Annotated in this window: 192 protein-coding genes and 6 pseudogenes (1 of these 198 only partly in view); 115 read left to right on the top strand and 83 right to left on the bottom strand. The window is 71.5% G+C overall.

Annotated elements, in window-relative coordinates; translation table 11 throughout:
• The first annotated feature begins 595 nt into the window (after nt 1-595).
• From ACFY1P_RS08225 to ACFY1P_RS08240, 4 genes and pseudogenes are all read left to right on the top strand, one after another.
• Nucleotides 596-1,105 (top strand): hypothetical protein, encoded by a 510-nt coding sequence (locus ACFY1P_RS08225; protein WP_390750126.1) that lies wholly within the window; start codon nt 596-598, stop codon nt 1,103-1,105.
• A gap of 475 nt (nt 1,106-1,580) precedes the next feature.
• Nucleotides 1,581-2,357, top strand: a complete 777-nt coding sequence (locus tag ACFY1P_RS08230) for a PD-(D/E)XK nuclease family protein (protein ID WP_390750127.1) — start codon at nt 1,581-1,583, stop codon at nt 2,355-2,357.
• A 72-nt stretch (nt 2,358-2,429) separates the two neighbouring features.
• A complete protein-coding gene (locus ACFY1P_RS08235; protein ID WP_390750128.1) occupies nt 2,430-3,245 on the top strand; it encodes an AAA family ATPase in 816 nt (271 codons plus the stop codon).
• A gap of 188 nt (nt 3,246-3,433) precedes the next feature.
• A pseudogene (locus ACFY1P_RS08240) lies at nt 3,434-3,604 on the top strand (endonuclease domain-containing protein); the annotation flags it as partial.
• Here ACFY1P_RS08240 and ACFY1P_RS08245 read toward each other — a convergent pair.
• Nucleotides 3,605-3,763: a hypothetical protein gene (locus tag ACFY1P_RS08245; RefSeq protein WP_390750268.1), complete on the bottom strand. Its 159-nt coding sequence runs from the start codon at nt 3,761-3,763 to the stop codon at nt 3,605-3,607. It lies immediately after the preceding pseudogene.
• Here ACFY1P_RS08245 and ACFY1P_RS08250 point away from each other — a divergent pair.
• The 18 genes from ACFY1P_RS08250 to ACFY1P_RS08335 all read left to right on the top strand — a co-directional run bounded on the left by ACFY1P_RS08250 (nt 3,708) and on the right by ACFY1P_RS08335 (nt 14,260).
• Entirely contained in the window at nt 3,708-4,022 is a 315-nt protein-coding gene (locus ACFY1P_RS08250; RefSeq protein ID WP_390750129.1) for a hypothetical protein, read from the top strand. The genes ACFY1P_RS08245 and ACFY1P_RS08250 overlap by 56 nt on opposite strands.
• 27 nt (nt 4,023-4,049) lie before the next feature.
• Complete coding sequence (locus ACFY1P_RS08255; protein WP_390750130.1) at nt 4,050-4,391, top strand: CHC2 zinc finger domain-containing protein; 342 nt, start codon at nt 4,050-4,052, stop codon at nt 4,389-4,391.
• Nucleotides 4,294-4,896, top strand: a complete 603-nt coding sequence (locus ACFY1P_RS08260) for a toprim domain-containing protein (protein WP_390750131.1) — start codon at nt 4,294-4,296, stop codon at nt 4,894-4,896. The genes ACFY1P_RS08255 and ACFY1P_RS08260 overlap by 98 nt, the downstream gene beginning before the upstream one ends.
• Entirely contained in the window at nt 4,896-5,390 is a 495-nt protein-coding gene (locus tag ACFY1P_RS08265; protein ID WP_390750132.1) for a DUF3310 domain-containing protein, read from the top strand. Before ACFY1P_RS08260 ends, ACFY1P_RS08265 begins: the two co-directional genes overlap by 1 nt.
• Nucleotides 5,391-5,583: 193 nt before the next feature.
• On the top strand, nt 5,584-5,922 hold the full coding sequence (locus tag ACFY1P_RS08270) for a hypothetical protein (protein ID WP_390750133.1): 339 nt from the start codon (nt 5,584-5,586) through the stop codon (nt 5,920-5,922).
• Complete coding sequence (locus ACFY1P_RS08275; protein WP_390750134.1) at nt 5,919-6,659, top strand: ribonuclease H-like domain-containing protein; 741 nt, start codon at nt 5,919-5,921, stop codon at nt 6,657-6,659. Before ACFY1P_RS08270 ends, ACFY1P_RS08275 begins: the two co-directional genes overlap by 4 nt.
• A gap of 8 nt (nt 6,660-6,667) precedes the next feature.
• The gene (locus tag ACFY1P_RS08280; protein WP_390750135.1) at nt 6,668-7,237 is read left to right on the top strand and encodes a hypothetical protein; all 570 of its coding nucleotides are present in this window, start codon (nt 6,668-6,670) and stop codon (nt 7,235-7,237) included.
• A complete protein-coding gene (locus tag ACFY1P_RS08285) occupies nt 7,230-7,484 on the top strand; it encodes a thioredoxin family protein (RefSeq protein WP_390750136.1) in 255 nt (84 codons plus the stop codon). Before ACFY1P_RS08280 ends, ACFY1P_RS08285 begins: the two co-directional genes overlap by 8 nt.
• 17 nt (nt 7,485-7,501) lie before the next feature.
• Entirely contained in the window at nt 7,502-9,529 is a 2,028-nt protein-coding gene (nrdJ, locus tag ACFY1P_RS08290; RefSeq protein WP_390750137.1) for a ribonucleoside-triphosphate reductase, adenosylcobalamin-dependent, read from the top strand.
• Nucleotides 9,530-9,538: 9 nt separating this feature from the next.
• Nucleotides 9,539-10,006 carry a hypothetical protein gene (locus ACFY1P_RS08295; protein WP_390750138.1) on the top strand — a complete coding sequence of 156 codons (468 nt, stop codon included), beginning with the start codon at nt 9,539-9,541 and terminating at the stop codon, nt 10,004-10,006.
• A gap of 82 nt (nt 10,007-10,088) precedes the next feature.
• Nucleotides 10,089-10,283 carry a hypothetical protein gene (locus ACFY1P_RS08300; protein ID WP_390750139.1) on the top strand — a complete coding sequence of 65 codons (195 nt, stop codon included), beginning with the start codon at nt 10,089-10,091 and terminating at the stop codon, nt 10,281-10,283.
• 31 nt (nt 10,284-10,314) lie between these two features.
• Nucleotides 10,315-10,542, top strand: a complete 228-nt coding sequence (locus ACFY1P_RS08305; RefSeq protein WP_390750140.1) for a hypothetical protein — start codon at nt 10,315-10,317, stop codon at nt 10,540-10,542.
• Between the two features lie 78 nt (nt 10,543-10,620).
• Nucleotides 10,621-12,435 (top strand): DNA polymerase, encoded by a 1,815-nt coding sequence (locus tag ACFY1P_RS08310; RefSeq protein ID WP_390750265.1) that lies wholly within the window; start codon nt 10,621-10,623, stop codon nt 12,433-12,435.
• A gap of 22 nt (nt 12,436-12,457) precedes the next feature.
• Nucleotides 12,458-12,712, top strand: a complete 255-nt coding sequence (locus tag ACFY1P_RS08315; RefSeq protein ID WP_390750141.1) for a hypothetical protein — start codon at nt 12,458-12,460, stop codon at nt 12,710-12,712.
• 73 nt (nt 12,713-12,785) lie between these two features.
• Entirely contained in the window at nt 12,786-12,971 is a 186-nt protein-coding gene (locus tag ACFY1P_RS08320; protein WP_390750142.1) for a hypothetical protein, read from the top strand.
• Nucleotides 12,964-13,527: a thymidine kinase gene (locus ACFY1P_RS08325; protein ID WP_390750143.1), complete on the top strand. Its 564-nt coding sequence runs from the start codon at nt 12,964-12,966 to the stop codon at nt 13,525-13,527. The genes ACFY1P_RS08320 and ACFY1P_RS08325 overlap by 8 nt, the downstream gene beginning before the upstream one ends.
• 70 nt (nt 13,528-13,597) lie before the next feature.
• A complete protein-coding gene (locus ACFY1P_RS08330) occupies nt 13,598-13,807 on the top strand; it encodes a hypothetical protein (protein ID WP_390750144.1) in 210 nt (69 codons plus the stop codon).
• Nucleotides 13,808-13,900: 93 nt separating this feature from the next.
• Nucleotides 13,901-14,260, top strand: a complete 360-nt coding sequence (locus ACFY1P_RS08335; protein ID WP_390750145.1) for a hypothetical protein — start codon at nt 13,901-13,903, stop codon at nt 14,258-14,260.
• Between the two features lie 211 nt (nt 14,261-14,471).
• Here the strand turns inward: ACFY1P_RS08335 and ACFY1P_RS08340 are convergent, their stop codons facing one another.
• Nucleotides 14,472-16,109, bottom strand: coding sequence for a recombinase family protein (locus ACFY1P_RS08340; protein ID WP_390750146.1), 1,638 nt, complete (start codon nt 16,107-16,109; stop codon nt 14,472-14,474).
• Between the two features lie 87 nt (nt 16,110-16,196).
• On the opposite strand from ACFY1P_RS08340, the pseudogene ACFY1P_RS08345 reads away from it, so the two are divergent.
• Nucleotides 16,197-16,766: pseudogene (locus ACFY1P_RS08345) on the top strand (pyridoxal-phosphate dependent enzyme); the annotation flags it as partial.
• A 29-nt stretch (nt 16,767-16,795) separates the two neighbouring features.
• Here ACFY1P_RS08345 and ACFY1P_RS08350 read toward each other — a convergent pair.
• From ACFY1P_RS08350 to ACFY1P_RS08385, 8 genes are all read right to left on the bottom strand, one after another.
• Nucleotides 16,796-17,290, bottom strand: coding sequence for an SRPBCC family protein (locus ACFY1P_RS08350; protein WP_361521033.1), 495 nt, complete (start codon nt 17,288-17,290; stop codon nt 16,796-16,798).
• Between the two features lie 75 nt (nt 17,291-17,365).
• Complete coding sequence (locus ACFY1P_RS08355; protein ID WP_390750147.1) at nt 17,366-18,211, bottom strand: DeoR/GlpR family DNA-binding transcription regulator; 846 nt, start codon at nt 18,209-18,211, stop codon at nt 17,366-17,368.
• Nucleotides 18,212-18,312: 101 nt separating this feature from the next.
• Nucleotides 18,313-20,742 carry a right-handed parallel beta-helix repeat-containing protein gene (locus ACFY1P_RS08360; RefSeq protein ID WP_390750148.1) on the bottom strand — a complete coding sequence of 810 codons (2,430 nt, stop codon included), beginning with the start codon at nt 20,740-20,742 and terminating at the stop codon, nt 18,313-18,315.
• A 98-nt stretch (nt 20,743-20,840) separates the two neighbouring features.
• Nucleotides 20,841-21,446, bottom strand: a complete 606-nt coding sequence (locus ACFY1P_RS08365; RefSeq protein ID WP_390750149.1) for a hypothetical protein — start codon at nt 21,444-21,446, stop codon at nt 20,841-20,843.
• Between the two features lie 160 nt (nt 21,447-21,606).
• On the bottom strand, nt 21,607-22,437 hold the full coding sequence (locus ACFY1P_RS08370) for an MOSC N-terminal beta barrel domain-containing protein (RefSeq protein WP_361521043.1): 831 nt from the start codon (nt 22,435-22,437) through the stop codon (nt 21,607-21,609).
• Between the two features lie 74 nt (nt 22,438-22,511).
• On the bottom strand, nt 22,512-22,994 hold the full coding sequence (locus tag ACFY1P_RS08375; RefSeq protein ID WP_361521045.1) for a DUF6643 family protein: 483 nt from the start codon (nt 22,992-22,994) through the stop codon (nt 22,512-22,514).
• Between the two features lie 187 nt (nt 22,995-23,181).
• Complete coding sequence (gene gndA, locus ACFY1P_RS08380; RefSeq protein WP_390750150.1) at nt 23,182-24,642, bottom strand: NADP-dependent phosphogluconate dehydrogenase; 1,461 nt, start codon at nt 24,640-24,642, stop codon at nt 23,182-23,184.
• A 442-nt stretch (nt 24,643-25,084) separates the two neighbouring features.
• Nucleotides 25,085-25,264 carry a hypothetical protein gene (locus ACFY1P_RS08385; RefSeq protein ID WP_390750151.1) on the bottom strand — a complete coding sequence of 60 codons (180 nt, stop codon included), beginning with the start codon at nt 25,262-25,264 and terminating at the stop codon, nt 25,085-25,087.
• A gap of 945 nt (nt 25,265-26,209) precedes the next feature.
• Here ACFY1P_RS08385 and ACFY1P_RS08390 point away from each other — a divergent pair.
• The gene (locus tag ACFY1P_RS08390) at nt 26,210-27,430 is read left to right on the top strand and encodes a GNAT family N-acetyltransferase (RefSeq protein ID WP_390750152.1); all 1,221 of its coding nucleotides are present in this window, start codon (nt 26,210-26,212) and stop codon (nt 27,428-27,430) included.
• Nucleotides 27,431-27,487: 57 nt separating this feature from the next.
• Here ACFY1P_RS08390 and ACFY1P_RS08395 read toward each other — a convergent pair whose 3' ends face one another.
• Nucleotides 27,488-27,760 (bottom strand): lasso peptide biosynthesis PqqD family chaperone, encoded by a 273-nt coding sequence (locus ACFY1P_RS08395; protein WP_390750153.1) that lies wholly within the window; start codon nt 27,758-27,760, stop codon nt 27,488-27,490.
• Between the two features lie 39 nt (nt 27,761-27,799).
• Entirely contained in the window at nt 27,800-29,482 is a 1,683-nt protein-coding gene (locus ACFY1P_RS08400) for an asparagine synthase-related protein (RefSeq protein WP_390750154.1), read from the bottom strand.
• A 369-nt stretch (nt 29,483-29,851) separates the two neighbouring features.
• Here ACFY1P_RS08400 and ACFY1P_RS08405 point away from each other — a divergent pair, with 369 nt between their 5' ends.
• From ACFY1P_RS08405 to ACFY1P_RS08430, 6 genes are all read left to right on the top strand, one after another.
• Nucleotides 29,852-29,971 carry a keywimysin-related RiPP gene (locus tag ACFY1P_RS08405; protein WP_390750155.1) on the top strand — a complete coding sequence of 40 codons (120 nt, stop codon included), beginning with the start codon at nt 29,852-29,854 and terminating at the stop codon, nt 29,969-29,971.
• A 393-nt stretch (nt 29,972-30,364) separates the two neighbouring features.
• Nucleotides 30,365-32,005 (top strand): asparagine synthase-related protein, encoded by a 1,641-nt coding sequence (locus ACFY1P_RS08410; RefSeq protein ID WP_390750156.1) that lies wholly within the window; start codon nt 30,365-30,367, stop codon nt 32,003-32,005.
• Nucleotides 32,006-32,047: 42 nt separating this feature from the next.
• The gene (locus ACFY1P_RS08415) at nt 32,048-32,479 is read left to right on the top strand and encodes a lasso peptide biosynthesis B2 protein (protein WP_390750157.1); all 432 of its coding nucleotides are present in this window, start codon (nt 32,048-32,050) and stop codon (nt 32,477-32,479) included.
• Between the two features lie 43 nt (nt 32,480-32,522).
• Complete coding sequence (locus ACFY1P_RS08420) at nt 32,523-34,301, top strand: ABC transporter ATP-binding protein (RefSeq protein ID WP_390750158.1); 1,779 nt, start codon at nt 32,523-32,525, stop codon at nt 34,299-34,301.
• A 120-nt stretch (nt 34,302-34,421) separates the two neighbouring features.
• Nucleotides 34,422-35,483, top strand: coding sequence for a cyclophane-forming radical SAM peptide maturase AmcB (gene amcB, locus ACFY1P_RS08425; protein WP_390750159.1), 1,062 nt, complete (start codon nt 34,422-34,424; stop codon nt 35,481-35,483).
• Nucleotides 35,461-35,625 (top strand): hypothetical protein, encoded by a 165-nt coding sequence (locus tag ACFY1P_RS08430; protein WP_390750160.1) that lies wholly within the window; start codon nt 35,461-35,463, stop codon nt 35,623-35,625. The genes amcB and ACFY1P_RS08430 overlap by 23 nt, the downstream gene beginning before the upstream one ends.
• Before the next feature lie 479 nt (nt 35,626-36,104).
• Here ACFY1P_RS08430 and ACFY1P_RS08435 read toward each other — a convergent pair.
• A pseudogene (locus ACFY1P_RS08435) lies at nt 36,105-36,689 on the bottom strand (NAD(P)-binding domain-containing protein); the annotation flags it as partial.
• 470 nt (nt 36,690-37,159) lie between these two features.
• Nucleotides 37,160-37,603, bottom strand: a pseudogene (locus ACFY1P_RS08440) (TauD/TfdA family dioxygenase); the annotation flags it as partial.
• A gap of 26 nt (nt 37,604-37,629) precedes the next feature.
• Between ACFY1P_RS08440 and ACFY1P_RS08445 the strand changes: the two are divergent.
• Together ACFY1P_RS08445 and ACFY1P_RS08450 are read left to right on the top strand one after the other, a co-directional pair.
• The gene (locus ACFY1P_RS08445) at nt 37,630-37,905 is read left to right on the top strand and encodes a universal stress protein (protein WP_390750161.1); all 276 of its coding nucleotides are present in this window, start codon (nt 37,630-37,632) and stop codon (nt 37,903-37,905) included.
• A 25-nt stretch (nt 37,906-37,930) separates the two neighbouring features.
• A complete protein-coding gene (locus ACFY1P_RS08450; protein ID WP_390750162.1) occupies nt 37,931-38,638 on the top strand; it encodes a CBS domain-containing protein in 708 nt (235 codons plus the stop codon).
• A gap of 511 nt (nt 38,639-39,149) precedes the next feature.
• On the opposite strand, the gene ACFY1P_RS08455 is transcribed toward ACFY1P_RS08450, so the two are convergent.
• Nucleotides 39,150-39,293 carry a hypothetical protein gene (locus tag ACFY1P_RS08455; RefSeq protein ID WP_361521056.1) on the bottom strand — a complete coding sequence of 48 codons (144 nt, stop codon included), beginning with the start codon at nt 39,291-39,293 and terminating at the stop codon, nt 39,150-39,152.
• A gap of 303 nt (nt 39,294-39,596) precedes the next feature.
• Here ACFY1P_RS08455 and ACFY1P_RS08460 point away from each other — a divergent pair, with 303 nt between their 5' ends.
• Nucleotides 39,597-40,133 carry an RICIN domain-containing protein gene (locus tag ACFY1P_RS08460; protein WP_361521059.1) on the top strand — a complete coding sequence of 179 codons (537 nt, stop codon included), beginning with the start codon at nt 39,597-39,599 and terminating at the stop codon, nt 40,131-40,133.
• A 244-nt stretch (nt 40,134-40,377) separates the two neighbouring features.
• Here ACFY1P_RS08460 and ACFY1P_RS08465 read toward each other — a convergent pair whose 3' ends face one another.
• The 4 genes from ACFY1P_RS08465 to ACFY1P_RS08480 all read right to left on the bottom strand — a co-directional run bounded on the left by ACFY1P_RS08465 (nt 40,378) and on the right by ACFY1P_RS08480 (nt 44,344).
• On the bottom strand, nt 40,378-40,605 hold the full coding sequence (locus ACFY1P_RS08465; protein ID WP_361521061.1) for a hypothetical protein: 228 nt from the start codon (nt 40,603-40,605) through the stop codon (nt 40,378-40,380).
• A 68-nt stretch (nt 40,606-40,673) separates the two neighbouring features.
• Complete coding sequence (locus ACFY1P_RS08470; RefSeq protein ID WP_361521064.1) at nt 40,674-40,997, bottom strand: hypothetical protein; 324 nt, start codon at nt 40,995-40,997, stop codon at nt 40,674-40,676.
• 107 nt (nt 40,998-41,104) lie between these two features.
• A complete protein-coding gene (locus ACFY1P_RS08475; protein WP_390750163.1) occupies nt 41,105-43,492 on the bottom strand; it encodes a phosphoketolase in 2,388 nt (795 codons plus the stop codon).
• A 225-nt stretch (nt 43,493-43,717) separates the two neighbouring features.
• Nucleotides 43,718-44,344, bottom strand: a complete 627-nt coding sequence (locus ACFY1P_RS08480) for an SMI1/KNR4 family protein (protein ID WP_390750164.1) — start codon at nt 44,342-44,344, stop codon at nt 43,718-43,720.
• A 245-nt stretch (nt 44,345-44,589) separates the two neighbouring features.
• Here ACFY1P_RS08480 and ACFY1P_RS08485 point away from each other — a divergent pair, with 245 nt between their 5' ends.
• The 9 genes from ACFY1P_RS08485 (at nt 44,590) to ACFY1P_RS08525 (ending at nt 52,351) form a co-directional block, all read left to right on the top strand.
• Nucleotides 44,590-45,168, top strand: coding sequence for a TetR/AcrR family transcriptional regulator (locus ACFY1P_RS08485; RefSeq protein WP_361521071.1), 579 nt, complete (start codon nt 44,590-44,592; stop codon nt 45,166-45,168).
• 166 nt (nt 45,169-45,334) lie between these two features.
• The gene (locus tag ACFY1P_RS08490; RefSeq protein WP_390750165.1) at nt 45,335-46,267 is read left to right on the top strand and encodes an MBL fold metallo-hydrolase; all 933 of its coding nucleotides are present in this window, start codon (nt 45,335-45,337) and stop codon (nt 46,265-46,267) included.
• Between the two features lie 192 nt (nt 46,268-46,459).
• A complete protein-coding gene (locus ACFY1P_RS08495; RefSeq protein WP_390750166.1) occupies nt 46,460-46,669 on the top strand; it encodes a hypothetical protein in 210 nt (69 codons plus the stop codon).
• On the top strand, nt 46,656-48,047 hold the full coding sequence (locus tag ACFY1P_RS08500; RefSeq protein ID WP_390750167.1) for an amidase: 1,392 nt from the start codon (nt 46,656-46,658) through the stop codon (nt 48,045-48,047). Before ACFY1P_RS08495 ends, ACFY1P_RS08500 begins: the two co-directional genes overlap by 14 nt.
• Nucleotides 48,048-48,321: 274 nt before the next feature.
• On the top strand, nt 48,322-49,302 hold the full coding sequence (locus ACFY1P_RS08505; RefSeq protein WP_390750168.1) for a metal ABC transporter solute-binding protein, Zn/Mn family: 981 nt from the start codon (nt 48,322-48,324) through the stop codon (nt 49,300-49,302).
• Entirely contained in the window at nt 49,299-50,171 is an 873-nt protein-coding gene (locus tag ACFY1P_RS08510) for a metal ABC transporter ATP-binding protein (RefSeq protein WP_390750169.1), read from the top strand. The genes ACFY1P_RS08505 and ACFY1P_RS08510 overlap by 4 nt, the downstream gene beginning before the upstream one ends.
• Nucleotides 50,161-51,054 carry a metal ABC transporter permease gene (locus tag ACFY1P_RS08515; RefSeq protein WP_390750170.1) on the top strand — a complete coding sequence of 298 codons (894 nt, stop codon included), beginning with the start codon at nt 50,161-50,163 and terminating at the stop codon, nt 51,052-51,054. Before ACFY1P_RS08510 ends, ACFY1P_RS08515 begins: the two co-directional genes overlap by 11 nt.
• Entirely contained in the window at nt 51,051-51,875 is an 825-nt protein-coding gene (locus tag ACFY1P_RS08520) for a metal ABC transporter permease (protein WP_390750171.1), read from the top strand. The genes ACFY1P_RS08515 and ACFY1P_RS08520 overlap by 4 nt, the downstream gene beginning before the upstream one ends.
• Before the next feature lie 23 nt (nt 51,876-51,898).
• Nucleotides 51,899-52,351 carry a Fur family transcriptional regulator gene (locus tag ACFY1P_RS08525; RefSeq protein WP_390750172.1) on the top strand — a complete coding sequence of 151 codons (453 nt, stop codon included), beginning with the start codon at nt 51,899-51,901 and terminating at the stop codon, nt 52,349-52,351.
• Between the two features lie 3 nt (nt 52,352-52,354).
• Here ACFY1P_RS08525 and ACFY1P_RS08530 read toward each other — a convergent pair whose 3' ends face one another.
• From ACFY1P_RS08530 to rpmF, 3 genes are all read right to left on the bottom strand, one after another.
• Complete coding sequence (locus tag ACFY1P_RS08530; RefSeq protein ID WP_361521098.1) at nt 52,355-52,654, bottom strand: hypothetical protein; 300 nt, start codon at nt 52,652-52,654, stop codon at nt 52,355-52,357.
• A 436-nt stretch (nt 52,655-53,090) separates the two neighbouring features.
• The gene (locus tag ACFY1P_RS08535) at nt 53,091-54,269 is read right to left on the bottom strand and encodes a GTP-binding protein (RefSeq protein ID WP_390750173.1); all 1,179 of its coding nucleotides are present in this window, start codon (nt 54,267-54,269) and stop codon (nt 53,091-53,093) included.
• Between the two features lie 6 nt (nt 54,270-54,275).
• Nucleotides 54,276-54,446 carry a 50S ribosomal protein L32 gene (gene rpmF / locus ACFY1P_RS08540; protein ID WP_390750174.1) on the bottom strand — a complete coding sequence of 57 codons (171 nt, stop codon included), beginning with the start codon at nt 54,444-54,446 and terminating at the stop codon, nt 54,276-54,278.
• 210 nt (nt 54,447-54,656) lie between these two features.
• Between rpmF and ACFY1P_RS08545 the strand changes: the two genes are divergently transcribed.
• The 8 genes from ACFY1P_RS08545 (at nt 54,657) to ACFY1P_RS08580 (ending at nt 66,573) form a co-directional block, all read left to right on the top strand.
• The gene (locus ACFY1P_RS08545) at nt 54,657-55,694 is read left to right on the top strand and encodes a ketoacyl-synthetase C-terminal extension domain-containing protein (RefSeq protein ID WP_390750175.1); all 1,038 of its coding nucleotides are present in this window, start codon (nt 54,657-54,659) and stop codon (nt 55,692-55,694) included.
• A complete protein-coding gene (locus ACFY1P_RS08550) occupies nt 55,666-56,826 on the top strand; it encodes an acyltransferase domain-containing protein (protein WP_390750176.1) in 1,161 nt (386 codons plus the stop codon). Before ACFY1P_RS08545 ends, ACFY1P_RS08550 begins: the two co-directional genes overlap by 29 nt.
• A gap of 112 nt (nt 56,827-56,938) precedes the next feature.
• Nucleotides 56,939-59,596, top strand: a complete 2,658-nt coding sequence (locus tag ACFY1P_RS08555) for an aldehyde dehydrogenase family protein (RefSeq protein ID WP_390750177.1) — start codon at nt 56,939-56,941, stop codon at nt 59,594-59,596.
• Complete coding sequence (locus ACFY1P_RS08560; RefSeq protein WP_390750178.1) at nt 59,593-61,290, top strand: thiamine pyrophosphate-binding protein; 1,698 nt, start codon at nt 59,593-59,595, stop codon at nt 61,288-61,290. Before ACFY1P_RS08555 ends, ACFY1P_RS08560 begins: the two co-directional genes overlap by 4 nt.
• Complete coding sequence (gene fabF, locus ACFY1P_RS08565; protein WP_390750179.1) at nt 61,287-62,549, top strand: beta-ketoacyl-ACP synthase II; 1,263 nt, start codon at nt 61,287-61,289, stop codon at nt 62,547-62,549. The genes ACFY1P_RS08560 and fabF overlap by 4 nt, the downstream gene beginning before the upstream one ends.
• A complete protein-coding gene (locus ACFY1P_RS08570; protein WP_390750180.1) occupies nt 62,546-64,528 on the top strand; it encodes a condensation domain-containing protein in 1,983 nt (660 codons plus the stop codon). The genes fabF and ACFY1P_RS08570 overlap by 4 nt, the downstream gene beginning before the upstream one ends.
• The gene (locus tag ACFY1P_RS08575) at nt 64,525-65,772 is read left to right on the top strand and encodes an aminotransferase class I/II-fold pyridoxal phosphate-dependent enzyme (protein WP_390750181.1); all 1,248 of its coding nucleotides are present in this window, start codon (nt 64,525-64,527) and stop codon (nt 65,770-65,772) included. Before ACFY1P_RS08570 ends, ACFY1P_RS08575 begins: the two co-directional genes overlap by 4 nt.
• 39 nt (nt 65,773-65,811) lie before the next feature.
• Nucleotides 65,812-66,573, top strand: coding sequence for a glucose 1-dehydrogenase (locus ACFY1P_RS08580; protein WP_361521121.1), 762 nt, complete (start codon nt 65,812-65,814; stop codon nt 66,571-66,573).
• A 117-nt stretch (nt 66,574-66,690) separates the two neighbouring features.
• Here the strand turns inward: ACFY1P_RS08580 and ACFY1P_RS08585 are convergent, their stop codons facing one another.
• Complete coding sequence (locus ACFY1P_RS08585) at nt 66,691-66,981, bottom strand: hypothetical protein (protein ID WP_361521124.1); 291 nt, start codon at nt 66,979-66,981, stop codon at nt 66,691-66,693.
• An 88-nt stretch (nt 66,982-67,069) separates the two neighbouring features.
• Here ACFY1P_RS08585 and ACFY1P_RS08590 point away from each other — a divergent pair, with 88 nt between their 5' ends.
• Nucleotides 67,070-67,564 (top strand): MarR family transcriptional regulator, encoded by a 495-nt coding sequence (locus ACFY1P_RS08590; protein ID WP_361521126.1) that lies wholly within the window; start codon nt 67,070-67,072, stop codon nt 67,562-67,564.
• A gap of 66 nt (nt 67,565-67,630) precedes the next feature.
• On the opposite strand, the gene ACFY1P_RS08595 is transcribed toward ACFY1P_RS08590, so the two are convergent.
• Entirely contained in the window at nt 67,631-68,194 is a 564-nt protein-coding gene (locus tag ACFY1P_RS08595) for a GNAT family N-acetyltransferase (protein WP_390750182.1), read from the bottom strand.
• Nucleotides 68,195-68,339: 145 nt separating this feature from the next.
• Here ACFY1P_RS08595 and ACFY1P_RS08600 point away from each other — a divergent pair, with 145 nt between their 5' ends.
• On the top strand, nt 68,340-68,570 hold the full coding sequence (locus ACFY1P_RS08600) for a hypothetical protein (protein WP_361521131.1): 231 nt from the start codon (nt 68,340-68,342) through the stop codon (nt 68,568-68,570).
• Nucleotides 68,571-68,698: 128 nt separating this feature from the next.
• Here ACFY1P_RS08600 and ACFY1P_RS08605 read toward each other — a convergent pair whose 3' ends face one another.
• Nucleotides 68,699-69,421: a TetR/AcrR family transcriptional regulator gene (locus ACFY1P_RS08605; protein ID WP_361521134.1), complete on the bottom strand. Its 723-nt coding sequence runs from the start codon at nt 69,419-69,421 to the stop codon at nt 68,699-68,701.
• A gap of 94 nt (nt 69,422-69,515) precedes the next feature.
• Here ACFY1P_RS08605 and ACFY1P_RS08610 point away from each other — a divergent pair, with 94 nt between their 5' ends.
• A complete protein-coding gene (locus ACFY1P_RS08610; RefSeq protein WP_361521137.1) occupies nt 69,516-69,866 on the top strand; it encodes a darcynin family protein in 351 nt (116 codons plus the stop codon).
• 189 nt (nt 69,867-70,055) lie between these two features.
• On the opposite strand, the gene ACFY1P_RS08615 is transcribed toward ACFY1P_RS08610, so the two are convergent.
• Nucleotides 70,056-70,649 (bottom strand): TetR family transcriptional regulator C-terminal domain-containing protein, encoded by a 594-nt coding sequence (locus ACFY1P_RS08615; protein WP_361521140.1) that lies wholly within the window; start codon nt 70,647-70,649, stop codon nt 70,056-70,058.
• 92 nt (nt 70,650-70,741) lie between these two features.
• On the opposite strand from ACFY1P_RS08615, the gene ACFY1P_RS08620 reads away from it, so the two are divergent.
• Nucleotides 70,742-72,262: a carboxylesterase/lipase family protein gene (locus ACFY1P_RS08620; protein ID WP_390750183.1), complete on the top strand. Its 1,521-nt coding sequence runs from the start codon at nt 70,742-70,744 to the stop codon at nt 72,260-72,262.
• Between the two features lie 585 nt (nt 72,263-72,847).
• Here ACFY1P_RS08620 and ACFY1P_RS08625 read toward each other — a convergent pair.
• On the bottom strand, nt 72,848-74,335 hold the full coding sequence (locus ACFY1P_RS08625) for a neocarzinostatin apoprotein domain-containing protein (protein ID WP_361521145.1): 1,488 nt from the start codon (nt 74,333-74,335) through the stop codon (nt 72,848-72,850).
• 332 nt (nt 74,336-74,667) lie between these two features.
• On the opposite strand from ACFY1P_RS08625, the gene ACFY1P_RS08630 reads away from it, so the two are divergent.
• The 10 genes and pseudogenes from ACFY1P_RS08630 to ACFY1P_RS08675 form a co-directional block, all read left to right on the top strand.
• On the top strand, nt 74,668-75,066 hold the full coding sequence (locus ACFY1P_RS08630) for a hypothetical protein (protein WP_361521148.1): 399 nt from the start codon (nt 74,668-74,670) through the stop codon (nt 75,064-75,066).
• A 63-nt stretch (nt 75,067-75,129) separates the two neighbouring features.
• On the top strand, nt 75,130-75,657 hold the full coding sequence (locus tag ACFY1P_RS08635) for a GNAT family N-acetyltransferase (protein ID WP_361521150.1): 528 nt from the start codon (nt 75,130-75,132) through the stop codon (nt 75,655-75,657).
• Between the two features lie 116 nt (nt 75,658-75,773).
• Nucleotides 75,774-77,126, top strand: a complete 1,353-nt coding sequence (locus tag ACFY1P_RS08640) for a tetratricopeptide repeat protein (RefSeq protein ID WP_390750184.1) — start codon at nt 75,774-75,776, stop codon at nt 77,124-77,126.
• Nucleotides 77,127-77,455: 329 nt separating this feature from the next.
• Nucleotides 77,456-84,211: an SDR family oxidoreductase gene (locus tag ACFY1P_RS08645; protein ID WP_390750185.1), complete on the top strand. Its 6,756-nt coding sequence runs from the start codon at nt 77,456-77,458 to the stop codon at nt 84,209-84,211.
• A gap of 2 nt (nt 84,212-84,213) precedes the next feature.
• A complete protein-coding gene (locus tag ACFY1P_RS08650) occupies nt 84,214-88,635 on the top strand; it encodes a beta-ketoacyl synthase N-terminal-like domain-containing protein (protein ID WP_390750186.1) in 4,422 nt (1,473 codons plus the stop codon).
• Nucleotides 88,632-88,952 (top strand): phosphopantetheine-binding protein, encoded by a 321-nt coding sequence (locus ACFY1P_RS08655; RefSeq protein ID WP_361521161.1) that lies wholly within the window; start codon nt 88,632-88,634, stop codon nt 88,950-88,952. The genes ACFY1P_RS08650 and ACFY1P_RS08655 overlap by 4 nt, the downstream gene beginning before the upstream one ends.
• Nucleotides 88,949-89,740: an alpha/beta hydrolase gene (locus ACFY1P_RS08660; protein WP_361521164.1), complete on the top strand. Its 792-nt coding sequence runs from the start codon at nt 88,949-88,951 to the stop codon at nt 89,738-89,740. Before ACFY1P_RS08655 ends, ACFY1P_RS08660 begins: the two co-directional genes overlap by 4 nt.
• On the top strand, nt 89,737-90,915 hold the full coding sequence (locus ACFY1P_RS08665; protein ID WP_390750187.1) for a glycosyltransferase: 1,179 nt from the start codon (nt 89,737-89,739) through the stop codon (nt 90,913-90,915). The genes ACFY1P_RS08660 and ACFY1P_RS08665 overlap by 4 nt, the downstream gene beginning before the upstream one ends.
• Nucleotides 90,912-91,973: a class I SAM-dependent methyltransferase gene (locus ACFY1P_RS08670; RefSeq protein WP_390750188.1), complete on the top strand. Its 1,062-nt coding sequence runs from the start codon at nt 90,912-90,914 to the stop codon at nt 91,971-91,973. The genes ACFY1P_RS08665 and ACFY1P_RS08670 overlap by 4 nt, the downstream gene beginning before the upstream one ends.
• Nucleotides 91,974-92,029: 56 nt before the next feature.
• Nucleotides 92,030-92,422: pseudogene (locus tag ACFY1P_RS08675) on the top strand (MFS transporter); the annotation flags it as partial.
• A 37-nt stretch (nt 92,423-92,459) separates the two neighbouring features.
• Here ACFY1P_RS08675 and ACFY1P_RS08680 read toward each other — a convergent pair.
• The 4 genes from ACFY1P_RS08680 to ACFY1P_RS08695 all read right to left on the bottom strand — a co-directional run bounded on the left by ACFY1P_RS08680 (nt 92,460) and on the right by ACFY1P_RS08695 (nt 96,258).
• Nucleotides 92,460-92,975: an 8-oxo-dGTP diphosphatase gene (locus ACFY1P_RS08680; protein WP_390750189.1), complete on the bottom strand. Its 516-nt coding sequence runs from the start codon at nt 92,973-92,975 to the stop codon at nt 92,460-92,462.
• 117 nt (nt 92,976-93,092) lie between these two features.
• Nucleotides 93,093-94,217, bottom strand: a complete 1,125-nt coding sequence (locus ACFY1P_RS08685) for a hypothetical protein (RefSeq protein ID WP_361521176.1) — start codon at nt 94,215-94,217, stop codon at nt 93,093-93,095.
• Between the two features lie 69 nt (nt 94,218-94,286).
• Complete coding sequence (locus ACFY1P_RS08690) at nt 94,287-95,132, bottom strand: hypothetical protein (protein WP_361521179.1); 846 nt, start codon at nt 95,130-95,132, stop codon at nt 94,287-94,289.
• Nucleotides 95,133-95,178: 46 nt separating this feature from the next.
• The gene (locus tag ACFY1P_RS08695) at nt 95,179-96,258 is read right to left on the bottom strand and encodes an alpha/beta hydrolase (RefSeq protein WP_390750190.1); all 1,080 of its coding nucleotides are present in this window, start codon (nt 96,256-96,258) and stop codon (nt 95,179-95,181) included.
• Between the two features lie 181 nt (nt 96,259-96,439).
• Here ACFY1P_RS08695 and ACFY1P_RS08700 point away from each other — a divergent pair, with 181 nt between their 5' ends.
• The 6 genes from ACFY1P_RS08700 (at nt 96,440) to ACFY1P_RS08725 (ending at nt 102,696) form a co-directional block, all read left to right on the top strand.
• Nucleotides 96,440-97,411, top strand: coding sequence for a LuxR C-terminal-related transcriptional regulator (locus ACFY1P_RS08700; RefSeq protein WP_390750191.1), 972 nt, complete (start codon nt 96,440-96,442; stop codon nt 97,409-97,411).
• A gap of 151 nt (nt 97,412-97,562) precedes the next feature.
• A complete protein-coding gene (locus ACFY1P_RS08705; protein ID WP_390750192.1) occupies nt 97,563-98,369 on the top strand; it encodes a serine/threonine protein kinase in 807 nt (268 codons plus the stop codon).
• Nucleotides 98,370-98,453: 84 nt separating this feature from the next.
• Nucleotides 98,454-99,857: a serine/threonine-protein kinase gene (locus ACFY1P_RS08710; RefSeq protein ID WP_390750193.1), complete on the top strand. Its 1,404-nt coding sequence runs from the start codon at nt 98,454-98,456 to the stop codon at nt 99,855-99,857.
• A gap of 261 nt (nt 99,858-100,118) precedes the next feature.
• Entirely contained in the window at nt 100,119-101,126 is a 1,008-nt protein-coding gene (locus tag ACFY1P_RS08715) for an alpha/beta hydrolase-fold protein (RefSeq protein ID WP_361521192.1), read from the top strand.
• 218 nt (nt 101,127-101,344) lie between these two features.
• Nucleotides 101,345-102,172 (top strand): hypothetical protein, encoded by an 828-nt coding sequence (locus ACFY1P_RS08720; RefSeq protein ID WP_390750194.1) that lies wholly within the window; start codon nt 101,345-101,347, stop codon nt 102,170-102,172.
• Nucleotides 102,169-102,696 (top strand): histidine phosphatase family protein, encoded by a 528-nt coding sequence (locus ACFY1P_RS08725; protein ID WP_361521198.1) that lies wholly within the window; start codon nt 102,169-102,171, stop codon nt 102,694-102,696. The genes ACFY1P_RS08720 and ACFY1P_RS08725 overlap by 4 nt, the downstream gene beginning before the upstream one ends.
• Before the next feature lie 10 nt (nt 102,697-102,706).
• Here ACFY1P_RS08725 and ACFY1P_RS08730 read toward each other — a convergent pair whose 3' ends face one another.
• A complete protein-coding gene (locus ACFY1P_RS08730; RefSeq protein ID WP_361521201.1) occupies nt 102,707-103,180 on the bottom strand; it encodes a hypothetical protein in 474 nt (157 codons plus the stop codon).
• Between the two features lie 730 nt (nt 103,181-103,910).
• Here ACFY1P_RS08730 and ACFY1P_RS08735 point away from each other — a divergent pair.
• Nucleotides 103,911-104,417 carry a hypothetical protein gene (locus ACFY1P_RS08735; protein WP_390750195.1) on the top strand — a complete coding sequence of 169 codons (507 nt, stop codon included), beginning with the start codon at nt 103,911-103,913 and terminating at the stop codon, nt 104,415-104,417.
• Between the two features lie 75 nt (nt 104,418-104,492).
• On the top strand, nt 104,493-105,551 hold the full coding sequence (locus tag ACFY1P_RS08740) for an aldo/keto reductase (protein WP_390750196.1): 1,059 nt from the start codon (nt 104,493-104,495) through the stop codon (nt 105,549-105,551).
• Nucleotides 105,552-105,579: 28 nt separating this feature from the next.
• Here ACFY1P_RS08740 and ACFY1P_RS08745 read toward each other — a convergent pair whose 3' ends face one another.
• Nucleotides 105,580-106,596, bottom strand: a complete 1,017-nt coding sequence (locus ACFY1P_RS08745; protein WP_361532286.1) for an AsnC family transcriptional regulator — start codon at nt 106,594-106,596, stop codon at nt 105,580-105,582.
• Between the two features lie 95 nt (nt 106,597-106,691).
• Between ACFY1P_RS08745 and ACFY1P_RS08750 the strand changes: the two genes are divergently transcribed.
• Nucleotides 106,692-108,335, top strand: coding sequence for an MFS transporter (locus tag ACFY1P_RS08750; RefSeq protein ID WP_390750197.1), 1,644 nt, complete (start codon nt 106,692-106,694; stop codon nt 108,333-108,335).
• Nucleotides 108,336-108,485: 150 nt separating this feature from the next.
• Nucleotides 108,486-109,175 (top strand): alpha/beta hydrolase, encoded by a 690-nt coding sequence (locus ACFY1P_RS08755; RefSeq protein WP_390750198.1) that lies wholly within the window; start codon nt 108,486-108,488, stop codon nt 109,173-109,175.
• Nucleotides 109,176-109,178: 3 nt separating this feature from the next.
• Here ACFY1P_RS08755 and ACFY1P_RS08760 read toward each other — a convergent pair whose 3' ends face one another.
• Nucleotides 109,179-109,610: a nuclear transport factor 2 family protein gene (locus ACFY1P_RS08760; RefSeq protein WP_390750199.1), complete on the bottom strand. Its 432-nt coding sequence runs from the start codon at nt 109,608-109,610 to the stop codon at nt 109,179-109,181.
• A 183-nt stretch (nt 109,611-109,793) separates the two neighbouring features.
• Between ACFY1P_RS08760 and ACFY1P_RS08765 the strand changes: the two genes are divergently transcribed.
• Both ACFY1P_RS08765 and ACFY1P_RS08770 read left to right on the top strand, forming a co-directional pair.
• Complete coding sequence (locus ACFY1P_RS08765; RefSeq protein WP_361532274.1) at nt 109,794-110,435, top strand: hypothetical protein; 642 nt, start codon at nt 109,794-109,796, stop codon at nt 110,433-110,435.
• A gap of 81 nt (nt 110,436-110,516) precedes the next feature.
• Nucleotides 110,517-111,290, top strand: coding sequence for a nucleotidyltransferase domain-containing protein (locus tag ACFY1P_RS08770; RefSeq protein WP_390750200.1), 774 nt, complete (start codon nt 110,517-110,519; stop codon nt 111,288-111,290).
• Here ACFY1P_RS08770 and ACFY1P_RS08775 read toward each other — a convergent pair.
• Nucleotides 111,271-111,840, bottom strand: a complete 570-nt coding sequence (locus tag ACFY1P_RS08775) for a TetR family transcriptional regulator (protein ID WP_361532268.1) — start codon at nt 111,838-111,840, stop codon at nt 111,271-111,273. The two genes, ACFY1P_RS08770 and ACFY1P_RS08775, sit on opposite strands and share 20 nt — an antisense overlap.
• Before the next feature lie 149 nt (nt 111,841-111,989).
• Between ACFY1P_RS08775 and ACFY1P_RS08780 the strand changes: the two genes are divergently transcribed.
• The 3 genes from ACFY1P_RS08780 to ACFY1P_RS08790 all read left to right on the top strand — a co-directional run bounded on the left by ACFY1P_RS08780 (nt 111,990) and on the right by ACFY1P_RS08790 (nt 116,956).
• Entirely contained in the window at nt 111,990-112,574 is a 585-nt protein-coding gene (locus ACFY1P_RS08780) for a dihydrofolate reductase family protein (protein WP_361532265.1), read from the top strand.
• A 525-nt stretch (nt 112,575-113,099) separates the two neighbouring features.
• Entirely contained in the window at nt 113,100-114,209 is a 1,110-nt protein-coding gene (locus ACFY1P_RS08785) for a S1 family peptidase (RefSeq protein WP_390750201.1), read from the top strand.
• Between the two features lie 245 nt (nt 114,210-114,454).
• Complete coding sequence (locus ACFY1P_RS08790; protein ID WP_390750202.1) at nt 114,455-116,956, top strand: SDR family NAD(P)-dependent oxidoreductase; 2,502 nt, start codon at nt 114,455-114,457, stop codon at nt 116,954-116,956.
• Nucleotides 116,957-116,987: 31 nt separating this feature from the next.
• On the opposite strand, the gene ACFY1P_RS08795 is transcribed toward ACFY1P_RS08790, so the two are convergent.
• The gene (locus ACFY1P_RS08795) at nt 116,988-117,893 is read right to left on the bottom strand and encodes a DMT family transporter (RefSeq protein WP_390750203.1); all 906 of its coding nucleotides are present in this window, start codon (nt 117,891-117,893) and stop codon (nt 116,988-116,990) included.
• A 102-nt stretch (nt 117,894-117,995) separates the two neighbouring features.
• A complete protein-coding gene (locus tag ACFY1P_RS08800; protein WP_361534397.1) occupies nt 117,996-118,541 on the bottom strand; it encodes a GNAT family protein in 546 nt (181 codons plus the stop codon).
• Nucleotides 118,542-118,622: 81 nt separating this feature from the next.
• On the opposite strand from ACFY1P_RS08800, the gene ACFY1P_RS08805 reads away from it, so the two are divergent.
• A complete protein-coding gene (locus ACFY1P_RS08805; protein WP_390750204.1) occupies nt 118,623-119,798 on the top strand; it encodes an MFS transporter in 1,176 nt (391 codons plus the stop codon).
• Nucleotides 119,799-119,860: 62 nt separating this feature from the next.
• Here ACFY1P_RS08805 and ACFY1P_RS08810 read toward each other — a convergent pair whose 3' ends face one another.
• Nucleotides 119,861-121,264 (bottom strand): amino acid permease, encoded by a 1,404-nt coding sequence (locus ACFY1P_RS08810; RefSeq protein ID WP_361534403.1) that lies wholly within the window; start codon nt 121,262-121,264, stop codon nt 119,861-119,863.
• A gap of 242 nt (nt 121,265-121,506) precedes the next feature.
• Here ACFY1P_RS08810 and ACFY1P_RS08815 point away from each other — a divergent pair, with 242 nt between their 5' ends.
• Nucleotides 121,507-122,037 (top strand): secondary thiamine-phosphate synthase enzyme YjbQ, encoded by a 531-nt coding sequence (locus tag ACFY1P_RS08815; protein WP_390750205.1) that lies wholly within the window; start codon nt 121,507-121,509, stop codon nt 122,035-122,037.
• A 117-nt stretch (nt 122,038-122,154) separates the two neighbouring features.
• On the top strand, nt 122,155-123,273 hold the full coding sequence (locus tag ACFY1P_RS08820; protein ID WP_361534409.1) for a DUF5954 family protein: 1,119 nt from the start codon (nt 122,155-122,157) through the stop codon (nt 123,271-123,273).
• 48 nt (nt 123,274-123,321) lie between these two features.
• Here the strand turns inward: ACFY1P_RS08820 and ACFY1P_RS08825 are convergent, their stop codons facing one another.
• From ACFY1P_RS08825 to ACFY1P_RS08845, 5 genes are read right to left on the bottom strand one after another with little or no spacing between them, the layout of a single operon-like run.
• On the bottom strand, nt 123,322-124,803 hold the full coding sequence (locus tag ACFY1P_RS08825; RefSeq protein WP_361522986.1) for an MFS transporter: 1,482 nt from the start codon (nt 124,801-124,803) through the stop codon (nt 123,322-123,324).
• Nucleotides 124,800-126,584, bottom strand: coding sequence for an IucA/IucC family protein (locus tag ACFY1P_RS08830; RefSeq protein WP_390750206.1), 1,785 nt, complete (start codon nt 126,582-126,584; stop codon nt 124,800-124,802). The genes ACFY1P_RS08825 and ACFY1P_RS08830 overlap by 4 nt, the downstream gene beginning before the upstream one ends.
• Nucleotides 126,581-127,162: a GNAT family N-acetyltransferase gene (locus tag ACFY1P_RS08835; protein ID WP_361522982.1), complete on the bottom strand. Its 582-nt coding sequence runs from the start codon at nt 127,160-127,162 to the stop codon at nt 126,581-126,583. Before ACFY1P_RS08835 ends, ACFY1P_RS08830 begins: the two co-directional genes overlap by 4 nt.
• Complete coding sequence (locus tag ACFY1P_RS08840) at nt 127,159-128,460, bottom strand: lysine N(6)-hydroxylase/L-ornithine N(5)-oxygenase family protein (protein ID WP_390750207.1); 1,302 nt, start codon at nt 128,458-128,460, stop codon at nt 127,159-127,161. Before ACFY1P_RS08840 ends, ACFY1P_RS08835 begins: the two co-directional genes overlap by 4 nt.
• A 38-nt stretch (nt 128,461-128,498) precedes the next feature.
• Nucleotides 128,499-130,079 (bottom strand): pyridoxal phosphate-dependent decarboxylase family protein, encoded by a 1,581-nt coding sequence (locus ACFY1P_RS08845; RefSeq protein ID WP_390750208.1) that lies wholly within the window; start codon nt 130,077-130,079, stop codon nt 128,499-128,501.
• A gap of 226 nt (nt 130,080-130,305) precedes the next feature.
• Between ACFY1P_RS08845 and ACFY1P_RS08850 the strand changes: the two genes are divergently transcribed.
• From ACFY1P_RS08850 to ACFY1P_RS08860, 3 genes are all read left to right on the top strand, one after another.
• Nucleotides 130,306-132,348, top strand: a complete 2,043-nt coding sequence (locus tag ACFY1P_RS08850; protein ID WP_390750266.1) for a penicillin acylase family protein — start codon at nt 130,306-130,308, stop codon at nt 132,346-132,348.
• On the top strand, nt 132,341-132,937 hold the full coding sequence (locus ACFY1P_RS08855; RefSeq protein WP_361522973.1) for a GNAT family N-acetyltransferase: 597 nt from the start codon (nt 132,341-132,343) through the stop codon (nt 132,935-132,937). The genes ACFY1P_RS08850 and ACFY1P_RS08855 overlap by 8 nt, the downstream gene beginning before the upstream one ends.
• A gap of 100 nt (nt 132,938-133,037) precedes the next feature.
• Nucleotides 133,038-134,438, top strand: a complete 1,401-nt coding sequence (locus ACFY1P_RS08860) for a short-chain fatty acyl-CoA regulator family protein (RefSeq protein WP_361522970.1) — start codon at nt 133,038-133,040, stop codon at nt 134,436-134,438.
• 11 nt (nt 134,439-134,449) lie between these two features.
• On the opposite strand, the gene ACFY1P_RS08865 is transcribed toward ACFY1P_RS08860, so the two are convergent.
• Complete coding sequence (locus ACFY1P_RS08865; protein ID WP_361522968.1) at nt 134,450-134,635, bottom strand: hypothetical protein; 186 nt, start codon at nt 134,633-134,635, stop codon at nt 134,450-134,452.
• A gap of 291 nt (nt 134,636-134,926) precedes the next feature.
• Here ACFY1P_RS08865 and ACFY1P_RS08870 point away from each other — a divergent pair, with 291 nt between their 5' ends.
• The 3 genes and pseudogenes from ACFY1P_RS08870 (at nt 134,927) to ACFY1P_RS08880 (ending at nt 138,336) form a co-directional block, all read left to right on the top strand.
• Nucleotides 134,927-135,688, top strand: coding sequence for an SDR family oxidoreductase (locus ACFY1P_RS08870; protein ID WP_390750209.1), 762 nt, complete (start codon nt 134,927-134,929; stop codon nt 135,686-135,688).
• 164 nt (nt 135,689-135,852) lie between these two features.
• Nucleotides 135,853-137,274 (top strand): annotated as a pseudogene (locus ACFY1P_RS08875) (alkaline phosphatase family protein); the annotation flags it as partial.
• An 18-nt stretch (nt 137,275-137,292) separates the two neighbouring features.
• Nucleotides 137,293-138,336: a YncE family protein gene (locus ACFY1P_RS08880; RefSeq protein WP_361522995.1), complete on the top strand. Its 1,044-nt coding sequence runs from the start codon at nt 137,293-137,295 to the stop codon at nt 138,334-138,336.
• A gap of 13 nt (nt 138,337-138,349) precedes the next feature.
• Here the strand turns inward: ACFY1P_RS08880 and ACFY1P_RS08885 are convergent, their stop codons facing one another.
• The 4 genes from ACFY1P_RS08885 to ACFY1P_RS08900 all read right to left on the bottom strand — a co-directional run bounded on the left by ACFY1P_RS08885 (nt 138,350) and on the right by ACFY1P_RS08900 (nt 146,356).
• Nucleotides 138,350-139,609 carry a GNAT family N-acetyltransferase gene (locus ACFY1P_RS08885; RefSeq protein WP_361522962.1) on the bottom strand — a complete coding sequence of 420 codons (1,260 nt, stop codon included), beginning with the start codon at nt 139,607-139,609 and terminating at the stop codon, nt 138,350-138,352.
• Nucleotides 139,606-140,856, bottom strand: a complete 1,251-nt coding sequence (locus ACFY1P_RS08890) for an aspartate kinase (protein ID WP_361522960.1) — start codon at nt 140,854-140,856, stop codon at nt 139,606-139,608. Before ACFY1P_RS08890 ends, ACFY1P_RS08885 begins: the two co-directional genes overlap by 4 nt.
• Nucleotides 140,857-140,936: 80 nt before the next feature.
• Nucleotides 140,937-142,301: an aspartate aminotransferase family protein gene (locus ACFY1P_RS08895; protein ID WP_390750210.1), complete on the bottom strand. Its 1,365-nt coding sequence runs from the start codon at nt 142,299-142,301 to the stop codon at nt 140,937-140,939.
• 56 nt (nt 142,302-142,357) lie between these two features.
• The gene (locus tag ACFY1P_RS08900) at nt 142,358-146,356 is read right to left on the bottom strand and encodes a Pls/PosA family non-ribosomal peptide synthetase (RefSeq protein WP_390750211.1); all 3,999 of its coding nucleotides are present in this window, start codon (nt 146,354-146,356) and stop codon (nt 142,358-142,360) included.
• Nucleotides 146,357-147,430: 1,074 nt separating this feature from the next.
• On the opposite strand from ACFY1P_RS08900, the gene ACFY1P_RS08905 reads away from it, so the two are divergent.
• Nucleotides 147,431-148,645: a DUF418 domain-containing protein gene (locus ACFY1P_RS08905; protein ID WP_390750212.1), complete on the top strand. Its 1,215-nt coding sequence runs from the start codon at nt 147,431-147,433 to the stop codon at nt 148,643-148,645.
• 13 nt (nt 148,646-148,658) lie between these two features.
• Here the strand turns inward: ACFY1P_RS08905 and ACFY1P_RS08910 are convergent, their stop codons facing one another.
• Nucleotides 148,659-149,009, bottom strand: coding sequence for a hypothetical protein (locus tag ACFY1P_RS08910; protein WP_390750213.1), 351 nt, complete (start codon nt 149,007-149,009; stop codon nt 148,659-148,661).
• Between the two features lie 196 nt (nt 149,010-149,205).
• Here ACFY1P_RS08910 and ACFY1P_RS08915 point away from each other — a divergent pair, with 196 nt between their 5' ends.
• Nucleotides 149,206-149,400: a hypothetical protein gene (locus ACFY1P_RS08915; protein WP_361522948.1), complete on the top strand. Its 195-nt coding sequence runs from the start codon at nt 149,206-149,208 to the stop codon at nt 149,398-149,400.
• Between the two features lie 48 nt (nt 149,401-149,448).
• Here ACFY1P_RS08915 and ACFY1P_RS08920 read toward each other — a convergent pair whose 3' ends face one another.
• Together ACFY1P_RS08920 and ACFY1P_RS08925 are read right to left on the bottom strand one after the other, a co-directional pair.
• Nucleotides 149,449-151,506, bottom strand: coding sequence for a phosphocholine-specific phospholipase C (locus ACFY1P_RS08920; RefSeq protein ID WP_390750214.1), 2,058 nt, complete (start codon nt 151,504-151,506; stop codon nt 149,449-149,451).
• 159 nt (nt 151,507-151,665) lie between these two features.
• Nucleotides 151,666-152,934, bottom strand: coding sequence for a globin domain-containing protein (locus ACFY1P_RS08925; protein ID WP_390750215.1), 1,269 nt, complete (start codon nt 152,932-152,934; stop codon nt 151,666-151,668).
• Between the two features lie 243 nt (nt 152,935-153,177).
• Between ACFY1P_RS08925 and ACFY1P_RS08930 the strand changes: the two genes are divergently transcribed.
• Entirely contained in the window at nt 153,178-153,867 is a 690-nt protein-coding gene (locus ACFY1P_RS08930; protein ID WP_390750216.1) for a response regulator, read from the top strand.
• Nucleotides 153,868-153,877: 10 nt separating this feature from the next.
• On the opposite strand, the gene ACFY1P_RS08935 is transcribed toward ACFY1P_RS08930, so the two are convergent.
• Entirely contained in the window at nt 153,878-155,518 is a 1,641-nt protein-coding gene (locus tag ACFY1P_RS08935; protein ID WP_390750217.1) for a GAF domain-containing protein, read from the bottom strand.
• 411 nt (nt 155,519-155,929) lie between these two features.
• Between ACFY1P_RS08935 and ACFY1P_RS08940 the strand changes: the two genes are divergently transcribed.
• Nucleotides 155,930-156,589: a transglycosylase SLT domain-containing protein gene (locus tag ACFY1P_RS08940; protein ID WP_390750218.1), complete on the top strand. Its 660-nt coding sequence runs from the start codon at nt 155,930-155,932 to the stop codon at nt 156,587-156,589.
• Between the two features lie 74 nt (nt 156,590-156,663).
• On the opposite strand, the gene ACFY1P_RS08945 is transcribed toward ACFY1P_RS08940, so the two are convergent.
• Nucleotides 156,664-157,110 carry a MarR family transcriptional regulator gene (locus tag ACFY1P_RS08945; RefSeq protein ID WP_361522935.1) on the bottom strand — a complete coding sequence of 149 codons (447 nt, stop codon included), beginning with the start codon at nt 157,108-157,110 and terminating at the stop codon, nt 156,664-156,666.
• Between the two features lie 75 nt (nt 157,111-157,185).
• On the opposite strand from ACFY1P_RS08945, the gene ACFY1P_RS08950 reads away from it, so the two are divergent.
• Nucleotides 157,186-158,229 (top strand): ABC transporter permease, encoded by a 1,044-nt coding sequence (locus tag ACFY1P_RS08950; protein WP_390750219.1) that lies wholly within the window; start codon nt 157,186-157,188, stop codon nt 158,227-158,229.
• Between the two features lie 84 nt (nt 158,230-158,313).
• Here ACFY1P_RS08950 and ACFY1P_RS08955 read toward each other — a convergent pair whose 3' ends face one another.
• The 6 genes from ACFY1P_RS08955 to ACFY1P_RS08980 all read right to left on the bottom strand — a co-directional run bounded on the left by ACFY1P_RS08955 (nt 158,314) and on the right by ACFY1P_RS08980 (nt 165,632).
• Complete coding sequence (locus ACFY1P_RS08955) at nt 158,314-159,975, bottom strand: APC family permease (RefSeq protein ID WP_390750220.1); 1,662 nt, start codon at nt 159,973-159,975, stop codon at nt 158,314-158,316.
• Between the two features lie 418 nt (nt 159,976-160,393).
• Nucleotides 160,394-161,281: an STM4011 family radical SAM protein gene (locus ACFY1P_RS08960; protein WP_361522926.1), complete on the bottom strand. Its 888-nt coding sequence runs from the start codon at nt 161,279-161,281 to the stop codon at nt 160,394-160,396.
• A 7-nt stretch (nt 161,282-161,288) separates the two neighbouring features.
• Nucleotides 161,289-162,638 carry an STM4012 family radical SAM protein gene (locus tag ACFY1P_RS08965; RefSeq protein ID WP_390750221.1) on the bottom strand — a complete coding sequence of 450 codons (1,350 nt, stop codon included), beginning with the start codon at nt 162,636-162,638 and terminating at the stop codon, nt 161,289-161,291.
• Nucleotides 162,635-163,441, bottom strand: a complete 807-nt coding sequence (locus tag ACFY1P_RS08970; protein ID WP_390750267.1) for an STM4013/SEN3800 family hydrolase — start codon at nt 163,439-163,441, stop codon at nt 162,635-162,637. Before ACFY1P_RS08970 ends, ACFY1P_RS08965 begins: the two co-directional genes overlap by 4 nt.
• Nucleotides 163,442-163,484: 43 nt before the next feature.
• Nucleotides 163,485-164,645, bottom strand: a complete 1,161-nt coding sequence (locus tag ACFY1P_RS08975; protein WP_390750222.1) for an STM4014 family protein — start codon at nt 164,643-164,645, stop codon at nt 163,485-163,487.
• A 21-nt stretch (nt 164,646-164,666) separates the two neighbouring features.
• Entirely contained in the window at nt 164,667-165,632 is a 966-nt protein-coding gene (locus tag ACFY1P_RS08980) for an STM4015 family protein (RefSeq protein WP_390750223.1), read from the bottom strand.
• A 281-nt stretch (nt 165,633-165,913) separates the two neighbouring features.
• Here ACFY1P_RS08980 and ACFY1P_RS08985 point away from each other — a divergent pair, with 281 nt between their 5' ends.
• Nucleotides 165,914-166,660, top strand: a complete 747-nt coding sequence (locus tag ACFY1P_RS08985) for a glycoside hydrolase family 16 protein (RefSeq protein ID WP_361522915.1) — start codon at nt 165,914-165,916, stop codon at nt 166,658-166,660.
• An 86-nt stretch (nt 166,661-166,746) separates the two neighbouring features.
• On the opposite strand, the gene ACFY1P_RS08990 is transcribed toward ACFY1P_RS08985, so the two are convergent.
• Nucleotides 166,747-167,556 carry a methyltransferase domain-containing protein gene (locus tag ACFY1P_RS08990; protein ID WP_390750224.1) on the bottom strand — a complete coding sequence of 270 codons (810 nt, stop codon included), beginning with the start codon at nt 167,554-167,556 and terminating at the stop codon, nt 166,747-166,749.
• A gap of 79 nt (nt 167,557-167,635) precedes the next feature.
• Here ACFY1P_RS08990 and ACFY1P_RS08995 point away from each other — a divergent pair, with 79 nt between their 5' ends.
• Complete coding sequence (locus ACFY1P_RS08995) at nt 167,636-168,844, top strand: GDSL-type esterase/lipase family protein (RefSeq protein ID WP_361522909.1); 1,209 nt, start codon at nt 167,636-167,638, stop codon at nt 168,842-168,844.
• A 133-nt stretch (nt 168,845-168,977) separates the two neighbouring features.
• Nucleotides 168,978-169,517, top strand: a complete 540-nt coding sequence (locus ACFY1P_RS09000) for a hypothetical protein (RefSeq protein WP_361522906.1) — start codon at nt 168,978-168,980, stop codon at nt 169,515-169,517.
• Between the two features lie 84 nt (nt 169,518-169,601).
• Here the strand turns inward: ACFY1P_RS09000 and ACFY1P_RS09005 are convergent, their stop codons facing one another.
• A complete protein-coding gene (locus ACFY1P_RS09005) occupies nt 169,602-171,221 on the bottom strand; it encodes a purple acid phosphatase family protein (RefSeq protein WP_390750225.1) in 1,620 nt (539 codons plus the stop codon).
• 154 nt (nt 171,222-171,375) lie between these two features.
• Nucleotides 171,376-171,822: an NUDIX domain-containing protein gene (locus ACFY1P_RS09010; protein ID WP_390750226.1), complete on the bottom strand. Its 447-nt coding sequence runs from the start codon at nt 171,820-171,822 to the stop codon at nt 171,376-171,378.
• Between the two features lie 653 nt (nt 171,823-172,475).
• Between ACFY1P_RS09010 and ACFY1P_RS09015 the strand changes: the two genes are divergently transcribed.
• From ACFY1P_RS09015 to ACFY1P_RS09040, 6 genes are all read left to right on the top strand, one after another.
• A complete protein-coding gene (locus tag ACFY1P_RS09015; protein WP_390750227.1) occupies nt 172,476-175,307 on the top strand; it encodes an ATP-binding protein in 2,832 nt (943 codons plus the stop codon).
• Nucleotides 175,308-175,533: 226 nt separating this feature from the next.
• Complete coding sequence (locus tag ACFY1P_RS09020; protein WP_390750228.1) at nt 175,534-176,163, top strand: hypothetical protein; 630 nt, start codon at nt 175,534-175,536, stop codon at nt 176,161-176,163.
• Entirely contained in the window at nt 176,160-177,842 is a 1,683-nt protein-coding gene (locus tag ACFY1P_RS09025; RefSeq protein ID WP_390750229.1) for a GH3 auxin-responsive promoter family protein, read from the top strand. Before ACFY1P_RS09020 ends, ACFY1P_RS09025 begins: the two co-directional genes overlap by 4 nt.
• A 15-nt stretch (nt 177,843-177,857) precedes the next feature.
• Nucleotides 177,858-178,715, top strand: coding sequence for an SAM-dependent methyltransferase (locus tag ACFY1P_RS09030; RefSeq protein WP_361532037.1), 858 nt, complete (start codon nt 177,858-177,860; stop codon nt 178,713-178,715).
• A gap of 86 nt (nt 178,716-178,801) precedes the next feature.
• Entirely contained in the window at nt 178,802-179,908 is a 1,107-nt protein-coding gene (locus tag ACFY1P_RS09035) for a hypothetical protein (RefSeq protein ID WP_361532049.1), read from the top strand.
• A complete protein-coding gene (locus ACFY1P_RS09040; protein ID WP_390750230.1) occupies nt 179,905-180,666 on the top strand; it encodes a DUF6182 family protein in 762 nt (253 codons plus the stop codon). Before ACFY1P_RS09035 ends, ACFY1P_RS09040 begins: the two co-directional genes overlap by 4 nt.
• Here the strand turns inward: ACFY1P_RS09040 and ACFY1P_RS09045 are convergent.
• Together ACFY1P_RS09045 and ACFY1P_RS09050 are read right to left on the bottom strand one after the other, a co-directional pair.
• Complete coding sequence (locus ACFY1P_RS09045) at nt 180,660-181,178, bottom strand: DinB family protein (RefSeq protein WP_361532031.1); 519 nt, start codon at nt 181,176-181,178, stop codon at nt 180,660-180,662. The two genes, ACFY1P_RS09040 and ACFY1P_RS09045, sit on opposite strands and share 7 nt — an antisense overlap.
• Nucleotides 181,179-181,265: 87 nt before the next feature.
• Nucleotides 181,266-181,616, bottom strand: a complete 351-nt coding sequence (locus ACFY1P_RS09050) for a DoxX family protein (RefSeq protein WP_361532028.1) — start codon at nt 181,614-181,616, stop codon at nt 181,266-181,268.
• Between the two features lie 126 nt (nt 181,617-181,742).
• Between ACFY1P_RS09050 and ACFY1P_RS09055 the strand changes: the two genes are divergently transcribed.
• Nucleotides 181,743-182,654, top strand: coding sequence for a LysR family transcriptional regulator (locus ACFY1P_RS09055; protein WP_390750231.1), 912 nt, complete (start codon nt 181,743-181,745; stop codon nt 182,652-182,654).
• Here ACFY1P_RS09055 and ACFY1P_RS09060 read toward each other — a convergent pair.
• The gene (locus ACFY1P_RS09060) at nt 182,647-183,219 is read right to left on the bottom strand and encodes a hypothetical protein (RefSeq protein WP_390750232.1); all 573 of its coding nucleotides are present in this window, start codon (nt 183,217-183,219) and stop codon (nt 182,647-182,649) included. The genes ACFY1P_RS09055 and ACFY1P_RS09060 overlap by 8 nt on opposite strands.
• 214 nt (nt 183,220-183,433) lie before the next feature.
• On the opposite strand from ACFY1P_RS09060, the gene ACFY1P_RS09065 reads away from it, so the two are divergent.
• Together ACFY1P_RS09065 and ACFY1P_RS09070 are read left to right on the top strand one after the other, a co-directional pair.
• Nucleotides 183,434-184,261, top strand: a complete 828-nt coding sequence (locus tag ACFY1P_RS09065; RefSeq protein ID WP_390750233.1) for an alpha/beta fold hydrolase — start codon at nt 183,434-183,436, stop codon at nt 184,259-184,261.
• A 16-nt stretch (nt 184,262-184,277) separates the two neighbouring features.
• Nucleotides 184,278-185,522, top strand: coding sequence for a hypothetical protein (locus ACFY1P_RS09070; RefSeq protein WP_390750234.1), 1,245 nt, complete (start codon nt 184,278-184,280; stop codon nt 185,520-185,522).
• 58 nt (nt 185,523-185,580) lie between these two features.
• Here ACFY1P_RS09070 and ACFY1P_RS09075 read toward each other — a convergent pair whose 3' ends face one another.
• The gene (locus tag ACFY1P_RS09075) at nt 185,581-186,069 is read right to left on the bottom strand and encodes a glutathione peroxidase (protein WP_390750235.1); all 489 of its coding nucleotides are present in this window, start codon (nt 186,067-186,069) and stop codon (nt 185,581-185,583) included.
• Between the two features lie 224 nt (nt 186,070-186,293).
• Between ACFY1P_RS09075 and ACFY1P_RS09080 the strand changes: the two genes are divergently transcribed.
• On the top strand, nt 186,294-186,791 hold the full coding sequence (locus tag ACFY1P_RS09080) for a hypothetical protein (RefSeq protein WP_361532010.1): 498 nt from the start codon (nt 186,294-186,296) through the stop codon (nt 186,789-186,791).
• 36 nt (nt 186,792-186,827) lie between these two features.
• On the opposite strand, the gene ACFY1P_RS09085 is transcribed toward ACFY1P_RS09080, so the two are convergent.
• Nucleotides 186,828-187,910 (bottom strand): PP2C family protein-serine/threonine phosphatase, encoded by a 1,083-nt coding sequence (locus ACFY1P_RS09085; RefSeq protein ID WP_361532007.1) that lies wholly within the window; start codon nt 187,908-187,910, stop codon nt 186,828-186,830.
• 422 nt (nt 187,911-188,332) lie between these two features.
• Between ACFY1P_RS09085 and ACFY1P_RS09090 the strand changes: the two genes are divergently transcribed.
• Nucleotides 188,333-188,641 carry a gamma-glutamyltransferase gene (locus tag ACFY1P_RS09090; protein WP_390750236.1) on the top strand — a complete coding sequence of 103 codons (309 nt, stop codon included), beginning with the start codon at nt 188,333-188,335 and terminating at the stop codon, nt 188,639-188,641.
• A 39-nt stretch (nt 188,642-188,680) separates the two neighbouring features.
• On the opposite strand, the gene ACFY1P_RS09095 is transcribed toward ACFY1P_RS09090, so the two are convergent.
• The 3 genes from ACFY1P_RS09095 to ACFY1P_RS09105 all read right to left on the bottom strand — a co-directional run bounded on the left by ACFY1P_RS09095 (nt 188,681) and on the right by ACFY1P_RS09105 (nt 190,451).
• Entirely contained in the window at nt 188,681-189,178 is a 498-nt protein-coding gene (locus ACFY1P_RS09095) for a nucleoside deaminase (protein WP_361528372.1), read from the bottom strand.
• Between the two features lie 74 nt (nt 189,179-189,252).
• Nucleotides 189,253-189,723, bottom strand: coding sequence for a cyanase (gene cynS / locus ACFY1P_RS09100; RefSeq protein WP_390750237.1), 471 nt, complete (start codon nt 189,721-189,723; stop codon nt 189,253-189,255).
• 122 nt (nt 189,724-189,845) lie between these two features.
• On the bottom strand, nt 189,846-190,451 hold the full coding sequence (locus ACFY1P_RS09105; RefSeq protein ID WP_390750238.1) for a carbonic anhydrase: 606 nt from the start codon (nt 190,449-190,451) through the stop codon (nt 189,846-189,848).
• A 125-nt stretch (nt 190,452-190,576) separates the two neighbouring features.
• On the opposite strand from ACFY1P_RS09105, the gene cynR reads away from it, so the two are divergent.
• Nucleotides 190,577-191,479, top strand: a complete 903-nt coding sequence (cynR, locus tag ACFY1P_RS09110) for a transcriptional regulator CynR (RefSeq protein ID WP_390750239.1) — start codon at nt 190,577-190,579, stop codon at nt 191,477-191,479.
• 58 nt (nt 191,480-191,537) lie between these two features.
• On the opposite strand, the gene ACFY1P_RS09115 is transcribed toward cynR, so the two are convergent.
• The 4 genes from ACFY1P_RS09115 to ACFY1P_RS09130 all read right to left on the bottom strand — a co-directional run bounded on the left by ACFY1P_RS09115 (nt 191,538) and on the right by ACFY1P_RS09130 (nt 193,824).
• Nucleotides 191,538-192,134: a dihydrofolate reductase family protein gene (locus ACFY1P_RS09115; RefSeq protein ID WP_361528364.1), complete on the bottom strand. Its 597-nt coding sequence runs from the start codon at nt 192,132-192,134 to the stop codon at nt 191,538-191,540.
• 79 nt (nt 192,135-192,213) lie between these two features.
• The gene (locus tag ACFY1P_RS09120; RefSeq protein ID WP_390750240.1) at nt 192,214-192,774 is read right to left on the bottom strand and encodes a hypothetical protein; all 561 of its coding nucleotides are present in this window, start codon (nt 192,772-192,774) and stop codon (nt 192,214-192,216) included.
• A gap of 69 nt (nt 192,775-192,843) precedes the next feature.
• Nucleotides 192,844-193,284: a hypothetical protein gene (locus ACFY1P_RS09125; RefSeq protein WP_361528360.1), complete on the bottom strand. Its 441-nt coding sequence runs from the start codon at nt 193,282-193,284 to the stop codon at nt 192,844-192,846.
• Between the two features lie 108 nt (nt 193,285-193,392).
• Nucleotides 193,393-193,824 carry a nuclear transport factor 2 family protein gene (locus ACFY1P_RS09130; RefSeq protein WP_390750241.1) on the bottom strand — a complete coding sequence of 144 codons (432 nt, stop codon included), beginning with the start codon at nt 193,822-193,824 and terminating at the stop codon, nt 193,393-193,395.
• Nucleotides 193,825-193,910: 86 nt separating this feature from the next.
• On the opposite strand from ACFY1P_RS09130, the gene ACFY1P_RS09135 reads away from it, so the two are divergent.
• Nucleotides 193,911-194,483: a PadR family transcriptional regulator gene (locus ACFY1P_RS09135; RefSeq protein WP_390750242.1), complete on the top strand. Its 573-nt coding sequence runs from the start codon at nt 193,911-193,913 to the stop codon at nt 194,481-194,483.
• 95 nt (nt 194,484-194,578) lie between these two features.
• Here the strand turns inward: ACFY1P_RS09135 and ACFY1P_RS09140 are convergent, their stop codons facing one another.
• Entirely contained in the window at nt 194,579-195,484 is a 906-nt protein-coding gene (locus tag ACFY1P_RS09140) for a hypothetical protein (protein ID WP_390750243.1), read from the bottom strand.
• Between the two features lie 307 nt (nt 195,485-195,791).
• On the opposite strand from ACFY1P_RS09140, the gene ACFY1P_RS09145 reads away from it, so the two are divergent.
• A complete protein-coding gene (locus ACFY1P_RS09145) occupies nt 195,792-197,408 on the top strand; it encodes a trypsin-like peptidase domain-containing protein (RefSeq protein WP_390750244.1) in 1,617 nt (538 codons plus the stop codon).
• Here the strand turns inward: ACFY1P_RS09145 and ACFY1P_RS09150 are convergent.
• From ACFY1P_RS09150 to ACFY1P_RS09170, 5 genes are all read right to left on the bottom strand, one after another.
• Nucleotides 197,392-198,246, bottom strand: a complete 855-nt coding sequence (locus tag ACFY1P_RS09150) for a trypsin-like serine protease (protein WP_361528350.1) — start codon at nt 198,244-198,246, stop codon at nt 197,392-197,394. The two genes, ACFY1P_RS09145 and ACFY1P_RS09150, sit on opposite strands and share 17 nt — an antisense overlap.
• Nucleotides 198,247-198,310: 64 nt before the next feature.
• A complete protein-coding gene (locus ACFY1P_RS09155; protein WP_390750245.1) occupies nt 198,311-199,258 on the bottom strand; it encodes a DUF6114 domain-containing protein in 948 nt (315 codons plus the stop codon).
• A complete protein-coding gene (locus ACFY1P_RS09160; protein ID WP_390750246.1) occupies nt 199,249-199,863 on the bottom strand; it encodes a DUF6230 family protein in 615 nt (204 codons plus the stop codon). The genes ACFY1P_RS09155 and ACFY1P_RS09160 overlap by 10 nt, the downstream gene beginning before the upstream one ends.
• 40 nt (nt 199,864-199,903) lie before the next feature.
• Nucleotides 199,904-201,010: an SDR family oxidoreductase gene (locus ACFY1P_RS09165; RefSeq protein ID WP_390750247.1), complete on the bottom strand. Its 1,107-nt coding sequence runs from the start codon at nt 201,008-201,010 to the stop codon at nt 199,904-199,906.
• 13 nt (nt 201,011-201,023) lie between these two features.
• A complete protein-coding gene (locus ACFY1P_RS09170) occupies nt 201,024-208,643 on the bottom strand; it encodes an SDR family NAD(P)-dependent oxidoreductase (protein ID WP_390750248.1) in 7,620 nt (2,539 codons plus the stop codon).
• Between the two features lie 346 nt (nt 208,644-208,989).
• Between ACFY1P_RS09170 and ACFY1P_RS09175 the strand changes: the two genes are divergently transcribed.
• Both ACFY1P_RS09175 and ACFY1P_RS09180 read left to right on the top strand, forming a co-directional pair.
• Entirely contained in the window at nt 208,990-210,474 is a 1,485-nt protein-coding gene (locus ACFY1P_RS09175) for an FG-GAP-like repeat-containing protein (RefSeq protein WP_390750249.1), read from the top strand.
• Nucleotides 210,475-210,550: 76 nt separating this feature from the next.
• A complete protein-coding gene (locus ACFY1P_RS09180) occupies nt 210,551-212,635 on the top strand; it encodes an FG-GAP repeat domain-containing protein (RefSeq protein ID WP_390750250.1) in 2,085 nt (694 codons plus the stop codon).
• Nucleotides 212,636-212,721: 86 nt separating this feature from the next.
• Here the strand turns inward: ACFY1P_RS09180 and ACFY1P_RS09185 are convergent, their stop codons facing one another.
• Entirely contained in the window at nt 212,722-213,474 is a 753-nt protein-coding gene (locus ACFY1P_RS09185; protein ID WP_361535589.1) for a TetR/AcrR family transcriptional regulator C-terminal domain-containing protein, read from the bottom strand.
• A gap of 93 nt (nt 213,475-213,567) precedes the next feature.
• Complete coding sequence (locus ACFY1P_RS09190) at nt 213,568-214,656, bottom strand: mechanosensitive ion channel family protein (protein WP_390750251.1); 1,089 nt, start codon at nt 214,654-214,656, stop codon at nt 213,568-213,570.
• A 1,087-nt stretch (nt 214,657-215,743) separates the two neighbouring features.
• On the opposite strand from ACFY1P_RS09190, the gene ACFY1P_RS09195 reads away from it, so the two are divergent.
• From ACFY1P_RS09195 to ACFY1P_RS09205, 3 genes are all read left to right on the top strand, one after another.
• Nucleotides 215,744-216,145 (top strand): hypothetical protein, encoded by a 402-nt coding sequence (locus ACFY1P_RS09195; RefSeq protein WP_390750252.1) that lies wholly within the window; start codon nt 215,744-215,746, stop codon nt 216,143-216,145.
• Between the two features lie 227 nt (nt 216,146-216,372).
• On the top strand, nt 216,373-218,343 hold the full coding sequence (locus tag ACFY1P_RS09200) for an amino acid transporter (protein ID WP_361531191.1): 1,971 nt from the start codon (nt 216,373-216,375) through the stop codon (nt 218,341-218,343).
• 318 nt (nt 218,344-218,661) lie between these two features.
• Nucleotides 218,662-226,236, top strand: coding sequence for an SDR family NAD(P)-dependent oxidoreductase (locus ACFY1P_RS09205; protein WP_390750253.1), 7,575 nt, complete (start codon nt 218,662-218,664; stop codon nt 226,234-226,236).
• On the opposite strand, the gene ACFY1P_RS09210 is transcribed toward ACFY1P_RS09205, so the two are convergent.
• On the bottom strand, nt 226,172-228,302 hold the 3' portion of the coding sequence (locus ACFY1P_RS09210) for an MMPL family transporter (RefSeq protein ID WP_390750254.1). It continues 221 nt past the right edge of the window; the window shows 2,131 of its 2,352 coding nt (coding positions 222-2,352); the start codon falls outside the window, past its right edge; the stop codon is at nt 226,172-226,174. The two genes, ACFY1P_RS09205 and ACFY1P_RS09210, sit on opposite strands and share 65 nt — an antisense overlap.

Below are 228,302 nucleotides of genomic sequence, written 5' to 3' on the forward strand. Positions count from 1 at the left end.
CTGAACTTACTGAACAAACCCCCAGCCCACCTACTGACTGCTGGACCACCTTGGGGCGTGGTGTGTCAGCTTCACCCTTCGCGGGAGTGGGCCAGGGAAGTCTTCAGGGCGAAGGGTTCCTTGTCTTGCCTTCGCCCTGGAACGCCTGGGGATCTCTACCGTGGGGGCGACCAGAAGAGGTCTAGTCCCTGCCGACGGGAGATCAACCCAGGAGACCTTCACTTCTCCAGTGAAGGAACCTAACTTACTGAACTTACCTGAGAAACTAGTAGAAGTAAGTTCTATAACTAAGTAAGGGACTCCCTAAGGAGTCCCTACTAACTATTTTAGTTCTAGTGTAGCAGGAGGTTTCCCACGACACAAGTTTGAGGCGTGTGGGCTACCTCACAACCGATACCTACCGGAGGGTTTTGTTTTCATACCTGTCATAAGTAAGATGAAGTCCGCAAAGCCGCAGATAGGACACTAGACACCAATAGTGTGACGGGGGTCACAGGCTGTTATCGGGCCTGGGCTAACTTGTGTTGTGGGAAACGGGGATGTAACGTGTTGAGCGACCAACAGAACAAGTTACCTGAGTAGAAGGAGCCCAGTCATGGGTACCCCGGGCCGCCCCCCAATCCTTCCCGATGCGTACGAGTTGAAGAACATCCACAGCGCTGGTGGTGTGACGTACGCCCAGATGGCGGAGTACTTCTCCAGGGAGACGGGTGAGAAGATCACCGAGCAGGCCGTTCAGTGGCGTCTCGCCTCGATCGGGTACATGCCAAAGGCTGAAGGTCGGGCGAAGTACAAGTTCATCCCGTACGACATCCAGCCGGGGGACGGGCAGGCAAGGCAAGCACAGCTCCTTCGGTGCCACATGAGGGACATGGATGGCGAGGACGTGAGCGGCACGAAGCTGGGGCGGGAGCTTCCAGGTTTCCGGCGAAGGCTCCGGCATAGCGTCCTTGTCTACGACGCAACTTGGAAGTGGCGGTTCGTGCGCAGGGAGCCGTCAGACGAGGATCTGGTTATCCGCTGGCCTGAAGGACTCGATAAGCCTTCTGAGGAGTTCCTGAAGCTCTTCAGACTACCTCCGGAGGCGGACGACCAGGAGTCGTGAGAACCAGGGCCAGGCGCTCATCCCTGGCCTAGGTTCTTGGGGGGTGATCCACCCCACCTTTATAATTACTTGACTCGTGGGAACGGGTCGGGTGTACTGGTTCTTAGGAACAAGCACAAGAGGGTGACTGCGATTTGATTCACCAAATCGATAATCCAATGCATATGATTTCCGTTGGCAGGGAAGTCACTCGGTACCTGGTAGGAGCTGTAGGGGGATTCGTTTCATCCAGGGTAGTTACCTCTTCCGCAACTCGATACCGTGTCGAGTGCGATGCCCATGAGCGGGGGACCTCGCTCAGGGTTACCCATCATCCAGAGATTAGGGAAGACGAGTGGGAAGTTATCGAAGAGAAGGTTGGTGCATTGGTCGCCTATGAAAGCGCCATGGTGATCAGACACAAGTGGAAATCCGAGATCCTGCCTGGATGCGCACACCCGATCGTCCGCCTCTACACCCGGAAGAAAGAACAGCCGTGAAGCCGACCAGCGTTAGCCAGCACACGACACTTGCCCAATGCTCCGAGGCTCACCGGCTGGCCCGAGTGGAGAAGGTGCCCCAGCGGGAAGCCGCGTGGTTCCATCACGGGACAGCCGTGCACTCCGCCATAGAGGAGTACGAGCGCTCAGGACGGTCCATGGACGTAGAGGCCGCTGTGGGAGTGTTTGAGCGGTCGTATGACGCCCTCGTGGAGGAAGCCCAGGCCCGGCAGCCGGACTACGGGATGTGGATGGCAGGGGGCCGGACAAAGCCTCAGACGGACATTCGCAACCGGCGCAAGGCAGGGGCCGATCAGGTCCGGTCCTACCTGGACTGGGCAGAGGATGACGACTCGTCTATCTGGACCACGCCGGATGGTCAGAAGGCGTTGGAGCTTCCCTTCGACATCGACCTTTACGGGGTTAGGGTCAAGGGATTTATTGATCAGGTAGTGGAAGACCCCTACCTTGGTCTCGTGGTCCGGGACATCAAGACCGGAACCACAAAGGCTGTGATCCAGCTAGCAACCTATCGGGTTGCTCTGGAGATGACCTATGGCGTTAAGGTGAACTGGGGGGATTGGTGGCTAGGGAAGACGGGAACTACGACGAAGCCGGTCGATCTCCGCCCGTTTACGGCGAGGTGGCTCGCCACCCAGTACGAGGCCACCACGGCTATCCGTGACAATGACCTTTGGTCGGCCAACCCGGGGAGTCATTGCTTCGCGTGCACAGTGAAGGACAGTTGCTTCCTGTACTCGATGGAGCCGTAGCCTTTTTATTTGGGAAATAACTTGTGTCGTGGGAAGTTCCATGGCATACTGGAAGTAGAAGGAAGACAGTAAGTGTTCTCACTCCCACAGGTCCGGAGGGCTAGGGGCGAGTCGGGTGAACCCCTCCCGTCCCCCTTCCCGGGGCTTGAAAAGTATGAGGCCCAGTTCAGGCGAGGAGAGTTCTCCATTGTCGCGGCCGGTCCTGGTACCGGTAAGTCCATGGTGGCCCTCAAGGAGGCCATTGAATGTAATCGACCGGTCCTCTACTTCTCGTGCGACTCTAATGCAGCCACTCAGCTAACCCGAGCAGGGACTATGCTGACGGACATACCTAGCCGGATCATGAAGACTAAGGTCAGGGAGGATGACCTTGACGATATCGAGAACATCCTTGCTGAGAGATGGTGGCTACGGTTTGACTTCGCAGCGCAGCCGAGTATTGATGATGTAGAAGTCAAGGTGGCTTGCTATACGGAAGTCTATGGACTGGCCCCGCATCTGATAGTTTTGGACAACATTACCAACCTCGATAACGAGGCGGGCGATGCCGAGTCCTTCACCTTCGGCCTGGAAGGCATGTGTGACTGGGCCAACTCCATGGCGAAGGAAACCGGGGCTCATGTTCTTGCCCTCCATCACGTGACAGGCGAGTTCTCTGATGGACTCAAACCGATTCCCCTCAGCGGAATCAAGGGTAAGATTGGGCGAGTGCCGTCTATGGTCTTGACTATCCATAAGGAAGTGGATGGGATGAACGGACAGACTCTTCACATCTCCCCAGTGAAGAACCGAGAGGGATTTTCGGACCCGAGCGGCAACACCTTCGTGTCCTATAGGTTCGACACCGATCGATTCTCATTGACCGAGATAGAGGAAGCAGCTTTCTGAGGCTGCAAAAAATTTTGACTAATAACTTGTGACGTGGGGAAGGTGGGGGGTGGAACGTGACCAGGAAGGGCTACAGGAAGTGCCAGCGATGCGACAGGAACCGGGCTGAGCGGTTCTTCTCCCCTCGGGGGCGGGTCTGCTTGACGTGCCAGCGGAGGGCCAGGAGCAAGGCCAGCCATGAGGCCAGGGTGCAGGCGACGTACGGCCTGGGCGAAGGCGAGTATGACCAGCTCCTAGAGGCTCAGGGGGGCGTGTGCGCGGTGTGCAAGCAGTCCCGCTCGAAGCGCCTGGACGTGGACCACGACCACAGGACGGGAGTTGTCCGGGGCCTGTGCTGTGCCCGGTGCAACCGGCAGCTCCTAGCGCGAGGTCTGCGGGATGACCCCCAGATAGCCAGGAATGCCGCGTCCTACCTGGAGGACCCGCCAGCCCCGAGAATCCTCGGGGAACGGCTTCACCATCGTGACGGGCAGTAAGTTCAGTAAGTTCGGTAAGTTCAGGAAGGTTTCCTCGTTCATGCGTGAGTACGGCAACGCCTCCATCAAGGTTCGCTCCAACACGACCGCCGACAAGCAGGCGACGGTTGGCCGTCGAGTGACTGACCCTCTGGAGAAGGCGGTTACCCGGTATTCCTTCACGGCCTACCAGGAGCAGAAGCGCCCCACCCGTGCGTACAGGTTCCCTGTGCAGGCCCGTCAGCAGACCGCAGAGGACAAGGCGCGACTGGAGCGACTTCGGGAAGCGAGGCGCATCAAGTCTCCGTTCGCCCCCTTTTAATGCCTCATAACTTGTGACGTGGGAGCCATGAGCAAGCCAAGCATTCGGGAAGTCCTTGAGTCGTACGGGTTCGACGCGATACCCGATGCAGATCGATGGGTGAAGGTGCGATGCGCCTTCCATGGGGAACGGAATGCGAGCGCTTCCGTCCACCCCAAGCAGAACCGCTTCAAGTGCTTCGCCTGCGGCATGTCGGGCGACAGCTACGACATCATCCAAGCCCAGGAAGGTATCCCTTTCAGTGAAGCCCGGCAGCGATACGGCACAGGCGATGAAGAGGTACGCGGAGGCGTACACCGGCAGTCCGGCAGAGGAGTACATAGCAAGACGCGGACTGGACGGAGAACCTTTCGCTCTGGGATTCGTTGAGAACCCTATTCCTGGCCATGAGAGGGCGCGAGGGATGCTGGCTATTCCCTACCTCCGCCCCGCTGGCGCCAAGTACACGGCAACCATCAGGTTCCGGTGCATTGAAGACCATTCCTGCAAGGATGCGGGTCATGGGAAGTACTACAGCCTTCCCGGAGACCGGCCCCGCCTCTACAACACCAAGGCTCTTATTGGAGGGAGCCCCTATGTGGCAATCACTGAAGGAGAGATGGACGCTCTTGCTGCTGTGGCATGCGGGATACCCGCTGTCGGAGTGGCAGGAGTCTCGGGATGGCGAGAACATTTCGCCCCTGCCTTCCTCGGATACGAAACCGTCTTCATTCTCGCCGACAGTGACGACGCGGGACAGGGAATAGAGTTCGCGGACAAGGTAGCCAGTCAGCTTCCAAACGCGAAGGTCATCCCGATGCCTAACGGGCATGATGTGAACTCCCTCTACCTTTCTTCAGGCCGTGACGCCGTCCGTAATTTGATTGGACTCTGATGGAAACCTTCGAGTATGACTACAACGAGAAGTTCACCGACGGGGATCACGTAAGGATCACCTCCGGCATCTACAAGGGCCTTACTGGGATGGTCGTCGCCGTCCACCCCGACACTGTCTTCCCTTACGAGGTGGAGGTTAATGAGTCCAAGGATATGGACACGTGGTGTTTTCATGAGACAGAGCTTGAGCTTGACTATCCGGGGATAAAGGGCCTCTCTGTGAGGTACGTGTTCCCCGACGAGGTTGCTTACTTCTCGAAGCAGAGCGGGCCTACCCCGCCCAAGGGTGACCAGGTGGAGCACCCCTCGCACTACACCTCTCACCCCAGCGGGATTGAGTGCAAGGAGATCGTGGGCGCCTTCCCCTTCTTTGTCGGGTCAGCCATCAAGTATTTGTGGCGGGCGGGCCTGAAGGGAGACGCCGTGCAGGACCTTCGCAAGGCCATCAAGAACATTGAGATGGAGATTGAGCGCTGGGAGGCTGCAAAGTGACTCGGGCAGTCAAGGTAGTGGATTTTCGATACCAGGTCTCACCTGACTATCTCGGTGAGGGGTTCATGGTGACCCGAATCAATCCGGCAGGCCAGGGCTGGCATCTTGGCACCTGGAGGTCTGAGCAGATCGCCAAGGATGTAGCCGTATATCTCAAGAAGGCCGACATGAACGACCGGGAAGGTAGCGCATAGTGCCGTTCTTCACCTACAGGCAGAACAACAGTGGTGGAGGTTTCGACTATGACGAGCGCGCAGGCATCTCATGCTTTGTCATCGTTGAGGCTGACTGCTACGAGGAGGCCAACTCTATAGCCACTGGGATTGGCCTGTACTTCGACGGTCAGGGCGATTGCTCATGCTGTGGGGATCGATGGTCAGAACTGTGGGGTGGTGATGGAGACGAGATTCCGTCGATCTACGGTGAGCCCGCAGGTGAATACCTTGACCAGGAGTACTCACACAAGTGGATGAAGGGCTACGAAGGCTTCGTTCACTACAAGGATGGTCGAGTGGAGGGGATTCTTAAGTGAAGGTACTTACTCTGGATTTGGAGACCTCGCCGAACTTGGCTCACGTCTGGTCTCTGTGGAATACGAACGTCGGTCTCTCTCAGCTCATTGAGTCCGGTGAGGTGCTGTGCTTTGCCGCCAAGTGGCATGACAAGAAGCAGGTCATGTTCTTCAGCGTCAAGCAGCACGGCAAGGCGGCAATGCTGGAGGCGGCTCACAAGCTCCTCTCTGAGGCCGATGTGGTCGTTCACTTCAATGGTCAGCGCTTCGACATTCCCCACCTCAATCGGGAGTTCCTTGAGGCTGACATGGAGCCGCCCGCGCCATTCGCTCAGGTGGACCTTCTGAAGGTGGTGAAGCGCCAGTTTCGCTTCCCTACCAACAAGCTGGACTATGTGGCACAGAAGCTTGGAGTGGGCGGGAAGACGCCCCACACGGGTCATCAGCTTTGGGTGGACTGTCTCTCTGGGGACGAGAAGGCTTGGGCCCTGATGCGGAAGTACAACATGCAGGACGTTGTGATTACCGAGCGGGTCTACGACAAGCTGATGCCCTGGATTCCCTCCCATCCGAATCATCGCCTCTACAGCGAGAGTGATGAGCTTGTCTGCCCGAACTGTGGTGGGCCTGAACTGAAGATGCAAGGCAAGGCTTACACGTCCATGTCGGTCTATCAGCGGTACCGCTGTGCCGACTGCGGTAAGTGGAGTCGCGGAAACAAGCGTCTCGACGCTACCGAGATCACTGATATTAAGTAGGGGAATCAATGAAGGTTCTGGACTGGGAACAGATTGCGGAGATCGCTGGCCGTGCCGGTAAGGCCGTTGCTCGCGAATGGCGGGTGGTGGAGGCGGATGACCTGAAGCAGGAATGCCTACTGTGGGCCTACGAGAACAAGGAGATCCTTGCCGATAATCCCGGCATGATCTACAACATGTTCAAGCGACTGTCCACGCGCGTTGCCTGCAAGGAACGTGACTACCAGGACATGTTCTATTCGGTGTACTGGTACACACCCGAGGAGATCCGGACGGTACTGAAGAGCCTCACTGCTGAGGAGGCGTCCACGATGATGAAGAAGGATGACCTTTCTCATTGCTCCATCAACGATTCGAAGCTCATTGCACGGGTGGATGTAACCTCCGCCTTTCATAAGCTCAAGGATGACTATCAGGTGATCCTGTTCAAGAAGTTCGTGATGAACGAGGAGATGTCCGAGTATGAGCGCAAGATGAGCTATGACGCGGTGAAGAGGCTCACCACTCTTGTAAACCGTGGGATCGCTAAGAAGACCTCCGAGCTTGACCCTGCACAGAAGGACTACGACTATGCCTGAGATCATCCTGTTCAAGTCGCCCACATGTGGCCCTTGCCGAACCTTCCTTCCCGTCGTGGCGGAAGTCGTCGGAGACATGCCCCTTCGGGTCATGGACGTGTCTCGCACCCCCGAAGCAGTGGCTCAGTACGGCATCACGGCCGTACCAACGCTGATTATCGAGAAGGACGGAGAGGAGGTCTACCGGCTCATGGGGGCTACGGATAAGGGTGAGCTGGCTAACATCCTTCATTCGTTTGCGTCATAACTTGTGACGTGGGAAGCGTGCTAGAATGGATATGTAGCCAAGGGAAGGAACGCATGACCAACTTTCGCAACGAGACTGCCGAGACTGTGTACCTGCGGACCTATAGCCGCACCCGGCCGGATGGCCTGAAGGAATCCTGGGAAGAGACTGTTGCTCGCGTCGTTGATGGCAACCTTGCCATGGTGGACGCGAAGTTCCACGAGTCCGACGAGCGTGAGAAGCTGATGGATCACATCCTCAACTTCAAGCTTGTTCCGGCAGGCCGACATCTGAAGTCCACGGGCGTTAACAACTTCGCCATCAATAACTGTTGGACTTCTGGTTGGGTGCCGGAGGCCCCTTCCGAGCACTACACCTTCACTATGCTTCGGCTGGCTGAGGGTGGGGGAGTTGGCGCTAACTACTCGGATCGGTATCTCAAGGAGATGCCCCCAGTGAAGCTTCCTCCGAAGGTCCACATTGTTTGCCGTCCGGACCATCCGGATTACCTGGACATGGTTGAGGCGGGTCTGATCTCGACGGAGTATCACTACGAGTGGGCTGGCGCCTACCCGGTAGAGGACTCCCGAGAGGGCTGGGCTGCGGCCTTGGGGGATCTCATAGACACGGCCCACAACGGGGCTGAGCATCGTAACCGCGTCTATGACGTATCCCGAGTCCGCGAGAAGGGTGCATCCCTCCGCAAGTTTGGCGGTACGGCTTCCGGTCCTCTGCCGTTCGCTCAGATGATGGTGAACGTTGGTGAGATCCTGTCCGCCTCTCTGGACTTCCCTCTTCACGGCCTGGCAGCCATGGAGATTGACCACGAGATCGCACAGTGCATCGTGTCGGGTGGTGTTCGTCGCTCCGCCCGCATGGCAGTCATGCACTGGCGTGATCCTCTGATCAAGGAGTTCATCCACTGCAAGAAGGACTTCACCAAGCATTGGACTACGAACATCTCTGTGGAGATTGACCAGGACTTCATAGACCTGCTCCCCAAGATGTCCTCGCCTTCCATGCCGATCCTCCGGGAGATTGCGAAGGGGGTCCTGGAGAACGGAGAACCAGGTATCTGGAACTCCTCCTACAGTGCCGAAGGTGAGCCTGACGGGATCTATGCAACCAACCCTTGCGGGGAGATCACACTTAACCCTTGGGAGCCGTGCTGTCTTGGCCACGTGAACCTTGCACAGTTTGCTGACAGCGATTTGGAGGAGATCCTTGAAGCCCATCGGCTTATGACCCGATACCTGATCCGTGCGACGCACGCTGATGTCTCTGACCCGAAGTCTCGGCAGATCATCGACCGCAACCGGCGTATTGGACTGGGGCATCTTGGCCTGGCTGACTTCCTGGCCAAGCGGGGTCTGGGCTATCGGGAGGCCAGTACTGATCCGACGTTCCATGGATTCCTTAACGCCCTGTACGTACAGGTGGAGGATGAGGCAATCTCGTACTCCCACTGGCTCCGAATCCCGACGCCGGTCAAGCTGACGACGGTTGCCCCCACAGGATCTATCAGCAAGCTGGCTGGTGTATCCGGCGAGGGTATCCATGCCCCCTTCTCCAAGTACTTCCTCCGCCGTATCCGCTTCTCTGACGTTGACCCGACAGAGGTGAAGCAGGTTGAGGAGTACAAGGCCAAGGGATACAAGGTCGAGCCTTGTCAGTACGCGGCGAATACATCGGTAGTCGAGATTCCCACCAAGGACCCCCTGTGTGATGAGGCATACTCGGAAGACATGGTTATCTCTCAGCAGGATCTAACTCTGAGTGATATGCTGAATATGCAGGCCGCTTACCAAACGCACTTCGCCGACAATGCGGTGTCGTACACGGTGAACGTTGACCCTGAGAAGTACAGCCAGGATGAGATAGTCGAGCACCTGAAGGGCTATCTTCCGCTCCTGAAGGGCACGACCGTGTTTCCGGTCCTGAGTCGCCCCCAGAGCCCCTATGAGCCGCTTACCAAGGCCGAGTACGAACAGATGGTGGCTGACCGTGAGGAAGTCACCGACACCGGATTTGATGAGGCTTGCGCTTCCGGTGCTTGCCCGATCTAAGGAGTAGAGATGGACCCCTTCGCTACCGATAACCCGTGGGAGTCGAACTCCCGCCCCGTAGTAGAGACCCCCAACAAGGAGAACCCTATGCATGTTGCCGACGCCGAAGCGTTCACTATCACCCTGAAGTACGGCGGGGGTTATGACGCCCCGTGGGTCGTGGTTCGAGCTGGCGACGCAGAGACCGCCAAGACCCGCATCAAGGAGGCCCAGGAGGCCGGTCTTCTTGAGATGGTGGCCAAGGCCGGTAGTCACGTCTCCGGCCTCTTCGACTCGCCCTCCAAGGCCCCCGCTTCGCGTCCGGCCGCCAAGGCCGCCCAGACCGCATCGCCGGAGAGTGGCGACGACTGTCCGCACGGCCGGAAGCTGGTGGACAAGGGCTCGTGGGCCGCGAAGTTCTGTTCCGCCCCGGACAAGTCCGCACAGTGCGAGCCGCTGTGGCGCCAGAAGGACGGCTCTTTCAAGCGGGGCAAGTAAGCCCTTTTTATTTGAGAAGTAACTTGTGTCGTGGGGAGGTTGGGAGTGCCAGCCTCCCCGGCACCTATCCACTGGAGTTTTCATGCAGGTCAAGGTTGAGCGCACCACCACTGTTCACATCGCCCTGGATGAGGGCGAGACCAATGCAGTCCAGAAGGCCATCCAGGAGGCATTCAACGCCCCGGCCAGTTCCCTGACGCTCGAAGAGCGCGGCAAGCTGTCCGACATCCTTGGTCTCCTCTATTCCAACCTGGATGCCACTACTGGTGGCATCTGAAGGCCGCAACCGAAACCGAGTAAGGAGCCTCATGAAGGACAACGAGCTTCCGGACCCTGAAGCCTTCGCCAAGATGCTGGGGGAGATGGGTGTAGACCCGACCAAGGCAGCCCTTAATGAGGGCGTGGAACTTGCCCTGAAGGTGGTGGAGGCCGCCGAAAAGATCAAACTGTATGCCATCAGTAAGGGTTTCTCCTTCGAGATGGCGGAGGGTATGGCTGCGGACTTCTGGACTCGCACCATGTTTGGCGCTGAATAGATCTGACTGCACTGAGATCAGGGGCCACGTCGGTGGCCCCTTTCTCATGCCCCGAAAGGAGGGTGCCCAGTGATCCGCATGTGCCCGGCCCTGAAGGTTGCCGGGGATGCCGTTGAGATCAACGTCTTGGAAGATGCTTCGGACATCCCGGAGTTTGTGAAGTGGGTCAAGGCCAACAAGGCTGGACTCGGTTGCGATACGGAAACCACCGGCCTTGATTGGTGGAGCGAATCCTTTCGGCTCCGCACAGTCCAGTTCGGCAATCACAGCACGGCCTATGTGGTTCCTGTGGAGGTCTCGGAAGACCTCTGGGATGCCGCTGTGGGGGCTATCAGGTTCCTAGACAAGCTGGCCTTCCAGAACGCCCCCTATGACCTTCTGGTATTGGATTCTCAGACAGAACTGAACATGGAAGACATCTGGCCGAAGGTCACGGACAGCAAGATCCTTGGGCATCTTGTTGATAGTCGAGCCCGCAAAGAGGGCGGGTCCGGTCACAGCCTCGAAGACCTGACGCGGTGCTACATAGGCAATGATGTTGCCGACAAGATCAAAGGCTCTATGGCGGAGCTTGCTCGTTCCATGAAGACCACCAAGGCAAAGGTCTTCGAGACTATCGACGTGTGGCATGGCGGCTATCTGACCTACGCCGGTATGGATCCTGTACTCACATACCGCCTGGCCAAGAAGCTCGGTCCCCTGGTCCCCGTGTCAGCACGGAAGCTCATTCGCTTCGAGCACAAGGTTGCCGAAATCTGCTCTTACATGAGCCGGACCGGCTTCCTCCTCGATGTCGAGTACACAAAGGCCCTGTCTGAGAGGCTTCACCTTGAAGAGCTGGAGTACACGCAGATTTGCAGGGATCTCCAGTGTGAGAATCCTTGGAGTACGGACCAGTGTGCCAATGCCCTGATCTTTCTGGGCTATCCGATCGATAACTTTGACCGGACCAAGACAGGCAAGCTGAAGGTAGACGGCTCTCTCCTTGAGCGGGTCATGGGCGATAAGCGATCCTCCGACATGCTGAAGCTGCTTGCCCACTCTATTGACCGTGCCAAGTCGGCCCGGAAACGTCGTCAGACATGGGTGGACAAGTTCTTGGGGCAGCGGGACAGGGATGACCGTTGTTTCGCAAATATCAATAGCATCCAGGCGCGAACGGCTCGGATGAGTATCACTGGTATCCCGGCTCAGACTCTCCCGGGTAATGATGCTGAGGTTAGGAACTGCTTTGTGGCCGACGAAGGGCATGTGATTGTGTCCACCGACTACAGCAATATGGAGCTTCGGTTTTTGGCGGCACACAGCCAGGACCCAACCATGTTGGCGGCATTCCGGGATGGTGACGACCTTCACCAGCTCACGGCGGACGCTGCCGGGGTGAGCCGCAAGGCTGGCAAGACGACTAACTTCTGTGTCGTCTTTGGCGGAGGGTGGAAGGCAGTACACGAACAGGCCGGTGTCGGAGAGGAGGAGGCCAAGGCCGCTGTAGAAGGCTTCTGGAAGACGTATCCGGGAGTCAAGAAGCTTGCCGACAAGCTGACCCAGGAGGCGCGTAGGAACGGTTACATCACCACCGCTTCCGGTCGTCGCCTCTACGTGGACCGTGGCCGTGAATACTCGGCCCTGAACTATTTCATCCAGAGTGGTTCCCGGGATATCACCTGTCGAGCCCTGGTACGGATGCACGAAGCTGGCCTGACTAAGTACATGCGCTTGCCGATTCATGACGAGGTGGTCTTTTCGGTGCCCTATGCGCACAGGCTGAAGGCAGCCAAGATGACTGCTGAACTCATGGCGGAAACCATCAAGGGGCTTGAAATCCCCACCGACCCTGAGATTGGTGGTAGGTCGTGGGGGTCGCTGTACGAGCTGGAGCACACCAAGCACTGATGAATGAAGAAGGAGTACACCCTTGACCACGGCTGAAATCATCGGCCTTGTTGCCGAACTCTGCACCTTCGGATGGGGCGTCCTGGCTCTTGGGCTTGGCGTCATCAAGCCGACCGGTTGGGTTGCCTGCATTCTCAATATCTTTGCCAACCTGAGCTTCTTCTTTGTCGGCCTTTCCCTTGGCCTGGCCTTCCCGGTCGTTCAGGGCTTCTGGTCCGTCCTCTGGATCGTGACCCTGATCCGTGAATACCGAACCAAGAAGGCGGAGAAGGCGTGAGCCGCGCAGGAGACCAGGAATGCCCTGGCGACCACTGGATTGAAGACATCCCATGGGGCGACGAGGAGGAAGAATGGACGAGCTGACCGACCTTGAAGTATCCGTCCTCTACGACATGCTTGAAGAATGGTGGGACAAGGACCGGCATGGAGATCTGAACGGGGGCTGGGGGTACGACGAGTACCACCAGGAAGCCCTAGGAACTCTCGGGGAGAAGATAGTGTCCCAAGCTAAGAGGCGGAAGATTATCTATGTCTGAACTGGTGGCGTTCCTTGGGCAGATGAATCAGGGCAAGTCAGCCCTCGCCCTTCAGATGCATCACTCTCTGGGAGGTGATGGCCTCCTCTTCACCAAGAAGGACCGTGGCGGACACGGCGTCATCACCTCTCGTGTGGGCTTGAAGGCTCCGGCAGGTGAGGTGTCTCCTTCTATCGACCTGTACGACTACGTCTCATGGCTTCACCGTGCTTTCCGGCGAATCCCATACATCATCTGCGATGAGGTGCAGTTCTACAGTGAGAAGCAGGTCAATCACATGGCTGATCTCGTTGACGGGCTTGGTGTCGATGCTTACGCCTTCGGTCTGCGCACCGACTTTCAGGGACGCCTCTTCGAGGGCTCCAGGCGCCTCCTGGAGCTTGCCGACCGGGTGGAGGGGCTTCCCGTCAAGACTCTCTGCTGGTGCGGCCGTAGAGCGTCACACACGGCCCGCGTGAAGGATGGCGTGATGGTCTTCTTGGGGGATCAGGTCGAGATCGGGGACCTGGAGTACCGGAGCCTGTGTCGAGCGCACCACAGGGCGGGCCTGGCGTGAGCAGTGCAGAAGACCTCATGGCGCTCATGAGGCAGATCAACGAGACCGACAGAGACAAGGGACAAGAACTGTGATCGCGCTGGATAACCACTTCGATGATGACTACTACGAGGTTGAGCCGATGAACGTCGTTGCCGCGTGTGGTGGCTGCGGCATGCTGGTTCCGTCGGGAGAGGTGATGTCCGAGGAGCTTCGGGATGGAAACCTCGTGGACGTCTGCGACGACTGCTACGAAGACCTCTTTGAGAACGGCCTCATCCGAGTGGCGGCCAAAGTTTAGTTTCTTCATTTACTTGTGTCGTGGGTTGTCGTCGGTGATCTACCGTGCGTAATCGAGTTTTCTCCCCCTTTACCGTCGAGTAACCTGTTCTTCATGGGTAGTAGTGACATACGGGTGATTTACGGGTTCGAGGGGGCTTACGCCAGCGCTCCGGATGAGTGGCATGGCCTTCCTGTCATGCGGGGCGTGAACAAGCCGGTGCAGATCCTTGAGACGGTCACTTCCATCGATGAGGTTGGGGAGGCCGTCACGAGGCTCACAGGCTTCTTGTGTGAGACCTGGGAGGCGTGGATCGACAGGGGGTTCGTGGGAGGGACTGACTACCAGTACATCCGGGCGTCGGCCCGTCGTGATGACAACGGGAAGACCCTTGCGGTACGCGTCGTAGAGAGGTGCGAGGTCTCGCGGGAGTGGTACGAGACCCCCTCCCGGTTCATCGCGTCCGAGCTCTAGACGCACACCCAATCAGATAGAGAGACCCCCGGCCTCGGCCGGGGGTTTTGTTTGTTCAGTTACTTGTGTCGTGGGGAGGCGGTTCGTTGTGGATCTGATCGTTGAAGTTGTGGTTGTGGATGATGAAGGTAACGAGTACCCCTACACTCCTGACATCCTTGACTAGTCGTAAACAAAGCCCCCCGGCAGAAGCCGGGGGGCTTTTTGTGTTTTAGGAGGGGAATCCCTCGAAGGGGTTTGGCTTGATGACCAATCGACTCCGAAGATCCTTCGGGAGGAGCACCTTCATCTTAATTATCTTTTCGTTCCGGTTGGCTCCATATTCCCTGTGGAGGTGCACCTTGATGCCGCCTCTCTCCAGGGCTTCTTCAAGTCCCTCTATGCCCCTCTCTGCGTACTCCTCGGAGTATGTGCGGCCGGTACCCTTCACCTCCCATCGGTCCCTAAGTGCCTCCGGGGGAAGATTCTCAAGCTTCATCATGAGAGTGTTAAGCCTTTCCTCCGACATGACCTTGATGGGTTCGGTTCTCGTGAGAAGTCCACCCGGCTCCAGTCCGGAGACGTAATAGGCAACCTGCTCCTGGAGTAGCTTGGCCTCTTCTCGGATCTTGTCGGCCTTGTAGTAGATGCGCTCCTGTACTTCCCAGGTGCCGATAGCTGCGAGCGTCCTCTTGATTACCTCGGCGTAGATTTCCTCTGCCTTCGGCATCGGCTTCTTCTTGCATCCGGTGCACCTGAGGAGTGTGGGTTTGGGATTCCCGTCGGCCGCCAGCTTTCGGAATCGTGCTGCGACAATGGACCGGGTGCAGTCAGGGCAGATAAGGGTTTCCCGGAAGAAGGTGCCTCGGTCGTCAAACCTCTGCTTCGGCTTGGCCTGGCTATCCATGACTTCTTGAAGCTTCTTGAACAGCTCTTCTTCGAGTACCGGTTCAGCTATCTTGATCTTCTCACCTTCTGGGGTGAGGAGGTATTCCATCTCATGTCTTGTGCCTGGCTTGACTGTGGTTCGGTGGCCGGTAAGGGCGGGGTTTCTGAGGATGAAGCGAAGGGAGGTCTCAGTAAGGGTTCCTCCGCTCTTTCCTCGGAAGCCTGCTCGGCGGAGTGTCTTAACCAATCGGGTAGGTCCCGCGCCTTCTATTCGTCTCCTGGCTGCCCACCGTACGGCCTTGGTCTCTCGCTCGTTGAGCACCCGGCGGGGGATGCCATCCTCGCCTCTAACCGAGTCGTATCCGAAGACCGGCTGAGACTGGTTCCTGTCTGAGTTCATCTGGTGGTGTCGGTATGCGGCGCCCACACGCTTGGAAGTGTTGGCGGCCTCAATGTTGGCCATGAGGGCCATGAACTCTCGAATGGCCTCATTGATCAGGTCCAGGATGGGATCTCCTGTACCCGCCATGTCCATAAGTTTGGGCTCGGAGAAGGAGACCAACTTCTTGTCGTGGTCTTCCGCCCACTTGATCATGTAGGTGAGATCCTGGCGGCGCCGGATAAGGCGGTCCAGCTTCCAGAACATCAGGATGTCGTATTCCGGAAGTCGGTCAGTGAGCCAGGGGGCCAGTGCCTTTCGCTTCCAAGGGGCCAGCTTGGAAGCACTGACGTTGAGATCCTTGACTACTGCGACGACGCGCCATCCGCGCTTGTCGCACTCGCCACGCTGGTCTAGCTCCTGCCGGGCGGGGGAGGTGGTGTCTTCCGTGAGCAGGGATAGGCGTACCGAGATGATCACTCGGGGTGCGTTGTCCGGCAGTGCTGCTTGTCGAACCTCATGCAGCCGGAGTTCTGCCAGCTCGGATTCGGTCCACTCAGGGTTCAGCGCAGCAAGTATTCGCTCTTGGGTCTTCGAGGCCATTCACCGGAGGTTACACACCCGTAGACGGCGCAGTCGATCTACAACGATGCAGCCGCCTGTGACGGAGTTACACCGCCGTAGATGGAGGAGTCCGTCTACAGCCAGCTGCGCCTCGAACGCCACCCCGTGCCCACCTGGATCGTCGCCACCGCGGGCACCGGCGGCACCTCCGCGACCATCGCCCGCTATGTGCGCTACATGCAGCACGACACCCGCGTGTGCGTCGCCGACCCCGAGAACTCCTGCTTCTTCGACGGCTGGCGGAACCACGACCCGCACGCCACCAGCGACCGCGGCTCCCGCATCGAAGGCATCGGCCGGCCGCGCATGGAACCGAGCTTCGTGACCGGAGCCATCGACCGGATGATGAAGGTCCCCGACGCCGCCAGCGTCGCCGCCGTACGCGCCCTCGACCGGGCCATCGGCCGCAAGGCGGGCGGCTCCACCGGCACCGGGCTGTGGAGCGCGCTCAAGATCGTCGCCGAGATGGCGGACCAGGGCCGGCAAGGCAGCATCGTCACCCTCATCTGCGACCCCGGCGAGCGCTACCTCGACAAGTACTACTCCGACACCTGGCTCGCCGAACAGGGCCTGGACATCGCTCCGTACGCCCGGGCCATCGACACCTTCCTGAGCTCCGGCCACTGGTCGGACTGAAGGGCCGCCCCCGGGATCCCTGCCCGCGTTCAGGAACGACGGCCGTGCATCGCCGCGAGACGCCGGTCGAGACAGCGCACCGCGTCACGGAACGCGTGCCCGACGCCCGGCCTCGCCAGCGCGACCGCCAGGCGCACAGGCGCGGAGCCGTCCACCGCCACCGTCCACCGCACGACCGTGCCCGTGCCCACCGCGAGCAACTGCCAGTCCTCCGCCATGGCCCGCACACCCGGCGTGTTCGTGACGTCGACGCGGTACGCGTAGCGCCCGGACGGCTCCTCGGCCAGGACCGTCTCCAGGAAGCGCGCACCACCCAGCAGTCGGACCTCGCGGCCCTTGCCGCCGGCCCGCTCCACGGGCCGGGCCATCGTCACCGCACGGAACCACCGCGCCCAGCCCGGCACGTCCTCCGCCAGCGCGGCATGGACCTGGGCGGGCGCCGCCGCCATGTGCGCGACGAACACCAGCCGCAGCGGTGCCGTCTCCACGAAGTCGAGCCCCACAGGGCGGAGTCTGCGCGCCATCGAGCACCCCATCGGATCGGCCGGCCAACCGCGCCGCACACCCTAACCCCTGGGCCCTCGGATGTCTGCGCCGCCTCAGCCCTCGGCGCTGCCCCGCGAACTCTCCGCCACCACCAGCTCCGGCAGCCGCTCCGCGATCTCCCGGCGCGCCCCCGCCGGCAGCCCCGCGTCCGTGACCAGGGCGTCCACCTCCTCCAGAGCGGCGAAGGAACTTAAGGCCACCGTCCCCCACTTGGTGTGGTCCGCCACCACCACGACCCGCCGGGCGGACCGCACGAAATGCCGGTTCGTCTCCGCCTCCGCGAGGTTGGGCGTCGACAGCCCCGCCTCCACGGAGATCCCGTGCACCCCGATGAACAGCACATCGAAGTGCAGCGAGCGGATCGCCGCGTCCGCCACCGGCCCCACCAGAGTGTCCGACGGCGTACGCACCCCGCCCGTCAGCACCACCATCGCCGCACCCGGACGCGGCGAGGGCCCCGCGGCCGTCATCGTGCGCTGAGCACTGTGGAACACATCGGCCGCGCGCACCGAATTCGTCACCACCGTCAGATCCGGCACGTCCACCAACTGCTGGGCCAGGGCGAACACCGTCGTCCCGCCCGCCAGGGCTATCGCGCTGCCGTGCGCGGCCATCTTCGCCGCGGCCCGCGCGATGTCCTCCTTGGCCATGAGCTCCAGCGCCGACTTGGCCTCGAAGCCCGGCTCGTGCGCCGTCGCCTCGGCCACCGGCACCGCGCCCCCGTGCACCTTCTCCACGGCACCCTGCCGGGCCAGCGCGTCCAGATCGCGGCGGACCGTCATGTCCGAGACATTGAGCTTGCGCGTCAGCTCGTTGACCCGCACACCACCACGCCGCCGCACCTCGTCGAGGATCAGGGCGCGCCGCTGCTCCGCCAGGAGATTCTGGTTGTCGCTCACCGGCCGGTCCCTCCGCTCAGCACTGCCGAATCCGCGTGTTCATCCTCCCACGCACCTGTGACAACGCCCGTGCCTCACTCAGGCCATCGGCCCCGGCACACTCACGGCAGCGTCGGCAGGTCCCGCGGATACAGCAGCGTCAGGTCGTCGGTGCTCGGGTCGGCGAGCTGCGCCACCCGGCCCGCGTGCCGCTCCACCATCGCCTCGAACGTCTGCCGCGCCGTACGGCCGTTGCCGAACGCCGGACCCTTCGGGATCGCCGTGAAATATGCCAGCAACGCCTCCGCGGCCCCCTCCCCGATCCGGTACTCGTGCTCCTCCGCCTGCTGCTCCACGATGCGCAGCAACTCCTCCGGGGTGTAGTCCCCGAAGGTGATCGTGCGGGAGAAACGCGAGGCCACCCCGGGATTGACCGTCAGGAAGCGCCGCATCTCCTCGGTGTACCCCGCGACGATCACCACCACCGCGTCCCGGTGGTCCTCCATCAGCTTCACCAGGGTGTCGATCGCCTCGCGGCCGAAGTCCCGTCCCGAGTCCTCCGGGCACAGCGCGTACGCCTCGTCGATGAACAGCACACCGCCACGCGCCCGGTCGAACGCCTCCTGCGTCCGGATCGCCGTGGAACCGATGTGCTCGCCCACCAGGTCCACGCGCGAGACCTCCACCAGGTGACCGCGTTCCAGCACCCCCAGCGCGGCGAGGATCTCGCCGTAGAGCCGGGCCACCGTGGTCTTGCCCGTCCCCGGGGAACCGGTGAAGACCAGATGACGGCGCACGGAGGCGGCCTTCAGCCCCGCCTCCTGACGGCGCCGCCCCACCTCGATCATGTCGGTGAGCGCCCGTACCTCCCGCTTGACGCTCTCCAGGCCCACCAGCGCGTCCAGTTCACCGAGCACCGTCGCGGCGGGACGCCCGTCCGCCACGGGGGAGGGCGCCGCGCCCTCGGGCACCCGCTGTACCGGCACCGCGACCGGCGGCACCGACACCAACGGAACGGTCCGCTCGACCACCGGGACACCAGCGGTCCGCAACGACCCCGCCGAGGACGCCCCCAGCGTGAACGCCGCGCTCTCGTCGCTCGTGCAGCCCTCGCTGACCGTGCCTTCCTCGGCGAACTCGTAACCCCCGCGCGCACACCGCTCCGTACGGCAGCGCGTCAGCGTCGTACGGCAGCCGTCGATCACGTGGAAGCCGTATCCGCTGCTCCCCGTCACCCGGCAGTCGTGGAAGGAACCCCGGCCGCCCGCCGACACATAGAAGCCCGCCTCCACCGGCGAACTCACCGTGCACCGCTCGATGACCGGATCCGCGCCCTTGGTGACGATGACCCCCGTGGCCGTCGCGTCGATGGTGCAACCGGCCAGTGAACCCCCGCTCCCGTGGTCCCGGAACCAGGCACCCGTCGCCGCCGCCCGGATCCGGCAGTCCTCCAGCTGTGCGGTCGCCCCGTCGCTCACCGACACCGCGGTGTTGCGGACCTGCGCGAGGTCGCTGTCGACCACGTCCACCCGCGAACCGCGGTCCAGCACGAACAGCGCGTCCGGCACATCGCGCACCCGGCAGGAGCCCAGCACGGCGCTCGCCCCGTCACTGACCCACACCGCCGGATAGTCACCCGTGCTGTCGTGGATGTCGCACCGGTCCGCGTCCACCCGCGTTCCCGGATCCCACACGGACAGGCCGTTGCGCCCGAACTTGCGCACCGCGGTGCGCGTCATCGACAGCACCGACCGGGACCGCAGGTCCACGCCGTTCTCCGGCACGTCGTGGATGTCGCAGTCCACCAGCGTCAGCACGGCGTCGGTGTCCAGGGTCACGCCGTCACCGGACGTCCGGTGCACCTGGCAGTCGGTCAGGTAACCGGCCGCCCGCGACGCCACCTGCACACCCGCGCCACGGATCTCGTACACCTCGCAGCCGGCCGCTTCCAGCGCGCTGCCCTCACCCGACAGCGACAGCCCCGCACCCGACGCGTGATGCACCCGGCAGCGCTCCAGACGCGGATGCGCGCCCCCGCTCACCGTCACGCCCGACCGGCCCGCCGCCACGACCTCGCACTCCTCGAAGACCCCGGTCGCGCCGTCCAGCACACTGATGCCGACCCCGCCCGGATTCTCCACCGTGCAGCGGCGCACCGTCGGCCGCGAGCCGCCGCGCACCTCGATCCCGGCCGCCGAACGCGTCACGATCCGCAGATCCGCCAGCTCCGGCGCACCGTCCTCGACCAACAGCGCGGGCGCCGCCGCGTCCTGACCCTCGATGTGCAGATCCAGCAGCGCCGCGGAGGACCGCACGGTCAGGGCCACCCCCTCGGCCGGCGCGATCCGCACGGCCCCGGGCGAACCCTCGCTGCCACGCAGAGTGATCGAACGGGTCACGACCAGATTCTCCCGGTACGTGCCCGGCGCGACGGACAGCACGTCCCCGTCCGCCGCCGCCTCCAGAGCCGATGCGAGGGAGTCGTATTCGCCGGTACGCCGCCGCCATCGCGCCGTACCGGTGTGCGTCACCTGGACCGAGCCCTGTGCCATGGTGCTGCTGCGCCCCCACCTCGTGCTCTGTTCACCCGGGACGGAGATGCGTACCGGCCGGACCACCGTAGCGCGCGTGGGCCACGGAAGTTGACCGGTCAGCTGCCCGCGCCCGCCCGGCCCCAGGTGTGCCCGGCCTGTTCCCACGCGCGGTCCCACTGGGCGTACCGCCGCCGCACGATCCTCCATACGATCAGCCGGCGGCCGACCTCCACCAGCCCCGCCGATCCGGCGGCCGCCGCGGCGCCGGCGAGGACCGCGTGGACGGCCGCCGTGTCGTTGTCCATGGGGCGGCCCGCGATCCGGCCGCGGTCGTCCGTCCACAGCGGGAACCGGTGTCCCGCACGCGTCTGTTGCCGCACGGCGACCACGCCGGAGAACTGCCGGTGGCCGTCCGGGGACGGCCACCGGGCGACCACCCGGTGGTGGCCCTCGCGGCCCGCGGCCGTCTCGCGGTCGGTCTCGGTGGCCCTGACCGGAAGATTGCGCAGCGCCGTGGCGGTCACCAGGTGCCGGTGCAGCCGCTGTTCATGGACGGTCTGCCGGAGGCCCTGGTGTGCGAGCGAGCCCGTCACCCAGCCGACGGCCGATCCGGCCAGCAGCATCAGGACCACCGCGACTGCCCCCACCCACGCTTCGAGGACGTCGGTGCGGCGGCGCAGCGGATTGAGCCGCCACCGCCGGGCGAAGATCGTCGCGCGCACAGCGCTCACCCCCTTCCGCGTCCGTAAATACCTCACACAGGGCATCGCATGCGGAGGAAGGCGGCGGAGAGAGCAAAATCACCCCCTCCGGAGGCGCTTCCTGGCGGCGCGTTGACGGGTGGCGTGCGGAGCGCGCGCCCCGGAGGAGGGCGCGACCTGCTCAGTCGAGGATCTCCACCTCGTCACCGACGCGCACCACTCCGGTGTGCTCCGGGATGAGGTTCGTCCCGAACACCAGAGAGGTGTCTATCCGGTGGTGCCGCGCGAGCGTCCGCAGCGGCTCCTTGCCGCGCTCCGCCGTCCGCTGGTCGGTGGTGGTCACCACGCACCGTCCGCACAGCTTCACGGCACGGAAGGTGACCTCGCCGATGCGGACGCGCCGCCAGTCGTCCTCGGCCCAGGGCGCGGTGCCGTCGACGACCACGTTGGGCCGGAAGCGGTTCATGGGCAGCGGGCCCTCGTCCGGGTGGTCACCCTGGGAGATCAGGGTGTTCAGCGCGTCGAGCGAGGCGAGCGTGGTGGCGAGCAGCGGATAGCCGTCGGCGAAGCTCACGGTCTCGCCCGGGTCGGCGTACGCGGGATCGATCGGGCGGCGCGTGGCCGGGTCGTCCATGTGCAGCAGCCGCGCCGGGGTGCCCAGATACGCGCTGAGCCACGCGTCCACGGCCTCCCCGGCGGGAACCCCCTCGACCTTGTCCCGGAACAGCTGCACCGTGACCGTGCCCCGCTCGGCCGGGTCGGGCACGGCGACGTCCAGCGGCGCGCACCCCGGGGCGCTGAGCCGGACCCCGCCGCCCGGCAGCGGCTCGGCGGCGGCCAACGCCACCCTCGGCTGCTGCCGTTGGGTGATCATGTGGCCGCTGTCGTCGGCCAGCATCCAGCGGCGGTCCCCGGCGAGCCCCCACGGTTCTACGGCCGCCTCCGCGACGGCACGGCCAGTCATCGACTTGACGGGATAGAAGTGGACCGCGGTCAGTGATGGCGTGGACATGAGGCCATCTTGCCACCCGGGCCGGGCGGTTGACCGAAGCCCCCCGGTCGGTCCCGCCCGAATCGGAAGTGCCGTCAGTAACCACCCTGATTCGGATACTGGCGGTTGTTGTACTGGTCGTCGTACGGCGCGGGGGCCGGGCGGGGCGCCACGGGGCGCATCGCCTCGTACCCGGCGGGACCCGCCGAGGCCGCCGCGGGCCGCTGCTGGTACTGCTGCGGGCCCGGGTAGCCGCGCGGCGCGGCCTGCTGCGGGATGTACGGCGCGGGCGCCTGCTGGAGGCCCGAGGGCTGCGGCGCGGGCGGCTGGTACCCGTACTGCGGAGCCTGGCCGGCATAGCCGGTCTGCGGTGTCTGCGGGGCCGGGGCGGCGGACGGCCCCGACGGCAGTGCGGGGAGGGCGGGCAGCTGGCTCCCGCCGTCGTACGGCAACGACACCCGGATGGGCGCGATCTGCGGGGTGCCCCGCTCGGCGACGAGGCTGTCGTAGATGGGGGTGTCCGGGAACGACGACGAGGCGTAGTAGCCGCCACCGTAGGTGCTGCGGGGGGAGGTCATAGCCCATAAGTTAAGCCCACGCCCCTGGCCGGGTCTATGCCAAGGTCCCCGCAACCCCTTTCTGACCTGCAAAGACGCAGGTCAGGACAGAAGTGACAGGTTGGGACACTCTTATCGGACCGGACGCCCCGCGCCACCCTCCCGGCGGCGCGGGGCCGTTGGCCGTCCGCAGGTCACCCGGCCTTCCTCAGGCCGTGCGCTCCTCGCCCCGGCCGGCGGACCACAGCGTGTGGAACGACCCCTCGCGGTCGGTCCGCCGGTAGGTGTGGGCGCCGAAGAAGTCCCGCTGCCCCTGGGTCAGGGCGGCCGGCAGGCGCTCCGCGCGCAGGGCGTCGTAGTACGCGAGCGCGGCGGAGAAGCCGGGGGTGGGCACCCCGCGGCCGACCGCCGTCGCGACGACCGAGCGCCAGGCGTCCTGGGCCTGCCCCACCTCGTCCGCGAAGCCCTTGTCGGCCAGCAGGGTCGGCAGCCCGGGGTCGGCCGCGAACGCGCTGCGGATCCGGTCCAGGAACGCGGCCCTGATGATGCATCCGCCCCGCCAGATGGCGGCCACCGCGCCGAGGTCGATGTCCCAGCCGTACTCGGCGCTCGCCGTACTGATCATGTTCCAGCCCTGCGCGTACGAGACGACCTTGGACGCGTAGAGCGCCTCCTCGACCCGCGCCGCGAACTCCTCGGCCTCGGCCGGGGAGAGGGGCTCGCGCCCGGGCCCGGGCAGCCCGCGCGCGGCCCGGCGCAGCTCGCCGTGCCCGGACACGGAACGGGCGAAGACGGCCTCCGCGATGCCCGACACCGGAACTCCGAGGTCCAGCGCGGTCTGCACCGTCCACCGCCCGGTGCCCTTCTGCTCGGCCTCGTCGGCCACCACGTCCACGAAGGGCTGCCCGGTGGCGGCGTCGGTGTGGGCGAGCACCTCGGCGGTGATCTCGATGAGATACGAGTCCAGGCGCCCGGTGTTCCAGGTGCGGAACGTCTCCGCGATCCGGGCGGGCTCGTAGCCGGCGACGTGCCGGAGCAGGTCGTACGCCTCCGCGATGAGCTGCATGTCGGCGTACTCGATGCCGTTGTGCACCATCTTGACGAAGTGTCCGGCGGCGTCGGGGCCGATGTGGGTGCAACAGGGGCTGCCGTCGGGGGCCTTGGCGGCGATGGACTCCAGGAGCGGGCCGAGGGCTTTGTAGGATTCGGTGGATCCGCCGGGCATGATGGAGGGGCCGTTGAGGGCGCCTTCCTCGCCGCCGCTGATGCCGGTGCCGACGAAGTGGATGCCTTTTTCCCGTAGGGCTTTCTCGCGGCGGCGGGTGTCGGCGAAGTGCGCGTTGCCGCCGTCGATGATCATGTCGCCCTCGTCGAGGAGGGGCGCGAACTCGTCGATGACGGCGTCGGTGGGGTCGCCGGCCTTGACCATGATGATCAGACGGCGGGGCTTCTCCAGTGCGGCGACGAACTCTTCGGCGGTCTCGGCGGGGACGAAGTTCCCCTCGTGGCCGTGTTCGTCGATGAGGGCGGTGGTCCTGGCGGTTGTGCGGTTGTGGACGGCGACGGTGTGGCCGTGGCGGGCGAAGTTGCGGGCGAGGTTGCTGCCCATGACGGCGAGTCCGGTGACGCCGATCTGGGCGGTGGCCTGGGGGGTGGAAGTGCTGGGCATTGCGGTGGTCCACTCCTGTCGCGTGCGTCGAAGGTTTGTGCGAGGCGTCAACGCCGGAGGGCTTGAAGATCTTCCCTTCGGACGTCCGGGCATCGCCCGGCCATCGTGGCACGCGGTGCTCGAGGGTGGCTGGGTGCGCGCTGGAGAGGGGGCTGGTCTGTCAGGTTCTTCGTGTGTGACGCTCTTCGTCCCTGGCGTCCGATTGTGTGGTTCAGACAAGGTGCAGGGGCGGGGCCGGGGCCGGCGCGGCAGGCTTCAGAGAGCAAGGCGAACCGTCCGAAGGCGCCATCTGGCGGTTGCGTGATCTTGGCGCTGACGGGCGGTCCGTGGCGGGTTCCGACGGGTCCGATGCTGACCTCTTGCTGACTTCGCTGATGGCTCGTCAGGTCGCCGGCGTCGCTCATGGAGGGCGCCGCGGCGCCCGCCGTGGCTGACGAGCGCTTCAGTCCGGTCCGGGAGCTTTCGATGGCGGGTGGGCTATCCCGCCGACAGACCCCGCAGCCGGCAACTTGGGCCTCGGCAGGCCGTGGTGGGCGAGCCCGGTGCGGTCCTTGGTGCGCTCGCCGAGCACCAGCGCACCGGCTTGGGCGGTGAGCTCGGCGATGATCTGGGTGTTGCCCACGGAGGTCTCCTACGGGTTCGGTGGCCCCGGTCGGGGGTGCCGGGCCGGGGTAGTTGTCCCGGCAGGCGGGGGTAGTCCGGAGGTAGCCGACAGGTGTTGTGGCAGGTCGACAGGCGGCTACCTGGCGAACTACCGTCCGGGGGCGCCGGTGGGGCCATTGCGGGGAGTTGGACTGTCGGTGGCCGGGAGGTCGTCCCGGTGGACCCCTGGGGAATGCCCTCGGGTGTTCTGACGGAGCGTCGTACGGGGCCCTGCCGCAGCGCACCGTTCACGGGTCCGGACCACTCCCCAGCCGTCAGGCGCGCCGACCTCGCGGAGGGCGGCCACGACCTCCCGCAGGAGTACCCCGTTCCCATCACCGACCAGGGCCTGCACGAAGAGAAGAGACGCCGCTGGGTCGAGGCGCGCGGCGCCGAGAGAAGACCCTCGGGTGGCGGTCCGGCGGGAGCCTGTTCTCCGTTCCCGGGTGGCTCGGCGGAGGACGGTGCGTGCATCCGGGCGGCGGCGCACCAGGCGCGTGCGCCGACCGGCATCGCGAACGGTGCGGCGAGGGAGCGGATTGTGGCCCACACGGCCGCGTAGCCGCCCTCCTGCTGTGTACCCGAGTCGGGTGAGGGCGGTACGCCAGTCCTCCGCCGTCAACCATGCCCAGCCGCGGCCCAGTAGCGCCGACGATCCGGCGCACAGGCCTTCCGCCGCTTCCCTGGGCAGCAGGCAGGGGGGCAGCTGCGTGATCCAGCCGGGGATTCGGCTGACCGCGGTAGCTTCCACAGGGACCGCTGGGGTCCTACAGGCCCGATGCCCAGGCGAGCGTGCTGCGGCGGCGTGAGTGGTGGGCGCGCGCGGGGAGCGGGCCCGTCCGCGCCGGTTCGTGGCACTGCCCGGTGGGCAGCCACCTGGGGTGGGGCAGGGCGGGGCGCCGGTCGCCGGGAGATGGAGGTACACATGGGCGCGGAGGTGTGCGACGGTTCCGGACTGCGGGTCCTCGCTCTCGAACCGGGGCGCTGGGATTCCTTCTGCGCGACCCTGACGTGGCACACCGGCGCGCCCGCCAAACCGTGCGCGGCGTGGGCACCGCTGCGGGAAGTGGTGGATTACGACCGGTCGATGCTCGTGTACGACGGCGAAGAGGTCGTGGGCACCCTGGCGGCGTTCCCTCTCCGGGTGACGACGCCGGGCGGGGCGCCGGTCACCGCGACCGGACTGACGATGGCCACCGTGCGGCCGACGCACCGGCGGCGCGGGCTGCTGAAGACGATGCTCCGGAGGCAGGCGGACGAGGCGTACGCGCAAGGCGATCCTCTCGTCCTGCACACGGTGACTGACCCGGGCGTCTACCGGACGATCGGTACCGGGTGCGCCACCCGGCAGATGTCGGTGGTCATCGACACCGCCCGGCCGGGCCTCTGCGTTCCCACGTCCGCCGACGCGGTGGTGCTGCGCCTCGTCGACCCGGAGTCCGCACTGGAGCGATGCGAGGCGGTGTACGCGCGGAAGGTTCCCGGGAGGCCGGGGATGCTGTCACGTCGACCGGAGTGGGGGCGCCTCCTCATCGGTGCGCCCGGGGCCGGTGCGCCGGTGCTGTACTGCGTGACGTCCGAGCTGGAGGGGGAGTTCACCGGCTATGCGAGGTACACGGTCGACGCCGACGTCGTGGAGGTCCTGGATGTCGAGGCACTCGACTCCGCCTCGTACGCGGCTCTGTGGCGGTTCCTGGCCGAACTTCACCTGACGTCACGGGTTTCGGCGTGCAATCGGCCGCTGGACGACCCGCTGCTGCACCTGGCGCCGGACACGCGGCAGTGCAAGGCGACCGTGAGCGACTCGCTTTATGTGCGCCTGATCGACGTGGGCAAGGCCCTCCAGGCCCGTACGTACACCCATCCGCTGGATGTCGTCCTGGACGTCGGGGACGCGTTTTGTCCGTGGAACGCCGGGCGCTGGCGCCTGAGCGGTGACGCCAAGGGCGCGTCCTGCGCCCGGACCTCGGACGCCGCCGAACTGAGCCTTTCCTCAGCAGAGTTGGCCAGTGCCTACCTCGGCGGTGTCGGCCTGCGGGCGCTCGCCGGCGCGGGAAGGGTGCGCGAGCTGCGCAGGGGAGCGCTGGCCGAGGCGTCGGCGGCCTTCCGCGGCGATCTCGCCCCATGGCTGCCCTTCGGCTTCTGACCGCGCGCCCCGGAGCGGGCCGTCCCGCGCCCGTCCCGCCGGCGGGTCCGGTCGTCCTCAGTCGCGTTGGCCGCGTTCGAGGACCAGCCCTGCCGAGCGGAGCGCCGACAGCAGCTCGTCGGCGTCGGCTCGCGCCGTGTCCATGTCGACGGCGTGCTCCTGGGCCAGGGCCGTCGCGGCCACGTCGAGGTCACCAGAGTCCAGCAGCACCTGCAGCACGGTCACCCCTGTGGGGTTGAGATTCCAGTAGGCGCCCTTGGCCTCGTCCAGCAGCACCATTCCGTATTCGGTCCGTGTCCAGGTGATGTGACCGGCAAGTGTGAAGGACATGATCCGCTTCCTCCTGCGTCCGTAGTGCGCCTGCGGGGGTTACGCCGGCCGGGCGAGCGAGCGCAGCCACGCCTCGCAGCCGAGCGTCGTGCTGTAGAGCATGTGATTGACGTGCGGCGGCACGGGGCGCAGCAGCGCGTCCCGCAGCGCCCCGGCGTCGATCAGCCCCCGGTCGGCGAGGAGCGATCCGTCGGCCAGGGCCATGAGTTCGTGCCGGTGTACGGCCATCCCCTGCAGCACCGGGAGACCGGTGGACTGGGTGCGCCCGAGGAGCGCGGAGGCGGGCACGACGCCGCGCATGGCTTCCACGATGAGCGCCTTGGGCCGGTCGGGCGCGCCCCGCTCACTCGCGTCCACCGCGAGGGCGGACTCCACGACGGAGTCGTCGAGGTAGGGGGCGGCCAGCCGGGTGCCGCCTCCGCGCGCAAGCTGCTGGTACTGACGGGTGACGGTCGCCGCCTGATGGACGGCGTCCAGAGTGACGTGAACCCATCGTGTCCGGCCCAGAGGCCGGGCCGCGCGGGACGCGGCGCGCAGCGCGTCCGCGATGGCGGTCGCGGCGTCACGGGTCAGCCAGGGCGGGAGGTGGACCGGACTTCCCCAGCCTAGGGCGGTATCGGCGAGGCGGCCGATGTCGTTCGCGTGCGAGGCAAGCCATTTGGGGTAGGAGCGGCGGTCGAGCAGCGCGCGTAACGCCTTCGTGCAGGAGGTGTCCGAACGGGCGGCGATCAGACGGGCCAGGCGCAGGGAGGCGTGCGGCTTCTCGCCGGCGAGCGCGTGCGCCCACTGGGGTGCGAGGCCGAGGACCTCGTCTCCGCCGAGGCCGGTCAGATGAACCTCCGCCCCGCGCCTCAGCCCGAGGTCGAACAGCCGCAGGAACCGTGCCCTTTCCCAGATGCGGAAGGCGGGTTCGTCCAGTGTCCCGGCCGTGTCGAGGACCCCCTCGTACGGCAGCGGGGCCTCGTCGGAGGGGAGCAGGACGTGGTCGACGTCGCGACCGGCCCGGCGCAGGGCAGCGACCGTGCGGACGGCGCACGGTGCGTCGTCGTCCATGGCGTCGGGGCCGGCCAGGGTCAGCGCCGACACGCGGGCGCCGTGGCGCGCCGCCAGCACGCACAGAGAGGAGGAGTCGACACCGCTGAGGTCCGCGGCGACGGCCGGGCGGGGGCCGGCCAGACGGGTCCGTACGGACTCGGACAGCGCCCCGGCGAACCGGCTGCCGCCCGCCAGGAGCGACAGGTCCTGTTCGGGGGGCCGCCACCAGCGGCCGACGCGGTGCCGCCCTGTGCTGTCCAGGAAGAGGGCGTGGCCGGGTTCGACCGAGTGGACCCCGTGCCACATCGGCTGCCAGGACAGCGGCCACGGCAGGGCCCCGAGGGGCAGTTGCCAGATGAGACGTTCGTCGTCGGCCCGTTCCCCCGTCAGCGCGGCGAGCACGATCGCCCGGTCGCCCGCCACGGTCGTACCGTCGAGGCGGGCGTGGAACACGCGCCTCAGGCCGGATGCGGTGCCCTGGACCCGCACGTCGCCGTCGATCGAAGCGATGAGGTGGAAGCTTCCCGGCACGGTGCCGGACAGCCGGTCCAGGCCGCCGGTGGACGACGCGCCGGGCACGAGACGTGCGAGCCGCCGGCCGTCGACCGCGTGCTCCCCGAACAGGGCCAGCCGTCCCGTGCGCCCGACGTCGACCGCGACGCATTCGCCCTCGGCCCACCGTCCCAATAGCCAGGGCCGGCCGGAACGGTGGGGAATTTGCCGGAGGCCCGGCAAGTCACGCAGAAGTGCGCCGGCGCCATGGATTGCGCTTTCACCGTCCGGCAGGACCAGAAACCACGAGGCGTTCTCACCGAGATCGGGAAATGCAACGCCCCCGGCCCCACTCGCAGATGGCCATCGTGCCATACCACCCCCAGGGTAACTCCCGTACATTGTCTGCCCTTTCGGGCCCCGGTCAACCTTCGGATGTCAGTGCGACCGCGAGAGAATCCGTTTAACGATGTTGCGGATTGGCGAGCCATGCAACGCCGGATACTGGCACGCCGGTCCGCAGAAACGGCGCGCCAGTAAGAAGTTAAGGGAGGTGAAACAGTGATGAAGAGCCATTACGAGAAGCCGACACTCGTCGCCGTGGGAACGTTCCGGAAGGTGACCGGCAAGGGCAACGCGACTCAGGGTGACTGGGCATCGTCGCGTTCGAAGGCATCGTCCTAGAAGGCACTGACCTAGAAGACACGGCCGAGACCGCCCCTATTCGGCGCACCGGGGGCGGAGGGGCGGGATGAAGGAAAGCCCGCTACGCCGGGCGGGCGGTGGGCCGGAGGCGCTGCCGCTCCCCGGTCAAGCGGAATGGGCAGCGCGGTGCGCGCCTATAGCGCCCGTATGTGCAGTGCCACCCGTGAGCAGTATTCGAGTGGGGGTTGAAATCCTGTGCGAACTCCGCCGAGCCCGCCTTGGTTCGTCGTCTTTCCGGACACACCCGAAGCAGCCTCCGCCGTGAATGCGCTACGACCGCCGGCGGTCCACGTTCTGCGTCATGCATCAGGCCGTGTGTGGATTCTGGGTGACTGGCCCGAGGAGGAATTGGCAACTGGTGAGGCAGGGGGAGTGCGACTCGCGGTACTGGGCCGGCACGGCGCCGGGAACGGCCAACTCCACCGGCACGCACGGGATATCCGCACGATCGCCGATGCGGACTCCGTCGCGAGAACTGTCGACGGCAGCGCGCATGTGATGGCCTCGGTGTCCGGTCACGTACGGATCCAGGGAACGGTGACCGGACTGCGCCGTGTCTTCTCCGCGCGTCTGAGGCATTGCACCGTGGCCGGCGACCGCCCCGACGTGCTCGCGCACCTGGCGAACGCGGACATCGACGACGAGGCCCTGGCCTGCCACTTGCTCGCTCCGCCCATGCCGAGCCTGGTCATGAGCCGCTCACTGTGGCGGGGCGTCCGGGGCCTGCCCACCAGGGACTGTCTCCTGCTCGATACGAACGGGCGCGCCGAGACCCGGCGGTGGTGGCGGCCCCCGCCACCGGAGCTGCCCCTGTCGCAGGGCGCCGCGCCCTTCGGTGAGGCGCTGAGCCGCGCAGTGGGCGTACGGGCCGCCGCAGCCCGCAACGTCAGCAGCGACCTCGGCGGCTTCGACTCCACGACCTTGTGCTGCCTGGCCGCTCGCCACGGCCCCGTGGTGGCCTGCACGGGCGGGGCCGACGACCCGGCCGCCGACGACCTGCCCTGGGCCCGCCGCACCGCCGCCACCGTTCCCGGCATCACCCACCTGGTGCTGCCCCTCGACCAGCTGCCCGATGCCTATGCGGGTGCGCTGGACTCGGACGAGCCGCCGGACGCCCCGTGCCCGACCCACGTCGACCGCGCGCGTTTCGCAGCGATCTGGCAGGCAGTCGCCCGGGAACACGAACCGGGCGTCCACTTCACCGGCTGCGGCGGCGACGAGATCGCCGGCGGCACCGAGAACCACGTGTACGACATGCTCCGCGCGCCGCGCTCCAGCTGGCGGACCCTCCGGGGCTTCAAGGCCGAAGCGCGCTGGTCACTGCGTTCAATGCTGGCCATGCGACGCGACAGGCGGCCGTACGGCCGCTGGCTGGCCGAGGAACTGGGCTGCGGCCTGCATCGGCCGGGGACACCGGACGCCCTGCCCCAGCCCTGGGGATACCCGGTGCGCATGCCTCCCTGGGTCACCCCGGACGCCTTCGGCTACGTGCGTACCGCGCTCAGCCGGCTCGCCGAGGAGGACGACCCGTGGTCCCCCTACCGTGGGCAGCACTGCGACCTGGACATGATGTTCGCGACCGCGCAGGAAGTGCGGCACCACATGCGCATCGCAGCGCGTCTGGGCTTCGCCCTCGCCGCCCCCTATTACGACGACCGCGTAGTCGAGGCCGGGCTGGCCGTCCGGGCGGAGGAACGGGTCACGCTCTGGACGTACAAACCCCTCCTCCCCGCCGCAGTGAAGGGCCTCGTCCCCGACAGCGTCTTCGCGAGGACCACCAAGGCCGAGGGCAGCCACGCCCAGTACACCGGCTGGCTCGCCCACCGGGAGCGGCTGCTCGCGCTCTGCGAGGACTCCCGGCTGGCCGCACGAGGGCTGATCGACGCCCGGCGACTGCGCGAGGCGCTCGGCAGGCCCCTCTCCGCCTTCGCCGACAGCCACATCTTCGAGTCGACCATCGCCTGCGAGACATGGCTGCGCACGATACCCGGAACCACGGAACCCCGCCCCTGACCATCGGCCCCTCCCCACCGGCAGGAAACACGGAGGCAAGCTGTGAGCATCCCCAGGGCCCTCCCTCACGACCCCTCGTCCGTACGGCCGCGCCAAAGGGTCACCGTCCACCTGGCCGTCTTCGCCGCACGCCTGCTGGCACTGCTGCCCCCTCGCCGCATCCGGACGGCACTCACCTGGCTCCGCCGGGGTGCGCGCCCCGCCACGTACCGCGAGGCAGGAGAGGCACGACAGGCGGTCGTCGCCACCAGCCTGGCGGCCGCAGGCGCCCGCAGTTGCGTGGTCCGCTCACTGGCCGTCGTCCTGCTGTGCCGCGGCCGCGGCCACTGGGCCACCTGGTGCGTCGGCCCCCGCGCGCTTCCGCCCTTCTCGGCCCACGCCTGGGTCGAGGCACAAGGGAAACCGGTCGGAGAGCCCTACCCTCCCGGGTACTTCCTCCACCTCGTCACCGTCGGGCCCGGGGACACCGCATGACGGCACACCGTGAAGCCATCACCAAGGCGGCGGAGCGCGGGCGATGAGCGCCCGCAGGATGCTGGCCCTGACACGGGAACACCGCGGCTCGATCGCCCTCTCGGCCGGACTGTCCCTCGCCGGATCGGCCCTCGTCCTGGCACAGCCGCTGGTGGTCCGGCAAGTGATCGACGGGGCCCACGCGCACGCCGTGCAATGGACGACGGTCGGGGGCCTGGCCGGCCTGTTCGCCGGACAGGCACTCCTCCGGACGGCAACCGGCTACACCCTCGGCCGCACCGGCGAAGCCGTCGTCTTCGGTATCCGCGCAGCCCTGATCGGGCACCTGCTGCGCCTCCCCGTCCCCGTCTACCGGCGACACCGCGTCGGCGACCTCATCTCCCGCGCCGGGGCCGACACCTCCGCCCTCCACACCGCGGTCGTCGCGGGTTGCTCCGACGCCGTCACTGGAAGCCTCGGCCTGGCCGGCACGGTGGTGCTGATGGCCTGGCTGGACGCGTCCCTCTTCCTGGTGGTCATGTGCGTGACCGCGGTCAGCGCGGCAGTGGTGCTGCCCGTGCTGCCCCGGCTGCGCAAGGCATCGGGGGAGGGGCAGCGCGCACTCGGCGCGATGGCCTCCGACCTCGAGCGCGCGCTGAGCGCCATCCGTACCGTACGGGCGAGCCGGGCCGAATCGCGGGAGACCGACCGCATCGTCGGGCAGGCACGGCTGGCCCGCGAGGCGGGCCTGCGCATGATCAGGCTCCAGGCGGTGGTGGTTCCGGTCAGTGAACTCGCAGTCCAGGCAGCACTCCTGGCCACCGTGATCGTCGGCGGCATACGAGTCGCCGACGGCACGGCGTCGGTCGCCGAACTCGTGGCCTTCCTGCTCTACTTGAGCTACCTGACCGTGCCCGTCGTCGCGCTGCTCAACGCCGCCACGACGCTGCAGCAAGCGGCAGGTGCCACGGCCCGGCTCGCCGAAGTCCTCGGACTGCCCACCGAGACCTCACCGAACGCGCCGGTTCCCCTTGCCGCGACCTCCGCCGGGCGGCGGCCGCCACAACCGTCCATGGCGGGCACGACGCCCAAGACAGGTGTAACGCCCAAGACGGGTGCAACGCCCAAGACAGGTACAACGGCCATGGCAGGCACAACGGCCCCCACGGCTAGCCCCGCCCTCGAATTCCACGACGTCTGGTTCGGCCACGACCCGCAACGGCCCGTGCTGCGCGGCGCGTCGTTCCATCTCCCCCGCCAGGGCCCGTCCGTCCTCCTGGGCCACTCGGGCGCCGGCAAGTCCACCGTCGTCGACCTCATCGAACGCTTCCACGACCCCGACCGGGGCCGGATCCTCCTCCACGGCACCGACATCCGCCACGTACCGCTGGCGGAGCACCGCTCCCGCATCGGCCTGGTGGAACAGGAGTGCCCGATCCTCTACGGCACCCTCAGGGACAACCTCTCCTATGCGGCACCCGGGACGGATGACGAGCACCTTCTCCGCGTCCTGGAGGAAACCGGCCTCGGCGCGTTCGTCCGCGGCCTGCCCAAGGGGCTGGACACCCCGATCGGCGAGCACGGCTGCACGCTGTCCGGCGGCGAGCGCCAACGCATCGCCATAGCCCGCGCCCTCCTGTCCCGGCCCTCCCTCATCCTGCTGGACGAACCGACCGCGCACCTCGACGCCACCGGTGAGGCGGCACTCCTGCACACCGTCCATCGGATCTCCCGGCACTGCGCCCTCCTGGTGATCGCCCATCGGCGCTCCACGGTTCAGGGCATCGGACGACGACTCGTCCTCAGGGACGGAACAGTCGCGACGCACTCGGGAGGACCTTGACAGCTGGGGACTGAAGGCCAACGCCCTTGTTCGACGGGAAGGTGACGAGACATGGAACACTCGGCAGACTCTGATCCGGTGCGGCTGGCCGAGACTGCGCCGACGGTACTGATGTAGCCGATGACCCTGTGCAATCTGGACTGCCGCTACTGCTATCTGCCGGAGAGGGCCCTGGCAAAACGCATGCGGCTGGAGGTGGCCGACGCGGTCCACGACACCGTCCGCCAGTGGTCACGCCGGCATCCGGTCGCCGTCGTATGGCACGGCGGCGAACCACTGGCCACCGGGCTCTCCCACTTCCACGCGCTGCTGGAGCGGTTCGGGCCCGGTGAGGACCATCCCGTCGTCCACGCCGTACAGACCAACGCCACACTCATCGATCAGGCGTGGTGCGAACTCTTCGCCTCCCGGCCCGTGTACGTGAGCGTCAGCATCGACGGCCCCGGCCCGGCCAATGCCGCCCGCGTGGACCACACCGGCCGGGCGAGCACGGACAAGGCCTTGCGCGGTATCGAGCGGCTGCGGAACCACGGGCTGCGCTTCAGCCTCATCTCCGTGGTGACGGATCCGAGCCCGCAGGCCGCGGCCGACCTGTATGGATTCGCCTGCGAACTGGGCTGTGACCTGCTCGGTGTCAACCTTGCCGAACGCAAGGGCGTGAACGGGGCCGCCGGGCACGAGCCGGGCCCCGCGGTGATCGCGTTCTGGCAGGAACTGGCCGCCCGCTGGCAGGCCGACCCCCGCATCCGCGTCCGCGAGCTCGAAGACGCCTACAGCTACGTCCGCGCCGAACTGACCGGCACCGCAGCTCGGCGCGCCGCCCTGCCGATCCCTCTCCTGCCCATGGTCACCTTCGACGGTGAGGTCGTCCCCGTCAGCCCGGACCTCGCCGGGTTCTCCTCCCCGCGCCACGGGCCCTTCACGGTCGGCAACGTCCTCCACACACCACTGGCCGGGCTCATGGCCGGAGCCGGCGGCGTCCCATGGGTCGCCGAGACGCTCGACGGCATCGCCAACTGCCGTGCCGTGTGCGAGTACTTCGCCTACTGCCGTGGCGGCCAGGCATCCAACAAATACTTCGAGACCGGATGCCTCGATGCCACCGAGACCGCATATTGCCGCACCAGCAGGATCAACCTCATGGAAGGGATTCTTCGTCATGCAGAACACGCCCACTCCTGAGCCGCCCGTCTACCGCCCCGCCCCGCTCACCGAGCGGATCGAAACGCACCGCGAGGCCCTGACCGTCCCCGCCGAGCAGGTCCGCGAGCGCGTGGGAATCGCCACCCTGGACATCTTCTGCCACTTCCTGGGTATCTGCTGATCGACATGTGAGCAGACGGGCCGGATGCCCGGCTGCAGCACCGAAGCCGGCAGCGGGCGCGCCTCGCCGCTGCCGGCTCCCGCGCGATGACCGCGCGGTCACGGCCGCGCGACGCATCACGCCATCGCGCTGAGAGGAAGTCCTCGCCGCTTCAGTGCGGCCGATCGCACTTGCCGAGATCGGTCTCCGCCGGCGGCTTTCCCTCCGGGGTCATGTAGGTGGCCCACAGCACCAGGGGATCGGACTCCTCGTTGCGCCCCTCGTGTTCGTCCCGAACCTTAGTAACTCTCAGTAAATAGAGAGCTTCCAGGAGGGGCATGCAGGATTGGCTCGGTCCCGTAGCCGAGTGGCGGGGGTCAGGCAGTCAGTCGGCGATGAGCACGCCCCCAGCGGCTGACCTGGCGGTGCGATGCTGACGAATCGCTGACCAGGCGACCGTCATAGTGCCTCTGACCTGCGCAGACGCTCAGCAGTGCTGAGTTGTGCACCATCTTGACGAAGTGTCCGGCGGCGTCGGGGCCGATGTGGGTGCAACAGGGGCTGCCGTCGGGGGCCTTGGCGGCGATGGACTCCAGGAGCGGGCCGAGGGCTTTGTAGGATTCGGTGGATCCGCCGGGCATGATGGAGGGGCCGTTGAGGGCGCCTTCCTCGCCGCCGCTGATGCCGGTGCCGACGAAGTGGATGCCCTTGGCGCGGAGCGCCTTTTCGCGGCGGAGGGTGTCGGTGAAGTGGGCGTTGCCGCCGTCGATGATCATGTCGCCCTCGTCGAGGAGGGGCGCGAACTCGTCGATGACGGCGTCGGTGGGGTCGCCGGCCTTGACCATGATGATCAGACGGCGGGGCTTCTCCAGTGCGGCGACGAACTCTTCGGCGGTCTCGGCGGGGACGAAGGTGCCTTCGTGGCCGTGCTCGTCGATCAGGGCTCTGGTCTTGGCGTAGGTGCGGTTGTGGACGGCGACGGTGTGGCCGTGGCGGGCGAAGTTGCGGGCGAGGTTGCTGCCCATGACGGCGAGTCCGGTGACGCCGATCTGCGCGGTGGCGTTGGGGGAGGGGGTGCTGGGCATTGCGGTGGTCCACTCCTGTCGCTGTGCGTCGAAGGCTGGTGCGAGCGTCAACACCACGGGATTCGAAGATCTTCCCGCGGGCAGCCGGGCATCGCCCGGCCATCGTGACACGCGGCACTCGAGGGTGGCTGGGCGCGCGCTGGAGACGGCCTTGGTCTGTCAGATTCTTTCGCGCGTGACGGCCTCAGCGCTTGTGGTCGGATTGTGTGATTCAAACAAGAGGTGAGGGCTGGTGTGCGACCGTGTGTATTGGGCTTCGGTGCCAGGTGGGACGTCCGAAGGTGCGGTACGGCGGCTGTGCGATCTTGGCGCTTACGGGCGGTCCGTGGCGGGTTCCGACGGGTCGGATGCTGACTTAGCTGACGCTCTGTCAGGTGAACAGGGCGAGCTCTTTGTGGGTGTCGAGGTGCCAGCGGGGGTGGTGCCCCGACGGACGGCGTGCAGTCGGCGGCCGACGATCTTGAGTGCCCTCATCGCACGATCACCGGATCGGCCGACGTGACCGTGAACCGCGAGGCGGGGACGAAGCCATTGGGGAGAGGGAACCGGGGCTCCCCGAGAGCGCGCCAGCACAGACGGCTGCCGGTGAAGGCTTCGCGGGCGTGGAGCCAGCGTTCGTTGTCGAGCAGGTAGCCCTGGCCGGCGCCCAGCGGCAGGCGGACCTGATAGGTGCTGAGCGCGCTTCGGAGACAGGGCAGGTAGCTCCGCACGATGGGGCTGAAGCGGGCGAGGCCGTCGAGCCTGAGCCGCACGGACACCCGGCCATCGGAATGTTCGGTGAACACCTGCGCCGGGTGGCCGTCCCCGCCGCCGAAGAACGCCGTGCGCTCCTTGCTCAGTGCGACGATGGCCTCGCGGCGGCGTGCCGCGATGTCCGCGTAGACCGCTCGGCCGTCGGTGAGCAGGCAGTCGCCGCCGTAGCAGGCCTCCCTCCCGCCTGGTGTGGGACGACGCGGGGCTGCTGGCGAAGTCCGCCGAGGCCGTACCGGAGTTCGCGGTCGCCCCGCTCCGCGACGAGTACCCCCAGGTCGCGGTCCGCACCGTGGCGATGTGCCTCGGGGCCGGCCAGGCCCTGACCGAGGCGAGCAGGAAGGCCGACGTCGTCGTCCTCGCCACCCACCGCCGTGACCACCGGGTCGGCCTCCAACTGGGGCCGGTCACCCACGCGATGCTGCACCACGCGCACTGCCCGGTGGTCCTCGTCCCGACCGACTGACATACGCCCACGAGGGAGACCGATCATGAAGCACCGGCAGATCCGCCAGGTCATGAGCCGCGAGGTCGTCACGGTGACCCCTGACACCCCGCTCAAGAGGATCGCGGAGCTGTTCGCGCGGAACGACATCAGCGGAGTTCCCGTCGTCGGCACCAAGGGCACGGTGCTGGGCGTGGTCTCGGAGTCCGACCTGGTGTTCCGGCAGACGGAGGAGAGCGGGCGACGGCGGCCGTGGCACAGGCGGTCGCCCATGGGCCCGCGCGGCCCCCATGGCAGGGCGGGGGCTCGTACGGCCGGGCAGCTGATGACCTCGCCCGCAGTGGCCATCGGGCCGGAGAGCACCGTCGCCGACGCCGCCCGGACCATGGCCGGACACCGTGTCGAGCGGTTGCCCGTCGTCGATGAGGAGCGCCGGCTGATGGGCATCGTGACCCGCAGCGACCTGCTGAGCGTGTTCCGGCGCCCGGACGCTGACCTCCGTGCCGAGGTCGTCGTCAACACTCTGTGGCTCGACCCGCACATGGTCGACGTGGTGGTACGGGACGGTGTCGTGACCCTGTCGGGCACGCTCGAGCGGCGCAGCGAGGCTGCCATCGCCCTTCGCCTCGCGGGCAGCGTCGACGGTGTCGTGGGTGTGGTCGACGAACTCGACTACCGGGAGGACGACTCCCGCACACAGCCGACGGAACAGGCCCTGCACGGAGTTGCCGGGGACTGGCTGCGCAAACTCTGAGCACTCCGCGAACCGAACAAGGCCATGACGCCACGGACGTCGGCCCGGCCATGCACGGGGCCGCTGTCCGGACCTGTCCACCCGGCACGGCGCTTTCGACGCCGTGCGCTGGTGGTCCTGATGCCCACCGCCCTCGCCGCGGCGACCGGTGACGATCCCACCCGTGCCTTGTGCTCCCCCACAGGACGGTGGGACCGACCGGCCGCCGCGGCCCTGCTCGACCAGGAGGTACCCGTCCGGCTCCTGCGGGCTTCCCAGGAGGACGACCTGGGAGGGTACCCCGAAGGCGGCAGCGTCATCCCCGCCCACGCCGAGCCGGCCACTGCCCGTGCCCTCTCGGACGCCCAGTCCACGGCCGGACGCGGCGTCGGAGCCGGTCGCGGGCATCGTCCACGCCCCTGCGTTCGGCCAGCTCACCCCTTTCGGCCCCGGCGGTACCGCGACCGAACTCCTCGCCGACCACTTGCTGTCCCGTACCCGTGCTCCGCCTGCCCGAGCGCTGAACAGGCCCTCAGTCCTGCTGGCGCCCCGACACCCCGGGCTCCTTCACCGCCCACTCCGCTTCCCACTGGGCGTATCGCCTGCGGTCCGTGAGCAGGGCGAAGCCCTGCCAGATTCCCCGGAGCACCGGCCGTGCCCCGGACCAGGTGAGCATCGACGACGTGTGTGCCGGTGGCCGTGTCCACGGCCCGCATCTGTGCGTGGTAGGGGAGTCGGCCTCCCGGTGCCTTTGGCTGGATCCCGTGGATCTACCGCTATGGCTGATGGCGACGAAGAAGAGTGACAGGGAGGGACTTCCGGGAGCAGGTATCCACTCGTCAACGTATTACACATAAGCGCACTGATGCGCTGTTCGGGTGAAATGCGTGCATGACCCCTGTTCGTGGTTGACGGGATGCGCTGTGGTGAGCTCATTCCCTGCATGGACAGGGGACTCCACAGAGAGGGAGTGGCTGTCGTGAACCTCAAGTCCCGGGCGAAAACCCATGGGTTCATCGCCGCAACAGCGCTCAGCGCGGCCGTGCTGGCACTCGGAACGCTGCCCGCCGCCGCGGACGGTAACAGCGCCCGAGAGCAGGCGAAGGCAAAGGTCGCCTCACCTTTCAGTCTGGTGACCAGCATCTCCGGCCGCTGTATGGAAGACCCCGGATATGTCCTCACCAACGGAACCCAGATCGCTCTCTGGGACTGCAACGGTGGTGCGAACCAGAAATGGAGCAGTACGGGATCGGGCACTGTGACCATCCAGAACAAGTGTCTGGACGTCGCGAACGGCGCTACCGGAGCCAAGACTCCCGGCACGAGGATCATCCTCTGGGACTGCAACGGGTCGCCCACCCAGAACTGGACCCTCAACACCGGCGCGACGGGCCCCATCAGGAACGTCTCCTCCGGTCTGTGCGTCGACACGGCCATGGGGACCGGTGGCGGTGGCGTTCCGCTCGTGGTGTGGAACTGTGTGAACAGTCCCAGTCAGGCATGGACACCCAAGTGAGGTCCGTGGTCCTGCATCACGGGTGACCTGGTGAACGAGGGCTGCGAAGGCACCGGTCATCGGAAAGGCCTGGTACCGCGCCTTCGCAGCCACGTAGCGCGGCGTCCGGGACGGTTCCGGGATGCGTCCGGCTGACTACAGCAACACCATGATCAGCAAGTCCATGGGTGCACCCCGGGCCACCCCATTGGTGCGAGGTGCCGCTCAGGCCGGGAAGCGACCCGGACCCGTGCCGGCCAGGCCGTTATTGCGCACAGCGAAGATGCGGGACGGCTTCTCGGGCTCTGAGCAGATTCGCGGCGATGCCGTGGGTCCAGTGACGGATTTGTTTGAAGTCCCGCCAGTCGCCGTCCAGTCCGCGTTCGGCCGCCGCCCGGGCGAACCGCCCGCGCGGCCGCGGGGAGAGCCGGCCGCCGAAGGTGGTGTGGCCGCGGGCCCCGACGCGCGCCATGGTGCGGAGCACACCGGGCACGGGCGGAATCTCCTGCTCGGAAGCGGTGTTGTCGAGACTGTGGGGTCCGCCGAGCGCTGGGAAGCGGTTCAGACGGGGAAGGCGCCCGCGTCGATGACCTCGGCATCGCGGTCGCACCACGTCGTCGAAGTGCCGTCCGAGCGTGCGCGGTTCCCGAAGGCGATGTAGGTGTGGCCGTCGGGCTGATGGCAGATGGTGTACCCGATGAAGGAACTGCCGTAGCACGTGATCGACGCGCCATGACCGTGGGCGCCTCGTTCGTAGTGCCACGCCTGGCAGGAGAAGTCAGGGGTGATGCTCGACGCGGAAGCCGGTGTCACGACGCCGAGCATGCCCCCGCCCGCGATGGCGATGGACGCTCCGACTGCCGCGACACGGTTGCGGATTCTCATGTGCCCTCCTGTCGATGTCGCCTTTGATTCCGGGTGCGTGTGCTGTCCAGGAGCTCGATCGCCGGGGTTGTTCGGGGTTCCGCCGTGGTCATCGTCCAGCGGCCTCGTCAGGAACCGTTCCACGTCCAGTCGGCGACCTCCGGAAGGTCCGTGCCGTGTTCCCGGATCCAGGAGTGGTGGCGGGTGCGTGCGTCCTCCATGGCCTGCCGCACCGCCGCGGCGCGCCCGGCCAGGCCCGGGACGCGGTCGATGACGTCCATGACGAGGCGGTAGCGGTCGAGGTCGTTGCGGACGATCATGTCGAAGGGCGTGGTGGTGGTGCCGATCTCCTTGTAGCCGCGCACGTGCAGGTGGGCGTGGCCGGTGCGGCGGTAGCTGAGGCGGTGGATGAGCCAGGGATAGCCGTGGTAGGCGAAGACCACCGGCTTGTCCGGGGTGAACAGGGCGTCGTATTCGGCGTCGGTCATGCCGTGCGGGTGTTCCTCCGCGGGCAGCAGCCTGGCCAGGTCGACGACGTTGACGACGCGCACGCTCAGGTCGGGGAGGTGGTGGCGGACGAGCTGGGCGGCGGCGAGCACCTCCTGGGTGGGGACGTCCCCGGCGCAGGCGAGGACGACGTCGGGCTCCCGGGTGCCGTCCTCGGTACCGGCCCACTGCCAGATGCCGGCGCCACGGGCGCAGTGGGCCCTGGCCTGCTCCAGGCCGAGCCAGTCGAAGGAGGGCTGTTTGCCGGCGACGACGACGTTGACGTAGTCGCGGCTGCGCAGCACGTGGTCGACGACGGACAGCAGGGTGTTGGTGTCCGGCGGGAGATAGACCCGCACGGCTTCGGGGCTCTTGTTGAGGATGTGGTCGATGAAGCCGGGGTCCTGGTGGGAGAAGCCGTTGTGGTCCTGGCGCCATACGTGCGAGGTGAGCAGGTAGTTGAGGGAGGCGACGGGGCGGCGCCAGAGGAGGCGGCGGGTGACGCGCAGCCACTTGATGTGCTGGTTGACCATGGAGTCGACGATGTGCACGAAGGCTTCGTAGCAGGAGAACAGCCCGTGCCGGCCGGTGAGGAGATAGCCCTCCAGCCAGCCCTGGCAGGTGTGTTCGGACAGGATCTCCATGACGCGGCCGTGCCGTTCGAGGTGTTCGTCGGTGGTCAGGGTCGTGGCCTGCCACGCCTTGCCGCTCGCGCGGAAGACGGCCTGGAGCCGGTTGGAGGCGGTCTCGTCGGGGCCCACGAGACGGAAGTCGCGGCGTTCACCGGTGGCTTCCATGACGTCCTCGAGCAGCTCGCCCAGGACGCGGGTGGGCTCGTGCAGGGTGGAGCCGGGCTTGTCGACCGGCACCGCGAAGCGCTCCAGCGGCGGGAGGGGCAGGTCGCGCAGCAGCAGGCCGCCGTTGGCGTGCGGCGTCGCACCGAGCCTGCGGGTGCCCTCGGGGACGCAGGCGAGCACCTGGGGCAGGGGCCGGCCGCGCTCGTCGAAGAGCTCCTCCGGGCGGTACGAGCGCAGCCACGCCTCCAACTGCCGCAGGTGCTCCGGGTCGTCGCGGACCGCGGCCAGCGGCACCTGGTGCGCGCGCCAGGTGCCCTCGACCGGGAGGCCGTCGACCTCCGCGGGGCCGGTCCAGCCCTTGGGCGTGCGGAGCACGATCATCGGCCAGCGGGGGCGCTCGGTGACGCCCTCCTCCCGGGCGGTGCGCTGGAGCAGCGCGATCCGGTCGAGTGCGGTGTCCATGGCATGTGCCATGGCGCGGTGGACGGCCGCCGGGTCGTCGCCGGTCACGTGGAGGGGCTCGTGGCCGTAGCCGCGCAGCAGCTCGTCCAGCTCGGGTCCGGGGATGCGGGCGAGTACGGCCGGGTTGGCGATCTTGTAGCCGTTCAGGTGCAGGATGGGCAGCACCGCGCCGTCGTGGACCGGGTCGAGGAACTTGTTGGAGTGCCAGGAGGCCGCCAGTGGCCCGGTCTCGGCCTCGCCGTCACCGATGACACACGCGACGACGAGGCCCGGGTTGTCGAACGCGGCCCCGTAGGCGTGGGAAAGGGAGTAGCCGAGCTCGCCGCCCTCGTGGATCGAGCCGGGGGTCTCGGGGGCGACGTGGCTGGGCACGCCGCCGGGGAAGGAGAACTGCCGGAACAGCCGGGCCATGCCCGCCGCGTCCCGGCCGACATCGGGGTACGTCTCGGAGTACGTCCCCTCCAGCCAGGAGTTCGCCAGCACGGCCGGCCCGCCGTGACCGGGTCCCCAGACACACAGCGCGTCCAGGCCGCGGGCCCGGATGACCCGGTTGAGGTGGGTGTGGACGAGGTTCAGCCCCGGCGAGGTGCCCCAGTGCCCGAGCAGCCGGGGTTTGACGTGCTCGGGCCGCAGGGGCTCCGTCAGGAGCGGGTTGCCCATCAGATATATCTGCCCGACGGCCAGATAGTTCGCGGCACGCCAGTGGGCGTCCAGGGTCCGCAGCTCCTCTTCGGTGGGACCGGTCGGTGCCGGGATCGGGATGTCCCGCATGGCTGCCTCCGCAAGGTCGGGCGGTTCGGGTCCGTGGCCGCCTCTCAGCGTGGCCCTCAGGGGCAGCGGGTCACCAGGGCCGGTCGGAGGCTGTCCGGGACCGTCCGGCCCCTTCCTGGGGGTGCGGTCCCGCGGCGTAGCGCTGGGGGCTCATGGGGGCCCGCGATTGACCTGACCGAAAGTGGGCTGCCTGACCGGCCCCGCCCGGTGTCGGCCCGGCAGCCTTCACCAGGCGACCAGATCCATGGAACTTCGACCGAGCCAGTCCGTGAACGACACGGGCCGACCGCCCAGGTTCAGAGGAAGGATCCGGTCGCACGTGGCCCGGCCGTCGAACCACAGTGAGCCCCGGTGCGGACCTGTGACAACGAGGAGGGTCGAGAAGTCACAGCCGTTGTCCTGGATGAATACAGCGCCGGACGTCTTGCGCTCCTGGAACACCTCGTACTCTGCGTCCCATTGCTGCCATGCCGCCTGGTAGGCGTCGTGGTCCGGGAAGTTCTCTTCCAGCGGCTCGCGTGCGTCCAGCTCGTCTTCGTCAGCACGGTAGGAGTCGGGATGCGGGAAGGCAGTGGCAAGGAGGTCGTAGTTGGTGCTCGAATCCCCGTGCCAGCCCCAGCCTGCCGCGGATCGGCACAGGCGGTTCACCGTGCCGTCGGCGCTCTGCCCGAGCAAGTGCTCCCGGTACTGTCCCGGGAACGCGATGCCCAGCTCCGCCTCCGCTTCCCGGATCTCAGCTTCGGACAACGGCGGCGCCGGGCAGGCGTCCTGCCTCGAGGGAAGACAGCTGAGCTCATCAAGGCGCCGCCCCCGGGCCGTGCGCCGGGCCTCCGCGATCCAATCGGTCGTCATACGGGTGAGGGTAGACGCGACCGGTCCACCGGGACGCGGCCGTGACATGGAGGCGCCCCGCCAGGTTCGTGAGGTGTGAAGTCAAGCAGTGGCGACGCTCGTCCACCTGCGGGAGGTGATGGCCAGGTCGCGGGCCGGTTCGCCCAAGGTTCAACCGCGTGCCACGACCGACGATGGGGGAGAGCCGCTTCGCTTCCGGCCGACCGTTCCGGGCAGACGCAATTTCTTCGCATTAGGCTGTCCCCATGAGTGCCCGAGCGACCACACGCCCCGGCGGGCGCAGCGCCCGCGTCCAGCAGTCCGTGCATCAGGCGGTCCGTGACCTTGAGGCGGAGGTGGGGCGGGAAGCGCTGACCGTGCCGCTGATCGCGGCCCGTGCGGGGGTCACGCCGTCCACTGTCTACCGCCGCTGGGGGGACCTGCGGGAGCTGCTGTCCGACGTGGCCGTCGAGCGGCTGCGTCCGGATGCCCCGCCGGCCGACCACGGCGGCCTGCGGGCGGACCTGGAGGCGTGGACCGTGCAGTTCGCCGAGGAGATGTCCTCGACGGCGGGTCGTACGTACATCCGCGACGCCCTGCTGGGCGACCCCGGGCAGGGCAACGCGGCGCGCTGCTCCGACTATGCCGCCGAGCAGTTGAAGGCCATCGGCGTACGTGCGGCCGGGCGCGGGGAGGCCGTGCCGGACCTGGAGACGCTGCTGGACGTCGTGGTCGCCCCGCTGATGTACCGGATCCTGTTCCGTCCCTCGGAGCTGTCCCCGGCGTACGCCGGCCGCTTGGTGGCGGCGGCGCTCGGTCGCGCCGGGTCCCCGCCGGGCGCCTAAAAGCTAAGGGATTGCGTTTTTGGGTGGCGCCAGCCTAGAGTGCTTAACGCAAAGCATTCGCCTTAAAGGCTCCCGTGCCGGCCGCGCACGACCTGACCGGGGCCTGCCCTTTCCCCCAGCACGCCACCCCGCCCGCAACCCCAGCGCCACCGGAAGGGTCCCACCCATGAGCACCGCCACCCCCCGTCAGGCCACCCCCGCCACCAGCACGGGATGGCGCCTCGGCGACATCGTCGTACGCCGCGTCGACGAGATCGAACTGCCGCGCCAGACCGGACCGTGGCTGCTGCCGGACGCCACCAAGGAGGTGCTGGACGAGGCGTCGTGGCTGCGCCCCCACTTCGCCGACGCCGAGGTCCCGCGGCTGGCCAGCCACAGCTTCGCGGTGGAAGCCGGCGGACTGCGGATCGTCGTGGACACCGGCATCGGCAATGGCAAGACCCGTGCCAACCCGGCCTGGAACGGCCTCGACACCGACTTCCCGGAGCGGCTGGCGGCGGCCGGCTTCCCGCCCGAATCCGTGGACCTGGTGATCACCACGCACCTGCACACCGACCACGTCGGCTGGAACACCCGCCTCGCCGGCGAGGACTGGGTCCCCACCTTCCCCAACGCCCGCTACGTCACCAGCCGCACCGAATGGGACCACTGGGCCGCCACCGACCTGGACGAGGCCCGCGCCCAGGTGTTCCGCGACTCCGTCCACCCCGTCCGCGACGCCGGACAGTACGACCTCGTGGACGTGCCCGAGCAGGGGCACGAAGTGGCGCCGGGCGTCCTCCTGGTCCCCGCCCCGGGGCACACCCCGGGGCAGGTCGCCGTCGAACTGCGCGGCAGCGACCGGCGGGCACTGATCACCGGCGACAGCATCCACCACCCCGTGCAACTGTCCCACCCCCACGTGCACAGCTGCGTCGACATCGACCCCGCCCAGGCGATCCGCACCCGCGCCCGGCTGCTCGACGGCGTGGCGGACACCGACGCGCTGCTCCTGGGCACGCACTTCCCGCGGCCCACGGCCGGCACCGTCCGCCGGGAGCACGGCCGCTACCGGCTGCTCGCCGAGCACGGCGGCGAGATCCCGGCCACCGAGGCCTGACCACACGACCGGTCTCCCGCGACCGGCGGTGTCCGGTCACACACGCACGAGCCAGCGGACCGGACAGCCGTGCCATCGAGCTGTCGCGGCACCGGGCAGCCGAGGCATTTGCAGCCACCTGACGCAAATCCTTGGCCTTTAGCGCCTTCGGATACCCCGCCGCCTCACTCTCGACCAAGAAAGAGAAGGTCCATGACCGCCGCCGAACTCACACCGCCGGAGGCCGCCCGCTGGGCCGCCCGCGCCGGGCTTGTGCTGCCCGCAGAACACCACGCCGCGGTCGCCGCCGTCGCCGACCACATCCACGGCGTCGTCTCCGTCCTGCGTGAGCTGGACTTCGCGGACGTCCCGCCCGCCGCCGCCTACCGCGCCGGACAGGAGCCGCACGATGCAGCCGTATGAGCTGTCCCTCGCCGCCGCCGCGGACGCGATCCGTGCCCGGCGACTTTCCCCCGTCGAACTGGTCGACTCCGTCCTCGACCGCATCGAGAAAGTGGAACCGCACCTCGGCGCCTACGTCACGGTCACCGCGGAGCAGGCCCGCCGGGCGGCGGGCGAGGCCGAACACGAAGCGGCGCACGGCCGTTACCGGGGACCCCTGCACGGCATCCCGATGGGACTCAAGGACCTCATCGACGTCGGCGGGATGGCCACCACGGCCAGCTCCCGGGTACGCGCCGGCCATCGCGCGCCGGCGGACAGCACGGTCGCCGCGCGTCTGAGCGCGGCCGGCGCGGTCCTGCTCGGCAAGACCCACACCCACGAGTTCGCCTTCGGCCTGACCACTCCGCAGACCCGCAACGCCTGGGACCACGGCCGCGTCGCCGGTGGTTCCAGCGGCGGCTCCGCGGTCGCCGTCGCCTCGGGCGCCGCGACCTTCGCCCTGGGCACCGACACCGGCGGGTCCATCCGGGTGCCCGCCGCGCTCAACGGGGTGGTCGGCCTCAAGCCGACCTACGGTCTCGTCCCCCGCCACGGCGTCACCTCCCTGTCCTGGTCGCTGGACCACGTCGGCCCCATCACCCGCACCGTCGAGGACGCCGCCCTCGTCCTGACCGCGCTGGCCGGACACGACCCGCGCGACCCCGCCTCGCTGTCCGTGCCCGCCACGGACTACCGGCCCGGTGCCGGCACGGATCTGACGGGGCTGCGCATCGGACTGCCGCGCACCTACTACTTCGACAACGTCGACCCGCGTGTGGAGACCGCCGTCCGGCACGCCGTCGGACAGCTGGAAACCCTGGGCGCACGGCTCGTCGAGGTCGACATCCCGATGACCCGCTACATCCAGGCCACCCAGTGGGGCCTGATGGTGCCCGAGGCCGGGGCCTATCACGAGAGCAGCCTGCGCACGGTCCCCGAGCTGTACCAGGAGGACGTCCGCATCCTCCTGGAGGCGAGCGAGCTGATGAGCGCCGGGGACTACGTACGCGCGCAACGCGCCCGCACGCTCATGCGCGCCGAGTGGGCCCGCACCCTGGAGGAGGTCGACGTGATCGCCGCCCCGAGCGTCCCGATGACCGCGGTCGGCGCCGACGAGGAGACGGTCACCTGGCCCGATGGCACGGTCGAGGGCGTCTCCGACGCCTACGTACGCCTCTCCGCCCCCGCCAACATCACCGGGCTGCCGGCCCTGACCGTTCCGGCCGGCCACGACCCGGCCGGCATGCCCATCGGCATGCAACTGCTCGGCCGCCCCCTCGGCGAGCCCACACTCCTGCGGGTCGGCCACGCCTACGAACAGACACAGCCGGCCCGGGAACTCGCCACGGCGGCCTGAGCGTGGCAGGCCCTTGGCGCCCGCCCCGGCGCTGCGGGCCTGCCGGACGTTCTCAGGCAGGCCCGCGGCCGTCGCATCGGCCCGGCGCGGGGCGCATCCGTCGGATACACACGCGAGTCGCGCACGACTGGCCCGGATGGTTGTCCTCCGGCCAAGAGATGGCAATGATTTTCATCTGGCGTTGATATGAAAATCGTTTCCATTTACGTTCGTGGGTGAGTCACGCACGCCGGAGCGCACCACAGCGCCCCCGGTACCGCCCGAAGGAGCCGCAATGCCCGCCACGCCCCGCTTTCCACGACCATCCGCACGGACCGCCCTCGTCGCCGCCGTGGCGGTCCTGACGGCCGTGACCGCCACGGCCTGTTCCACCTCGTCGTCCTCGGACTCGAAGGGGAGCGGCAGCACGTCGGGCGCGAGCGGTTCCGGCTCGGGCAAGAAGATCGAGGTGGTGGCGGCGGAGAACTTCTGGGGCAGCATCGCCACGCAGCTCGGCGGCGACCGTGTGCACGTCTCCAGCATCATCAGCAACCCCGACACCGACCCGCACGACTACGAGCCGAAGGCCGCCGACGCCCGCACGGTGGCCGGTGCCCGGTACGCGATCGTCAACGGGGTCGGCTACGACGCCTGGGCCGACAAGCTCCTCGCCGCCAACCCGGCAGGTGCCCGCACCGAGTTGAAGGTCGGCGACCTCCTCGGCGTCAAGGAAGGCGGCAACCCGCACCGCTGGTACGCGCCGGACGACGTCCACAAGGTCATCGAGAAGATCACCGACGACTACAAGAAGGCCGACCCCGCCGACGCCGCCTACTTCGACCAGCGCAGGACCGCCTACGAGACCAAGGACCTCGCCCCGTACACCAAGCTCATATCGGAGATGAAGAGCAAGTACGCGGGCACGCCGATCGGCGCCTCGGAGTCCATCGTCACCCCGCTCGCCGAGGGGCTCGGGCTGAAGATGCTCACCCCCGAGAGCTTCCTCGACGCGATGAGCGAGGGCACCGACCCCACGGCCAAGGACAAGGCCACCATCGACGAACAGATCAAGAACAAGCAGATCAAGGTCTACATCTACAACTCCCAGAACTCCACGCCCGACGTGCAGGCCCAGGTCAAGGAGGCCAAGGACGCGGGCATCCCGGTGGCCACCGTGACCGAGACCCTCGCCCCGGCCGACGCCACCTTCCAGCAGTGGCAGACCACCCAGCTCCAGGGCATCGAGGCGGCCCTGGCCAAGGCCGCCGGGCGATGACCGAGGCCATGGAACCGGCGGGCCCGGCCGCCCGGGCCCGGCCCCCTGCCTCCCGGCAGGCGGCCGAACCCGTGCTCGAGCTGCGCGATGCCGCCGTGCGGGTGGGCGGCCGCACCCTGTGGTCGGGGGTGAACCTCACCGTCGGACCGGGGGAGTTCACCGCTGTCCTCGGCCCGAACGGCGTCGGCAAGTCCACCCTGATCAAGGCGCTGCTCGGTGCGCTGCCGGTCGCGGCCGGCGAGGTGAGGGTCCTGGGCGCCCGGCCCGGTCGAGCCGGGCACCGCATCGGCTATCTGCCGCAGCGCCGCAGTTTCGACGCCTCGATGCGGATCCGCGGCACCGACGTGGTCCGCCTGGGCCTGGACGGCGACCGCTGGGGCGTACCGCTGCCCGTTCCCGGCCCGCGTCGCAGGGCCGCCCGCGAACGCGTCGCCGAGGTCATCGAGTTGGTGGGGGCGAGTGCCTATGCCCACCGGCCTGTCGGGGAGTGCTCCGGCGGCGAACAGCAGCGGCTCCTCATCGCGCAGGCTCTCGTCCGCCGACCGCGACTGCTGCTGCTGGACGAGCCGTTGGACAGCCTCGACCTCTCCCACCAAGGCGGCGTCGCCGCGTTGACCGGACGTATCTGCCACCAGGAGGGCGTGGCCGTGGTGATGGTGGCACACGACGTGAACCCGATACTGCACCACCTCGACCGGGTCGTGTACCTCGCCGAGGGCGGCTCCGCCACCGGCACTCCACAGGACGTGATCACTTCCGAGACCCTGACGGGACTGTACGGCACACCGGTCGAGGTGCTGCGGGCATCCGACGGGCGGCTCGTGGTGGTCGGGCGGCCGGAGCGGACCGAGGACGGTCATGCCGGCTGACCCGCTTCTGTCGTGGAATCTCGTGGGCGACGTGCGGCAGATGTGGTCGTACCCCTTCATGGTCAACGCCTTCCGCGCGGGCGCGATCGTGGCCGTGGTCTCCGCCGTGGTCGGGTGGTTCGTGGTGCTGCGGCGGCAGACCTTCGCGGCGCACACCGTCTCCACCGTCGCGTTCCCCGGCGCCGCCGGGGCCGTGCTCCTCGGGGTCAGCGCGGTCTCCGGCTACTTCACGGCCTGTCTCGCCGCGGCCCTGGTCATCGCGGCCCTGCGCGGCGCCGGCGACCGTGACGAATCCGCGCTGACCGGAACCGTCCAGGCGTTCCTCCTCGCCTGCGGGTACCTCTTCACCGCCCTCTACAAGGGGCTGCTGGAGGGGCCGCAGACGATCCTCTTCGGCACCTTCCTCGGCATCACCACCACTCAGGTGACCGTCCTGCTCGGCGTGGGGGTGGCCGTGCTCACGGTGCTGGCGCTCATCGGGCGGCCGCTGCTGTTCGCCTCCGTCGACCCACGGGTCGCGGCCGGGCGCGGTGTCCCGGTGCGGGCGCTGTCCATCGCGTTCCTCGTGCTGCTCGGGGCCGCGACCGCCGAGGCGAGCCAGATCACGGGCACGCTGCTGGTCTTCGCCCTGATGGTGATCCCCGCCGCCACCGCGCAGACCCTCACCGCCCGTCCGGTGGCGAGCCTGCTGCTGGCCGTGGTGCTGGCGCTCGCGGCCACCTGGGCGGGGCTGATCGCCGCCTACTACTCGCCCTATCCGCTGGGGTTCTTCGTGACCTCGTTCGCCTTCGCCGGATACGTACTCGCCCTGGGAGCCGCTCGGGGAGCGCGTGCGTTGCGCGCCGCCTTGCCGGGCCGGCCGGCCGGGGAGGCCGCCTCATGACCGCGCTGTCCCAGCCGTTCTTCCAGCACGCCCTCCTCGCCGGGACGCTGATCGCGGCCGCGTGCGGCATGGTCGGCTACTTCCTCGTGCTGCGCGCCCAGGTCTTCACCGCCGACGCGCTGAGCCATGTCGCGTTCACCGGCGCCATGGCCGCCCTCGCCATCGGCTACGACCTGCGGCTGGGGCTGTTCGCCGCGACGATCGCCATCGCGCTGCTCTTCGGCGCGCTCGGCCGCCGGGCCCGCCCGGACGACGTCGTCACAGGGAGCGTCTTCTCCTGGGTGCTCGGCCTGGGCGCGTTCTTCGTCACCCTCTACACCACCTCCCGCAGCACGGCCGACGGCACCGCGGGCGTCAGCGTCCTGTTCGGCTCGGTCTTCGGCATCTCGGCGGCCCACGCGTCAACTGCCGCTTTGCTGGCCGCGGGCGTCTGCCTGCTGATGCTGATCGCCGCCCGGCCGCTGCTGTTCGCGACGGTGGACGAGGCGGTGGCCGCGGCCCGGGGCGTCCCGGTCCGGCTGCTCGGCTACGGCTTCCTCGCCGTGGCCGGGGCGAGCGCGGCCGAGGCCACCCAGGCGGTCGGCTCCCTGCTGCTGATCGGCCTGCTCGCCGCCCCGGCCGGAGCCGCGATCCGGCTGACCGACCGCCCGTACCGGGCACTGGTCCTCTCCGTGTGCCTCGCGGTGACGGAGATGTGGGCGGGACTGTTCGCCTCGTACGCGGTACCGCGGATGCCACCGAGCTTCGCCGTCATGGCCACCGCCACCGCCGTCTACGCCGCCACTTTCCTCGTACGGCGCCCCGTCCCGCGTACTCGCTGAGACACGAGCGGAGGAACACCGCGATGGCGGACCACTGGCCGCACACCACCGTCCACGACATGGCACTGATCGGCCGTGCCACACAGCAGCGCGCCGTGGTGCTGGGAGCCCTGGTCGTGGTGGAAGGCTTCATCAGCGCCCAGGCCCTGTACAAGCGGCTGGTGGACGACGGCTCACCCGTCGGCCTCTTCACCGTCTACCGCACTCTCACCGCGCTCGCCGAGGCCGGCCGTGCGGACGTCTTCCGCGACGCCAACGGCGAGCGGCTCTTCCGCCACCGCCCCGGCCCCGGCCACCGTCACTATCTCGTCTGCGCCGAGTGCGGCCTCAGCCTGCCCGTCGAATCCGGCCCGGTGGAGAAATGGGCGGACCGGATCGCCCGGACCTCGGGGTTCAAAGATGTCCGGCACGCCGTCGAGCTCTCCGGCGTCTGCCCGGACTGCGGCCGGGAGGCGGATCGGGCACCGGCACCCTGAAGGTCAGTGGTCGTCCCAGTGCCCGTCGTGCTGGGCGTGACGGTGCCCGTCGTGGACGTAGTCCATGTGGTCGCCGTGCGGCACGGCGACGTGCCCGCACCCCGCGCCGTGCTGGTGGGTGTGCTCCTGGTGGACGGCGTGGCCGGTGGGCTCGCACTCGTCGGTGTGGTCCTCGTGCACGCGGTGCAGGTGCCCGTCGTGGACGTAGTCGATGTGGTCGCTGTGCGGCACGGCGACGTGCCCGCAGCCCGCGCCGTGCTGGTGGGTGTGGTTCGCGTGAGAAGTGTGCGTGCTGGTCAGCATGGCCAAGCCTTCTTCCTCCCCCGTGAACGGATGTGTCCGGTGGGAGAGCCTGCCCTTCCAGTGTCAATCATGCCGGTGATTCACGAAAGGTGGCGGAAGTCGGCCAGAAACGCGCCACTCGGCAGACGGCGACGCGGGCATCGGGCGGCCACTGCCTCGATGCGGTCGTCGCACCTCTTGCGGCCGTGAACCGGCAGGGTGTTCGCTCGATGGGAGCCTCAAAAATGAAGCCCCACAAGTGAAGAAGGAGCGCTGATCATGACCGTTCACGCGCCGACCTCGACGTGCAGCTCAGACTGCCAGTGTGGTCCCGGCTGCAACTGCGGATGCCAGTCCGGCGGTCCCTGCCAGTGCGGCGGTTAGCCGAACACCGCTCGCCGAGTGCCGTCCCGCCGGGGCAACCCCGGCGGGACGGCTGAGGCCCGGGGCCCGCGCCTCAGGCGTGGGCTGTCTCGAGCCCGTGATCGTGCTCGCAGACGGCGTCGTCCAGCCCGTGGGCGTCCCAGGCGGGGAAGGGATCCGACCATGGCGTCATGGGCTCATCCGGCCGTACGAGGCAGGCGGAGAGCGCCCGTTGCAGTGCGTCCGGGCGCAACGCGGTGCCGATGAAGACGAGTTCCTGGCCCTGCCCGCCCGGCTCGCGGGCGCCGGCGGGCTCGAAGCGGGCCACGGAGCCGGCCTGCGACCACAGCCCGGTCACCCGGTCACGTCCGGCCAGCCAGAAGAACCCCTTGGAGCGCAGCACTTGGCCATAGGCGCCGGAGTCGAGCTCCTCGGTGACGAACGCCCACAGCCGCCCCGGGTGGAAGGCCCGCTCGGCGCGGAAAACCGTCGAGGAGATGCCGTACTCCTCGGTCTCGGGTGTGTGGTCGCCGTTGAGCTCCCTGACCCACCCGGGCGCCTGCTGGGCACGCTCCAGGTCGAAGAGGCCGGTGCTGAGGACGGCCGACGGGTCCACCCGGCCGTGCTCGGCCGGCACGATGCGAGCGGCCGGATTGAGGCGGGCGAGCGCCGCCCGGAGCCGGCCGGCGTCCGCCGCGTCCACCAGGTCGAGCTTGTTGACCACGATGACGTCGGCGAACTCGATCTGGTCCATGAGGAGATCGCTCACCGTCCGCTCGTCCTCCTCGTACTGGTCGAGCCCGCGCTCGGCCAGGCCGTCGCCGCCTTCGAGTTCGGGGAGGAAGTTCGCGGCGTCCACGACGGTGACCATGGTGTCGAGCCGGGCCAGGTCGCCGAGGGTGGCGCCGTCGTCGCGGGGGAAGGCGAAGGTGGCGGCGACGGGCATCGGTTCGGAGATCCCGCTCGACTCGATGAGCAAGTGATCGAAGCGGCCTTCGCGGGCCAGCCGGTCCACCTCCTGGAGGAGGTCGTCCCGCAGGGTGCAGCAGATGCAGCCGTTGGTCATCTCGACCAGGCGCTCCTCGGTCCGCGACAGCGCGCCTTCTCCGCCGCGCACCAGCGCGGCGTCGATGTTGATCTCGCTCATGTCGTTGACGATCACGGCGACGCGCAGCCCGTCGCGGTTGGTGAGGACGTGGTTGAGCAGGGTCGTCTTGCCCGCGCCGAGGAAACCGGAGAGGACGGTCACCGGCAGCCGGTGATCAGCAGCCATGGCCCGTCAGCCCTCCGGGCGCAGCAGCCCGCGCTCGTACGCCTTCACCAGACGCTGCGGCACCAGATGCGCGGCGCCCTCGACGGTGACCGGCACGAGCTGGGTCGTGCTCGCCTTCCACTGGGCGCGGCGGTGGCGGGTGTTGGAGCGGGACATCTTCCGCTTGGGCACGGCCATGGGAAAGGAACCTCCGTCGTCGTTGCGTGGCGGTCACGTTACATGAAAATGGAAACCGTTACCAATTGGTGAGGGGTCTACACGCGGGCGCCATGAAGAAGGCGGCCCTGTCGCCCCCACCATGCGCAGATGCCCGCCCATTGCCCGGGCGGCTGGCGAGCGGGCAAGGTGAGGGACCCTGCGGGTTGCCGTGTCGAGGGAGCTGACTGTGTGGGATCCGTGTGTCCGGACGGCCGGTGCAAGGCGTTCGCGGCCCAGGCCGACGGCGCGGCCTGGGCGGAGGGCTCCGGCGTACTGGTGCTGGAACGGCTCTCCCACACCCGGGAGCACGGGCGCCCGGTCCTCGCCGTGATCGCCGGTTCGGCGGTGAACCAGGACGGCGCGAGCAACGGCCTGACCGCACCCAACGGGCTCGCACAGCAGCGCGTGATCCGGAAGGCCCTGGCCGATGGAGAATTGACGTCCAGTCAGGTCGATGTGGTCGAGGCGCACGGAACGGGCACACCGCTGGGCGACCGGATCGAGGCCGAGGCTCTGTACGCCGTGCACGGCGACCGTGACGAGGGGCGGCCGCTGTGGCTGGGCTCGGTCAAGTCGAACATTGGGCACACCCAGGCCGCCGCCGGGGTCGCCGGCGTCATCAAAACGGTCCAGGCGCTGCGGCACGGCCTGCTGCCGCGTACTCGGCACACCGACCTGGTGTCCCCGCCGGTGGCCGGAGAGGCCGACGGCGTACGGCTGCTGCTGGCGCCCCGACCGTGGCCGCGCTCCGGCCGGATCCGCAGGGCCGGGGTGTCGGCCTTCGGGGTCAGCGGCACCAACGCCCACGTGATCCTGGAAGAGGCACCCCTTGAGCCCTCTGCCCCGGCCGAGGACGCAGAGCGGCCGGGTGGTGACCGGGCACTGCCCTGGGTGCTGTCCGCCCGGAGCGCCCCGGCCCTGCGCGACGTGGCGCTGCGGCTGATACCGATTGCCGAGTCCGCGGATGCGTTTCATGCGGGCCGGTCCCTGGTCACTTCCCGGCCGTCGTCCTTCGAGCACCGCGCGGTGGTCGTCGCCCGCCAACGGGCCGAGTTGCTCGCCGGGTTGCGCGGCATCGCCGACGGCACCCTGCCCGCCCACGCGGTCGGCGGCCCGGCCCGCCCGGAAACCGGCGGCACGGTCTTCGTCTTCCCCGGACAGGGCTCCCAGTGGGGCGGACCTGCTGACCGAGTCGGAGGTGTTCGAGCGGTCCTTGGTGGCCTGTGAGGAAGCCCTCGCACCGCACATCGACTGGTCCGTGCGCGCTGTCCTGCGCAGGGAAGCCGGTCAGCCGCCACTGAGCCGCGTCGACGTCGCACAGACGTCCCTGTTCGCCGTGATGGTCGCGCTGAGCGCCCAGTGGCAATCGCTGGGGGTGCGCCCGGACGCGGTGGTAGGGCACAGTCAGGGGGAGATCGCCGCCGCGTGTGTGGCCGGCGCCCTGTCGCTGGCCGACGCGGCCAAGGTCGTCGCCCGGCGGGCCGCCGCCGTCCGGGAGTTGCCGAGGGGACGGATGGCGGCCGTTGCCCTGTCCCGGGACGAAGTGCGCGGTCGTCCGGGCGTCGACCGGGGGAGGCCGTGGCTCGCAGCCGACAACGGCCCTCGTTCAACCGTGATTTCCGGGGAACCCGATGCCATCTGCGCCCTCCTCGACGAGCTCGGTGCACAGGGCATCCGAGCAACCGGCCTCGCCGTCGACTACGCCTCCCACAGCGCCCACGTGGACGGCCTCCGGGAACGCCTGTCGGAAGCACTCGACGGCCTCCGGCCCCGCCCCGCGCGGACGCGGTTCTACTCCACCGTCGAGCCGGGCCCGCTGGACACGAGGCGGCTGACTTCCGCGTACTGGTACCGGAACCTGCGCCGCCCGGTCGAGTTCCACAGCGCGGTCCGAGCGCTGCTGCAAGACGGCTTCTCCCGCTTCATCGAGGTCAGCCCCCATCCGGTCCTCACCTACCCGGTTCTGGAGACCGCCGAGTGGGCCGGCAGGTCCGTCTCCGTGGTGGGAAGCCTCCGCCGGGGCAAGGGTGACGAACGGCGCTTTCTGCTCTCCGCGGCGGAGGCGTACTGCAACGGCGTCCCGGTGGCCTGGAAGAACGTCTTCAGCGGTCGCGGGGCCCGACACCTCGACATCATCCCTCAGGAAGAACTGCACCCATCTGTGACTTGGCAGAGTGCGAGATCTGTACTCCATTGGGAGCGATGCCCGCTTGTGCGCGGACAACAATCGCGCCACGAATTCAGCAATCAGAACTGGCCACTCGTTAGATATCTCTTCCGCCACTGCATGCTCAACTACCCCACGCGTGTGGCGGAATGTCCTTGCCGTACTCGACACCGGTCTACAGGTATGGGATAGTCGGTTCAGATGTATCTCGTTCAACAGAATCAGGCTTTGTCGCGGGGTTGTGGGTTTACAAACGTGTACGTCCAGGAAGTTGCGCAGGTCCCCTGGCGTTAAGGAGCGTGAGTTGCCTATTTCCAGGCGCTTGATCTCGCCCGAGGGACGCATCTGGGAGACAGGCGAAATCGTGGCCCGCATAGTCGGTGCCGCCGAACTTCTCGCGCGCCGCGGCATCGAACCCGGTTCGCGGGTGATGATGAGCAGTGCCAATTCCCCGGAATGGGTGGTCGATCTGCTCGCACTCATTCACCTCGACGCCTCGGTGGTCCTGGCCGATCATCGAGCCACCCCGTCACAGCGGTCGCGGATCCGCGCGCAGGCGCGCGTGGTGCTCGAAATCAGCGACAGTACGGGCAACGCCGCGGCGCCACAGCCGGCTTCGAACACGGCGGCCATGCCCGATGTCGCGAACTGGGCGCGGCGCCAGGACGCCGCGATCTCGTGGTCGTCGGGTACGACGGGCAGCCCCAAGGGAATTGTTCGCTCCGGTCGCTCGATTCTGGACAACCTCGCACTCAGCGCGGAACGAATGGAGTACCGGCCCGACGACGTCTTCCTCCCCGTCCTGCCGTACTCCCACCAGTACGGTCTTTCGCTGGTCCTCTGCTGGTGGCTGGGCGGAGGCACGCTCGTGGTCTACGGGCCGGCCACGCGCCTGGACCGTGCGCTCGCGGTCGGCGTGGACCACGGCCTCTCCATCGTGGACGGGGCCCCGTCGACCTATTACAGCCTGCTCAACTTGCTCGACCGCCGTCCCGCTCTCGCGAAGACGCTGGAGACGGTACGAGCCTGGTGCGTGGGCGGCGCGCCGCTGGGACGCAACCTTGCGGCCCGGTTCCACGCCCGCACAGGCCGGCACCTGCTCGACGGCTACGGAGCGACCGAGGTGGGAAACATCGCGCTGGCGCCCCGTACCGATCCAGTCGGATGCGGCACGCCGCTGCCCGGCGTGGTCGTCGAAGTCCACGACGACCACGGCAGGCCGCTTCCCCACGGCCGGCTCGGCGAACTCGTGGTACGCAGCGACGGCCTGATGACCGGTCACCTGGGCGATGACGGTGAGATCATCCAGGTTTCGGGTCCCGTTCACCGCACCGGCGACATCGGCATGCTCGACGACGCCGGCCGGGTCTTCCCGGTCGGGCGCAAGCACGCCGTGCACCGTGACGGCCACACGCTCTATCCCGACCACCTCGCCGAGCGGGCCGAGTCGGCGGGCGCGCGGACGGAGGTCGTCGCCGTCCCCGACGAGCGTCTGGGCTGCCGCCTGGTGTTCGTGATCGCCGACCCGGACGATCGCGATCCCGCGTACTGGAAACGGGTGCTGCGCCCCGTGCTCGCCCGCTATGAGCAGCCGGACCACATCGTCGTGCTTCCCGCGTTGCCTCTCACGAGCACGGGAAAGCCCAACCTGGCCGTTCTGGAGAAGATCGCCATGACTTCGCTGCCCGCGTCGCACCGTATGACCGCTGACGGAACCGTGTCCGGCTCGGCCGTCAGCGCGACCGACTACCGCATTCCCTTCGGTAATCGCGTCGATGAGCTGCGCGCGGTGCGCAGGTATGTGGCCGACAACGAAGACGCGGTGATGAGAATTCTCACCGAAATATCGCCCCACCACACCGCGAGCGCGGAGATTCGTTCGTTCCTCGCCACCCTCGACGGTGCGGAGCAGGAGATTCGCCGGGCCCGGCCCGGCCGCGTGCCCAGGGCCGCGGTCTTCATGCCCTCCAACATGCCGCTCTATTCCTACGCCCTTTACATGCTCGCGGCGTCCCTTTACACCGACGAAATCACCTTTCGGCCGTCTTCTGAGATCAAGAGCCAGATGCAACGCCTGCACGCCCTGCTGGCGCCGGTTCACGGATTGCCCGTCAAGCTTTTCGAACTCAGTCAGCGTAAGTTTGCGACGGGGCCGGTGCGCGAGGCGGACCTCATCGTCTTCACCGGGAATTACTCCAATGCCGAGACTGTCCGCGAAGGGCTGGAGGAAGACCAGCTCTTCCTCTTTTTCGGTCGCGGCATCAACCCCTTCGTGATCGCACCCGGCGCCGATCTCAAGCGCGCCGTACATGACCTCGCGAAAATCCGGCTCTACAACTCAGGCCAGGACTGCTTCGGTCCCGACGTCGTGTTCGTCCCGCAGGGCCTCACCGAGGACTTCGTCGACCTCTTGTCCGCGAAACTGACTTCGCTGCGGTTCGGGCAGAACAGCGACCCCGTCGCCGACTACGGTCCGATCCACTACGACTCGGCGCTGGTGAACTGCTCGGACTACCTGGTGCGCCATGCGCGTCACATCCGGCACGGCGGGCGCATCGATCTGCTGTCCCGCAGGATCGACCCGACCGTGCTGCTGTGGGGCTTCGACGACAAGATTCCCCTTGCCGAGATGTTCGCCCCGGTCTTCAACGTCGTGGCCTATCCCAGTGCGAGGCGGTTGCGCGAACGGTTGTCAGGCCCCTACTTCAGCGAACGCGCGCTGGGAGCAATGGTCTACGGAAACGATCCGGAGACGGTGCAAGTCCTGGCCAAGCGTCACCAGACCTGCGTCGACCACACGCTGCTCGACGCCGAGGACGGCAACCGCCCGTTCGGCGGATTCGGGATGCGGGCGAACTACCTCTCCTACGGCGGCGAGCGGCACGCCGAACCACTGCTCATGTCGCAGGCCGTGGCGCAGCATCTCCCGACGGCCGCCCCTGTCACGGTGGGTGGGAAATGACCCGGGAGCGCAAGCGGTACGCCGACGCGTGGTCCGCGGTCGTCGACTTGCTGGTGGCGAACGGGGTGGACACCTTTTTCGGGCTGCCCGGCGATGATCTGGAGTTGCTTCGCGCTCTCGACGCCGCCGGCCTGGACCTCGTGCCGTGCCGTGACCAGCGCAACGCGATGTACATGGCGACGGGCTACGCGCTGCAGTCAGGCCGGCTCGCCGTATGCGCACTGGGCAAAGGGCCGGCCGTCACACACGCGGCCACGGGGCTGCTCGAAGCGCGGGAGTCCGGGGCACCGGTCCTCGTGCTCGCCGCCGGCGTGCCCGAACGGCGCCGGGGCAGCGGCGGATTCCAGGAACTCGACCAGGTCGCAGTGACGGCGCCCCTCGTGAAGTGGGCGCACCGGGTGGGGCATCCGGACCGGGTCGTCCCCGCCACGGTGACGGCGCTGACCCGAGCTGTGGGGCCGCCGCCCGGGCCCGTGTACCTGGAGATACCCGATGACGTCCGCACGGCGGAGATCCTCGTCACCGGACCGCGGCCGACGCTGCCCGAACCACTGGTCCTCGACTCCGCTCCCGTGACGCCGGGACCGGCACTGGTGGCGATCCGCGCGAGCCGGCGTCCGGTGGTGCTGGTGGGTGGCGGAATGCGGCACCGCAACGACGACGGCGTGGTCGAGCGCTTCGCCGAGGGCCTCGGCGCGGCGCTGTTCACCACCGCGTCCGGCCGCGGTGCCGTGGACGAGCGCCACCCGCTGTTCTGCGGCGTGGCAGGACTCTACGCCGCGGCCCCCGCCCGCGAGTTGTGGTCGTCCTGTGACCTGGTGGTGTCGCTCGCCGGGCGGCTCGAGGAGACCGTCGTCGAAGGCGGAACGCCGTGGCCCCCGGTCGCGGTGGTCCAGGTCAACGTCGATCCGGGCGGGCTGTCCGCCGAGTTCCCGGGCCCGCGCGTGCTCGGAGACGCCCGGCACGCCGTGCTCGGCTGGTCGCGGGCGCTGGAGACGGACGACAAGGCCGAGCGCGCGGGCGCGACCGAGGTGTGGGCGAACAGGATCGCCGCCGCCCGTAAGGCCATGTCGCTCGAGGTGGAAGCGGAACTGGCCCGCGCGGCGGCGCTGCCGGGGATCCGCGTCGCCGAGCTGCTCGCCGCACTCGACGCCACCGCCGGCGAGCCCCGCGTGCTGGTCCAGGAGAACGGGCTGCAGGACATGTGGTCCTATTGCTTCCCCTTCCACGTCGGTGGCGGGTCCGTCGTGCCGTCGGAGCAGACCCCCTTGGGCTTCGGAGCGGCCGCGGCCGTCGGGGTCAAGCGGGCCGCCCCGGGCCATGAGGTCACCGCGTTCATCGGGGACGGAGCGTTCCTCGCGGCCCGCGCGGACATCGCCGTCGCGGCTCCGGCCCACGGCGGCGTTCTGTACGTGGTGCTGTGCAACGGAGGCTACGGCTGGCTGGACGCCCAGCGCGCCCGCCTCGGCCTGGACGCCGAACGCTATCCCTTCACCCGCCCGGGCGCGCCGCCGCCCGTGGTGGACGGGCCGGACATCCGCTGTCGAGTGCTGCGCGACAAGGCCGCGCTGACCGACGAGATTCTTGCCGCCCGGCGGTTCTGCGCACAGGGAGGCACAGCCGTGCTCATGGTGCCGGTCGCCCCCGACGACGTCGCCCCGCCTCTCCGCGACGCCGGGGTGGTTCCCCAGTGACAGACGCGAGGGAGCGCGGTGACGCCGGGCGCCGGGTGATGGTCACCGGGTACGGGGCAGTGACGCCGCTGGGCCACAGTGCCGACGAGACATGGGCGGCCATGCTGGCCGGGCGCAGCGGCATCGACACCGTGGACGCGATAGACGTGACCGGTCTCGGCGTCCGGATCGGCGGCCAGGTCCGCGGATTCACACCCAGCCGCTACATGCCCCCGACGGTCAGTCGCCGCGCCGACCCGTATGCGCAGTACGCCCTGGCCGCGGCGCTGGAGGCGTGCGAGCACGCCGGACTGGTCGTCGACGACCGCCTGGCACCGCGGGTCGCCGTGATCATTGGCAGCGGCTACGGCCCGGTGGGGTCGATCTACCGCGCCGCGAACACGCTGCGCGACAAAGGGCCACGGGCCATCAGCCCCTTCACCCAGGTCACGACCGCCATGGACAGCGCCGCTGGCGAGATCACCATGCGTCTGGGCACACAGGGCCCCAGCCGTGCCCAGAGCACGGCGTGCGCCAGCGGCGCGGACGCGGTGGGCGCGGGGATGCGCATGATCAGCCATGGGGAGGCCGACGTCGTCCTCGCCGGCGGTGCCGACGCCTGCGTCACCACCATCGACCTCGCGGGGAGCGGCAACGCCCGCGCGCTGTCCCGGCGCAACGACGACCCGACCGCGGCGTGCAGGCCGTTCGATGCGCATCGCGACGGGTTCGTGATGAGTGAGGGAGCCGCGGTGCTGGTGCTGGAGGCCGCCGAGGTGGCCGGCAGACGAGGGGCGCCGGCCCTGGCCGAACTCACGGGTTACGGGGCGAGTTCCGACGCTCATCACTGGACCGCCCCGCACCCGGAGGGACGGGGCGCGTGCCTCGCCGTCGAGGAGGCGCTGCGCGACGCGGGGATAACGGGGGCAGACGTGGACTACGTCAACGCGCACGGCACCGGGACGTTGCTGAACGACGCCACCGAGACCGCCGTCCTGCGCAAGGTGCTGGGTGATCGTGTCACCCGGATCCCGGTCAGCTCCACCAAGTCGATGACCGGTCACATGATCGGTGCCGCCGGAGCGGTCGAGCTCGTGGCCACGATCCAGGTCCTGCGCACGGGTGACGTCCCGCCGACGGTCAACTGCGACGAGCCGATCGACCCGGACATCAACTTCGTGCCGCACCGGACGCAGCACCACGAACGTATGCGGATCGCTCTCAGCAACTCGTTCGGCTTCGGCGGCCACAATGCCGCTCTAGTGGTCCGGGCAGTATGAGGTTCCGGCCCGAGCACCACCTTTCGGAACCGCCCCCGAGCCCCGCCACCGTCATCCGCAGCGGGCCGCTGACCTGGGTCCAGCAGTGGCACTGGTTCGAACGCACCATTCCCGCAGCACGGCGGGTGAACCCGACGCCGCTCGCCGACCACTGCCACGTCCCGTCCTCGGCAACCCTCGCCGACGTCCACGTGGCGCTCGCGTCCCTCACCGCCCGCCACGAGGCACTGCGCACCACTGTCGACCCGCTCCGCCCGGTACAACACGTCCACCGCGCGGACTGGGCCCCGCTGCCGGTCGACTGCGTCGACGTCCCCGCCGTCGACGCCGACACCCTGGAGGCTGCCACAGCGGCGCTGGCCGCCCGCCCGATCGATCCAGAGCGGAACCCGCCCTGGCTCGCCAGGGTGCTGCTCGAGGCAGGAAAGCCGCGTGCGGTCCTGATGGCCGCCCACCACGTCCTGATCGACGGATGGGGACTGGCGGTACTGATCGGCCAACTGCACGACGAGCTGCGCGGCGGCGACACACCGGCGGAGGCAGTGACGCACCCGCTCGACACGGTCGCGGCCCAGCCCCCGGAACGCGCCCGCGCAGCGGAGCGTGAGTGGCTCATGCGTCTCGCGAGCAACCCGACCGGCGTGCTGGCCCCGTTCGGCGGGACCGACAACGGCGAGGGGCGCCACCGCCTCCAGCACCGCTCGGTGGCCGCGTACGACGACCTCGACCGCGTCGCCCGGCGATATCGGATCAGTCCGGAGGCCGTTGTGCTCGCGGCACTGGCCCACGACGTCGCCACCCGCACCGGCGAACACCGATTTCTCGCGTCGGTGGTGGTCTCCAACCGGGCCCGGGCCGCTCTGCGGAACAGCGTCGGCGTCCGGGCCCTGACGGTTCCGGTACAGATCGATCTCCGCCCGGGCGCGGCGTTCGGCGAGGTGGCCGCCTCGGTCGCCGCCGCCTGCGCCGCTGCCTATCGGCACGGTCAGTGGCGCCCCGCGGAGCTGGTCGCCGCCCAGGCGCGCATGGACCGTCGCCGAGGTGTCGTGACCGTACCCACCATCGAGTACAACTGCTACTCATGGCCACGCGGCTACCTGCTCCCCGAGCGGAACACCCCGCCGGACGGGGCCACTTGGATCAGCAGCGCGCCTGACGAGCCCTGCGAGACGCTCTACGTCGACCTCAGCCGCGACGCGGGGGTCGTCACCCTCGATGTCACCGTCGGGGATCACCTGCTCGACGCCGGGCAGGCCTTGGCGTTGCCCGTCCGCCTGTGCGGTCTCCTGCGCGCGCTCGCCGACGGTGCCGAGTGCCCGGTCCCGGCGCGCTCGCTCACACCGGCCGCCCCCGGATGGTGGCGCGCCCCGCAGGGATGGGTGTGCTTGACCAAGGTCGAAGACGTGTTGCGCGGCCATCCCGGAGTGCACGACGTGACGGTGGCGCCCAGCGGGGACGCCGCGGGGGAAGGCGACGAACCGCACCTCGTCGCACATGCCCGCATCGCCCCCGAGGTCACCCCCGAGGACCTGCACCGCCACGTCCTGGAACACCTCGGCGAAGTGCCCGGTCTGGTGGCCCCGGGCCGCTACGTCCTGACCCCGGCCGACCTCGAACCCGGCCGTCCGTCCGGCCAGTTCTGCACCGCCACCGGCGAAACGGGAACCCTCCGGGTCCCGTTGCGCCCGCCCGCGACGCGCGCCGAACGGGCTCTGGCCGCCGCAGTGGCCGCTGTCGGACCCGGCGGTCTGGCGGTCGGCTCCCTCGACAGTCCTGACGCCGTGGACATGAACCGTTGCCTCGCCGACCACGGAGTCACCCTGGTCGCCGTCCCTCGTCTGCTGGCGCTGCTTCACCGGTCCGGCTTCACCGGGATCGCGTCGGACGAGCTGGCAGGAACGGCATCGCTCGGCCATCTTGCCGCAGCCATGGAGCCCTTACCTTCCCGCGCCCATCGTGGAGGAGACACCTCACCATGACCGCGTCCCGCGCCCCCGCAACGTCCGTGGACCGCCTGGCCCCTTGGGCCTTCGCCGCTTTCGTCGAGGCGCACACTCACGACACGGCCTACCGCCCGCCGGTGGTGGACGGCCCCGTCGGGCCGACCATCGTCCGCAACGGCCGTGAGCTGGTGAACTTCGCCAGTATCAGCTTCCTCGATCTGGAGCGCCACGTCCCGGTACGACGTCATTTCGCGGAGGGGGCGCTCGCCCACGGCTTGAGCACCAGCGGATCCAGGATGACCCAGGGGATCTGCCGCCCGCACCAGGTGCTGGAGGAGACGATCGCCCGCCACACGGGCAAGGAGCGAGCCATCAGCTTCGCCACGGGGCTCCTGGCCAACATCGGGTTCGTCCATGCCATGAGCAGTTCCGCGCACTTCGACGCCGGCATCGAGGTGCGTAATCGCGACACCGATTTCATCGTGGACCGTGACGTCCACTGGAGCATCTGGAAGGGCCTCGAGGGACTTGACTACGGCCGCAAGGTCCACGCGTTCCGGCACAACGACGTCTTGGACCTGGCACGCGTCCTGGACCGGGTCCGGGCCCGCAAGACCGTGGTGATCGCCGAGAGCATTTATTCGGCCGACGGCACCATGGGGCCGATCGTGGAGATTCTCGACGAGTGCGACCGTCACGGCGCCATCAGCATGATCGACGACGCGAACGGCTTCATGGTGTACGGGCCCGGGAACCGCCCGTACGCCCGGGAGGCGGCGGCGATCCGGGAGCGGGCCGACTTCGTCATGGTGTCACTGTCGAAAGCCATCGGTCTGGAAGGCGGCGCGATCGCCGGGCCGGCGGTGGCCATCGACGCCTTCGAACTGCTCTCCGGCACCTCGATGTTCACGGCCGCCATCCAGCCACCCACCGCTCACGCCGCCGTGCGCACGATCGACGCCCTCGCCGGCAATCCGGGGATCGTCGACGACTACTTGGCGCATGCCGCCCGCTTCCGCCGGCAGATGCACGAGGCGGGTACGCCGACGACGCCGACCGAGTCGTACATGCTCTCGGTGCCGATCGGGAACGACGCCGCCGCCCTGCAGATGCGGGAGTGGTTCGTCGAGGACGGCTACCTCGTACCCGTCTTCTCCTACCCGGCCGTCTCACGTAACCAGGCGCTACTGCGCTTGTTCCCGCACGCGGGCCACACCGAGGAGCAGATGGACGGCTTCCTGCGTACCCTCCTCGGCTACCGGCGGCGCCTCGGGATCTGACGTCCCCGTTGAAGGGTTCACCACAGGGAGCAGGTGGTCATGAGTGTCCTCGATCGCTTCCGGCTCGACGGTCGCGTCGCCGTGGTCACCGGAGCCTCCTCCGGGCTGGGTGTCGCCTTCGCCACCGCGCTGGCCGAGGCCGGCGCCGATGTCGTGCTCGGGGCGCGGCGCGTCGAGAGGCTGGAGGCTGTGCGCGCGGCCGTCGAGGGGCTCGGCCGCCGGGCCGTCGCCGTGCGTACCGACGTCGCCGAGCCGGAGGACTGCCGCGCGCTGGCCGACGCGGCTGTGCACGCCTTCGGGCGGTTGGACATTCTTGTCAACAACGCCGGGATCAGCAGTGAACACCCCGCGACCGAGGAGACACCGGAGCAGTTCCGCGAGGTCATCGACATCAATCTCAACGGCGCCTATTGGATGGCCCAGGCCGCGGGCGCGGTGATGCTGCCCGGCAGTGCCATCGTCAACGTCTCGAGCATCCTCGCGCTGGTCACGGGCGGTCTGCCGCAGGCCGCCTACTCGGCGTCGAAGGCCGGGCTTCTCGGGCTCACCCGCGATCTCGCCCAGCAGTGGACCCCGAGCAAGGGCATCCGCGTGAACGCCCTCGCGCCGGGCCTTTTCACCTCCCCGATGACCGACGGCTACGCCGAGGGCTACCTCGAGGCGGTGATGCCGCGGGTGCTTTCAGGCCGCGTCGGGCAGCCCGAGGAGCTCGCCGCGGCTCTGGTCTTCCTCGTCTCCGACGCGGCGTCCTACATCACCGGTACCACTTTGACGGTCGACGGGGGCACGCACATCGCATAGTGCCGTGCGGCGTGGCCGCATGGGGAACGCGGAGCGGCCGCAGGGCGATTGCCCTGCGGCCGCTGTGTGTGGCGTTGTGGGCCGGTGCAGTCGGTGGGCGGTTGCGCACGCGATGCGCTACGCGGCTTCGGTGATGATCCGCTCCACCGCGGGGGAGCGGGGCCGGAAGACGTCGAGGACGCCGATGGCGCGCAGGGCGGGAGCGAGTTCTCGCATCTGCGTGACGACGGCCGTGTGCTCGGGAGTGCCCTCGGTGAGGTCGTCCAGCCGGAGGGCGTTGGCGACGAATGCGGCCACCGAGCCCTTGCGGACGGTAAGTCCGTTCATCGCGGTCGAGTCGATCCCCTCGGGCAGGACGTCCTCGGGGCGTACGGCGGGCTGGTGCGGGTTCGTGGACGAGTGCGACATGGCCATCCTTTGCGTGTTGAATGCACGTGCTTTCTGCACGCATTCGAAGGTAGCAGGACTCCGTGCTTTTTGCACGTACCATCGAGGTGTGAGTGAGAAGACGCATGACAGCGCGTCCGCCGCCCGGGTGGCCGCGGCCATCGGGGCACTGACCCTGCGGGCCACCCGCGCCGGACTCTACGGCCGGCTGGCCTCCGGGGTGGAAGGCGTGGACGCCACGACCTACCCGGTACTGTCCGGGATCGCCCGCGTGGGCCCCGTCACCGCCACCAAGCTCGCCGAGGCGATCGGCATGGACCGCACCGTCACCACCCGCTACGCCACCAGGCTTCAGGAAGCCGGGCTGATCACCCGTCGCCCCGACCCCGCCGACGCCCGCGCCACCAGACTGGCCCTCACCGATGCGGGCGAGCATGCGGTCGCGGCGCTGCGAAGGGCTATGGAATCCTTCCTGGCCGAGGAGATGGCGGCATGGCCGCCGGGTGAGGCCGCCACCTTCGCCACGCGCCTGGAGCGCCTGACGGAGTCGCTCGCCCAGGGTGAGGCCGGCCGTCCGTCAGGGGCGGGCGGCTTGTCAGGGTGATCGACGAGCGTGCGGACGTGACCGGGGAACGGGCACTCGACGCTCTCCTTCGTGCGTTGACAGTGGTCAGCCTTGCCGGCGGAAGTCCAGCATGTGGAAGACCTTGTCGTAGCGGTGTTCGCCGACGGCGACGAAGCCGGGCAGGCGGCCGTATTCGGTGAAGCCCAGAGACCGGTAGAGGTGCAGGGCGTTGGCGTTGTCGCCGCGGGCGTCCAGGGTGAGGACCTCGATCCCCGCTTCCCGGGCGTCAGAGATCAAGGCAGCGGTCAGCGCCCGGCCGACGCCACGGCCGTGGGCAGCGGCAGCTACCGCGACCTTCTCCAGATCGGCGTGGGGCCGATGGGTGGGCCGGGCGTAGCGGAGCCAGTACCCCAGCCCGACGAGTCGACGGCCGAGGTAAGCGGCACGCAGGGCCGCGTCTCCCGCCTGTACCGCGGAGACGACGTGGCCGAGCAGTTCCGCCACCTCTTCCCGCGAGGGCGGTTCGACCCAGCCCAGCGCGGCACCTCCAGCGACCAGATCCGCCAGGATCCGGTGGGCCGACTCCGCGAACCGGGCCTCCAGCTCCGGATCGGACGTCAGCTCCGTGGCATCGAGGACGGCGGGCTCAGTGGTTACACCGCTGGTCATGATCGGCAGCATAGCCAGGCCAGGGACCGGCCGGGGCGCCGACGAGGTCTTCGCGGGCGTCTGCGCGTTCGACTGTCATCAACCAAAAATCTTCCACGCGCATTGAGAAACATCCACATCAACAGCCGTAAAGGTCTGTATGGGGGTGGTGCACAACCCGCTCACCGCGCGCGTCGCCGACCGGATCGTGCTGCTGCGGGAGGGCAGGGGCGCCGCCGCCGGCAGCCACGACCAACTCCTCGCCCGCGACCCGGTCTACGCGTCCTGGCACCGGCCGCACCGCGAGCCCGACGCCCGCCCGTCCGTGCGCGCACTCGCCGGAATGCTCGACGCCTTCTCGCCCACGGAAAGGCGGGCCGTCGGACCGCCGGAGTGACCGGTGACGGCCGTTCGGCGCACGGCCGTTCACGCGGCGGAGCGCGGCATCGTGCGGCCGCCTCGCCCCTCGGCGTCCGGGGGCTGCTGACGCGGCGTTCCGGGCGGTCGGGGTCGGTACCGGCAGACTCAGCCGGCCGGGGCGCCGAGTGTTGTCAGGATGTCGTCGAGGGTGTGCTCGAAGAGCGGTCCTGGGTCGGTGAGGGCGAAGTCGAGGTGGCCGAAGACCTCGACGGCGACGGCTCCGTAGAGGCGGGCCCAGCAGGCGACGAAGACGTAGACGACGTCCAGCGGCACCGGTTCGCCGGAGAGGTGCTCGTGGACCTCCCGCAACTGGGCGGCCCAGGCCGGGTCGAGGTCCTGGGGCACCTCGATGGTCCCGCGGTGCCACAGCTGGACCATGAGGTCGAGGACGACGCCGCCGAAGCGCCAGCTGGGGTCGTGGGCTGCGGAGCCGGGCGCGGTGTCGGCGTCCGTGACCGGCTTGGCGAACAGCAGCCCGAACTCGTGGGGATGGGCGAGGGCCCAGCGGCGCAGTTCCCGGCCCACCTCACGCAGCCGCCGCCCGGGTTCGCCCGCGGGGTGACGGTCGCGGGCCGCGGCCAGGGCGGCGGCCAGCTCGTCGTAGAGGTGCGAGGTCAGCGCCTGGACGAGGTCGCGGTGGCTGCCGTGGTAGCGGTACAGGGCGGGCGCCGTCATGCCCATCTCGCGGGCGATGGCCCGCAGGGTGACGGCGGCCGGCCCCTCCTCGACCAGCAGCCGTCGGCCGGTGCGCAGGATCTCGGCCAGCGCCTCCTCGCGGACGCGATGGCGACGGCCGGCAGGGGCTCCCGATTTCGACGTGCTCGTCACGACCCCGCGACCTCCCGCTTGACAAAGTTAACGCATATAACTTTACCTTCTCCCGAAAGTTAACGGTGTTAGCAAACCTTCCGGGGGAGTTCTCATGCGGTACGGAATCGTCCTGACCTACACGGTCACCGAGCGGTGGCTGGCGCTGTCGCGCCAGGAGCGCAACGCGATGCGCGAGGCGCATCTGGAGCCGGTCTTCGCCGCCCACGCCGACCGGGTGAGAGCGCGCTTCTTCGACGCCGAGGCGTTCACCGGCCGCTTCTCGGACTTCGTCGTGCTCGAGACCGAGGACCTGGGGGCGTACTACTTCCTCGTCGAGGCCCTGCGCGACACGCCTGTCATCAGCGGGGGCTACCTCACCTTCGGTGAGGTGCTCCTCGGGGTCGAGGACGGCTTCCACCAGTATGAGCAGGCCCTGGGCAGCGGGGCGGCGTCCGGTGACTGACCGGTCCCGGCAAGCAGCCGTTGCGTGAGGCGCTCACCGTCGGCCGGCTCCGCAGGGACCTACGCCCCCAACGGCGTCGCGTCTTCCGTGCCCGTTCCTGCGACGGCGTTCACTGTCGACGACAGCGGCGACGCGGGCCGGTGTCCGGGCCGTCGACCCGCGCCGGACGGCGACGGGGCTCGTGTCGGCTCAGGCGAACAGCCTGTCCAGGTGCTGATCGACGGCCGTGAGCGCCGCCTCCGGGGTGATGACGTCCAGTTCGATCAGCGGCGTGAAGCCGGTGAGAGCCAGGAGTAGATCGGTCTCGACCGCCGGGTCGCGGTCCGGCCGGATGTGCCCGTCGGCGATCGCCTGACGTACCAACTGCTCGACCAGGGCACGCCCTTGGACGAGCCCGCCACGCGCCCGCGCGTGGACCTTCTCGTCGTGCAGCGCCTCGAGGACGTAGGCGGCGCTCATCCGGCTGGTCGCCCGGGCGTCGGCGTGCAACGGGAGTGTCTCCGCGAGCATCAGCCGGAGCACGGCGCGAGGGTGCGGCGCATCGCCGAGCTCCTTCAGGCCCCGGCCGACGCGCAGTGACGTCTGCTCGGACGCGAAGTCCATGGCGAAGGAGAGCATCGCCTCCCGGGAAGCGAAGTAATGCTGCAGGCTTCCGTGGGAAATGCCCGCCTCCTGCGCGACCTCGCGCAGCGTCAGGTGCGCGACCCCGCGCTGCTCCACCACGCGCCACAGCGCGCGGGCGATCGTCTCGCGGCGTTCGCGGTGGTCCACCTGCTTCGGCATCGTCAGCTGCTCCCCCGGGAGTCGTTTTCTTACGGTTGACATAATACAGCTGGCTGATAAGGCTGGGGGCTCTTCGGAGGAAGGGGAGCGACATGCTCGAACAGCCGACGGCGCGCACCACGGAAGGTGTTGTGCGGGGTCGCCGCCGGGCGGGGCACGCGGTGTTCCGCGGCATCCCGTACGCCCGGCCGCCGGTGGGAGACCTCCGTTTCGCCGCACCCGCTCCGCCCCCGGCCTGGGAAGGGACGAGGGAGGCCGCGGAGTTCGGCCTCGCGGTCCCGCAGGCCGGTCCGGTCGGTGTGAGTCCGGCGGACGGCACCGACTGGCTGACGCTGAACGTGTGCACTCCCGATCCGGGCGCGGCGGGACTGCCGGTGCTGGTGTGGATCCACGGGGGCGCCTACATAGCGGGGGCGTCGAGCGACCCGATGTACGACCCGACGGCACTGGCCGGGGCCGGGCTCGTCGTGGTGAGCATCAACTACCGAGTGGGTGCCGAGGGCTTCGCCCTCCTCGAAGGGGTCCCGGCCAACCGTGGATTCCTCGACCAGATCGCGGCACTGCACTGGGTGCGGCGGAACATCGCCTCTTTCGGAGGGGACCCCGGCAACGTCACCGTGGCCGGGCAGTCCGCCGGAGCGGGGTCGATCGCCGCGCTGCTGACGATGAGGCCGGTGCGCGGCCTCTTCCGGCGGGCCATCACCCACTCGGTGCCCGGCTGGCACTGCACCCGTGCGCTGGCGGAACAGGTCACCGCGACGCTCGCCGGCCGGCTCGGCACGGCGCCGACGGCCGCGGCGTTCTCCGACGTCGACCCCCGGCGCCTGGCCGACGAGCTGACCGCACTCAGCGCCGGCCTCCCCGGCAACCGGGCGAGCTGGGGACGGTTCTCGCAGGCAGGCATCGCCGTCTGTCCCGTGGTCGACGGCGACGTACTCCCCGAAACGCCCTGGTCCGCGCTGACCGCCGGTCGCGCGAGCGGAGCCGAGCTCCTCGTCGGCCATACCCGCGACGAGTTCCGGCTGTTCAGCGTCATGACCGGACGGCTGGGCACGTTCACGGACGAGGACGCCCGTACCGCCCTGGACCTGTTCGCCCCGGCACCGGACGGCGCGGGCGCCTACCGCGCCGCCCGCCCAGCGGCCACCGCGGAGGAACTGCTGGAAGCGGTGTACTCCGATGCCTTCTTCCGGATGCCCTCCCAGCAACTGGCCGAGGCGAACGCCGTGGCCGGGGGCGCCTCGTTCCTCTTCGACCTGCGTCTCGCCTCCCCGGCGCTCGGCGGGATCCTGGGGGCCTGCCACAGTCTCGACGTCCCCCTGGCTTTCGGCACGCTGGACAGCCCCGCCGGCAAACAGCTCCTCGGCGACCGGCCTTCCCCCGAGGCCGTCGCGGTGTCGGAAGAACTCCGGCGGGCATGGGTCCGGTTCGCCTCCACCGGCGACCCCGGTTGGGCTCCCTACCGTCCCGACCAACGGCTCACCCGCGTGTTGGACGCCGAATCGGAGACCGTGCCGTATCCCGGGCAATCCTCCCGCCGGATCTGGGAGGGCCGGCACCCGGCCCCCTTCGACCTCGTCCAGAACCGGTCAGCCTGCCCGACCGCTACGTAGTGGTGGGTGCGGTTGGCGTAGCGGACCCAGTCGGCGGCCTCCTGGGGGCCGCCCGGCTTGGGGTGCTCCGGGGTGCTGGGGGCGGCCTCGGTGTCGGTGGGCCGGCCTCGTAGTTGACGTGGACCAGCATTCCCGCGTGCGCGGCCCGCGCGAACTGATTCGGAGCTGAACTTCGGGGTGAGGCCCTGGAAACCGCCGTTGTCCGGCCCGTTGGGGTCGGGGCTGAGCCGGCCGCCCTTCCCGAAGTGGTAGAGGCCACCGGCGCCGCCCGCGTTGAACGAGAGCGTGTGGATGCCGGGCTTCTTGATGAGCTCGGGGGTGTCGGGGCGGGGCAGCAGGGGGTTCCAGAAGGGCGCGTTGACGCCGATGGCCGTCGGCGAGACGGTGTTGGTGACCGTCCCGCCGACTGTGGCGTCCACCGCGGCCGGCCCGGTGAGGGTGACGACGGCCAAGGCCAGTGCCAGTGCGGTGACGCGCTTCGGCATGGTGGTGCGGTGCTCTCACCATCCGGTGGTGCGAGATCATCTTCTCGTGCGAGGACGCCGGGCAGTAGGGCGCTCTGTCACCGGTGCACCTTGACGGATGTCATGGGCGGGCCGCGTCCCGCTGACCGGCCCGCGCGAATTCCAGCGGGTGGCGGACGGATTCCGGGCCGCGGACGCGGGTGCCGAAGACCACCAGCTCGCAGGCGTCCTCGGCACGGCAGTCGACGGCGTGGCCGTCGATGCTGGTGAAGGTCGCGGAGAGGGTCACCGTCTCGTCGATCCGGCCGTCGTCGCCGGTCGCAGGCGGCCGTGTGCGGGCGCGGCAGCCCGAGGTGTCGGCGGAGCCGGTGGCGCACTCCATGACGAGCACGTGGTACTGCGGTTCGTAACCCCCGCCCGTCGCGTGCACCGGCTGGCCGTCGACCAGGCCCTCGTCGGGTGCGACGTCGAGGGTGGGCGGATCCTCCGGGCGGCCGTGCGGGCGGAAGTGCAGCGCGGTGGTGGTGAGCAGGGCCCCGGTGTTGTCGGTGAGGGCCAGGGAGCAGGGGTTGTCGGCCGGCGCCGTGCGGCAGTCGACGTCCCCGGCGGTCGTGCTGAGTTGGGCGTACAGCTTCTTCGGCGACTTCCGGTACGTGCCGTCCGGATACACGCGGAACTGGCGCCCGGTGGCGTTGTCACAGGTGGTCACCGATGCCGAGGGACCGCACTGCTTGACCCACACGCGTTCCTTCGGCGGGCCGCCCGCGATCGTGAACTCGACGATGTCGCCGTCCAGGAGGCCACCCGTCCGGTTCACGTCCAGTCGCGGACCGGCCGCGGGGGCGGCGGCCCGCCGCGCGTGGGCGGAAGCCGGGGGCAGCAACTGCCAGGCGCCCCAGCCCCCACCCGGTGCCGACTGCTGGACCTCCCACGTGCGGTCCCTGTTCCACTCCCGGGCGGTCAGACGGAGCCTTCCGTCCGCGAGCTGTTCCACGCTGCCCGGCTGGCCGAGCCCGGCGTTCGGGTCCGGGAGCGGCCCGGTGGACCGGACCGGGCCCCAGCCGTCGTCGGGCGTCCGCTGGTGCCGCAGCTCCATCGCGCTGCCGTTGCCCGGCCCGGAGGCGAAGGCGTCGATGCTGCCGTCCCGTTCCTTGAACAGCACGACTCCGCCGTGGTACGGCGACGGCGCGAGACCGAAGGTCTCCGGGGCGCTCCAGCCGCCTTCGCCGCCGTCCTCCACCACGTGGCAGAACGTGCCGAAGGTGGGGAACAGCAGTTCCAGATCGCCCGCCGAGTTCTCGATCGCGGCGACGGAGTAGTTCTTCGGGCCCACGGTCGTCGTACCCACCCGCTGCCACGGCCCGTACGCGCCGCCCGGCGCGTCCTGCTCACGGTGCCAGACGAAGGGCAGGCCCCTGGTCGCGGTGGTGTCGTAGAAGAGCTGGAACTGGGCTATCCGGCCGTCCGCGCGGGGCACGGAGACCAGGCTGCCGGACACCGGGCTGCTCGCCAGGCCCTCGGCGCCCGGGTCCGTCGAGCACGCCGCAGCGGAGGCCGATCCGGAGGGTGACGCCGGTGCCGGCGTGCTCGCCGCGGCGGGGGCGGCCACGGCCCCGGCACAGGCGAGCGCCAGCGCGACCGCACCGTGCGCGAGCGTCCCAATCCGTCTGCCCCGCAGCCCTCTTCGTCGTAAAGCCAGTCGTAACGCCATCCGTTCCCCACCTCTCCGATCGACCCCATGCGGCAGGGGAGCATCTTCGTGGCGCGAGGTGGCCGCTGCCAGCCTGTGATTTCGGCCAGATCCCCACGGCGGGTCACCGCGCAGAGGTCACGCCGAGAGTCCTTTGTGGAGATTCCGAATAAGCAACCCATGTCCGAAATAAGAGGACATCGTTAGACGGGGCGGAGCCGACAAGCCCAACTCCGCCGAAAGGGAGCCTCATGAGCGCTGTCACCCAGCCCCCGCCCGCGGTCCGCGAACTGCGCTACGCCGCGGACCTCACCCTCGCCGACGTGGACGCCCTGGAGGCGTTCCTCACGTCCCGGACCGACGACGTGCGGCGTGCCCACGGCTTCGGCAACGGCGTCTACTGCACCGTCGTGTCCTTCCAGCACGCCCTCTTCCTCCTGTGCCGGGAACTCCGGGACGTGTTCGAGTGCGACGACGGTTCGCGCGGCGTGCTGCGCGCGAAGTTCCGCCTGTGGAACCAGCTGTGCGGAATCGCCGGCCCCTGGGCCGACACCGTCGGCTACGACAGCGCCCGTTGGCGCCGTGCCGACGGCTACGACGCGGTGGGGGAGGCCGGGAGCGTGCGGTACCGGCGCAAGCGGCTGTGGTGACGCGGCCCGGGCCGGACCCGAGCCGCCGCGGGCGCGAACTCCCCCATATGTAAAGATTCCCCCATGGGTCAAATCGACATCATTCCTATGCAGCTGTCCCATCTGGACGGCGTTCTCAACCTCGGGTACCGCGCGTACGACGTCGACGCGATGCCGTACACCTCGTGGTCGCTGTCCACCGTCGCCGTGCACTGGGACGCGCAGCCGGAGGCCTGCTGGGTCGCCGTGGACGACGAGGGACTGATCGGGTTCGTGCTCGGGTCGCTGTCCTACGACGAGCGTGAGGACTGGGGGTATCTCGAGTGGATCGCGCTCGATGAACGCGCGCGGGGCAAGGGGGTCGCGAGCGCGCTCGTCGAGCGGTGCTGCGAGGCGCTCTTCGCGGCCGGTGCCTCCCGGATCATCACCGACGTGGAGAGCAGCAACAAGGCGTCGGCGGCCCTGATGCGCCGAGGCGGCTTCACCGAGGGCGTCACCGTGACCCTCTTCGTACGGACCAGCCCCGACAAGCCGCCGGCCACCACCCACGCGCCGCGGGACCCGGCCCGCGCCCGGCTGCGGCGCGCCGCGCGCGCCACCGGTACGCGCTGACCCGTCGCCGGCGCGGTGTCCGTTGCGCCGCACCGGGGCAGAGATCCTCCCGCCCGAAGCGATCCCGAAAGCGATCCCCGAGCGATCCGCAAGCGATCCGGTAGGAGGACGAAGTGGTGACGGACCGGCATGCCCACGCGATGACGTACACCGACGCCGACGCCGTGCGGCTCTACGAGCAGGCGCTGGACAGCCTGCTCTTCTTCCGCGGGGACGTGGCGGCGGAGGCCGCGGCCGTGCTCGACGTCTCGCCCCGGTCCGCCATGGGCCACGTCCTCGGCGCCTACCTCGGGCTGCTGGGCACGGAGGAGAAGGACGCGGCCGAGGCGGCCGCGGCGTTCGACGCGTACCGCCGGACCGTGCCCGTGGCGGACCTGGACCCGCGCGAGCGCATGCACGTCGAGGCCGCCTCCCGCTGGCTGGACGGCGACATGCGGCACGCGGGCCGAGTCCTCGCCGAGCTCGCCATGGCCTACCCCCGGGACGCCCTCGCCCTCGCCGTCGGGCACCAGCTCGACTTCTTCACGGGCGACGCCGCGCTGCTGCGCGACCGCATCGGCGGAGCCCTGTCCTCCTGGGACGCGGACGATCCGCACTACGGCCTGCTCCAGGGCATGTACGCCTTCGGCCTGGAGGAGGCCGGCCACTACACCCTGGCCGAGCGCGTGGGCCTGGAAGCGGTGGAGCGCAACGCGCGGGACGTCTGGGGCATCCACGCCGTCGTGCACGCCTACGAGATGCAGGGCCGCTACGAGGACGGCATCCGCTACCTCGACGCCCGCACGGACGACTGGTCGAGCGGCAACTACCTCAACGTGCACAACTGGTGGCACTACGCCCTCTACGTCATGGAGACGGGCCGCGTGGAGAAGGTGCTCGCCGTCTACGACGCCGCCGTCCACCACGAGGGCTCGGCCGGAGCGGCGATGGAGCTCCTCGACGCCGCGTCGCTGCTCTGGCGGCTGTACCTCGCGGACGAGGACACCGGCGGCCGCTGGCCCGCGCTCGCCGACGCCTGGGCGCGACGGTGCGACGGCGCCTACTACGCCTTCAACGACGTGCACGCCGTCATGGCCTACGTCGGGGCCGACCGCACGGCCGACGCCGAACGGCTCATCCGCGACCGGGAAGCCTGGCTGCGGGATGCCGCCGCCGGGGGCGCGGGCGGGTCCAACGTCCCGATGACCGCCGAGATCGGCCTGCCGGTGTGCCGGGCACTCGTGGCCTACGGGCAGCGGCGGTATGCCGACGCGGTCGCCCTGCTGCTGCCCCTGCGGCGCCGCCTCCACACCTTCGGCGGCAGCCACGCCCAGCGGGACGCCCTGCAGAAGACGCTCGTCGAGTCCGCCCTGCGCGCCGGGCACCACGACCTCGCCCGCACGCTGCTCAGCGAACGCGTGCACCTGCGGCCCCGCTGCCCCTACGACGGCAACGCCTGGGCCCGCCTCACCGCACGGACCGCTCGCTGACCCGACGTCGGACCTCTGTGCGACCAACTCGCCACCAAAGCACAGGAGTTCCATGATTTCCATGGGTGTGAGTGAACGGAAGTGTCACGGGTAAGGTCTTGAGGCTTGCTGTCAAGCGGAATATGATGCACGGGCAGTGACAGGATCCCCGTGCGCGCAACTGTGCGCGGTGAGGCCGGACTTGCTCCACCGGCCGGGTGTGTACCACAGTGATCCGGAACGTCATGCTGTGGGGAAGAAGCGCCTGCGGAGGCGGGAGCGATCGTCCTTGCAACCGGCTCCCTTGGCGTCGTCCAGCTTTCTCAAGTCCCTGATGGGGAGCCGCGTCCGTGGTGCAGACCGTGATCGGTGTCAGTCCTTTCGGAGAGGCCGACGCGCGGCTGGTCGCTGCCGTTCGCAGAGCCGGTGGGCTCGGAGTCCTCGACCTCGGGGACGGGGGCCGCCGCGCCCGCGAAGCCCTCGCCCTCGCCCGCCGCTGGACGGGCGGCGCCTTCGGCGTACGTCTCCCGGCAGGGTGCGCGCTCGCCCCGGACGACCTGAGCGACCTCGGCGGCACGGGGCCGCACACCGTGCTGCTCGCCCCGGGCGCCGAGTGGCCCACGGGCCGCGGTGTCACCGTCCTGGCGGAGGTCCGCTCACGGGCCGAGGCCCGTGCCGCGGTGCGCAGGGGCGCGGCCGGCCTCGTCGCGCGCGGCAGCGAGTGCGGCGGCCCCGCCGGTGAGCTGTCCACCTTCGTCCTGCTCCAACACCTGCTCTCCGCCCCGGAGACGGCCGTTCCCGTCTGGGCCTGCGGTGGCATCGGGCCGAAGACCGCCGCGGCCGCCGCCGTCGCGGGAGCCGCCGGCGTCGTGCTCGACGTACAGCTCGCGCTGCTGGAGGAGGCGGCCACACCGCCCGCCCTCGCCCGCCTGCTGCGCGCGGCGGACGGCACCGGGACCGTCCTCGCCGCCGGAGAGCGCCTGCTGGGCCGCGACCGCCCCGGCCTCGCCGCCGAACTGCGCGACCGCCCCGTCCCGCTCGGACAGGACGCCTTCCTCGCCCGCCGCTTCGCACAGGACCACCGCACGGTGGGCGCCGCCGTACGGGCCGTGCGCGAGGGCATCGACCGGGCGCTGCGGGACCACGCCCCGGCACGGGCCTTGCTCCCCGGCTCGGCCCTGAGCCGCTCCTTCGGCACCGAACGCCCCGTCGCCCAGGGCCCGATGACCCGGGTCAGCGACCAGGCGCGGTTCGCCACGGCCGTCGCCGACGGCGGCGGCCTCCCGTTCATCGCGCTGGCCCTGGCCGGCCCCGAGCGCGCCAGGGCCCTCCTGGAGGAGGCCAGGACCGCGCTCGACGGACGGCCCTGGGGCGTCGGCGTCCTGGGCTTCGCGCCGGACGACGTACGCACCGCCCAGCTGGAGGCCGTGCGCGAACTACGGCCCACCCACGCCGTCCTCGCCGGCGGCCGCCCCGCGCAGGCCGCCGACCTGGAGGCCCACGGCATCCGCACCTTCCTCCAGGTCCCCACGCCCGGGCTGCTCGGCCAGTTCCTCGACGCCGGGGCCCGGCGGTTCGTCTTCGAGGGCGCCGAGTGCGGCGGCCACGTCGGCCCCAGCAACTCCTTCCCGCTCTGGGAGGCCCAACTGGCCGTCCTGGAGGACTTCCTGGACTCCGGGCCGCAGGAGATCGAGGTGCTGTTCGCCGGCGGGGTGCACGACGAGCGGTCGGCGGCGATGGTGGCGGCCCTGTCCGCCGGGCTCACCCGGCGCGGCGCCGCCGTCGGCGTCCTCATGGGCACCGCCTACCTCTTCACCCGCGAGGCGGTGGAGTGCGGCGCGGTCCAGCCCCTCTTCCAGCGCACCGTGCTCACCGCGGAGAGCACCGTCCTGCTGGACACCGCGCCGGGACACGTCACCCGCTGCCTGCCGAGCCCGTTCACCGACACCTACCGCACGCACCAGGACGAGCTGCGTCGGCAGGGAGTCCCCAGACGGCAGGCGTGGGAGCGGCTGGAACAGCTCAACCTCGGACGGCTGCGCATCGCCAGCAAGGGCGTCGAGCGGGTCGGCGGTGAACTCCGCGAGGTGGATGAGGGACGGCAGCGCGACGAGGGCATGTTCATGGCCGGGGAGGTCGCGGTGCTGCGCGACACCACCACGACCGTCACCGCACTGCACCGCGAGGTGACGGACGGGGCGGCGGCCTTCTACGAGCGGCGCGTCGCCGGACTCACCGGTGACGCGGCCCCCGGGGCGGCTCGCGAGCCGCAGCCGCTGGACGTCGCGATCATCGGCATGGCCGGCATGTTCCCCGGCGCCCCCGACCTGCCCGCCTTCTGGGCCCAGGTGCTCGGCGGCGCGGACGCGGTGACCGAGGTGCCCGAGGGCCGCTGGGACCCGGCGCTCCACTACGGCGAGGGGGCGCCCGCGAGCGACGTCTCGGTCTCCCGGTGGGGCGGCTTTCTGCCGGGAATCCCCTTCGACCCCCTGCGGTTCGGCATCCCGCCGGCCTCGCTCGCCTCCATCGAACCCGTGCAACTCCTCGCCCTGGAGGCCGCCCGGCGGGCCCTCGCCGACGCGGGCTACGAGCACCGCGACTTCCCGCGCGAGCGCACCGGGGTGGTCTTCGGGGCCGAGGCCGGCGGCGACATGGCCAACGCGACCACCCTGCGCACCGTCCTGCCGTCCTACCTCGGCGGACGGCTCCCGGACGAGCTGGCCGAGCAACTGCCCACGCTCACCGAGGACTCCTTCCCCGGCATGCTCGCCAACGTCATCTCAGGCCGGATCGCCAACCGGCTCGACCTCGGCGGGGCCAACTACACCGTGGACGCCGCCTGCGCCTCCTCCCTGGCCGCCGTCGACGTCGCCTGCAAGGAGCTCGTCACGGGCGCGGCGGACCTCGTCCTGTGCGGCGGAGCCGACCTGCACAACGGCATCAACGACTACGTGCTCTTCTCGTCCGTGCACGCGCTGTCGCCCACCGGCCGCTGCAAGGCGTTCGACGCCGGCGCGGACGGCATCGCGCTGGGCGAGGGCGTCGCCTGCGTGGTGCTCAAGCGGCTCGCCGACGCGCGGCGCGACGGGGACCGGATCTACGCCGTCGTCCAGGGCGTCGGAGCCTCAAGCGACGGACGGTCCCTCGGCCTGACCGCGCCGCGCCCCGAAGGCCAGCGCGCGGCACTGGAACGGGCCTACGCACAGGCCCGGATCTCCCCGGCCCGGGTCGGCCTGATCGAGGCGCACGGCACCGGCACCGTGGTCGGCGACCGTACCGAACTCGACGTCCTCACCCGCGTGTTCCAGGAATCGGGCGCCGAGCCCGGCGGCTGTGTGATCGGCTCGGTGAAGTCGCAGATCGGCCACACCAAGTGCGCGGCCGGGCTGGCCGGGGTGATCAAGACGGCCCTGGCCCTGCACACCGGGGTGCGCCCGCCGACCCTGCACATCCAGCGGCCCAATCCGGGATGGCGGCCGGAGAGCAGCCCGTTCGTCTTCCACCGGCGGACCCTGCCCTGGGCCGAACCGGCCGGTGAACGGGTCGGCGGAGTCAGTGCCTTCGGCTTCGGCGGCACCAACTTCCACGTGGTCATGCGCGGATGCGACGGCGAGGCGCCGCCACGACGGACCGCCGACGCCTGGCCCGCCGAGCTGTTCCTCTTCCGCGGCGACGCGGCGATCGAGGAACTGCTGAGGCTCGCGGAGGCGAACGCCTCCGGCGGGACCGGCGACGCACCGCGCTGGACGCCGTGGCGGCTCCGGGACCTGGCCCGCACGGCGGCGCGCCGCGCCGGGGACCCGGCCGCCGGTCCCGTCACCGCCGCCGTGGTCGCCGCGGACCTCGACGAGCTGCCCGCCCTGCTGCGGGCCGCGCTGGCCGGACAGACGGCGCCCGGCGTCTTCACGGCCGGGGCCGGGGGAGAGGACGGCTTCGCGGCCGGGACCGCGGGAGCGGAGGGCTTCACGGCCGGAGCCGAACGGGCCGGCGGCAAGCTGGCCTTCCTCTTCCCGGGCCAGGGCAGCCAGCGGCCCGGCATGCTGGCGGACCTCTTCACCGCCTTCCCGCAGACCCACGAGCGGCTGCGCCGCGCCCCGGTCGCCGCGATGTTCCCCCCGGCCGCGTTCGAGGCGGCCGAGCGGGACGCGCAGCGCGCCCGCCTCGCCGACACCCGCCGGGCCCAGCCCGCCCTGGGCGCCGCCTGCCTGGCCGTCCACGACGTGCTGGCGGACCTGGGCATCCGCCCCGACATGGTGGCCGGCCACTCCTACGGCGAACTCGTCGCGCTCTGTGTGGCCGACGCGTTTCCCGCCGAGGCTCTGCCGGAGCTGAGCGAACTGCGCGCCGAGGCGATGCTGGGCTCCGCCGGGGACGAGCCGGGCTCGATGGCCGCCGTCACGGCGGGGGCGGCCGCGGTGGAAGCCGTACTCGCCGGGGCCGGTCTCGCCGGTCAGGTGGTGGCCGCGGGCCACAACTCCCCGTCCCAGACGACGGTCTCGGGCCCGGCACAGGCGGTGCGGCAGGGAGTGACCGCACTGGAACAGGCCGGTTTCGCCGTGCGGCCGCTCGACGTGGCGTGCGCCTTCCACAGCCCGATGATGGCCGGCGCGATGGAGACGTTCGCCGAGGTGCTCTCCGCCCGCCCCCTGCGGGCACCCGCGATCCCCGTGTGGTCCGGCCTGACCGCGACCCGCTATCCGGCGGACACCGCGGAGCTGCGGGCCCGCCTCGCCGGGCAGATCGCGGCACCGGTGCGGTTCATGGAGCAGATCGAGGCGATGTACGAGGCCGGTGCCCGGGTCTTCGTCGAGGCGGGGCCGGGCACCGTGCTCACCGGGCTGACGCGCGCCGTGCTCGGCGACCGGCCGCACCTGGCCGTCCCCTTCGAGCCGCACCCCGAGGAGGGGCTGCGCGGCCACCTGGAGGCGCTGGCCCGGCTGGCGGTCTCCGGTGGCGTACAGGTGGACGCGGAAGCGCTGTTCGCGGGCCGGGACGCGGTGGTGGCCGAGCCCGGGCGGCTGCCGGAGCGCCCCGGCTGGATCGTGGACGGGCACCTGGTCCGCACCGCGGACGGCGGGCTGCTCCCCGGCGGGCTGCGGCCGGCGCGCCGGATCGCGCCGCTGACCGGGGTCAACGGTACGGAAGGCGCAGGGAGGGTGGGCCGGGAGGCTCTGCTCCAGGACTTCCTGCGCGGCAGCCGTGAGCTGATCGCGGCACAGCGCGACGTCCTGCTGACCTACTTCGGAGGGGCGGGGGAGGCCCCGCCGCCGGTCACCCTGCCGGAGCCGGCTCCCGTGCCGGCCGCGGTGGCGGCGCCCGCGCTGCCTGCTGAACCCTCGACCGAAGGGGAGCCGGATCTGTTGCGCACGGTGCTGTCGGTCATCAGCGAACGGACCGGCTATCCCGTGGAGATGATCGATCCCCAGCTCGACCTCGAGGCCGACCTGAGCGTGGATTCGATCAAGCGGACGGAGATCGCGGGCGAACTGGCGAAGCGGGTGGGCGGCGCCGGGGCCGGTCCACGCGGCTGGGACGACGCCGACCTGGAGAGCCTGACCCGGGCGCGTACCGCCGCGTCCATCGCCGCATGGATGACCTCGCGCACGGAAGGCCCGGCCCAGCACGTGGACCAGGAGCCGGACGGCACCGCGGCGGACGACCCGGCCGGAATCGCGCCCCGGCGGTACGCACTACGACGCCTGGCACTGGACGACGCCCCCGCGCCGGACGGCTCCACGGCCCTGCGCGACAAGCGCCTCCTCGTGCTCGGCGCGAGCGCCCGCGTCGCCCAGCCCCTGCTCGCCCGGCTCCGCGAGCACGGGGCGCACGTCACCCACTCCGACGCGGTGCCCGGCCAGGACACCGTGCCGCTGGACGGCGTCATCCTGCTGCCCGGCCCCGTGCTGCCGAACGCCTTCCCCCTCCTGAAGGATCTGCTCGGCCGCGGGCCACGCCGGCTGCTGTGCGTACGGTGGACCGAGGACGGCGACCGCGGCGACGGCCTGGGCGGCTTCCTCCGCACCGTGGCCCACGAGTATCCGGACACGACCGCCCGCCTGGTGACCCTCCCCGGCGAGCGGGACGCCGGCCGGACGGCCGACGCGATCCTCGGCGAACTCCTCGCACCCGGCCCGGCGCCCGTCGTCGAACGCGCCGAGGACGGCCGGAGATTCGGCATCGAGCCGCAGGAGGCCCCGCTGGGCCGGCTGCTCACCGACGACGGGTCCACCGGGCAGCGGGCGGCCGAGGCACTCGGGCTCGGCCCGGAGTCCGTCCTGCTCTTCGCGGGCGGGGCACGCGGCATCGCCGCGCGGACCGCCGCCGCCCTCGCGGCGGCCTCCCGCTGCCGCATCGAGCTCCTCGGCCGCACCACCACGGCCGACGCCCCCGAACCGCCCGGCATCGCGGGCGTCACCGGACGCGCCGCACTGCGCTCCGCGCTCGCCGCGCGCGGCGGGCTCCGGCCCGCGGAGATCGAGCGGGAGGCGGGGATCGTCCTGGCCCGCCGCGAGATCGAGGCGACCCTCGCCGGCATCCGCGCGGCCGGTGGCGAGGCCGGATACCGCTCCGTCGACCTGCGGGACGCGGAGGCCGTCGAGCAGGCGGTCAAGGAGACCCACGCCCGCTACGGACGCGTCGACGGCCTCGTGCACGCCGCCGGGGTCATCGAGGACAGGCTCGTCGCCGACAAGGACCCGGCTTCCTTCACCCGGGTGCACGAGACGAAGGCCGAGAGCGCCCGCACGCTGTTCACCACGCTGCGCCGGCTCCCCGAACCACCGCGCTTCACCGTGCTGTTCGGCTCCGTCGCCGCCGTGTACGGCAACCGGGGGCAGGCGGACTACGCCGCCGCCAACGACGCCCTCGCCGCGCTCGGCCGCCAGTGGCACCGCTCCACGGGCACGCGGGTCCTGACCGTGCACTGGGGGCCATGGGCCCCGGACCGCGTGCACGGCGGGATGGTCGGACCGGAACTCGCCCGCGAGTACGCCCGGCGCGGCATCGCCCTGATCGACCCGGAGGAAGGGACGCTCGCCCTGCTGCGCGAACTCACCTGGGGTGACGACGGCACCTCCGAGGTCCTCTACACCGCCTCGGGGTGGTGACGGTGAACCTCCCTCTTCCCCGGAGCGCCGCGCAGGAGCCGGTGGCCGTCACCGGCATGGCGGTCACCCTGCCCGGCGCGGAGGACCTCGACCGGTACTGGCACAACCTCCGCACCGGCGTGGACGCCATATCCGAAGTGCCGCCGGGGCGCTGGGACCAGGACGAATACCGCTCCGGTGCCATCTACTGCCGGCGCGGCGGGTTCATCGACGACCGGCTCACCGGCTTCGACCCCGCCGCCTTCGGCATCATGCCCGGCTCCGTCCCGGCCATCGAGCCCGACCAGCTGATCGCCCTGCGCACGGCCGCCGCCGCGATCGCCGACGCGGGCGGCCTCGCCACCGCGGACCCCGCGCGGGTCGGCGTGGTGCTGGGCCGCGGCGGCTATCTGACGGCCGGGCTCGCACGGCTCGACCAACGGGTCCGTACAGCGGGACAGTTGACCCGCACCCTGCGGGAGCTGCTGCCCGGGATCGGCGAGGAGAAGCTGGCCCAGGTCCGTACCGCCTTCGAGAACGCCCTCGGGCCGGACAGCCCCGACGCCGCCATCGGCCTCGTCCCCAACTTCACCGCCTCGCGCATCGCCAACAGGCTCGACCTGCGCGGCCCCGCCTACACGGTCGACGCCGCCTGCGCCTCCTCGCTGCTCGCGGTCGGCCAGGCGGTGGGCGAGCTGGCCGCCGGCCGCTGCGACGTGATGCTCGCCGGAGGTGTGCACCACTGCCACGACGTGACCTTGTGGTCGGTCTTCGCCCGGCTCGGGGCACTCTCCCGGACCGAGCGGATCCGCCCCTTCCACCGGGACGCGGACGGCGTGCTGATGGGCGAGGGCACCGCGGTGGTCGTCCTCAAACGGCTCGCCGACGCGGTGCGCGACGGCGACCGCGTGTACGCGGTGGTGCGGGGCGTCGGAGTGGCCGGTGACGGGCGGGCCGCGGCCCTGGTCAACCCGGACCCGGAAGGACAGACGCGGGCGGTCCGGCTCGCCTGGGCGGCGGCCGGGGTGGACCCCGCCGCCCCGGCGGCGATCGGCCTGCTGGAAGCGCACGGCACGGGCACCCCGAACGGCGACGCCGCCGAAATGACCACACTGCGCCACGTGTTCGGCTCCTCGCGCGCACCCGACGCGGTGATCGGCTCGGTCAAGTCGATGATCGGCCACACCATGCCGGCGGCGGGCGCGGCGGGCCTGGTCAAGGCGGCCCTGGCCCTCCACCACCAGGTGCTCCTGCCCACCCTGCACTGCGAGGACCCCCACCCCGCCCTGCTCGCCACCCGCTTCCGCCCCTCCCCGGTGGCCCGCCCCTGGGACGCGGAGGTGCGCCGGGCCGGGGTGAACGCCTTCGGCTTCGGCGGCGTCAACGCCCACGTGGTCCTGGAGGAGTTCCGCCCCACGGCCGCCAGGAGGCGCGCCGCGTCCACCCCGCTCCGGGTCGCCGAGCCCGATCCCGTCCTGCGGATCGCCGCGGACACCACCGAGGAACTGCGCACGCTCCTCGAAACCGAGGACGCCCGGCTGCGCGCGGGCGGGACCATCGGTGCCGGAGGCACCCGGCTGGCCGTGGCCGGGCCCGGGGCCGAACGCCTCGCGCTGGCCCGGAAGGTGACCGCCCGCGGCCGGGCCTGGGGCGGCCGCCGCGACGTGTGGTTCGCCCCCCGCCCGCTGCTCGGACCGGCCGGCGGCCGCACCGCCTTCCTCTTCCCCGGCCTGGAGGCCGGGTTCACCCCGCAGGGCGAGGACGTCGCCCGCCACTTCGGACTGCCCCTGCCCACCTGGCAGCAGGCCCGCGTCGGCGCCGTGGGCGAGCACGGCGCCGCCGTCGTCGACGCAGGACGGCTGCTGGCCGGCGCCCTGCGCCGCGCCGGTGTCGTCCCCGACGCCCTGGCCGGGCACAGCGTGGGGGAGTGGACCGCCATGGCCGTCGGCGGCATCTTCGCCGACAAGGAAGTGGACGCCTTCCTGCGGGACTTCGCCCCCCTGGCCCTGCGCGTCCCGGACCTGGTCTTCGTGGCCTTCGGGGCGCCCGTAGCCCAGGTGGAGGCGGCCCTGGCCGGGATCCGCGAAGTGGTACTTTCCCACGACAACGCCCCGCACCAGTGCGTGGTCTGCGGCCCAGCGGCCCAGGCGCAGAAGGTGACGGAACGACTGCGCCGACAAGGCGTCCTGGGCCGCGTGCTGCCCTTCGCGTCCGGCTTCCACACCCCCATGCTGGCCCCCTACCTGGATCCGATCCGGGAGGGGATGCGGCGCTTCACCCTGCACCACCCCTCGGTGCCGGTCTGGTCGGGGACGACCTGCGCGCCGTTCCCGGACCGGGAGCCGGAGATCCGCGAGCTCGCCGTGCGCCACCTCCTGGAGCCGGTCCGGTTCCGCGGCCTCGTCGAGTCCTTGTACGCGGCGGGCTTCCGCGCCTTCGTCCAGGCCGGCCAGGGCCAGCTGCCGGCCCTGGCCGGCGACATCCTCGCCGACCGCGAGCACCTGGCGGTCACGGCCGGGAGCACCGACAGCGACGGCCTCGGTCAGCTGCGACGGGCCGTGGCCGGACTGTGGGCGTACGGGGCGGAGCCCGACTTCGCCGCCCTGACCCACGGAGAAGGCCGCACCACCACGGCCGTTCCACCGTCGTCCGGGCCGGGCGTACGGCTCGGCCTGGACGCCGGCCCGGTCCACCTCGAACCCGCCACCCGGGACCGGCTCCGGGCGGCGCTGCGCGGCGCGCTCACCGGCCCGCCGACGGCGGCCCCCGGAACCGGCCGACTGGCGGACGCCGCACGGCAGTTCCCCGAGGCGGCACAGCTGCGCGCCCTGCTGACCGAGACGGCCGACGTGGCGGCGGACCTTTTCAGGGCCGCGCACGAGGTCCCTCGCCCCACGGCGGACACCGTCCGGACCACCACGCTCCGCGTGGCCCTCGACACCATGCCGTACCTCGTCGACCACTGCTTCTACCACCAACGGCCGGACTGGCCCGACATCGGCGACCGCTGGCCGGTGGTCCCCGCGACCACCATGATCCGGCACATGACCGACGCGGCCGCCGCGCCCGGCAGCGGTGTCACCGTCGCTGTCCGCGGGGCGCGGTTCCTGGAGTGGCTGGTCGCCGAGCCCGCCGTCGACGTGACCACGACCGTACGGGCCGTCCCCGGGCAACCGGGCCGCCACACCGTGGAATTCGGCCGGTACGCGCGCGCCGGGACCGAGACGGCGGCCCGCCACCCGGCACCGCCCGCCCGCTGGCCCGTCCCGGCCGACGAGGACGCGCCCACCGTCACGGCCCGGGAGATGTACGAGGAACGCTGGATGTTCCACGGCCCGCTCTTCCAAGGTGTCACCACCGTCACCGCGCTCGGCGCACGGCACGTCCGGGGCGTCCTCACCGCTCCGCCCGCACCCGGCGCGCTTCTCGACAGCGCCGGACAGCTGCTCGGCTACTGGCTGATGGCCACCCACCCCGACCGCACGGTGGTGCTGCCGGTCGGGATCCGCGAGCTCCGCTTCCACGGCCCCGAACCCGCCGCGGGCCAACGCCTCGACTGCCACATCCGGATCACCAACCTCACCGAGACGCTGCTGGCAACGGACATCCAGCTCAGCCACCACGGCACCGTCTGGTGCGAGATCAGCGGCTGGGAGGACCGCCGGTTCGACTCCCCGCCCGCCACCGACGCCATCCGGCGCCGGCCGGAGCGCGGCACGCTGGCTCAAGTCCAGCCCGGCGGCTGGCACCTGGCCTTCGAATACTGGCCCGACCCGGCGTCCCGCGAGCTGATGATGCGCAACGTGCTGGGCGGTGCCGAACGCGACGCCTACGCCGCCCGGCCGCCGCGCGGCAGACAGCAGTGGCTGCTCGGCCGGATCGCTGCCAAGGACGCCGTACGCCACCACCTGTGGCAGCACGGCGCGGGCCCGGTCTTCCCCGCCGAGGTCCAGGTGCGTAACGACGACAGCGGCCGCCCGCACCCGGAAGGGACGCACGGCCGGGAACTGCCGCCCCTGGACCTGACTCTCGCCCACTGCGCGGAAGCCGCCGTCGCCCTGGTGCGCCCGGCTGGAGCCGCGCCCACCGGCATCGACATCGAGGAGATCACCGAGCGGCCGGAGACCACCCGCGACGCGGTCCTGGCCCCCGAGGAGCTCCGGCTCTTCGACCGCCTCGGCGGTGACGCGCGCACCCTCACCCGCTTCTGGGCGGCAAAGGAGGCCGCGGCCAAGGCCGAGGGCACCGGACTGCGGGGCAGACCGCGCGACTTCCGCGTCGTCACCGCCGACGGCGACCGGCTGACGGTCCGCACACCCTCCGGCCGCACCCACCCCGTGTCCCTCGCCGAGGTCGGCAACCCGGCGGGCCTGCGGCCCCGCCGCTACATCGTCGCCTGGACCGAGGACGGCCCCAGGCAGCCCCACGAGGAGAATCCTTCATGACCACCACCCCCACGTCCGGCGCCGTCACCCCCCGCCCGGGGCCCGGCGAGTGCGCCGTCCTCGCCGAACTCACCGAGGCACTGCACCACGTGGTCCCCGAGCTCGGCCTCGAAGGCACGGCCGTCACCATGGACACCCGCTTCGTCGAGGACCTCGACCTGGAGTCCATCGACCTGGTCACCCTCACCGGCGAACTCGCACGCCGCTACGGCGAACGGCTCGACTTCCCGGCCTACTTCGCCTCCCTCGAACTCACCGAGATCATCGAACTCTCCGTCGGCCACATGGTCCGCTACATCGCCGGACGCCTCGGGTGACGGTCCGCCGCCCGCGCCTGAACACCCTGCGCATCGGCCCGGCCGGGCAGGAGGCCGTCGTCCTGGTGCACGGCATCGCCATGGACAACCTGACCAGCTACTACTTCACCGTCGCCCCGCTGCTCGCGGCAGCCGGGCACGACGTGGTGATGTACGACCAGCGCGGCCACGGCCGCAGCGAACGCCCGGCCACCGGTTATCACTTGGAGGACTTCACCGACGACCTCGCCGCCCTCCTCGACGGCATGGACACCGCCGGACCGGTCCACCTGGTCGGTAACTCCTTCGGCGGCACCGTCGCCTTCGACTACGCCCTGCGCCACCCCGACCGGGTCGCCAGCCTCCTGGCCGTCGAGTCCGAGCCGCCGACCGCGGCCTGGGCCGTCAAGATGAGCCGTCTGCTGGCGGACACGGCGAACCGGCTCCGCGACGAGCGGAGCCTGCCCTGGCTCGAGCACGCCTACGGCCCGCACGAGGCCCGGCACGCCCGCCGGGCCCGTCCGCTGCTGCGCGCGACGACGATCGCCGAGGACATCGCGGCCAGCCGCATCCCCGCCGAGGAGCGCTGGCGGACCCTCGACCTGCCCGTGCTGGCGGTGTACGGAAGCACCTCCGACCTCGCGGGCACCGCGCCTTGGCTGGAGTCCCTGCTCCCCGACTGCCGCACCCACCAGGTGGCGGGGCACGGCCACTCGGTGCTCGTGGGCGACCCACGGGCCGTCGGGGCGCTCATGCTCGACTGGATCGGGACGGGCCACCGCCACCGGGCGGAGGGCCTGCGGGTATGAGCCGGTTCCTCTTCGTGGTGCCGCCGCTCGTCGGGCACGTCAACCCCGCCGTCGCGGTGGCCGCCGCACTCACCCGGCGCGGACACCGGGTCGCCTGGGCCGCGTACCCCGGCATCGTCGAGGAGCTCGCGGGACCCGGCACCGAGGTGCACGCCTGCGACGTGCCCAGCCGGCTGCACCGGCCCCCCGAACTGCGCGGGGTCGCGGCGCTGCGCTTCCTGTGGCAGGACTTCCTCGGGCCGCTCGCCCTGGCCATGGCACCCGGCGTGGAACGGGCCGCCGTCGCCTTCCGCCCGGATGTGATCGTCGCCGACCAGCAGGCGCTCGCCGGGGCCTTCGTGGCCGAGCGGCTCGGCATCCCCTACGCCACCTCCGCCACCACCTCAGCCGAGTTCTCCGCCGCGCTCGGCGGAACGCCCAAGGTCGAGGCATGGATCCACGACCTGCTGGCCGGGCTGCGCGGCACGCTCGGCGACCTGGCGCGCACCCACGACCCCCGCTTCTCGCCGGACCTCGTGCTGGCCTTCACCACCCCCGCTCTGGCGGGAGACCACAGCGCGCCGCCACAGACCCGCTTCGTGGGCCCGGCCCTCACCCGGCGGCCGGAACCGGCACCCTTCCCCCGGGAACGGCTGGACCCCGGGCGGCACACCGTCCTGGTCTCCCTCGGCACCGCCAACACCGACCTCGGCGCCCGCTTCCTCACCGAGTGCGCCGCCGCTGTACGGGACAGGTCACGCCATCTCCAGGCCGTCATCGCCGACCCGGGCGGTGTGCTCGGCGGCACCTCGGACGACGCCGTGCTGGCCGTGCGCCGGATTCCCCAACTCGACCTGCTGCGCCAGGCGTCGGCGGTCATCTGCCACGCCGGCCACAACACCGTCGCGGAGTCCCTGCTGCACGGCGTGCCGCTGGTCGTCGCCCCGATCCGCGACGACCAGCCCGTGATCGCCGCACAGGTCACCGCGGCCGGCGCCGGGGTCCGGATCCGGTTCGGCCGCGGCGACCGCCGCACGATCGGCGCCGCCCTGGACGACGTGCTCACCGCCCCGCAGTACCGCGCGGCCGCCCGCCGCGTCCAGGAGTCCTTCCGCGCCGCGGGAGGCGCCGCCGCGGCGGCCGCGCACCTCGAAGAACTCGCCACCACACGACAGGGAGAACCAGGAAGCCCATGAACCGGACCCAGGAGGTCGCCCAGCTCCGCGTGGGCTACCAGCGCGAACTCGCCGACGGCACGGACCGTTTCCACGGCCCGAAGAGCACCACGTGCCCCTGGTGCGGCTCCTCCCGGCTGCGTACGAGGCTCCGCACCACCGACCTGATCCAGCGCAAGCCCGGCACCTTCGTCCTCGACCAGTGCCGTGACTGTTCCCACTCCTTCCAGAACCCCCGGCTCACCGCCGAGGGACTGGCCTTCTACTACCGGGACTTCTACGACGGCCTGGGCGCCGCCGGCGCGGAGATGCTCTTCGGCCGCAAGGGCAGCCGCAAGCGCTACGAAGCCAGTGCCCGCGCCCTCCTCCCGTTCGGCCCGTCCCGTCGCTGGCTGGATGTCGGCACCGGGCACGGCCACTTCCCCGAGGCGGCCGGGACGGTCCATCCCGACACGGTCTTCGACGGCCTCGACCTCGGCGAGGGCGTCGACGAGGGCGCGCGGCACAGCCGGATCGCCGAGGCGCACCGCGGCCTTCTCACCGAGCTCGCCCCCAAGCTGGAGGGGCGGTACGACACGGTGAGCATGTTCCACTACCTGGAACACACCACCGACCCGCGCGCGGAACTGACCGCCGCCCGCACCGTGCTCGCCCCCGGCGGCCACCTGATCATCGAGGTCCCGGACCCGGAGAGCGCGATGAGCGCGGTCCTGGGCCGCTGGTGGCTGCCGTATTTCCAGCCGCAGCACCTGCACCTCATGCCGCTCGCCAACCTCCACCGAGCACTGGAAGAACTCGGCTACACCGTGGTCGCCACGGCACGCCGCGAGCCGCACATCGCGGCCGACCTCATCGCCGCCGCCGCGCTCCTCCTCAATCGCGTCCTGCCGACCGCCGACGACCCCTGGCACCCCCGGCCCCCCAACGACCTCCAGCGGAAGGCCCGTAAGGCCATGTTCTGGTCGGCCGTCCCCGCGCTGGTCGGTGTGTACGGTCTGGAGCAGCTGCTCACACCGCTCCTCAGGCGCACCCGCTTCTCCAACGCCTACCGGATCGTGGCACGCAGCGGAGCGGCGTAGGCGGACCGGGCGCCTGCGGCGGGGCCGCCCTGACCGCCGTCCTCGGCGGCATCACCATCGCCAGCGCCCTCGGCGTCCCCGCCGGCACCGTCATCGCCGCCTTCTCCGACTGGCGGGCCACCTTCCTCTTCGTCGCCCTCCTGAGCCTCGTCGCCCTCCTCGGCCTCGCCCGCGCGCTCCCCTCGGTGCCGCCCACGGCGGAGGCGCCCATCGCCGAACGCGCCCGCGCGGCCGTCCTGCCCGGCGTGCCCGCGGTCCTGCTCGTCAGCATGCTGACCTTCTGCGGCATGTTCGCGCTGTACGCCTATCTGGAGTGGACCGCCCAGCACGTCGCGGGGCTGCACGGCGCCGCCGTCGCCTTCGTCTTCTTCGCCTACGGCGCGTGCGGCGTGGTCTCCAACCTGGTGACCGGCGTACTGATCGACCGCTTCCCGCCGGCGCGCCTCGCCCTGCTCTCCGCCTCGGCCCTCGTCCTGGTCATGGGGTTCATGGCGCTCCTGGCCCAATCCCGCGCACCGGCTCGCCGCGGACGTCCGCCTTGGCCACCGTCAGATTGTCGTCGGCGAAGACGAACTCCGCTTCCACGCGCCGGCCGGCCAGCACGTCCGCCAGCCAGTGCCGCGCGTCGTCCCACATCGCGCCGAGCGGCAGCCCGTCCACCGGGTACCACGACGGTGCGATCTCCTCGCACTCCCGGGCGATGCCCTCGGCCCGGTCGGTGAGGAACACCGCCACTTCCTGGTCGTAGTCCGGCCGGGCCGGGAAGCGGAAGACCAGTCTCGCCGCGTGCCGCAGGTCCGCCTCGGCCGCCACCAGCGAGGACTCCTCGGCCAGTTCACGCACGGCGGCCCGCGCGGGCGTCTCCCCGGCCTCGACATGGCCGCCCAGGCCCACGACGTTACCGGCGCCGAAGCCCCGCTTCTTGCGGCCGAGCAACACCTCCCGGCCGCCGGTGGCGGTGGTCCGGGTCACCAGGCACAAGCACATCGATGTCAGCGTCATCCCGGCATCATCGCGCACCCCGGCACCCCGGTCGGCCGCTTTCGGCCGAGAGGGGCGGCCACGGCGACGGCGCGCCACGGAGGACCGTGACGCGCCGCACGAGCGGTGCCTGAGGTTCTACGCCAGGCTCGCCGACTGGGCCACGTTGTAGACGGCCCGCTCCTCGTCACCGAGGTGGGTGGAGCTCATGTTGGGGCCCTGGACCCAGCCCAGGAGGCCGATGATCTGCCCCGGGTCGTCGTAGCGGGAGAAGACGGCGGTCTGGAGGCCGGCGCCGGTGGCGGGGTCGAAGTCCTGCAACACCGCGCCGCCACTGCACCCCGGTGACAGCGCGCCGGGCATCACGTCGCTGTAATAGACCGGGTCGGCCCAGGGCGTGCCCTGGGCGACCATGAGGCTCCGGCCGTCGAAGGTCCGCTGGAGCTGCGGGGAGACGTTGCCGGGGCGGTAGTAGTTGCGTTCGTTGATGGTCGGGTAGCCGAAGACGTACTGGGTCTGCTGCTGCGGCTGGTTGAAGCCGATCCGCTGGCCGCCGGTGACCTGGCCGATCGGCCGCGGGTCATCGGGGCTGGCCACCAGGACCGCGGCCATGTCGTGCCCCAGCAGCCAGTCGGCGCTCTGGCTCCAGGTGTTGGTGAACCACTCGCGGGTGACTCCCCAGACGCCGTACGGAGCGATGTCCTTGCCGGGGAGGGCCGTGCTGGTGGTGTGGCGGGGCAGGCTCGCGCCGTTGAACCCCGGCACGAAGACCATGTTGGTGGCGACGACGTTGCCGAAGCCGATGTTTACCGGGGTGTGGATGCGCAGGCAGTGGGCGGCGGTCACGACGACGCTCTGGTTGGCGCTGTCCACCACGTCGCCGGAGCACGCGTCCTCGGTGACGGCGCCGGTGTCCACGTCCGTGAACTCCACGAAGAACTTGCCCGCGGTGCGGGAGACCAGCCCCGCCTTCCGCGGCCAGGGCTTGCCGAGGTCGTCCCAGCCTCCCGGGGGCGGGGTCGCGTCCTGGTCCTCGTGGTTGAGGCCGACGGCCGCCATCTTCGCGAGGGTCCAGTGCTCCACCTCGGCCCTGAGCTTCTGCTGGTGGTCCGCCCCGGCCGGGACCAGTGGGCGGAGCTCGAACGCGGTGTCGTCGGCGTGCGCGGCGGGCGCCGCGGTGAACAGAGCGGCCAGCAGCGCGAGCATGCCGAGCAGGGTCGCTGTCGTACGTCTTGGCGGTATCCCTATGGACAAGATGGACAAGGCTTTTCCCCTTGAGGGTATGGAGGGAGGCGGATCCGGTGTGACGCCGGACGTCGGCCGAGGCGGGCCCTACGGGTTGGTCGTCACCTCGAAGCCCGCGCCGAAGACACCGCCGGGTGTGGCGGCGTCCCGGGCGCGCAGGTCGGCGAGGATGTTCGCCGAGCTGGTGTAGAGGAAGGGCGGCAGCGACAGGGTGAACCCCTTGGTGATGCCGGCCCAGGGGCCCTCGGCCTGGAAGTTGTTGTCCGTGGAGGGGAGAGCGGTTCCCGGTACGTGCCAGATGGCAGGGCCCCCGGAATCGCCCAGCGTGTTCGTGGCCGCCGAGAGGTAGACGCCGTCCTCGTTGTCCATGACCGTGCCGTACCACACGCCCGTCTGGCCCGACGTGACGATCTCGCCGGAGCCCGGGGCGAGCAGCCGTTCGTTGTCGAGCGCGGGGCCGACGGCGTTGGGGCTGGCGGTTCCGCCGGGGACCTTCAGCTCGCCGGTCTGCTTGAGGTACGGGCCCTGGGAGGAGAGGGCCGTCCGCGGGACCAGGTCGATGACCATGTAGTCCTTGGTGACGTGCCCCGTCATGGAACCCTCGGGGTCCTTGAAGTAGCGCACGTATCCGATGGGTCCGAAGCCGATGTCCGCCCGGTCGTAGACGGGCTGGATGTCCTCGTGGAGCTCGCGGTCGGCGTACCGGGGGTCGGTGATGCAGTGGCCTGCCGTAATGGCGATCTTGTGGCCGTACTTGTCCGTGCCCACCGCGCCGATCGTGCAGTAGTTGTTCGGCGCCGACGTGCTGAAGACGATCTGCATCGCGTTGTGGACGCGCTTGTCCTGCGGGCGCGTCCCGGCGTGCGCGGCGCCTGCCCCCATGGTCCAGACGACCGCCAGGCCGAGCAGGAGCGTGAGCAGTCTCTTGGTCATGTGCGGAAATCCTGTCTGCCAAAGGCGCGGGGTCAAAGGCGCGGGGTCAGGCGGACGCGAACGCCGCTTCGAGGCGCGGCACGAGGTCCACGAGGTCCTGTGCCCAGCAGTCGTAGGTGTGCCCGCCGTCGCAGGTGCCCCAGCCGGAGCCGTTGCCGTAGTTCACGTAGTGGTACGGCAATCCGAGCGCGTCCAGGTGGTCCTTGGCGTGCTCCGTCGCCGACTGCACCCAGAACTCCGGCTCGGCGGGCTCGCCGCGGCCGTCACCGGTGTAGAGGGAGATGCCCATGCCGGCCAGCCGGTCCATGTGGGTGGACGGATCCGCCTCGTTCCAGCGCCAGTCGGCGTCGAACACCGGATACGGCGTGCCGAAGACCGCGTCGCTGGAGACCGCGGGCCCGAAGTCGAGCGAGCAGGTGGGGCCGCTGGAACCGCAGAGCGCGGCACCGATGTCGGTCAGCGTGGCGACGACGGCCGCCCGCATGACGGCGTGGTCCCTGGAGAGGTCCACGGCGCCGGAGAGGGCCGCGGCCTGGCTGAAGAGCTCGGGGTGTGCCTGGGCGTAGTGCAGGGAGCCGAAGCCGCCCATCGACAGGCCCGCGACGGCCCGGCCCTTCTTGGCCGCGACGGTACGGAGGTTGGCGTCGATGAACGGGATCACCTGACTGATGTGGAAGTTCTCCCAGTTCTGCGCGCCCGCGGCGGTGTCCTGGTCGAGCCAGTTGCTGTACCAGCCGCGCCGGCCGCCGTCCGGGATGACCGTGATCATCGACTTGGCGGCCGCGAGCGCGGGGTAGGCCAGCCTCGGGTTGACCGGGTCGTCGGAGGCGCCGTGCAGGAAATAGAGCACCGGGTAGCGCTTGGCTGGCTGGTCCGCGTAGTCGGCGGGCAGCAGGATCCGGATGTGGTGCTCGCCCGCGACCTGCGGAGTGCTCACGGTGACCACGAAGTTGGTGGCGGTGCCGGTGACGGGCCCCGTCTGGGTCAGGCCGAAGCCGTCCGTCATCTTCGGCGGGCCCGGGGTGCCGGCACGTGCGGAAGGCGCGCCCACCAGAAGGAGGGCGGCGGCCACGGCGGCGACCGCGGCCTTGGCCCGCAGGAGCCGGGCCGGCAGGACTGATCTCATCGGTTGTCCTCGAAAGTGGGCTGGATGCCGGGGGACTCGTGGTGCGGCCGGTCACCCGGAATCCCACCGCAGGGCTTCACGCGGCGCCATAGGCGGAGGTGGCGCACTTGGGCCACTGGCGCAGGTACGCCTACTCCCCAGTAGGATGCGCTGCCCGACGGGGGTACGGGAGGGGAGTGACGTGCACGACGTGCTGGATCCGGACTCCGACCGCGGCCGGGTCTACCGGTCCCTGGTCGGTCATCCACGGGAGTCCGCCGAGCGGTTGGCGGCCCGGTGCGGACTCGGCGAGGCCGTCGTCGGGGCGGTGCTCAAGGAACTCGCCGCCGAGGACATCGTCGTCATGACGGACTCCGGGGCCGGGGAGGCGACCTGGGAGGCGCTGCCGCCCATGCAGGTCGTCGAGGCGCTGGCGCAGCGCGACGACGCCGCCCGGGCCGCCCGGCGTCAGGCCGGCGTGGAGCTGGAACGGCTCTACCGCTTCGCCAGGAAGGAAGCCGGACACTACGGCGCGCTGGAGGTCGTCGAGGACGCCGCGCGCATCATGACGGTCAGCCGGCAGCTCCAGCAGTCGGCGCGCCATCAGATCCGGGTCATCGACGTGCCGCCGTACTCCGGGACCCCCGAGCACTACCTCGAACAGGAGGTGCTGCAACGCGAGCGCATGGCCGCCGGAGTCGTCTACCGCACGATCTACCACGGGTCCGCCTTCGACGACCCGATCGCCTGGCCCAACATGGCGCGCATGATCTCGGCCGGGGAACAGGCCCGCACCCTGGACGATCCGCCGATGAAGCTCGCCATCAGCGACAGCGACCTGGCCGTGGTCACTCTCGCCGCCGACGACCACCCCGGTGTCGTCTCCCTCCTGATCCACCCCTCCAGCCTGCTCCGGGCGCTGTCCAACGTCTTCGAATCCCTGTGGCGGCTCGCCGTCCCGGTGTCGGCGGCGGGCATCGGCACGCAGATCGACGCCCGCGACCGCCAGATCCTCACGCTCATGGCCAGCGGCGCCACCGACGACGCGATCGCCCGCCACCTGGGCCTGGGTCGCCGCACCGTCGTGCGCCGCGTCTCCGTCCTCCTGGCCAAGCTGGGCGCCACCACCCGCTTCCAGGCTGGGGTGCAGGCGGCCCGGCGCGGCTGGCTCTGAGGCGCCGGTGGCCCAAGTGGGCCACGCGTACCGCCGTCCACGGCCCTGGCCCATCCGGCGGCGTGACGGTATGCAGGAAGTGTGGGAGTGTCTTGGGGCCGCGGGGGCGGCCCGGGCGTGACAGCCGTGGACGGGGGTGTGAGGAGGGACAGTGAGCGGGATAGTGATCCACCTGCCGCAGGGGAGCGGCGAGGCCGGCGGGGAGCCGGGAGGTGACGCGGTGACGTTACGGCTCGGCCCGGGGGAGGTGGCCCGATTCGGACGGGGATCCGCGACGACCCCGGTCGAACTCCGCCTCGCCGACGCCGCGATCTCCCGGCTGGCCGGCGAGATCCGGGTGACCGACGATCATTGGCAGCTCAGCAACCACAGCGCGACGCAGAGCTATCTGGTGGAGAACCCGGAGGGCGCGGGGGAGTACCTGAGAGTGCCGCCCCGGCGGGCCGGAGCACCCATCCCCTTCGAGTTCTCCCGCGTGGTGCTGCCCACCCGCCGCAGCACGACCGTCGCCTTCCAGGTGTTCGCGCCCGACCACGTCTACCTCGACCCGGACGGCATGGGCGGCCCGTGGGGGAGCCGCACCGTCACCGCGTACTGTCTGGACGAGACGGCGACGTACTTCCTCGTGCTGGTCGCGCTCTGCGAACCACGGCTGCGTGACGAGTCGCCGGTCGCCGTGCCCACCACCCCGCAGATCGTCGAACGGCTCAGGTGCCACGCCGCCGGCGGCGGCCTCACGGCCCGGGCCGTCAGCTCCCACATCGACTATCTGGCCGAGGAGAAGATGCGCATCAGCGACCCGGCCGGATGCGAACCCCGCAGGGAGGCCCGGCGCAACGGCAAGCGGGAGGCGATCGTCGGACTCGCGCTGCGCTTCGGGCTCGTACGGGAGGAGCACCTCGCCCTGCTGCCGCCCCGCGCGGGAGCGGGCACACGGGAGCGGGAGACGGCGGGATGAGCCGCGGCGGCGCCCACCGACACGGCCGGCGGACCGGAGGCGGGGATGGTGCGGAATCCCGGTGACACTTCGGAAGACGACGCCATGGAACAACTCCCGCGCGGCTACCGCGTCGGCGGCTGGGAGGTCACCGCACCGATCGCGTCCGGTGGCTGGGCGACGGTCTACGCGGGCCGGCCGACCGGCGGCGGCACGGGCCCGGAAGAGGTCGCGCTCAAGTTCCTGACGACCGACGGGCTCGCGCCCCGGCAGGCCCACAAGGTCGCGGAAAGCGCCCGGCGTGAGGTGGAGTTCGGCCGGCGCAACCGCCACCCGAGACTGATCCGCCTGCTGGACTCCGTCGTGCTCAGCGAACCGGACCGGCCGCCCCTGGACGGGGCGACCGTGCTGGTCATGGAGCGCGCCGAGTGCAGCCTGCGCGACCGGCTCGGCACCGAGGTGACCGAGGCCGAAGGCGCCCGGCTGATCACCGGGATCTGCGAGGGCCTGGCCCACCTGCACCACGCCGGCTGGCTGCACGGCGACCTCAAACCGGACAACGTCCTGCTCATGCCGGACGGTTCGGTCAAGCTCTCGGACTTCGGCCTCGCCACGGAGCTGACCGGCACCCACGCGTACGCGCCCCCGATGGGCACCTTCGACTACCTCCCGCCCGAGCGCTGGAGGGCCCCGCTCGGCGAGCACGGGGTGCGGGTCCGCCAGAGCGCGGACATCTGGGCCCTGGGCATCATGATCCACGAAGTGTTCGCGTCCGGGGCCTCGCCTTTCCCCGGTGCCACGCCGGTCTCGCGCGCCGCCGCGGCACAGGAGTACGCCGAGGGCCGCGCACCGCTGCGCATGGACAACGCCGTACCGCCGTTCTGGCGCGCGCTGGCCGCCGACTGCCTCGCCCCCACCCACGACGGGCGCGCGGCGCACACCGCGGCCGGCCTGCTGGCGCGCATCACCGCCCGGCAGGAAGCGGAATCCTCCCGCCAAACCGGGCGCTCGGCCTCGCGCCCGGCGGTGTGGCGGCGCCGCAGGGTCCGTGCCGCGCTCGTGGCCGTCGCGGTGTGCGGGGCGATCGCGGGAGGCTGGTCGTACGCCGTCCACGGCTCCGGACCCCCCTCGCCGGCCCGGTCCGGGGAGCCCGCCGCCACGATGGCCGACGCCGCCGGTCGCATCCGGGTGTTCAACGTCGAGCAGCGCTGCGGCGACCGTACGGACCGGCAGCCGGAGTGCAGCCTCGGCCTGGCCATCGATCCGCTCCGGCCCTACACCATCGACAACGTCGTACCGACCCGGGTGTGGCACGGTGACGTCCTCGCCGTCGACTGCCAACTCCCCAGCGGCATGCCCATCATCGACGAGGCGGGTACGCACTCCGACCGGTGGTTCCGCGTCCGGCTCCCGGCCGGCTCCGCACGGCCCACCGCGTGGCTGCCCGCCGTGCGGACGAAGGACCGCCCCGCGGTGCCCCAGTGCCCGCGCCCCACGCCGGTGCGGTGAGCTCACGGGCGCCGGGGCCCTCGCGGGGCGGCGCTGACCGTGTCCCCGTACGTCACGCATGCACGCCCCCTCGACGCGGCGGTGGATGCCGGGATTCACGGCACACCCAGCTCTACCGGAAACCGCCGGGCGCCGTCACTCCGGATCGTTCCGGATGCCGTGCCCCCGCGCCCCGCGACTATCTTGCGGGCCGTCGGCCCCGGGACGGAGGCGGGCTCCCTCCCGGGCAGCCGACGCGCCACGACGACCAGGAGGATCGAGTTGAGCGAGCACCGCCCCACGCGCAGAGGTGTCCTGAAGGCCGCCGGAGGCATCTCCGCGGCACTGGCCCTGGGCGGCGGCACCGTCCTCGGGACGGCGGGGGCCGCGCACGCGGCCGGCGACGGCTTCGGGCTGCGCATCGTGGACCGCGGCGAGGGCGACCCCCGCATGTGGTACTACCGCTTCGCGACCGCCGAGATCGGCTGGAACCCCGGCCCCGCCGTCAACGTCCTGCTCCCCGACGACTACCACACCAGTGGACGCAGGTACCCCGTCCTCTATCTGCTGCACGGCGGCGGTGACGGCCAGGACTTCATCACCTTCGACCGCCCGCCCCTGAACATCCGCGCCTGGACGGCCGGGAAGCCGCTCATCGTGGTGATGCCCGACGGCGGGCACGCCGGCTGGTACTCCAACCCGGTCAGCTCCTTCGTCGGCCCCCGTAACTGGGAGAGCTTCCACATCAACCAGCTGGTCCCGTGGGTCGACGCGAACTTCCGGACGTACGCCGAGTACGACGGCCGCGCCGTCTCCGGCTTCTCGATGGGCGGCTTCGGCGCGCTGAAGTACGCGGCCAAATACTGGGGCCACTTCGCCTCCGTGAGCTCCCACTCCGGCCCGGCCAGCCTGCGCGGCCCCGCCGGCGGGATCGCCGGTGGCGTCGTCCACTGGGCCAACGCGTCCTCCGCCGCCATCGAACTGGGCGGCGGTACGGTCTACGGCGTGCCGTGGGACCAGAACAGGGTCAGCATGGACAACCCGTGCGAGCGCGTCGAGAGCTACCGCAACAAGCGCATCTACATGGTCGCCGGCACCAGCCCCGAACCCACCTTCTGGGACAGGTTCAACGAGACCGCCGTCCTCGAGACCCAGCGCGAATGGCGCGGCTTCCTCGACAGGGCCGGCATCCCCCACGAGTGGTACGAGGACCCGGGCGGCCACTACGTCCGCGAGAACCGCTTCAGGGACGACCTCGACGGCATCATCGGCCGCCTCCGCAAGGCGTAGCACCTCCAGCACGTCCAGTACACCCGGCACACGCCCGGCCCGCGCCGACGGGCCGGGCCCGCCCCACAGAGTCCAACCGCACGGGGGTCGGCCGGACCCGGGGCGCGCCGTGCGTGGCGGGGTTGACGTGGCGGGCTCGTGGCGGTTGCGTGGTGGTCCCAGTCGACGGCGGCCACCGGCCCGGTCCGTGGCTGTCACGCCTACGAGAGGGTCACCCGATGCCCGGAGTGGACGGCATGCGCGCGGTGCCGATGGAGCGGCCCGGAAAGCCGGAAGCGGTGCTGCGCGTTCTCGACGCCCGCTCCGGCGGGCAGGTCGAGGTCGGCACCGGACACCGGAGCCCGCTGCGTGTCTTCGTCCAGGGGGCGCGGACCGGCGCCGCCGAGGAACCGTCCGGCCTGCGGGCGCGCCTGGTCGCCGACGTCCTCCTGCGCACCGCCGAACTGCACGGCGGGCAGGCGCTCCTCGGTCTCGTCCGCTCCGGTGGCACCCGGGAGACCCCCGAGGCGCGGGCAGCCGTGCTCGGCATCCGCCCGCCCGCGGCGTCCGGGACGCCGGAAGAGATCGCCCAGGCGCTGGGCGGCCGGGCCCATGTGTACGTCACCGCCGGTCAGGAGACCGCGGAGCAGGGCGTCACCGTGCGGGTCGGGGCAGTGCGCCCCTACGAGCAGCCGTCCCCGATCGGCCTCGACGCACTGGCCCTGCGGCTGGCCCTGCTGACCCACCCGCACCACGAGCCCGTCGCCCTCACCCCCGACGAGCTCGCGGCGGCGCAGCGCACGCTGGAGCGGTGGCGGCGCTCGGTGGCCGACTGGGCGCGGGCACCGTCGAAGCCGATGTGCGCCGAGGCCCTCGGCCGGGCCCTGGCGGGCCTGGAGGCGGACCTGGACGTCCCGGTGGTCCTGGACGCGCTGAACCGGCTGGAGTCGGAGGCCGGGCTGCCCGACGGGTCGAAGTTCGAGACGTTCACGTATCTGGACCGCGTGCTGGCCCTCGAACTCACCCGCGAAATCGGCCACGCCGCCTCGTACGACCCGCTGACGTGAAGGCGCGCCCCCGCCGACGGCTGCTCGTGCTGCGGCACGCCAAGTCCGCGTGGCCGCCGGACGTCGCCGACCACGAACGCCCGCTCGCCCCACGCGGCCTTCGCGACGCGCCGGCGGCGGGGCGGTGGCTGTGCGAGGCCGACTGCCTGCCCGATCTCGTCCTGTGCTCCACCGCCCGCCGCGCCCGCCGGACGTGGGAGCTGGCGGCCGCGCAGCTGGGCACCCCACCGCCCGTACGCCACGAACCGCGCCTCTACGGCGCGGGCGTGGCGGACCTGCTGGAGGCCGTCCGCGAAGTGCCCGCCGACATCGGGACGTTGCTGATCGTGGGCCACAACCCGGGTCTCCAGGAGCTGGTCCTGGCGCTGGCCGGTGAAGCCGTCGGCGACGCCCGGCAGCGGGCCGGGACGAAGTTCCCGACCTCCGCGATCGCGGTGCTGACGTGGCGCGGGGTCTGGGCGGACCTCCGCCCGGGCACGGCGCTGCTGACCGATGTCGCCGTGCCGCGGGGTGCGAAGCACTGAAGGCGGGGTGCTACATCCAGATCGTGGCGGTGGCGACGGTGACGGCCCGCCCCGGCCGGCCGGGGTCGCCGTAGCGGACCTCCACGCGCGGGTGCGACCGCATGAAGCCGCTGTCCGCGATGACGACCCGGCCCGGCTCGTCGACGGTCCGCACCGCGATGTCCGTGTCGAGGAAGGAACCGAACTCGCCGGTGGCGGGCGCGTAGACGAAGAACCGCCCGCCCGCGTAGTGCCGCGCGGCCGCCTCGTCGTCGAGGACGAGCGCCCAGTAGCCCACCGGGTGCCCGGCGGGGTACATCACCCGCTGCTCGGCCTTCAGCCCCCGCAGGTCGATCCACTCGAAGGGGTTCCCGTCCGCGCGGGTCGCGGCGGGCGCGGTGGCCGCCCGCGGTGTGGCGGCCTGCGCGCCCGACACGAGCGTGGCGCTGAGCGTCGCGGCCGCCAGGGCCACCGTGACGGTGCGGAAGAGGGTACGAGAGGACACGGCATCTCCCATTCAGGTGCGCTTGTCGAGGGCATGCGGCAGGGACGGCGTCCAGGTCCGTACGCGTGTTCCCGCCGCCACGCCCGGTGATCATCCAGGCGGCTTCCGGTTCCTGGCAACGGCGCGGCGCGGGATCCGGCCACCGCCCCGCCGGGCCGGCGTCCGGCCGGATGCGCGGGGGCGGGCACCCGGAGAGACTGGACGGGCGGCGCGCCCGGCGCCCGACGAAGCCCCGGCCCGAGGAGGCCCGCCGTGCCCAGCGAGAGCGGTCCCACGGGCGTGCCCCGCCGGACCCTCCTGTCCGGCGCCGCCGGGCTCGTGGCCGGGGCGTCCGCGTGCTCGTCCCCGAAGAGGAAGAGCGGGAGCGGCGGTTCGGGCTCCCCGTCGCCCGGCGGCACCGCGCTTCCGCGCGCCACGCGGTGGCGGCCGAGCACGTCGGACGTCCAGCCGGACGTGAAGCTGCGCGCCGCCCAGCTCGTCGAGGCGCTCGGCACCTGGCGGCCCGGCGGCGCGGGCGCGGCGCGGGCCCGGGAGCGGACCGCGGCACTCGGCCTGCCAGCCGCGCTCGCCGAACAGGCGGGCTCCCTGCTGGCCGCGGCGGACGAATCCGTCACGCAGGCCATCGACGCGCAGTACGGCGGGATCCTGGCGGACACGGCGAGCGTGCTCGTGGTCTGCCGCCAGTGGACTCGCACAGCGGGCGGCCCCGGTCAGGCCCGGTGGCACGACCGTGGACGTGCGGCTCTCCCGCGCCCGGCCGCGCTGGACGGTCACCGCGCTCCACCCCGCCGCCCCCGGCCCGGCCGCGGCCTCGCTGCCCGGCGAGGCGCGCCGCGTGCTCGGCGACCACGGCATCGGCCTGGCACCCGCGGCCGAGGCGGACGTCCGCGGTGGCGGCGTGCACACCAGTGTGCTCACCGCGCTTCTGCGGCTCGCGGGCGACTACCGGATGGAGGTGACCGTCCTGAGGTCGGGCCACCCCCTCGACGTCTTCGGCACCGACCGCCCCAGCGACCACCCGCCGGGCCGCGCCGTCGACGTATGGCGGATCGACGGCAAGGCCGTGGTCGACCCGGCGACACCGCGCACCCTGATCGAATCCTTCATGCGCGACGCCGCGGCGGCCGGTTCCTACAACGTCGGCGGGCCTCTGCCGCTGACCGGCGGGGCGACCGCGAACCAGTTCTTCTCCGACGACACCCACCACGACCACGTGCACATCGGCTTCGACAAGTGAGGCTTGCGCTGGAGCGCACTCCAGCTCGTAACGTCTGCCGCGGAAGGCCACCGACCCGGCCCAGAAGGGGACTTCGTGCGATACACACTGTTCGGCAGGACCGGCCTGCGGGTGAGCGAGCTCTGCCTCGGCGCCATGACCGTCGGCGAGGACTGGGGCTGGGGCGCCTCGAAGGAGACGAGCGGCCGCATCCTCGACACCTACGCGGACGCGGGCGGCAACTTCGTCGACACGGCCGACATCTACACCGACGGCAGCTCCGAGACGATCCTCGGTGAGCTGCTCGAAGGCCGCCGGGAGAGTTTCGTCCTGGCCACCAAGTACACCTGCGCGACGCGCAAGGGCGACGTGAACTCGGCGGGCAACCACCGCAAGAACCTCGTCCAGTCGGTGGAGGCGAGCCTGAACCGGCTGCGCACCGACCGCATCGACGTGCTGTGGGTGCACGCGCGGGACAACTTCACGCCGGTCGAGGAGGTCATGCGGGCCCTCGACGACCTCGTACGGGCCGGGAAGGTGCTCTACGTCGGAGTCTCCGACTGGCCCGCGTGGGAGATCGCGCAGGCCAACACGCTGGCGGAGCTGCGGGGCTGGACCTCCTTCGCGGGTTCGCAGCTGTGCTACAACCTGCTGGAGCGGACGCCGGAGCGCGAACTGCTCCCGCAGGCCCGCGCCTTCGACCAGGCGGTGCTCGCCTGGGGCCCGCTCGCGGGCGGCAAGCTCACCGGGAAATACCTCCGCGGCGGGACGGGCCGCCTGGACACCGACCCCAGAGGCTACGCCGGGCCCCGGAACGAGGACGAGGTGATCACCGCGGTGCTGGAGACCGCCGAGCAGGGCGGCTGGAGCCCGGCGCAGGTGGCGCTGGCGTGGCTCCTGGGGCGGCCCGGCAACATCGTCCCGATCGTCGCCGCGACCAAGGAGAGCCAGCTCGCCGACAACCTCGCCGCCACACGGGTCGAGCTGGACGCGGACGCCGTCCGGCGGCTCGACGAGGTGAGCGCGGTGCCGCTGGGCTTCCCCCACGCCTTCCTCCGCGAGGACGGCGTCCAGGAGACCGTCTACGGCGACCGCCGCCAGGCCATCGACGACCGGCGCTCGGCGTACCGCCGCACGACGACCGGGATCCGGTAGCGGCCCGGCCCTGCCGACGGCCGGGGAGTCACAGCCTGGTGGGGAGGTAGGGGCCGGGTCCCTTCAGGGTGCGGTGGATGGGCGCGGTCGCGGTGTGGCGCAGGCCGGGCAGGGCGGCCACCGACTCGGTGAGGTAGCGGTAGAAGAGCTGGGCGGACGTGACGGCGATGCTGGCGTAGAGGTTGGCCGTGCCGGTCACGGCGGCGGCGAAGGCCACTTCGGGGTGTCCGGCCAGCACCGCCCCCGCCTCGGCGAGGCGGGCCGGGTCGATCTCCAGCCACAGGGCGGCCCGGAAATCCCGGTGCAGGACGTCCGGGTGGTACTCGACGTCGAAGTACAGCACGCCGGCCGTCCTCAGCTCGGCGATGCGGCGGCGCACGGTCGAGGTGGACAGGCCGGTCGCGGCGGCCAGTTCCGCGGGCGCCGCCCGGCCGTCCCGGGCCAGCAGGTCGAGCAGCTGCCGGTCGCCGTCGTCCAAGGTCACCGGAGCGGCGTCGGCGGCGGCCTCCGGCACGGCCGGGGGAGTGAGCGCCGCGACCTGGGCGGCCGTCAGCGGCCCGCTCTTGTTGATCGCGCTGAGGTCCTGGCCGAAGTAGACGTGCAGCAGGCAGTGCGCCGAGACGTCCACCACCTGGGGAGTGCGCGGCAGCTTCTGCAGGAGCAGCGGCTCCTCCAGGCCGGGCCCGCGCGTGCGCATCGAGCAGGAGATCTCCGTGCCGCCGGAGCTGAGGCTCACCCAGCTGGTGTCCGTACGCCGTGCCATCGCCTCCCCGATGGACGCGGCGGCGTCGGGCGTGCACCGCACGCGCACGATCCAGGGGGAGTCCCCCAGCCGCAGGGGATCGGTCAGGCCCAGCACCCGGAGCTTGCCCGCGGACCGCAGCCGTGACCAGCGGCGGGCTGCGGTCTGGTCGGAGACCCCGAGGGCGTCGGCGATCTCCCTGAACGAGGCCCGCCCATTGATCTGCAGGGCCTGGGCGAGCGCCATGTCCTCCTCCGACAGCTCGCGGTCGATGCGGCCGGGACTGTCGAGATACGTCTTCATGAGCTCCATGATGTCGGATCTGCGCAAAAGGGCGATGCCGGCTTATGGGATCGACCGAGGTGTCCCACACTCGCCGGAGGGATCGCGCCGAGACCATGCGCTCGCTCCCGGTCCCGGACATCGAGCTCGACCCGAACGGAGAACCTGACATGCGCAAGTGGTGGCCGCTGACCGCGGTCTGCCTTGGCGCCTTCATCCTGCTGGTGGACGTGACCATCGTGAACGTGGCACTGCCCAGCATGGCTGAGGACCTCGACGCCTCATTCACCTCGCTCCAGTGGGTGATCGACGGCTACGCCCTGGCCCTCGCCGCCCTGCTCCTGGCCTCCGGTTCCCTCGCGGACCGCTTCGGCCACCGGCGGGCTTACGTCTACGGCCTGGGGCTCTTCGCCCTGGCCTCCCTGGTGTGCGGCCTCGCCCCCACCGCGGGTGTGCTGATCGCCGCCCGCGTGGTGCAGGGCGCCGGAGGCGCCGCCATGTTCGCCACCGCCCCCGCGCTCCTGCTCACCTCCTACCAGGGCAGGGACCGGGGTACGGCCTTCGGCGTGTGGGGCGCGGCCAACGGCGCCGCCGCCGCGGCGGGCCCCCTGCTCGGCGGCCTGCTCACCGAGCACATCAGCTGGCCCACGATCTTCTGGGTCAACCTGCCGATCGCGGCCGTCGCCATCGCCATGACGCTGCGCGTGGTCCGCCCCGACCAGCGGCGCGAGCTGTCGTCCGGCCACGGCGGACCGGCCCGTATCGACGTTCCCGGCGCGATCGCCTTCACCGTCGCCGCGGCCACCCTCACCTACGGGCTCATCCGTGGCGGGGACGCGGGCTGGACCTCGGCCGAGATCCTGGCGACCTTCGCCGTCACCGTCCTGGCGCTCGTGGCCTTCGTGGTCGTCGAGCACCGCACGGCGCGGCGCGGTGGTGTGCCGATGCTGGACCTGGCACTGCTGCGGCGCCCGTCGTTCGCGGGCCTGATGAGCGGTGCGCTGCTGCTTCAAGGCAGCGCCTTCGGGTGCCTGGTGCTGGTGTCCCTGTGGCTGCAGTCCGTCCTGGGCCTCGGCCCGGTCACGGCGGGTCTCGCCCTGACGCCGCTGGCGGGGGCGTCGTTCCTCGTGGCCGCCGTGGCGGGCCGGCACATCCAGCGGCTCGCCCCGCGCCTGCCGATCGGCATAGGGCTGCTGTTCGTCGCGGCGGGCATGCTGCTGCTGCGCGCGGGGATGACGGCCGACGCGGGCCGGGCCTCCCTCATGGCGGGCCTCGTGGTCACCGGGATCGGCGTGGGCCTGGCCACACCGGTGCTGGTCTCGGCCGCCACCTCCACCGTGCCGCCGCAGCGGGCGGGGATGGCCGGCGGAGCGGTCAACACCTTCCGCCAGCTGGGCATGACGCTGGCCATCGCCGTCCTCGGCGCGGTCTTCACCAGCCGGACCGCCACCGCGCTCGCCGGGTCCGGAACGGTCCCGGACGCCGACGAGGGCGCCGCCGCGCTCGCGGCGGGCCAGGCGCGGCACATGATGGACGCGGCGCCTGCGGCCCACCGGGAGGCGGCGGAGCACCTGGTGCACCAGGCGTTCGCCGCGGGGCTCGACCGGGTCTTCCTGCTGTCGTCCCTCGCGGCGGCGCTCGGCGGGCTGATCGTGCTGGCTCTGGTACGACCGCCGAGCCGGCCGGCAACTCCTGGCGGCGGTGCGGCAGCCGAGCCGGAGGGGCGGCCCCGGCGGGACTCGGTGTCCTCGGCGGTGTGACGCCTTCGGTGGTTTCAGGGGTACGAAGCGGTAGGGGCGGGAGTGGTGCGTGTGGCGCCACGGCCCGCCCCGCCCGCAGACTTGACCGTCACGCCGTCACGCCGTCACGCCGTCAGGTCGTCACGCCGTCAGATCGTCAAGGAGCGCACCATGTCCGCCGCGAACGCCCGCCCGACGTTCCTCCTCGTCCACGGTGCCTGGCACCGGTCCACGTGCTGGGCCCCTCTGCGGGACGCCCTCGCCGCGCACGGCCTGCGGTCCCGCACGGTCGACCTGCCCAGCGCCGGCCCGCAGGGCACGCCCACTGCCGGCGTGTACGACGACGCCGAGGAGATAGCCGCCCAACTGCGCCGGATCGAAGGCCCGGTTGTCCTCGTCGCCCACTCCTACGGCGGCATTCCGGCCGCCCAGGCGGCCACCGAAGGGTCGGACGTCGTCCACGCGGTCTATCTCGCGGCCTACATGCCGGCCGAGGGCGAGTCCCTCCACGGCATCCACGGCCGCGACCAATCCGGGCCGGAGGACCTCACCGGTACCTCGCCCGTCTTCTTCGACCCCCGCACGGCGCTGTACGGCGACATGCCTGAGGACCAGGCCGAGCGCGCCGTCGGCCAACTCGTCGAGCAGAGCCTGCGGTCGTTCCAGCAGCCGGTGACCCGGGCGGCGTGGCGCACCGTGCCCTCCACGTATGTGATCTGCGAACGCGACCGGGCGCTCCCGCCCACCCTCCAGGAAAAGATGTCCACCCGCGCCACCCACGTGAAACGCCTCGCCACCAGCCATTCCCCTTTCCTCTCCGCCCCGGAGGAACTGGCCGCCCTGCTGCACGAAATCGACTGAGGCTCAGCCCAGCCGGTCACCCCAGCCGCTCTGGATCATCGTCTGGAACGCCCAGGAGTCCCCGCGCCTGACCAGGATGTCCGCGTAGCGGAGCCGCTGCGTGTGCCCCTGGCTGGTCATCACCGAGTCGGTGAAGACCACGGCGATCGCGGGGCCGAGGAAGACAGGGGTGCGGGTGGACTCGAAGGTGATGTCCTCGGCGCCGTCACCCATCACCCGCCCCATGGTCCGGACGAACCGCTCCCGGTCCCACTGCCCACTGGTACCCTGCCCGCCCGCGTCGTCACTCACGAGGTTGAGCGGAAAGACAGCCAGATCAGCCATACGCTCGACGTCACGCCGCCCGGCGTCGTCGTCGTATGCGGCGAACCACCGCTGGATGCTCGCCAGTTCCTCGTCCGTGGGCTGGTAGGCGGTGTCGGGCAGGATGGTCATGCTGTCTCCTTCGTGCGACCAGGGGATGCGTGTATTCAAATTTGATTAGCGAGAAGGTAGCTCGCCGGGGCGCGCGCCGCAAGGCGGTCCGCCATGCCTAGGTGCCGCGAGTCCGAAGTCGAGACGATGGCTCAGTACACGTACTCATGGCCGCGTCATAGCCTCTGCCGCACGATGCTGTGCATGACGCAGCGAAACCACCGCCTTGGATGGCGTCGGGCCGTCCGTACGTTGGCGGCTGTAGGGCTGGCTCTGGGCGCGGTGACGGTCGCCTGGTGGTTCCGGCAGCTATGGGAGGGTGATCCGTACCCCGTCGCGGATCCGGCCGCCACGGCCAGGCAGTTGGACCAGCGGACTCAGGCCGTCTACGACGCGCTCGACCTGCCGCAGGCGCAACTCGCCACCGACTGGCCCGGCGGCCTGAAGGCGTCCGGCGGCGCTTGTCCTTACCGAGGGCTGCGTCACTGGCGTGAACAACTGAGTGACTCTCCGCCCAGCGAGCCACGCGTTGTCAGTGTCCGTGGCGAGTGGGTGCTGACAGGAGTCTCCCGAACCCAGGCCGAGTCCGCTCTTGAGCGCGTGCGGAGGGTAATGACGCGGCAAGGCTGGAACGTCACCACGTACGAGAGGTCCCTCCAGCGGCTCCAGCTGGGACTCACGCCTCCCGGTGCGGCCAACTCCATCGCGGTCGAGGCGTACGACGGCGACCGCCTCCAGGTCGTCGCCTACGCCGAATGCGCCCGCTACCCGTCGGGAACGCCACTGGGCAGTGCCGAGGAACCGCTGTTGCCGGCCCAAGGCGCACCCGCTCAGCTGCGCAGGTGATTGTCCATATCGAGTCGACCGCCGGCCGCTGCGACAAAAAGCGGCGGCGTCAAGTCCGGTCCTCCGGTTAGGCTCGCGGTCATGTCGACGCCCGATGACGCATCGTTCCTCGCCCATGTCACCGCGCGCCTCGCCGCGTTGCCCCGTGTGGAGGCCGTCGCGCTGGGAGGGTCGCGGGCGCTCGGGACGCATCGGGACGACAGTGACTGGGACTTCGCCGTCTACTACCGTGGCGCGTTCGACGTCGGGAGCGTCCGGGGCCTCGGGTGGGCCGGGGAGGTGTCCGAGGTCGGGGCGTGGGGCGGGGGAGTGTTCAACGGGGGTGCCTGGCTGGACGTCGGCGGGCGGCGCGTCGATGTGCACTACCGCGACCTGGACGACGTCGAGTTCCACCTCGCGGAGGCGCGCGAGGGCCGCTTCCGGGTCGAGAAGCTGCTGTTCCACCTGGCCGGCATCCCGACGTACCTCGTCGTCGCCGAACTGGCCGTCAACCGCGTGCTCCACGGTGAACTCCCGCGCCCCGCCTACCCCGAAGCGCTCCGCCGCCACGCGCCCCCGCGCTGGTCGGACGACGCCCGGCACACACTCGCCTACGCCCGCGCGGCCCACGCCGGACGCGGGCATCTCGCCGACTGCGCGGGAGCGATCGCCACCGCCGCCTGCCAGGCGGCACACGCGGTGCTTGCGGCTCGCGGCCAGTGGGTCACCAACGAGAAGACGCTGCTGGACCAGGCCGGGCTGCGGAGCGTCGACAGCGTCCTCGGCGGCCTGACGCCTCAGCCGGAGGTGCTGACCGCCGCGATCGACGAAGCCGCGGCCCTGCTGGAGGAAGCGGTCAAGGCAGCACGCGCGTGACGACTGTTTCCACGAGCTGGTCGAGCTCGGTGCCGGAGAGCATCTCCGGCAGGGTGAAGTGCTCCAGCAGCAGGCCGGTCATGGCGAGGTGGAGGGCGAGCACGGTGTCCGCGTCACCCGGCAGCCCCGCGTCCAGGTGGAAGCGGACGTTCTCGTCGAAGGCGGTGCGGACGGCGCGGTTGAGTTCGGCCTGGAGGGCGGGCCGGCGGGTGGCCTCCAGGCGGAGTTCCAGCATGGCCAGATAACCGGTGCGCTCGGCGGTCATGCGCCGCACCAGCCACCGCATCAGCTCGACGACGAGCTCGCGGCCGGGCGCCGGGCGCATGGCTTCGTCCACCTGCGCGGGATCGGGGGCCATGCGCGCGTGGATGCGGCTGCCCGCCTGCGTGAACAGGTCGTCCCTGCTGGCGAAGTAGTTCGACGCCGTACCCACTGGCACGCCCGCCTGGGCGTCGACCGCGCGGAAGGTGAGGCCACGAGCCCCCTCGCGCGCCAGCACCTCGATGGCGGCGTCGACGAGAGCCGTCCTGCGTTCCGGGTTCCTGGCCATCCGCTGCTCCTCCGGGCTCCCGCGGCAGAACTCCCGCGGTAAAGATCTTGCGCAACCACTACAGGTGAAGCACTATATGCGAAGTGGTTGAGCGGCTCCGCCCGTACCACCACCCACGGTCGTGTCGTCTACAGAAACCGAGGACCACCTTGCGCAAGCTCACCTACTTCGTCGCCTGCTCGATCGACGGCTTCATCGGCGACCCGAGTGGTGACGCCTCGTCCATGTACCGGTTCGCGACCGAGGAGTTCCTCGACTTCCTCAAGACGGAATACCCGGAGACCATCTCGGCCGAAGGCCGGGCCGCCCTCGGCCTCGAAGGCCGGGAGAGCCGCCGGTTCGACACGGTGATCCAGGGGCGGGGCAGCTACCGGATCGCCCTGGACGCCGGCATCACCAGCCCGTACGGCCATCTCCGCGAGTACGTCGCCTCACGCACCCTCGGAGAGTCGCCCGACCCCAATGTCACGATCGTGCCCGAGGACGTGGTCGGCGCGGTGCGGGCGCTGAAGGCGGAGGACGGCGAACACGGCATCTGGCTCTGCGGCGGCTCACAGCTCGCGGGCGAGCTGCTGGACGAGGTCGACGAGCTGGTGATCAAGACCTATCCGCAGGTGTACGGATCGGGCATGCCGATGTTCGGCGCCGGATTCGCGGTCACCGACTTCACGCTCGACTCGGTCCGCGCCTTCGACAACGGGGTGCTGGTCCGGACGTACAGCCGCAAGCGGTAGCCCCCGGGGCCCTGCTCCGATCGGCCGAACCCGGGCCCGACCCTTTCGGCCGTCAGCCGGAGTCACCCACACGGCTGTAGCCGGTCGGAAAGGCTCCGGTGGTGGCCCCCGACGTGCCCTACCGTTCGTACGGGCCGGACGCGCGAGAGAGGCGGAGCGGGACGGAGTCTGTAATGCTGAGGCCGTCCGACTCGCTCCCGATCTTCGAGGAAGCCCATGAGCAGCGGCGTGGACCACGGGCGGGGTGACTTGCGGCGCAGCACGGCCGCGCCCGGATCCGTGCACGCACAGGGAGTGACACCCGGCACCTCCGGTGACAGCTGCCCCGTACTGCCCGTACGGGGGAGCAAATGAGTGAGTGCGCAACGTCAAGTACGCCTTGTACACGCCCTCTTGGGGTCGGGATACTCGACAAGAAGTTGGCATGGACGTGGCTTTTGTCAAGAGGGCCGGTGTCCATCCCTCTGTCCTCCGGGCCCTGAGAGCCCCACCACCGGGTCCGTCTCCCCCCACTGGAGGTGCCAGTTGAAGCCTTCCCGGATTCGTGTGCGCGCCGCCCTGGCCGCCACCGCGACGGCCGCGCTCGCGGCCGTGTCCCTCGAGCCGCAGAGCGCCGGCGCGTCGACCGCGGCGGCTCACCGTGAGCTCTCCACCGTCTCGGCCCCCCAACTGGCCCGGACGCTCCTCGACCGGCTGAAGGGCCAGGAAGCCGGGGCGTACTACGACGAGGGCTCGCGCAGACTCGTCGTCAACATCGTGGACCGGGCGGCCGAGACCGTGGTCCGCGCGGCGGGTGCCGAACCGAAGCTCGTCACGTACTCCCAGGCCGAACTCGACTCCACGAAGGCGGCACTGGACGCCACTCCGGCGATCCCCGGCACCACCTGGGGCCCGGACGCGCGGGCGAACCGGGTCGTCGTCACCGCCGACCCCACGGTCACGGGGGCGAAGCTGGCGCGGCTCAAGAAGACCGTCGCCTCCTTCGGCGACACCGTGCTCATGAGGAGAACGGCCACGAAGCTCACCCGCTTCATCGCCGGCGGCGACGCCATCTGGGGCCGCGACTTCTCCGCCCGCTGTTCCGTCGGCTTCAACGTCAAACGGGCCGGCAAGCCGGACGGCTTCCTCACCGCGGGGCACTGCGGCAACGTGATCAAGAGCTGGGCCCAGGTCCAGGGCGGCCCGGAGATCGCGAAGACCGTCAAGTCGGCCTTCCCCCGCACCGACTTCGCCCTCGCGGAATACACCGCCGACGTCGCCCACCCGAGCGCCGTGAACCTCTACAACGGCGGGATGCTGCCCATCACCGGGGCCCGCGACGCGGCCATGGGTGACAAGGTCGGCCGCAGCGGCTCCACCACGGGCACCCACTTCGGCACCGTCCTCGCCGTCAACCAGACGGTGAACTACCAGGAGGGGCAGGTCACCGGCCTCGTCAAGACCGATGTCTGTGCCCAGCCCGGAGACAGCGGCGGCGCCTTCTTCGCCTACGACCCGCAGAATCCGCCTGCCAGTTCGGCCGCCCTGGGCATCACCTCCGGCGGCGACGGTGACTGCATGACGGGCGGAACCACGTACTTCCAGCCCGTGACGGCGGCCCTGGCCGCGTCCGGAGCGGCGATCGGCGGCAGCTGACCGGCACCCGCCACAGACGGGCAGCCCCCGGGCGCGCACCTCCACGGTCCCCGGGGGCCGCCTCACGCTCCGCACGGCCTGCGGGCCCGTACCCGCCGGGCCGCGGCTCCTCGTCCTGGGCCGCTGCCGAGCTCTGGGGTGCGCACCGCCCGTCCCGCCGTTATGGGAAGAACATCACGAATGCTGGATGCGGAAGTGGGGATGCTCTTTTCTCAAGTTCAGCGATGACGTGAGGGAGCTCCCAAGTGGCCGCTCGGCATTCCACGCCCTTCTCGCGGCCCGACGCCGCCGGCACCGGCCTCACCGCCGGCGGGACCCCGGACACCCCGCCGCCGCTCTCCGTCGAAAGCCGGCAGGTGCGGGGCCTGATCGAACAGAGGCGTGCCGCGCCGCCGGGCCGCGCGAGTGCCCCGGCGACGTTCTTCGAGATCGCCTGGCACGAACAGCCGCTGCCCGACGACCGGCCACCGGGGTCCGTCGCGGACGAACGGTGGCTCGTCGCCGACCTCGGCTCGGGCGGCGCGCTCGCCACGGAGCTCGCCGGAGTCCTCACCGCCGCCGGGGCCCGGTGCGAGCTCGTCGACCCCGGGCACATCACCGGAACCACCCGCGCCGACGCCGCCGGCCTCGTGCTCTGCGCCGACCCGGCCACCGGCCCCGAGCTGTCACCAGAACTGTCGCTGCGGCTCGTGCGGCACACCCTCGCCGCCGTGCGCGAGCATCCCGACACCCCCGGCCCCTGCCCCGTATGGCTGCTCACCCGGGGCGCCAGGGCCGTGTCGCCGGGCGACGCGGGACACCCGGACGCCGCCGCCCTCGGCGGCTTCGCGCGGGTGGTCATGCGCGAATGCCCCGGCCTGCGCCTGACCCTGGCCGACGCCGACCCGGCCGCCGGAGCCGGGCAGTTGCTCCCCGAACTGGCCGCCGGGCCGACGGGCGAGGAGGTCGCCTGGCGTGGCGGCGTCCGCTACGTGGCCCGGCTGGTCCCCGCCCCGCCGGTGCCCGGCGGGCAGACCTGGCCCGTCCCGGAACCGGTCGTGTACGGACAGGACGTCTTCAGGCTCCGGCCCGGGGACGACGGCACCCTCGACGGCCTCCGCCTCGTGGCGGAGGAACGCCGAGCGCCCGGCCCCGGCCAGGTGGAAGTCCGGGTGAGCGCCGCCTGCCTGGACTTCCGGGACGTCATGAACGCCTTCGGACTGCTGCCGTCGGCCGGACAGCGGCCACACCTGGGCAGCGACCTCGCCGGCACGGTCACCGCGGTCGGGCCGGACGTCGAAGGATTCGCGCCGGGCGACCGGGTGGTGGGTGTCGCGAACGGATCGTCCGGATCGTTCGTCGTCACCACCGCGGCCCTGCTTCGCGCGCTCCCGGAAGGGATGGCGGCGGCACAGGCCGCGGCCCTCCCGACCGCCTACCTCACCGCCTGGTACTCCCTGTGCCACCTGGCGCGGCTCGCCCCCGGCCGCAGCGTGCTCGTCCACGCGGCGACGGGCGGGGTGGGGCAGGCGGCCGTGGCCCTGGCCCGCCATCGCGGCGCCCGGGTGCTCGCCACGGCGGGCAGCGAGCGGAAGCGGCGGTGGCTGCGCGAGTCCGGCGTCGAGCACGTCATGGACTCCCGCACCCTCGCCTTCGTGGACGACGTCCGCCGGATCACCGGCGGACGTGGGGTGGACGTCGTGCTCAACTCGCTCACCGGAGCGGGCCGCCGGGCCGGACTCGGCCTCCTCGCGCCCGGCGGCCACTTCGTCGAGATCGGCCACCACGACGCCACCCGGCCGCCCAGGCTCAAGGACGGCGCCACGTTCAGTCGCGTGCTCCTCGACAAGGCGCTCGAAGAACAACCGGAATTGATGGCCGCGCAGCTGGAATCGGTCCTGGGCGACGTGGCCGCGGGCAGGCTGCCAGCGCTGCCGCACCGTGAACTCCCGCTGGAGAAGGCCGCGGAAGCCATGCGTGCCATGGCCGCGGCCGAGCACATCGGCCGGCTGGTACTGACCGTGCCCGGGAGCGGCGCTGCCCGGGCCCTGCCGCCGCGCGGCAGCTCACCCGCGGTCCGCCCCGGCGCCGCGTACATCATCTCCGGCGGCCTGCGCGGGCTGGGCCTGGAGGCCGCCGAACGGCTGGCCCGGCACGGTGCCGGGCGGATCGTCCTCGGCGGCCGCTCGCACCCCCGGCCGGAGGCGGCGGCCCGGCTCGACCGGGTACGGGCGGCCGGGACCGAGATCCGCATCGTGCTCGGCGACATCGCCGCCGACCGCACCGCCGGGCGCCTCGTGGCCGCGGCCGTCGACGGCGGCCGGCAGCTGGCGGGCGTGCTCCACACCGCCGGTGTGCCCGACGACGGCCCCGCCGCCAGGCTCACCGACGAGCGCGTCGGGAACGTGTGGCGGCCCAAGGCCGAAGGAGCCTGGCGGCTGCACCTCGCCACCCTCGGCCACCGGCCCGACTGGTGGGTGGCCTTCTCCTCCGCCGCCACCCTGGTCGGCACCCCGGGCCAGGCCGCCCGCGCCGCCGCCGACGCCTGGCTCGACGCCTTCGCGGCCTGGCGCCGGGCCCGGGGGCTCCCCGCCCTCACCGTGAGCTGGGGTGCGTGGCAGGGCGTCGGCAGGGAACGGCCCGCCGCCGGTGAGGCGCACGCGGCCATCGGCGTCGACGAGGGCTTCCGGGCGCTCGAACAACTGCTGACCCACGACCGCACCTGGACGGGCGTGTTCCCCCTGAACGCGGGTGCCGTCCCGTCGTGACCGGCTCCTCGCGGCCGGGCGCGCGGAGCACTCAGCGGCTCACGGCGCCCGGCCGCCGTTCGGGAACGGCCGCCGGGCCGGTGAGTTCGCGCGCCAGTGACGACCGGCTGAGCAGGATCAGCCCGGTCAGGATCAGCGCCGCGCCCGCCAGTTCGGCGACGGTCCACCAGCCGCCGCGGATCCGCTCCCCGTACAGGGCCACGCCGAGCGCCACGCTCGTACCGGCGTCGCCCAGGATCAGGGCCGGCTGGGAGAAGACCAGGGAGCCGGACTGGAGGGCGTTCTGCAGCAGGAAGAGCGCGGCCACGCCCGTCGCGGCGAAAGCGTACGTCTGCCAGGCGGAGAGGAAACCGCCCGCGCCCGCGGTCCTCCACCGCAGGACCGCGGTCTTGAGCAGGGCCGCCGTCAGCGCGTAGCAGATCGCGGCGGCCATCGCGAGGCAGGAGGCCCGGACCGCTCCGGGCGCCCGTGCCGCCGCCACGGCGACCAGCGCCGCGGTCACGGACAGACAGCAGCCCAGGACCAGCACCCAGCGGCCCGCGGGAACGGCCGCGTGCCCGGCGCCCGGCGCGGCCGCCCACAGCGCGATGCCCAGCCCCGCCGTGATGCACGCGGCCGCCCGCCACACCTCGGCGGACGGGCGGCGGCGCAGGACCACCCCGGCGAGCAGCAGCGCGGCGGGCAACTCCAGCACGAACACCGGCTGTACGACCGACAGCGGGCCGTATCCGAGCGCCAGCGCCTGGAAGCAGGCCGCCGCGGGGACCGTCGCGATGCCCGCGAGCCAGACCCGCTGACGGGCCAGCCGGACGATCAGGGTCCACCGCAGGCCGTCCTCCACGGGCACCCGGCCGGCGGCCTTGCGCTGCAGCACCGTCGCCAGCGCGTTGCAGGTGGTGGTGAGCAACGCGAAGAGCACAGCCGCCACCGTGTCCACGGGCCACCTCCCTCCCGGTGCCGGACCCCCGCCCCGAGCGGGGCCTGCGGACCACCATCCTGGGTCCGGCGCCGGGTCCTCACATCTCCAAGGGCGGGTCGGTCACCGCCCGAGGGCCCACGGCCGGGCCGGGACCTCGAAGACGAGCTCCAGGCCGTCCTCCTCGTCCCACTGCTCTCCCACCTCGGTGAAGCCGAAGCCCGCGATCGTGGCCAGGGACGCCGTGTTGTCGGGACTGATGGTCGCCCGCACGGTCGTGACCGTGGGCTCCGCCGCCGCCCGGCGGAGGAGTTCGGCCAGGGTGGCGCGGGCATAGCCCCGGCGGCGGAAGAGAGGAGCGACCGAGTAGCCGATCTCGACCATGCCCGCCTCGTCGGGCGGACCGTGGAAACCGGCATGGCCGACGACGAGGCCCTCGTCGCCGACGACCGCCTGCCGCACCATCCACCGCGCACGGGCGGGGTCGGCGGCCATTTGGCCGAGCCGGTACCGCCACAGCGACCGAGCTCTGTCGGTCAGGAAGTAGTCGGTCAGCGCGACACCGGCGATCCGGCCGGCCGCTAGCAGGTTTCCGTCGAGCAGAGCGGACATCGCCTCGCCGGACAGTTCGACGAATTCGACGAAACGGATGCGGGATTCCTCGGGCATCCGTGGATGTTCGCCCACCAGCCCGCGGGCGTCCAATGAATTCGAGGTGAGCGTTCCCCGCCCCGTCGTTAATTTGGAGCCATGACAGCCCGAGGCCGGTATCTCGCGGCCGCGGGGGTGTTCGCGGTCGGGATGGCGGGGACCACGCTGCCGACGCCGTTGTACGGTCTCTACCGGGAACGGATCGGGTTCTCCGAGCTGATGGTGACGGTCGTCTTCGCCGTCTACGCCCTCGGGGTGATCGCCACGCTGCTCGTCGCCGGTGACTTCTCCGACGTCCTCGGCAGACGCCCGGCGCTGCTGGCAGCTCTCGGGTTCTCGCTGATGAGTGCGGTGTGCTTCCTGTGCGAGGACGGGCTGCCGCTGCTGTTCGCGGGGCGGCTGCTCTCGGGGTTCGCCGCCGGGCTCTTCAGCGGGGCCGCGACGGCCGCCGTGCTGGAGCTGGCGCCCGCGGAGCAGCGCGGGCGGGCGGGATTCGCCGCCACGGCCGCCAACATGGGCGGCCTGGGCTGCGGTCCGCTGCTGGCGGGGACCCTGGCGCAGTACGCGCCGTGGCCGCTCCGGCTGCCCTTCCTCGCCCACATCGCCCTGCTCGTGGCGGCCCTCGCCGTCACCTGCGTGCTGCCGGAGACCGTGGCGCGCCGCACCCCCCGGCCGCCGCTGCGCCCTCAGGGCATGGTCGTTCCCGAGGAAGTGCGCGGAGTGTTCGCGCCGGCCGGGCTGGCCGCGTTCGCGGGCTTCTCGTTGATGGGGCTGTTCACGGCGGTGGCGCCCAGCTTCGTCGCCCAGACCCTGGGGGTGCGCAACCTGGCCGTCACCGGCGTGGTCGTCTTCTCGGTCTTCTGCGCCTCGACGGCCGGCCAGTTCCTGATGGGCCGGGTGGGCGTCCGGCGCGCGCTGCCCGGCGGTTGCCTGGTGCTGACGGGCGGACTGGTGCTCGTGGGGGCCTCTCTGCTGCTGGAGTCCCTGCCGGTGCTGACGGTGGGCGCGGTCGTCGGGGGCCTGGGCCAGGGCCTGGCCTTCCGCGCGGCGCTGACCAGCGTGAGCGCGGTCGCCCCGGGCGAGCACCGCGGCGCGACGATCTCGGCTTTCTTCGTCGTCGCCTACGTCGGGATCTCGCTGCCGGTGGTCGGGGTCGGGGCCCTCACCCTCGCGCTGGGGTTGCGCGGGGCGGGCCTGGTCTTCGCGGGCTGCGTGATGGTGCTGTCGACCGGGGTGGGCGTCTTCCTGCTGCGCAGGCCCCCGCCGACGGGCTGAAGGAAAAGCACCGTGGCGCGGGCCTCGAAAGCCCGCGCCACGGTGAGGTCTGCCGCGTACGGTCAGCGCGCCGCCGCGGCCCGCTGCCGCACATAGCCGATCAGGGCCAGCGCCAGCGCCAGGCCACCCGTGAAGTACAGCTGCACCCGTGTGTCGGCGTTCAGGGTCATGAGCACCAGCGCGCCCACCACACCGGCCAGCGTCACCCAGGTCAGATACGGGAAGGCCCACATCCGCACCACCAGTCGCTCGGGCGCCTCGCGCTCCAGCCGGCGGCGCAGCAGCAGCTGCGAGGCGGCGATGAAGCCCCAGACCACCAGCACGACGCCGCCGACCATGTTGAGCAGCCAGGCGAAGACGGTGGTGGGGTACCAGTACGACAGCAGGACGGCGAAGAAGCCGAACGCGCAGGAGGAGAGCACCGCGCGGCGCGGCACCCCGCCGGAGACCTTGCCCAGGGCCTTGGGCCCCTGGCCGCGCGAGACCAGCGAGTAGGCCATGCGCGAGGAGCCGTAGATGTTGGCGTTCATCGCCGACAGCAGGGCGATCAGGACGACCACGTTCATGATCTGGCCGCCGCCGGGGACGCCGAGGCGGTCGAGCACGGCCGCGTACGGGCCGTCCTCCGTGACGGCCTTGTCGCTCCACGGCATCAGCGTGACGATCACCAGCATCGAGCCGACGTAGACGATGCCGATCCGCCACATCGTCGTCCGCACGGCCTTGGCCACGCCGCGCACCGGGTTCTCGGACTCGGCGGCCGCGATGGTCACCGTCTCCAGTCCGCCGTACGCCGCGAGCGAGGCCAGGAGCCCGATCATCAGCCCGTTCGCGCCGTTGGGCAGGAAGCCGCCGTCGTGCAGGAGGTGCGCGCTGCCGGGGGAGTCGCTGCCGGGCAGGACGCCCAGGACGGCGAGGGTGCCGAGGATCAGGAAGAGGGCGATGGCGCCGATCTTCAGGGCGGCGAACCAGAACTCGAACTCACCGAAGTTGGAGACCGCGCCCAGATTGGTGCCGCAGAAGAGCGCCATGAAGACCAGCACCCACAGCCAGGACGGGGTGCCGGGCAGCCAGCCCTGCACGATGTGGGCGGCGCCGATCGCCTCGATCGCCACGCCCACGACCAGCAGGGTCCAGAACATCCAGCCCGCGGTGAAGCCCGCCCACCGGCCGATCGCGCGGTCGGCGTGCACGGAGAACGAGCCGGACGCCGGGTTCGCGGCGGACATCTCGCCGAGCATGCGCATCACGAACATCACGAGGAGGCCGGAGGCGGCGTAGGCCAGCACGATCGAGGGGCCCGCCGCCGCGATGCCGGCGCCGGAGCCCACGAAGAGGCCCGCCCCGATGACTCCGCCGAGGGCGATCATCGAGAGGTGCCGCTGCTTGAGTCCGTTCGACAGCGGGGAATCCTGCTGGGGAGCGTCCTCCCGCAGCGGGGGAGGAGACGCGAGTGTCCGGCTCATGGTCGTACCTGTCCAATATGCGAGATCGAAGGTACGAGTATGAGCAAGTCGGTGAAAGCCTGGCGCGGCCGTCCGATATTCGGACGTTCGCTTCACGCAGAGTGATCGAAAAGCAGCAGGAGCACCACGCGCGGCCGCCGTCGGCAGAACGGCCGGAAGGACCCGTTACCGGGGCCGCACCGGCCTGCCACCGTTCACCGTGCGGCTCGCCCCCCGCGGCCGCACGAGTCCTGGGAGGCGCCATGACCACCGTCTCGGGCACGCGGATCGACGTACTCGCCCGTGAAGTCCCGCCGCCGGGCAGCTCGATCGCGGTGTCCGCCCGGCTCTCCGTCACCGTCGAGGCCCCCGAAGGCATCGTCGACCTGACCGGCGAGCTCCGCCGGCTCGTCGAGACCTCGGGCGTCGCGGAGGGCACCCTGCACGTGTACTGCGGCCACACCACCTGCGGTCTCCTCGTCAACGAGCGGGACCCGGGCCTGGAGGCCGACCTGGGGCACCTGCTGGAGCGGCTGGTCCCGCACAGTGCCCACCACCCCTACGCCCACGACAAGCTGCGCACACCCGCCGAGCGGCTGGAGCACGGCGGTGAGCGCGACAACGGCCATTCCCACGCGCGTGCCTTGCTCGCCACCCACCCCGAACTCGGCATCCCGGTCACGGCCGGAGAGCTCTACCTGGGCCGGTGGCAGGCCGTCATGCTCGCCGAGTTCGACGGGCCGCGCACCCGCGAGCTCCTGGCCCGCGTCCACACGGCCCGGCCCGCGGTCTGAGCCCGGCGGCCCGCTGCCGGCTTCCGCACGGGAGGCCGGGGCGGGTGGCCCGGGGCGGGTGGCCCGGGGCGGTCCGTTCGCCTGCGGCAGCCGCGTGGCACCGGGCATCCTGTGGGCATGGCTGAGCTCGATGGTGAGAACGTGCCCGCGTACCGGGTGGTCCGGGTGACCGCCCCCGAACCGCCGGTGGCGGCGCTCGGGGACATGGAGGCGTGGCGGGCCCGGGAGACGTATCCCGAGATCCTCCTGGCCGGCGGGCCGGTCTTCGGCGTGGTGCGCGAGCGCGAGGCGGGCGGGTGGGAGGTCGTCTCGTCCTTCTCCGGCCTCGCCCCCCAGGACGCCCGCGACGACATGGGCTGCCAGTTCCGCAAGCTGGCGCAGGAGGCGGAGCGTGACGGGGACGCGGCCGCGCACGAGGAGTGCGTGCGGGCGGCGAAGCGCACCGACTGGGAAGCCGTCGACGAGATGACCGTGCTGGGCGCGCGCTACCGCGTCGCGCGTGCGGAGCGCTTCGTCCGCTCCGGCCCGCTGGGGCCCGAGCCGCCGCGCCCCAGCGACCCGGACCCGGCCGTGCCGGGCGAGTCGTACAAGACGCGGGACGCCGAACGCGGCCTGGTCATCGACCCGTTCACCGCCACCGGCATGTCCGAGGGCATCCTCAAGATCGAGCTCCTCGCGCTCGTGCGCAAGACCGGTGCCGTGCCCCGGGAGGTCCGTGACGACTCCCTGCGTGCCGCGGAGTCGCACCCCGGAGGGGTGCTGCTGCCCGCGACCTTCGGCACGGCCGAGAAGGAGTACGGCCACTGGCGGCCCGACTGCGCGGGCACGGCCACCACGCCGCAGGGCGCGCGGGACACCCTCGCCATGGGACTGCGGGTGATGATCCCGTGGCACCTCGGGCTCACCCCGGAGCAGCGCGCCCCCTACATGGCCGCAGCCGACCGGCTCGACGCGGAGCGCGGCAACGAACTGGAAGTGGCAGGGCGGAAGTTCAAGGTGGTGCGCATCGAACGGCTGGTGCGCATCGGGCCGGACGGGCCCGAGGGCCCGCGCCCTTCCGACCCCGATCCGCAGCCGCCCGTGATGGTGCAGGACAAGCAACTGCGCGAGCAGGGTCTCATCACCGGTGACGAGGACGAGGACGCGCCCGTCGAACTCGACGAGCACACCCAGCGGCTGGCCGATCTCTTCCGCGAGGAGGAAGCCAGGCGCGAGGCGCGTGCGGAGGGCCGCTGAGCCGGCCGCCACCGCCGGCCACGGGCGCGCACGCCCGTGGCCGACGCCTCACCGTTCCGCTCTGCGCAGCAGCCACGCCGACGCGCAGCCGCCGAGGAGGACCACCGCGGCGCCCGCCAGCTGGCTGGTCTCGACGCCGGAGGCGAACGCGTTCACCACCGCCGTCCGGTCGCTTTCCGTGGATGCTCCGGCGAGCGCGGCCGGGAGGGATGCCGCGCCGGTGGCCGCCGCCGGGAGCAGGCCCGTGAAGCGGGAGTTCATGACCGCGCCCAGGACGGCGACGCCCAGGCTGCCGCCGAGCTCCGACATCGTGCCGTCGACCCCGGCGCCCGCCCCGGCCTTCTCGGGCGGGATCGCCCCCATGACCGCCTCGGCGATCGCCGGGTTGGCGAGCGCGCAGCCCGTACCCATGAGGACGAGGCCGAGCAGCAGTACGCCGTAGCCGTCCGAGGCGAAGGCCGCGACCACCGCGAAGCCGGCCGCCAGCAGCCCCACACCGACGGCCACCGCGAGCGGCAGACTCAGCCGCCGCAGCAGCCTGGTGGAGATCCCGGTGAAGTTGAGCGCGACGACCGTGAGCGCGAACGGCGCCGTGCGCAGCCCCGCTTCCAGCGGTGAGTAGCCGCGGACGAACTGCAGCTGCTGGGAGAGCAGGAACAGCGCGCCCGCGCTGCCGAAGGTGATCAGCACGACGCCCACGACGGCCCCCACGAACCGGCGGTCGCGGAAGAAGCCCATGTCCAGCATCGGGTGCGGGACGCGGCTCTCCCAGAGCGCGAACGCCCCGAGGACGAGCACCCCGCCCAGCGCGGGGAGCACCACCCGGGCGGTGCCCCAGCCGTGCTCGGGCCCGGAGACCACCGCGAAGACGACCGCCGACATGCCGACGGTGGACAGCAGGGCGCCGGTCAGGTCGGGCCGGTGCCCGGCGGGGTTCCTGGACTCGGGCACGAGCCTCCAGGCGGCGACGAGACCGAGCAGTACCACGGGGATGTTGATCAGGAAGATCGCGCCCCACCGGAAGTGGTCGAGCACGAGACCGCCGATCAGCGGGCCGGCGGCGAAGCCGAGGGCGTTCACCGCCGCCCAGATCCCGATCGCCCGCAGCCGCTCCTCGGCGTCGAAGACCTGCATGACGACCGCGAGCGTGGTCGTCAGCAGCAGGGCGCCGCCGACGCCCATGCCCGCGCGGGCGGCGATCAGTTCACCGGTGGAGCCGGCCAGGCCGGCCGCGAGTGAGCCGGTGCCGAAGAGGGCGAGCCCCGTCAGCAGCATCTTCTTGCGGCCGTAGCGGTCGGCGGCGCTGCCCCCGGCGAGGAGCAGGCCGGACTGCACGAGCGAATAGGCGTTGATCATCCACTGGACGTCCGCGGTCGTCGCGCCCAGCTCCCGGGTGAGGGAGGGCACCGCCACGTTCAGGACGGTGTTGTCCAGCACCACGGTGAGCTGGGCGAGACAGATCACGCCGAGGATCAGCCACCGGGTGGGGAGCCTGGCGGTGGCCCGGGTGGCGTCGGCGGTCACGCTCATGCCGGCGGGGCGTAACGCGCGATGGGGTTGCGCAGGCTGCCCACGAGCTGGAGGGCGGCCGACGGGTCGGCCAGGTCGACCATCTGCTGGTTGTTGCGCAGCTGGAGCCGGTTGAGGCAGGACAGCGCGAACTCCTCGGCGAACATGTCGTACTGCTTGAACTTGTGCGCGAGCTGCGGCGTCGACTCCTGATAGTCCGTCACGCAAGCGGCGACCGTCCGCCAGAACGCCTCCTCGTCGAGGACGCCCTCGGCGACCAGGACCGCGTTCAGATAGCGGAAGAAGCAGTCGAAGACGTCGGTGAAGACCGACAGCAGCTTCATGTCCTCGGGGACCTCCGCCCGCACGCGCCGGACCTCCGGCGGGAGGTCCGCCAGGGGGTCCATGACGACGATCTCCTCGGCGATGTCCTTGAAGATCACACGCTCGACCGTGCCGCCGTCGAGCACCATGATCACGTTCTCGCCGTGCGGCATGAAGGCCAGGTCGTAGGCGTAGAAGCTGTGCAGCAGGGGCGTGAGATAGGCGTCGAGGTAGCGCCGCAGCCACACCTCGGGAGCCAGCCCCGACCGCTCGATCAGCGCGGCCGCGAAGGAGCGGCCCTCGTGGTCGGTGTGGAGCAGGGAGGCCATCGTGGCGAGGCGCCGGCCCGGCTCAAGGGAGGCGACGGGGCTCTCGCGCCACAGGGCGGCGAGCATCTTGCGGTAGGGGGAGTGGCGGTCGGTGGCCGCCTCGTAGTGCCGGTGGTGGTAGCCGACGGCCGCCCGCTCCCGGATGATCGACAGGCGCGCCGCCTGGAGGACCTCGTCCTTGGCGACGAGGTCGGCGAGCCAGTCGTTGATGGCCGGGGTCGCCTCCATGTAGGCGGCCGACAGACCCCGCATGAAGCCCATGTTCAGCACGGACAGCGCGGTCTTCACATAGTGCTTGGCCGGTGCGCTGGTGTTGAAGAACGTACGGACCGACTGCTGGGCGAGGTAGTCGTCGTCGCCGGGCCCGAGGCACACCAGCCGCTGCCGGGCGACGTCGGCGGCGAAGGTCACGGACAGCTTGTTCCACCACTGCCAGGGGTGGACGGGTATGAGGTGGTAGTCGGCGAGGTCGAGGCCGAGGCCGGACATGGTGTCCGCGAAGCGGCCGAGGAGCTCCTCGCCCAGCTCGTCGCACATCAGCCGGTCGTGGTCGAGGCCCTCGCCCGAGGTGAAGGTGGAGTGGTCGCGGTGGGCGGCCAGCCAGATCAGCCGGACGGGGCTCGCGGCCTCGGGCGCGTACGCGTGGTATTCGTGCACCCCGAAGCCGAGGCGCCCGTTGTTGGCGACGAAGCCCGGGTGACCCTCGGTCATGCCGGTCTCGATGGCCTGGAAGTCCGCGTCGGCGAGCTCGGCGGCGCTCACCGGCTCCTTGGCGAGCTTGTAGGCCGTGCCGGAGAGGGTGGAGCTGATCTCCTCCAGATAGACCGGGAGGATCTCGTCCGACAAGCCGAGCGCGCCCCGCAGCTGGATGAGGAAGTCCAGCGCGTCCAGCGGGAGTTCCTCCTCGCCGCGGTGCCGGGTGATGCTGTCGGCGTCGATCTGCCAGTGGTCGAGCGCCAGGAGGCGGGCGGCGAACCGGTACTCCTGCGTGCCGTCGTCGCTGCGGACGGTGAAGTGGCCGGGCGCGGCCGGCTCGGGGGCGAGCAGCCGTTCGTGGGAGAACTCCGCGAGCGCCTTGCGGATCAGCTGCCGGTTGGCGGCCGCCCAGTGGGCCGGGGTCAGGTGGGAGACGGCTTCACGGGGGTTCACTCGGTCACTCCTCGGGTTGCGGCCGGGCTGCTGTGGAACCGGTCGCGGGTGCAGACGCTGAGCAGGGCGTCCTTCTCGGGCTTCTCGACGGTGCGCACGGTCACGAAGCCGACGGCCGCGTTGAGCGCGTGCACCGCTGTGTTGTTCACGTCGGGCTCGACCACGACGCGCCGGGTCGCCGGGTCGGCGAAGAGCCAGGCCATGACCGTGGTGATCACACCACGGGTGAAGCCGTGCAGCGGGGTGTCGCTCGGCGCGCACAGGAAGTGCATGCCGACGTCGCCCTCCTCCGGTTCGTAGAGCCCCACCAGCTCGACGCGCGCCGGGTCGTAGCGCTCGGCCAGGAAGACGGGGCGGCCGTCCAGCAGGCCGACGAAGGCGTCGTGGTGCGGGTGTTCGGCGATCTCGCGGTAGGCGCGGGCCACCTCGGCCACATCGGCGTCCTGCATCATCCAGAACGTCGCCTTGGGGTGGGTGACCCAGCGGTGCAGCATCGCGGCGTCGGCGTCCGGGTCGAGCGGGCGGATCGTGAACTCGCCGAGCCGCTCGTCGGTGCGGGAGAAGACGGTCTCGCTCATCGCAGGACACCGCCCTCGGGGGCGCCGAACTGCTGGAAGGCGATGGACTTCTCGACCGGGTAGACCTCGCGGCCCAGCAGCTCGCGGATGATCCACGAGTTGCGGTAGGGGCCCATGCCCAGGTCGGGGGAGGTGATGCTGTGCGTGTGGGTGCCGGCGTTCTGGAGGAAGATGCCCCGGCCGGTGGTGTCGATGCTGTAGTTGCGGGCGACGTCGAAGCGGCCGTGCCGGTCCCAGCGGATCCGGTCGCGCACGGGCTGGAGGAAGTCGGGGGTGCGGTAGCGGTAGCCGGTGGCCAGGACGAGGCCCTGCGTGGTGAGCGAGAAGTCCCGCTCCTGCTCCACCTGGCGCAGGCCGAGGGTGTAGGTCCCGGAGATGTCGTCGTAGGAGGCGCTCTCCAGCGCGGTGTTGGTCAGCAGCCGGGTGGGGACCGGGCCCTTGACGCTCTTCTGGTAGAGCAGGTCGAAGATGTTGTTGACGAGCTCCGCGTCGATGCCCTTGAAGAGGCCCTTCTGCTCGGACTCCATGCGGTAGCGGGTGTCCTCCGGCAGCGCGTGGAAGTAGTCCACGTACTCGGGGGAGGTCATCTCCAGGGTGAGCTTGGTGTATTCCAGTGGGAAGAAGCGGGGGGAGCGGGTCACCCAGTCGAGGCGGTAGCCGTGGGTGTCGGTGTCGGCCAGCAGGTCGTAGTAGATCTCGGCCGCGCTCTGTCCGCTGCCGACGACGGTGATGCTGTCCTTGGCCTGGAGGCCGGCCTTGCCCTCCAGATAGCGGGAGTTGTGCAGGACGTCACCGCCGAGCCCCTGGCAGGCGTCCGGGACGTGAGGCGGGGTGCCGGTGCCGAGGACGAGGTGCCGGGCCTGGTGCGTGACCGTCTCGCCGGTGGCCGTGCGCACCGCGTGCACGGTGTAGAGCCCGGTGCCCTCGTCGTAGGCGACGGAGGTCACCTCGTGGCCGAAGCGGACGCTGCGGAGCTTGGCCGCGGCCCAGCGGCAGTAGTCGTTGTACTCGTTGCGCAGCGGATAGAAGATCTCGCGTATGTAGAAGGAGTACAGCCGTCCGGACTCCTTGAGGTAGCTGAGGAAGGAGTACGGGGAGGTGGGGTCGGCCAGGGTGACGAGGTCGGCCATGAAGGGGGTCTGGAGCGTGGCGGAGTCCAGCAGCATCCCCGGGTGCCAGTCGAAGTCCGGCTTGCTCTCCAGGAAGAGGCCGTCGAGCTCGTCGAGGGGTTCGGTCAGGCAGGCGAGGCCCAGGTTGTAGGGGCCGAGGCCGATCGCGATGAAGTCATGGGTGGACATGGAGGTCTCCCGTTCGAGGGGGCGGGGTGAGGGGTGGTTCAGCCGGCGCGGTGGAGGAGCTCGGCGGTGAGCCGCTCGTCCACGTACCGGCCCGCGTGCCCGGCGAGGAGGTCGAGGACGTGCGCGATGTCGTCCAGCGAGGTCTCCGGGTTGAGCAGGGTGAATTTGAGGTAGTGCTTGCCGTCGACCTTGGTGCCCGCGACCACGGCCTCGCCGGAGGCGGCCAGTGCCTCACGGGCGTGCAGGTTCGCCCCGTCGGCGAGGTCCCGGCCGCGCTGGTCCGCCGGCAGGTAGCGGAAGACGACGGTGCTCAGCTGCGACTTGGTGACGACCTCGAAGCGCGGGTCCTCGGTCAGCAGCTCCCACGCCGCGGCCGCGCGGTCCACGACCTCGTCGAAGAGCGAGCCGATGGCGTCCGCGCCCATGATGCGCAGGGTCAGCCAGAGTTTCAGCGCGTCGAAGCGGCGGGTGGTCTGGATGCTCTTGTCGACCTGGTTGGGGATGCGCTGCTCGGCCATGCGGGCCGGGTTGAGGTAGTCGGCGTAATACGTGGCGTGCCGCAGGGTGGCCCGGTCGCGGACCAGCACCGCGCTGGAACTGACGGGCTGGAAGAAGGACTTGTGGTAGTCGACGGTCACCGAGTCCGCGCGCTCGATGCCGTCGAGCAGGTGCCGCCGGGTGGGGGAGACCAGCAGGCCGCAGCCGTACGCGGCGTCCACGTGGAACCACACCCCGGCCCACCGGCACAGGTCGGCGATCTTGGGGAGCGGGTCGATGGAGCCGAAGTCGGTGGTGCCGGCGGTGGCGACGACCGCCATGATCACCAGGTCGTCGGCGCGGCAGCGCTCGATCTCGCGGGCGAGGGCGGCGGGCCGCATGCGCCGCTCGGGGCCCGTCTCCACGGAGATGACGGCGTCCTGGCCGAGGCCGAGCAGCTTGGCGGACTTCTGGACGCTGAAGTGGCTGGCCTCGGAGGTGAGGATGCGCAGCCGCGGCAGGATGTCGTGCCGTTCGAGCGGGGCGGGGGCGTTCTTCGCCGCGAGCGCCAGGGCCTCCTCGCGGGCGAGCAGCAGCGCCTGGAAGTTGGACTGGGTGCCGCCGCTGGTGAAGATGCCGTCGGCGTCCGGGCCGAGGCCGATGCGCTCGGCCGTCCAGTCGATCAGGCGGCGCTCGATGAGGGTGCCGCCCGAGCTCTGGTCCCAGGTGTCGAGGGAGGAGTTGACAGCGGTCAGGACGGCCTCGCCGAGCAGCGCCGGGATCACCACCGGGCAGTTGAGGTGGGCGAGGTAGCGGGGGTGGTGGAAGTAGACGGCGTCCCGCAGATAGACGTCCTCGAGCTCGTCGAGGGCGGCGGCGGGGTCCTCGAGCGGGCGGTCCAGGTCGATGCCGTCGATCTCCGGGGCGAGCCGCGCGGGGGAGATCCCGGTGAGGGGGCGCTCGGTGCCCGCTATCCGGTTCGCCACCCGGTCGATCCCGGCGGCGAGGGAGCGCCGGTAGCTGTCGACCGTGAGGTGGTTGAGGAGGTGCGGCCGGGCCTGCGCCGCGCCGGACGCGGGGGCTGCCGATATCTCGCCCGCCGAAGGGGCTTCGGCCTCGGCGATGTGCCCCGGGAAACTCATGAGCGTGGTGTCCTTCCGGTCGCTGACTGCGATCAACTTAGGGGAGCCTAACCTAATCCACGGGGTGGATGTGACGGCTCCGCCCGGCGGCGGGGGGTGATCGTTGGGGGAATGAGCGTTAGGTTAACCTAACCTAAGTTTTTGTCGGGCCAGGGGTGTCACCGCACCCCGGGAGACCCACCGTGACCCACGCCAACCCGCCACGGAACAAGGAGACTTTGTGAGCATGGAGGTCCACCGGGACGCCTGGGGCATCCCCCACCTCCGGGCCGGCAGCCCGGACGAGCTCGCCCACGCCCAAGGGCGCAACGCCGCCCTCGACCGTGCCTGGCAGATCGAGGTGGAGCGGCACCGCTCCCAGGGCACCACGGCCGCCTTCCTCGGTCCCGGCGCCGTCGGCTGGGACCGGCTCGCCCGGCAGGCCCGCCTCGACGACACCGCCCGCCGCTGCTTCGAGCGCCTCGACGACGGCACCAAGGCGTGGGTCACGGCCTACGTCGACGGCGTCAACTCCGGCCTCGCCGCGGGCGCGCGCCGCGCACCGGAATTCGCGGCCGCCGCGCTCGACCCCGGACAGTGGCGGCCCTGGACCCCGCTCGGCGTCTGGCTCTCCCACCACATCCTCTTCGCCGGCTTCCCCGCCAAGCTGTGGCGCGAGGAGGCCGCCCGCGTGCTCGGCCCCGGGGCGGCCCGGCTGTTCGCCACCGACGGCCCCGCCGGCTCCGGCAGCAACGGCTGGCTCGTCACCGGCGACCGCACCGCCACCGGGGCCCCCGTCATCGCGGGCGACCCGCACCGCTTCATCGAGGACCCGGGCATCTACCAGCAGATCCACCTGAACTGCCCCGACTACGACGTGGTGGGCCTCGCCGTGCCCGGCGTCCCGGGCATCGCCCACTTCGGCCACACCGGCACGGTCGCCTGGGCCATCACCAACGCCATGGCCGACTACCAGGACCTCTACGACGAGCAGCTCCGCCGCCGCGGCACCGCGGTGGAGGCACTCGGCCCCGACGGCTGGCGGCCCGCCGCCGTCCACACCGAGACCATCGAGGTCGCCGGGGGCGACCCGGTCGGCATCGAGGTGATCGAGACCGACCGCGGCCCCGTCGTGATCGGCGGCCCCGGCGCACCACGGACCATCAGCCTGCGCATCCCCCCGCGCGTCAGCGAGGACCTCGGCTTCGCCACGCTGCCCGCCCTGCTGAGGGCCACCACCGTCACCGACGTCGACCGGGCCTTCGACCACTGGGCCGAACCCGTCAACGTCGTCCAGGCCGCCGACACCGAGGGCGGCCTCCTCCACCGCGTCGCCGGACGCGTCCCGCTGCGCCACCACGACAACCGGCTGCGCGTCGTACCCGCCTGGGAGCCCGGACACGACTGGCAGGGCTGGCACGACCCGATGCCGCGCGCCGAGGTGAGAGGCATCGCGGTGATGGCCAATCAGCGCGGCCTGGCCGCACCGCTCGGGGCCGAGTTCGCCGCCCCGCACCGGGCCGACCGCATCCGCCACCTGCTGGACGCGTCGCACGAGTGGTCCGCCGGGGACATGGCCGCCGTCCACACCGACACCCACCTGGCCTCCGCGGGACCCCTGCTGGACCTGCTCTCCCGGCTGGAGGACCTGGGCCCGGACGCCCGGCGGCTACGGGACCGGCTGCTGCGCTGGGACCGCCGGATGGACGCCGGCAGCACCGACGCCACCGCGTACGCCGCGCTGCGGTCGGCCGTCGTACGCCGCTTCGCGGCACACCCGGTGCTCGCGGGACTGGCCGAGCCGCCCGCGTACCCCGAGGTCTTCCTGCCCTGGCTCGCCCTGGCCCCCCGGATCGCCTTCGCCCTGGAACACCTGCTGCGGGAGGACCTGTTGCCCGGTGTGGACCGCGCCGGGCTCGTCCGCGCGGCACTCGAGGACGTGGCGGCGGAGTCGTTCGGCCCGTGGGGCGAGGCGCACCGGCTCGCGCCCTGGCAGTCGCTGCCCGGCGAGGCGGACGAGGAGTGGCCGGGCCTGTCGGGCGACCACGACTGCGTGCTGTCCACCTCCAGCGTCCCCGGCGTCACCGACCACAGCGCCCGCGGACCCGCCGCCCGCTACGTCTGGGACCTCGCCCGCCGCGAGGACAGCCTGTGGGTGGTGCCGTTCGGCGCCTCCGGCGTGCCCGGCGACGCCCATCACCGCGACCAGCTGCCGCTGTGGCTGCACGGCGGACTCGTCCCCGTGATCACCGACTGGAACCAGCTCACCGAGGAGCGAGACGATGTCTGAATCCCCCGCGCAGTCCCTTTCCGTCGCCGAGCGGGCGGCCGTGCACGAGCAGGCGGTCGACGGCTTCGGGACCGTCCGGGTCGTCCCGGTCGACCCCGCCGCCGACGCCGGGCTGATCCACTCCTGGGTCACCCAGGAACGCGCCCGCTTCTGGGGCATGGGGGACGCCGACCGCGAGCGGGTCCTGGAGATCTACACCTATATCGACTCCCTCCCCACGCACCACGCCTACCTCCTCGAACGCGACGGCCGGCCCGTCGCCCTCTTCCAGACGTACGAGCCGGCGGCCGACCCCGTCGGCGAGTGCTACGACGTGCGGCCCGGCGACTTCGGCATCCACCTGATGATCGGCCCCCCGACGGGCGGCCCGGAGCGGGGCTTCACCGCGACCCTGCTCTCCGTCTTCCTCACCTACGTCCTCACGGCCGACCCCGGCAGGCTGCGGATCGTGGTCGAACCCGACGCCCGCAACGCGAAGGCCGTCGCCCGCCTCACGCGCGCCGGATTCACCCGCGGCCCCGAGATCGAACTCCCCGGGAAGCGGGCCCAACTGGCCTTCCTCGACCGGGAGACGTTCCTTTCCTGGTAAGGGGCACCACCGGCGTGCCGGGGCCGCTCCCGCCGCGGGCGGCCCCGCACCCGGCAGAAAGCCGCCGGTCAAGCACCGTACACGGCCTAGGGTGATCGGCATGGCCAAGACATACGCCGGAGCGCGACTGCGCCGCCTGCGCGAGGAACGGCGGCTCAGCCAGGCCGAGCTGGCCCGCGCGCTCGCCATCTCGCCCAGCTATCTCAACCAGATGGAGCACGACTCACGGCCGCTGACCGTGCCCGTACTGCTGCGCCTGACCGAGACGTTCGGCGTGGACCCCGGGTTCTTCTCCGAGCGCGACACCAGCCGGGTCGTGGCGGACCTGCGGGAATCCCTCGCCGACGAGATCGCCGCCGGCCGGGTGTCGCCCTTTGACCTCACCGAGCTCGTCTCCCGGCTGCCCGCCGTCGCCGACGTCCTGCTCGGACTCGGGCGCCGCTGCCAGGACCTGACCGAGCGCCTCGCCGAGGCCGCCGAAGGCCGTGGCACCGTCGACCCGGCGCTGCCGCGCCCGCCGCACGAGGAGAACCGCGAGTTCTTCCACCGCAGACAGAACTACCTCCACGACATCGACACCACCGCCGAGGAACTGGCCCTCGCCATAGGCGTCCGCCCCGGCGCCACCCTGCGCGCCCTGACCGGCCGGCTCGACGGCCGCCACGGAGTGCGCACGGCCACCGGCACCGGCCCCGACCGCCTGCACCACTACGACCCGGACGGGCGCGTCCTGCACCTGTCGAGCCGGCTGCGCCCCGGCCAGAAGGCCTTCCGCATGGCCACCCAGCTCGCCCTCCTCGAACACGGCGCGGAGATCTCCCGCCTCGCCTCGGAGGACTACGAAGAGGGCTCCACCACCTGGGCGCTGACCAGGATCGGCATCGCCACCCACTTCGCCGCGGCGCTGATCCTGCCCTACCGCGAGTTCCACCGTGCCGCGGAGGAACTGCGCTACGACATCGAGCGGCTCAGCGACCGCTTCGGCTTCGGCTACGAGACCGTCTGCCACCGGCTCAGCACGCTCCAGCGGCCGGGGCTGCGCGGGGTGCCGTTCTCCTTCGTGCGCGTCGACCGCGCGGGCAACATGTCCAAGCGGCAGTCGGCCAGCGGCTTCCCCTTCTCCCGGGCCGGCGGCACCTGCCCGCTGTGGAACGTCTACGAGGCGTTCGGCGCGCCCGGCCGCGTCCATGTGCAGATCGCCGCCATGCCGGACGGCAGCCGCCATCTGTGGACCGCCCGCACCGTCACCCGCCACCGGGGAGGCTGGGGCGAGCCAGGCAAGACCTTCGCCATCGGACTGGGCTGCGAGATCCGCCACGCCTCCCGGCTCGTCTACTCCGACGGCCTCGACCTCGGCCGGCACGCGGCCGCCACCCCGATCGGCATGGGCTGCCGCGTCTGTGAGCGCCTCGACTGCCCGCAGCGGGCCGTCCCGCCGCTCGGCCGCGCGCTCGCCGTCGACGAGAACGCCGGCACGTTCGTGCCCTACCCCGTCCGGTGAGCGGCCCGCCTTCACGCCGCCGTGCCGTAGCGGTCCCGACGGGTCGCGGCCACCCAGCGCGCCCGTAACTCCTCGTACACCACCCGCTCCTCACGCGACAACGCCCGGCCCCGGCGCGCGACCAGGAACGCGCGGATCGCCTCGTTCAGATCGGCCGCGTCCACGCGTGCGGGACCGGAAGAAGATGCAGAGGGCATGCGTACTACGCTACGCCGGGGCACTGACAAGGGCTCAAATCCGCACGTCGGAGGCCGATTCGAGCTCAAGGGCGAGGCGTCGGGGTATGACGCGAGATGCGGCAGTCACGCATGGTGCCCATGAGGGGCGCACCGCGTGCGGCCGGGGCGGCCACCCGCCCCCCCCAGGGGGGCGGCCCGGCACCGGGAGTCGAGCCGAGCGGCTCAAGGCGGGAATAGCATGATCAACACGCGCGCTGAGTTGTGGTGATCACCCGTCCCGGACACCACGGACCAGAGCACGGAGCCGACATGAACCAGCCTTCCCCCGCCACCTCCTCCTCCGCCGCCGCCGACGGGCCGCTCCGGGGGCGGACGGTCGTCCTGATCGGCGGTGGCTCGGGCATCGGGCTGCGCGTCGCGCACCAGGCGGTCGCTGCGGGTGCGCGAGTGGTCCTCGGCGGCCGTACCCCGGAGCGGCTGGCCGCCGCGGCACGGGAACTCGGTGACCGTGCGACCTGGCGGACCGTGGACATCACGGACCGGTCGTCGCTCGCCGGCTTCTTCGCCGGACTCGACCGCGTCGACCACCTCTTCACCTCCGCGGCCTCCTACCGGGTCGGCCCGATGCTGGAGTTGAGCGACGAGGACGCCGAAAGCCCCTTCGTCTCGAAGTTCTGGGGCCAGTACCACGCGGTCAGGCATGCCGCTCCCAAGCTGTCCCCGGACGGATCGGTGGTCCTGATGTCGGGCGCCGCCGGAGCCCGCCCGCCGGCGGCCGCGCCCGCCTACGCCGCCTGCAACGCCGCGATCGAGGGCCTGGGCCGGGGGCTGGCCCTCGAACTGGCCCCGGTCCGCGTCAACGTCGTCTCGCCCGGCACCGTCGACGGCAACCTGTGGTCGCACCGCCCGGCACCCGACCGCGAGGCGGCGTTCGCGCAATACCGCAGGGACACGCTCCTGCACCGGCTCGGCACGGAGGACGAGATCGCCCAGACCGTGCTGTTCCTCTTCACCAACGGCTTCACGACCGGCTCGACGCTGTACCCGGACGGCGGCTACACCCTCCGCTAGCCCGCCGGCCCGGGGCGGGCCGGGGGAGCGAGCCCGCCGCGGGCGGCACCGGATCCGGCCGAATTCCCGCCAAGGGCCGCGAGGGATGCGTGGTTTCCCTTGTGCCCGCGGGCCGCATGGTGTGTGCTGTCGCGCGTTCCCTCCCTTCGGCACCGAGGTGGACCATGGCTGAGCTCTCCCGTCGGCGGCTGCTCGGATCGGCCCTGGGAATCGGCGGGCTCACCGCCGCGGCGTCCTTGCTGCCGCCGAACCTCCGGCGCGCGATGGCGGAGCCGGTACGGAAACCCGGGCGCCTGGAAGACATCGAGCACGTGGTGATCCTCATGCAGGAGAACCGCTCGTTCGACCACTACTTCGGCACCATGCGCGGGGTGCGCGGGTTCGACGACCCGCACGCGGTGCAACTGCCCGGCGGACGTCCGGTCTTCTACCAGCCGGACCCCGCCAACCCCGACGGCTACCTCCTGCCCTTCCACCTCGACACGCAGACCACGAGCTCCCAGGCCATCCCGTCCACCAGCCACGCCTGGAAGGTGCAGCACGCGGCCGTGAACGGCGGCCGGATGGACAACTGGGTCCCCGCGCACCGCAAGGCCGACGGCGAGCAGAACGGCCCGTACACCATGGGCTACTACGAACGCGCCGACATCCCCTTCCACTTCGCGCTCGCCGAGTCCTTCACCCTCTGCGACGCCTACCACTGCTCCGTCCTCGGGCCGACCTGGCCCAACCGGCTCTACCACTGGACCGGCACGGTCGACCCCGGCGGCCGCTTCGGCGGGCCCATCATCAGCAACGAGATCCCGTCGCCGTTCCGCTGGACGACCTATCCCGAGCGCCTGACGAAGGCGGGCGTCTCCTGGCACGTGTACCAGCAGGAGGACGACTACGGCTGCAACCCCCTGGAGTTCTTCAAGTCCTTCCAGGACGCCGCCCCCGGTGACCCGCTGTACGAACACGGCCTGACCATCGCCCCGGCGGACCAGTTCGCGCGCGACGCGCGGGACGGCCGGCTGCCCACCGTCTCCTGGATCATCCCGACCTCCCCGCAGTGCGAGCACCCGGACTACCTCCCGGCCTCCGGAGCCGACTTCCTCGCGCAGCAACTGGACGCGGTCGCCGCGAACCAGGACGCCTGGCGCAAGACCGTCTTCATCGTCAACTACGACGAGAACGACGGGCTGTTCGACCACGTCGTGCCACCGATGCCACCGCCGGGCACCGCGGACGAGTTCGTCGGCGGCCTGCCGATCGGCGGCGGCATCCGTGTGCCGTGCCTGATCGTCTCGCCCTGGACCCAGGGCGGATTCGTGGCGAGCGAGCCCTTCGACCACACCTCGGTCCTGCGCTTCCTGGAACGCGTCACCGGGGTGCGCGAGCCGAACATCAGCGACTGGAGACGCCGGACCTTCGGTGACCTCACCTCGGCGCTCGGCCTGCCCGCACCCGGCCCCTTCCCCCAACTGCCCAGCACCAGGGACGAGTTGTGGAAGGCGGAGAACGACGTCGCCACCCTGCCGCCCGCGCAGTTCCCGGGCGCGGACCAGAGACCGCCGCACCAGGGCGCCCAGGCGGGCCGCGGGCCGGCCACCGCACCGCCGCCCGTGGGGCCCGGCGCGCCAGGCGGTGCCCGCCCGTACGCCAGAAGCCGCATCGTCGAGAACGACACCACCCACAAGGACGACTTCCCGCACGGCACGGCCGGCACGAACTTCCCCGGCATCCAGGACACCGCCCCGAAGACGGGCCCCACCACCGGCACACACGTCTACGCGGCGGGGATCGTCAGCAACACCATCTCGGTCGTCGACCCCTCGAACCACACCCTGGCCGCGAGCGTCGACGCGGGGATCAACCCCTTCGGCATCACCCGCACCCCCGACGGCCGCAAGCTCTACATCAGCAACTCCGGAGCGGGCGACGTCTCGGTGTTCGACACCACCCAGGGCAAGATCGTCTCCGCCGTCCGCGTGGGCCTCTACCCGCACGGCGTGGTGACATCACCCGACGGCGCGTACGTCTACGTGGCCGACACCGGCCCGGACCCCGGAGCCGGCGGATCGCGGTCCCTGTCGGTCATCGACACGGAGACCGACACGGTCGACGACACCTGGCAGACGGGCCTCGCCCCGCGCTGCGTCGCGCTCAGCCCGGACGGCACGACCCTCTATGTGACCTGCACCGACGGCCTGTCCGTCCTGGACACCGGCGACGGGAGTACCCGGCGCACCCTGCCCGGCCAGGCGCGGGCGAACGGCGTCGCGGTGCACCCGGACGGCAGGCGCGTCTATGTCGTCGATCCCCGGCAGGGCACCCTGTCGGTCATCGACAGCGGCAGCCTCCGGGTCAGGGCGCGCATCCGCGTCGGCAGGAGCCCGTGGCAGGTCGCGGTCGGCCCGGACGGTTCGCGTGTGTACGTCACGGGCGCCAACGACGACACCGTCACCGTGCTCGACGCGAACGGCGGCCGGATCGGCACGGTACGGGTGAAGCACGTACCGACCGCCGTCACCGTGGCCGGTGACACCGTCTGGGTGTCCACGAACGCCTCCAGCACCGTCGACGCGATCGACGCCAAGACCCTGAAGGTCGTCGGCAGCACCCCCTTGGGCCTGGCGACCTCACCCAGCGGGCTGGCCGTCGCCTGAACCGCCGCCTCGCTCAGAACTCGTCACCGGCGAACGGCAGATACTCGGTACGCAGCGCGGCGTCGAGAGCCGCCGCCGCGCCCGCCGTGTGCTCGGTCACGAGCCCGGCGCGCACCAGGTGGAGGACAGAGGTGCCGCCGAGATAGCAGGCGGCCAGGTCGCACACGTCGAGGGCGAGGTCGGCCGGGCCGGTGACCGCCTCGTACGTACCGCCGTCCGGTGCCGCCAGCAGGCGGAACCGCCCGTGGTTGGCGGCGATCCGCGTGTCCCGCACATCGAGGACGAGATCGGCGGGGGCCGCCCAGGAGCGGGCGGTCAGCGCGGCCCGCACGTCCACCAGGCGCAGCCACAGCGCCGGGAACTGCGCGGTGACACGCACCTGGTCGCGGTCCGCCGCCATCAGCAGCAGCGGGTCGTCGGCGGGACGGCCCCAGGCCCTTACCCGGCCGGTGAGGTCGATGGAGGCGAGATAGCTCCACAGGGCAGCGGCGGCGGGCGCCGTCCCGGCCTCCAGCTCGTCGACCTGGACGAGGCCGGGCGTGCCGTCGTCGTCGGCGCAGCGGGTGCGGTAGACGGCGTAGCCCGCGGGCGTGCCGCCGCCCAGCACGACGACGCGTGGCGGGCCGAGTTCGTCGTCGTCCTCGTCCTCCTCGGGCAGGATCTGCTCCCGCCACCAGTGCCGGTCACGGGCGGGCCACCCGGCACGGCGGGCCCGCGCGGCCTCGTGCAGTGGCCCGAGGAGCGCGGGTGCCGTGGCCGGGGCGACGAGGCGCAGGGGGCCGGGGGCGGGGGTGACGCGCAGGCCGAGCGGGCGCGCCGAGTCGATCTCGACGGTGCACAGGGACGTGGCGGCGCCGAACCCGTAGCGGCCGTAGAGTGCCGCCTCGGAGGCCCACAGGGCGGCGAGCGGGCGGCCTGCCGCCGCACAGTGCCGCCACAGCTCCTCCAGCAGGCCCGAGAGCACGCCACGGCGGCGGTGGGTCGGTGCCACGGAGACGAACGTCAGCCCGGCGCAGGGAAGTTGACCGCCCGGCACGGAGAGGCGGAGGCGGTGCGCGGCGAGCAGGCCCACCAGCCGGTCCTCCTCGTAGGCGCCGAGGCGGTCGCAGCGCAGGAGGGTCCGGCGGTGGCGCCTGCGCAGCTCGTCCCCGTAGTTCTCGTGGAAGACGAGCGAAGCGTGGTCGAGGGCGCGGCCGAGGTCGCTCTCGGGGACCTCCCGGACGTGCGGGAACTCCCCGGCCCGGCCGCGTCCCCGCGCGGGCGGCGTGCTCATGCCCCGGTCCCCGCCCCCGGCTTGTCCAGGCCGAAGGCCCGGTGCAGGGCGCGGATCGCGTCATGGAGCCGCGCGGTGCGGCAGACGGCGGAGATCCGGATCTCCGACGTCGACATGATCTCGATGTTCACCCCCGCCTCGGCCAGGGCCTCGCAGAAGGTGGCCGCCGCCCCGGGGCGGGCGCGCATGCCGCTGCCGACGACGGAGACCTTGGCGACGTCGTTGTCCTGGTCCACCCCGGTGAAGCCGCTCTCCGCGCGGATCTCGCGCAGTGCCGCCACCGCGGCGGGCGCGCCGTCCCCGGGCAGCAGGAAGGTGATGTCGGTGAACCCGCCGTCCGGGCCCGGTACGTTCCGCACGGCCGTGTCGACCTCGCACCCGGCGTCGGCCACGGACCGGAAGACGCGCGCCACGGTGCCGGGCAGATCCGGCACACCGGTGACGGTGACCTTGGCGCACGACGCGTCGTGCGCGACGCCGGTGACCGCACCGTCCTCCCCGTGGCCGTCGTCCGGCGCGGCGGAGACCGTGGTGCCGGGCCCGGTGCGGGAGGAGGAGCGGACGAGCACGGTCACCCCGCACCGCCGGGCGTACTCCACGCTGCGCAGCGCCAGGACCTTCGCACCGCTCGCGGCCATCTCCCGCATCGCCTCGAAGGTGATGTGGTCCAGGCGCCTGGCCTCCGGCACGATCCTGGGGTCGGCGGTGTAGACGCCGTCGACGTCGGTGCAGATCTCGCAGACGTCGGCCTTGAGCGCGGCGGCCAGCGCGATGGCCGTGGTGTCGGACCCGCCGCGGCCCAGCGTGGTGATGTCCTCGGTCTCCGGGCTGAGCCCCTGGAAGCCGGCGACCAGGACGATCGCACCGCGGTCGAGCGCCTGCCGGACCCGCCGCGGCACGACGTCCACGATGCGCGCCTTGCCGTGCGCGGGAGTGGTGAGCACCCCGGCCTGCGGGCCGGAGAGGGAGCACGCGTCGGCGCCTAGCGCGTGGATCGCCATCGCGGCCAGCGCGTTGGCCGCGCGCTCGCCCGTGGTGAGCAGCATGTCCAGCTCGCGGGGCGACGGCAGGTCGCTGACCTCCCGGGCCAGGCCGAGGAGCCGGTCGGTGGTGTCGCCCATGGCGGAGAGGACGACCACGACGTCGTGGCCCTCCCCGCGGGTGGCGACGACGCGCTCGGCGACACGCTTGATGAGGTCGGTGGAGCGCACCGACGAGCCGCCGTACTTCTGGACGATGAGAGCCATGGGGGTGGGCCTCCTCCAGCGGCCGCCCCGGCTGTGGGCGGCCGCTCGGTGCGGGGCGGCCGGTGCCGGCCGCCCCTGGGCTACGGGTGACCGGCCTCGACGGCGTCGACGAGGATCGAGCAGGCGGTGTCCACGACATCGGCGTCGACGTTGAGCGGCGGCATGAGCCGCACCACGCAGTCGTCGCGACCGCCGAGTTCGACGATCAGCCCGCCGCGCAGCGCGCGGCTCTGGACCTCGGCCGCGAAGGCGGAGGCGGGCCGGCCGGTCACGGGGTCGGCCAGCTCGACGCCCCACATCAGGCCGCGGCCGCGCACCTCGTGCACCCAGGGGTTGACCAGCAGCGCGGTGAGCCGGTCCGCGATCTGCTCACCACGCCGGCGTACGTTGCCGAGGATGTCGTCGCGCCGGACGATGCGCACCGCCTCCGCGCCCGCGGCGAAGGCCAGTTGGTTGCCGCGGAACGTGCCGATGTGCGCGCCCGGCGCCCAGGTGTCGAGCTTCGCGTCGTAGATGACGACCGCGACCGGCGCGCCGATCCCGCTCAGTGCCTTGGACGCGACGATGACGTCCGGCTCGATGCCGTACTGCTCGAAGGCGAACCAGGTGCCGGTGCGCCCGCAGCCGGTCTGCACCTCGTCGACCACGAGGGGGATGTCCAGCTCGCGGGTCACCTCCCGCACGCGCCGGACGAAGTCGGTGCGCGCGGGCACGATGCCGCCCTCGCCCTGGACCATCTCCAGCAGCACAGCGGCGGGCAGGGGGACGCCGCCGTTGCTGTCGCGAAGCGCGCGCTCGAGATACTCGACGCAGTTGGTCGCGCAGGTGTCCGGTGAGAGGCCGACCGGGCACCTGGCGCACGAGGAGTAGGGGAAGAAGTGGACGCCGGGCATGCTGTTGGCCACGCCGCGCTTCTGCGCCACGAGCCCGCTGAGCGACAGCGTGGCGTGGCTGCTGCCGTGGAAGCCGCCCTGGAAGGAGACGACGTCGCCCCGGCCGGTGGCGATCTTGCAGAGCTTGATCGCCGCCTCCACCGCGTTGGCGCCCGTCGGCCCGCAGAAGTGCATCTTCACCCGGTCCCGCATCGAGGGCGGCAGCATCGACAACTGGGCCTCTGTGAAGGCGTCCTTGGCCGGGGTGGGAAAGTCCAGGCCATGGGTGAGGAGGCCGAGCTGGGCGGTCACGGCCCGGACGAGTTCGGGGTGGTTGTGGCCGAGCGAGAGGACCCCGGCGCCGCTGAGGAAGTCGATGAAGACGTTGCCGTCGACGTCCTCGACGAAGCTCCCGGACCCTTCCGCGAGGGCGATCGGCAAGTGCCGGGAGTAGGTACGGGCGTTGGACTCCCACAGCTGCTGCCGGCCGAGCAGCTCGGTGGAGCGGGGGCCGGGAAGAGCGCCGTCGACGTGCGGCTCGGTCCGCGTACCACGCTGTACGAGGGGTGCCATGACTGTCTCCGAAAGGTTGTGAGGGGCACGGGGCGGCGGGCCGCCGCCCCGCGGTGTCAGCAGGGGCGGGCGGGGATACCGCGCCAGCGGGACCGGCCGGGCAGGCGCTCGCCCTTCATGACCAGGGACAGCGCGTCCAGGCGTGCACCGTCGCCGACCTCCGCGTCGTAGAGCACGACGGAGCGGGTGCCGACCGAACTCGACGCGCCGACCCTGACGCGGGACATCTTCATCACCCGGTCCTCGAACAGGTGGGTCTGCAGAGACGTGACCTCGGCGACGGCCGCGTCGTCACCCACCTCGACCAGATCGAACTCGGTCATGTACGTCGTGGACAGCCACACCCTCCGGCCGATCCGGGCGCCGAAGAGACGCATGACCGGGGCCATCCAGGGCGTGCCGGTCAGGAAGTTCACCAGGGCTGGGACGACGAGGTTCTCGAACAGGCCGGTGATGAGCTCCGTACGCCGCACCCACACGCCCCACAGCGGCTCCACCCGCGGCCGGTAGCGGCCGATGACCAGCCACTTGAGCAGGACGACGGCCAGCGTGCACGCCACGCCGACCCCGAGGAACAGGGCCGGACCGAGGAGCAGCAGAGCCCACGGCGGCAGGAACCCGGCCAGCTGGACCGAGGCCCAGAGGCTGCCGAGCGCGCCGAGGGCGCCGAGCGTCCCCGGCAGCGTCACCCGGAAGTATTCGACGGCCAGCCGTGCCGCGATCAGTCCGCGGCTGGGGCTGTAGAGGAACTTCGCGGGGAAGTCCCGGCTGGCCTCGCGCCGCGGCAGGAAGATCGCCGGCGAGCCGAGCCAGGTCGTCTCCGGATCGATCGGACGGGACGGCGCCAGCGAGTGGACACCGAGGAGGCTGTTCTCGCCCAGCCGGGAGGAGCCGGGGACGAGCGCGCCGTTGCCGACGAAGCCGCGCCGCCCGATCTCCGCCGGTGCCACCGTGATGCGCCCCCGGTGGAAGACGGCCGGTCCGACGACACAGACGTCCGCGACGAAGCTCTCCTCGCCGATGACGAGCATGTCCGGGTCGACGAAGCTGACCGTCGCCACCTCGGACCAGCGACCGGTGCGCGCGCCGAGGAGCCGCAGGAAGGGGACGAGATAGAGCGTGGAGTAGAGGGAGTGCGTCAGCGTCAGACTCGTGGTCATCATGCCGTCGCCGATCCACTTGCGCACGCCGAAGCCGCTGCGCTCGGGGTGGATCCCGGCGCGCACGCGCGGCAGGACGGTGCGCTTGACGAGCAGCACCAGGGCGCAGGTCGTCAACACCACGAGCGGTCCGGCCGCGGTGGTGGCCACGAGCGCCCAGGCGAAGCCGTAGCGCCACACCACATAGGCCACCGGCGCGGACCCGGCCGCGGCCACCAGCAGCGGGACGAGCGTGAGCAGCAGGGCCCCCGCCGCGTACCCGGCGAGCAGGCTGGCGGTCCAGGGCCGGTCGTCGGCGCCCTCCGCCATGGTCTCCAGCAGCGGCGGGACGCCGTCGCTGCGGGTGGCCGGTGAACCGGCCCAGTGTTCGTCCGCCGGGACGGTCCCGTCGGCGGGTACGAGGGACTGCTCGCCCACCGAAGCACGGTCGCCGATCACCGCACCGGCCATCACGACGCTGTTGGTGCCGACGAAGGCGCCCGAGCCGATGCGGACCGGTGCGAGGCGGATGTGCCCTCCTTCGACCACGTACGGCTGGACGCGTACGCCGTAGCCGATGCTCGCGCCGTCGCCGATCTCCACGAAGGCGGGGAGCCCGAGGACGGCGGAGATGTGGCAGCCGCGTCCGACACGGGCGCCGAGCAGCCGCAGGAAGGGGGCGAGCAGCGGTGAGCCGGTCAGCACCCCCAGCGGGGAGAAGGCCAGCACCTTCCCCTGGAGCCAGAACCGCAGATACGTGACGCCCCACAGCGGATACCACCCCGGCCGGACGCCGAGCATCAGCAGACGGCCGGCGAGCAGGGGCAGCGGCACGACGCTCACCGCCAGCCAGGCCACCTCCAGGAGCACGAAGCCGGGCAGGCCCAGGTGCGCGAGACGGCCCACGGGACTGCCGGGAGCCAGGCCGCTGACCTGGACGTGCCAGGCGAGGAGCAGCCGGTAGAGGAGGACGACGGCCGGGAGGCCGATCAGCAGCAGCCAGGCGTACAGCGCGGCGAGTTGAGCGGCACCGCAGACCAGGACGCGGGCGGTGGAGTGGCGCCGGGCCGGGGGCGCCGGGGTGCCCTCGGGCTCCGGGGCAGGCGCGGTGGCGCCCTCCTCGACACAGGCGGCGAGGCCGCGCACGGTGGGCCGGGCGTAGAGGTCGCCCATGGCCAGCCCCTGGAACCGCGGTTGCCCGCGCAGCCGCGACATCAGCCGGGCGGCCGCCATGGAGTGGCCCCCCAGGTCGCAGAAGAAGTCGTCCTCGACGGAGATCTCCTCGCCGCCGAGGATCTCCCGCCATTCCGCGGCCAGTCGGCGCTCCAGCGGCGTACGCGGGGGCACGTGCCGTCGGCTGCGGCGGGTGAGAGGCGGCGAGACGGGGGCGGGCAGGGCGGCGCGGTCGACCTTGTCGGCGGCCAGCAGCGGGAACGCGGGGAGCACCTCGACGAACGAGGGGATCATGTAGTCGGGAAGCCTGCGCCGGAGGCGGTCGCGCAGCCGGTCGCGCAGATCGTCCTCGGTGTCCCGCCCGGCGCGGGCGGTGAGGGTGACATAACCGACGAGATCCTGTACCACGCCGTCGCGTTCGAGCGGGGTGACGACGGCGTTCTCGACCGCGTCGTCCTCCCGGAGCACCTCCTCGATCTCGGCGAGCTCGATGCGATAGCCACGGATCTTGACCTGGGTGTCGACGCGGCCGAGGTACTCGATCTCTCCCGAGGCGGTGAACTTCCCCAGGTCGCCCGTGCGGTAGACGCGCGGGAACTTTGCCCGGTCCGCCTCGACCGGATTGGGCACGAACCGCTCGGTGGTCAGGTCGGGGCGGTTGACATAGCCGATCGCCACGCCGGGGCCGCCGACACAGATCTCGCCGCTCCCGCCCTCGGCGACGGGGCGCAACCGGTCGTCGAGGATGTACACGCGATAGCTGGGCAAGGGGGTGCCGATGGTGACCGGCCGGTGGGGGACGAGCTCGCCGCAGGTGGCCGTGACGGTCGTCTCCGTGGGGCCGTAGGCGTTGAGGATGCGCCGCCCCGGGCGCGACCAGCGGCGCACCAGGTCGGGAGGGCACGCCTCACCGCTGACCAGCAGGCTCCGCAGGGAAGGCACTTCACTCTCGAGCGTCGTCAGCAGGGTCGGCACGCAGCACAGGACGGTGATCGCCTGCTCGGTGAGGAAGTCCGCCAGCCCCTGGCCGACGCGGCGGGCGTCGGTGGGGCCCGCCACCAGCGTGGCTCCCGCGATCCAGGCCGGCCAGATCTCCTCGACCGAGAAGTCGAAGGCGATCGACAGCCCTTGATAGACGCGGTCCTCGCCGCGCACGCGGTAGACCGGCGTGGCCACGCGCAGGAAGTTGGCGATATTGGCATGGGAGACGGCCACCCCCTTGGGCCGGCCCGTGGTGCCGGAGGTGTAGATGATGTAGGCGACCGAGGATGGCGGGATGTCGGCATCAAGGCGGACCTGGGGCTGAATGGCCAATTCCGAGTCAACCCGGTCGAGTTCCAGCATGGGACAGGGCAGCCGCCCGGTGTGCCCGCGCATCGCCGAGACCGTCACGAGGTCGCGCAGCTGTGCGTCCTCCGCGATGAAGGCCAGCCGCTCGGCCGGAAACGACGGGTCCAGCGGGACGTACGCCGCACCGGTTTTGATCACCCCGAGCAGCGCGACATAGGTGTCCAGGGACCGTTCGAGCAGAATCCCCACGGCACTGCCCTGGGTCACACCGCGTGAACGCAGCAGGTGCGCCAGCCGGTTGGCGCGACGGTCGAGCTCCGCGTAGCCGAGCTGCTCGCCTTCGCAGACCACAGCCGTGCGGTCCGGGTGGGCGTCACAAGTCCGTTCGAAATACCGGGACAACGTCCGGACGGCCGGACCGTCGATTGCGGGAGCCGGTGACGATACCTCCAAAAATCCGTCCGGTTGCGCGGGACCAGGAGCCGATCTCACGTCTGGCATAACCTCTCCCTGTTCCGAACTTCTGCAATTTGGTTGCTTAATTGCTTCTCGTGGACCGAATACGGTGTGCCACAGGCCGGGCGAAGTGCCGGGTGAAGCCTTGTATGCCGGGTAAACCCGCATGTAGTGCCCCATGTGCGATGGTGCGGCGAACCGGCGGCGAACCGGCACGGTCAAGCACCGAAGCGGTGCAGGACCGGTGAATTCCCCCGCTCTACAGGCCGCCGTCGGTGACGGCCGGCCGCCTCCGCCTCCGTTGCCGATGTCCGGATATCCCGATACGGGCCCGTCAATCACCGGCAGGGCGTCGCGATCATCCGACTCGGAGCATCACGCTCTCCTGCCTGTACGACGTTCCGGCCATTGCCCATTTCGCGTCGGCCACACGTTTAGGCGAAACGAAAACTAGGTTCGGCCGACCGACGCGAACAGCTGCATATGCGCCAACGTGCTCTGGCCCATTGCCATCGGCCGTGCCCACGGAGTGTGATCGCCGTGCGGTGCCCCCCGTCGGGCGCGCCGCCCTCCGGAGCCGCCGGCTCCGCTCGGCCCCGGGCGCCGCCGCGCCCACTGGACCAATGTGATCGCGCCATCGCGGCGGCGGAGCGCGGAACCTCCCGACGCGGCCTTCCGTCCGCATAGTGCGACCCGGTGTCCGTGTACCACTGCCCGGCCGGTGATCGCCCATGGGGCTCCCACGGACCCCGCACCACCGGGCGGGAGGGGCGGGGAGGGATCCCTGAGGCCGCGCGCAGCCCATGTCGCCACGCCGAGTCAAGCCGGAATTAAAGCCATTCCTCGTCGCCGGCACCTCGCCCGATGCCTTCGTGAGGCGTTTCGGCCGTGCAAAGTCTGGCTCTCGATTACCCCTACGCTTCCCCGCACCTTGCTGTTCCCTTGTCAATGGGGTCTCGGCGGGCGGCCCCGGGAGAACCCGCCCGGCGAGGGGGAGCCGTCCCCCAACTGGCCGTCAAAACAACCGGGAAGCGTTGCCCTCCCGGCCCCCGTACGGCCGACGCTTGAGCCATGACGCAGAACGCTTCCCTCGCCGGGCAAACGGGCCGGGCCCCCGCCGGGGCCGCATCCTCCGCCACGGGCCGGCTGGTCGGGGTGGACCTCGCACGCGGCCTGGCGGTCCTCGGCATGTACGCCGCCCACGTCGGACCCGACCCGGCCGACGGCGGCCCCGTCGGCTTCCTCATGGAGCTGTCCCACGGCCGGGCCTCCGCGCTCTTCGCCTTCCTCGCGGGCTTCTCGCTCCTGCTCATCACCGGCCGCCGCACGCCCAGAACCGGGCGCGCCGGACGGCAGGCCGTCGCCAGGATCCTCATCCGCTCCGCCGCCCTGCTCGCGCTGGGCACCGCGCTCACGTCGACCGGCACCCCGGTCGACGTGATCCTGGCCTTCTACGCGCTCTACTTCGTACTCGCCCTCCCGCTGCGCCGGCTGCGCGCCAGGACGCTCGCCGTCATCGCCGCCGTGGCCGCGCTCGTCCTGCCGCAGGTGCTCTACCTGATACAGCGGTCGATCAGGACGGGCGCCTGGGCGCCGGCCGTGATCCACGACGACCCGCTCGCACGGATCAGCGGCACGGGCGGCTTCCTCGAACTCCTCGTCACCGGTGCCTATCCGGCGCTCACGTGGATACCGTTCGTCATCGCCGGGATGGCCGTCGCCCGGCTCGACCTGGCCTCCGCCGCCGTCCGGCTCCGGCTCGCCCTCACCGGGGGCGCGCTCGCGGTCCTCGGGTACGGGGGTTCCTGGCTGGCGCTGCACCTCTTCCCCCGGGCCGTCGCCGCCATCGAGGCGACCGGGAGCGCCGGTTCCGCGCTCTCCCTGTGGTGGTCCGACACCGCCGGCGACCCGTCGGGTGCGACGCCCGCGTGGCTGCTGGTGGCCTCCCCGCACAGTGAGACGACCCTCTCCGTCCTGGGCAACACCGGCGTCGCCGTCACCGTCCTCGCCACCTGCGTCGCGGCGGCCGACACGCTGCCCCGCGTCCGGCGGCTCGCGGGGCCGGTCATCGCGGTCGGCGCCATGTCGCTGACCGCCTACGTCCTCAACATCGTCGGCATCTGGGCCCTCGGCATCGAGGACGTCCCCGGCTCGCCGCTGCCCGTACTCCTCGGCTTCATCGCGACCGCGGCCGCACTGGCACTCGCCTGGTCACGCCACTTCCGCAGAGGGCCGCTGGAGCACCTGCTCAACAGCGCGACGAAGGCGGCGCGGCTGGTGAGATAGAGCCGTCCGCGGCTCAGGACTTCGCCCTCAGCCGTCCGTGGACCGCCTCGGGATCCTCCTGGGCGAGGTAGCGGAAGTGCAGGCGCACGGGGGAACCTTCATCGGGCAGGGCGTCGCCCCAGCCATCGGTCAGCGGACGGGGCTCCGCCCACTCCTGGGCCACCACGGCGAGCGAGCGGTCCGCGCCCGAGACCACGACCCAGACGGCCCTGCCCCCGGCGATCGGCGGGAGGTAGCCGTCGGCCACGACTGCCGTGATCACTTCGACGGCCGCGAGCCCGTCCGGGAACTCCCGCCGCTGCTCGTGCGGCGCGTCCACGTCGTCGCCCATCGCCACGCTGTCCCTGGTCAGGATCACCTTCATGGCGACGAGCCTAAGGGCCGCACACCACGGGAACCGACGGGCACGGTGCAGCGGAGGCGCGAACAGCCCCTCACGGCGCGTGCGATGGCGCGCGCGCCGCCGCGTGCTGTCGTGCGATGCGCGAGGGCCGTTTGCGGCGCGCGACCGGGCGGGAAGAGCTCACCGCGCAACCGCCCACGCACCCACGGGAGAGTCCATGAAGCCGATCCGGCGCGCCCTGACCACACTCGCCGCCAGCGTCCTGCTCACCGTGGGAGCCGCGGCATTGGCAACGCCCGCGCACGCGGAATCCAACGTGAACCTCCTGGGAGGCCTGATCAATGAGACGTCCAACGGCGCTATTCACCTGAACGGGATCACGTTGCCCAATCCCCTGACCCCCGTCCTCTGATCCGCGACCCCGTACGGGGCCCGGCGCGAAGCCGGGCCCCCGCGCGGATCACGCCGTGATGATCGCCGGGTCGCTCACGCCGACTTCGCCCGTTTCCACATGGCCGGCGAAGCGGCGCAGGAATGCGCTGTCCGTGTCGCAGACCACGGACAGGTCGTACCAGCGCTTGCTGTGCCGCAGGTCCAGCTCGCGCACGACGCTCTTGCCCGCGCGCACCCGGACCGTCTCGTGCTTCCCGCCGTACGCGTTGGTGACCGTCAGGTCGCAGTCGGTCTTGCCGTGGTTGGTGAAGGTCAGCTCGACCCGGCCGCCGCGGGCGTCGTGGCGGGCGGTCACCTCGGGGCCCGCCGTGGTGCCGGAGCCCTTGAAGGCGCGCAGGAAGCCGTTGGGGCCGTACACCGACAGGTCGTACGAGCCGTGTGAGTACGCCGTGTTCCAGGTGTCGGAGAGCTTGGCACCGGCCGCGGTGGTGTACGTCCACGGGCCGTCCGTGCGGTTCGCGGACGTCACCGTGAAGCACACGCCCGCCTTCGGGCCCCCGCTGAAGTCGAGCGTGACGCGACCGGTCGAGGGGGTGACAGCCGCGTCCACCACCGGGGCGTAGGGCAGGGGCCGCGCGGGCCGCGAGCCCCGCTCCTGCTTCGGCAGCGAGGGGTGGGCGGGCGGCTGGGGTACGTAACTGGAATGCCGGAGCCGGTCCTTCGGCGCGTACGCGCGCGTGTCCGGCAGCGACGCGGGCGGGGTGTGGCGGAGCCGGAAGTCGAAGGCCGACGTCAGGTCGCCGCAGATGGCCCGGCGCCAGGGGGACACATGGGGCTCGTGCACACCGAAGCGCCGCTCCATGAACCGGATGATCGAGGTGTGGTCGAAGACCTCCGAGCACACGAAGCCGCCGGTGCTCCAGGGGGAGACCACGAGCATGGGCACGCGCTGGCCGAGGCCGTAGGGCCCGGCGGCGTAGTGGCCGTTGCCGGCGAAGAGGTCGAGCCGGGTGTCCACCGTGGAGGCGCCCCGGGCGGCGGAGGAGGGCGGGAACGGCGGCAGCACGTGGTCGAAGTAGCCGTCGTTCTCGTCGTAGGTGATGAACAGGGCCGTCCTGCTCCACACCTCGGGGTTGGAGGTGAGGGCGTCCAGGACCTGGGAGATGTACCAGGCGCCGTAGTTCGCAGGCCAGTTGGGGTGCTCGGAGAACGCCTCAGGCGCTGCTATCCAGGAGATCTTCGGCAGCCTCCCGGCCTTCACGTCGGCCCGCAGGACGTCGAAGTAGCCGTCGCCGTTCTTCACGCTGGTGCCGGTGCGCGCCTTCTCGTGCAGCGGGTCGCCGGGCTTGGCATTGCGGAAGCGGTTGAAGTAGAGGAGGGAGTTGTCGCCGTAGTTGCCGCGGTAGGCGTCGTCGAGCCAGCCCCAGTGGCCGGCCGCGTCCAGGCCGTCGCCCGTGTCCTGGTAGACCTTCCAGGAGACCCCGGCTGCCTCCAGCCGCTCCGGGTACGTCGTCCAGTCGTAGCCGGCCTCCTCGTTGCCGAGGACGGGCCCGCCGCCCTTGCCGTCGTTGCCGGTGTGACCCGTCCACATGTAGTAGCGGTTCGGGTCGGTGGCTCCCATGAAGGAGCAGTGATAGGCGTCGCACACGGTGAAGGCGTCGGCGAGCGCGTAGTGGAAGGGGATGTCCTCCCGCGTGAGGTACGCCATCGTCCCCGTGCCCTTGGCCGGGATCCACTTGTCGTACCTGCCCTCGTTCCACGCCTGGTGGCCGCCCGCCCAGTCGTGGTTGAGGCCCGCGATGAACTGCATCCCGAGGTCCTTGGCGTCCGGGTGGTAGGGCAGCACGTCCTTCGTGCCGTCCGACTGGTGCCAGACCGACCTGCCGGCCGAGGGCGAGGCCGGGCGGGGGTCACCGAATCCGCGCACCCCCTTCATCGAACCGAAATAGTGGTCGAAGGACCGGTTCTCCTGCATGAGGACGACGATGTGCTCGACGTCCTGGATCGTGCCGGAACGCCGCTTGGCGGGGATGGCGGCGGCGCGCTCGATGCTGCTCGACAGGGCCGCGAAACCGGCGGTCGCGCCGGCGATCTGGAGGAAGCGGCGCCGATTGAGTTCGGACATGAGTCGGGGACCCCTTGGGGTGAGTGAGTCGGAGCCTGCGGTGCGATCCAAGAGGAGCGAGTGTTGGCGAGGGGCAGGTGTCGCTGAAGTGAAGCGACACGGTACGCGAGGCGAACGTAGCGGACTGCCCGGCCGGACACCAGGGCCCCGGCTCTCCCTTCAGTGCATCACCGGCACCCGGTCACCGCCGTAGGGGAGGGGGTCGTGCCGGATGTGCTCGGCGGAAAGGCGCGCATCGGCGAGGGACGCCACGGTGGCACGCACCATGGCGGGCGGACCGCTGACGAAGGCCAGGTGCCCGGACCAGTCACCGCGCAGCGCCACGGCCTCGGCCAGCGGCCGGTAGGGATCCGTGGCGGGGCCCTCACCGATCACCGGGACCACACGCAGCCACGGGCGGCGGCGCTCCAGCTCCTCCGGCGACTCCTCCCCGTAGAGCCCCGAGGCCACGCGCGCGCCCAGGTAGAGGTGCACCCGGCGGCCCGCCTTCCGACGGGACGTCAGTTCCTCCAGCAGCGCCTTGGCGGCGGCCCAGCCGACGTCGCCCGCCACGAGCAGCAGATCGCGCGTGACGTCGTCGTCGAGCGTCATCGTCCCGCCCGCGGGGCCCAGGCGGAGCGTGTCCCCGACGCGGGTGCGCAGCACCAGGGCCTCGCTCACCCCGCCCGCGCCGGTGAGCCGCACATGGAACTCCAGCTCGCCGTCCGGCCGCGGCGCGCGGGCGAGGGAATACTGCCGCCACGCCTGCGGCAGCACCGGGGACGCCATCGAGGCGTACTGCCCGGCCCGGTACGGATAGGGCTCGTGCGGGCGCACCCGCAGGACGGCGAGGTCCTCGCGCCGCAGCTCGTGCGCGACCACCGTGGCCTGCCAGGAGGGCGGTTCGGCGAGTGCGGCGTCCGCGCCCTCGACCATGGCCGTGACGGCGAAGCGCAGCATGCGCAGCCACGCCTCTTCCATGGGCTCGTTCCACCGCACGCCCGCCGTGCGGCGCAGGGCCTCGCGCAGCGCTGTCTCGAACGTCGCGAAGTGCGCGGGCCGCACCCCGAGTTTGCGGTGCTCGCGCCCGAGCCGGCCGAAGACCGACCGCACCTCGTCCGGCTGGTGCAGGTTCTCGATCAGATACCGCAGGATCGCTTCCAGGTGCCTGCGCTGGAACTCCATCGAGTGGGGGAACAGGGAGCGCAGGAACGGCCGCTGGGCGAACATCGCGTCGTAGAGGTGGGTGATCAGGGTGTCGAGGGGCATCACGAGGTCGAGATGACGCACGATCACCCGCTGGTCGGCCTCGCCGTCGTGGAACAGGTCCGCCTCGTACGCGGGACCGGCGCCCTCCTGCTGCGGCCCGGGGGACAGGAGCCGTTGACGCAGCCGCATGGCGTCGTGCCGGGCGAGCAGCGCGTGGTAGTCGGCGTTGACGGGGGTCACGGGTGGGAGCTCCTCGATACGGGGGCACTTGCCCGCCGTCCGGCGGGTGGCGGCGTCAGTATGGCAACCACCGAGGGGGTCCGTTCGGCCCTACCCACCGGGGCCGAACGGCCCTGGTGGGTGTGTGGTCGGATGGGGGCGCGCACCTGCGGACGGGGCAGCCCCACTCGTCATGGCCCCTGGCGCACCGGCATACAGTGAACCGTCAATTCCGTACATCCCCTCCCACGGAGGCAGCAGCCTATGGACCACCAGGCCGCACCCTTGCGCGTCTTCATCCTCGACGACCACGAAGTGGTGCGCCGCGGGGTGCGCGACCTCCTCGAAGCGGAGGGGGACATCGAGGTCGTGGGGGAGGCGGCCACCGCCCAGGACGCCTTCACCAGGGTGCCGGCCACTCGGCCGCACGTGGCGGTCCTGGACGTCCGGCTCGGCGAGACGGGCGGCGACCACGAAGGCATCGAGGTCTGCCGGGAGTTGCGGGCGCGGATGCCGGAGCTCGCCTGCCTGATGCTGACGTCCTTCGACGACGACGAGGCCCTCTTCGACGCCATCATGGCCGGTGCCGCGGGCTATGTGCTCAAGCAGATCAACGGCTCGGACCTGGTGACGGCGGTCCGTACGGTGGCCGCCGGCCGGTCGACGCTGGACCCGCGCACGGCCTCACGCGTCATGGCCCGGCTGCGCGCTCCCCGCCAGGAGCCGGAGGAATCGGAGCTGGACCGCCTCTCGCCCCGGGAGCGGCAGATCCTGGAGCTGATCGGCGATGGCCTGACCAACCGTCAGATCGCCGACCGGTTGTTCCTCGCGGAGAAGACGGTCAAGAACCGTGTCTCCTCCCTCCTCGCCAAGCTGGGCGTGGGCCGCCGCGTCCAGGCCGCGGAGATCGCCGGGCGGGCGCGCGGACAGCTGGAGGGCCGGGGCCTCGGGTAGCGGCCGGCGGTCAGCCCGGCAGCGGTACGCGCCATACGATCCTGGTCCCGCCGGACGCCGGTGACTCCACCGACAGCGCGCCGCCGTGCAGTTCGGCGCGGGAGCGCATGTTGGCCAGGCCTCCCGTGTGCGGAACGGCGCCGATCCCCGCGCCGTCGTCCGCCACCGTCAAGGTCACCTGGTCGTCCACGGACAGCACGATGTCCACGCGCCGGGCACCCGCGTGCCGGGCGGCGTTGCTGAGGGCCTCGGCCGCCACCGCCAGGATCTGCGCGGCCAGTTCGTCCGGCACATCGGTGTCCACCGGACCGTCGATCCGCAGCGCGGGGGCGAAGCCCAGTGTGCGGGAGGCTCCTTGCGCGGTCTCGGCCATGCGCCGGCGCAGCCCCGTACCGCCGCTGCCGTCACCGGACGTGCGCAGCCCGAAGATGGTGGAGCGGATGATCCGGATAGTGGTGTCCAGGTCGTCCACGGCGCGGCCGACGCGTTCGGCCGCCTCGGGGCGTTCGATGAGCCGCGTCGCGCTCTGCAGGGTCATGCCCGTGGCGAAGAGGCGCTGGATCGCCAGGTCGTGCAGATCGCGGGCGATCCGGTCCCGGTCGTGCAGCACGGCCAGCTCCTCCGACTCGGCGCGCCGCTGCGCGAGTTCGAGGGCGATCGCGGCCTGGTCGGCGAAACCGGAGATCAGCCGCACCTCGGTGTCGTCGAACGCGGGCCGACCGCTCACCCGGCTCAGCCACAGCGCGCCGCGGTCACCGGAGCCTGTCTGCAGCGGAACCGCGACGGCGGGCCCGCCGACCGCCCCGCCGAAGGAGGCGTCCGCGGCGACCACGGGCTCCCCGGTGCGCGCGGCCGTGCCCGACGGTGAACCCTCCGCCGGGACCGTCCGCCCGCGCAGCCGGTCCGCGTCGAGGCCGTGGGCCACCTCCACCCTCAGCTCGCCCGGCGCGGCCGCCGGAGCCGGGAGCAGCACGGCGGCGCGGTCGGCGTCCGCGCCCTCCATCGCGCGCTCGGCGACCGCCCCGAGCGCCCGGTCGGCCCCGGTGCCGGAGAGCAGGCTCCGGGTGATCTCGCCGAGCGCCTCCAGCCAGCGCTCCCGGCGGCGGCTCTCGTGATACATGCGGGCGTTGTCGATGGCCACGCCCGCCGCGATGGACAACGTGCTCAGCACGGCCTCGTCGTCCTCGTCGAAGACACCGGAACGCTTCTCGGTGAGATAGAGGTTGCCGAAGACCTCGTCACGGACGCGCACCGGCACACCCAGGAAGCTGCGCATCGGCGGGTGGTGCTCGGGAAAGCCGTAGCTGTGCGGGTGCCGGGAGAGGTCCGTGAGCCGGAGCGGCTCGGGATTGCGGATGAGCTCGCCGAGGATGCCCTGGCCGCAGGGCGTGCGGCCGATGCGGGCCGTGAGCTCGTCGGACATGCCGACGGGCAGGAACTCCGACAGCCGCTGCCCGTCACCGACCACGCCGAGTGCCCCGTACTCGGCGTCCGTGAGCGTGACCGCCGCCTCGACGATGCCCCGCAGCACCTGCGGGAGTTCGAGGCCGTGCCCCACGCTCATCACGGCGTCGAGCAGCCCCCGGATCCTGTCGGGTTCGCGGAGTTGGGGCTGACGCGCCGTCAGCGGGCCGTCTGCGGTGGTGGACATGACTGCTCCCGGGAACCAAGTTGCCTGGTCAGAAGCGTACGTCAGTGCTGTGCGGGCTCATGGCGGGGACCTCTTCGGCGGGGTGCCGCGGGACGCGCCGACGGTGGCCGGTGCGTGCGCGGGCGCTCACTCCACGTGATCCGGCATGCCCCCGCGTGTGAGGCCGCGCATAGGGCCCAGATCACTTACGACTCGCGCTAGTACCCCCTGCGAAGGCGTGAACCGGGGGATCCGGCCGCCTGTCGTGACCCCCGCGCAACGAGATGCGGTAGTACGTCACACCTTTGCCAGCGCCTTCCGCCGCCGCTAACAATTGCCGAGTCGCACGGCGCCGTCGATCGAGACACGGCGCTTTCTTCGCGCCGATCCGGGCCACTGCGACTCACGCGATTGGAAGAGGTTCAGCTCATCATGCGCTCCACCATCTCCGCTTATACCCGTCTGCCCAAGGCTCACAAGCTCTCCGCCGCCGGCATCGCCGCGGCCGGTGCCGCCGCCCTGACGTTCGCCGTCGTCCCGAACGCCTTCGCCGCCTCCGACGCCCAGCCCATGGCAGTGAAGCCCGTCGCGTGGAACACCACCGCTTCCGACGACTCCGGCGAGACGCAGCAGGCCCAGCAGGCCGCCGCCACCCAGGCCAAGGCCGCCGCCGGTGCCGCGAAGACCCAGGTCAAGACCGAGCGGGCCGACAAGCAGGCCGCGAGCCGCTCCGAGGAGCGCAAGCCGGCCCCGGCCGCCCCGAAGACCTACGCCGACAACCTGGACGGCTGGATCAACCAGGCGCTGGACATCATGCACGCCAAGGGCATCCCCGGCTCGTACGAGGGCGTCAAGCGCAACATCATGCGTGAGTCCACCGGCAACCCCCAGGCCATCAACAACTGGGACTCCAACGCCGTCGCCGGCATCCCGTCCAAGGGCCTGCTGCAGATCATCGACCCGACCTTCAAGGCGTTCCACGTCGACGGCACGTCCTGGGACATCTACGACCCGGTCGCCAACATCGTCGCCTCCTGCAACTATGCAGCCCACACCTACGGCTCCATGGACAACGTGAACTCCGCGTACTGATCCGCAGCAGCCATCCGTGACGCCGAAGGGCGGCGGCACCACCTGGTGCCGCCGCCCTTCGGCGTTGTCCGGCCTCAGACCGACGGCGGCAGGGTGTCGGGGTTGAGGTGCTCGGCCAGGCGGCGCAGGAGGTCGTGCGCGGTCGCCCGTTCCTCGGGGGACAGGATGGACAGCGCCTCGTCGTTCGCCTTGCCGACGACGGCCAGCGCGCGCTCGCTCAGGCGCCGGCCCTCCTCGGTGATGTGCAGGCAGAGGACCCGGCGGTTGGTGGGGTGGGGGCGGCGCTCCAGCAGCCCGCGCTCCACGAGCCCGTTCACGGCGGCTCCCATGGACTGCGCCGTGATCCCGGCCCGCCGGGCGGCCTCGGCGCTGGAGGCCCCGGGCTCGAGGAGGGCGTGCCGCAGCGCGTGGTGCTGCGCCAGGGTCAGATCCAGGGTGCGCAGTTCCCGCTCCAGCCGGGTGCTCATGGCCTGGGTGAAACGCCAGGCGAGATAGCCGGTGTAGGGGGACTGTTCGTTCATGGGGACCACCACTTGTAAGGCAGCTTACATTCGCTGCTACTGTTGTCAGTCAGCTTATAAGTTTGGACGGTTCTCTTGTCGCTCTCCGCACCCTCGACATCGCACCACCCGCACACCGACATACCGGACCCCGCGCCGCCGCAGCACCCGCAGAGCGGCCTGAAGGGCATCCTCCTGCCCGTGGCCGCCGTGCTCGCCATCGGGACGATCTTCGTCAGCGTCTACCTCGCCGCCTTCCACGCGCCGAAGCCGCACGACCTGCCGGTCGCCGCCGTGGGCACCTCCCAGGACGCCCACCGGCTCCAGGGCGCCCTGGACTCCGGGCTGCCCGGCGGCTTCGACGTACGGCCCTACGCGGACGAGAGCGCCGCCCGGGACGCCATCGCGCACCGCAGCGTCTACGCCGCCTACCTCCCCGGCGGCGGCCACGGCGAGCCGAAGCTGCTGTACGCGGGGGCCAACGGGGCCTCCGTCACCGGCACCCTCACCGGAGCCTTCGGCCCCGTCGCCGCGGCGGGCGGCCACCGGCTCGCCCAGGAGGACGTCCTCCCCGCCTCCAGCGGCGACACCCGCGGCCTGTCGATCTTCTACGCGGCCTTCGGCCTCGTTCTCGCCGGCTATCTCTTCGGGATCATGACCTACCAGGCCGCGCCCGCCCTGAGCTTCCGGCAGCGCATGGCCAGCCTCGCCCTCTTCGGCGTGCTGGGCGGCATCGTCATCACCCTCATCGCGGGCAGCGCCGGCTTCGGCGCCCTGCCCGGCTCCTTCGTGGGCATCGCCGGGACGATCGCGCTGATGGCCATGGCGGCGGGCGGCGCGACCATGGTGTTCATCCGGTGGACCGGACCCGCGGGCGCCGGGCTGGCCTCGGTCGTCCTGCTGACCCTCGGCAACAGCACCAGCGGCGGCGTCATGCCCGCCGCCTACCTCCCCGCCTGGCTCCACCCGCTCTCCGGCATCCTGCCCGTCGGCGCCGGCGTCCGCGCCCTCCAGGGCCTGGCCTACTTCCACCACGACGGCCTGGGCCGCGGCATCGCCACCCTGGCCGCCTGGATCGTCGTCTGCGCGGCGCTGCTGCGCCTGCGCGACGCACGCGCGAAGCGGGCTCCCGCCTCCTGAGCGGACGGACGACGACGCCGGGCAGCCCGGTCCCACGGGCTGCCCGGCGGCAGTCGGTCTCGTGCGCTTCGCGGCGCCCGGACGTCAGGAGACGGCGGGCTCGGGCGTCAGCGCCTCCCCGGCCTTCCCGGCCGGCTCGGGCGCGGCCGGGGCGGTGTCGAGCACCGGGTCCGGGCCCGGGAGCCCCGCGCGGTGGGCGTTGACACCGGCGCGTACGCCCCAGAAGTAGAAGCCGATGGAGGACACCGCCACCAGCGCGATGTCGAGGCCGCCGGGGATCACCCCGTGGCCCCCGAACTCGGTGCTGCCCAGCGCGGACAGCACCGCCAGCCACAGCAGGAAACCGGCCATCCACCACGCGGGCGCGAACTGCCGGCGCAGGCTCGTCTCGCCCTGGCGGCGCAGCACGACGGCGGCGATAGGCACCGACACGAGCGTGAGCAGGGCCACCTTGCCGGTGTTGGGCCACTTCGACCAGTACAGGGCGCAGGCGGCGAAGGCGAAGGTGAGCGGGCAGAGCACCTTGGCCGCGGGCAGGCGGAAGGGGCGCGGCAGGTGCGGCTTGGTCTGCCGGAAGACGCCGACCGCGATCGGCCCGATGAGGTACGAGACGACCATGGCCGCCGAGACGACGCCGGCCAGGGCCTCCCAGCTGTGGCCGACCGTGAGCAGCAGCAGGACCGAGAAGACCAGGTTCAGCCACATCGCGGGACGGGCGGTGCCGTAGCGGGGGTGCACCTGGGCGATCTTCTTGGGGAAGAACCCGGTCTCGGCGAGGTTCTGGGCCAGATACGCGGCCGAGGCGACATTGCCGATGTTGGCGCCGGAGGGGGAGATGAAGGCGCCGAACTGGAGCATGGTCACGACCCAGTGCAGCATCAGCAGCTTGGCGAGGTCGGCGAAGGGGGAGGCGAAGTTGATGCCGCTCCAGCCGGCGGCCTGGTCGAGCTGCTCCGGCGGGACCGAGCCGAGGAAGGCGATCTGGAGGGCGAGATAGATGACCAGGCCGAGGCAGAGCGCGCCGACCAGGGCGAGCGGAATGGCGCGGCCCGGGTTCTTGGCGGCGCCGCCGAGGTTCACGACGGCCTGGAAGCCGTTGAAGGCGAAGACGACACCGGAGGCGGTGACGGCGGTCAGGACCGCCGACCAGCCGTTCGGGGCGAACCCGCCGTGGCTCGTGAAGTTCTCGGTGTGGAAGCCGGAGGCGATGAACGCGGCCACCGCGAGGACGGGGATCGCGAACTTGACCAGGGTCAGCACGTTGTTCGCGCGGGCCAGCAGCGCGACCGACCAGTAGCAGGCCAGCCACAGGACGACGGTCAGCAGCAGGGCCATCGCCATGCCGGTGCCCGTCAGGGCACCCCCGGAGACCAGCCCTCGGGCCCAGCCGAAGTTCCAGGAGGCCATGTACTGCGTGCCGGCGATCGACTCGATGGGGATCAGGGACGCCGTGGCGATCCACACCGCCCACCCCGTGACGAAGCCCAGGACCGGCCCGTGCGAGATGCTGCCGAACCGGGCCATGGCCCCCGGCAGCGGGTACGCCGCGCCGACCTCGGCGTACGACATGGCGATCAGGCCGATGAAGACGGCGCCGATCACCCAGGCGACCAGAGCGGCAGGCCCGGCGACCTGGGCGGCCTGGCCGGCCCCGAAGAGCCAGCCCGAACCGAAGATGGACCCCAGCCCGATCATGATCAGGGCGAAGAGACTGAGGCCTTTGCGGTTGGCCGCACTCAAATCCATGCTGTGCTGTCCGTTCTTGCGGGGTGACCAAAAGACAGGTCACCCACCTTATGTGCGTTGAACAGGTCATTCGTCCGCTGAAGGCCGTGATGTCCCGGGGCGTCGAGACGTCCGTTGCGGTCTCCGGCGGTCGTGACCTTGGTCACCTTCTCGGAGGGGGCGTCGTCGCAGTGCGACCTGCCGCCCTCGCGCGCCGTCGGGCGGCCACTACGGCGGCCCCGCGCCGGTCGGCGGGACGGTGTCGAACGGGCTCGGCTCTCGGTGGTCGTGCATGTCGGTCTCCTCGCGGGTGTCGGGCGAGTGACCGAAAGCAGAAGCCCCGGGGCACTCGCCCCGGGGCTTCGGACTGAAGAAAGCAGTCAGCGCGCCGGGACACTCTCCGGCGTCGTCGTCATCATGGCGGCGCGCTTCATGCGGATCACCGTAGCAGAATCGCGCCGCCGTCCCCGCGGCCGAGTGCCGGCGCGGGCGCCGGGACACGCTCCAGGACCCCGCCCGCGAACACGTCGTACAGCGGCAGCGACTCCAGGTGCACATAACCGATGTGGCAGTCGCACACGGCCAGGGGACAGGGCCGCGGCGCCAGGGCCGCACGGTAGGAGCCGTCGTAGAGATTGCCCAGCTCGGCGCGGACGAAGTGACAGCGGCGCACCGTGCCGTCGCCGTCCACGGAGATCACGGACTCCCCGGTGCGGCAGGGCAGCCCGGCCGAGCGGTGGGGGTGGCGGCTGTACGGGAAGAGGGGGTCGAGGGCGGTCCAGGCACCGGCCTCCTCGTCCGTGTACGTATGCCCCTCGGCCGCGTTCACCCACAGATAGACGTGGCCGGGGAGGGCGGCGCGCAGCCGCCGCGCGTGGTCGAGGTGGTCGGGGAGGCCGACGATCCCGACGCTGAACCGCACGCCCAGGGCGGCCAGCCGGTGCGTCTTCGCGAGGAAGCGCTCGTACGGCGTCTGGCCCGGGTGGTAGGTGCACCACAGGGCGACGGCGCCGAGGTCGGCCTCCGCCAGCCAGTCCGTGCGGCAGCTGAGGTTGGTCTGGATGGCGACGCGCTCGACGTGCGGCTCGTGCGACAGCGCCACGAGCGCGTCGCGGTACCAGGAACGCACCAGGCCCTCGCCCCACGGGGTGAACAGCACGGAGAGGCGGTCACCGCTCTGCTGCCCGGCCCAGCCGGTGAACCGTTCGAGAGCCGCCCGGTCCGCCCGCAGCTGCGCGGTGCTGTCGCGGCGCTTCGCGAACGGGCAGTACGGGCAGTCGTAGTCGCAGGATTCGAGAGGTCCGCGGTAGAGGAGTGTCAGGTCCACCGGCCGCTCACCTCGTCTCGTACGCGGCCATCGCGGCCCGCACCCCGGGGGAGAACAGCGCGGGGCCGAGCGCGTCCGAGTGCGCGAGCCCCTCGGGGGACAGGCGCAGCCGCCCGGTCGGGCCGTCGGCGAGCCAGCCGTGCGTGGCGAAGGCGTCGAGTTCGGCGGCGAAGTGCGCGTACGGGCCGGCACCGAACCGCTGCCGGTAGTCGTCGAGCGGCATGCCCTCGGCCTGGAGCAGCGACTGGAGCAGATGCCGGCGGCGGGCCTCGTCCTCGTCGACGTACCGGCCGTGCACGGCGCGTGTGAAGTCCTCGGTCGCGGTGTAGGCGTCGATGATCGCGCGGATCTCGCGCATGTCGACCGCGTAGTCGAAGGAGTAGTGCAGCGCCGAGGTGTAGGAGCGGGCGCCGCAGCCCAGCCCGATCATCCCGTCCGTCTGGCACGCGTAGTCGTCGGGCCCTTGCGCGGGCGCGTCCGCTCGACGGAACATCCGCATGGACACCTGCTCGTAGCCGTGCGCGAGGAGGTGGTCGCGGCCCTGCCGGTACAGCCGCAGGCGCTGCTCGTCCCAGGCGAGCTCCGCGTCGCAGGAGTCGGCGGAGGGGCCGGCGTGCCGGCCCAGGCCCGTCAGCGGCCGTACGTACAGCGGATAGAGGTAGACCTCCTCCGGGCTCCAGGCCAGCGCCGCGTCCAGGGAGAGGCGCCAGCTGGCCGCGGTCTGGCCGTCGATGCCGTAGATGAGGTCGATGTTGAGGACGGGGATGCGGGCGTCGCGGATCCGGCCCAGCGCCGCCTCGACGTCCGCGCGGCGCTGGGGGCGCACGGCCGCCCGCGCCTCCTCGTCGACGAAGCTCTGCACGCCGAGGCTCAGTCGCGTCGCGCCCCGCTCGGCGAGGACGGCGAGCCGGTCGGCGGTGGCGGTCGCGGGGGACGCCTCGACCGACAGCGGCACCGCCCTCAGGTCCGCGCCCATCCGCTTCTCCGCGATGTCGCACAGCCGCTCCAGCTCGGCCGCCTCCAGGAAGGTCGGCGTGCCGCCGCCGAACGCGGCGTTGGCGAAGCGCACGGGCCCGGCGTCACCGAGGGCGTCCCGCACGGTCGTCGCCTGCCGCTCCAGCGCGTCCAGATAACGGCCGGTCAGCTCGTCGGGCGCGCCGACGCGGGTGAAGAGGTTGCAGAAACCGCAGCGCACCTCGCAGAAGGGTATGTGGAGATAGAGCGAGAGGGCGTCCTTCGGCTCCCGCTCCCACAGGGACTCCAGCGTGGGGCGGTCGTCGAGGGGGCGGTAGGCCGTCTTGTGCGGGTAGGCGTAGACGTAGCTCTGGTACGGGCGGGGCGGCACGGGCGCGCTCATGCGGACGGCTCCAGGGAGAAATGGGCGTACGGCACCGTCCACACGGCCTCGTGGCCGAGGCGGTGGCCGGTGTAGCCGTCGTCGCCGTAGGCCGTGCCGTGGTCGGAACAGACGACGGCGAAGCACCGCCGCCGGGAGCTCATCGCGGCGAACAGCCGCGGCAGGTGCAGGTCGATGTACTCCAGCGCCGCCGCGTGCGTCTCCCGGCTGTCGCCCGCCTCGCGCGTGGCACCCGGCAGATGGAACCAGTTGGGCTGGTGCAGCGCGGCCGCGTTGACGAAGAGGAACAGCCGCCGCTCGTGCGGCAGCCCCGCGATCACCTGCTCCGCGCGCTCGACCTGCGCCTCGAACGAGGTCGGTGACGCCACCCCGAACTCCGGCTCCCAGTGGCTCTCCTGGAACATCCCCGGCAGCACGCTGCCGAGCGCGCCCTGCTTGTTGAAGAAGCCGACACCCCCGACGCACACCGTGCGGTAGCCGGCCGCGGCCAGCCCCGACACCAGGTCCGGGGTGTCGAAGACGAAGGTGCGCCCGGCCGTCGTCTCGCTGCCCGCGAACCGCGCGGCGAACAGCCTCGGATGCGGGCCCGGCGCGGCGGGAGTGGGCAGGAAGCCCGCGAACATCGCCTGGTGCGAGGCATAGGTGAAGCTGCCCGGCGCGTGCCGCTCCTCCCAGCGCCCGCCCGGGAGATGCCGGACCAGGTTCGGCAGGCGGCCCGCGGCGGCCAGCTCGACGGCGACGTCATACCGGAGTGTGTCGAGGGTGAGCAGCAGGATGTCGTCGCGGCCCACGACCTCGTTCATGTCGGGGTCGGGCGGGACGGCCGCTTCCGCGGGGCCGTACGGGTCAGGCTGCTTCATGCGCGTTCCTTGATCGGTGGTGCTGTCGGTGCTGTCGGTGCTGACGGGCGCCGGGCCACCCGTCCCGTACGGCCGCGACCTGGGCCCCGTACGTGTCCTGCCCCTCGGCCCCGCTGCCCGGCAGGCCCAGGAGCCCCGGCAGCAGATCGCCGAAGGCGTTGACCTCGCCGACGGCGAACCGCCGCCAGCCGACGGCCGGCAGGAGGTCGACGCCCACGCAGAGCGTGCCGGGAAAGCAGGCGGCGGTGCGCTCACAGGTCTCCAAGGCCCGGGCCCACTGCCCGCCCGCCGCCTCGACGGCGGCGGACAGGTCGCCGCGGGAGCCGCCGAGGTGGAGGTTGGTCAGCGGGGAACGGCTGGTGCGGACGACCGCGTGGGTGGCCCGCCCGCCGACGACCACGACCCTCAGGTCGGCCGTGCGGCCGTGCAGCGAGCCCTTGGGCAGCCAGCGCTCGACGTGCAGGCCGTCGGGCGCGAGGGCGTCGACGATCGCGGCGATCTCCCGCTCGCCGGTGTAGCGGCGCAGCCGCAGGGAGTTGTGGAGCACGCCGTCCGGGGAGAGCTCGACCGAGGTCGTCGCCCGGATCCGCCCCCCACCCGCCGTCTCCAGGGCGAGCACCCCGGACGCGGACGAGCCGTGAGCGAGCTTGACGAAGACCCGCCGCATGCCGGGCGCCGCCATCAGCGCCCGTACGTCGTCCCAGCCGCGCACCGGTGCCGCCGGGCCCGACGTGGGCGAGTCCGGGACCGGCACCCCGGCCCGGTCGAGCAGCTGGTGGCAGCGCCGCTTGTCGAAGAGCACGGCCAGCTCGCCGGGGTCGTCGAGCCGCACACCGCCGCGCAACGACCGCACGGCGGCGGTGAACCGCCCGTACCAGCGGGCACTGCCTTCCACCCGGGTCGGCCCGCCGACTCCCCGCAGGGCCCGGTCCACGCCGGCGTCCTCACCGGGCGAGTCCAGGCGTACGGTCTCGTCGGCGCCGAACTCCGCGCCGCCGTCCCGCAGGACGTCCCGCCACGCGACGACCCGCGGTGCGGGCAGCCCGGCCGCCCGCACCGCTTCCGTGAACAGCCGCACGCGGCGGTTCTCTGGATTGCCGACGACCGCGAGACGAGGACCGCCCTTGCCGGTGCCCGGTGCTGACATGACGTTGCTCCCCGGCCTTCGCTATTCGCTCACGGAGATGTAGCGCCAGATCGTGACGCCGTCCTCCACGTGCTCCTCGGCGTGGTCCCGGTCGAGGTCGGTCTCCACACCGGCCGTCTCCAGGGCCTGGCGTATGCGGGTCTCCATCTCCTCGCTCAGGTAGTGGTGGTGCAGGTCGAGCTTCCTGAGGTGGGTGAGCGACCGGCCCGCCAGGAGCGCCGCCGCGCCCTCGTCCGTCAGCACACCCATCGACAGGTCGAGGACCTCCAGGCGCGCGACGACCGGCGCGGAGGCCACCGCCGCCGCGACCGCGTCCTGTATCTCGCTGTTGCGCAGCGCCAGGTGCGTCAGGCTCGGCAGCCGCTCCCCGGTGAGGAACGGTCCGAGGTCCGCGGCGGTCGCGTCACCGCCGTACTCGGACGTGCCCAGCCACAGGTCGAGGCGCTCCAGGGCGGGCAGCTCGCTCTCCGCGACGCCCCGCACCACCGCGGCGGGCAGACCGCCGGCCTCCACCGTGAGGGAACGCAGCCGCTCGTGCCGGACGGCGGGGAAGAGGAGACCCGCGCCGCCGCGGACCCCGAACTCCTCCAGCCCGGGAAAGCCCTCCAGGAGCGGAGCGACCGACCCCTGCGTGATCCAGGAGATCTCACACTCCTCCGACACCATGTCGCCCACGAACAGGGCGCGCAGCGCGGGCAGCCGGTCGCGCGCCTCCAGCAGCGCCGCGATCACGGCGTCCGGCCCGTTCTCGAACGGCTCGTCCCACGCGCCCACGATCAGGGCCCGCACCCGCGTGGTGTCCACGGCCCGGGTGAACCGGGCGAAGGCGTCCTGCCACGGCTCCTCGCTCTCGTAGGCGTCCACACCGACGCGCCACGCCACGGCCTCAGGTGCGGGAAGCTCGGCGAGCTCCTCCTCCGTGTCCTCGAAGGGGAAGGAGAACGCGGGCAGGCCGTGCAGCTCCTGCAAGTGTTCGTAGATGGCCATGCTGCCTGCTCCTCGGGACGGTGCCGTTCGCTTGCTCGATGTGCCAGGCAGTTGTACCAAGCGGCACTGACAACGGCGGGGCGGGGGCGCCCGCCCGGGTCTCGTACGCTCCCCCTACCGTGCCCCGACGAACGACAAGGCCCCGCATGCGTCCCCTGCGCCCCTGGGTAATCGCCCTGGCCCTCCTGACCCTGACGGCCTGTGGAGGCACCTCGACATCGCCCGGACCGTCAGCGACCGCCACGGACCGGGGAGGTTCGGGGAAGGCGAACCTGCGCCTGGTGTGGTCGGACGAGTTCGACGGCCCCGCCGGGTCCGGCCCCGACCCGGCGAAATGGGTCCACGACACGGGCGCGGACGGCTGGGGCAACCACGAGTGGGAGAACTACACCGACAGCCCCGACAACGCCGCGCTCGACGGCAAGGGCAATCTGGCCATCACCGCCCGCCGCGCGCCCTCGCCCGGTACGCACTGCGCCGTCGGCCCCTGCGACATCACCTCGGCCCGGCTCATCACCCGCGGCACCTTCGCGCAGCGCTACGGCCGCTTCGAGGCACGCATCAAGGTCCCTGCCGGGAAGGGGTTGTGGCCCGCCTTCTGGATGCTCGGGAACGACGAGGGGGAGGGCGCCTGCCAGGACCCCAGGTGCGGCGAGATCGACATCATGGAACAGGTCGGCAGCAAGGAGGCCGACACCGTCTGGGGCTCCGCCCACGGCCCCGGCTACTCCGGCGAGCAAGGCCTGACCAAGGACTACCGGCTCCCGGACGGGCGCCCCTTCTCCGACGACTTCCACGTCTTCGCCGTCGACTGGCAGCCCGGCAAGCTCGCCTTCTCCGTGGACGGCCACACCTACCAGACCCGCACCCCGGCCGACGCCCCCGGCAAGGAGTGGATCTTCGACCACCCCTTCTTCCTCCTGCTCAACCTCGCGGTGGGCGGCGACTGGCCGGGCCCGCCGGACTCCACGACGGCCTTCCCGGCCACGATGACGGTGGACTACGTACGGGCCTACGCGGCGCCGTGAGAGCGCACTCCGCCTGAGCGGGCGCCGCCGAAGCCCGCCAGCAAGGCGAGGAGTTCGTTGTCCGGCGAGGAGCGGCCGGTCGGCTCTCAGCCGTGCGACGGAAGCGTGGCGGCGGTGAGGAAGTACGTGACGGCGTAGAGGAACCGGCCCTCCCGGATCGCCTCGTCGACAAGGGTGTTGAAGCGGTGCGCCTCGGACCGGTCGAGGTGGCCGCCGTCGGCGAAGACGTCGGCCCAGTCGCGGATGCCCATCGTGCCGTCGACGGTCCGCTGTTCGCGGACGAGGAGCGTACGGGGCTCGACCTCGATCCCGGTCAGGCCGCGTGCGGTGAGGAGACCGGGTACGCGGCGGGCGAAGGTGCCGTGGCGGATGGCGAGGTTCCGGCGCAGGGTGAGGACCTTGTCGGCCAGCTGGTGGTCCTCGATGTCGAGCACCTGGGTCGCGGTGTCCGGGTCGCAGACGACAATGCGGCCCCCGGGGCGGACGACGCGCAGCATCTCGTCCAGGGACCGGCCGGGATCCTCGACGTGCTGGAGAACACGGTCGGCCCAGGCACCGTCGAACGAGGCGTCCCTGAAGGGCAGTCGGTGGCTGTCGGCCACCGCCACCTCGCTCAGACCGGCCCTCGTCATCTCCACGCACATGGTCCGGGAGAGGTCGCATGCCACGACCCGGGCACCGGAGCCGGCGGCGAGCTCGCGGGCGGCGTCCCCGGTCCCCGCCCCGACATCGAGGAACGACCGGCCGGGCCCGGCCCGCAGCAGCTCGCGTACGCGTCGCTTGTACGACGCGAAGAACGGCTCGTCCCGCAGCCGGTTCAGCGTGGCGACCAGCCGTCCCGGGTCGGGTTGCGCGTCGACGTGGGAGAAGGCGTGCGGTACGTAGCGTCGGCCCATGCCCGAACCCTACGGCACGTCCACATCGCGCACCCGAAAATCATGTGCGCACCGGGAATCCTGTTGACAGGGTGTGGTCATGAACTCCCGGCTCAACGACGTCCCCGGCCTCCGTACGCCCGCCGACGCACCCGATCGGATCACCACGCCCGTCGAGGCGCGCATGCTGCGCGGTGCCCTCGAAGTGGAACGCACGGCGCACGGCCTGCTGCCGCACCGGCTGCCCGCCCGGGCCCGGAAGCAGTTCCCCGAGGGGCCGCTCGCCATGGTCGAGGCGCAGCCCTCCGGCGTGCGGCTGGCCTTCCGCACCCGGGCCACCGTCGTCGAGCTGGACGTCCTGCCCACCAAGGTGGTGTACCAGGGCGCCCCGCCGCGCCCCGAGGGTGTCTACGACCTGCTCGTCGACGGCCGTCTTGCCGGTCGGGCCCGGGCGGCCGGCGGCAACGTCCACACCATCGACATGGGCACCGGGGCCGCGGTCACCCGGCCCGGTCCGCCGTGCACCGTCCACTTCGCCGGACTGGCCGCCGACATGAAGGACGTCGAGATCTGGCTGCCGCATGCCGAGCGGACCGAGCTGATCGCGCTGCGGACCGACGCCCCCGTCGAGGACGCACCGGACCGCGGCCGCAGGGTGTGGCTGCACCACGGCAGTTCGATCAGCCACGGCTCCAGTGCCGAGAGCCCGACCGGGATCTGGCCGGCGCTGGCCGCTTCCCTGGGTGGCGTGGAGCTGGTCAACCTGGGCCTGAGCGGCAATGCGCTGCTCGACCCGTTCACCGCGCGCGCCATGCGCGACACCCCCGCGGACCTGATCAGCGTCAAGATCGGCATCAACCTCGTCAACACCGACCTGATGCGCCTGCGCGCCTTCGCCCCGGCGGTCCACGGCTTCCTCGACACCATCCGCGAGGGGCACCCCACCGCGCCTCTGCTCGTCGTGTCCCCCCTCCTGTGCCCCGTCCAGGAGGACACCCCGGGTCCTCTCGCGCCGGACTTCGACGGCACCCGGATGCGGTTCCGGGCCATGGGCGACCCGGCGGACCGCTCGCGGCTGACGCTCGGAGTCATCCGCGCCGAGCTCTCCCGCATCACCGCCGAGCGCGCGGCCGACGACCCGAACCTGCACTACCTCGACGGCCGTGAACTCTACGGCGAGGCCGACCACGCCGAACTGCCGCTGCCCGACGAGCTCCACCCGGACGCCGCCGGCCACCGCCGCATCGGCGAGCGCTTCGCCGAGCGGGCCTTCGGCGGCGGCGGCGCGTTCGCCGCCCGGGGCGAGTGAGCGGACCCGCCGAAGCGGAACCGCCGAAGCGGAACCCTGCCGCGAACCCGGCGGCGTCCTTCTCGGCGGCCCCCGCCCCGGGCATCCTGGAGCCGTGTGACAGGACGCAACCGACCTCCAGGATGGTGTCGCCGTGTTGTACGCATTCGGCTTCGGACAGATCGGTGTCGTGGTGAGCGACCTCTATTTCGTCGATCCCGATCCGGAGCCAGGACAGGACAGCCCCGAACGAGGGGTCCGTCTGGAGCTCCGGATCCTCGAACGCGGCGAGCTGAAGGGGAGCATCTACTCCGCCCGGCCCGTCACGATCGACCGGCCGCTCTGGCGCGTCGACCTGCTGGAGTCGGTCGACTCCGCCCCCGGAAGCTTCGACCGCACGCACCACCACCCGAACTTCCAGGGCTGGAACCCCGGTCGGAGGGTCTTCGTCAAGGAGCTGTCCGCCGACCCCCTGCGGTGGCTGACCGGCAAGCTCTCCGATGTCACCGCCCTGCTGGAGGAGATCGGGCTGTCCCCGGACGAGATCGCGCCGACGGACCCGGCCGAGCTCCACGCGGCCGTACCGCAGATCGTCGACGCCGTCCGGCGCCTGCTCGACGGTGTGTGGGCGGGAGAGCTCGCCGTGGCGCCGGGTGACGAGCCGGTCAGCAGTGCCCGCGTCAGCTGGCTGTGACCGACCGGGCGGCCCGTCCCCGGTGACGCGGTCCGGGGGTCGCCGTACCGGTCGGCACGGTACGGCGGCCGGACCGCGCCCCGCTCAGGAGCGGGCGTCGGTGCGCGGGCGTTCCAGGGTGAAGGTGTCCACCGGTGTCAGATCGCCGTGCGGCCCGTCGAAGGTGTAGTACGTGACCCGCATGCTGGTGCGCCCGCTCTTGCGGTCGCCGGGGTCGACGTCGAACGCGGCGAAACCGTGGGTGTACGTGTGGTCCCGCACGGCGGCCCAGGGGGCGTCCTCGGTGACCCACACGGGTTCCTTGTGGCCCGAGGAAGTCCTTTTGTCGCTCAGGCCCATGAGGACCCGGGCCTGCGGTGTGTCGAACATGTCGTCCTGCGTGGTGGCGATGTTCCCGCCCGCGCCGATGACCATGTGGACGGTGCCCTTGCCGGTGTCGATCACATCGGTGCGGGTGGAGACCGGGACCGGGGTGCGCGTGTCGTTGGGGAGCGTGCCGCGCAGCGGGTGCGACCGCTCGTAGTGGTGCTCGTGGCCGCAGACCACCAGGTCGACGCCGTACTGGTCGAAGAGCGGCCCCCACGCCTCCCGGATGCCCAGGTCGCTGCCCGCCGACCTGGTGCTGGAGATCATCGGCTGGTGCATGCACACCACGATCCAGTCGATGCCCCGGTCCGACCGGGCCGCCTTCAACTCGCGCTCCAGCCAACGCCGCTGGGCGCCTCCCGAGTAGCCGTGGATGTACGTGTCCCCGCCGTCCTGGAGCGCCACGTCGTCGTTGGCGAGGCTGATGAAGCGCACGGCGCCGACGGTGAAGGCGTACCACATGCCGCGGGTCTCCTCGTCCGAGGAAGCGGCCGACTCCGGCAGCGCGAAGTACGCCTGGTAACCGGCCGCGCCGATGGGGCCGTTGTCCTTCTCGTTCTCGTGGTTGCCCGCGCACGGCATCCAGGGGCGCAGCCGAGTGGAGCGGCTGTTGTTGATGAACCAGTCCGCCCAGGTCGCCACCCGGCTCGTGCCCCACGCACCGGCGATCGCCGCGTAGCAGAGGTCGCCGTTGACCAGGTTGAACAGCGGGCCGACCCGCTCCACGGCGGAGACGATGTCGGCGGACGCGGGTGAGCCCACCTGGCTGCTGGTGTGCAGGGGGAAGCGGTTGACGGGGGAGGGGACGCCGTCCGGGAGGTGGATCACCCGCCGCAGGTTGGGCGTCGCCTGGTCGCCGAAGCTGGTGAAGGTGAACGCGCTGCGGCCGCGCGGCGCGGTGGTGAACGAGCCGGTCTCCGGGTGCGCGCCGTCGTGCCCGGCCGTGTAGAGATACGTGGTCGCGGGGCGGAGGCCGGTGATCCGGGCGTGGTGGACGTACACCTCCTCCTTCGACAGGCCGTCACGGTACGTCCTCGTCTCGGCGTCGATCACCCGCCCGTGCCCGCCGTCGGGCGAGCCCAGCCGCACCTGCGGGCGCCGCACCGACTGCGGGGTGATCCAGGAGACGGTCATCGCGGACGAGGGGTCCGTGCCGAACTGCAGGTGCACGCCCAGCACACCGGGCGCCCCCACCCGGTGCGGCCTGGACTGCAACAGCGGCCCCGCGGACGGCTGCGCGGGCTCCGCGGCGGCGGCAGCCTCCCCGGTGGTTCCGACGAACGGGACAGCCGCCGCGGCCGATGAGCCCTTGAGTACGGATCTGCGCGTGATCGCCATGAAACGACCTTTTCGGTGTGGGGAGTTGATGATCCAGAGCACTGTAAGTGATCAACACCGAGGCTCGTACGACCGAAGCCACGGCGCTCCGGGCGATGGTGCCCGCCCCGGCGGGAAGCGCGGAAGGGCGGGGAGCCTCCCGCCGGGGCGCCGGTCACAGGCCGTCGGTCGAGATCAGCGCCCCACGGGCGAACTGGCGCAGGACGGCGGCGCTGTGGGGCGCGCAGTCCGCCGGCGGGCGGGCCGGGTCGGCCCACACCAGCGCGGAGCGCTTCCGCGGCTCCCCGCCGCGTGGTTCCCCCGACCACCGCTGCGTGGTGAAGGCGATGCCGACCCGGTCCTCCCCGTGGGGGTCCCGGTGGTGGACGAGATGGCAGAACTCCAGGTCCAGCGGGTCGACGGCCACGCCGACCTCCGCGCGGACCTCGCGCAACGCGCCGTCGGCGAACGTCTCGCCGCGCCCGACGTGCCCGCCGGGCGGCGCCAGCAGGCCCTCCGTGAGGGAGCCACCGGGCCGGCGCAGCAGGAGCACCCGCCCGTCGTCCCTGTGCAGCAGGACCATGACGTCGATCACGCACCGGAGTTGCGGCAGCGGGCTCATGCCGGCCTCCCGGCAGCGGTCGCGGAGCGACCCCGGGCGAGCGGCCGCCTGCTGTCGTGTTCGAATCTCAAACGCACCCCCGTGGTGGGCGAGAGGGAGTCCTGGCGGTGAAGCACTGCGCCTCCTCGTTGACTGCGGATCGGACGAGTGATCGGGAAAACGACCCCCGATCGGGGGCGTCACGGCCTCCGGAGGGCGCTTCGTCGCGCGGAAGTTCGAGATGATGTCAATCGGCCCGCAGTCGCACGGCGAAGGCGCGTCCAGGTGCTTGTGCGATTCACTCCGGCGTGGTCGCTCACTCGATCCGGGACTTGCGTTGCGGCCGGGAACGATCGGGTCCCGCGCCCGCACCGATGGGTGCGGCTCTGGCCGGACGGCGGATTTGCGGACGGATCGGAAGGCGCGGGCCTGCCGGGTGCGGGTCGTGAAGCGGTCGATGTGTGGCAGGAGTTGGGTCGGTGCCGGCGGTGGGGGGGCATTCCGTGCCCCGGGCAACCCTCACGCCTGCAAGATCATCTTTGTGGGCGCGGCCGCGGTCACGGATCCCGGCCAACGCGTACAAGCCGGACATCTTCGAGGGTGTAGTCGGACCCAAACACTATGATCTTGGACGGGCCGGGGTCGGGGGACGCGGCCGTCCGGGAGGGGAACGCGTGGACCTGTTCGAGCGGGAAGACGAGATGGCCGTACTGGAGCGCGAGGCGCGGCTGGCTGCCGGGGGGCAGCCGCGGGTCGTGCTCGTCGAGGGTGCGGCGGGGATGGGAAGGACGAGCCTGGTCGAGGAGTTCGCCCGCAGGGCCGGGCGGGACGGCGCCCTGGTGCTGCACGCTCGCTGCGACGATATGGAACGGGGAGTTCCGTTCGGTGTGGTGCGCCAGCTCTTCGAGCCGGTGGTCGCCGACTGGGCGCCCGAGCGTGCGGAGAAAGCTTTCGCCGGACCCGCGGAACCGGCGCGGCGCGTGCTGTCCACCGTGCCGCACACCGGCGCGGCCCCCGCCCACGACGACGACCCGCTGCCCGTCCTGCACGGCTTCCATTGGCTCACCCTCCGGATCGCCGCCGTGACGCCCGTGGTCCTCGTCGTCGACGACGCACAGCTGGCCGACGACCTCTCCCTGCGCTGGATCCACTACCTGATCCGCAAGCTGACCCGGTCGCGCGTGCTCGTCGTGCTCACCCGCCGCGGCGACGGGACGAGCGACACGCTCACGCCCCTCTCCCTCGCGGCCAACTGCCGCACACTCCGGCCGGAACCACTCACCGAGAAGGGTGTAGCGGACCTCCTCGCTCACGCATGGGCACACATGGGGGCCCACGAGCCGGCCCCGGAACTGGCGCGGTCCTGCCACCGGCTCACCGGCGGCAACCCGCTGCTGCTCCGCGCCCTGGTCATGGCCTTGGAGAGCGGCCGCGCCGAGGCCGCGGCCCTCTCCTCCGGCGAGCTGCCCAAGCGCACGACCTTCCTCTACGCCGAGTTCCTCGCCGACTGGCTGGCGGGCCTGGGAGCGCGCACCCGCGAATTCGCCGTGGCCCTGGCCCTGCTGGGCGAGAGCGACGACGCAGGCACCCCGGCGCGGCTCGCCGGGCTCGACGACGCGCAGGGCTACCTCGCCGAGGGACAGCTCCGCGGCCTCGGTCTGCTGGCCCCCTCCCGGGAGCTGCGGTGGACCCACCCACTCGTACGGGAGGCGCTCGGCCGCGATCTCGGCGGCCCGCGGCGGGCGGAGCGGCACGCCGAGGCCGCCCGCCTGCTCTTCGACGACGGTGCCTCCCTGGAGGAGGTGTGCGCCCACCTGGTCCAAACCGAACCCTCCACCGACCCCTGGGTCGCGCGCACCCTCATCGCCGCCGCCGACCAGGCTGCCCGGCAGGGCGCGCCCGAGAGCGCGGCACGCTGTCTGCGCCGCGCCCTCGCCGAGCCGCTCTCCCCGGAAGAACGCACCACGGTGCGGATGCGGCTCGGCCTGGCGGAGTCCCACCTGCGCCCCGCGGCGGCCGTACGGCAACTCACCCGCGTCATAGACGACGTGACCGAACCCTCCAGCAAGGCCACCGTCGCCGGCGTCCTGTGCGCGGTCCTGACGCGCGTGGGCCGCGGCGGCGAGGTCGTCCCCCTGCTCGACCGGCTGGCCGACGAGCTGACGCCCGCGGACCGCGAGATCTCGCTGCGCCTGCAAGGGCTCAGGATAGGCAACGTGCTCCTCAGCGGCACGAAGAACATACCCCGCGAGGAACTGGACCGCATGACACAGGAGTTGTCCGGGCGCACACCGGGTGAGCGGTCCGTGCTCGCCCCGTGTGCGCTCGCGGCGGCCCTGTCCGGATTCCCGGCCGACCACGTGGCCGCACTCGCGCAGCGGGCCCTGCCGCAGACCCCGGAGGAGCTGGCCGGTCACCTGGGCCAAGGTGCCGTCTTCGCGCTCGCCGTGACCGACCGGCTGGACGCGGCCGGCCGCCACTGCGACGCCGCGTTCCGCGAAGCGCAGCGCACGCACGCGCTCCCCGGACCGGCGGACCTGGTCGACACGCGCTCGGTGATCACCCTGCTGGCCGGCCGGCTCGACGACGCGACACGGTCCTGGGAAGAGCTCTCCGCCCAGCTGCCCCCGGGCCAGTGGGGAGCCTTGCGGGCGGCGCCGATGGCGGTGCAGCTGACCGTGCTCAACGAACGCGGTGACACCGAGGCCGCGGTCCGGATGGCCGCCGAGCTGATCGCCACGGCGCCCCGGGAGGCCGACTACCTCTCGTCCTACGTCCGCTTCCAGTGCGCCCGCGCCCAGGTCGCGCAGGGCAACACCCGGGACGGCCTCGACCTGATGCTCTCGGCCGGGCGCTGGCTCGCGGCCGCCGGCTTCGAGAACCCGGTGATCCTGCCGTGGCGGACCGTGGCCGCGCACGTCCACGCGGAGCTGGGCGAACACCGCGCGGCACTGGAACTCGCCGAAGAGGCCCGGGAACACGCCGGACGCTGGGGAACCGCACGGGCGCTGGGCACGGCACTGCACGCCCTGGGCGCGAGCACGGGAGGCGGCCGGGGCATGGAGCTGCTGCACGAGGCCGTCGAGGTGCTCAAGCCCTCACCCGCCCGGCTGGAACTCGCCAACGCCCTGCTGGGCCTGGGCGCCGCGCAGACGCGGCACGGCCGGCTCGCCGCGGCGAGAGTCACCTTCACCGACTGCCTCGTGGAAGCGGAACGGTGCGGTGCGCTCGGCGTCGCCGGCGCCGCGCGCCGCGGCCTGCGCGCGGCGGGCGCGCGGCCGAGGACGCGGCGCGCGACGGGGACGACCGCGCTGACCGAGGGCGAGCGGCGCGTGGCGGACCGCGCGGCCGCCGGTGAGACGAACCGGGCGATCGCCGAGCGGCTGCACCTGACCACCCGCACCGTCGAGACCCACCTCAGCGCGGTCTACCGCAAGCTCGGCATCAGCGGGCGCGGGGAGTTGCACCAGACACTCGCGGCCCCGGCGTCCGAGCGCGCCGGCTGACACCGGTCACGGCCCGGTGCGCGCCGGAACCGCGCCCTGCGGAGGGGCCCCGGCCCCACCGCCGCGACCGGATCGGGAAAATCTCGTGGTCGTTCTCGGGGGGCTCCCACGATACGAGGTGCCCCGGCCCCGTGCAGGCTGTGATCAACAAGTCCGGCCCCGATCGCACCGGCCGGAACGGACCGGGCGTCGGTGACCCCATGAGTCGGCGGGAGAGAAAAGCGGAATGAGCAATCTTCAGTTCTCCGTGCTGCTGGGACCCGACGGGGCCGGAAAGTCCTCGGTCATGGCGGAGCTCTCGGAAAGGCTGCCCACCTGGCGGACCCTGTCGACGGACAGCGAATTCGTCGGCCCCGAACACGCCCTCGTGACCCAGCTGCGCCGCAACGTGGTCGAGGACGTGCTCCCCGCCCTCGGCGACGCGTACTCCGTGGACTTCCTGGCGAGCCTGCTCCAGACCGCGGTCGTGCATCTCAAGGACCGGATCGAGGCCCAGGAGCCGGGAGTTCCCGCCCTGGTCGACTCCTACTACTACAAGATTCTCGCGAAGTGCCGGCTCGCCGGGATCGAGGAAAGCCCCATGTATTCCTGGTGGCGTTCCTTCCCGCAACCGGACCGCGTGGTCTATCTCGACGTCTCACCCGAATCCGCGTGGCGGCGCAGCGGGAACGGGGCGCGGCTCAACCCCCTGGAGCATTTCGGAAACCGGCCCGAGTGGTTCGGCTTCGAGAACTACCAGAAGAGCCTTCGGAAAATGATGCTGGAAGAGGTACGGGAATTGCCGGTGACAGTGATCAAGGAGCAGCCCAGCGCGGCACGGACCGCGGACGCGGTGCTGGAGGTGCTCGCCCCGTGAACGCGAACACCGTCTGGGGAGACCCCGGGCACGGCGACCGCTACCGCGCGCGGGTCCTCGCCGAGCGCGAGCGGCTCGTCGAGGCGCAGGCCGACCTGGCGGGAGCGCAACAGGCCGTCCTGGCCGACCTCCTGCGCTTCAACGCCGGCACCGAATTCGGGAAGCAGCACGGCTTCGACCGCATACGCACGATCGACGACTTCCGCGCGGCCGTTCCCGTACAGGACTACGCGGCCCACGCCCCGCTGATCGAGCGGATGGCCGCGGGGGAGCGGAACCTGCTCTCGGCCGACCCGCCGGTCGTCTACTTCACCAGCAGCGGCAGCACCGGCGCCCACAAGAAGATCCCCGTCACCCAGCGCTTCATGGAGACGACGTTCTTCCCCTTCTACTACGCGGCCTGGGCGCCGCTGGTGGAGACCTACCCCGAGATCCTCGACCGGCCGGACGCGGTGCTCAACCTCAAGCACGACCCGCTGTCCGCCCCTCCCACGACCGCCAACGGCCGCCCCCACGTGGGCGCCAGCCAGGTCGACTTCGGGGAGAAGTTCGGTGAGCCGCTCTCCGCCGAACTCGGCACCAGGGCGCCCTGGGCGACCCTCCCGGTCGACGTCGCCCCCGGCGACCACCTGGAGAAGATGTACCTCCGCCTGCGGCTCGCGGTGCAGAGCGACGTGCGCTGCCTGATCGGCATCAACCCGGCGATGGTCGCCGCCGTTCCGTACCAGCTGAACCTGTGGTGGCCCCGCATCGTCAAGGAGGTGCGCGACGGCACCCTGGGCGGCGTGCCGTACGGCGCCCCCGACCCGGCGCGCGCCGCCCAGCTCGAAGGGCTGGCCGACTACTTCGGCACCGTGCGCCCCGCCCACGTGTGGCCGAACGTCCGCGCGCTGTTCTGCTGGACCACCGGCGTCGCCTCGCTGTACATGCCCGCGCTGCGGGAGGAGTTCGGCGTCGGCGTCAGCGCGCTGCCCGCTCCCGTGGCCGCGTCCGAGGGACCCGTCGGAGTGGCCCTGGACCGCCACCCCTCCGCGGGCGGCCTGGTGGCCTCCGCCGCGGTGTACGAGTTCGTACCCGCCGATGACGACCTCACCCCGGACACCGCCACCCTGCTGCCCCACGAGCTCGAGGCCGGCCGCGACTACCACGTCGTCTTCAGCCACGTCGGAGGGCTCTACCGCTACGCGGTCGGCGACGTCGTCCGCGTCCTCGACCACGTCGACGGCGTGCCCCGCGTCGAGTACGCGGGCCGCAACACCCGCTCCGACGCGGTCGGCGAGCGACTGCGCGAGGCCCAGGTCATCCGGGCACTGCGCGGCACGCTGGCCTCCGCCGGCCTCCAACTGCGCAACGTCGCCTGCCGGGTGGAGCCCACCGCCGGGACGGCACAGCACTACACCTTCGCCGTGGCACCCCGCGGCCCCTGGCACCCGGCCGAGTGCGAGCGCTTCACCGGCCGGCTGGATGCGGCCCTGGCGGCGGAGTCGGCGGAGTACGCGGCGGCACGCGCCGACGGCCGCCTCACCGCCCCGGCGCTCCGGCTGCTCGACCCCGACACCTTCCTCCGCGACTGGCACGAGGCGGTGGGCAGCGGCATCCGCCCCACCCAGGTCAAGGACCGGCTGTTCCGGCAGGACGAGAGCCTGTGGCAGCGCCTGACCCGTACGACACCGGCCTGACGAAAGACCCACGACATGACCGAGACCCTGAACCCCGTCGAGCGGACCGCTCTTCTCACCGCCGCCCTGCGCGCCGCCGAGTCGGCCCGCGAGGACCGCCTCTACGACGACCCCTACGCCGCGCTGCTCGTCGGCGAGACGGGGCCCGAACTGCTCGCCGAGGTCCGCGCGGCGACGTTCCCGCCCGACAGGCCCAAGACCCTGCCCAGCACCCCGGACTACAACGCGATCCGCACCCGGTTCCTGGACGACTACCTCCAGCAGGCCGCTGCGGACGAGCGGATGACCCAGATCGTCCTGGCCCCGGCCGGGATGGACTCCCGGGCGTACCGTCTGGACTGGCCCGCGCACATACGCTACTTCGAGCTCGACCGGCCGGCCGTGCTCGCCTTCAAGGAGGACCGGCTGGGGGAGGCCGAGCCGCGCGTCGACCACCGCGCCGTCGCCGTCGACCTCACCGACGACACCTGGGAGGACAGCCTCCTCGCCGCCGGGTACGACCCCGCCCTGCCCTCCGTCTGGCTGCTCGAAGGGCTGCTCTACTACCTCACCGACGCGGAGATCGAGCGACTGCTGGCACGCGTCGCCGCCCTCTCCGCCCCCGGCAGCCGCATCGCCGCCGACATGGTCAACGAGGCGGCCCTCACCCTTCCCCAGATGAAGGGCCTGCTGGACGTCTTCGCACGCTGGGGCTGCCCCTGGGTGTCCGGCTCCGACGAGCCCGAGGCGCTCTTCGCCCGCCACGGCTACGACGTCACGGCGGTGCAGCCCGGTGAGCCGGAGGCGTCGTACGGCCGGTGGCCGGACCCGGTGCCCGAGCGGCACGTCAAGGACGTACGCCGGGTGTTCTTCGTCCACGGACAGCGCCGTTGACCGTGCCCACCGCCGCCCTGACGAACACGCGCACACCGGCCGGGGACACCGGCCGGCCGGGGAGCGCGGCCGCGGCCCGGCCGCGGGTGCTGGTGGCGCCGATCACCATCACCCCCTCCAAGCCGCTCACCCCCAGCCATCTCAAGGGACTGTTCTGGTCGGACGTGATCTACCGGGCCACGGCACACCTCGCCGACGTCACCTACCGGTACAGCCACACCACCTATCACCCCACCGAGCAGACGCTGGGCTTCTGGGAATACCTCGACCGCACCCACGGTGACGCCGACTACTCCGCCCTCACGGAGGAGGAGATCGGCGAGCTCTACGTCGGCTACCGCGCCGAGGGCCGCCGCCCGGCGGCCGCCGCGCTGCGGCCCTACGCGGAGGCCGTCGAGAACGGCGGCTGGGTGCACCCGGCCGCCGCCCGGGTCCTCGGCCTGTGGGCCGGGCACTACGCCCGGCTGGGCCTGCACGACCCGGGACTGCGGGAACACCAGCCGCCCGGCCTCGCGCTGGAGGAGATGATCGAGCACTTGGTCGCCTCGGGCATGGGCCTGGACCAGCGCGACCTCGGCGGCCCCGTCTACCTCGACGCGACCCGCCACGGCCTGCCACTGCGGCAGATCGTCTCCTCCGACGGCCGCCCCAACTACCTCGCCTGCGCCCTGCGCGAGCTGTTGCCGCTCGCTCCCCGCTACGACGAGGTCGTCTTCGTCTACGACAACGAACTCGACCCCGACTACCAGCTGCTGGAACGCGTGCTGCGCCAGGCGGGACCGGCCGTACGCCGGGTGCCGATCGGCCGCGTGCCCATCGACGGAAAGATCCTCTCCGCCCGGCACGGCGGCTGGCACAGCCACACCGTGGGCGCCCTGCTGAGCTCACTGGACGCCGACCACGCGCCCGAGGTGTGCCGGCTGGGGATGCGCCTGTACTTCATCGCCACCCTCGGCCCCGGACAGCAGCAGTCCTTCCGCCACGACCTGCTCCGCCAGTGCCTCACCCGCGCCGAGCGGCTGCTCGACAGCTCGGCCACCGCACCGGCCGCGGGCCACGACGCGATGCTCGCCGCCCTGGGCAGGCACCGGCGCGAGCACACCTACATCGACCCCTACCGGCTGACCTCGTCCCTGCTCGGGAAGCGACGCCCCGCCCCCGACCGCGAGCTCCTCGCCACGGTGTTCCTATGACCCTCTCGCCCGAACTCCTGCTCACCGAGGCCGCCAGGCGCGTCCGGGCCGCCCGCCCGGAGATCTCCGCGCGCGTGGACCTCTCCACCCCGGCGGGCCTGCGGGCCGCGAAGGCCGAGATCGCCGGTCACGACGCACCCGGCCGCTTGGACGCGGCCCTGGCCGTCTGCGTCGTCAGCCGCTTCGACCTGCCCCACTGGGTGCGCGAGACCTGCCGGTTCGCCCTGTCCGTACCGCCGGAACGACGCGAGCCCTGGCAGCACGCCTTCACCCGGACCGTCTTCCTGTCCGGCCGCCCCGACAACCTGCGGGAACGGTTCGCCTTCGACCACATCGCCCCGGACGGCTCGGCGGCCTGGCTCGGCCCCGCCCCCGAGGGCAGCACGACGGCGCTGCGCAGACTGCTCAAGGCCTTCGACGGCCCCCGCGCGGTCGGCTCCTGGCGGCCGACGACGGTGGAGATACCACCGGCGGACGGCCCGAGCGGCCGCCCGCCGGTCCACCGCGAGCTGTACGTGGCCACGGCCTCCGTCTCCGTCGCCCGGCTGCTCGTCCAGCTCAACCACCTGCTGGCGGAGGCGGTGATGGACGGACTGATCGCCCCCGGCGACCGGCTGACGCTGCGCTCCGTGCCCCGTCTCGCGGGGCTCCCCGGGCCCTTCGCCGCCCTGCGCGTCGACACCGACAGCCACCGCCCGGACGAACTCCAGGCCTACGCGGCCCTGACCGGGGAGGGTGATCCCGGCCGGGCTCAGTAGTAGCCCTTCCCGCCGTCGAGCAGTTCCCGGACGATGTCCAGGTGCCCGGCGTGCCGCGCGGTCTCCTCGATCATGTGCATCAGCATCCAGCGCAGGGTCGCGGCCCCGGCCCGGAAGTCCTTCTGCCGCCCGGTGTCGTCCAGCCCGTGCGCCGCGATGATCTCGTCCGAGACGGCGCACTGTGTCCGGTATTCCTCGAGCAACCGCTCCAACGGCACGCCCTCGACGCGCATCTCGGCGTCCTCGGTCTCCTTGTCGAAGAGAGGATTCGACGTCGGGGGACGCCCCATGAGCATCACCTCGAACCAGCAGTGCTCGACCCACCGCATGTGCGAGACGAGACCCGCGACCGTCATCAGCGGGGAGGTCGGGATCAGGGCCCGGTGGGCGTCCGCGGCGGACAGCCCCTCGCACTTCCACTGGACGATGGCCCGCTGCATCTGGAGCCAGGTGAGCAACTGGGTGCGTTCGTCGGCGTCATAGGGAGGGCGGATGCGTGAAGGAGAGGTCATGCGAGGACGGTACGGCCCGCCATGCTCCCGGCGCTCCTCCATTTCCTCTGCTTCCTCTGCCCGGAGGGATTTCCCGTGCCCGGAGGGCTATCGGGCGACGGCGAGGACGAGAGACGCGGCGGCCAGCCCCAAGTACGCGCCGGGGAAGCCGATGTTGCGGTAGACGCGGGCGCGGATGTGTGCCGCGACGGCTCCCGCGAAGAACAGGACGAGTCCTACCGCGGCCGCGACTCCGACGGCCCTGACGCCCAGGAGCCCGAGCAGGAGCCCGGCGGCTCCGGCGGCCTTGAGTGTGGCCAGCCACGGCAGCCAGGACGGCGGGACGTCCACCTCGGCGGAGTTGGCGAGGACGAACCCGGCCCGCGAGAAGTCCGCGACGGCGATCCCGGCGTTGGCCACGACGGCCACCAGGGTGATGGTCACGTAGGCGAGGAACATGCGCCTTTCCTTTCGGTACGCGTCCTTTCGGTGCGCGCGCGTCGGCGAGCTTGTTGCCTGCGCGCTGTGACCAGCCTTCCCCGGCCCCGCGCCGGGGTCCAATACCCGCTTCCATAACCTGACGGCATGGATGTGGACACCCGGTTGTTGCGGTACTTCGTCGCCGTGGCCGACGAAGGCAGCCTGACCCGCGCCGCGGAACGGCTCTTCGTCTCCCAGCCGGCGCTCACCAAACAGATCCGGCGACTGGAGACCGGGCTCGGGGTGCGGCTGTTCACACGGTCCCGGGCCGGCATGACGCTCACCGGTCCGGGCCGGGCGCTGGCGGAGCGGGCACCCGCGCTCCTGGCCGGCTGGGACCGCGCGGCGCGGGAGACGAAGAGCGCGGCCGGCCGGGCGGCCCGCGTCCTGCGGGTCGGCTTCCTGGCCAGCGCCGCCAACGAGGCGACGCAGCACATCGTCGCGGAGTTCGCCCGCCGCCGGCCGGGCTGGCGGGTGGACATGCGGCAGGCCGCCTGGTCGGACCCGACCGCGGGACTGGCCGACGCGGACGCGGACGTCGCCCTGCTGCGGCTGCCCTTCCCCGGCCAGGACGCCCTGCGGGTCACCGAGCTCTTCGCCGAGCCCCGCTGGGTCGCGCTTCCCTCGGCCCACCCTCTCGCCGCCCGCGAGCTGATCCCCTTCCGCGACCTCTGGGACGAGCCGTTCGTGGCGGCCCCGGCCGAATCGGGCCCGTGGCGGGACCACTGGCTGGCCTCCGGCGAACGCGACGGCCGGCCGGTCCGCGTCGGCGCCGTGACCGACCGGCCCGACGACTGGCTCAGCGCGATCGCCAACGGCTACGGCATCGCCCTCGCCCCCGAATCCGCCGCCCGCTACTACGCCCGCCCCGGCATCACCTACCGGCCCGTCACCGGCGTCAGCCCCACCCGCGCCGGCGTCGCCTGGGCCCCCGCCGACGACACCGACCCCGTCGTCCAGGACTTCGTCCACTGCTGCCTGGACGGCGTGCGCCGAGGCACGGGCGGCGTCAGGTGATGTCGAGCGTCGTCACGCCGCTCGCACTCGTCAAGCCGGTGGTGAGGCATTCCAACACCCCCGTTTGCGGAAGGATGATGACCTGTTTCACGCTGCGGCCCCGGTAGCGGCCCTCGGTGACCGTGCCCGTGATCGTGGTGACGACCTGGCCGGCCACGACGGTGCTGTTGCCGCTGATGTCGGCGACGCTGGTGCCCTTGGCGTTCTTGGTGTCCTTCGTGCCCTTCGTGTCCTTCGCGTTCCACGTGAAGGTGCGCTGGGTGTGGAATCCCTCGAGAAGGAGGGCGCAGTCGGCATCGGAGACGGTGAAGTGCTCCCCGTAGGACCCGCTCGTCACCTCGTCCGCACCGCCGGCGCACTCGGTGAACCGCCCGCGGGTCGTGACGGAGATGCCCCGGGGCGTGAGGGTGACTCCCGGGCTGTAGTCGACGGACTCGGTGCCCTGGCAGTGCAACGGCCCGTCCGGGTGTTCGTGGGCGGATGCCGGGCCCGGTGCGGTCGAGACCAGTGCGGTGACGGCCGCGGCCAGTGCCGCCGAGCGCATCCATGATCTGTTGAGGGCCATGTGTGGCCTCCTCCGCGGTGAGTGACGTGAGGTATGCGATGCCCTGCCGGCGCACCGGTGAGACGGGCGCGTGGGAGTGAGCCGGGACGGACGGTCTCACCGAGGGCGTACGACGACACCTAAGCGCCCCCGGCGGCCCGTTCTCCGCGGCCTCCGCCGTGGGTAGCCTGGGCGTGGCCCTTCAGGGTCGCGCCGGTTCCGACCCTGGAGTGTGATGGACGGCCTGGAGTTCGGCACGCTGGAAGTACCCGGCGCGAGGCTGCACTTCGAGGTGCGCGGCTCGGGGCCCCTCCTGCTCCTCATCGCGGGCGGCGGCTCCGACGCGGCCGTCTTCGAGCGCCTGGCCGCCGTCCTCGCCGCGGACCGCCGCGTCGTCACCTACGATCCGCGCGGCAATTCCCGCAGCGCGCTCGACGGTCCGCCGGCGGACCAGCGCATCGAGACGCACACCGACGACGCCTGCCGGCTGCTGGACCACATCGCCGCGGCGGACGAGCCGGTGGAGGTGTTCGGCAGCTGTTCGGGAGCGCTGGTCGCGCTTGAACTGGCCACGCGCCCGCGGCGCCGGATCCGGTCTGTGGTCGCGCACGAGCCGCCCGCGATGGCGCTGCTGCCGGACGCCGAGCGGCACTTGGCGTTCTTCGACCACGTCCACGAGGTGTTCCGCCGCGAGGGCGCAGCCCCGGCACTGCGCGAGCTCGCGGCCGTATTCGGCGGCCGCCCCGCGCCGGCGCTGCCCGATGTGCACGACAACAGCGCGTTCTTCCTGGCCCATGTGGTCCGTCCGACGACGCGCTTCCTTCCCGACCTCACCGCGCTCGCCCGCGCCGCGGACCGGATCGTGATGGCGGGCGGCCACGACTCACGTACGCATGTCATCCACCGCCCGGCGGAGGTCCTCGCCGCCCGGCTCGGCCGCGCGCTCGTGGAGTTCCCCGGCGGCCACGCGGGCTACGCGAAACACCCGGCCGAGTTCGCCCAACGGCTCGCCGGCGTGCTCACCGCCGTGGCGGACCGGACCTCAGCACAGCCACGGGGCTGAAGCCGTGCGGATCCTGATGGGGGCTCAGAACTGTGGCTTCGGCCCGGTTTCCGAACTCGTCGCGGTCTCGCGGCTGCTCTCCGGTCACGAGCGGGTGTTCGTGGGCGATGGCGTGGCGGCCGTGTTCGCCCGGCGCAACGCGGACGCCTTCGACGAGATCCGGGAGGCCGACGGGGCGACCGGGGCCGGCTCCGAGCTGATCGACGACCTGCTGAAGGCCAGTGACCAGGTGGTCTCCGTGATGGACGCCGCCCTGGTCGTACGGGCCGCCGTGGCGTGCCGCCCGGTGATCCTGGTGGACAGCCTGCTGAGCTTCTGGCAGACCGGCCGCCCGCTCGCCGGGATCCGCGAACTGTGCGCGAGCCTGCCCCGCTCCTCCTACGCGGACGCCGCGCAGCACCTGGGCGGTCTGTCACCGCACGAGCACGTCATCGCGGCCCATCTGCTCGCCACCCACAGCGTGGTGCAGAACTTCCCGGGCGTCCCCCGGCGCATGGCCGAGCTCGCCGGTCCCGGTCCGGATCGCACGATGCACCTGACCGGCCCGGTCGTCGACGCCGAAGGTCTGCGGCAGGCACCGGGCGACGCGGAACCCGCATGGGATCTGCTGGTCAACGTCGGCGGATTCAAGAACTTCCTGCTGGACTTCGACGTCAACGACGACTACGTCCGGCTGCTCCACCGGTGGCTTCCCGATCTGCTGCGGGACTGGGCCCGCTTCCGGCGCGTCCTGGTCTGCGGCGGCCCCTTCGGCGAGCACCGGGAGCGGACCGTCTCGGCCGCGGGACGGCGGGCCGACTGCCGCTTCCTGCCCCAGCGGGAACTGCTGCCGCACGTGGCGAGCACCCCCGACTACTTCCTCGCCCCCGGCCTGACGGCCCTGCACGAGTCACTGGCTCTCGGGCAGCTGCCCTTGGCGCTCCACGAACAGCACTACGCGCACGTCTTCACCGTGCGGCGGCTCGACGGCACCCGCTTCGGCCGGGACGCCGCGCGGTTCGCGGACGTCCTGCCCGGCCACCGGATACCCGAGGACGACTACGCCGGGACCACCGCCCTCGTCGGGCTCGCGGGCCGCATCCGCCGGGACGACGACCTCTACGCGCGATTCCGCCGGACGTTCAACGAACGCATCGAGCACTACATCGCCCTCACCCCGGCGCAGCGCTCGCAAGGTGTCGGGGAACTGCGGGACGTACTGGGCGGAGAGCCGCTCCCCTCGGTGCTGGCGAGGATCCTCGGTCACCGCCGGCCCGGGTGAGCCGGAACCGCGCACCGCATCCGTACGGTGCGCGGTTCCGGCGCCAGGCGCCCGGCGCTCAGGCGGGCAGGTTGCTCTCGACGGCCGCCACGACCTCGGCGGCGTCCGGCTCGGTCTGCGGGGCGAAACGTGCCGCCACGGTGCCGTCGGGGGCGACGAGGAACTTCTCGAAGTTCCAGCGGATGTCGCCGGTGTGGCCTCCGGCGTCCGGGGCGGAGACGAGCCCCTCGTACAGCGCGTGCCGGCCGGCCCCGTTGACCTCGACCTTCTCGGTCATCGGGAAGGTCACCCCGTACGTCGCCGAGCAGAACTCGGCGATCTCCTCGGACGTCCCGGGCTCCTGGCCCATGAACTGGTTGCACGGGACGCCGAGGACGGTGAAACCCCGAGCGGTGTACCGCGCGTGCAGCCGCTCCAGAGCGGCGTACTGAGGAGTCAGGCCACACTTGGAGGCCACGTTGACGACGAGCACGGCCTTGCCCCGGTACTGCCCCAGGTCCGCGGAGCCGCCCTGGAGCGCGTCGATCTCTACTTCGTGAATGGACATGTGTCCGGATGTTAGTTGTCCCCGCCCGTGGCCGGTACCACCGGTGGTGCCGTCCGGGAACCTTGCGCAGACGTGTCCGAACCCGGGCGCGAGGAAAAGGCGTTGCAGGGTAGAACCGAATCGCGGGCAGAGCAGGGAGACGCGGCCGGGCGCGGACGGACTTCCGCCGGCCGGCTTCCGGCCGTGCGGCCCGCCGCAGCCGCCCCTCGACAGGAAGCCGTGTCATGACGATCTATCAGCACATGCCCCACCCCCACATCGCCGCGCGCGACGCCCAAGGGCCGGTGAAGGTCACCGACCAGCACCCGCGCGGCAGCGCGGTCACGCGGTTCAACACGAAGGTCGCGATCGTCGTCACCCGGGCGGTCGGCAGCATGTGGTGCGCCTATGCCTTCGCCCTCTTCGACCTGATCAGCCTGCCGGACGCGATCGACGCGGGCGCGGCGGCCATGGTCTCCTGGGTGGCGCAGACGTTCCTCCAGCTCGTGCTGCTGTCCGTCATCATGGTGGGCCAGAACGTCCAGGCCGCGGCGTCGGACAAGCGCTCCGAAGCGACCTTCCGCGACGCGAGCGCGACCCTCCACGAGATGGCACACCTCCAGGGCCACCTCGCCGCGCAGGACGCGCTCCTGACACGGATAGCGGAAAAGATCGGCCTCGAACCGGTACCGGTCATCGACACGCCGACGGGGGAGGAGCCGGAGCAGCGCGCCGCGGAGTGACTTCTCAGCCGTGCTGCGCCGTACGGCCCGCCACTGTCAGGGCCTCTCGCCGGCCCCGTCCCGGGTCACCGCCAGCAGAGCCATGTCGTCGCTGATGCGGCCGCCGGTGTGCCGGCGGACGTCGGTGAGCAGGGCGTCCAGGAGCGCGTCCGGGCCGGGGAACGTGCGGCCGGGGAGGCGGGCGCCGGGGTCGTAGAAGGTCCCGGCGCGGTCGCGGGCCTCGGTGAGGCCGTCGGTGTAGAGGAGGAGCGTCGTGCCCGGCGGGAAGGGGAGCGTGTCGGTCCGGTCCTCGTCGAGGCCGAGTTCGCCCAGCGCCAGTGGGAGGGCCGGTACGGACGGCTCCACGCTGCGCACCTCGCCGCCGTGCAGGAGCAGGGGCGCCGGATGGCCGCGGTTGACCAGCCGCAGCTCGTCCCCGGCGTGCGGGATCTCGGCGAGCACACCGGTGACGAACCCTTCGGTCTGTTCGGGTCCCTGCCGCCGCCGCGCCTCGCGGCTCAGCGCCCGCTCCAGCCTGGCGGCGATCTTGACGAGGGTGGGTTCCTCGTCGGCGGCCTCCCGGAACACGCCCAGCGCCACGTCCACGGCCTTGACGGCCTCCATCCCCTTGCCCCGCACGTCACCGACCAGGCAGCGCACGCCGTACGGGGTGTCCTGCACGCCGTACAGATCACCGCCGATCTGGGCGCCCTTCACCGCCGACTGGTAGCGCACGGCGATGCGCAGCCGCCCGATCGCCGCCGGCGGCTCGGGCAGCACGGCGCGCTGCACGGCGAGGGCGACCTTGCGCGCCGATTGCAGCCGGACGTCGCTGAAGTACATGAGGCGGTTGACGACGACGGCGAAGACCGAGACGGTCGCGACCGCCGCGAGCTCGCTGCGCCCGCCGGAATCCCCGATGAACCCGAAGTGGGTGAGCAGCGCGAAGTCGGCGGCGCAGGCACCGATGCCCGCCAGGACCGTCGCGCGCAGTGACAGCAGCGCGGCGGCGGTCATCGGCGCGGCGGTGTAGAACGCCTCGGCGCTGAAGTGCGGGGAGGTGTTGTAGTCGAGGAGCGCGCCCATGACGAGCAGGAGGACGGGCAGGAGCTGGAGGTGGCGCAGGCACCAGCGCCCCACGCCAGCGCGCCTCGCACCCGGTGCCCTCACGTGCCCGCTCCCGCTCTCTCGTGCCGCAACACGCTCAAGCATCCTCGGGCCGGATTACGCCTGCCAGTCGTGGCGCGGCCGTACGGGTAGGCGGCGCCTGGCCCGCCGGGCGCCCGGTCCACCCGGCCCCCGGGCCGTGGGCCCGACGGGGTCCCGGGCGTGGGCCCCTCCGCCCCGGCACGCACCACCATGGGCCGAGCCGGGTATCCACCAGAGGTGATCGCTCCTCGCCGCACGCTCGCGCCGCCCTCGCCGCCGGCACGCTCGTGTTCCCGCTGTTCGCCTCGCCGGCGACCCACGGCCGCCCCGGGGTGGCCGTGTCCCCGTCCACCGCGACAGCACGGCCGGGGTGCGGGCCGGGGTCCGGCAGGTCGGCGCGCGGGGAGCGGTTCATGGTGGTGGCCGCCGATCCGGCGGCCGCCGCGGCTGGCTGCGCCGTGCTCCGTGACGGCGGCGGCGCCGCCGACGCGGCCGTCGCCGTGCAGGCGGTCCTCGCGGTGGTGGAGCCCCAGTCCTCCGGTCTGGGCGGCGGCTCGCAGGTCACCTGGGCCCGGCAGGGCTGTCTCCACACCGCGCTCGGCCACCCGTGCGCCGTCGCGGTCCCCTTGCGCAGCGGCGCGGCCCTGGTCGAGGTGACCCCCGGCGGGCACCTGCGCGGTGCGGCGGACCCGCGCCGCGACGGCGCGGCCATAGGTGGCTGAACCGTCGCGGCGCGGACAAGGGCGGTGAGAGGCCGGCCGTCAGGCGGTGGGTGCTCCGGCCACGCGGCGTTCGCCGCCGTTGCGCTGCTGCCATGCCTTGTAGACGTCGACCGCCGCGTCGCGCGCCTCGTACCGCATGGGCAGGCGGCGCTCCGTGTAGTCCTTGGCGAACTCGCCGTAGAAGGTGTCGAGTTCGAAGTATTTGCGGTCGTCGACGTAGTGGGGCTCGTAGGCGTCGCGGGTGGTGAGGAAGACGACCTCGTCGGGGGAGCAGTAGTAGAGCGAGCCCAGGCACATGGGGCAGGGGTGGGCGAGGACGTAGATGGTGGTGCCGGTCAGGTGCTCGGTGCCCAGCTTCACGCATGCCTCGCGGATGGCGAGGATCTCGGCGTGGGCGGTGGGGTCACAGGTCTGGGCCACCAGGTTGGGGCTCTCGGCCAGGATCGCGCCGTCCTTGACGATGACGGTCGCGAACGGCCGGCCGCCCTCGGCGACGTTCTGCCGGGCGATGTCGATGGTGCGCTGCGCGAAGTCCATGGGTTCCTCCGGGCTGGGTGAAGAGGGAAAGACGGCTGAAAGGGCGGGGCCGGTACGGCCCCGCCCCTGCTGGATCAGAAGGGCTTGGTCGGCAGGTACTTGCCGTCCAGGGTGATGACGGCGCGCTCGCCGCCCTCGGGGTCGGCGACCTTCTTCACATCGAGCTTGAAGTTGATCGCGGAGATGATGCCGTCACCGAACTCCTCGTGGACCAGGGCCTTGAGGGTGGTGCCGTAGACCTGGAGCATCTCGTAGAAGCGGTAGATGGTCGGGTCGGTGGGGATGCCGCCGGGGATCGAGCCGCGGGCCGGGATCGTCTGGAGCAGCATCGCGGCGTCGTCGTCCAGGCCGAGGAGCTCGGCGACGGCCTTGGCGGACGTCTCCGGCAGGGGGTGCTGGCCGAGGACGGCGGCGGTGGTGAAGGCGACCGACAGGCCGGAGGCGTCGGCGATCTGCTGCCAGGACAGGTTCTTGCGGGTCTTGGCCTCGACGGCGGCGTTGGCCAGGGTCTCGCGGGCGGTGGGGTCGAACTGGGCGTGCACCATGAGAGGGCTCCTTTTTCTGGGGATGCCGGTTCGCGCGGGAAAGCGGAACGGCAGGTTCTAGGGGGTGGTGGTCCCGGGCGTCGCGCTGCGGGCACTCGGGGCCGGGGGCGGGCCGGACTCGCTCAGGCGGCGAGGGCGGTGCCCGCGCCGGTGATGTCGAGCGCTTCGACGCGTCCGGTGGGGATGTCGAAGACCCAGCCGTGCAGCGTCACCTTCTTCTCGGCCAGGGCCCGGGCGACGCAGGGGTGAGTGGCCAGGTTCGCCAGCTGCGCGTGCACGTTCTGGCGCACCAGGGCCCGTACCTTCGCCGGACCCGCCGCCATGCCGGCGGTGCGGGCCAGGGCGGCGTCCGCGTGCCGCAGCCAGCCGGCGACCATCGGCGCGCCGCTCAGATCGTGTTCCTCGGCCAGGGCGGTCATCGCGCCGCAGGCGGAGTGCCCGCACACCACGATGTCGCGCACGCCCAGCACGGCCACGGCGTACTCGATGCTCGCCGTCACCCCGTTGGCGGCGGGAGTGTAGGCCGGGACGAGATTGCCCGCGGTGCGGATGACGAAGAGCTCACCCGGCTCGCCCTGTGTGATCAGCTCCGGCACGACCCGGGCGTCCGAGCAGCCGATGAACAGCGTGTGCGGCGCGTGATGCGCGGCCAGGTGGGCGAAGAGCTCCGCCTTGGCCGGGAAGACATCCCGCTGGAAACGCGCGACGCCCTCGGTGAGGTCTTGCATGGTCACTCCCTTCGGTGGCTGCCTGCCCCCGTGGGGCCGACGAGATCCACCATGCACGACCTGCACCTATAGCGTCCAAGAGCTATTACCCATGACTTCTATCGATGACATCTATAGTTGTGGGCATGGCCCTGGAACTGCGTCACCTGCGCTATCTGCTCGCCGTCGCCGAACACGCCAACTTCACCCGCGCCGCCGAAGAGCTGCACATCTCCCAGCCCACCCTCTCCCAGCAGATCAAGCAGCTGGAACGCACGGTCGGCGCGCAGCTCCTGGACCGCACCGGGCGGACCGTACGGCTCACCGACGCCGGCGAGACCTACGTCCACTACGCCCGCCGCGCCCTGCGCGACCTCGCGGCGGCCGAACGCGCCGTCCTGGACGTCGCCGACCTCTCCCGCGGCCACCTGCGCCTGGCGCTCACCCCGACCTTCACCGCCTACCTCGTCGGCCCCCTCACCGCCGAGCTCCACACCCGGCACCCCGGCATCACCCTGGACGTCCAGGAGATGACCCAGGACCGCATCGAGACCGGCCTGCTGGCCGACGAACTGGACCTCGGTATCGCCTTCCACGGCCCCCACCTGCCCGGCATCACGGCGGCCGCTCTCTACACCGAGACCCTCGGCCTCGTCACCGGCGCCCACCGGCCCGGTGGCCAGGGACAACCGCTGCCCGTCCGGGACCTCGCTGGGCGTCAACTCGCCCTGCTGAGCGAGGACTTCGCCACTCGAGGCCACATCGACGCCTACTTCACCGCCCACAAGGTGCGGCCGCGCATCGCGGTGGAGGCCAACTCCGTCCAGGCCCTCACGGAAATCGTCCAGCGCACCTCGCTGGCCACGGTCCTGCCCGACGCCGTCACGCACGACCACCCGCACCTCGGGCCCGTCCCCCTCGAACCGGCCCTGCCCGCCCGCACCGTCACCCTCCTGCGGCGTGAGAGCGCCTATCGGAGCGCCGCCGCGCGCGCCTTCACCGAGCTCGTCCAGCAGCTCGTCCACGCCCGCGGCTACGCCCCGGCCTGAGCCCCGGCGGCGGGAAGGTCCGGCCATCCGGGCGCGGGAGGCGGTCCTGCGGGCCGTCCTACCGCTCGGCGACCGGCCGGTAGGTGCACACCTGCGTGCCCGTGCCACTGGCGGCCGTGGAGACCAGCTCCAGCGTGTGCAGCGTGCCGTCCTCGGGGAAGATCGTCTTTCCGCCGCCGAGCAGCACCGGCATGATCACGAGGCGGAGCTCGTCCACCAGGCTCTCGCTCAGGAGCGCGCGTACGAGCGTGGGGCTCCCCATGACCAACAGGTCGCCGCCGGGGGCGTCGCGCAGTTCCCGCACGCGGGCGACGGCCTCCCCGCCCGGGATGCGCGTGCTGTTGTCCCACGTCAGGTCGTCGTCGCCCAGCGTGTTGGAGACCACGTACTTCGGCAGGGCGTTCATCCGGTCGGCGAACGGGTCCCCGGCCCGCTCGGGCCACGCCGCTGCCATCGTCTGCCAGGTGCGGCGGCCGAACAGCAGGGCCTCGGCCTTCGTCAGCGCGTCGGCGAAGGCGCCGCCCACCACCTCCGGATCGAAGAACGGGTGCGACCACCCGCCGTGGGCGAAGCCTCCGTCGGTGTCCTCCTCGGGCCCGCCCGGCGCCTGCACGACGCCGTCCAGGCTCATGAACTCACTCACGATGACGCGCATAGGACGCGCTCCTGTCCCTCGCTCCGGGTGTACGACACCGGAGGCTCTCACACCACTGCGAGGAGCGCGCCCGCAGGGCTTACGCCAGGCCGCCGAGCGTGTAGCGGTCGAAGGCGTCGTAAAGGTCTTCCTCGTCGGGTACGGCCGCGTCGATCGAGGGCGCGGCGGCCGAGGCGAGGAGCGCGGTGAGGCGTGCGAGCGCGGGGAAGCGCGCTTCGGCGTCGAGGTGGACGGCCTGGGCACCGGCGAGGAGAGGGGCCGACGCCGCGTCGCGGAAGTGGTGCCCGTCGGTGACGTACACGGTGTACGGCTCAGCGGTGATCTCGGCGAACGAGCCGGCGGCCAGGCTGCGCAGGCAGTCGGCCAGGGGAGACGCCGAGCGGGCGGGGGCGCGGTCGTGCTCGGTGTGGTCCACGGCGTGGTGCGGCACCCTGCGCACCCGGGTGACGACCTCCCGCCGTACGGCAGGGTCCAGGTCCGGCCAGGCCGCGTCGGGCGCGAGACCGGCGAGCGCGGATGCCGCTCGCGCCTCGGCTTCCCCGAGCCGCCCGGTCTCCACGGCGAACGCGGTGAGGGCGAAGGCCGGCTCCGGCCGGCCGGTCCGGTCGGTGACCGCGAGGAAGACGGTGTACCCGTTCATGTTGTGCGCCTTGGGGGAGGAGGGATGTGGCCGGTCGGGCGCCATGGCCGGACCGGCCACGGTGAGCGCCTACTTCTTGATGCAGATCTTGCCCTGGCTGTGGTTCTCCACGGTGGTGGTGTGCGACTTTCCGTCGGCCTTGATGGTGAAGGTCGCCTTGGCCGAGTAGGAGTGGCACTCGCCCTTCGGCGGCGGCCAGTTGGCCACGACACGGGCCTTGAACTTGTTCTTGCCGGAGCCGGAGTTGTGCGCGACCTGGGTGCCTTCCTTGAAGAGGGTGACCGATATCGAGTATTCGGGCATCTTCTGCTTACAGCCCTTGAGGTCGGCATGGACGTTGATGACGTCCGGGTTGGTGTGCGACTCGTGCGGCGAGTCGAGCGCGGCCTCGCACTTGTCCCACACCACGGCGGTCGGGCTCGCGGCGGCCTGCGGGGCCATGGCGTGGGCCTGGAAGGGTACGAGCAGACAGGCGGCGGCGATCGCGCCGGTGACGAGCTGTCGTTTCATGGCGTACCTCCAAAAGATCGGGAATACGCACAAAACCTATGCTTCACCGGCGCTCATCACCATGAAGTATCAGGCCAGTTGAGTGCTCCCACGGGCCGCCGGGGCGGTTCAGCCGTCGGCCGGCTGGGGGACGAGGCCGTCGGCGACCAGGCCCGCGAACACCGCCTCGCTCAGGGCGTGCGTGGCGGACAGCGGCCGGACCATCACGGTGAACTCCTTCACCCGGCCCGCCTCGTCGAACTGGAGCAGGTCGATGCCGTGGACCTGCTTGCCGTGCACCGCGGCCCGGAAGGGCAGGACCGCGGACGGAGCCTCGTCACCGTCGGTGCCGGTCTCGGCCGTACCCGTGAAGTGGCCGACGTAGCGGAAGTCCTCGAAGGTGCGCAGCAGCACCTTGAGCAGCCCGAGCATCATGTGCCTTCCCTCGAAGGGGGTGAACTTCACGGGGCTGTAGAAGCGTATGTCCTCGGCGAACAGGTCCTCCAGCGCGTCGAGATCGTGTGCCTCGATGGCGGCGCGGAAGCGTGCGGCGGTGTCCATGACTCCTCCTGATACTCAAGGATCTGACTAGTCGTTTCCTTGAGTATGCTGCACGGGCGGGAGATGAAAGGGAAGGGGGCACCTCGATGGCCTTGCGGCACGCTGTGCTGGCGGCGTTGCTGGACGGCGAGTTCAGCGGCTATCAACTGGCCAAGGCGTTCGACGTCGGCGTCGCCAACTTCTGGCACGCCCTGCCCCAGCAGCTCTACGCCGAGCTGACCAGGCTGGAAAGGGAAGGCATGGTGACGGGGCGTCAGGTCGTTCAGGAGACCCGTCCCAACAAGCGCCTGTTCCGCGTCACCGACGCCGGTCTCGCCGAGCTGGAGCGGTTCGCGGCGGCCGTATCGAAGCCCTCGTTCATCCGCGACGACCTGCTCGTCAAGGTCCAGGCCGCCGATCGCATCGACACCGGGCCCGTGATCGGGCAGTTGGAGGAGCGGGCGGCCGCGGCCGACGCCAAGGTCAAGCTCTTCGGCGAGCTCCTGCGGCGGATGCGCGGCGACACCGACGAGGAGGAGTTCCTGAGCCGGGGGACGCGGATCGGGCCGTATCTGACCTGCCTGCGCGGCCTCGCCTTCGAAGAGGGCCACCGGGACTGGTGCCTGCGGATCGCGGGCGTCCTGCGGGCTAGGCGGTCGGCGGCCCGTACCCCACGGTGATCCGTGTGCGTGGGGGGTGACGCCGTCGGGTCCGGCGTCCATGTGCCAGGGTCAGCGGCCGGAAGACGGAGCCGATGTCCGGCGCGCGGTCACGCTCACTTGCCGCAGATGGGGGACACCTCGCCCGAGCCCACGAAGACGGCGTAACCGTCGCAGCCGCCCGGGTGGTTCGAGAAGTGGTACTGCAGGTGCCACGGAGGAGTGCCCATCGGCTTCACCAGGGAGACGTACCGGAACGCCTCGCCGTGGCCCGCGTCCTCGAGCCGGTCGTACGCCTGGGCAGGCGTCATCGTGATCTCCTCGTCGACCGGCAGCGCGCCCACCCACCGGCTGTCGTGCCGGATGACCGGCCCCAGGCTCCCGTCGAGGTCGCCACTGATCTCCGCCGAGGAGTTGTCGCGGTTGTTGAAAATGAACCGCCAGTGCGTCACCTTCGCCATGTCCCGGGTCGGCCCGCTCGGCGAGTCCCCTGCCGCGACCAGCAGCACCGCCTGCGGATCCGACTCGCGGACACGGTCCGTCGCCCGGCCGACGAGGTCGAGGAGGGAGAGCCCGGAGCGCGCCCTCTCCCGCACGGTGAAGGTCACCTTCCACGGGATGACCACCTGCGCACAGACGTGTCCGGGGTCCGGAACGCAGCGCTGGTATGCCTCGATCTCGGCGGTCCCGGGCCGCACCGCCCGGAACGTCGCCGTCGCGTTGCCGCCCTGCGACGTCCCGGCCGTCGTCCGGGCGAAGCTCGGCGATCCGCTCGTGGGCACGCTCCACGCCCAGGTGACGCCTCGCGAACGGGAGCCCTTCAGCCGCACCTTGACGCCGTCACCGGTCCTGATGTCCAGCGTCCGCCCGTTGTCGCCGTTCGTCAGCGTGACGTCCTCGGCGCCGGCCGCCGGGCGCGCATCCGGCACATGCGCCGCGGCCGGGGCGACGCCCAGCGCCATGCCCGCGGCCAGTGGCACGGCCAGGAGGGCAGCGGCCCTGAGCGGCTTCGGAGTCTTCATGGTGATCCAACCTCACCTTCGTCGGCTGTACGATCCGGCCCAACGCTGCTCTTCCGGAACGGACTTGTCCGTACCAATTCGCGTCATCCGGGAGAACGCCGGCCGACGGCCGGGCAGCGGGGGACGGGTCCTGGGCATTCGCGTCGATCGCCGCCGCACGCTGCACGCGCCCCCTCCTGAAAGGCGGCCTGCTCCCGAGGGGTTCGCCGTGCGCGCATGACCGGAAGCGGATGCTGCCCCTCGTCGATGCTCGACGGCTCTGCGAAAGTCGGGGCGTCTCCCCGATTGCCGATCATGGAGGACTGTCTTGAGAGACGCCGTTCCCACCCGTGCTCCCGCCCGGATACGCGGCCCGCTCGCCGCCGTCGCCTGTGCGGTCGTCGCCGCGGGGCTGCTCCACGGAGGCCAGGCGCAGGCCGTCCAGCCACGGCCCGGCGCCGGGGCCACGGCCGGGGCGCAGGCCGGGCCCGAGGACGCACCGCTGATCGACTCCGGATCCGCCGCCGGACGGAAGTTCCGCGCGTCCGGCCGTCTCGTCGGGGGCGGCGGCACCACCTGCACGGCGACACTCGTCCACGCCTCGGGCAAGCCGGACCCCGCGGCCAAGGCGCTCGTTCTGAGCAACGGCCATTGCGTCAGCGACACCATGGGAACCAACGAGGTCCTCGTGGACAGGCCCGCGGAGCCCGACTGGACCTTCACCCCCGCGTACTTCCACGACAACCCCACCGCACACAGGACGTTCCCCGTCGAGCGCGTCGCGTACGCGACGATGAAGGGCATCGACGTCTCGGTGCTCCAACTGTCGGCCACCTACGGGGAACTGGCCCGGATGAACGTGACGCCCCGCACGCTCGCCGCCGCCCGGCCCACCCCCGGCACCCCGCTCCAGGCCGCGCACGCCCCGACCGACGGCGTGGACCCCGACCGGCAGTTCCTGCGCCTGTCGGCCTGCGAGGTGACGGGCTCCTCGGTCGCCCTGCACGAACACACCTGGCTGTGGCGCGACTTCACCCGCACCGACTGCCTCGGCATCAGCGGCGGCTCCTCGGGCGGCCCCGTCACCACCGCGGACGGCGAGCGGATCGTGGGCATGCTCAACACCGTCTCCACCCCCGGCTACCTCGGCTGCGGCCTCGGCCGCCCCTGCGAGGGCGGCGCGCCCGGGCTGGTGGTCCCCAAGGACAACACCGTCTACGCGACGCCGGTCGACGCGGTCGCCTCCTGCCTGGACGCCACGGGCCTGCGGCTCGACCGCGACGGCTGCGGGCTGGACCGGGGCGAGCAGGTGGACGTAACCTCCTCCGGACAGCAGACGCGGAGCGAAACCCCGCAGGGCCCCGCCCGCTGGGACGCGAAGGTCACCCCGCACACGGGCGCGCACCACGCGTATGTGGCCTTCAAGACCGGCCCGTTCGGCGCCGTCGACTGCACCGACCCGCGCGGCTACACCCGGCCCCGCCCACTGCCCGCCGCCGGGGTGGAGTACACCGGCCTGCTCCCGAAGCGGGACAACCTCTACGTGCTCTGCGCCGTCGGCGGACCGGATGCCCGCCCGGGCGGCGGTGCGTGGGCGAAGTCCCTCCGGCACCCGTCGTACGCCTACGCGCGCGTCGACAACACGCCGCCGGCAGTGGCACCCCAGGCCGACATCCAGCACTTCGGCGAGGGGGCGGACTCCACCTACTGGGTACGCCCGGTCCACCTGCCGTGGGAGATCACCTCGTACAAGGTCAAGTACGGGCCGAAGTCCGGCACCGACTGCTCCGCCCCGGAGGGCTACCGGCCCTACCTGGGCATACCCGCGAGCCTGAAGGGGTCCGAGGCCCCCTGGACGTACTGCGCCATCGGCTACGACAACGCGGGCAACGCGACGCCGCCCGCGGCCTTCGCGGTCGGTCGGGCAGTCAGCCCCCGGCCTTGACCGCCTTGTCGTACAGCGCCTTGATGGCGTCGTTGAAATACGGGCTGTAGGAGGTGTCGTCGGTGTCACCGCCGGCCTGGTAGCCGCCGATGACGCCGATGACCTCCCCGGTGTGGGTGATCTGGTCGAAGTCGGTCAGCCAGGGGCTGCCGCTGGTTCCGCCGCTGTAGCCGGTGCAGTCCACCTTCATCTGGTCCGTCTGGAACCTCGTGGTTCTGTTGACGCACGAGATCGGGCTGTCGCCGCTCGACGGATAGCCGGTGATCTGCACGTGCTTGTCGAAGCCCGGGTTGTAACCGAAGCGGTTCGCGCCCAGGACGTCGGCGATCCGCTTGCCGCCCACCTTGCCGACGATGACGAAGCCCACGTCGTAGTCGGGGTCGGAGGACTGCGCCCAGTGGTCGTCCACCACCATCTTGCGGGCCGGCCAAATTCCGTTGGGTGACCGGCCGTTGCGGTAGCCGGGCACGAAGGTCAGGTCGGTCTGGTAGTCGCCGCCCTTCCCGGAGTGGATGCAGTGTGCCGCGGTGATGACGACGGACTTGCCCGGGCTGTCCACGACGCTTCCCGTGCAGAAGTGGTCGCCGGACCCGTCGTGGCTGAACACCGCGCCCACCCGGGCGTTCGTCTCGGTCGGCGGCGGCGTGTGGGAGACCCCCAGCTGGTGGCGGAAAGGATGGGCGTTCTGCATCCGGCCGACCGTCCACTCGGGTGTTCGCGCTGCCGCCGAGGAAGGTGAGGCCGTGTCATCGGCCGCCGGCGCGGTGCCGCCGGAGCAGCCCGAGACGGTGGCGAGCACGGCCAGAACGGTGATCGCCACAGCGGGACGTCGACGCATGGCCGGATTGTAGGACACCGCCAGGTGCCAGAACCCGGCACGCCGGGCCGTGGAGCGGTGATGTTCACCGGCCTGTACGAGGAACGTCGCCCCGGCCGGCCTCGCCTACCCTGCCGGATTCCGCCTGTGCGGCGCCGATGGCCAGGCCGTCCGCGGTGACGGTGTCGCCGGTGACCAGGGCCTGGTCGGCGGACACATGGGTCATGAAGACGAAGGGCGGTACCACGGGCGGCACGGGCAGGGTGTCGGGCGTGAAGGTCGTGCACAGGATTCCCTGGACGCAGCCGCTGAGGCGGGTGAGGTAGAGCGTCACGTCGCCGCTGATGCTCAGCCGTCCGGCGCCGAGGGTCAGCGCGCGATCGCCGTCGTGGGCGCGCAGCCGGTAGTCGGTCAGCGTCGCGGCCCGCATCCTGAGCACCATGGCCCTGCGCGGGCCCGCGGCGGTGGGTACGTCGGTCACGGTGGTGAGGGTGAGGCCGTCGGGGGCGAAGCGGGTGGTGGTGACCGTCGGAGGGGTGCGGGCGACGGTGAGGTGACCGGGGGCGGGCGGGCGCAGGGCCGGTGGGCCCAGGGCAGCGAGGAGGGCGAGGGGCAGGGCGACGGCCAGGGCCGGCGGGTGCTCCGGACCGGCCGGGAGCGTGGTCCCGTGCGGCGCCGGTGCCGGTGTCCACGCGAAGCCCATGGCGCCCCCGGCGATCCCCAGCAGCATGCCGACGAGGAAGCCGCCGAGGTTGGTCGCGGCGAACGAGAACACCGCGAGGATCACGGCGTGCACGCCGACGTAGTGGCGGGTGTGCGGGAGGAACCACAGGAACAGCCCGGCCGCGACGAGCGCCGTCCCGATCCCGACGGCGGCGATCCCGGCGGGCCCCAGGCCGAACAGCACGGTCAGCGGCACCATCGGCATGACGACGAGTTCGACGCCGGCGAGAACGAGGAGCAGCCCGGCCCAGAAGGGCCGGGTCCGCCGCCAGCGACGCGCGGCACGAGCACGCGGGGAGGTCAGAAGCACGCCTTGCCGTCCAGGCTGACGTCCAGCTTCAGCCCTTTGAGGCGGAAGTTCCCGCCCGTCACGGAGCGGGCGTGCGACCTCACCCCGGAGACGGTGACCTGCGACGCCTGCAGGCCGAACTGCCCGGGCTCGCCCCGCACCCCGGGCACCCGGTCGAGGGTGGAGGCGTCGCGGCCGAGCTGGACGGTGCCCAACTGCGCGTCCCCTACGAGGCCCTCCCCGTCGAGGACCAGATCGCTCGCGCTGATCTTCCCCGCGTCGCCGCCCGCGGTCAGCTTGAACACCACGGTGCCCACGGGCGTGCTGAACCGGGACGCCTGGCAGAAGTCCGACAGCGTGGCGCCGCCGATGCCGAGCAGTGCCGCCGGGTGCTGCGTGCCGTCGGTGGACCGGTCGAGCTGGGCGAACGACGCCAGGCCGTCGCTGGTCAGTTCGCCCGCCGACACCTGGAAGGCCGAGCCGGACACCGCGAACGACGAGGCGAGCACCCCGTCGGACATCGCCACGCCCATCGCCGCCACCGCCGCCAGCGCCGGTACGGCGACGACGGCGGCCTTCCGCCAGGCCGTCCTGCCTTCGGGGGCCCTGGGGCCGTCCTTGTTCACTGTGGTGTCCTCCCGGGGCGGGGCGAGTGGGGTGCCCGGCTCAACAGGGCGCGGGCAGGCGGGCGTTCATGGCGGAGAGGATGTAGGCGCTGTCGACGGCGGCGGGGGCGGGCAGGTCCGGCAGGGTGTCGCGCAGGGGAGTGCCGGGGTCGGCGCGGCTGTGCCAGTCGCGCTGGAGGAAGTTCGCCAGGACCGGGTTGATCTGCGACTCGATGAGGTTGGGGCGGTCGACGGTGGGCTGAAGTATCAGCTCGACGCCGGGGAGGAGCTCGCCGACGGCGCTGACCAGGACCCGCGCGGAGGTCTCCTCGGGGTGGACCACGTGGTACGTCGTGCTGCCGGGCGGGCGCGCGAGCCGCAGCATGGCGTCGACGGCGTACTCGACCGGCACGACGTTGAGGTGGGAGGCCGGATCGCCCTGAAGGCGCAGGCGGATCCGTGGCACCCCGGCCCGCTTGCGGAGCAGGGCGCGGCGCAACAGCGGCGGTGACTGTTCCAGGAGTTCGGCAAGGAGCGTGCCGAGCATGGACAAGGGCTGCTGGGCGGCGGTCTCGGGGATCGGCCGGTCGGTGGCCAGCAGGCTCGGGCGCAGGACGAGCGCGGGGCGCCGGTGCCGGCCGGCCCAGTCCCGCACGATCTCCTCGGCCTGCTGTTTGGTCCACTCGTAGCCGGTGATGGCGTCGCCGAAGGGTGAGCCGGCGCCCGGTGGCGCGTCGCCGGCGACGTAGGCGGTGCTCATGTACACGAACAGGGCGTGGGCGGGTGCGTGTTCGGCGAGCTCGGTGAGGTGACGGGTGCCGGCCACATTGACCGGGGCAAGCGTGTCGGCGGTACCGACCAGGGAGATGGCCGCGGCGCAGTGCCAGAACGCGTCCGCGTGTTCGGCGAGCTGTCGGTGTGCGGCCTGCTCCAGGCCCAGGCGGGGCCGGGCCAGATCCACGGGGATCGCGGTCAGCCGGTCGCGGGCCCGCAGGACTTCGCCCGCGGTCGCGCCGCAGGCGCGCAGCGCGCTCTCCACGCGGGCGGCGAGCGGCTGCCCGGTGCCGTCCCGGCCGAGCACGGTGACCGTGGCGGTACCGGTGGCGAGCAGGGCCCGCAGCAGTCTGGAGCCGAGGAATCCGGTGGCGCCGGTCATCACGATGGTCACCTCGCACCTGCTCTCATCGGGAAGCCGGCCGGGACGGCAGGGCCGCGGACAGCCCGGCCGTGAGATCCGCGGGCGGCGCGGCGGACAGTGCCGCCGGCAGCGCGGACGGGGGCTCGGCCGGGTCGCCGGAACGCGCCTGCCTCAGCAGGTGAGGCAGGACCGTCTCGGTGATGCCGTGGATGGAACCGTCGGAGTGCAGGAGTTCCATGACCGGCACCTCCTGGTTGAGATGCGTGCGGAATTTGGTGAGCATCTCCATGCCCATGAGCGAATCCATTCCGTACTGCTGGAGCGGACGGTGCCGGTCGACCTCGTCCGGCGGCATGCGCAGGGTCTCGGCGACCAACGTGGTGATCATGTCCTCGACCATGGTCGCGGCCTCGGCGGGGGTCATGCCGGCGAGCTTGTCGAGCAGTTCCTCCCACCGCAGTCCGGTGCCCTCGGCCTCGGCCGACACGAGCGACGCGAACCGGGGGCGGCTCATGGTGGAGGCGAGCATCGCCAGGCGGCCCCAGTCGCAACGGGCGAACACCACCTGCTCCCTCCCCTCGCCGGTGAACCGTCCGAGCGCCGCGAGCGCGTCCCGGGGGTCAACGGGCAGCAGGCCGACGGCGCTCAGCTTCGAGGTCAGGCCGTTGCGGGCGACGTAGCCGACGCGCCCGATGGAGCCCCACGCCACGGCCAGCCCGGGGCGGCCCGCGGCGCGCCGGGCCCGTACGAGCGCCTCCGAGGCGAGGTTCGCCGCGACGTAGGCGGCCTGATTGATGGTGCCACCCAGTGCGCTGGCGGAGGAGTAGACGATGAGGTCCGCCTGTGGGCACAGCGAGTCCAGCAGGGCGGCGCCGCCCCACTTCGGCGCGAGGACGGCGCGGAACCGTTCGTCGGTCAGCTCGGTGAGCGCGTCGTCGTCCAGATGCATGGCGGAGTGCACGATGCCGCGCACGGGGCGGCCGCTCTCCGCGAGGGCCTCGACCAGCGGGCGTACGGCCGCCGGGTCGGCGATGTCGAGGGCGTGCGCCCGGACGTCGACGCCCCGCGCCCGCAGTTCCGCCAGCAACTCCGGTGCCTCGGGGGCGGCTTCCCCCCTGCGGCTCACCAGGGCGAGGTGCCGCGCCCCCTGTTCGGCCAGCCACCGCGCGGTCTCGGCGCCGAGGCCGCCGAGGCCGCAGGTGACCAGGTAGGTGCCCGCGGTGTCGATGCGCGGGGGAGGAGGCGTGCGGTGGACGGGCACGGGGTCGTCGAAGGTGACGACGAGTTTGCCGATGTGCTTGGAGTGCTGCATGAGCCGGAACGCCTCTTCGATCCGGTGGGCCGGGTAGGTCGTGTACAGCAGCGGCATGTAGTCCCCGGCGCGTACGTGGCCGACCACCTCGTCGAACACGGCCATGGCGTGGTCCGGTGCCTGGAACGCCAGCCGCGCGGCGTCCACGACGCAGTGGGTGGCGTTCTCGGACAGGGGCTTCTGGAGCATGCGCTGGTTGCCGTAGATGTCGCGCTTGCCGAGCTCGATGAACCGCCCGCCCGGGGCGAGCAGTTCACGGGAGCGGGCCGCCGCCTCCCCGCTGAGGGAGTTGAGGACGACGTCGACGCCTCGTCCGCCCGTGTGCCGCCGGACCTGGTCGGCGAAGGCGAGGCCGCGCGAGTCGAGCACGAGCTCGATCCCGGCCTGGGCCGCGAGATCCCGCTTGGCGGGGCTGCCGGCCGTCGCGATGTACCGGGCCCCGACGTGCTGGACGTACTGGATGGCGGCCATGCCGACACCGCCGACCGCTCCGTGCACGAGCACGGTCTCGCCCGGCTGGAGGCGGGCCAGGTGTTTCAGACTGTGCTGGACGGTGAAGAAGGCGACAGGCAACGTAGCGGCCTCGCCGAAGCTCATGCCCTCGGGGATCGGCCGGACCGCCGGGGCGGGGAGCCGCACATGGGAGGCGAAGGCGCCGGGGATGAGACCGAAGACCCGGTCGCCGACCGTGAGGTCCTCGACGCCCTCGCCCACGGCGCACACCGTCCCCGCGCCCTCCAGCCCGAGGAAGTCCTCCGAGGGCAGGCCGTCCTCGGCGGTCGAGGGGAGCAGGCCGGTGGCGACCATCACGTCGCGGTAGTTGAGCGCCGCCGCGCGCATGGTGATCACCACCTCCCCGGGGCCCGGGGGCGTCGTCGTCGCCTCGGCCCATTCGAGACCGAAGCCCAGGCCCTGGTTCGCGATGCGCAGCTGGTAGTGGACGGGCCCGCCGGGTTCGACGGTCTCCGTGGCCGGGCCGGGGCGTTCGACGCGGGGCACGAACCGGCCCCCGCGGGTCAGGACGACCTCGTCCTCCTCCAGTGGGTCACCCGGCGGGACGGCGAGGAGCTCGTGGGCCAGGCGAGCCGCGTCCTCGACGGGGTCGGGGCCGCGGTCGAGCGAGATGCGCCGTACGTTCATCGGTGACTCGTTGGCCAGGGTCCGTGCCACGCCCCAGGCGGCGGCCTGAGCGGGGAAGAGCGGGCGCTCCGGGGCGGGCAGGGCCCCGGTGGGATGCGTGACCAGCACGAAGTGGCGAGGCTCTTCGGAGTGAGTCCGATGGGCCCGGGCGAGACTCCGCAGCGTCGCCGCCCGGCGTACGGCCGCCTCGGTGCAGGCCGTGGGGTCACGGTCGGCGGCCTGGTCGAGGGTCCGGCTCAGCAGCAGGACGACCGCGGCACCCGGCCGCCGTCCGAGGAGGTCCCGCCAGGCTTCGTCACCGTCCGGCGCGGACAGGGTGGCCGTGGCCTCGCCGGACGCGGTCAACCGCTCGGCGAGAGCGGCCGCCAGTCCGGCTTCCTCTTCGTCCTCGACGACGACGGTCCAGGACGCGGGAACGGTCCGCTCGGCGTCCCGCTCGGATGCCGGGCTGTCCTCGGGCGCTTCCGTCCCGGCCGGTACCTGGCCCCGAGCCTCGCCCGTCACGGGAGTCCGGGTGAGCAGGACCGAGAACTGCTCCTGCGCGGCCTCGATACCGCACCCCAGTTGCACCGTCTCCTCGAACCCGCTCTCCGCCAGCACCACGGGCCACTGAGCGCGGGGCAGCACGACGCTCTCCGGGCGGAGCCCGGGATCGCGGCCGCTCCAGAAGTTCTCCAGCGTGCCGAACAGCAGCGCGAGCGTCTGCGGGTCGTGGAACTCCAGGGCCAGCAGGTGGCCTCCGGGAGTGAGCAGTGGCACCAGCCGCCGCAGGCCGGCTTTGAGGTCCCCGGCGGTGTGCAGGGCGAACCCGGCCACGACGACGTCGAACGACCCGTCGGGAAAGCCCTGTTCCGCCGGATCGGAGTCGAGGTCGAAGGTGCGGTAGGTGAGGAGGCGGCTGTACGCCTCGAAGCGAGCCTGGGCCGCTGGGAAGAACGCCGCCGAGACGTCGGAGAACACGTATTGGACACGGTCGTCCAGCAGCGGCAGCAGGTGCGTGGTCAGCCCGCCCGTGCCGGCGCCGACCTCCAGGACGCGCAGCGGCCGGTCGGCGGGCCAGGCGCGCAGCAGCGTGCGCAGCAGATCTCCGATCATCTGGTTGTGGAACGAGGTCAGCGGGTTGAGGTCGTAGAACTGCTGGATCAACTCCGGGCTGCTGTCCTGGAACAGCAGTTCCAGGGGATCCCGCCGCCCGGTCAGCAGAGCGGGCAGATGGAGGGCGAACCGCAGGTTGAGGGCGACCGGGGCCAGATATCCCGAGAGGCTGTAGCCCTCGCGCAGGGTGACAGGCCGCCCCTCGTCGAGTCGTCGCCAGCCTTCTCCGTCGGCGGCCAGCAGCCCGTGCTCCTCGGCCACGCGCGCCAGCAGCCGCACCAGCTTCTCGTGCCGTGGCAGCACACCCGCCGCGAGGAGGTCGTCGACGGTGAAGGCGTCCCGCCCGGGAAGCAGTTCCTCGAACGCCGTGATCGTGCCGTGGGCCGCGTAGCGCTTGAGGATCGTGGTCGCGGGGACGGTCAGGAGTTCGGCGACCGGTCCTTCCCGCAGCCGTGCCAGCGCTCCCTCGGCGGCCGCCACCACCTCGCCCGGTGACGGAGGCACCCATCCGGGCACCGGCCGGCCGGGCAGCGGGGCGGCGCGCAGCACGGTGACGAACTCTTCGCCGCGGTCCGCCGCGGGCAGGCTCAGCCGTTGCAGACGGCAGCCGGTCAGCTCCAGCGTCACCGTGCCGTCCTTGCCGGTGACGGTGATGTCCCACACCACCGAGCGCGGCGTCCTGGAGCGCTGCCGCACATGGACCAGGCCGTCCTCCGCCGGAGCGCCCCACTGGCGCAACCGGTCGATGCCGGACGGCAGGAAGCCGCTCTCCGCGTCCGCGATCAGCGGTGCTCCCGCTTGCAGCGCCCCGTCCAGGAGCGCCGGGTGGACCACATAGCCGCCGTACCCGTCGTCCGCGGGGGCGCAGTGATAGGAGGCGAGAACCTCGGCATCACCCACGCGCAGCTCGCGCAGGACCTGGAAGGCGGGCCCGTACGCCAGGCCCGCCTCGGCCAGGGATGTGTAGTGGTCCTCTCCGGTCACGTGCCGGAACGCCCGCTCCCGCACCGCGGGCAGATCCACCGGCTCCGGCTGCCCGGCGGCCTGGCGTCGCACCCGCCCGCGGGCGTGCAGCCGCCACCCGCCCGTGTCGCCCGTGCGGCTGGCGACGCGCACGATGCCGTCCTCGTCGCACAGCGAGGTCTGCAGGCGCACGTCCATGGCCGCGTCCCAGGACAGCGGCAGGGCGCGGGTGATCTCCAGGTCGTCGAGCTCCGCCGGGCAGCCGAAGACCTGCTGCCCGGCGGCCAGGGCCAGTTCGACGTACGCGGTGGCGGGCATCACCACGGAACCGGCGACCCGGTGGTCGGCCAGCCACGGAGTGCGGGTGCGCTCGACCGGGGTGTGCCAGGTGGGCTCCAGCACGGGGGCGCGCTCGCCCAGCAGCGGGTGCACCAGCACGCCGTCGCCGCTGGTGCGCACCCAGTGTTCCGGCGTGCCCTGCCAGTGGGGTTCGCGCTGCCACGGGTAGGCGGGCAGATCGGCCACGGAGCCGGCCCGGGGGAACCACCGCTCCCAGTCGCCGCCGGAGTCGACGGCCAGCAGCCGCAGGGCCGCTTCCCGTACCGCCCGGCCCGTGCACTTCCCCCGGCCGATGGGGGAGAACACCGGGAAGGGACCGCCCCGGGCGTCGGCGGCGATACGGTTCAGCGGGCCCGCCACACTCGGCTGCGGCGCGATCTCGACCGCCGCCGCGAGCCCCGCCTCGACCGCGGCGCCCACGGCGTCCGCGAACCGTACGGGCCTGCGGGCGTTGTGCCACCAGTAGCCGGCGTCCAACTCCCCGGCCCCGACCGGACCGCCGGTGACCGTGGAGTACATCGGCAGCCGTGGCGCACGGGACACGAGCCCGGACAGCGCCGCGCGCAGGGGCTCCTCGACGGCATCCATCACCGAGCTGTGGAAGCCGTGATCCACATCGAGCTCACGGAACGGCACGTCCCGGGCGGCCAGCTCGCGGCCCAGCTCCCGTACCGCGTCCGTCCGCCCGGAAACGGTCACGTCCCGCGGGCTGTTGACCGCGGCGATCTCCAGCCGCCCCTCGTACGCGGCGATCGCCTCCGCCGCCTCCTGCTCGGTCAGCCCCACCGCTGCCATCCGCCCCGCTCCGGCGGTCGGTGCCTGGGCCCGGCTGCGCCCGGCGACCACGCGCGCCGCGTCCGGCAGTTCCAGCGCCCCGCTGACACGCGCCGCCGCGACCTCGCCCACGCTGTGCCCCAGCACGGCGGCGGGTCGCACCCCGTACTCGGCCAGCAGGGCCACGAGGCCGAGCTGGAAGGCGAACAGCGCCGGCTGTGCACAGCCGGTCCCGGCCATGCGGTCCGCCGTCTCCTGTGGCCCCGCGGCGAGCAGTTCGGCCACCGACCAGCCCAGCAGCGGCCGCAGGTGCGTGTCGGCGTCCTCCACCGCGCCGCGGAAGGCCGGCTCCTCCGCCATCAGCGCCGCGCCCATACCTGCCCACTGGGAGCCGTTGCCGCAGAACACGAACAGCAGGCCCCCGTCCGGGATCCGGTCCACCTGGGCGGCCGCGGCGGCGAGCTCCTTGTCGTCCGCGGCCAGGGCGGCCAGCCGCGCGGCGGCTTCCTGAGGGCCGTGCGCGAGGACGGTCGCGCGGTGCGGGTGCCGGGTCCGCCGCCGGGACGCGGTCCAGCACAGGTCGTAGAACTCCTGGTCGCCCGCGACCTCGTGGAGCCGCTCCGCGACCGACCGGGCCGTGGCGGCCAGCGCCTGACGGGTGCGCGCGGACACCACCAGCGGCAGCGGGCCCGGCTGCCGTCCGTTCCCGGTCACGTGCACCGGAAGCGGCGCGGGGCCCAGTACGACATGGGCGTTGGCGCCTCCGAACCCGAAGCTGTTCACCCCCACCACACCACCCTCGACCGCCCCGAGCGGACGCATCCCGTCCACGGGCGACAGGTTCAGCCCCTCGAAGTCGATCCGCGGATTGGGCGGATCCCCGTGCAGTGACGCCGGGATGCGGCCGTGGCGCAGCACCAGCATCCCCTTGAACAGCCCCGCCATGCCCGAAGCCGGTTCCGTGTGGCCCAGGTTGGTCTTCACCGACCCGATCGGCAGTGGGCCGTTCGTCCGCCGCGCCCCCAGCGCGCTGCCGACCGCCTGGCACTCCAAGGGGTCACCGACCGGCGTGCCCGTCCCGTGCGCCTCGAAGTAGAGCACCTGGTCGGGAGAGGCACCGGCCTCCGCGTAGACGTCCCGCAGCAGACGCCGCTGCATCTCCGTGCTCGGCACGGTCATCCCCGACGTACTGCCGTCGCAGTTGACCCCGCTCGCCGTGATGACCGCGTGGACCCTGTCCCCGTCGGCGAGGGCGTCGGCCAGCCGCTTGAGCACCACCAGACCGCCGCCCTCGGCGCGCGCGTAGCCGTCGGCCTCGGCGGAGAAGGTGGCACAACGCCCGCGTGGGGAGAGCATCATGGCCCGGGAGAAGCCGATGTAGTGATGCGGGCCCAGGAGAGGGTGCACGCCACCCGCCACGGCCACCCGGCTGCGCCCCGAGCGCAGCGTCTCGCACGCCTGGTGCAGCGCCACCAGCGAGGAGGAGCAGGCGGTGTCCACGGCCATGCTCGGGCCGCGCAGGTCGTAGACGTACGAGAGCCGGTTGGCCGCGACCGACAGGGTCGACCCGCTCATCGAATACGCGCTGATCTCCTCCAGCCGGGCCATCTGGAGGAGGCCGTACGACATGTCGCTGATCCCGACGAACACCGCCGTGTCGGAACCGGCCAGGCGGGCGGGGTCGACGGCCGCGTCGTCGAACGCCTCCGCCGCCATCTCCAGCAGCAGCCGCTGCTGGGGGTCCATGTGCTTCGCCTCGCGGGGCGAGATCCCGAAGTATTCGGGATCGAAGCCGGAGATGTCCCCGAGATAACCGCCCGCCATCGTGTAGGCCTTGCCCGGCCGTTCGACGTCGGGGTCGAGGAAACGGGCCGCGTCGACCCGCTCCGCCGGCGGTGCCGGGCTGATCAGGTCCCGCTCCTCGGCGAGGGCGGTCCACAGCCCGCCGAGGTCGGTGATGCCGCCCGGGAGCCGGCAGGCCGCGCCGACGATCGCGAGGGGTTCGTGCCGTGGGGTGGAGGGGTGGGCGCGGTGTTCCATGGATGGCTCCTGCACGGGTGGGGGCCGTCAGGCCCTGGTCCGGTGCCGCACCCGACCGCTGTCGGGACACCAGAGGCATGCCCGCGCCTGGTGCTCTCAGCGAACTCCCGCTGGGTTTCACCGATTTGACGTAACGAGAGGTCTTCAGTTCGCACGGTGCGGCCGGTGCCCGGCCCGGGGTGCGGGGGCCGACATTCCGGTTCCAGCCGGTCCGGCGCACGGTGTACGGGGCTTGCGAACGCTGTACGGAGTTGCGTACGGTGTTCCCATCGGTTCGCGGCGGGGTCCTCTCCGGTAGCCGCGCGGAACTCCCGCGTGCCCTCGCCTCTTCAATAAGGAATGTGACATGAACCTGCCACTTCGTATTGCCCTCGCCACCGCCGTGGTCGGTGCCGTGACCCTCACGGACGCCGGCGTCACGTTCGCGGCGGCGCAGGCCAAGGCCCCCGCCACCGCGCAGAGCGTGAAGAAGACCGCGGACCACGGCACCTTGAACTCGTTCACCCCGACCGTGCCGAACCCCACCACCGCGACCCGTGCCCAGCTGGACGCCGCGGCTCCCAAGGGCAAGAGACGCTCACTGATCGGCGACTCCAACGTCGGCGGGACGATAAGCCGCGACGAGGTCATACAGAGAGCCAAGACCTGGACGGACATCGCGGTCCCCTACAGCATGAACAGGTACCGCTCCGACGCCAACGGCAGGTACCGCACCGACTGCTCGGGCTTCGTCTCCATGGCCTGGCACCTCAGCTCCTCCTCCGCGAACAACTACGGGGAGACCACCGGCACGCTGCTGGACTTCACCTCCTCGATCAGCAAGGAATCCCTCAAGCCCGGCGACATCCTGCTCAACCCCTCCGCCGGGGCCAGCGGCCACGTGGCCATCTTCGGGGGCTGGGCCGACGCCGACCACACGAAGTACGAGGCGTACGAGGAGTCCGGCGGCGAGCCCAACGGCTACGCCAAGCACAGCACCGTCCCCTACCCGTACTGGCCCGGCCACGGCACCTTCAGCCCCCGCCGCTACGACAAGATCACCGACAACGCGGCCTTCGCCACGTCGCCGCTGGTCAACATCGGAGACATCAACGGCAATGGTGTGCCGGACCTGTTGGCGCGCCGGAAGGACGGGCATGCGCTGGTGTACTGGGGCAAGGGCGACGGCACGTATACCGACCCGACGGATCTTGGCGCCGGCTGGGACGCCTACGATGCGATCACGGGCGTAGGGGACCTCAACGGCAACAAGGTCTCGGACCTGCTGGTGCGCCGGAAGTCGGACGGCCATGCCCTCGTCTACTGGGGCAAGGGCGACGGTGGTTACACCGAGCCCACCGACCTCGGTGGTGGCTGGGATGCGTATGACTCGATCACGGGTGTCGGTGACATCAATGGCAATGGTGTGCCGGATCTGATGGTGCGTCGTAAGTCTGACGGTCATGCGCTGGTGTACTGGGGTAAGGGCGATGGCGGGTTTACCGACCCGACCGACCTCGGTGGCGGCTGGGATGCGTATGACGTGATCACGAATGCGGGTGATCTGAACGGCAATGGGGTCTCGGACCTGTTGGCGCGTCGTAGGTCTGATGGCCATGCGCTGGTGTACTGGGGCAAGGGTGATGGCACGTACACCGATCCCACGGATCTGGGTGGTGGCTGGGACGGGTACGACGTGATCACGGGTGTGGGTGACCTCAACGGCAACAAGGTCTCGGACCTGTTGGTGCGTCGGAAGTCCGACGGGCATGCGCTGTTGTACTGGGGCAAGGGCGACGGTGGTTACACCGACCCGACCGACCTCGGTGCCGGCTGGAACATCTACTCCTGACAGGGCCTCATGGGCCGCCGTCGGCCCCACGGTCGGCGGCGGCCTTCCACCATCTCCCGGAAGGACAAGCATCGCCATGACGAGACCGATCCGCGGACCCCGCGCGGCCTTCGCGGCCCTGGGTGCGCTGGCGACCCTGGCCGCGGGGCTCTCGGCCGGCGGCCCGGCTGCGGCCGCCCCCGTCTCCATGCCCAACGGCGCGGTCGCCACCTACAACACCGTCACCCGCATCGGCACCGACGGCCTGGGCTTCCAGTGGGACAACGGCCGGGACGCGGGCCGCGTCGCCACCTTCAAGTCCGCCCACTCCTCGCTCGGGCGCACCGGCGTCAACGGTGTCCTGGCCGACACCGCGGGCAACACCCCGGCGCGTCCCCTCTGTCACCCGACTGGCATCGCCGGGGGACAGGGCTTCTGCTGGTCGGCCGAGGACGACGACACCGACGCCTGGTTCCCGCAGGGGCTCGCGGGCTCAGGTGAGTCACCCCAGGCGCAGGCCCTGGTGAACGGCCGCAAGGTGCTCATCTCCAGCTGGCACGCGTCCGGCGACAAGGCGGAGCGGATCACCTTCGCCGACGTCACCGACCCGGCCCACATCAGCTACCGGCACGCTCTCCTGGTCGGGCTGTCCGACGACAGCAAGAACTTCGCCGCCCTGGGAGGGCACGCCAACAACGTGGTGTGGGCCGGCAGCCGGCTGTATGTGGCCGCCATCGGCAGCGGCTTCGACGTGTTCGACCTGAACGAGATCTGGAAGATGGACGCCACCACCGACACATCGGTCGGCGTCGACGCGGCGGGCCGGACGCACGGGGGCGGCTTCGACTACGTCCTGCCACGCACCGGCAGTTACGCGTACACCGGCGCGGGCTCGGGCTGCGGGACGTACGAGGGCGCCGGCGTCCCGCAGCGCCCGTGCCTGACCGCGGCGACGCTCGACCTCAGTGGGCCCGAACCCGCCCTGGTCACCGCGGAGGGCGACCCCTACAGCGTGGAGGGCAAGTTCGGCAGGGCCACCGCGCCGATCGTGCGCTGGCCCGTCGACCCGGCCACCGGCCGGCTGAAGGCCGACGCCTCGGGGCACGTACAGGCGTCCGACGCCTTCGCTTCCCCGATGGGCGGCACGCAGGGCGTCGCAATGAACAACGGCCGGTTCGCCCTCGCCGCGGCCTGCCCGGAGTTCGTCGACGGCGGCGCCGACATACCCAGCTGCCTGTACGAGGCCCGGCTCGGCGAACCGGTGCGCCTCGCCACGCGCACCGGCGTGAGCCTGGAGAACCTCTCCTACTGGCCCGGCAGCGACGAGCTGTGGATGGTCAACGAGGCCAGGAAGGAGCGCATGGTCGTACGGATGCCCTGGCCGGACGCCCCCGCCCCGGCGGGCATGGCCCACCTGACCGCCGCCGACCTCACCGGTGACGGCAAGGCCGACCTGGCCGGCGTCGAGACCGCCACCGGGAGCCTCTGGCTCTACCCCGGCACCGGTCACGGCACCTTCGGCGACCGTGTCCGGATCGGCACCGGCTGGGGCGGTCTGGGCAAGCTCGCCGCGGGCGACTTCACCGGTGACGGCAAGGCCGACCTGCTGGCCGTCGACTCCGACACCGGGAACCTCTATCTGTACCCGGGCACCGGCGCCGCCAGGGGCATGAGCACCCTGGGGGACCGGGTCCGGATCGGCACGGGCTGGAACACCATGCGGGAGCTGACCGCGATGGACGTCGACAAGGACGGCAAGCCCGACCTGGTGGCCGTCGACAAGGACGGCACGCTGTGGGCCTATCCCGGCACCGGTCGCGGCACCCTGGGCGACCGCGTCCGGATCGGCACCGGCTGGGACTCGATGACCGAACTCACCAGCCCCGGCGACCTGAACGCCGATGGCGTCGCCGACCTCGTGGCGGTGGACCGGGACGGCAAGCTGTGGGCCTACCCCGGCAGCGGCACCCTCGACGGAACGGACACCCTGGGCAGCCGCACCCAGCTCGGCACGGGCTGGGACACCATGCGGCAGCTGACCGGAGCCGACTTCAACGGTGACGGCAAGGGAGACGTGGACGCCGTCCAGGCACCCGCCGGCGCCACCGGCGGTCTCTACTTCTACCCGGGCACCGGCGGCAACGCCTTGGGCGACCGCTCCCGGATCGGCACCGGCTGGTAGTCCGGGAACTGCCGGTATGACGTGGCCCCGCCCTCCGGATGGCGAATTCCGGAGGGCGGGGCCACGTCATACCGGCTTGCTGTGCTCTACGAGCGGCGGAGCCGCATCTCCAGGCCGTCGAGGACGCACTCGAGACCGTCGGTGAAATTGTCGTTGCGCGCGCCGCCCGAGTCCTCCTGCCACCGCTGCGCGGCGTACAGCCTGCGCAGCCGCGGGAACGCCTGCGCGGCCTCTTCGGCCGCCGGCCGCAGGCTGTCCACCCCTTCCTGCTCGCTCATCCCACTGCGGGCGAGCCTGGTCAGCCACGCGGCTTCGGTGGACGAGACCCCGATGGTGTACGAGACGACCGCGTTCACCGCGAGATCGGCCTGCTCCAGCGAGAAGCCGGCCTCCTCGAAGATGCCGAGCATGCCCTCGGACAGCCGCATCGCGTTCGGCCCCAAGGAGACCACCCCCGCCTCGCCCAGCGCGGAGACGACCCAGGGGTGCCGGTGGAAGACGGAGCGCAGGCTCCGGGCGCAGCCGATGACGGCCGAGCGCCACTGGTCCGGCGTCCCCGGGGCGTCGGGCACCTCGATCTCGCCGTAGATCTCGTCCACGACCAGCTCGACGAGCTCGTCCTTGTTGGTCACGTGCGTGTAGAGCGAGGTGGCCCCGGCGTTCAGGCGGGTGCCGAGCTTCCGCATGCTCAGCGCGTCGATGCCGTCGGCGTCCAGCAGTTCGAGGGCGACGGAGACGATCTGCTCACGGCTGAGCGTGGGCTGCTCCCGCTTGCGGCGCTGGGGACGGGTCCACACCGACTGGATCGTCTGCTGCGGCTGCTCTTCGGCGATCGGCATGCGGCCTCCTCTTTCTCGACCCCAGGATAGCCCCCGGGTGGCACGGTGTACGCAGGGGAGTACAGCGTGCGGACGCCGAACGGTGTGTGCGGGTCAGGTGGTGCGGTCCGGCACGGCGTCGAGAGGGGTACGGGGGTGCGGGATCGCCGCGTCCCCGCTCTGCTGCAGGGCGACGGTCCGTGCCGGGGAGGGGATCCGGATGCCTTCGGCGCGGTACCGATGGTGCAGCCTCTTGATGAATTCATGCTTGATGCGGTACTTGTCGCTGAACTCGCCGACTCCGAGGATCACCGTGAAGCCGATCCGGGAGTCCCCGAACGTGTGGAAGCGGATGGCCGGTTCATGGTCCGGGACGGCTCCGGCGACGTCCTTCATCACCGTCTCGGCGACCTCGGTCGTGACCTTCTCGACGTGCTCCAGGTCGCTGTCGTAGCCGACGCCCACCTGCACCGTGACGGACAGCTTCTGCTCGGGGCGGCTGAAGTTGGTCATGTTGGTGCCGGCGAGTTTGGCGTTCGGGATGATGACCAGGTTGTTGTTGAGCTGCTCCACGACGGTGATGCGCCAGTTGATGTCGCGGACGTAGCCCTCCTCGCCGCTGCTCAGCCGGATGTAGTCACCGGGCTGGACCGTCTTCGAGACGAGGATGTGCACGCCCGCGAAGAGGTTGGCCAAGGTGTCCTTCAGAGCCAGGGCGATCGCCAGACCGCCCACGCCGAGGGCGGTGAGCAGCGGGGCGATGGATATGCCGAGGGTCTGCAGGATGACGAGGAAGCCCATCGCCAGCACGGCGATGCGCGTGATGTTGACGAATATCGTGGCCGATCCGGCGACGCCGGAGCGGGACTGCGCCACGGACTGCACCAGACCGCTGATCACCCGGGCCGCGGTGAGCGTCGCGGTCAGTATGACCAGGGCCGTCAGCACCTGATTGACGTTGTGCCCGACCCGGTGGGTCAGCGGGAGGGCCGCGGCCGCCGCGGCCACCCCGATCGCCACCGCGGACCAGGGCGCCAGCGTGCGCAGCACGTCGACGATGATGTCGTCCCCGCCCCACCGGGTCCTGGCGGCCCGTACGGCGAGCCAGCGCAGAATCACCCGCAGGGCGAGGGCCGCGGCCAGGCCGGCGGCCACCGCGATGCCGGCGACGATGACGTCGTGCAGTGTCAGAGCGTGGTTCATCGCCGTCCCGCCTCCGTTCCGGAGAGCGGAGCGACGGCGCAGGAAGCCGCCGCGATCCCGGAGTAATGAATCGTCACCTAATACCTGCCTGTCCCAACGATCAAGTTCGCGCCGGGTCTCGGGGGTGGGACCGGCGCGAGAACGTATCTTGCACCACGTCAGTTCGGCCCTCGCACACCTGGGTCCCCAAGTGTTCGGTGCCCGGCGGGGAGTGGGTTCTCGCGGGTGCGCGCGCGGAGGGGCTCCGGCGCTGGAGAGCGGCGTCTGACGACCCGTCGGTGACGTGCCGGGCTGCCCGGCAGCCCTTCCCCGGCGGATGTGTTGTGTTGAGGTAATTTTCCGCCCATCGGAGGAATCTCGCGGGAACGCCGAATGGATGCCCGGTGGGGTGTGCACGCTGTTCCGCGTGACGGGGTGGAGGAGAGCGGGCTATTCGGTGATGTTGGCCACGGCTGCCGTGCTCGCGGTGACGGGCCAGGCGGTCGCGGACGACGTAGGCGTGGACTCCGCGGTGGGCGGCCTCGCTTCGGAGACCGCCGTCCTGCACCATCTGCCGCCCCTGCTGTGGCCGCACCCGCCTTCTCACGCAGATGCGAGCCTCCTGCACGGTGCCGTCGGTGTGACCTTGGACGACAACGGCCGGGACTGTCTTTCCGCCACCGGTACCGTCCCGGGCCTCGCAACGCACGCGAGGGTGCGGTGGGGTTGCCCCACGGCCCCGCCCACCGCGCCACCGGCCACTCCTCCGGCACCCGCGCCACCCGCTCCCCCCGCGCCGGCTCCCGCCCCTCCGGCACCGGCCCCCGGTGCCCCCGCTCCCGCGCCACCCGCACCGGCCCCGCCTGCGCCGGCTCCTCCCGCACCGGCGCCCGGCGCTCCCGCTCCGGCTCCCGCGCCGCCCGGTCCGGGTGCCCCCGCGCCCGCGCCTCCCGTCGGCGCCCCGGCTCCCGCCCCGCCCGCTCCCGCACCTCCCGCCCCACCGGCCGCCGGCGCCCCGGCCCCTCCGGCTCCCGCTCCGCCACCGGCCCCCGGCGCCCCCGCTCCTCCCGCCCCCGCTCCGCCGCCGGCTCCGGCTCCCGTGCCGCCCGTGCCCGCCCCGCCACCGGCAGCGCCGGCCGCACCCGCCGCCCCTCCCGCACCGGCTCCCGCCGCCCCCGCACCCGCGGCTCCCGCTGCACCCGCGGCTCCTGCCGCCCCCGCGCCCGCCCCCGCCGCGCCACCTGCCCAACTGCCGCCCGGCGCCGCCCCCGTCGTCCAGGCGCCGCCTCGCGTCCCGCCGCCTTCGGCGCCCTCGACCTCCGCACCGAAGCCGCCCCCGCGCCGGCCCGGCACCGGGCGCAGCCACCCCTCGTACCACAACGCCGCCCCGTCGACCGGCAAGAAGCTGCTCCGTACGACCTCCGTGGTCACGCTCACCCTGCTGCTCACCACCCCGGCCGTACTGGCGGCGGCACTCCTGCGCCCGCGCACCCGCACCCGGCGGGGCTGAGGCTTCGGGCGGCGGCGCGACCGCGTACGGCGTCCCTGCGGCCGGTGTGCGGACCGCAGGCCCGGGGGCCCGTGCGCATCCGAGCCCCTTCGCGGCGTATTTGTCCGCTTGGTGCCCACGGTGGGAAGAGGCTCCCCTTCCGCCACTGCGAACCCCGAGGAGTGGGCAGGCGAGGGCCTGATGGATACTCGCTCCTCTTGCCCGAATGATCCAACAGGGGACCGCCGATGAGCACCACACAGGTCGACAATCCACCCGAACCGGAATCAGCCACCCGCCCCTGGCGGGCCTGGCTCCTGGAGGGGCTGAGCGAGCAGTCGGCCCGGCACCCCGGCCCGCACGGAACCCCGCCCGCCGAGCACAAGGGCCACCGGTGGTGGCGGGTGATGTGCCTGACCGGTGTCGACTACTTCTCCACGCTGGGCTATCAGCCGGGCATCGCCGCCCTCGCCGCCGGCCTGCTCTCGCCGATGGCGACCCTTGTGCTCATCGCGCTCACGCTGCTGGGTGCGCTGCCCGTCTACCGCCGCGTGGCGAAGGAGAGCCCGCACGGCGAGGGTTCGATCGCGATGCTGGAGCGGCTGCTGCCCTGGTGGGCGGGGAAGCTGTTCGTGCTGGTGCTGCTCGGTTTCGCCGCCACCGACTTCATGATCACCATTACCTTGTCTGCGGCCGACGCCTCGGCGCACGCCGTGGAGAACCCCTTCGCCCCGCACTGGATGCACGGCGGCAGCATGTGGATCACCCTGGTGCTGATCGCCGCCCTCGGCGCGGTCTTCCTCAAGGGCTTCCGCGAGGCGATCGACGTGGCCGTGGTGCTCGTGTCGGTCTACCTCCTCCTCAACGTCATCGTGCTCGTCAGCGCGGTCTGGCAGATAGCCGGCGAACCGGTCGCCGTCGGCGACTGGTGGCACGCCGCGTCCGCCGAACACTCCTCTCCCATGGCCATGATCGGCGTGGCCCTCCTGGTCTTCCCGCGCCTGGCGCTCGGCATGTCCGGCTTCGAGACCGGCGTCGCGGTCATGCCGCAGGTCCGCGGGGATGCCACCGACAGTCACGAGAAGCCCGCCGGACGGATCCGCGACACCCGCAAGCTGCTCACCACGGCCGCCCTGATGATGAGCGGATTCCTGCTTGTCAGCAGCCTGGCCACCACGATCCTCATCCCGGCCAAGGAGTTCGAGAAGGGCGGCGCCGCCAACGGGCGCGCGCTGGCCTATCTGGCGCACCAGCACCTGGGCGAGGCGTTCGGCACGGTGTACGACATCTCGACCATCGCGATCCTGTGGTTCGCGGGCGCCTCCGCGCTGGCCGGACTGCTCAACCTGGTGCCCCGCTACCTCCCGCGCTACGGGATGGCGCCGGAGTGGGCCGGGGCCGTCCGGCCGCTCGTCCTGCTCTTCATGGCGGTCGCCTTCACCGTCACGTTCCTCTTCGACGCGGACGTCGACGCCCAGGGCGGCGCCTACGCCACCGGCGTGCTCGTGCTGATGCTGTCCGCGTCCTTCGCCGCCACCATCGCCGCCCACCACCGCGGCCACCGTGCCGCCGCCGTCGGGTTCGGCTTCATCACGCTCGTCTTCGGCTACACCCTGGTCACCAATGTCATAGAGCGCCCCGACGGTCTGAAGATCGCCTCGCTGTTCATCGTGGGCATCCTGCTCACCTCGCTGGCCTCCCGCGTCCACCGGGCCTTCGAACTGCGGGCCGCCGACGTCACCTTCGACGAGACCGCCGCCCGGCTCGTCGACGACGCCGTCCGCTCCGGGCCGCTGCGGGTCATCGCCAACGAACCGCAGGAGAGCGACGCCGCCGAATACCACGCCAAGGAGTACACCCAGCGCGAGGAGACCCACATCCCGAGCGGCGGGCCCGTCCTCTTCCTCGAGGTGACCGTGCGCGACTCCTCCGACTTCGCCACCGACGTCACCGTCACGGGCGAGGAGCGCTACGGCATCCAGATCCTGCGGGTGCAGGGCGCCGGAGTGCCCAACACCATCGCCGCGGTCCTGCTCGAACTGCGCGACCGCACGGGCCAGGTGCCCCACGCGTACTTCAACTGGACCGAAGGGCACCCGCTCAGCCACCTGCTGCGGTTCCTCGTCTTCGGTGACGGCGAGGTCGCCCCGGTCACGCGCGAGGTCCTGCGCCGCGCCGAACCCGACCCCGCCCGCCGCCCGCGCGTCCACGTCGGCTGACCCGTCCCCGCCGCCCGCCGGTCCGGCCCGGCGTGCGGTGAGAACGTCCTCGGCCGCCGGGCCGTGGAGGAGCCGTACGGAGTCATACAAAGGGAAGAATCGCGGCTGGAGGCTTTCACACTTGGTACCCGAATGACACAGCGGATTGCGCGCACCCGACATATCCGGATGAGTTATGGTCTCGCGCACGTGCCGTGCGGCTGGATCCCCGAGACCCGGCCGCATGGCATCGCGGTGGAGCGATGACCGCGCAGCACGTACTCGCCCTGCCTGTCGGGCGTCCCTGTCCTTCGGCCCCAAGAGGAAAGCTGTTCGTACATGCGTGAGAACACAACCGCGGTTCCCGGCCCGGCGATCGCCGTGGTCGGCGCGGCGTGCCGGTTCCCCGGCGGAGTCAAGGATCTCGACGGGCTCTGGGAAGTGCTGGAGCAGGGCCGTGACGTGATCGGCGAAGTGCCGCCGGACCGCTTCGAGTCACGCAGGTTCGTCGACACCGCGATGCCGCGCCCGGGGAAGAGCTACACGGCCGCGGGCGGCTTCCTCGACGACGTCACGGGATTCGACGCCGCGTACTTCGGCATCGCGCCGAAGGAAGCGGCCCGGATGGACCCCCAGCACCGGCTGCTGATGGAGCTGGCCGTCGAGGCGCTGGACGACGCGGGCATCGCCCCCGACCGTCTCGCGGGCTCGGACACGGCCGTGTATGTGGGGGTTTCGGACACCTCGTACGGCGGGCTGCAGATGATGGCGCCTGAGAGCGTCAACGCCTACACGATGTCGGGCTCCGCGTCGTCGATCGCCGCGAACCGGCTGTCCCACTTCTTCGACCTGCGCGGCCCGAGCATGGCGGTGGACACCGCCTGCTCCTCGTCCCTGGTTGCGCTGGACCGAGCCTGCCGGACCCTGCTGGACGGCACCAGCCGCGCCGTGCTCTCGGCCGGCGTCAACGTACTGCTCAGCCCCTACCACTACGTGGGTTTCTGCCAGGCGTCCATGCTCTCGCCCACCGGCCGGTGCGCGTCCTTCTCCGCCCACGCCGACGGGTTCGTGCGCGCGGAGGGCGGTGGCGTGGTGGTCCTCAAGCGGCTCGCGGACGCCGTCGCCGACGGTGACCGCGTCCACGGGGTGATCCTGGGCAGCGCGTCCAACAGCGACGGCAGGACGATGGGGCTCGCGCTGCCCAACGCGGAGGCGCAGGAGGAGCTGTTGCGCGCCGTGTACGCCGAGGCGGGAGTCGGCCCCGACGAACTGGTCTACCTCGAGGCGCACGGCACCGGCACCCTGGTCGGAGACCCGCTGGAATGCCGGGCCATCGGCCGCGCCCTCGGCAGGAACCGCACCGGAGGTGTCCTGCCGATCGGCTCGGTCAAGACCAACATCGGGCACCTGGAGCCCGCTTCCGGCATGGCGGGCCTCCTCAAGGCCCTGCTGGTGCTCCGGCACCGGGCGATCCCGCCCTCCCTGCACGCCTCACCGCCCAACCCGGACATCGACTTCGCGGCACTCAACCTCGCGCCCGTCGACCGGCTCGGACCGCTGTCCGGCACCGGGCGTCCCGTCGTGGGCGTGAACTCCTTCGGATTCGGGGGCTCCAACGCCCACGTCATCGTCACCTCCTCCCCGGCCCTGCCCTCCCCGCCCCGGGACAGCGCCCCGGCCGTGGAGCCCCCGGCCCTGCCGGTGATCGTCTCCGCCCGCACGCGGCGGGCGCTGGAGAAGGCCGCGGCCGACCTCGCCGACCGGCTGGCGGACGCCACGCCGCAGGAGTTCTACGACATCGCTTACACCACCTGCCTGCGGCGCGGAAAGCACCCGCACCGCGCGGCGGTACTGGCCACCGCGGGCACCGCCGCCCAGCGGCTGCGCCGATTCGCCGGAGAGGCCGCCCCCACGAGCGCGGCGGAGTCCCCGGCCATTCCCGCCCCGCGCGACGACGAGGCCATCGGCACCACCGCGCAGGCGGTCGAGCACGGCCGCGTCGCCTTCGTCTTCTCCGGCAACGGCTCTCAGTGGGCGGGCATGGGAGCCGAACTCCTCGCGAGCAGCCCGGTGTTCCGGGAAGCCGTCGAGGCGGTCGACGCGGCCCTCGCCCCCGCGCTGGGCTGGTCGGTCGCCGAGGAACTCGCCGCGCCCGTGGACCGGGCCCGCCTGGAGCTCACCGAGATCGCCCAGCCGCTGCTGTTCGCCGTGCAGGCCGGCGTGGCCCGGATGCTCGAGGAGCAGGGCATCGTCGCGCACACCGTGCTCGGCCACAGCGTGGGGGAGGTCGCGGCCGCGTACGTCGCGGGCGCCCTCGACCTGGAGCAGGCCGCGCGAGTCATCGCCGTACGCAGCCGCACCCAGGCGGCCACCGCCGGCGCAGGCCGGATGGCCGCCGTCGGCCTGCCCGCCGCACGCGCCGAGGAACTCCTCACCGCCCACCCGGGGTTGGAGATCGCCGCGGTCAACAGCGCCCGGGACGTGACCGTCGCCGGGCCCGCCGCGGAGCTGAGAGCCTTCACCGCGGAACTGCCGCGGCAAGGGGTGACCTGCGCCGAACTCGACCTGGATTACGCCTTCCACAGCGCCGCGATGGACCCCATCCAGCAGCCGCTGCGCGAGGCACTGGCCGGCCTGCGGCCCGGCCTGGCCCGCATCCCCATGCTCTCCTCCGTCACCGGCGGACCCGTCGACGGCACGGAACTGGACGCCGGCTACTGGTGGCGCAACGTCCGCGAACCCGTCCGGTTCGCCGCCGCCGTCGAGCACGCCCTCGATGAGGGCGCCGACGTCCTCGTGGAGATCGGACCCCACCCCGTGCTCCGCTCCTACCTGCGGCGCATCACCGACTCCCGCCCCCGCACACCCACCGCGGTGACGGCCACCCTGCGGCGCGGCACCGACGCGCGCACGGCGATGCGCCAGGCGGTCACGGCCCTCATCGCCCAAGGCGCCCAGGTGGACTGGGGCGTGCACTTCCCCCGGCGGGGCCGGGTCGCGGAGCTGCCGGCCTACCCCTGGCAGCGGGAGCGCCACTGGAACGGCACCCCGCAGACGTGGCTGCGCACCAGCGGCTCCGGGCTCCTGGAACACCCCCTCCTCGGCGAGCGGCTGCCGTCCCCGCTGCCGACCTGGCAGGGCGCGGTCGAACCGGCGCTGACGCCCTGGCTGGTCGACCACAAGCTCGCCGGCTCGGTCGTCGTCCCTGCCACGGCCTACGTCGACATGGCGCTGTCGGCCGGGCGCCTCACCCTCGGCGCCGCCGCGGAGGTCGACTCCCTGGAGATCACCCGCCCCCTGGTCGTGCCCTGGGCGGACGCCGGCAGCGTACGGATCCAGACGGCCCTGACCCCCGACGATGGGCTGTTCGAGATCACCAGCACCGACTCCCAGGCCCGCCGGCCGCGCCCCCACGTACGGGCGAGAGTGCGGACCCTCCTCGGCCGGGCACCCGACCCCCTGGACGTCCCCGCCGTCCACGCACGCTGCGCGCGCGTCATGAGCGGCGAGGAGCACTACGACGCGGTCGGGCGCGCCGACCTCCAGTACGGCCCCGCCTTCCAGGTGCTGCGGGAACTGCGGGCAGGCGACGGCGAGGTATTGGCCGCATACCGGCACGACGCGCCCTCCGAGGAGCACGAGGCCCACCCGGCCCTGCTGGACGGAGCGCTCCAGGCGGGCGCGCCGCTGATCGCCGACGTGGTGACCGGCGGCGATGTCTATCTCCCGGCCGCCGTCGGGGCCGCCCGGGTGTGGCGCACACCCGCCGCCTCCGGCTGGGTCCACGTGCGCGAGCGGTCGTCCTCGGCGACCGAGGTGTGCTGGGACATCGTCGTCACCGACGAGGACGGCACGGTCAGCGTCGAACTGCAACGATGCCGGATGCGGCGGCTGGCCGGAGGCCACCGCACGCCGCTGACCTCCCACCACACCGTGCTGCGCGCGGCACCGCACACCATGGAGCCGGTGACGGACCAACCGCCGGCCACGCCCACGGGGATCGTGGCGGCAACGGCCGACCGCGTGGCGGCACTCCGCGCGGACTGGCACGAGTACGGCTGCGAGGAATACGTGGCGGTACTCAAGGAGGCGAGCGCCCACCGGCACGCCGCCGCCATCGCGGCCCTCCTGCCCGACGCCCTCGCCCCCTTCGACACCACCGCTCTCCTCGCCGCGGGCATGGACCCCGGGCGCACCCGCTACTTCGAAGCGATGATCCCCGAACTGCACCGCCACGGCCTGCTGGAACAGGAAGCGAGCGGGCAACTGAGGCTCACCCGGACCGCTTTCGACGACCAGGACCTGCTGCGCCGACTGGCACTGGACTTCCCGCGCTACTCCACGGAGAGCCGCCTCGCCCTCCGCGGCCTGCGCGACGTCCTCACCAGCGACGGCACGGACCCCGTCGACCTGCTGGTGTCGGACGGCAGCCTCACCGACTTCGAGCAGCTCTACGACACCGGTGCCGTGACCCGCTTCCACAACCGCCTCGCGCAGGCACTCCTGAGCGAAGTGGTCCGTTCCTGGCCCGCCGACCGGCCGCTGCGCGTCCTCGAGGTGGGTGCCGGCACCGGTGGCGCGGCAGCAGCCCTGCTCCCGCTGCTCCCGGCCGAGCGCACGCAGTACCTCTACACCGACATCTCTCCGGTCTTCCTGGCCCGCGCCGAACGGCGCTTCGCCGCATACGACTTCGTGACCTACCGGACCTTCGACCTGGACACCGGCCTCGAAGAGCAGGGGCTGCCCGAGGCGGGCTTCGACATCGTCGTCGCCGCCAACGCCCTCCACACGGCCAAGGACCTCGCCGCCGCGCTGCGCCGCGTCGCCGCGCTGCTGGCTCCCGGCGGGCTGCTGCTGGCGACCGAGTCCCACGACCCGTACGTCCTCGCGCCGTACTTCGGCACGCTGGACAGTTTCTGGAACCGCACCGACCAGGACGAACGGCCGGATTCGCTGCTGCTGCCCGCCCACCGGTGGCCGGACCTGCTCGCGCGGTGCGGCTTCACCGACACCGTGCTGACCGGCGACGACGCCGAGCCCTGCCGTGACGCCTTCTCCGTCATCCTCGCCGCCGCCCCCGACCGCACCGTCACCGCCCCGCCACCGGCCACCACGGCGCCCATCCGCTGGGTCGTCGCCGCGGAGACCACCGGCGAACTGGGGCTCGCCGAGGAGGTGGCCGGGCTCCTCGCACGAGCGGGCAGCGGGGAATCCACGGCGCGCCCGGTGGGCGACGACGCGGCCGACTGGGTGCCCGAGCAGATCCGGCAGGGCGCTGCCCTCTGCGTCGTCCTGGGCGAAGCGGCCTCGACCGGACCGGACGACCTCGTGGCCCTCACTACCCGGCGCGCGGCCCTCCTGCGCACCGTCGCGGCCGCCTGCGAGCACCTGCCCGAGGGCGCGCGGACGCCACTGACCGTGGTGACCCGGCCGAGCGGCGCGCTCCCGGCCCCCGAACGCACCGCCGCCACGCAGGATGCCGCGGTGTGGGGAATTGCCCGCAGCCTGGCCAACGAGGAACCACGGCTCGTCGTCCGCGCCGTCTCGCTGGACCGCGGCGGGGAGACGGCCACCGACGCGCTCAGGCTGGTACGTGAACTCCTCGCGGACCGCTCCGAGACCGAAGTCGTGATCACATCGAGCGGCGGCAGGTTCGTCCCCCGCGAGACGGCCCTGCCCGCCGATCACCACACGGTGACCGCCACGGGACCGCAGCCCTTCGCCCTCGACGTCCGCACCCCCGGGCTGTCCTATCAACTTCCCTGGTCCGAACGGCCACCGGTCACGGCGGGCCCCGGCCAGGTCGCCATCGCCGTACGGGCGGCCGCCCTGAACTACCGCGACATGATGCAGGCCGTCGGGCTGCTGCCCGCCGAGGCGGTCGAAGGCACCTTCAGCGAGGCCGGCCTCGGACTGGAATGCGCCGGAACCGTCACCGCCGTCGGCCCCGACGTGACCGGGTTCCGGCCGGGCGACCGGGTGTTCGGGCTGGCACCCGCCTCCCTCGCCACGCACACCCTCACCGCCGCCCAGGCCGTCGGCCACATCCCCGACGGGATGAGTTTCACCGAGGCCGCCACCCTGCCCGTCGTCTTCTCCACCGTCCACTACAGCCTCGACCACCTGGCCCGGCTCGCGGCCGGCGAGACCGTCCTGGTGCACGGCGGAGCCGGCGGCATCGGGCTCGCCGTGCTCCAGTACGCCCGCCTGTGCGGCGCCCAGGTGATCGCCACCGCGGGCACCCCCGCCAAACGGGAACTGCTGCGCCACCTCGGGGTCGACCACGTCCTCGACTCACGGAGCCTGGACTTCGCCACCGAGGTCATGGAGCTCACCGACGGCGCCGGGGTGGACGTCGTCGTCAACTCCCTCGCGGGGGAGGCCATCACCCGCAGCCTGGAACTGCTGTGCCCGGGCGGCCGCTTCATCGAGCTGGGCAAGCGGGACATCTACGAGAACAAACCCCTGCTCCTGCGCCCCTTCCGCAACAACATCGCCTTCTTCGGCGTCGACCTCACCACCCTGGCCTTCGACCCCCGCGCCGGAGCCAAGCTGTTCGCCGACGTCACCGAGCGCGTACACGACGGGTCCTACCGCCCGCTGCCGCACCACGTGTACCCCGCCGCCCGGGTGAGCGAGGCATTCCAGCTCGTCCAGCACTCCCGGCACGTCGGCAAGGTCGTCGTCGCCTTCGACCCGCTGGACGAACCGGTGCGGGTCGAGCGGCGCACCCAGGCACCGAGCCTCGACCCGCACGGCACCTACCTCGTCACCGGCGGCCTGAGCGGCTTCGGCGCCGCCACGGCCGGCCTGCTCGCCGAGCGGGGCGCACGCCACCTGGCCCTGGTCGGCCGCCGCGGCGACGAGACCCCCGGAGCCGCGGAGCTCCTCGACCGGCTCGCCGGGCATGGTGTACAAGCCACCGTGTACGCAGCCGACGTCTCCGACCCCTTCGCCATGCGGAGCGTGATCGACGGGATCGACACCGGCGGGCACCCGCTGCGGGGCGTCGTCCACTGCGCCATGCACCTCGAGGACGACCTGCTGACCGAGCTCACCGACGAACGGTTCGCCGCCGCCTTGCAGGCGAAGATGGCCGGTGCCGTCGTGCTGGACCGCGTCGTCGGCGAACGGGACCTGGATCTCTTCGCGCTGTACTCCTCCGGCACGACTCTCATCGGCAACATCCGGCAGTCCAACTACGTGGCCGCCAACCTCTTCCTCGAAGCGCTCGCCCGCCGTCGCCGTGGCGACGGAGCCGTCGGACAGGCGATCGTCTGGGGTGCCATCGGGGAGACGGGATACGTCGCCCGGAACGAACTCACCCACATCCTGGCCTCGGTGGGCATCGACCCCCTCACGCTCCGCCAAGCGCTCGCAGCCCTCGACCGGCTGCTCGGCAGCGACATCGAGGTGGCGGGTGCCGGGCGCTACAACTGGTCCCGCCTGCGCGGCCTCCTCCCGGCCCTGGACGCACCTCGCTTCTCCCAACTGCTCCCCGAACGGATGGGCGACGCGGACCACTCACGCGAGGAGATCCTGCGGACACTGGCGGCCATGGCACCCGAGGAAGCGGCACGGGCCGTCGCCGACTCCCTGGCCCACCTGCTGGCGGACGTCCTGCACATGGACGCCAAGGACCTCGACCACCACCGGCGGCTCGACGAGTACGGCCTCGACTCGCTGATGCTCGCCGAGATGCTGGCCTCGCTGCGGCAGCGGTTCGACGTCGAGATCCCGCCGCTGGAACTCCTGCGCAGCGGCGGCACGATCGCCGACGTCTCCCACCTGGTGCTGCTGCGCCTCGGCCTCGGCAGCGGTACCGACAGCACCGGCACGAGCGACACACCTACCGCCGGGGCGACCCCGGGGGTAGGGGCGCAGGCCGGTGACCGGGCGGCGTCACCGGCGTAGTCGCGGTGTCCCGGGGACCCGGGACACCCTCGGTGCCCTGTGTCCCGGGCCGGTGCCACCGGCCCGGGACCAGGCGTTCATGGAGCACGGCGAGCGGGCGGGGCGCCCACCAGTTGGCTTCTCCGGTCAGCCGCATGAAGGCGGGCACGAGCACGCCCCGTACGACGGTGGCGTCGACCAGGACCGCCAACGCCAGCCCGCAGCCGAAGAGTTTGAGCAGGGTGATGCCGGAGGCGGCCAAGGGGAACAGCGCGGCCGCGAGGATGGCCGCCGCGGCCGTGACCATCCTGCCGGTCCGGGCGATGCCGGTGACCACGGCGGCCCGGTGGTCGCCCGAGATCCGGTACTCCTCCTGGATGCGCGAGATGAGGAACAGCTCGTAGTCGACCGAGAGCGCGAACGCGGCACCGAAGATCAGCACCGGCATGGCGGTGTCCAGCTCACCCGTGACGGTGAAGTGCCCGAACAGATCGCGGAGATGGCCGTCCTGGAAGACGTACACCATCGCCCCGAAACTCGCGCTCAGGCTCAGCGCCCCCATGAGCACCGCCTTGAACGGGATGAGGAGCGAACCCGTGAAGAGGAACAGCAGGAGCAGGACGCTGCCCACGACGATCGCCGCGGCTCCCGGCAGAGCCCCGAGCACCGCGTTCTTGGTGTCCAGGACCCTGGCCGGGCGGCCCGCGACCAGGTGCGGCCCGGGGGACGGCAGCGCGCGCAGCTCCTCCACCAGCCGCTCGTCCAGGGACGGCGGGCCGCCGCCGATCACGGACAGCCAGGTCGCGCCGCGGGTGATGTAGAGGAGCGAGCCGACCGTGGGTCCCGCGGTGCGCCGGCCCTTCTCGTAGACCCCGCCCGCCGCGGAGACCTTCCGCACCGCGGGGAGGGCCGAGACGCGACGCGCGTAGGCGTCCAGCCGCTCCTGCTGGTCCACGGCGTCGGTGCCGGTCAGCAGCACGGCCAGGGTCCGGTTCCAGGGGAGGTCGAATTCGCGCTCGATCCTCGTGGCCACCGCGTGCGACTCCACCCGCGCCGGCAGGACGCGCTCGTCGGTGACCCCGAAGTGGACGTGGGCGAAGGGGAACGCCAGCGTCGCCAGGAAGAGGACCGCGCAGCCGCCCGCCAGTACGGGCCGCCCCGTCGCGACACGGGCCGCGCGGTGCCAGAGCGAGACATCGCCGTCCCGCCGCGCCCGGCGCAGCGGCGCGAAGGCGTCGCCCCGGTCGATACGGGTGCCGATGACGGCCAGCAGGGCGGGCAGGACGAGCGCGGTGGTCGCCGCCGCCAGCACCACCACGCTCATCCCCGCGACGGCCAGCGAACGCAGGAATCCCAGCGGGAAGAGGAGCAGCGCGCTCAGACAGACGACGACCGTGGCCGCGGAGTAGAGCACGGTCCGGCCGGCCGTGCGCATGGTGCGGGCGATGGCCTCGGCGGTGCCGCTGCCGGTGGCCGTCTCCTCCCGGAAGCGCGTGACGACGAAGAGGCCGTAGTCGACGGCCAGCCCGAAGCCGAGCGCGGTGGTGATGTTCGACGCGAACGCGGAGACGGGCATGACCGCCGTCAGCAGCCGCAGCACCGCGAACGTGCCCGCCACCGCGAGCCCTCCGACGGCCGCGGGCAGCAGCGCGGCCGTCAGCGAGCCGAAGGCGAAGAGCAGGACCAGCACGGCCAGGGGCGCGCCGATCAGCTCGGCGCGGAGCAGCTCCTGGCCGCTGAGCTCGGTGGCCTGCGCCATCACCCACGCGGGGCCGGTCGCCGTGACCTGGAGCGGGCCGTGCCGGCCCGTCAGCCGCGGCACCAGCGCCGCCGCGCGGCGCGCCGCCACGTGCTCGCCGCCCCGGAGGTCGACGGTGACGAGGGCGGCACGCCCGTCCCTGCTCAGCAGCCGGGAGTCCCCGACCGTCCAGTAGGACAGCACCCGGCGCACCCCCGGCTGCTCCGCGGCCCGCCGGGCGAGCTCGCGGCCCGCGCGGTCCACGGCGGGGTCGGTGACGGGCGCGTCGGCCCGTACGTGCAGGACGAGGTCCGGAATGCCCGCGTCGAAGCGTTCCTTGAGTACGCTT

The sequence above is a fragment of the Streptomyces sp. NPDC001407 genome, from assembly GCF_042895325.1.
Lineage (GTDB): Bacteria > Actinomycetota > Actinomycetes > Streptomycetales > Streptomycetaceae > Streptomyces.

Bases quoted from the DNA above. Each gene is read 5' to 3' on its own strand.
- ACFY1P_RS08225 (WP_390750126.1), top strand. From the start codon at position 596: ATGGGTACCCCGGGCCGCCCCCCAATCCTTCCCGATGCGTACGAGTTG.
- ACFY1P_RS08245 (WP_390750268.1), bottom strand. From the start codon at position 3,763: ATGAACGAGGAAACCTTCCTGAACTTACCGAACTTACTGAACTTACTG.
- ACFY1P_RS08255 (WP_390750130.1), top strand. From the start codon at position 4,050: ATGAGCAAGCCAAGCATTCGGGAAGTCCTTGAGTCGTACGGGTTCGAC.
- ACFY1P_RS08260 (WP_390750131.1), top strand. From the start codon at position 4,294: ATGAAGAGGTACGCGGAGGCGTACACCGGCAGTCCGGCAGAGGAGTAC.
- ACFY1P_RS08265 (WP_390750132.1), top strand. From the start codon at position 4,896: ATGGAAACCTTCGAGTATGACTACAACGAGAAGTTCACCGACGGGGAT.
- ACFY1P_RS08280 (WP_390750135.1), top strand. From the start codon at position 6,668: ATGAAGGTTCTGGACTGGGAACAGATTGCGGAGATCGCTGGCCGTGCC.
- ACFY1P_RS08285 (WP_390750136.1), top strand. From the start codon at position 7,230: ATGCCTGAGATCATCCTGTTCAAGTCGCCCACATGTGGCCCTTGCCGA.
- ACFY1P_RS08295 (WP_390750138.1), top strand. From the start codon at position 9,539: ATGGACCCCTTCGCTACCGATAACCCGTGGGAGTCGAACTCCCGCCCC.
- ACFY1P_RS08300 (WP_390750139.1), top strand. From the start codon at position 10,089: ATGCAGGTCAAGGTTGAGCGCACCACCACTGTTCACATCGCCCTGGAT.
- ACFY1P_RS08305 (WP_390750140.1), top strand. From the start codon at position 10,315: ATGAAGGACAACGAGCTTCCGGACCCTGAAGCCTTCGCCAAGATGCTG.
- ACFY1P_RS08310 (WP_390750265.1), top strand. From the start codon at position 10,621: ATGTGCCCGGCCCTGAAGGTTGCCGGGGATGCCGTTGAGATCAACGTC.
- ACFY1P_RS08320 (WP_390750142.1), top strand. From the start codon at position 12,786: ATGGACGAGCTGACCGACCTTGAAGTATCCGTCCTCTACGACATGCTT.
- ACFY1P_RS08325 (WP_390750143.1), top strand. From the start codon at position 12,964: ATGTCTGAACTGGTGGCGTTCCTTGGGCAGATGAATCAGGGCAAGTCA.
- ACFY1P_RS08335 (WP_390750145.1), top strand. From the start codon at position 13,901: ATGGGTAGTAGTGACATACGGGTGATTTACGGGTTCGAGGGGGCTTAC.
- ACFY1P_RS08340 (WP_390750146.1), bottom strand. From the start codon at position 16,109: ATGGCCTCGAAGACCCAAGAGCGAATACTTGCTGCGCTGAACCCTGAG.
- ACFY1P_RS08350 (WP_361521033.1), bottom strand. From the start codon at position 17,290: ATGGCGCGCAGACTCCGCCCTGTGGGGCTCGACTTCGTGGAGACGGCA.
- ACFY1P_RS08360 (WP_390750148.1), bottom strand. From the start codon at position 20,742: ATGGCACAGGGCTCGGTCCAGGTGACGCACACCGGTACGGCGCGATGG.
- ACFY1P_RS08370 (WP_361521043.1), bottom strand. From the start codon at position 22,437: ATGTCCACGCCATCACTGACCGCGGTCCACTTCTATCCCGTCAAGTCG.
- ACFY1P_RS08375 (WP_361521045.1), bottom strand. From the start codon at position 22,994: ATGACCTCCCCCCGCAGCACCTACGGTGGCGGCTACTACGCCTCGTCG.
- gndA (WP_390750150.1), bottom strand. From the start codon at position 24,642: ATGCCCAGCACTTCCACCCCCCAGGCCACCGCCCAGATCGGCGTCACC.
- ACFY1P_RS08390 (WP_390750152.1), top strand. From the start codon at position 26,210: ATGGGCGCGGAGGTGTGCGACGGTTCCGGACTGCGGGTCCTCGCTCTC.
- ACFY1P_RS08395 (WP_390750153.1), bottom strand. From the start codon at position 27,760: ATGTCCTTCACACTTGCCGGTCACATCACCTGGACACGGACCGAATAC.
- ACFY1P_RS08405 (WP_390750155.1), top strand. From the start codon at position 29,852: ATGAAGAGCCATTACGAGAAGCCGACACTCGTCGCCGTGGGAACGTTC.
- ACFY1P_RS08420 (WP_390750158.1), top strand. From the start codon at position 32,523: ATGAGCGCCCGCAGGATGCTGGCCCTGACACGGGAACACCGCGGCTCG.
- amcB (WP_390750159.1), top strand. From the start codon at position 34,422: ATGACCCTGTGCAATCTGGACTGCCGCTACTGCTATCTGCCGGAGAGG.
- ACFY1P_RS08430 (WP_390750160.1), top strand. From the start codon at position 35,461: ATGCAGAACACGCCCACTCCTGAGCCGCCCGTCTACCGCCCCGCCCCG.
- ACFY1P_RS08450 (WP_390750162.1), top strand. From the start codon at position 37,931: ATGAAGCACCGGCAGATCCGCCAGGTCATGAGCCGCGAGGTCGTCACG.
- ACFY1P_RS08455 (WP_361521056.1), bottom strand. From the start codon at position 39,293: ATGCTCACCTGGTCCGGGGCACGGCCGGTGCTCCGGGGAATCTGGCAG.
- ACFY1P_RS08470 (WP_361521064.1), bottom strand. From the start codon at position 40,997: ATGAGAATCCGCAACCGTGTCGCGGCAGTCGGAGCGTCCATCGCCATC.
- ACFY1P_RS08475 (WP_390750163.1), bottom strand. From the start codon at position 43,492: ATGCGGGACATCCCGATCCCGGCACCGACCGGTCCCACCGAAGAGGAG.
- ACFY1P_RS08480 (WP_390750164.1), bottom strand. From the start codon at position 44,344: ATGACGACCGATTGGATCGCGGAGGCCCGGCGCACGGCCCGGGGGCGG.
- ACFY1P_RS08485 (WP_361521071.1), top strand. From the start codon at position 44,590: ATGAGTGCCCGAGCGACCACACGCCCCGGCGGGCGCAGCGCCCGCGTC.
- ACFY1P_RS08490 (WP_390750165.1), top strand. From the start codon at position 45,335: ATGAGCACCGCCACCCCCCGTCAGGCCACCCCCGCCACCAGCACGGGA.
- ACFY1P_RS08495 (WP_390750166.1), top strand. From the start codon at position 46,460: ATGACCGCCGCCGAACTCACACCGCCGGAGGCCGCCCGCTGGGCCGCC.
- ACFY1P_RS08500 (WP_390750167.1), top strand. From the start codon at position 46,656: ATGCAGCCGTATGAGCTGTCCCTCGCCGCCGCCGCGGACGCGATCCGT.
- ACFY1P_RS08505 (WP_390750168.1), top strand. From the start codon at position 48,322: ATGCCCGCCACGCCCCGCTTTCCACGACCATCCGCACGGACCGCCCTC.
- ACFY1P_RS08510 (WP_390750169.1), top strand. From the start codon at position 49,299: ATGACCGAGGCCATGGAACCGGCGGGCCCGGCCGCCCGGGCCCGGCCC.
- ACFY1P_RS08515 (WP_390750170.1), top strand. From the start codon at position 50,161: ATGCCGGCTGACCCGCTTCTGTCGTGGAATCTCGTGGGCGACGTGCGG.
- ACFY1P_RS08520 (WP_390750171.1), top strand. From the start codon at position 51,051: ATGACCGCGCTGTCCCAGCCGTTCTTCCAGCACGCCCTCCTCGCCGGG.
- ACFY1P_RS08525 (WP_390750172.1), top strand. From the start codon at position 51,899: ATGGCGGACCACTGGCCGCACACCACCGTCCACGACATGGCACTGATC.
- ACFY1P_RS08530 (WP_361521098.1), bottom strand. From the start codon at position 52,654: ATGCTGACCAGCACGCACACTTCTCACGCGAACCACACCCACCAGCAC.
- ACFY1P_RS08535 (WP_390750173.1), bottom strand. From the start codon at position 54,269: ATGGCTGCTGATCACCGGCTGCCGGTGACCGTCCTCTCCGGTTTCCTC.
- rpmF (WP_390750174.1), bottom strand. From the start codon at position 54,446: ATGGCCGTGCCCAAGCGGAAGATGTCCCGCTCCAACACCCGCCACCGC.
- ACFY1P_RS08560 (WP_390750178.1), top strand. From the start codon at position 59,593: ATGACCCGGGAGCGCAAGCGGTACGCCGACGCGTGGTCCGCGGTCGTC.
- ACFY1P_RS08570 (WP_390750180.1), top strand. From the start codon at position 62,546: ATGAGGTTCCGGCCCGAGCACCACCTTTCGGAACCGCCCCCGAGCCCC.
- ACFY1P_RS08575 (WP_390750181.1), top strand. From the start codon at position 64,525: ATGACCGCGTCCCGCGCCCCCGCAACGTCCGTGGACCGCCTGGCCCCT.
- ACFY1P_RS08580 (WP_361521121.1), top strand. From the start codon at position 65,812: ATGAGTGTCCTCGATCGCTTCCGGCTCGACGGTCGCGTCGCCGTGGTC.
- ACFY1P_RS08585 (WP_361521124.1), bottom strand. From the start codon at position 66,981: ATGTCGCACTCGTCCACGAACCCGCACCAGCCCGCCGTACGCCCCGAG.
- ACFY1P_RS08595 (WP_390750182.1), bottom strand. From the start codon at position 68,194: ATGACCAGCGGTGTAACCACTGAGCCCGCCGTCCTCGATGCCACGGAG.
- ACFY1P_RS08610 (WP_361521137.1), top strand. From the start codon at position 69,516: ATGCGGTACGGAATCGTCCTGACCTACACGGTCACCGAGCGGTGGCTG.
- ACFY1P_RS08615 (WP_361521140.1), bottom strand. From the start codon at position 70,649: ATGCCGAAGCAGGTGGACCACCGCGAACGCCGCGAGACGATCGCCCGC.
- ACFY1P_RS08620 (WP_390750183.1), top strand. From the start codon at position 70,742: ATGCTCGAACAGCCGACGGCGCGCACCACGGAAGGTGTTGTGCGGGGT.
- ACFY1P_RS08630 (WP_361521148.1), top strand. From the start codon at position 74,668: ATGAGCGCTGTCACCCAGCCCCCGCCCGCGGTCCGCGAACTGCGCTAC.
- ACFY1P_RS08635 (WP_361521150.1), top strand. From the start codon at position 75,130: ATGGGTCAAATCGACATCATTCCTATGCAGCTGTCCCATCTGGACGGC.
- ACFY1P_RS08655 (WP_361521161.1), top strand. From the start codon at position 88,632: ATGACCACCACCCCCACGTCCGGCGCCGTCACCCCCCGCCCGGGGCCC.
- ACFY1P_RS08665 (WP_390750187.1), top strand. From the start codon at position 89,737: ATGAGCCGGTTCCTCTTCGTGGTGCCGCCGCTCGTCGGGCACGTCAAC.
- ACFY1P_RS08670 (WP_390750188.1), top strand. From the start codon at position 90,912: ATGAACCGGACCCAGGAGGTCGCCCAGCTCCGCGTGGGCTACCAGCGC.
- ACFY1P_RS08680 (WP_390750189.1), bottom strand. From the start codon at position 92,975: ATGACGCTGACATCGATGTGCTTGTGCCTGGTGACCCGGACCACCGCC.
- ACFY1P_RS08690 (WP_361521179.1), bottom strand. From the start codon at position 95,132: ATGACCAAGAGACTGCTCACGCTCCTGCTCGGCCTGGCGGTCGTCTGG.
- ACFY1P_RS08695 (WP_390750190.1), bottom strand. From the start codon at position 96,258: ATGAGATCAGTCCTGCCGGCCCGGCTCCTGCGGGCCAAGGCCGCGGTC.
- ACFY1P_RS08710 (WP_390750193.1), top strand. From the start codon at position 98,454: ATGGAACAACTCCCGCGCGGCTACCGCGTCGGCGGCTGGGAGGTCACC.
- ACFY1P_RS08720 (WP_390750194.1), top strand. From the start codon at position 101,345: ATGCCCGGAGTGGACGGCATGCGCGCGGTGCCGATGGAGCGGCCCGGA.
- ACFY1P_RS08745 (WP_361532286.1), bottom strand. From the start codon at position 106,596: ATGAAGACGTATCTCGACAGTCCCGGCCGCATCGACCGCGAGCTGTCG.
- ACFY1P_RS08750 (WP_390750197.1), top strand. From the start codon at position 106,692: ATGCGCTCGCTCCCGGTCCCGGACATCGAGCTCGACCCGAACGGAGAA.
- ACFY1P_RS08755 (WP_390750198.1), top strand. From the start codon at position 108,486: ATGTCCGCCGCGAACGCCCGCCCGACGTTCCTCCTCGTCCACGGTGCC.
- ACFY1P_RS08760 (WP_390750199.1), bottom strand. From the start codon at position 109,610: ATGACCATCCTGCCCGACACCGCCTACCAGCCCACGGACGAGGAACTG.
- ACFY1P_RS08765 (WP_361532274.1), top strand. From the start codon at position 109,794: ATGACGCAGCGAAACCACCGCCTTGGATGGCGTCGGGCCGTCCGTACG.
- ACFY1P_RS08770 (WP_390750200.1), top strand. From the start codon at position 110,517: ATGTCGACGCCCGATGACGCATCGTTCCTCGCCCATGTCACCGCGCGC.
- ACFY1P_RS08775 (WP_361532268.1), bottom strand. From the start codon at position 111,840: ATGGCCAGGAACCCGGAACGCAGGACGGCTCTCGTCGACGCCGCCATC.
- ACFY1P_RS08800 (WP_361534397.1), bottom strand. From the start codon at position 118,541: ATGCCCGAGGAATCCCGCATCCGTTTCGTCGAATTCGTCGAACTGTCC.
- ACFY1P_RS08805 (WP_390750204.1), top strand. From the start codon at position 118,623: ATGACAGCCCGAGGCCGGTATCTCGCGGCCGCGGGGGTGTTCGCGGTC.
- ACFY1P_RS08810 (WP_361534403.1), bottom strand. From the start codon at position 121,264: ATGAGCCGGACACTCGCGTCTCCTCCCCCGCTGCGGGAGGACGCTCCC.
- ACFY1P_RS08815 (WP_390750205.1), top strand. From the start codon at position 121,507: ATGACCACCGTCTCGGGCACGCGGATCGACGTACTCGCCCGTGAAGTC.
- ACFY1P_RS08820 (WP_361534409.1), top strand. From the start codon at position 122,155: ATGGCTGAGCTCGATGGTGAGAACGTGCCCGCGTACCGGGTGGTCCGG.
- ACFY1P_RS08825 (WP_361522986.1), bottom strand. From the start codon at position 124,803: ATGAGCGTGACCGCCGACGCCACCCGGGCCACCGCCAGGCTCCCCACC.
- ACFY1P_RS08835 (WP_361522982.1), bottom strand. From the start codon at position 127,162: ATGAGCGAGACCGTCTTCTCCCGCACCGACGAGCGGCTCGGCGAGTTC.
- ACFY1P_RS08840 (WP_390750207.1), bottom strand. From the start codon at position 128,460: ATGTCCACCCATGACTTCATCGCGATCGGCCTCGGCCCCTACAACCTG.
- ACFY1P_RS08845 (WP_390750208.1), bottom strand. From the start codon at position 130,079: ATGAGTTTCCCGGGGCACATCGCCGAGGCCGAAGCCCCTTCGGCGGGC.
- ACFY1P_RS08850 (WP_390750266.1), top strand. From the start codon at position 130,306: ATGGAGGTCCACCGGGACGCCTGGGGCATCCCCCACCTCCGGGCCGGC.
- ACFY1P_RS08855 (WP_361522973.1), top strand. From the start codon at position 132,341: ATGTCTGAATCCCCCGCGCAGTCCCTTTCCGTCGCCGAGCGGGCGGCC.
- ACFY1P_RS08860 (WP_361522970.1), top strand. From the start codon at position 133,038: ATGGCCAAGACATACGCCGGAGCGCGACTGCGCCGCCTGCGCGAGGAA.
- ACFY1P_RS08865 (WP_361522968.1), bottom strand. From the start codon at position 134,635: ATGCCCTCTGCATCTTCTTCCGGTCCCGCACGCGTGGACGCGGCCGAT.
- ACFY1P_RS08870 (WP_390750209.1), top strand. From the start codon at position 134,927: ATGAACCAGCCTTCCCCCGCCACCTCCTCCTCCGCCGCCGCCGACGGG.
- ACFY1P_RS08885 (WP_361522962.1), bottom strand. From the start codon at position 139,609: ATGAGCACGCCGCCCGCGCGGGGACGCGGCCGGGCCGGGGAGTTCCCG.
- ACFY1P_RS08890 (WP_361522960.1), bottom strand. From the start codon at position 140,856: ATGGCTCTCATCGTCCAGAAGTACGGCGGCTCGTCGGTGCGCTCCACC.
- ACFY1P_RS08895 (WP_390750210.1), bottom strand. From the start codon at position 142,301: ATGGCACCCCTCGTACAGCGTGGTACGCGGACCGAGCCGCACGTCGAC.
- ACFY1P_RS08905 (WP_390750212.1), top strand. From the start codon at position 147,431: ATGACGCAGAACGCTTCCCTCGCCGGGCAAACGGGCCGGGCCCCCGCC.
- ACFY1P_RS08910 (WP_390750213.1), bottom strand. From the start codon at position 149,009: ATGAAGGTGATCCTGACCAGGGACAGCGTGGCGATGGGCGACGACGTG.
- ACFY1P_RS08915 (WP_361522948.1), top strand. From the start codon at position 149,206: ATGAAGCCGATCCGGCGCGCCCTGACCACACTCGCCGCCAGCGTCCTG.
- ACFY1P_RS08920 (WP_390750214.1), bottom strand. From the start codon at position 151,506: ATGTCCGAACTCAATCGGCGCCGCTTCCTCCAGATCGCCGGCGCGACC.
- ACFY1P_RS08930 (WP_390750216.1), top strand. From the start codon at position 153,178: ATGGACCACCAGGCCGCACCCTTGCGCGTCTTCATCCTCGACGACCAC.
- ACFY1P_RS08935 (WP_390750217.1), bottom strand. From the start codon at position 155,518: ATGTCCACCACCGCAGACGGCCCGCTGACGGCGCGTCAGCCCCAACTC.
- ACFY1P_RS08940 (WP_390750218.1), top strand. From the start codon at position 155,930: ATGCGCTCCACCATCTCCGCTTATACCCGTCTGCCCAAGGCTCACAAG.
- ACFY1P_RS08945 (WP_361522935.1), bottom strand. From the start codon at position 157,110: ATGAACGAACAGTCCCCCTACACCGGCTATCTCGCCTGGCGTTTCACC.
- ACFY1P_RS08955 (WP_390750220.1), bottom strand. From the start codon at position 159,975: ATGGATTTGAGTGCGGCCAACCGCAAAGGCCTCAGTCTCTTCGCCCTG.
- ACFY1P_RS08965 (WP_390750221.1), bottom strand. From the start codon at position 162,638: ATGAGCGCGCCCGTGCCGCCCCGCCCGTACCAGAGCTACGTCTACGCC.
- ACFY1P_RS08970 (WP_390750267.1), bottom strand. From the start codon at position 163,441: ATGAACGAGGTCGTGGGCCGCGACGACATCCTGCTGCTCACCCTCGAC.
- ACFY1P_RS08975 (WP_390750222.1), bottom strand. From the start codon at position 164,645: ATGTCAGCACCGGGCACCGGCAAGGGCGGTCCTCGTCTCGCGGTCGTC.
- ACFY1P_RS08980 (WP_390750223.1), bottom strand. From the start codon at position 165,632: ATGGCCATCTACGAACACTTGCAGGAGCTGCACGGCCTGCCCGCGTTC.
- ACFY1P_RS08990 (WP_390750224.1), bottom strand. From the start codon at position 167,556: ATGGGCCGACGCTACGTACCGCACGCCTTCTCCCACGTCGACGCGCAA.
- ACFY1P_RS08995 (WP_361522909.1), top strand. From the start codon at position 167,636: ATGAACTCCCGGCTCAACGACGTCCCCGGCCTCCGTACGCCCGCCGAC.
- ACFY1P_RS09005 (WP_390750225.1), bottom strand. From the start codon at position 171,221: ATGGCGATCACGCGCAGATCCGTACTCAAGGGCTCATCGGCCGCGGCG.
- ACFY1P_RS09010 (WP_390750226.1), bottom strand. From the start codon at position 171,822: ATGAGCCCGCTGCCGCAACTCCGGTGCGTGATCGACGTCATGGTCCTG.
- ACFY1P_RS09020 (WP_390750228.1), top strand. From the start codon at position 175,534: ATGAGCAATCTTCAGTTCTCCGTGCTGCTGGGACCCGACGGGGCCGGA.
- ACFY1P_RS09030 (WP_361532037.1), top strand. From the start codon at position 177,858: ATGACCGAGACCCTGAACCCCGTCGAGCGGACCGCTCTTCTCACCGCC.
- ACFY1P_RS09040 (WP_390750230.1), top strand. From the start codon at position 179,905: ATGACCCTCTCGCCCGAACTCCTGCTCACCGAGGCCGCCAGGCGCGTC.
- ACFY1P_RS09045 (WP_361532031.1), bottom strand. From the start codon at position 181,178: ATGACCTCTCCTTCACGCATCCGCCCTCCCTATGACGCCGACGAACGC.
- ACFY1P_RS09050 (WP_361532028.1), bottom strand. From the start codon at position 181,616: ATGTTCCTCGCCTACGTGACCATCACCCTGGTGGCCGTCGTGGCCAAC.
- ACFY1P_RS09055 (WP_390750231.1), top strand. From the start codon at position 181,743: ATGGATGTGGACACCCGGTTGTTGCGGTACTTCGTCGCCGTGGCCGAC.
- ACFY1P_RS09060 (WP_390750232.1), bottom strand. From the start codon at position 183,219: ATGGCCCTCAACAGATCATGGATGCGCTCGGCGGCACTGGCCGCGGCC.
- ACFY1P_RS09065 (WP_390750233.1), top strand. From the start codon at position 183,434: ATGGACGGCCTGGAGTTCGGCACGCTGGAAGTACCCGGCGCGAGGCTG.
- ACFY1P_RS09070 (WP_390750234.1), top strand. From the start codon at position 184,278: ATGGGGGCTCAGAACTGTGGCTTCGGCCCGGTTTCCGAACTCGTCGCG.
- ACFY1P_RS09075 (WP_390750235.1), bottom strand. From the start codon at position 186,069: ATGTCCATTCACGAAGTAGAGATCGACGCGCTCCAGGGCGGCTCCGCG.
- ACFY1P_RS09080 (WP_361532010.1), top strand. From the start codon at position 186,294: ATGACGATCTATCAGCACATGCCCCACCCCCACATCGCCGCGCGCGAC.
- ACFY1P_RS09090 (WP_390750236.1), top strand. From the start codon at position 188,333: ATGGTGGTGGCCGCCGATCCGGCGGCCGCCGCGGCTGGCTGCGCCGTG.
- ACFY1P_RS09095 (WP_361528372.1), bottom strand. From the start codon at position 189,178: ATGGACTTCGCGCAGCGCACCATCGACATCGCCCGGCAGAACGTCGCC.
- cynS (WP_390750237.1), bottom strand. From the start codon at position 189,723: ATGGTGCACGCCCAGTTCGACCCCACCGCCCGCGAGACCCTGGCCAAC.
- ACFY1P_RS09105 (WP_390750238.1), bottom strand. From the start codon at position 190,451: ATGCAAGACCTCACCGAGGGCGTCGCGCGTTTCCAGCGGGATGTCTTC.
- cynR (WP_390750239.1), top strand. From the start codon at position 190,577: ATGGCCCTGGAACTGCGTCACCTGCGCTATCTGCTCGCCGTCGCCGAA.
- ACFY1P_RS09115 (WP_361528364.1), bottom strand. From the start codon at position 192,134: ATGCGCGTCATCGTGAGTGAGTTCATGAGCCTGGACGGCGTCGTGCAG.
- ACFY1P_RS09120 (WP_390750240.1), bottom strand. From the start codon at position 192,774: ATGAACGGGTACACCGTCTTCCTCGCGGTCACCGACCGGACCGGCCGG.
- ACFY1P_RS09125 (WP_361528360.1), bottom strand. From the start codon at position 193,284: ATGAAACGACAGCTCGTCACCGGCGCGATCGCCGCCGCCTGTCTGCTC.
- ACFY1P_RS09130 (WP_390750241.1), bottom strand. From the start codon at position 193,824: ATGGACACCGCCGCACGCTTCCGCGCCGCCATCGAGGCACACGATCTC.
- ACFY1P_RS09135 (WP_390750242.1), top strand. From the start codon at position 193,911: ATGGCCTTGCGGCACGCTGTGCTGGCGGCGTTGCTGGACGGCGAGTTC.
- ACFY1P_RS09140 (WP_390750243.1), bottom strand. From the start codon at position 195,484: ATGAAGACTCCGAAGCCGCTCAGGGCCGCTGCCCTCCTGGCCGTGCCA.
- ACFY1P_RS09150 (WP_361528350.1), bottom strand. From the start codon at position 198,246: ATGCGTCGACGTCCCGCTGTGGCGATCACCGTTCTGGCCGTGCTCGCC.
- ACFY1P_RS09170 (WP_390750248.1), bottom strand. From the start codon at position 208,643: ATGGAACACCGCGCCCACCCCTCCACCCCACGGCACGAACCCCTCGCG.
- ACFY1P_RS09175 (WP_390750249.1), top strand. From the start codon at position 208,990: ATGAACCTGCCACTTCGTATTGCCCTCGCCACCGCCGTGGTCGGTGCC.
- ACFY1P_RS09180 (WP_390750250.1), top strand. From the start codon at position 210,551: ATGACGAGACCGATCCGCGGACCCCGCGCGGCCTTCGCGGCCCTGGGT.
- ACFY1P_RS09185 (WP_361535589.1), bottom strand. From the start codon at position 213,474: ATGCCGATCGCCGAAGAGCAGCCGCAGCAGACGATCCAGTCGGTGTGG.
- ACFY1P_RS09190 (WP_390750251.1), bottom strand. From the start codon at position 214,656: ATGAACCACGCTCTGACACTGCACGACGTCATCGTCGCCGGCATCGCG.
- ACFY1P_RS09200 (WP_361531191.1), top strand. From the start codon at position 216,373: ATGAGCACCACACAGGTCGACAATCCACCCGAACCGGAATCAGCCACC.
- ACFY1P_RS09205 (WP_390750253.1), top strand. From the start codon at position 218,662: ATGCGTGAGAACACAACCGCGGTTCCCGGCCCGGCGATCGCCGTGGTC.